The sequence below is a fragment of the Streptomyces sp. NPDC048370 genome (genome assembly GCF_043200825.1).
Lineage (GTDB): Bacteria > Actinomycetota > Actinomycetes > Streptomycetales > Streptomycetaceae > Streptomyces.
Window position 1 is genome coordinate 1 of the sequence record NZ_JBICYI010000006.1, and the last position, 222,145, is coordinate 222,145.

Consider the following 222,145-nt stretch of genomic DNA (forward strand, 5'->3'; position numbering starts at 1 on the left):
AGGCTCCCAGTAGACGACTGGGTTGATAGGCCGGATGTGGAAGCCCAGTAATGGGTGGAGCTGACCGGTACTAATAGGCCGAGGGCTTGTCCTCAGTTGCTCGCGTCCACTGTGTTAGTTCTGAAGTAACGAACTGTGCCGATATCCGGTTGGTTAACTTCATAGTGTTTCGGTGGTCATAGCGTTAGGGAAACGCCCGGTTACATTCCGAACCCGGAAGCTAAGCCTTTCAGCGCCGATGGTACTGCAGGGGGGACCCTGTGGGAGAGTAGGACGCCGCCGAACAATCATTGTGGGAAAGCCCCGCACCTTCTGGTGCGGGGCTTTTCTGCGTTCCAGGGCCGTTTGTCTGTCGACCCCTCTGCCTCGTCACCGCTCCGGGGTCACCAGGCGGGTGTCGTACGCGAGGATCACCGCCTGGACGCGGTCGCGGGCGCCGGTCTTGGCGAGGATGCGGCTGATGTGGGTCTTCACCGTCGACTCGGCGAGGTGGAGGCGCTCGGCGATCTCCGTGTTCGTCCAGCCTTGGCCTATGACCGTGAGGATCTCGCGTTCCCGGTCCGTCAGCGGTGCCAGGCGGGCGTCCTCGTGAGTGGTGGGGCCGGCCGGGCCCGGTGTGGGCGGGAGGTGGTGGATGTACGCGTCCAGGAGGCGGCGGGTGAGGCTCGGGGCCACCACCGCGTCGCCGCTCGCCACCGCGCGGATGCCGGAGAGCAGCTCCTCCGGCTGGGCGTCCTTGACCAGGAAGCCGCTGGCGCCGGCGCGCAGCCCGTCGTAGGCGTACTCGTCGAGGTCGAAGGTGGTGACGATGAGGACGCGGGTGCGGGCGCCGGTGGCGACGATACGGCGCGTGGCCTCGATGCCGTCGAGGCCGGGCATCCTGATGTCCATCAGGACGACGTCCGGGCGGTGCCGGTCCACCAGGCGGATCGCCTCGGTGCCGTTCGGTGCCTCGCCGACGACCGTCATGTCGTCCTGGCTCTCCAACAGCATGCGGAATCCGAAGCGTTGCATGGCCTGGTCGTCCGCGATCAGCACCGTCGTCACGAGGGGGAGTCCTCCAGGGGGAGTCGGAGTCGTACGCGCCAGCCGCCTTCGGCGAGCGGGCCGGCTTCGAGTGTGCCGTCGTAGAGCTTGGCGCGCTCGCGCATTCCTGTGATGCCTTGGCCCCTTCCGGAGGGTTCCGGTGTGCGGCCGGTGTTCCGCACCTCCGCCGTCACCTCCTCCCGGGTGTACGCGAGGAGGACCGTCGACTCGGCGCCATCGCCCGCGTGCTTGAGGGTGTTCGTCAGGGCTTCCTGGACGACCCGGTAGACCGTCAGTTGGACGCCGGCGGGGAGTTCTTGGGTGTCGCCCGTCGATTCCAGGCGTACCGCGAGGCCCGCCTTCCGTACGCCGGTGATCAGGGCGCCGAGGTCGGCCAGGGTGGGTTGGGGGTCGCGTACCGCCTCGCCGCGCAGGAGGCGGCGGAGTTCGGCGAGGGCCTGGCGGCTCGTCGTGCCGATGGCGTCGAGGGCTTCGGCGGCGCGTTCGGGGTTCTTGGCCGCCGCGTACCGGCCGCCGTCGGCGAGGCCGGTGATGACGGAGAGGTTGTGGCCGATGATGTCGTGCATCTCGCGGGCGATCCGGTTGCGTTCGGCGGCGGCGGCGAGCTGCGCCTGCTGGTCGCGCTCCACTTCGAGGCGGCGGGCGCGGTCGACGAGGGCGGCGGTGTAGTCCTGGCGGGAGCGGACGGCGATGCCGAGGAGGGCGACCACCGCGTACGCCCAGAGGGTGGGGACGATGTGCTGGTCCCAACTGCCCTGGGGGAAGCGGACCGACCCTACGACCAGGGGTGGGGCGAGCAGGGCGAACGTCCACAGGAGCGCGCGCGGGGGGCGGCGGAGCGCGATGTGGAAGACCACGATCATCTGCAGGAGCCCGGCCTGGAGGAAGGCTCCGGTCCAGTTGCTGAGGAGCGCCGCGCACCCCATCACCGCGAGGGCGACCATGGGGTGGCGGCGGCGCCGGAGGAGGGGGAGGCTGAAGGCCAGGCTCATCGCTACGACCAGCCCGACCGGGACGGTCGGGTCCCGGGCGATGTTCCGCCAGCCGCCCGACGCGTCGACCAGGGCCGCCCCCGTCCAGACGGCGGTGAGCAGCCCGTCCCAGATCCTGGGGCGGCGCGTGTCGAAGGCCCGTACGCGCTGGGTCTGCCGCTGGATGTACCGGCTGAGCGGTTCCGTCGGGGAGTCGGGGTCGGGCAGGCGGGGGAGCCGGTCTTCGGTGTCCGTGGTGCTCACCCGCCCATCCTCATACGTCTCGTCGCTTCAGCGACAGGGCCGGGACGATCAGGGCCGCGGCCGCCCACAGGCACAGGGCGAGCAGCGCCGCGCCGGGGGAGGCGGCGTTCGGCAGCGGGTCGGCGGAGCCGAGGGCGCCGGCCGCCTGGGTGGGGAAGTACCGGATCGCCGTCTCCACGGCGTCGTACGGGAGCATCCCGAGGACCTCCGGCAGGATCATCACGCCGCCGATGAAGGCGCCGATGCCGCCGGGGACGGAGCGGAGCGCGGCGCCGAGGCCGAGGGCGAGGAGGCTGAGGAGCGTGATGCCGGCGGCGTTGCCCGCGATGGCGGCGAGGACGCCGTCGTCGGCGAGCGAGGCGGCCTGGTCGGTGTCGGAGAGGAAGAGCTGCGCCGTGAGGAAGGTGATCAGGGCGGTCACGAAGGAGACGGTGAGGACGACGGCGGTGAAGACGGTGGCCTTCGCCCACAGGACGGGGGTCCTGCGCGGTACGGCGGTGAGGGAGGCTCTGATGAGGCCGGTGGAGTACTCGCCCGCGGTGACCAGGATGCCGAGGACGGCGAGGCAGATGCCGCTGAGCTGGGAGCCGTAGAGGGTGAGGATGACGGTGTCGACGTCGGAGTCGCCGCCGTCGGAGGTGTAGGTGGCGCCCATGAGGATGCCGACGCCGAGGAGGAAGGCGACCGCGGCGAGGACGGTGATCCACGTGGAGCGGACCGTCCACAGCTTGTGCCATTCGGAGCGCAGGACGCGGGCCGGGGTGATAGCGGGAGTGCTCACTTGGTTGCTGCTCCTTGGTACTCGACCGAGTCGTGGGTGAGGTCCATGAACGCCTGCTCCAGGGAGGCGGACTGCGGGGTGAGTTCGTACAGCGGTACGCCGTGGCTGGCCGCCACGCGGCCGATGTCCGCCGCGTCGATGCCGGTGATGTGGAGGGTGTCGGGGGTCGCGGTGGGCTCGGGTTCGGTGGCGACGGCCGCTGCGGGGAGCAGGTCGCGGAGCCGGGACGGTTCCGGGGTGACGACCTTGACCGAGGCGCCGCCCGACTCCCGTACGAGCGCGTCGACGGTCGTGTCGGCGAGGAGGCGGCCCTTGCCGATGACGATCAGGTGGTCGGCGGTCAGGGCCATCTCGCTCATCAGGTGGGAGGAGACGAGGACCGTACGGCCTTCGGCGGCCAGGGACCTGAGGAGCGTACGGATCCACAGCACGCCCTCCGGGTCGAGGCCGTTCACGGGCTCGTCGAGGACGATCGTGCGTGGGTCGCCCAGGAGCGCGGCGGCGATGCCGAGGCGTTGGCCCATGCCGAGGGAGAAGCCCTTGACCCGGCGGCGGGCGACCTCGGTCAGGCCGGTCTGGTCGAGGACGTGCTCGACGCGGGAGCGGGGGATGCCGTGGGTGTGGGCGAGCGCCATGAGGTGGTGGTACGCCGAGCGGCCCGGGTGGAGCGAGCGGGCCTCCAGGAGCGCGCCGACCTGGGTGAGGGGCGCGGGGTGGGCGGCGTAGGCGCGGCCGTTGATCGTCGAGCGGCCGCCGGTGGGGGCGTCGAGGCCGAGGAGCATGCGGAGGGTGGTGGACTTTCCGGCGCCGTTGGGGCCGAGGAAGCCGGTGACGGTGCCGGGGTGGACGGTGAAGCTGAGGTCCTGGACGACTGTCCTGTCCCCGTACCGCTTGGTGAGTTCGTCAGCTCGGATCATGTCCACGACGCTACGGAGCGGGGGGCGGGGGATCGTCCGACCGTGGGCGGGGGTGTGGGGAGGGGCGTAGTACCGGGGTACGACGGGGTGTGGCGGGGTGCGACGGGGGTTCGGCGGGGTGCGATTCGACGACGTGCAACGGGAAAGCGGTTGTCGGGGGTGGTGGGCTGCGCCGAGGATCGGGGGCATGAGCTACTTGATTCGTACGATCCGCTCCGACGAGTGGGAGCGGGGCCGCGAGATCCGACTCGCCTCGCTCCAGGACCCGGTGGCGAAGATCGCCTTCCTCGACACGTACGAGGATGCCGTGAAGCGGCCGGATTCCTTCTGGCGGGAGCGGACCGAGGGCGCGTCCGAGAGCGGGACGAGCGTGCGGCAGTTCGTGGCGGAGGCCCCGGACGGGAGCTGGGCGGGCTCGATCACGCTGCTGGTGGAGCGGCCGTCCGACGAGGTGCGGTTCGGGGAGCCGGCGAAGGTCGACCAGACGCACATCGTGGGTGTGTACGTGCGGCCGGAGGCGCGGGGCACGGGGGTGATCGACGCGCTGTTCCGGGCGGGTGTGGAGTGGTCCTGGTCGCTGCCGGAACCGGTGATCCGGCGGGTGCGGCTGTACGTCCATGAGGACAACGCGCGGGCCGCCGCCTTCTACCGGCGGTTCGGGTTCGTGGCGACGGGGGAGCGGGTGCCGGTGCCGGGGGTCGACGGGGCGCGCGAGGTGGAGTACGAGGTGCTGCGTCCGGCGGGGTAGGTCCGGGGCTGGTTGCGGACGGCTGGTTGCGGACGGCCGGTTGCGGTCGGCCGGTTTCGGGCGGGCTGGTTCCGAGGGGCTGGTTCCGGTGGGCGGCACCTGGGATCCTGGAGGCTTCTGCGAACTCGGGGGAATCGTGCAGGAGTTGATGCCGGGCGATCCGGCTGCGATCGGTCCGTACCGGCTGACTGCGCGGCTCGGCGCGGGCGGGATGGGGCAGGTCTTCCTGGGCCATTCGGTCAGTGGGCGCCGGGTCGCCGTGAAGGTGGTGCGGCCCGAGCTGGCCGCGGATCCGGGGTTCCGGCTGCGGTTCCGGCGCGAGATCGACGCGGCCCGCACCGTGGGCGGCTTCTGGACGGCGCCGGTCGTGGACGCGGATCCGGAGGCCCCGGCGCCGTGGGTGGCCAGCGCGTACGTCGAGGCCCCTGACCTCGGGCAGCTCGTCCAGGACCAGGGGCCCTTGGGCGAGGCGGTGTTGCGCGGCCTGGCCGCGGGGCTCGCGGAGGCCCTGGAGGCGATCCACCGGGCCGGTCTCGTGCACCGGGACCTGAAGCCTTCGAACGTCCTCGTCACCGGGGACGGGCCCCGGGTCATCGACTTCGGCATCTCCAAGGCCCTGGAGGGCGGGATGACGCTGACCGGGACCGGACTCGTGGTCGGCACCCCGGGGTTCATGTCGCCGGAACAGGCGACGGGGGCGCGCGTGGGGGCGCCGAGTGACATCTTCTCGCTGGGTGCGGTCCTCGCCTTCGCGGCGACGGGCGACGGGCCGTTCGGGGTCGGCAGCGTACCGGCGTTGCTGTACCGCGTGGTGCACGACGTTCCCCGGCTCGATGGTGTTCCGGACGGGATACGGGGCGTGGTGGCGCGGTGCCTGGAGAAGCGGGCGGAGGCGCGGCCGACGGCGGGTCAGCTCCTCGCCCTGCTGGGCGAGGTGGCGGTGGACGGTGTCGCGCCTACGGCTGTCATGACCGAGGTGGATGGGGTGCGGCCGGCCCTGCCGCCGGCCCTGCCGCCGACCCCGCCTCCGGCCCTGCCTCCGACCGTGCCGCCGACCCTGCCTCCGGCCGCGTCGGCGCCCGCCGCGCGCGGGCGCGCCGGACAGGTCGACGACGGTGATCCGCAGGCGGTGGTGAAGGCCGCCACGTACACACGGACCGTGAAGAACCGGCTGCTTCTCGCCGCGTCGCCGCTGATCCTCGGCTTCGCGGTCCTCGCCGCCACGGCTGGGGGCACCTTGGCCGGGGGCCTCGCCGGTGCGGTGTCGGCGCTGGGCGCCGTGGCGCTCGGGTCGCGGCGGGAGCTTCGGGAGGCCCAGGTACGGGTGGACGGGCGGAGGCTGGTGCTGGTCCGTGACGGGGTGCGCTGGAGCGAGGCTTGGGACCGGATCGACTTCGTCACCCTTGTTCCCCGGGGCGGTTCGGCGCACGAGTGGTCCGTGCTCGTCGTCGCGCGCGGTGGCGGTGGCCGGCCGGTGCCGCCGGCCCTGAAGGGCGGGGCGGAGGCGGGCTCGGTCCGGCTCGACCTGCGGTTCTCCGACGCGAGCCAGGCACGGACGCGGATCCTGCGGCTCCATCTCGCGCTGGAGCAGTTCGCCGAGGCGGTCTACGAGGCGGACCGGGCGGTCCTGACCCGCTGAACGCGCCCGTCGGACCGGCCGACCTGCTCCGCAACTCCCGTACCGGCGGCTACGGCGTGAGGAGCTGCTTCTCCCAGCGGGCTCGGGCCTGTTCCTGGGAGCGGAGGAGGACCAGGGTCGGCAGGCCGATGTCCTGGCCGCAGGCGAGCAGGTCCGGCAGTTGGGGGAGCGGGGCCACGGCGGCGGCGTCGTCGAGGACGAGCGTCAGTGGTGGGTCGAGCCGACCGTCGGATGACCGTGCGGCCATGCGGCGGCCGTGCTCGACCACGCTTGCGGTGAGGGCGGTGAGCAGAGGCATCGCGCCGGGGCGGGTGCGCGGGTCCTCGATCGGTTCACCGACCACATAGAGCGTGCCCCCTTCGGCGACGAAAGATTCCAGCGTGAGCGAATCAGTTCGATTCGGGGTGCAGGCGTCCCTGATGTGGATCGAGGAGAGCGCGGAGAGCGCCCGCGCGGTCAACTCCTGGGCGATCTCGCGCCGTTCCGGGTGAGCGGTGAGTGCGGACTCCAGGAGGCCGGCGTGCCCGGAGGCGGCCTTGGGATGCGTACGGAGGATGCGTACGGGTTCGTGGGCGCCGGTGCCCTGGGCCCAGCGGTGGACCTGCTTGAAGGGGCGGTCGTCCAGGGCGGCGGCGTGCAGCCAGCAGCGCAGGAGCGTTTCGGCGGTGTCGGCGACGGCCGCGTCCAGGCGGGACGGCGGGCGTACGGGGGCGAGGAGGGCGCTCGCCCGTTCCTGGGCCCTGGCCGGGTCCTCGCAGCCGGCGGACGGGGACCAGTGGAGGCGGGCGGGGGTGTCGCAGAGGTGACCGGGGTCGTAGACGAGGACGGGCCCGAGCTTGCCGCGCGCGTCCTTGGTCTCGGCCCAGACGGTGGGGTCGGAGGTGACGACGAGGACGGGGCCCTCGGCGTCCTGGAGGGCCTGCAGGGCGGCGGGTCGGCGTGTGGCGGGGGTGCCGTAGACGACGGAGCCGGGCGCCGCCGGAGCCTGAGCGGGCGTGGCCACGGCTGCGGCCACGGCCTGCTCCAGGGGCTTCCGGGAGGCGGGCGGTTGGTCGGAGGGCGGCACGGTCACGGCCACAGGTGACGGCTCCGGCGCGGGGACGGAGGCCTGCTCCGTGACCTCCGTACGTGCCGGGCGCTTCGTGGACTCGACCTCGGCCGCGGACTCCCTCGCCCCCGCCCCGTACACGCCCTCGCGCCTGCCCGCCCGTACCGCTCTCCAGCGCGCCAGCGTCCCCACCGCGAACACCGTGAGCACCACGAGCACCATCAGCTCACCGATGAGCAGGCCCCAGAACAGCCCGTACCCCGACAGTGCGTCCGCCGGGGTGTCCGGCCAGGCGGCCGCCAGGTCCTGGGGGTTGCCGATCAGGGCGCGGACGGCCATGGGGGTGCGCTTGAAGGTGACCCCGTCCGGCCAGGCGCCCTTCGCCAGCAGGGCGGCCAGGCCGGTCGCGGTCCATACGAGCACCGTCAGGCCGAGGACGAAGCCGACGAGGGCGACCACGAGGCCGTCGGGGATGCCGCCCTGCTGTCGTTCCCGTGCGTCTTTCCGCATCTCACGCCACCCCGGAACGGGAGGGGTCGTTCAGTTGCTGCTCGATCAGGGAGGCCCGCTGCTCCGCCTCCCACTCCGCGGCCTGGAGGTCGTCCGGCAGGGCGTGTTCCGGAAGCGAGGACTCCGTCATGGCGCGGTCGGTGTAGACGAGCGGCCGCTCCCTCTCGGTGATGAGGTGTTTGACCACCTGCACATTGCCGTTGACGTCCCAGACGGCGATGCCGGGGGTGAGGGTCGGGATGATCTCGACCGCCCAGCGTGGCAGGCCGAGCACCCGTCCCGTCGCCCTCGCCTCGTCGGCTTTCTGGGCATAAATGGTGCGGGTGGAGGCCATCTTGAGGATCGCCGCGGCCTCCCGGGCCGCCGCGCCGTCGACGACGTCCGAGAGGTGGTGGACGACGGCGACGAAGGACAGGCCGAGTCGGCGGCCGAACTTGAGCAGCCGCTGGAACAGCTGCGCCACGAACGGGCTGTTGATGATGTGCCAGGCCTCCTCGACGAGGAAGATGCGCTTCTTCCGGTCGGGGCGGATCCAGGTGTGCTCCAGCCACACGCCGACGATCGCCATGAGGATGGGCATGGCGATGGAGTTGCGGTCGATGTGGGACAGGTCGAAGACGATGAGCGGCGCGTCGAGGTCGATGCCGACGGTGGTCGGCCCGTCGAACATGCCGCGCAGGTCGCCGTCGACCAGCCGGTCCAGGACGAGCGCGACGTCCAGACCCCAGGCGCGTACGTCGTCTATGTCGACGTTCATCGCCTCCGCCGACTCCGCCTCCGGGTGCCGGAGCTGCTCGACGATGTCGGTCAGGATGGGCTGGCGGTCGGTGATGTGCTCGTTGACGTACGCGTGGGCGACCTTGAGCGCGAAGCCGGAGCGCTCGTCGAGGCCGTGCCCCATCGCGACCTCGATGATCGTACGGAGCAGGGCGAGCTGGCCTGTCGTGGTGATCGACGGGTCGAGCGGGTTGAGCCGGATGCCGGCGTCGACGGCGACCATCGGGTCGAGGCGGATGGGGGTTATCCCCAGCTCCTGCGCGATGAGGTTCCATTCGCCGACGCCGTCCTCGCCCTGGGCGTCGAGGACGACGACCTGGCGGTCGCGGAAGCGCAACTGCCGTAGGACGTACGTCTTCTCCAGCGCGGACTTGCCGTTGCCGGACTCGCCGAGGACCAGCCAGTGGGGGGCCGGGAGCTGCTGGCCGTACAGCTGGAAGGGGTCGTAGATGTAGCCCTTGCCGCTGTAGACCTCGCGGCCGATGATCACGCCGGAGTCGCCGAGGCCGGGGGCGGCCGTCGGGAGGTAGACGGCCTGGGCCTGGCCGGTCGACGTGCGGACGGGCAGGCGGGTCGTCTCCACCTTCCCGAAGAGGAAGGAGGTGAACGCTTCTGTGAGGGCGGAGAGTGGATCTCGCATGTGCACGGGCCCCTTAGCGGCTGGCGTGGCGTGGCTGGCGGCTAGTGGCGGGTGGCTAGCGGCGGATGCCGGTCGCGAACGGCAGGGTGTTCACAAAGGCCCGGTGGTGCTCGCGGTCGCACCATTCGAGCTTGAGGTACGACTTGCCGGCGGAGGCCCTGATCGTGCGCTTGTCCCTGGCCAGGGCTTCGGGGGAGCGCGATGACACTGTGATGTACCCGACGAGGTTGACCCCCGCCGCGCCGCTGGCGAGATCTTCACCCCGCTGGTCGAGCCGGCCGTGCGCGGCGATGTCGCGCGGGTCGACCGTGCGGTTCATCTTGGCCTGGCGGGAGGCCTCGGCCTCGTCGTTGGTCTTCTCGGTGAGCATGCGCTCGATGGCGACCTCGGTGGGTTCGAGGTCCATCGTCACCGCGACCGTACGGATCACGTCGGGGGTGTGGACGAGGAGCGGGGCGAGGAAGTTGACGCCGACGGGGGTCATCGGCCACTCCTTCACCCAGGCGGTGGCGTGGCACCAGGGGGCGCGGGTGGAGGACTCGCGGGTCTTGGCCTGGAGGTAGGTGGGCTCCATGGCGTCCAGTTCGGCGGGCCAAGCGTTTCGTTTCGTCATGGCCTGGATGTGGTCGATGGGGTGGTCCGGGTCGTACATGGAGTGCACGAGGGAGGCGGCCCTGGACTGGCCGAGGGGCTGCCGTACGCGGATGTCGGCCTCGGCGAGGCGGGCGCAGATGTCGGTGAGCTCGCGGGCCATGACGACGGCGAGGCCGGCGTCGCGGTCGAGCTTGCGGGCGCCGGAGGTGTGGCGGGCGGCGCGGGCCATGGCGTTGGCCTCGGCGGCGAGTTCGCGGGTGTAGTGCATGCACGCGACGAGGTAGGCGCGGTGCTGCTCGCTGGAGGTGGAGACCATCGACTGGAGCTGCTCGTACGAGTCCTGGAGCCAGCCGGGGGACTGCGGGTCGCCGCGCTGGGCGACGTCCTTGGCGTGGGCGTCGGGGTCGGCGGGGAGGGTACGGGCGAGCATCTGGAGGCGGGTGACGAAGCCGTCTCCGTTGGCGACGTGCTTGAGGAGCGTGCCGAAACGGTCCACCAGCGCTTCCTGGTCCTCGCTGTCGCGCAGGCCGACGCCGGGGCCCTCGATCTCGATGGCGGCGGTGACGGTGCGGCGGTCGGCGTGGAGGAGGACGGCGATCTCGTCGGGGCCGAAGGGCGCGGAGAGCCAGTTGATGCGGCCGATGCCCGGGGGCGGGCCGATCTCGACCTCGCGGCCGTCGAAGCGGGTGCCGGCCTCGGCGGCGGCGGAGCGGTAGGCGGTGCCGCGCTTGAGGGACCGCTTGTAGCTGCGGTTGATTTCGAACCATTTGTAGAAGGTGCGGTGCTTGTACGGCACGTACACGGCGGCGAGCGCGAGGACGGGGAAGCCGACGAGCAGCGCGATCCGCAGGGTGAGGGCGGGGACGAGGAGTCCGCTCATCATGCCGAGGAACGCGCCGGCGATGATGAGGGCGATCTCGCCGGTCTCGCGGTTCTTGCCGACGATCGCGTTCGGCCGGGCACGGCCGATGAGATACGTACGGCGGGGCGTGACCGGCTGGGACTGGGTCGTCAACGCCCTCCACCTCCTGTGCTTCCTGTGTTCCTGCGGTTGCTGTGCGGGGTGCCTGCGGTGGGGCTGCTGCTACGCGGCGGGGGTGCGGCGGAGGGGACAGGTCCGCCGCCGCCCCCGGCGTTCCCGGCGCTGCCGCGGCTGCTGTGCGCGGCGACTCCGCCGGAGAGCGGGTTGGCGGGGCGCGGGGCGCTGCCGCTGTTCTGGTTTCCGCCGCCTCCGCCGTCGCGGGTGCTGTGGGTCTTGATGCCCTGGGAGACGAGGGAGGCGGGGGAGGAGAGGACGGCCGCGGCGGCGTTCTCGCCGGCGCGGTGGACGCGGTTGTTGCGGGAGGCGACGATCTCGTCGCCGAAGCCGGGGACGAAGCGGTAGATCATCGCGGAGGCGAAGATGGCGAGCAGGATGATCGCGAGGCCGGAGACGACGGCGGAGAAGGAGTCGGGGCCGGTCCCGGAGGAGAGCGCGCCGGCGAGGCCGAGGACGATGACGATGACCGGCTTGACCAGGATGATCGCGATCATGATCCCGGCCCAGCGGCGGACGTGGCCCCACATGTTCTTGTCGACGAGGCCGGAGTAGACGACGACGCCGAGGAGGGCGCCGACGTAGAGCATGACGGCGCGCAGGAAGAGTTCGAGGTAGAGGACGCCGGCGGCGAGGATGCTGACGAGGGAGACGATGATCAGCATGATCGGCCCGCCGCCGATCTGGTCGCCCTTCTGCAGGGCCTCCTTGAAGCTGCCGAAGAAGACGTCGGTCTGCTGACCGGTGCCGGCGGCGATGACCTCGGTGACGGCGTCGGTGGCGTTGACGACGGTGTAGAGGATCAGCGGGGTGAAGGCGGAGGCGAGGACGGTCAGCCAGAGGAAGCCGATGGCCTCGGAGATTGCGGTGGTGAGGGGGACGCCTCGGATGGCTCGCTTGGCGACGGCGAGGAGCCAGAGGAGGAGGGTGAGGAAGGTGGCGGCGGCGAAGACGATGGCGTAGCGGCCGAGGAACTCGAGGTTGGTGAAGTCGACGTCGGCGGTCTCTTTGACGGCGCCGGAGAGCTTGTCGATGATCGTGACGGCGGCGTCGGCGCAGCCGCGAGCGAGCGAGGCGAGGGGGTCGAGGGCGGCGGTGGGGTCGGGGGCGGTGCGGCCGCCGGTGCCGGCGCTTTGACCGTTTTCGCAGTAGTCGCGGGCGGGGCCGACGATGAGGTCGCACTGCTCCTTGGTGGGCGGCGTCGGCGTGGGCGTCGGGGCCGCGTAGGCGCGGGAGGCCAGCAGCACGGCTGCACTCTGGAGGGTGGCCAGCAGGGCGGCCACGCGCAGCGAGGGACGGGACCTAGCGGGCATACGTGAAGCCTCCGTACTCCTCGACGGCCTTGGCGATCGCGTCGGCGTCGGAGGCGGTCCGGTCGGTGTTGACCGGGGCCGGCCCTTCCTTCTGCGAGAAGCTCTCCACCTTCCAGTCGTTGTCGGCCCAGCGGAGAGCAAGGGTCATGGTGAACCAGTCGTTCGTCACAGGGTTGGTGGAGCTGACTCCGGCCGTGCCGAAGACACCGGTGCACCAGACCTCGACCGTCGCGGCGCTGTCGGAGAACTGCGTGACCTTGGTGCCGACCGGCGCCGTGCGCGACACGTAGGTCATCCCGGCTGCGGCGTTGCCGTTCTCGTCGAGGCCCAGCTTGTCGAGGAACTCCCGGCTGTACGCTTTGTCGAAGCTGGTTTCGAGTTCGGCGACCTTGTCCTGGACGAACAGCTGCCTGACGATCTCGCTGCGGCGATCCGGCTTCAGGATGTCGGCCGAGACGAGCGCCACCGAGAAGTTGGCCGCCGCACTCTGCGCCCCCTGCTCGTCCCGTGCGAACCCCGTCGGGATCGTGCCGTTCTTGCCTGGGACCGGGCGGACGCCCGTGGCGGCTGTGGGGGCCTTCTGGCCCGAGGGGTTGGTGGAGCCCGAGGTGTTGTCCGTGTCCTGGGTGCCGTCGCCTCTGTTCGCGAAGGCGATCGCGGCGATCAGGAGGACCACCACGCCGACCGCCGTGATCAGCGAGCGTGAGCCGCGTGGGCGGCGCGGGGACGTGTACGGGTCGCCCGTGCCGCCCTCGGGGAGGCGCGTGCGGGTCTGGCCCGAGCCGCCGAAGCCGTCGTTGTCGTCGCCGAGGCTCATGGCAAGCACGCCCTCTCAACCGTGTGGTGACTGGACATCAGGAAAGGAACCGACCTCGGTGGTTAGACGGCCATCCCGTACACGATCGTGAACAGCGTCCCCAGCGAGCCGATGATGAAGACGCCCGTCAGGCCGGCCACGATCAGGCCCTTGCCCTGCTCGGCGCTGAACGTGTCCCGGAGGGCGGTCGCGCCGATGCGCTGCTTGGCCGCTCCCCAGATGGCGATGCCGAGGCAGAGCAGGATGGCCACGGCCATCACGACCTCGATCATCACCTTGGCTTCATTGCCCAGGCTCCCGAAAGGCCCCCAGTTCGGGGCGATTCCACCGATGATGGTGGTGATGTCGCCCTCTTCGGCCGCCAGGTACATGTAACTCACCGCCCCTGTATGGGTAGTTCGTCGCCCCTGCCCGATGGCATGGGTCATCGCCCTATCTTCGCTGATGAAACCGCTCGCGTGTGACGGCTTGGCGGCTCTCTTTACCCGATCCCCGCACATGTGACCGGTCCGACCGTCTTGACCTGCGGCGGCGTGGCCGGTTTCGATGCGAGGAAGCGTATGGTCACTCTGTGTATCACGGAGGGTGACTCCGGGCAATGACTGTCGTTGTTGCACTCTTGGGGTGGTGGAGGGTGGTGGACGGTCCCGCCTCGGCGTACCGCCTCGGGCGTCGGGACTTTGTCCGAAACGGTTGACCGGCGGCCCGTCCGTCGGGCGGGCCCCGCGCCTAGACTTGTCGCTCGATGGACTGCCAAGACCCCAGGGGTGGTTGACGGTGCGTAAGGCGCGCAAGGCCTGGCTGGTGGCCGGTGGGGTCTTCGGCGTGTGCCTCAGCTTCGTCGCGCTGCTCGTCGTCGGTACGTACTCCGCCGCCGCCGGACTCCTCGGGGGCGCGGGGGACGCCAAGAACGGCACCGTGGCGTTGGCCAAGGGGGCCGTGCCCGCCGCGTACCAGGGTCTCGTGCAGCAGTGGGGGAACCTCTGCCCGGCCATCAACCCGGCCCTGCTCGCCGCCCAGCTCTACCAGGAGAGCGGCTGGAACCCGAGGGTCGTCTCGCCCGCCAACGCCATGGGCATCGCCCAGTTCATCCCAGGCACCTGGGCCGGGCACGGCATCGACGGGGACGGGGACGGGGACCGGGACGTGTGGGATCCCAAGGACGCGATCCCCTCCGCCGCCACCTACGACTGCGAGCTCGCCGGCTACGTCAAGGACGTGCCGGGCGACCCGACGAACAACATGCTCGCCGCGTACAACGCCGGTGCCTACCGGGTCATCAAGTCCGGTGGCGTGCCCCGGATCACCGAGACCCAGAACTACGTGCGCATCATCCGGTCGCTGGAGAAGAGCTTCGCCCGGCCCGTCGGCCGCGTCGAGCCCTCGCGGCAGGCCGCGGGCGCGATCTACTACGCGCAGCAGAAGCTCGGCACCCTCTATCTCTGGGGCGGTACGGGGACCGCGGCGCAAAATGGCCGATTCGACTGCTCCGGGCTGACCCAGGCCGCGTACCTCTCCGTTGGGATCGAGCTGCCGCGGGTCGCCAACGACCAGTACAACGCGGGCCCCCATCCCTCCCGGGACGAGCTGCTCCCCGGCGACCTGGTCTTCTTCTCCGACGATCTGACCAACTCCCGCGCCATCAGGCACGTCGGCATCTACGTCGGTGGCGGCTACATGATCGACGCTCCGCGCACCGGGGCCGTCATTCGCTTCGACAAGATCGACACGCCTGACTATTTTGGTGCCACCAGGGTGACGAAGGACGGCGCCGCGGCGCTTCCGACTCATCTGCCGGAGGCCTGACGGGCCGTTGGTCCTGGCCGGAACTCTCCGTTAAGCACAGGCCCTGAGCTGCGACGACATGTCACTCTTCGGTAACGTCAGGGCGATCATCGACGACGAGCGGAACGCCCGCGTCAGGCGGTTCGTTCGAACTCACGTGACAAGGCAAGGGGCGGCAGTGGCTGGACTCGCATCGGACGGTTCGAACCCCGATGTCAGCCTGCTCTACGACATCAACGGGCTGGCGCGGGACGCCCCGCCCTGGTTCGACCGTGTCATGGGCTTCGTCGGCGAGTACGGGATCATGCTCGCCCTCGTCCTTGTCGCGCTCTGGTGCTGGTGGAGCGTCCGCCGTCGGGACGGCCTCGCGGACTCCGTCTCCGGCGTCGCCTCGCTCGTCTGGGCTCCGCTCGCCGCCGGCGTCGCGGTCCTCGTCAACATCCCCATCCGCGGCTTCGTCGAGCGCCCCCGGCCGTTCAACGACCACCAGGGCCTCGACGTCCTCGTCGACGGCAAGACCGACTACTCCTTCGTCAGCGACCACGCCACGCTGGCGATGGCCATCGGCGTCGGGATCTTCATCGCCCACCGCAAGCTCGGTCTCGTCGCCATCGCCCTCGCCTTCGCCGAGGGCTTCTGCCGCGTCTACATGGGCGTTCACTACCCGACCGACGTCATCGGCGGCTTCGCCCTCGGTACGGCGGTGGCGCTGCTCCTCGCCCCCCTCGCCCACGCCCTGCTGACCCCGCTCGTCTCCGCGATCGCCCGCTCCCGGCACGGGGGCCGCCTGGTCCGCTCCCGGCGCGTCGCCGAGCGGTCCGCCGTCCCCGAGACCCTCGACATCCCCGAGCCCCGGATCGGCTCCGGGCCCGGGGAGAACGACCTGGCCGCCTAGGGCGGATCACCTCGCCGACCGGATGAAGATGGCGGCGATGTGGAAGTCGGCGAAGGTAGATGGTGGCGGTCTTGTCGTAGCGGGTGGCCAGACCGCGCCACTGCTTGAGCTTGTTCATGCACCTCTCAACGGTGTTGCGCTGCTTGTATGCCTCGCGGTCGAAGGCCGGCGGCCGACCGCCGGATCGGCCGACCCGAAGTGCTCAGGCGGTTCCGTCCACGGCGTACCGGTGCGGTACTTGAACGCGATCGCGTCCATCACCTGCCGGTGATCCCGCCACCGCCCTCCCCGCTTCGGAGTCCGGTCCGGCAGCAACGGCTCGATCCTCGCCCACTGGGCGTCAGCCAACATCACACATCAACCGACGATCAGACGATCCGAAGAAAACTCCCTGGTGGCCGCTCGGGGCTCCGTGCGTCGGCCCGCGGAACTTTTTTCCAAGACGGGGCGGCCCGGGTCCGTCAGGGTGGGGGCATGCACAGCGACGAAGCGGATGCCGAGGCCGGAGCCGTGGCCGTGGACCATGGTTCCGACGGCGACCATGCAGCCGACAGCGGGTGGGAAGTAGTGCGGCCCGGCTGCGCGCCTGCCCTTCCCGGTGTCCGGATGGCCGGCTTCCGGGATCGCGTCGGCCAGGCACTGGACCTGCGGGTGCTGCCCCAGCCTGCCGTGGTCGTCGTCATCGGCCTGGGGAACGACCCGTTCACGGTCGAAGGCGGCACCGCGCAACGACCCTCGACGAGCCCGAACCCTCATCCCAGCCTGGTCGCGTCGTTGTCGCCCGGTCCCACGCGGATCCACGGCCGGGACGTCGAGTGCATCGAGATGTGTCTGTCGCCCGGCGCCGCTTACGCGCTGCTGGGTGTGTCGCCGCACGAATTGGAAGGGGCGGTCGTCGGCCTGGAAGACCTGTGGGGGCGGCAGGAACGGCAGCTCCGTGAACGGGTGGCCGCCGCCACCGCGTGGCAGGAACGTTTCACGCTGGTCAGCGAGTTCCTCACCCGCCGGGCCGCCCAGGGCCGGTCAATGACACCCGAGGTCGCCGGTGTGTGGGACACCATCGTGGCGCACGGGGGCCGGGTACGGGTCGACGACCTCGCCGCGTCCTGCGGGTGGAGCCGCAAGCGGCTGTGGTCCCGGTTCAATGCCCAGATCGGCCTCACACCCAAGCGCGCCGCCATGCTCGTCCGCTTCGACCAGGCCGCCCAGGCCCTCCGCGCGGGTGGCAACGCCGCGGACGTCGCCCTGGCGCACGGCTACGCCGACCAGTCCCACCTCCACCGCGACGTCCTCGCCTTCGCCGGGTGCACGCCCGCTGCCCTGGCCGGCCTCTGACCCGCACCCCCGAACACCACAGCCACCCATCCCGACGAGGAAGGAAGTCATCCGTGAGCACCGTAGACACAGCTGCTATCCAAGAGGCCATGGCCGACCGAGGTCTGATCGTCCAGCTCGCCTTCGGCAGCATGGCCTCGCAGACCTTGCGCGCCGCATTGCGGCTCGGAGTCTTCGACCTGATCGGCGACGGCCGGCGGCCGGCCGGCGAGGTGGCCGCCGACGCAGGAGCCGAGCACCAACCCATGACGAGGCTGTTGCGCGCCCTCGCCGGTCTGGGCCTGATGGAGGAGCACGAACCCGACACGTTCTCAGTGACTGCCGCCGGCGCCCTTCTCGATTCCAGCCGCCCCGACTCGCTCGTCTCGTTCGTCCGGATGTTCACCGACCCGGCGATCGTGCGGGCCTGGGACGGCCTGGACAGCAGCGTCCGCACCGGCGGCATCGCGTTCGACGCCGTCTTCGGCACCGACTTTTTCAGCTTTCTCGGCCGACACCCCGAGCTGTCCGCCGACTTCAACGCGGCGATGAGCCAGGCCTCCGAGGAGACGGCCGCCGTGCTGCCGCACGCCTACGACTTCAGCCGCTTCACTTCGGTCACCGACATCGGCGGCGGCGACGGAAGGGTCCTGGCCGGCATACTCGCCGCGCACCCGGAGCTCACCGGCGTCCTCCACGACACCGAGGACGGCCTGGCCCAGGCACCGAAGACGCTTGACCGGCACGGGGTGGCGGACCGCTGCTCCCTGGCCGCAGGCGACTTCTTCCGCTCCGTGCCCGGCGGCTCGGACCTGTACCTGATCAAGAGCGTCCTGCACGACTGGTCGGACGATCAAGCCGTCACGATCCTCGGCCACTGCCGCGAGGTACTACCGCCCGGCGGCCACGTCCTGATCGTGGAGCCGGTGCTTCCCGAAGTCGTAGGTACCGGCGCCGCTGCGCACGCCGCAGACGGCGGGATCACTTACCTCAGCGACCTCAACATGCTGGTGAACCTGGGCGGGAGGGAACGTACCCGCAAGGACTTCGAAGAGGTGTGCCACCGTGCGGGACTGTCCGTCGTGTCGGCGACCCCACTGCTGGAGGCGGCTCCCTTCTACCTGATCGAGGCCACGGCCTGCTGACCACGATCCGGCGGCGGTGGTGCCGCAAACGGCCGTGGCTGTACGCAGGGCGGCGGGCCACCGTTCCGGGTGCCTGCGGTGGCCCGTTCGTCGGCACTGCGGCACACCGCCGGCCTAGCCCGAAGGAGCTGGAGCGAGCGGCTACACCGTCTGGCGCGTCGTGTCGGTGTGGGTGGCCGCGTCCGTCCGGGCCTTGTCCCGTGATCTTCGCGCCGGGCCCGTCCAGCCACAGCTGCAGCGGGCGACCGCAAAGGAGCCGCGTTCCGTCGTGGTCGTGTGATGCGGGGCCTGGTGGTGCACGCCTCAACGGTACTGCGCGTGACGGGTCGCCCGAGCCGTCGTTATGCGGATCGGGTGGGTCCCGGACAGGCAGCGGTACGGCGTTGGGGGTTGGCAGGCGATGGTGGTGCAGCGGTACGGGCGCAGGGGCGGGGCCTTGGCCGTCGCCGCAGCTCTGATGGCCGGCGGATGTGCCGGACCCGAGGACCCCCGGCCCGGCGGCGACCCGACCAGGACCGTGCGGGACGCGTCCGAGGTGCTGACCCGGGCCGGTACGGCCAAGGCGACCACCAGTATGGAGATGGCCACCGGCGGGACGCGCGTGACCATCCGGGGCGAGGGCGGCTACGACTTCCGCCGCCGGACCGGCCGGCTCCAGGTCGTCCTGCCCAAGGACGCCGCCGGAGCCGACGAGCACCGGCCCATCACCGAGCTCCTCGCCCCCGGAGCGCTCTACATGAAGAACCGCGGCGCGGGTGTCCCGGCCGACAAGTGGGTCCGCGTGGACACCACCACCCTGGACGACGGCAACCTGATCACCAACGGGGCCACCGACCCGGCCGCGGCGGCCGAGCTGCTGCGCGGCGCGCAGCGCGTGACGTACGTCGGCGAGGTCGATCTGGCAGGGGTGAAAGTCAGCCACTACCGCGGCGTCGCGGACATCGGCGTGGCCGCCCGGGCCGCCTCGCCGCAGGTGCGTGGTGCGCTCGCGGCCGCGGCGAAAGGGTTCGCCAAGGACTCCGTGCCCTTCGACGCGTACCTCGACGCGGAGGGCAGGCTGCGCAAGGTCCGGCACCAGTTCAGCTTCGCCAACCAGGGGCGTACGGTCGCGGTCGCGTCGACGACCCTGCTGTACGGGTTCGGCACCCCCGTCGACGTACGGCTGCCGCACCGCAAGGACATCTACGCGGGAAAGATCAAGGTGTAGCGGCGGAGAAAAGCCACCCCCAGGCCATTGCCAAATGGTCCGGACGAGTCATGCGCGGTGCGTGGCGCGCTCCCTACGCTGGGAGACCGACGCCGGCAGGAAGAGGTGAACGCGCGTGGCTCCGCCCAGTACCGCGACAGTGCCCACTGACCAGGACTGCGTCGCTCTCGCCGAGATCGAGCTGTGCGGTGAGCTGATCATCGCCGCGTCGGCGGCCGACGGGGAGCGGCTCAGCGCGGACCGTATCGACGAGGTGTTGCGGGTCGCCACGGAGCGGGCCGACCGTTGCTGATCGACCGGGGCGCCGTCGCCGGCGGCCCCGGGCTCTCAGGTACGCAGCATCCGGGCGATGGCCTTCGTGGCCTCCTCGACCTTGGCGTCGATCTCGTCGCCGCCCTTGGTCGCGGCGTCGGCGACGCAGTGCCGCAGGTGCTCCTCCAGGAGCTGGAGCGCGAAGGACTGGAGGGCCTTCGTGGAGGCCGAGACCTGGGTGAGTATGTCGATGCAGTAGGTGTCCTCGTCGACCATCCGCTGCAGACCGCGGATCTGGCCCTCGATCCGGCGGAGCCGCTTGAGGTGCTCGTCCTTCTGCTTGTGGTAGCCGTGCACGCCGTGATCGTGGTCGGTCGTGGGTGCGGAGGCTTCGGGGGTGACCTCGGCCGCCTCGGTGGTCGTCATCGCGTCCTCCCGTTGTCCAGAAAGGGTGTGTATACCCCTCGTGGGTATATGGTACCGATCCCCGCCGATCCGGGCGGGGGTCCGTGCAGATCACTGTGCCTGATGGGCGACACTGAAGGGACGCCGGTTAGCCGTGGCCGGATGATGCGCCTAGCATCAGCCTGACCGAAACCCAGCACCCCGAGGACCCCACGTGCGCTTTCGTCTGACCCCCAGGGAGACGAGCTTCTACGACATGTTCGCCGCGTCCGCGGACAACATCGTCACGGGCTCGAAGCTCCTGATGGAACTGCTCGGGGCGGAGCCTTCCGCCCGGGCCGAGATCGCGGAGCGGATGCGGGCAGCGGAACACGCGGGTGACGATGCTACCCACGCGATCTTCCACCAGCTGAACTCCTCGTTCATCACGCCCTTCGACCGCGAGGACATCTACACCCTCGCCTCCTCCCTCGACGACATCATGGACTTCATGGAGGAGGCCGTCGACCTGGTCGTCCTCTACAACGTCGAAGAGCTTCCCAAGGGTGTCGAGCAGCAGATCGAGGTGCTGTCCCGCGCGGCCGTGCTGACCGCCGAGGCGATGCCGAACCTGCGGACGATGTCGAACCTCACCGAGTACTGGATCGAGGTCAACCGCCTGGAGAACCAGGCCGACCAGATCCACCGCAAGCTGCTCGCCCAGCTCTTCAACGGCAAGTACGACGCCATCGAGGTGCTCAAGCTCAAGCAGATCGTGGACGTCCTCGAAGAGGCGGCCGACGCATTCGAGCACGTGGCGAACACGGTGGAGACCATCGCGGTCAAGGAGTCCTGAGGCTTCGTGGACACCTTTGCGCTGATCGTGACCATCGGTGTCGCGCTCGGCTTCACCTATACCAACGGGTTCCACGACTCGGCCAACGCCATCGCCACCTCGGTCTCGACCCGGGCGCTGACCCCGCGGGCCGCCCTTGCGATGGCCGCGGTGATGAACCTCGCCGGAGCGTTCCTCGGCAGCGGGGTCGCCAAGACCGTCAGCGAGGGCCTGATCGAGACGCCGCACGGCGACAAGGGGATGGGGATCCTCTTCGCCGCGCTCGTCGGCGCGATCATCTGGAACCTGGTCACCTGGTACTTCGGTCTGCCGTCCTCCTCCTCGCACGCGCTGTTCGGCGGCATGGTGGGCGCGGCGCTCGCGGGCGGTACGGAGGTGATCTGGGAGGGCGTCCTCGACAAGGTCGTCATCCCGATGTTCATCTCGCCGGTCGTCGGCCTTGTCGCCGGTTACCTGGTCATGTGCCTGATCATGTGGATGTTCCGCAAGTCCAACCCGCACAAGGCGAAGCGCGGTTTCCGCATCGCCCAGACGGTGTCGGCGGCGGGCATGGCGCTCGGTCACGGTCTGCAGGACGCCCAGAAGACGATGGGCATCGTGGTGATGGCCCTGGTCATCGCCGATGTGCAGCAGGCGGGCGACGACATCCCGGTCTGGGTGAAGATCGCGTGCGCCGTGATGCTCTCGCTGGGTACGTACGCGGGTGGCTGGCGGATCATGCGGACGCTCGGCCGGAAGATCATCGAGCTGGACCCGCCGCAGGGGTTCGCGGCGGAGACCACGGGCGCGACGATCATGTTCGGCTCGGCGTTCCTGTTCCACGCGCCGATCTCCACGACGCACGTCATCACGTCCGCGATCATGGGCGTGGGGGCGACGAAGCGGGTGAACGCGGTGCGGTGGGGGGTCGCGAAGAACATCATCCTGGGGTGGTTCATCACGATGCCGGCGGCCGCGTTGGTCGCGGCGGCGAGCTTCTACGTGGTGCAGCTGTTCTTCGGCTGACGCCCCCGGAACGTGGTTGGGCCCGGCTCTCCTGTAGGAGAGCCGGGCCCTTTCGTCTTGCGGTGGCACCGCCATGCAGCACCGCAGGACGCGCTGCCCGGCCCGTGCGCGGGACGCACACGGGCCGGATGTCTGTTTATCCGAAGCGGCCGGAGATGTAGTCCTCGGTCGCCTGGACGGTCGGGTTGGAGAAGATGCGCTCGGTGTCGTCCAGCTCGATGAGCTTGCCCGGCTGGCCCACGGCCGCCAGGTTGAAGAACGCCGTACGGTCCGAGACGCGGGCGGCCTGCTGCATGTTGTGCGTCACGATGACGATCGTGAAGCGCTCCTTCAGCTCGCCGATCAGGTCCTCGATCGCGAGCGTAGAGATCGGGTCGAGGGCCGAGCAGGGCTCGTCCATCAGCAGGACGTCGGGCTCGACCGCGATCGCGCGGGCGATGCACAGACGCTGCTGCTGACCGCCGGAGAGGCCGGAGCCCGGCTTGTTCAGGCGGTCCTTGACCTCGTTCCAGAGGTTCGCGCCCTTGAGGGAGCGCTCGACGATGTCGTTCAGCTCGGACTTCCTGTACGAGCCGTTGAGCCGCAGGCCCGCCGCCACGTTGTCGAAGATCGACATGGTGGGGAAGGGGTTGGGGCGCTGGAACACCATGCCGACCGTGCGGCGCACGGCGACCGGGTCGACCCCGGCGCCGTAGAGGTCCTGGTCGTCCAGGAGGACCTTGCCCTCGACGCGGCCACCGGGGGTGACCTCGTGCATGCGGTTGAGGGTGCGCAGGAACGTGGACTTGCCGCAGCCGGAGGGGCCGATGAAGGCCGTCACCGAGCGGGGCTCGACCGTCATGGAGATGTCGTCGATCGCCTTGTGGGCGCCGTAGTACGCGGAGAGGCCGCTGACGTCGATTCGCTTGGCCATATCAATTCACTTCCAGGGGTAGCCCCGCTCGGCGGAGCCGAATGTCGAATACCTAGCGGCTGGTCTTGGGGGCCTTCCAGCGGGCGATGCCGCGGGCCACCAGGTTGAGGATCATGACGAAGGCGATCAGGACGAGCGCGGCGGCCCAGGCGCGGGCCACGGCGGCGTCGGTGCCGACCGCGTACTGCTCGTACACGTACAGCGGCAGCGAGGACTGGGCGCCTTCGAAGGGGTTCGGGTTGATCAGCTTCGTACCGAACACGAGGAGCAGGATCGGGGCCGTCTCACCGGTGATGCGGGCCACCGCGAGCATGACGCCCGTGGTGATGCCGCCGATCGCGGTGGGCAGGACCACCTTCAGGATCGTGCGCCACTTCGGGATGCCGAGTGCGAGGGAGGCCTCGCGCAGCTCGTTCGGGACGAGCTTGAGCATCTCCTCGGTGGAGCGGACCACGACCGGCATCATCAGGATCGCGAGGGCCATCGCGCCGGCGAATCCGGAGGGCCCGAAGCCCAGCATCAGATTCCAGGTGGCGAGGATGAAGAGGCCCGCGACGATCGACGGGATGCCCGTCATGACGTCGACGAAGAAGGTGACGGCCTGGGCGAGCTTCCCGCCGCCGTACTCGACGAGGTAGACCGCGGTCAGCAGGCCGATCGGCGCGGCGATCAGGGTCGCGATCGCGACCTGCTCGATCGTGCCGAGCAGCGCGTGGTAGACACCGCCGCCGGCCTCGGCGTCGAGGACGCCGTTCATCGAGTGGGTGAGGAAGTACGGGTCGAGGACTTCCATGCCCTTGCTGATCGTGACCCAGGCGAGGGAGAGCAGCGGGATGACGGCCAGGACGAAGCAGACCCAGACGAGGCTGGTGGCGACGCGGTCCTTGGCCTGACGGCGACCCTCGACCTTGGAGGTGATCGCGTACGTCCCGAGGACGAAGAACAGCGCGGCGATCAGGCCCCACTGGATGCGGCTGTGCCAGCCGGCCGCGAGGCCGAGGCCGACGGCCGCGGCGATCGACCCTACGGCGGTGGCGAACGGGGTCCACTTGGGGAGCCGGGAGTGGCTGAGCGGATCGTGCTTCACGGCGACGGTCACGGCCGGACGATCCTGTATGGCGTTGTGGCTCATGCGTTGGCCCCCGAGTACTCCTTGCGGCGACCGATGATCCAGCGGGCCGCGCCGTTGACCAGCAGCGTGATGACGAAGAGGACCAGACCGGAGGCGATCAGGGCGTCACGGCCGAAGGCGTCGGCCTCGTTGAACTTCGCCGCGATGTTCTGGGCGAAGGTGCCGCCGCCCGGGTCGAGGATGTGGCCCGAGAGGATGAAGCTGGGCGAGAGGACGACGGCGACGGCCATCGTCTCGCCGAGCGCGCGGCCGAGGCCCAGCATCGAGGCGGAGATGATGCCCGAGCGGCCGAAGGGCAGGACCGACATCCGGATGACCTCCCAGCGCGTGGCGCCGAGGGCGAGGGCGGCCTCTTCCTGCATCTGCGGGACCTGGAGGAAGACCTCACGGGTCACGTTGGTGATGATCGGCAGGATCATGATCGCCAGCAGGATGCCCACGGTGAAGAGGTTGCGGGCGACGCCGTCGCTGGCCTTGTCGAAGATGTAGGTCCAGGCGAAGTACTCGTTCAGCCACTTGTTGAGGCCGTCGAGGTACGGGACCAGGAAGATCGCGCCCCACAGGCCGTAGATGATGCTGGGGACGGCGGCGAGCAGGTCGACCACGTACGCGAGCGGCTTGGCCAGCTTGCGCGGGGCGTAGTGCGAGATGAACAGCGCGATGCCGATCGCGACCGGCACGGCGATGGCCATCGCGATGATCGACGAGACGATCGTGCCGAAGGCGAGGACCGCGATGCCGAACACCGGCGGGACGCCGGCCGGGTTCCACTCGAAGGTGGTGAAGAAGTTCGTGGAGTCCTTGGAGATCGCGAGGACGGCGCGGTAGGTGAGGAAGCCGGCGATCGCGGCCATGATCACCAGGAGGGTGATGCCGGACCCCTTGGACAGTCCGAGGAAGACCCGGTCTCCCGGGCGCGACGCGTTCTTGGCGCGGCGACTGTTTCGTATGGGTGGTGTGGTTGTCGTAACCATCTGGTCTCTCCGGTCTGCGGAGTCGTACGTGCGTACGGCTCCTGGCGGCGGTGCACCGGATGCCGGGGCCGGTCCGTCACGCGAGGGTGGCGGACCGGCCCCGGCCGGGGATCAGGACAGGGTGGGGACGATCTCGCGGACCTTGGCCGCGACGTCGGCCGGGAGCGGGGCGTAACCGGCCTCGGCGAGGATCTTCTGACCCTCTTCGCTGACGGTGTAGTTGAGGAACGCCTTCAGGGTCGGCAGGGTCTCCGCCTTGTTGCCCTTGTCGCAGGCGATCTCGTAGGTGACGAGGATCAGCGGGTAGGCGCCCTCGGCCTTGGTGGCGTAGTCGAGGGAGAGCGCCATGTCGGAGCCGGTGCCCTTGACCTTCGCGGCGGCGATCGCCTTGGAGGCGTTCTCCGAGGTGGCCTCGACCGGGGCGGAGGCGCCGGTGTTCAGCTTGACCGTGGAGATCTTGTTGGCGGCGGCGTAGGAGAGCTCGAAGTAGCCGATGGAGCCCTCGGCGTCCTTGACCGCGGTGGCGACACCGGAGGAGCCGTTGGCGGCCTGGCCACCCTGGGCCGGCCACGACTTCGACTTCGGGTCGTGCTTCCAGTCCGCCGGGGCGGCCGTCGAGAGGTACTTGCCCAGGTTCTGGGTGGTGCCCGACTCGTCGGAGCGGTGGAACGCCTGGATGTTGCTGTCGGGCAGCTCGGCGCCCGGGTTCAGCTTGGCGATCGCCGGGTCGTTCCACTTGGTGATCTTGTTGTCGAAGATCTTGGCGAGGGTGGGGGCGTCCAGGACCAGGTTGTCCACGCCGTCCAGCTTGTAACCGATGGCGACGGGGCCACCGACCATGGGGAGGTTGACGCCCTTGCCGGTCTTGCAGATCTTCGCGGACTCGGCGACCTCCTCCTCCTTCAGCGCGGAGTCGGAGCCGGCGAACGCGACCTGGCCCTGGTTGAACTTGGTGATGCCGCCGCCGGAGCCGATGGCCTGGTAGTTGACCTCGACGCCCTCACAGGCGGCCTGGAAGTTCTTGACCCAGAGGTCCATCGCGCCCTTCTGCGCGGAGGAGCCCGCGGCGAGGAGCTGGCCCTTGGCGCCGTCGCACTTGATGTTCGACGCGGCGGCCGAGGTCTTCTCGCCGTTCGGCGTGGTGCCGCTGTTGTTGTCCGAGCCACACGCCGAGAGGACGAGGGCGCCGGAAACGACGAGGGCACCGATCGCGGAGGCGCGAAGCCCGTTCATGCGCGAAAGCTTCACTTTCGGGTGTTCCTTCCAGAAGCCGCCAGCCGCGGACCGGGTGGCCTGAACGTTTTACGGCGGCGTGTGTCGGGGTTGGGGGTGCAGCGCTCTTCCTGTGCACCCTGTACAGCCGAAATTAGGCAGAACAGGTGAAGCGGCCGACGGGGGAGGGTGAACGGAAAGTGAACCGTGCCGGAAGGACGGGTGCGGTGGCCTGCGGCGGATGGCGGTGGGGGTATGTGGGTGGCGAGCGCCCGGGCGGGGCCCGACCGGACGACTGCCCACTACTGGCTCGACCGACTCGCCCGGAACGTGTCCAGGAGGTCCCTGTCCCTCGCCTGGGTCAATCGCGCGCGGGCCTGCCCGGGGGCCAGCCAGGTCAGGCGGTCGACCTCCCTCGACGGGGTGAAGGTGCCGCCCAGGGCCCGCGCCGACCAGTACGTGACTTCCTTCGGGCGGCCGTTCGCCAGGTAGTGGGCCGTGGGGAGGCGGGGGCCGAGGACGCAGGACTGGCCCGTCTCCTCCCGTACCTCCCGCAGTGCGCACTCCTCCGGTGTCTCGCCGCGCTTCAGCTTCCCCTTCGGGTGCGACCAGTCGTCGTACTTCGGCCGGTGGACCAGGGCTATCTCGATGCCCCGGCCCGAGGGGGCGGGGCGCCACAGGACGCAGCCCGCCGCCTGGATCACCTGGTCCACGCGCGCGTTGTTCACAGCACCGGGGCCGTGGCGTGCTGCCAGGCTCGTTGGAAGGCGAAGCGGGCGGCTTCGACGTCGTGGCGCTGGTCGGCGTGGAGGACGCCGAGCGCGTACGCGGTCGCCGGGGCGATCCGGGGGGTGCGGGCCGCTCCGGCCGCGGCGGCGGCCGCTTCGGAGGCGTCGCGGTGCCGGTTCAGGGCCCGGCCGGCCTCGTCGAGGACCGGGTCCGGCGGGGTGTCGCCCCGGAGCACCTCGCAGGCGTACCGGTGCAGCCGCAGCAGCAGCCGGGTCTGGTGCCAGGGCGCGTCCTGCGTCTCGCCGGCCGCGAGGGCGAGGGCGTCGGCGTTGTACGGGTGGGCCGCGCGGGCCAGCGGCAGGCCGCCGACCGCGTCGAGCAGGCGACGCTCGACGACCGCGGCCGGCGCGTCCAGGACCTCGACCGCCTGGGCCGCCCCCGCGGGGCCCAGCGGAACCTCGGAGGCGAGGAGCGCGACCGCGTCCGCGACCGCGTGGAAGCGGGAGGAACCCAGCGCCTGCAGCGCCGCCGAGTGGGCGCGCGTACGGGCCAGGGTGAGCTGGCGTTCCAGAAGGGCGCCGGCCCGGGCGGCGCCGACCGTCAGGCCGGAGCTCTCGGCACCGCGCGCGGCGGGCACCGCACCGCCGGGGCCGTGCCCGCCGCTCGACAGCCGGGACAGCGCGTCCACCAGTCGGACGAGCCGTGCGGTGCAGGCGTGCTCCAGGGCGAGCGTCCCGGAGAGCCAGGCCAGCTCCGTACGCAGCTGGTCGGCCCAGGGGGAGTCCAGGAGCGGCCGGAACGTGTGGAGCGTTCCGCCGATGCGCCGGGCGGCCGCCCGCAGCGCGCGGGCGGCCTCCGCCGAACCGGTCGTGTCCGCCCCGGCCTCCGTGTGCAGGCGCAGGGCGCGCAGGAAGTCCCCGGCCCGCGCCTGGAGGTAGGGGGAGAGGACCTCTCCCGCCGTGACGCCCGCGGTGACGCCCGCGGTGGCCGAAAGGGGGTCAGGTTTGTGCACGCCGGCGCCTCCGCGCGTCGATGAGCATCTCCTGGACGTGCCGCAGCGGCTGGCCTTCGGGGTCGGTCGCGTGCCGCGTCCAGTTCCCGTCCGGGCCGAGGTGCCAGGAGGAGGTGGTGTCGGACATTCCGGTCTCCAGGAGCCGGGTCAGGGCCGCCCGGTGGGCCGGGTCGGCGACCCGGACCAGGGCCTCGATGCGCCGGTCGAGGTTCCGGTGCATCATGTCGGCGCTGCCGAGCCAGACCTCGGGCTCGCCCCCGTTGCCGAAGGCGAAGATCCGGGAGTGCTCCAGGAAGCGGCCGAGGATCGAGCGGACCCGGATGTTCTCGGAGAGGCCGGCGACGCCCGGGCGGATCGCGCAGATGCCGCGGACCCAGATGTCGACGGGGACGCCGGCCTGCGAGGCCCGGTAGCAGGCGTCGATGATCGCCTCGTCGACCATCGAGTTGACCTTGATCCGTACGTACGCCGGGCGGCCCGCGCGGTGGTGGGCGATCTCCTTGTGGATCCGGGAGACGAGCCCGTCGCGCAGCGACTTGGGCGCGGTGAGCAGCCGGCGGTAGGTCTCGCGGCGGGAGTAGCCGGAGAGCCGGTTGAACAGGTCGGAGAGGTCGGCGCCCACCTGCGGGTCGGCGGTGAGCAGGCCGAGGTCCTCGTAGAGCCGGGCCGTCTTGGGGTGGTAGTTGCCGGTGCCGACGTGCGAATACCGGCGCAGGACGTCGCCCTCCTGTCGGACGACGAGGGAGAGCTTGCAGTGCGTCTTGAGCCCGACGAGGCCGTAGACGACGTGGCAGCCGGCCTCCTCCAGCTTCCGCGCCCACTTGATGTTGGCCTGCTCGTCGAAGCGGGCCTTGATCTCGACGAGGACGAGGACCTGCTTGCCGCTCTCGGCGGCGTCGATCAGCGCGTCGACTATCGGCGACTTGCCGGAGGTCCGGTACAGCGTCTGCTTGATCGCGAGGACGTCCGGGTCGGCGGCCGCCTGCTCCAGGAAGGCCTGGACGGAGGTGGAGAAGGAGTCGTACGGGTGGTGCAGCAGCACGTCCCGCTCGCGCAGCGCCATGAAGATGTCGGGCGCGGAGGCCGACTCGACCTCGGCGAGGTCCCGGTGGGTGCCGGCGACGAACTTGGGGTACTTCAGCTCGGGCCGGTCGAGCGAGGCGATCCCGAAGAGACCGGTGAGGTCGAGCGGTCCCGGCAGCGGGTAGACCTCGGCGTCGGAGACCTTCAGCTCGCGGACGAGCAGGTCGAGGACGTACGGGTCGATGGACTCCTCGACCTCCAGGCGGACCGGCGGGCCGAAGCGGCGGCGCAGGAGCTCCTTCTCCAGGGCCTGGAGCAGGTTCTCGGCGTCGTCCTCCTCGACCTCCAGGTCCTCGTTCCTGGTCACCCGGAACATGTGGTGGGCCAGCACCTCCATGCCGGGGAAGAGCTCCTCCAGGTGCGCCGCGATGACGTCCTCCAGCGGGACGTACCGCTCCGGGGAGGCCTCCAGGAAGCGGGAGAGCAGCGGGGGCACCTTGACGCGGGCGAAGTGGCGGTGGCCGCTGACCGGGTTGCGTACGACGACGGCCAGGTTGAGGGAGAGGCCGGAGATGTACGGGAAGGGGTGCGCGGGGTCCACGGCCAGCGGGGTGAGGACCGGGAAGATCTGCTGGCGGAAGAGGGTGAAGAGGCGCGCCTGCTCCTTCTCGGTCAGCTCGGGCCAGCGGATGAGGTGGATGCCCTCGTCGGCCAGGGCGGGGGCGACGTCCTGCTGGTAGCAGGCGGCGTGCCGGGCCATGAGCTCGCGCGAGCGGGTCCAGATCAGTTCGAGGACCTCGCGGGGCTGCAGGCCGGAGGCGGAGCGGGTGGCGACGCCGGTCGCGATGCGGCGCTTGAGACCGGCCACGCGGACCATGAAGAACTCGTCGAGGTTCGACGCGAAGATGGCGAGGAAGTTAGCCCGTTCGAGGAGGGGCGTGGTGGGATCCTCGGCGAGTTCGAGGACGCGCTCGTTGAACGCGAGCCAACTGCGCTCGCGGTCGAGGAAGCGGCCCTGGGGGAGCTCGCCGGAGGTGCCGTCGTCCTCGTAGCCGTCGAGGTCGGCGTCCAGGTCGGGGTCGAGGTCCGAGCCGCGGGCGCCCGTGACGGTGGTGGGGCGGTGTGCGGCTATGGAACCGACGGTCGGCTGGGTGGCCGGTTCGCCCTTCCCCGCGCTGTTCGCGGGCTTCTTCCCGGGCGCCTTCGCGTTCTTCGCGGGCGGCGTCGTGGACGGCGTGGCGGACGGCTGGACCGGGACCTCGGCGGGCTGCTTGCTCATGGCCCCATTCTTCCGCGCGAACGGCCGGTCGGGCGCGGCGGAGCGGGCCGTGGACGCGGGCAGCCTCCCCTTCGGGAGCGCCTGGGCGGGAGGAGGCACGGCGGGCTTCATTGCGTGAGCGTCGCAAGCGCGTCTGAATGGCTGGTAACAACGACATGACGTGCGGGCGTCCGTGGGCAACCTGGGCCGGGGGCGTCGTGGGCCGGGCTGAGTGGTGGGTTCACTCGTGGGCGTCCTGGGCGGGAATCGGGGGTGGGGCCCTGGAGGGCCCCACCGGCCGAATTTCCCTGGCCTGATTCGTACGGTACGGGTTCGGGGCGCGCCCCGGCTACAGGTCAGCTGTGCCGGGCGCGGAGGATGCGGAACGCGGCGAAGAGGGCGAGGGCGGCGAGGACGAGACAGATGCCGGTCTCGATGAGCTGCAGGGGCCAGTAGTACGAGGCCGGGTAGTAGTCCGCGAATTGGCTGGCCACGGTCACGTCGTTCCGGCAGTGGGTGGGGTCGAAGGGCTCGGCGCAGTACCAGCCTTCCAGGCGTTCGCCGGTGTTGGTGAGGAGCCCGGCGTCGGCCTGCCGCGCGTCGTCCGGCACGACGGCCACGACCTCGCCGCCCGGGGCGAAGGGCGCGGTGGCGGTCCTGACGGGCAGCCAGTCCCAGCGGAGCGTGCTCACGACCAGCAGGACGGTGCCGGTGACGGCACCGGTGGCGGCCATGGCGACGACGGTACGGCGGACCAGCTGGCCGAGCACGGCGCCGACGCCCACGGCGAGCAGACCGTGGGCGACGAGGACGGGCCCCGAGGCCGCGAAGACGCCCTGGTCGTACCACTGGAACGTCGAGGTGCCCTCGACGTTGGCCCAGCCGAGCCGGAAGGTGCCGATGAGCACGAGCGTGCACGCGATCGTCGCCGCGCCCGCGACCAGCAGCTTCGACGCCAGCCAGCGGGTCGGCGTCACGGACTGGGTCAGGGCCAGCTTGTACGTCCCCGATTCCAGTTCGCGGGCGAGCAGCGGGCCCGCCACGAACGCGCCGACGAGGAGCGGGACGAAGAGGAGCCCGTTGGCGGCCCAGTCCACGGCGATGCGCAGCAGTGCGTAGCCGTGGTCCTGGTCGGTGCCGACCGTACGGGAGTCCCAGTAGCGGAGCCAGGCCATCGAGACGAGGCTCAGCGCCACGGCGGCGGCCGAGAGGACCAGCACTCTCCGGTGCTGGCGGGCCGTCACCCAGTGGACGCCCTTCAGGGGGATCGTGGTCACGCGGAGGCTCCTTCGGGGGTCTTCGAGGCGCGGAGGTGGGCCAGGAGGAGGTCCTCCAGGGTGGGCTGCGTGGTCTCCCACGGACCCTCGACGCGGCCCTCCCTGCGGACCAGGGCGGTGAGCTGGCGGCCCGTCGTGCGGGAGTCGACGACCGTGTGCGGGGCGAGGTCGGCGACCGGGCCGCGAAGGAGCACGTGGGCGGCGAGGAGGTCGTCGATCGGGCCGTCGAGGCGGACGCGGCCGTCGTCGACGAGGAGCAGGTGGTCGCAGGCGCCCTCCAGCTCCGTGAGGATGTGCGAGGACATGACGACGGTCGTGCCGCGCTCGGCCGCGTCGGCCATCAGGACGCCCATGAGCTCGTGGCGGGCCAGGGGGTCGAGGTCGGCCATCGGCTCGTCCAGGAGCAGGAGTTCGGGTCGCTTGCCGAGGGCGAGGGCGAGGGCCACGCGGGTGCGCTGGCCGCCCGAGAGGGAGCGGATCCGGGCCGCCGGGTCCAGGGGGCCCGCGGCGACGACGCGGTCCGCGATCGTCCCGTCCCAGCGGTCCGGGTTCAGTTCGCGGCCCATCCTGAGCGTCTCGGCGACCGTGAGCTGCGGGTAGAGCGGCTTGTCCTGGGCGACGTACGCGAGATCCTCGCGGGCGGGGGCGCGGACCGTGCCCTCGGTGGGGCGCAGCAGCCCGGCCGCGAGGGCCAGGAGCGTGGACTTGCCGGCGCCGTTGGGGCCGACGAGCGCGCAGACCCGGCCGGCGGGGAGCGCGAACGAGCACTCCCGTAGGGCCCACCTGGCGCCGCCCCGCCCCCCGTACCGCTTGCCGAGGCCCTCTGTGCTCAGGGCCGTACCACTGGTCATGCGTCCCCCTCGAAGAATTCCTTCAGTACGGAAGTGAAGAGCGCGGCCACGTCCTCGCGCTCCAGGCCGTCCGCGCGGGCCCGGCGGGCCCAGTCGGCGAGTTCGCCGCGCAGGGGCGACTCGGCGGGGGCGGCTCCGAGCGTCGCGCGGACGAAGGTGCCCATGCCCCGGCGGGCCTCGACGAGGCCGGCGCGCTCCAGTTCGCGGTAGGCCTTGAGGACCGTGTTCGGGTTGATGGCCGTCGTCTCGACGACCTCGCGCGCGGTGGGCAGTTGGTCACCGGGCTCCAACAGGCCCATCCGGAGGGCCTGTTCGGTCTGCTGGACGATCTGGAGGTAGGTGGCGACCCCGCTGCGCCGGTCGATCCGGTACTCGAGCACGTTCCCCTTCACCACCCTTTCACTAATCAAGTAGTGAAAGGGTGGTGCAAGAGAGGGGGCGGTGTCAACCGCCCCCTCCGGCAACCCGGTTCAGGACTCCATGCCGTGCGCCACTACTCCGCTCGGCGGTACGTCACGACTCCGTGCGGTACATGAGGTCCACCTCGTGCGTGGCGAACCCGAGGCGCTCGTAGACGGTCACCGCGGCCGTGTTGTCCGCGTCCACGTACAGCATCGCCGTCGGCAGCCCCTGCGCCGCCAGGTGCCGCAGCCCGATCGCCGTGAGCGCCTTGCCGAGGCCGCCGCCTTGCGCGTCCGGCAGGATCCCGATCACGTACACCTCGCCGAGCTGCTCCTCCGCGTGGGTCTTGGTCCAGTGGAAGCCGATCAGCCGGCCCTCCTTCTCCGCGAGGAAGAAGCCCTTCGGGTCGAACCACGGCTCCGCCGTCCGGTCGTCGAGGTCCCGCTGGGTGAGCGAGCCCTGCTCCGGATGGTGGGCGAAGGCCGCCGCGTTGACGGCCAGCCAGGCCGCGTCGTCCTGTCCCGGCACGAAGGTGCGGACCGTGACGCCCTCGGGCAGTACGGGCTCGGGGATGTCGAGCGGGACCAAGGGGCGGCGCAGCTGGCGCAGTTCGCGGAAGAGGGTCAGGCCGAGGACCTGGGCCAGGTGCCGGGCCGCCGACTTCCCGCCGTGCGCCCACACCCGAAGCCGCTTGCCCGAGGCCGCGAGCAGCGCCGTGCCGAGCGCCCGCCCGTGCCCCCGGCCGCGGTGCGTGGGGTGGACGACGAGCTCGGCGGCCGGGGCCTCCACGGGGTCGGTGTCCTCCATCTGGGCGTAGCCGTAGAGGTTCGAGCCGACGGTGAGTAGGAAGTGCCGCACGCCCTCGCGCCGGCCGTGCCGGAGGTAGAGCCGCCCCTGCTCGGACACGGCGTGGACGCCGTCCGCGCGGTCGGCCGCCTCCAGCAGGTCGAGGACGTCGCTCACCTGCTCGGGCGAGAGTTCGTCGAGAGTGTGGATCTGTCGCCCTGGTTCGAGGGCCGGTGCCGCGTCAGGAGTCATGGCCCGAGCCTACGGATTGACTTCCTCCCCGCCCTGAAGGACGGGGATTCCCCAAGAGGTTTTCGGCCGGTCGCCCGGCCTACAGGTTCCTGCTTCGCGGACCGGCCGATGCCGAGGTCTCCACAGGCTGACACGGCATGCCCTGCCGCGCGGCGGAGGTTCTTGGCCGCGTTCACGTCGGCGTGCTCCGCGTGTCCGCAAACTGGATTCTTGCACCGGAAGACCGCTTGGCTCTCGCGGTTGCCTTCCGACACGAACCCGCAGGCGGAACAGCGCTGCGACGTGTACGCGGGGTTCACCTTCACCACGGTCGTGCCCGTGTACCGGGCGGCGCTGGTGAGGGCGAGTTCGAGGCGGTGCCATCCCTTGTCGAGGATTGCCCGGTTGAGGCCGCGTTTCTGCGCGACCCGGCGACCGGGCTCGGCCAGGGTTCCGGCACTGGAGGCGGACATGCTGAGGATCTTGAGGTCTTCCAGAACCACGAGTGCGTTCTTCCTGACGATCCGCGCGGCCGTCTGCGTACAGAAATCCCCGCGCCGGTCGACGACCCGAGCCATGATCTTGTTCATCGCCGCGACGATCTTGGCTCTGTTGGCGCTCCCCGGGGCTGACCGGGAATGGCGCTGCTGCAACCGCCGGTACCGCCTCGCCTCGCCGACGGTGATGAACGGCCGGTCGTAGAACTCTCCGTCCGAGGTGACAGCGGCCGTCTTCACGCCCCGGTCGATCCCGACCGTTGTGCCCGGGATTGCATGCTGCTCCGGTGTGACGGCGCCGTCCTCCACGAGGAGCGACACGATCCAGTGCCCGGACTTCCAGCTGATGGTCGCGGACCGAATCTCGCCGCCAAGGGGGCGGGACCAGCGGAAACGGACCCATCCCAGCTTCGGCAGCTTCACGCGCCCCCACTTGCGGCCCAAGCGCTCCACCGTCATGAGATTCCCGGCCGGGAACCGGAACGAAGGTGCCCAGCGTGCCTTGGACCTCCACCGCACCTTGAACGTGCCGTGCTCCCGGCACGCCCGGTCGAGGTCCCGGAGAGTCTGCTGGAGCACGTGCGACGGCGCCGCCCCGAGCCAGGGATGGTCGCGCTTGGCGTCGGCCAGTTCTGCGGCCTGCGGCACATAGTTCATCCAGGCCCCGCGTCGCCGATACTCGCGCCGTTGCTCCAAGCCGGTGTTCCACACCGCGCGGCAGATATCGGCGAACTCCTGGCACTGATTGGCCTGTTCAGCCGTCAACTCAAGCCGGTACCTGCGGCCCGAAAGCACGGAAACACCCCCTCCAAGCGATGTGCTGACGCTAGCGGGGGCCACTGACAACGCCGCGAAGACAGCCGATGGGCCAAGGATGCGGCAACCCCTGCTGAAGGAAGGGGGCTGTGTTCAGGCATTTGTTTCAACCTAGTTGTAACCCGGTACCCCCTGTTGCGCTACGCGCGTTGACTCTAGGCTGCGCTGGCACGTCAGCAGTCGAATGAGCAGTCGAGTGGCGCCGCAGGACAGGGCGCGGGGACAAGGGGAGCGATGGCAGCGACACCGAAGAAGAAGAGGACAGCGGGGCGGATACTCGCCGTCGGCGCGGGGCTCGCCACCGTCGGCGCGCTCGTGGCCGCGCTGCCCGCGGGCGCCTCGGGGACGAAGGACGACCGGGGCGACAAGGGTCACGGCTACGGCTACGGGCGCTACGTCGACGTCCAGCTGCTCTCCTTCAACGACCTGCACGGGAACCTGGAGCCGCCGACGGGCTCGGCCGGCCGGGTCACCCACACCAACCCGGACGGTACGACCAAGACCATCGACGCCGGTGGCGTCGAGTACCTGGCCACGCACCTGCGTGAGGCCCGTAAGGGCAACCCGTACTCCGTCACCGCCGCCGCGGGCGACATGATCGGCGCCTCGCCGCTGGTCTCCGGGCTCTTCCACGACGAGCCGACCGTCGAGGCGCTGAACCGCCTGAAGCTCGACGTCAGCTCGGTGGGCAACCACGAGTTCGACGAGGGCGCGCGCGAGCTCGCCCGCATGCAGAACGGTGGCTGTCACCCGACCGCCGGCTGCTTCGAGGAGGGCAAGCGGTTCAAGGGGGCGCAGTTCCCCTACCTCGCGGCCAACGTGACGAACGAGAAGACGGGCCGGCCGATCCTCGACCCGTACTTCATCTGGGAGCGCAACGGCGTCAAGGTCGGCTTCATCGGCGTCACCCTGGAGGGCACCGCCGACATCGTCTCCGCCGAGGGCATCAAGGGCCTGAAGTTCGGCGACGAGATCGAGACGATCAACAAGTACACGAAGGTCCTGGAGCGCAAGGGCGTCAAGTCGATCGTCGCGCTGCTCCACGAGGGCGGCGTGCCCGTCTCGGGCTCGTACAACTACAACTGCGACAGCCCCGGCCCCGGTGACGGCATCTCGGGCCCGATCGTCGACATCGCGAAGAAGGTCAGCCCGCAGGTCGACGCGCTGGTGACCGGCCACACGCACCAGGCGTACGCGTGCACCATCCCGGACCCGTCCGGCAAGCCGCGCACGGTGACCTCGGCGGCCTCCTTCGGCAAGCTGTACACGGACACGACGCTCACCTACGACCGTCGCTCGAAGGACATCGTCCGCACCGCCGTCTCCTCCGCGAACCACGTCGTCACCCGTGACGTGCCGAAGGCCGAGGACATGACCCGGCTGATCGACCGCTGGAAGACGCTGGCCGCGCCGATCGCGAGCCGTCCCGTGGGCTACATCTCCGGTGACGTCGACAACCCCTTCGACGCGCCCGAGAAGTCGCTGGGCAACCTGATCGCGGACGCGCAGCTGGAGGGCATGGCCCCGGCCGACAAGGGCGGCGCCCAGCTGGCCCTGATGAACCCGGGCGGCGTGCGCGCGCCGCTGGTCCACAAGGCGTCGGCCGGTGAGGGCGACGGGGTGGTGACCTACGGCGAGGCGTACACGGTCCAGCCGTTCACCAACATGATGACGGCGGTCGACCTGACCGGCGCCCAGCTCATCACCGCGCTCCAGCAGCAGGTCAGCGGCTCGAACCAGGCGGCCCCGAAGATCCTCCAGGTCTCGAAGGGCTTCACGTACACCCTGGATCTGACGAAGACCGGCGCCGACCGGATCGTGACGTCCTCGGTGAAGCTGAACGGCGAGGCGATCGACCCGTCGAAGACCTACCGGGTCGCGATGAACGAGTTCCTGGCCGGTGGCGGTGACGGCTTCGCCGTCCTGAAGGAGCACAAGAACAAGCTGGTCGGCGCGTCCGACCTGGACCTCTTCACCGCCTACCTGGGGGCGCACTCCTCCGCGAGCACCCCGCTGGCCCCGCCGGCGACGGGCCGGATCACGGTCGTGAAGTAACTCCGCGAGGCCCGAAGGGGCGGTGGACCGTTTCGACGGTCCGCCGCCCCTTTCTCGTCATCCGGAACCCTGGCGTTGTTTGACGCGTACCCGTCATACTCCGGCCATGGACCGACGACGCTTTCTCGCGGGAGCCGCGGCAGCCGGCGCCACCGTCCTCATCGGAGCCGCGCCCGCCGGGGCGCGCACCCGGGGAGCCCTCGGGCTCCAGGACTGGATGGCCGGCCACGGCGACCCCACCCCGCTCCAGAAGCTCACCATCCCCGGCACCCACGACTCGGGCGCCCGCTTCGGCGGCCCCTGGGCCGAGTGCCAGAACACCACGATCGCGCAGCAGCTCGCCTCCGGAATCCGCTTCCTCGACGTCCGCTGCCGGGTCACCGGCGGCTCCTTCGCCATCCACCACGGCGCCGCGTACCAGAACATGATGTTCGGCGACGTCCTCGTCGCCTGCCGCGACTTCCTGGCCGCCCACCCCTCCGAGACCGTCCTCATGAGGGTCAAGCAGGAGTACTCCTCGGACTCCGACGCCACCTTCCGCGCGATCTTCGACGACTACCTCGGCAACCGGGGCTGGCGCTCCCTCATCCGCATCGGCGACACCGTCCCCACGCTCGGCGAGGCCCGCGGCAAGGTCGTCCTCATCGCCGACAACGGCGGCCTTCCCGGACTCAAGTGGTGGGACGGCGGGGCCATCGCGATCCAGGACGACTGGAACGCTCTGCCCAACGCCAAGTACCCCCAGATCGAGGCCCACTTCCGCAGGGCCGTCGAGCAGCCCGGCAAGCTGTACATCAACTTCGTCAGCACGTCCGCCTCGCTGCCGCCGCGCTGGAACTCCGACAACCTCAACCCGCGCGTCCACGGCTTCCTCGACGGTACGGCGAGCGGCTGGAAGGGGCTCGGGATCGTGGTGATGGACTACCCCAACACCCGCTCAGGCCTGGTCGAGTCCCTCCTGCGCCACAACTGACGGCGGGGGCGTCGGCGCGCCCGGCAGTCGCAGGACCGCCGTCGTGCCGCCGCCCTCCGCCGCCGTCAGCTCCACCGTGCCGCCCGTCTGCTGGACCGTACGGGCCACGATCGACAGGCCGAGCCCCGAGCCGGGCAGGCTGCGCGCCGAGGGGGAGCGCCAGAAGCGGTCGAAGACGTGCGGGAGTTCCTCGGGTGCGACGCCGGGGCCGTGGTCGCGGACGGTCAGCTCGCCGCGCATCAGGGACACCTCGACCGTGCCGCGCGCGGGCGAGAACTTCACCGCGTTGTCCAGGACGTTCACCAGGGCCCGCTCCAGGGCCGCCGGCTCCGCCCGGACGTACCAGGGCGCCAGGTCCGTCACGAAGGTCAGTTCGGGACCGCGCAGCCGCGCCCGGTCCAGGGCCGAACGCAGGATCGTGTGCAGCGGTACGACCTCCAGCGGTCCCGGCTGCGCCGCGTCCGGGCGGGCCAGCTCCTGGAGGTCGCCGATGAGCGCCGCCAGCTCGGTCATCTGCGCCTTCACCGACGCCATCAGCGCCCGCCGGTCCTCCGGCGGCAGCGCGCGTCCCGTCTCCTCGCTGCGGGCGAGGAGCTCGACGTTGGTACGGAGCGAGGTCAGCGGAGTCCGCAGCTCGTGGCCCGCGTCCGCGATCAGCTGCGCCTGCCGGTCCCGGGAGACCGCGAGCGCGGCCGTCATCGCGTTGAAGGAGCGCGAGAGCCGGGCGATCTCGTCCTCGCCCTCGGCCGGGATGCGCACCGTCAGGTCCTCCGTCGCGGCCACGTGCTCCACGGCGCCCGTCAGCCGGTTCACCGGTTCGAGCCCGGTCCGCGCCACCCAGAGCCCGGTCGCCCCGGCGCCGAGGACACCGATCCCGGAGACGAGCAGCAGCACCCAGCCCAGCGTGGCCATCGAGTTGTCGATCTCGGACAGCGGCCGGGCCACGGAGACGCCGACCACCTCCTGGAAGGCGGGCTGCCGGTAGGTGTAGACCCGCATCTCGGTGCCGTCGTCGTCGGTCGTCGTGTGCAGCGCGTCCGTCAACTGCCCGCGCGCCACCGCCAGGTCGCTCGGCAGGACGGGGATCGGCGAGGGGCCGTACGTACAGGCCTTGCCGTTGCCCAGCACGATCTGGACCGTGACGGTGTAGGACCCGGTGAGCTGTGCGGGCGAGTCGTCGCCGCGCGCGCAGGCGAGGGCCAGGGTGGTCACCGTACGGTCGTCCAGCTTGAGGCTGCGCAGCGAGGAGTCGAGCTCCGCCGCGAGCTGCGCCCGCGTCACGAACCAGCAGGCCAGTGAGGCCGCCGCGACCGCCACGGCGACCGCCGTCGCCGTCAGGAGCGCGAGCCGTGACCGCAGGGGACGCGACCGGAACCACGTCACGGGACCTCTCACTCCGGGCCTCCACCGCGCAGCACGTATCCCACGCCCCGCACCGTGTGCACGAGGCGCGGTTCGCCGCCCGCCTCCGTCTTGCGCCGCAGGTACATCACGTACACGTCGAGCGAGTTCGAGCTCGGCTCGAAGTCGAAGCCCCAGACCGCCTTCAGGATCTGCTCGCGGGTCAGCACCTGACGCGGATGCGCCAGGAACATCTCCAGGAGCGTGAACTCCGTCCGCGTCAGCTCCACGGCCCGCCCGGCACGCGTCACCTCGCGGGTCGCCAGGTCCATCCGCAGGTCCCCGAAGCTCAGGACGTCGCCGCCCTCGGCCGAGGTTTCGGCGGCGCTCGCGTACGAGCTGCGCCGCAGCAGCGCCCGGATCCGGGCGAACAGCTCGTCCAGCTCGAAGGGCTTCACCAGATAGTCGTCGGCGCCCGCGTCGAGCCCCGTCACCCGGTCGCCGACCGTGTCCCGCGCGGTCAGCATCAGGATCGGCACGGTCGAGCCGGACGCCCGGATCCGCCGTGCCGCCGTCAGCCCGTCCATCCGGGGCATCTGCACGTCGAGCACGACGAGATCGGGGGTGTACGACTCCATGCGGGCGAGCGCGTCGACGCCGTCGACGGCCTCCTCCGTCCCGTACCCCTCGAAGGCGAGGCTGCGGCGCAGCGCCTCCCGTACGGCGGGCTCGTCGTCGACGATGAGGATGCGGTCGCCTTCGTTCACCGGGCCAGTCATGGGATCAGCCTCGCACGCGTTCAGTTCGAACCGCCGTCGCGGAGGCTTTCGAGGTCGGCCTTGAGGGTGTTCACGGGGATCGCGAATCCGAGGCCGACACTGCCGGCCGAAGAACCGTTCGAAGAACTCGGCGAATACATGGCCGAATTGATCCCGATGATCTCGCCGTTCATATTGATCAGCGCGCCGCCGGAATTCCCCGGGTTGAGCGAGGCGTCCGTCTGGAGCGCCTTGTACGTCGTCTTCGAGGAGCCCGTGTCGCCGTTGAACTCCTGCCCGCCGAACTCGAAGGGCCAGCCCTGGCGCGGGTCGTACTGAGGCTGCTGCTGGTCCTGGCCGTCGTCCTTGGCGACCGTCACGTCGCGGTCGAGCGCGGAGACGATGCCGCTGGTGACCGTGCCGGTCAGGCCCTCGGGGGAGCCGATCGCGACGACCTCGTCGCCGACCTTCACGTTGTCGGAGTTCCCGAGCGTGGCCGCCTTCAGACCGGACGCGCCCTCCAGCTTGATCAGCGCGAGGTCCTTGTCGGGGTCCGTGCCGACGACCTTCGCCTGGTACGTCTTCCCGTTCGACAGCTGCACGCTGATCGAGGAGGCGCCGGAGATCACGTGGTTGTTGGTGACGATCTCGCCGTCGCCCGTGATGATCACGCCGGAGCCGGTGGACTTGCCGGAGCCCGAGTTCGCGGAGATCTCCACGATCGAGGGCGAGACGGCCTCGGCCACGCCGGCCACCGTGCCCTTGCTGCTCGCGGAGACGTTCGTGCCGCTGACGCCCGTCGCGCTCGGGGTGCCGTCCGCCGTCAGCTGCTGGACGAGGGTGGCGGTGCCGCCGCCGACCGCGGCCGCGGCGATCGCGACGGCGGCGAGGAGCCCGACGCCCCGCTTGGCCCGCCGGTGCGGCTGGGGGGCGGCCGGGGACGGAGGAGCCGCGGGGGGCGCGGGAGGAAGGTGACCTCCGGACGGCCAGACGGTCGTACCCGGCTCCGTGGTGACCGGCTGCGTCGGGTCGTACGGCGGCCTCGGGGGCTGCGGCGGGTAGTACGGCTGCTGCTGCGGCTGCTGAGGGAAGTCCGTCATGGCTACGACTCTCGGAGCCGTAGATGAGAGCACTCTGAGGACGACCTGAGAAGCCCGACAGAAGCCCGTATGCCCTATATAAAGGCCGCTGAGGTCTCGGAGGTCCCAGGGGCCTCGGAGGCCGCTGAGGTCTCGGAGGCGGAGCCCCCTAGGGGGGCCTTCCGGCGAGGGTCAGCCGCCGTTGCAGCCGCAGGAGCGGCGGACCACCAGGGCCGACGGGAACTGCTTCACGCGCTCGCGCTTCGAGCCCGCGACCCGCAGCGAGTCGTCCAGGACGAGATCCACCGCCGCCCGGGCCATCGCCGGGCGGTCCGAGGAGATCGTCGTCAGCGGCGGGTCGGTCAGCGCCGCCTCCTTCACGTCGTCGAAGCCGGCCACCGCCAGCTCCGTCGGCACGTCGATCCGCAGCTCGCGCGCGGCCCGCAGCACACCGAAGGCCTGGTCGTCGGTCGAGCAGAAGATGGCCGGCGGCCTGTCCGGGCCCGAGAGCAGCTTCAGCGCGACCTGGTACGCGTCGTAGCGGTTGTACGGGGCCTGGAAGAGCCGGCCCTCGATCGACCGGCCGGACTCCAGCATCGCGCGCCGCCAGCCCTCCTCGTGGTCCGCGACCGGGTCGCCGACCGCCGGGGTGTTCGGGACGCCGCCCAGACACGCCACGTACGCGTGCCCGTGCTCCAGGAGGTGCCGGGTGGCGAGCTGCGCGCCGCCGATGTCGTCCGTGACGACGGCCACGTCGTCCAGGGCCTCGGGCCGCTCGTGCAGCAGCACCACGCGCGCGTCCCAGGCCTCGATCTCGCTCGCGGCCCGCTCGCTCATGCCCTGGCTGACCAGGATCAGCCCGGAGACCCGCATCCCGAGGAAGGCGCGGAGGTAGTGGACCTCGCGCTCGTCGCGGTAGTCCGAATTGCCGACGAGGACCATCTTGCCGCGCTCGGCGGCGGCCTGTTCGACCGCGTGCGCCATCTCGCCGAAGAACGGCTGGCGCGCGTCAGGGACGATCATGCCTATGAGGTCCGTACGGCGCGACGCCATCGCCTGGGCCACCCGGTCGGGGCGGTACCCCAGCTCCTTGATGGCGGCGAGGACACGCTCGCGCGTGGCCGGGGCAACCGGCCGGGGTCCGTTGTTGATGACGTAACTCACGACCGCGGTCGAAGTACCCGCCAGTCGCGCTACGTCATCCCGCGTCACCTTGGCCACGCGCGGCAGTCTACGCGGGGTGACCTACCTACCGGCAGGTCGCACTGTGGCCTCCGCCACGTTCCTGTCCCCCGAGGGGGTGACATCCCGCGCGGTGGCCTTGACCCGGGCCTCTTCCTTGGCCCGCGCCTCCTCCGCCGCCCGCTCCACCTTCTCCGGCGTGACGAAGCGGTAGCCGACGTTACGGACGGTGCCGATCAGCGACTCGTGCTCGGGTCCGAGCTTGGCGCGAAGTCGCCGTACGTGGACGTCGACCGTACGGGTGCCGCCGAAGTAGTCGTACCCCCAGACCTCCTGGAGGAGCTGGGCACGGGTGAAGACCCGGCCCGGGTGCTGCGCGAGGTACTTCAGGAGCTCGAACTCCTTGAAGGTCAGGTCCAGGACCCGGCCCTTGAGCTTGGCGCTGTACGTCGCCTCGTCCACCGAGAGATCGCCGTTGCGGATCTCCATGGGGGAGTCGTCGGAGACGATCTGCTGCCGCCCCATCGCCAGCCGCAGCCGCGCCTCGACCTCGGCCGGTCCCGCGGTGTCGAGCAGCACGTCGTCGATGCCCCAGTCGGCGGTGACGGCCGCGAGGCCGCCCTCCGTGACGACGAGGATCAGCGGGCAGCCGGGCCCCGTGGAGCGCAGCAGCTGACAGAGGCTGCGGACCTGCGGCAGGTCGCGCCGGCCGTCGACCAGGATGACGTCGGCCCCGGGGGTGTCCACAAGGGCCGGGCCCTCGGCCGGGGCCACCCGCACGTTGTGCAGCAGCAGGCCGAGTGCGGGAAGCACCTCGGTCGACGGCTGGAGGGCATTGGTGAGGAGCAGCAACGAACTCATCGCGTTCCCCCTGCCCGGGTCGTCGACAGTGTCGTCGGTCGGTCGTGCTCGGATCGCTCGTCCATGACGTCGGTTCCTCCTCGGTCCCTGCGAGGACTGCTGCGGCACTTGCTCACTGCTGCATCACTGCTGGCTCTCGCGCCCTGAGAGCTTTTGTTCATCCATCCGTAACAACGGACGGAAAACGCAAAAGGACCCGGGGGCTGCGTCGCCCGGATCCTCTGCCAAGCAGAATAGCCCACATGAGTTCCGAGGCAGAGGGCCGATTTCACATCGTGGATGTTTCCTCGACCACATCCGGCTTCCAGCGTGCCACTTTGCTCACGGAGGACGGTGTCCGTATCGAGGCTGTTTACGAACCCTGTACGCGCGGGGTCACCGATACGGCCGTCGTCCTGGCCCATGGGTTCACCGGGTCGGCCGACCGCCCGGCCGTGCGCCGCGCCTCCCGGGCGCTCTCCGCGCACGCCGCCGTCGTCAGCTTCTCCTTCCGGGGACACGGCCGATCGGGTGGCCGCTCCACCGTCGGCGACCGGGAGGTCCTCGACCTCGCGGCGGCGGTGCGCTGGGCCCGTGAACTCGGCCACGCGCGCGTGGCGACGCTCGGCTTCTCCATGGGCGGCTCGATCGTCCTGCGCCACGCCGCCCTGGAACGGGACACCGGCGGTCACACGGACGCCGTCGCGGCCGTCAGCGCGCCCGCGCGCTGGTACTACCGGGGTACGCCCCCGATGCGCCGCGTCCATTGGGTGATCACCCGTCCCATGGGCCGGCTCGTCGGCCGGTACGGACTGCGGACGCGCATCCACAACCAGGACTGGGACCCCGTACCGCTGTCGCCCGTCGAGGCGGCCCCGATGATCGCGCCGACCCCGCTGCTGATCGTGCACGGCGACCGCGACCCGTACTTCCCCGTCGACCACCCCCGGACGCTCGCCGAGGCCGCCGGGTGCGAGCTGTGGCTGGAGCGCGGCATGGGACACGCGGAGAACGCGGCGGACGAGGAGCTGCTGCGCCGTCTGGGGGGCTGGCTCACGCGCCGATAGCCCATCATGGACAGCGGCGCGCACACGAACGAAGGGAGCGCCGCTATGGCAGCGGGAACCATCCGCTACTGGGCCGCGGCCAAGGCCGCCGCCGGTGTCGCCGAGGAGCCGTACACCGCGGAGAACCTGGCCGAGGCGCTGGAGGCCGCCCGCGCGAAGCACCCGGGCGAGCTGGTCCGCGTACTCCAGCGGTGTTCGTTCCTCATCGACGGTGACCCCGTCGGGACCCGCGCGCATGAGACCGTACGCCTTGCCGAGGGCGGCACGGTCGAGGTGCTCCCGCCGTTCGCAGGAGGGTGAACCGCACAGCATGAGCAGCGATCAGCAGCAGCCGTACGACCCGGGGTACGACCCGTACTACGGGGAGCAGCAGGGGCAGTACGGCCGGCAGCCGGAGCAGGGGCAGGCCCAGCCGCAGGGGCAGGGGCAGGGGCAGTACGGGCAGCAGCCGTACGGGTACCAGGATCCGCACGTCACGCAGACGTGGGAGGGCCAGACCTGGGACACGCAGTACCAGCCGGTGGTGGACCCGGCGCAGCTGGCCGCGGCGCAGCAGGGTCAGGCGCCTCAGCCGGGTCACGCGGCGCACCAGGCCCCGGCGGCGCACCAGGCTCACGAGCCTCAGCAGGCCCCGGCGGCGCACCAGGCTCACGAGCCTCAGGGGCTCGCCGCCGACACCGCGTACCTGCCGCCGCAGTCCGCCGCGTACCCGCTGCCGGAGGAGGCGCCGGTGGCCGCTGAGGCGGCCCCCGCGCCCGAGTCCGCCCCCGGGTGGTCCTCGCCCACCACCTCCGGCCACACCCGCCTCACCGACGCGCAGCGCGCGCGGGCCGAGGGCCGGTCGCCGATCATCGCGCCCGGGTTCCAGCCGGCCCTGCTCACCGCCGGTCTCGGCGTCCTGCTGGCCGTGGGCGCCGCCCTCGGCACGTACGGGTTGCTCGTCCCGCTCGTCCTGCTCCAGGCCGTCACCGCCGCCGGCTGGTTCCGGCTCAACGGCATGTGGCCGGCCCGGCAGGGCATCGCCCTCGCCTTCGCAGGCGGCCTGACCGCCGACGTCGTGCTGCTCGCCGCGGGCCGGGAGAACGCGCCCGCCGCGATCATGGGCACCCTCGGCGTCTGGGTGCTGCTCACCCTCGTCCTGCAGCTGCGCAGCCACGCGGACCCGGACGAGCGGATGTACGGACTGATGGCGACGGTCGCCTCGGCCGCGCTGACGATCGTCGCGACAGGCCACCTCGGCGCCGCGCCCGACGCCGTGGTCGTGGGTGGCCTCGCGGTCGCCGCCGCCGTCGTCGCCCGCGCCCTCCCACTGCCCGGCGCGGCCTCCGTGGTCGTGGCGCTCCTCGCCGCCGCGGGCGCAGGGATCGCGGCCGGAGCCCTGACCGACCTGGGCTCCTCCGGCGCCCTGCTCGGCCTCGGGGCAGGGGTGTGCGCGCTTGTCGGCCTGCGGGCCGCGAGCTACGACTACCCGTCGCGCTTCGTGCACATGACCGCCGGTGTCGCCCTCCCGCTGACCCTGGCCGCCCCCGCCGTCTACCTCCTGGGACGCGCGCTCGCCTGAGCCGTTGCGGCACATGTTCGGGAACCATCCGGCCTCACGACACGTCGATCTTCGTGTCGGGGGCCGGAGTCATTTGAGGGTGGGGGGCGAGCAGACCGTGCGAGCACTGCGCATATTGCTGATCGTGGCCGTCGTGCTCGGCGGGATCTTCGTGGGCGTCGACCGTCTCGCGGTCTCGTACGCCGAGTCGGAGGCGGCCGACCGGGTCCGCCTGGGCCCCGCGCGGGCCGGCTCGACGGAGGTCGACATCAAGGGCTTCCCCTTCCTGACCCAGGTCATGGACAAGCGGCTCGACGAGGTCGACGTGGTGCTGACCGGCGTCGAGGCCACGGCGGGCGACCGGAAGATCCGGATCACCGAGATGAACGCCGCCCTGCGCGACGTGACGGTGAACGACGCCTTCACGAGCGCCCGCGCGCACAGCGTGACCGGCACGGCACTGATCTCGTACGCCGACCTGACGGCGGCCGCCGACCGCGACGTGAAGGTCGCCTACGGCGACAACGGCAAGCTGAAGGTCACCGGCGGCGTCAAGGTCCTGGGCCGCACGGTCACGCGCAGCGTCGTCTCCTCGGTGACGCTGGTCAACGGCGACACGATCCGGGTGCGCGCGGACGCGGTGCCGGGCGAGGGCATCCCGGGCCTGGAGTCCCTGATCCGCCAGCGGACCGACTTCGACCGCGAGATCGGCGGCCTCCCGGCGGGCCTGAAGCTGACCAAGATCGAGGCACGCCCGGACGGCGTGGCGATCGGAGTGACGGGCACGGACGTCTCCCTGGCGGGCTGAGCGGGGAGGGGCTGAGCGGGGGCGGGGCAGGCCCCTAGGCCGCCCAGGACGGGCGCCTGCGGGCGCCCGCCGCTCACGCCGCCGGGCGCCACCCGCGCCGCCCGGCCCCACGCCTGCCACCGCCACCCGGGTCACCCACCCGCGCCCACCCATTCCCCCCTCCGGCCACATGCTGAGACGGCCCTGTCCGACCCGTAGAAAATTCACCCCGTCCTCCCCGCTCACGACCAGGCGGGGCACGCCTTCCCGGTGATCGCGTCTCGCATCTCGGACGATCGCGTCTCAAAATACGACACGCCGGTGACACGGCCGCCTGTCCGTCCCTACGATCGTGGGCATGAAGCGACAGGCGGATCTCACGAAGCGGCGGGCAGTAGACCTGTGCCGCATCGCCGCCATGCTCTGTCGCTCTGTCTGAGCGGGACCGCCGAGTCCCGTATTCCTCGGGCCCTTCGACCTCCGGTCGGGGCCGCACCTCGCGTAGCCGTACGCCCGCAATGCCGCGTACCCGCACCCGCACCACACCGCCGAACACTGCCCCGGAGGAGAAACAACATGAGCCGCAGCGACGTCCTGGTAGACGCCGACTGGGTCGAGGCGAACCTCGACAACCCGCAGGTTGCCGTCGTCGAGGTCGACGAGGACACCTCGGCGTACGAGAAGAACCACATCCGCAACGCGATCCGGATCGACTGGACCAAGGACCTGCAGGACCCGGTCCGCCGCGACTTCATCGACCAGGAGGGCTTCGAGAAGCTCCTCTCGGCCAAGGGCATCGCGAACGACACCACGGTCGTCCTCTACGGCGGCAACAACAACTGGTTCGCCTCCTACGCCTACTGGTACTTCAAGCTCTACGGCCACCAGGACGTGAAGCTCCTCGACGGCGGCCGCAAGAAGTGGGAGCTCGACTCCCGCGACCTCGTCGCCGAGGTCCCGGCCCGCCCGGCCACCGAGTACAAGGCCAAGGCCCAGGACACCTCCATCCGCGCCTTCCGTGACGACGTCGTCTCCGCGATCGGCGCGCAGAACCTGGTCGACGTCCGGTCCCCCGACGAGTTCAGCGGCAAGCTGCTCGCCCCGGCGCACCTCCCGCAGGAGCAGTCGCAGCGCCCCGGCCACGTGCCGAGCGCCCGCAACATCCCGTGGTCGAAGAACGCCAACGACGACGGCACCTTCAAGTCGGACGACGAGCTCAAGGCCCTCTACGAGGACGAGCAGGTCGATCTGGCGAAGGACACCATCGCCTACTGCCGCATCGGTGAGCGCTCCGCGCTGACCTGGTTCGTGCTGCACGAGCTGCTCGGCGTCGAGAACGTCAAGAACTACGACGGCTCGTGGACCGAGTACGGCTCCCTCGTGGGCGTGCCGATCGAGCTCGGCGCCAACAAGTAAGACCCTCCGGACCCCTCGACCGTAAGGACAGAAACATGTGTGGAGCGCAGCCCGGTGGGCCCGACGCCTCGACGATCAAGCCCGGTGAGACCACCATCCAGGGCTTCGTGACCAAGGACGGCGAGCCCGTCACCGGTTACGTACGCCTCCTGGACTCGACCGGCGAGTTCACGGCCGAGGTCCCGACCTCCGCCACCGGCCAGTTCCGCTTCTACGCGGCCGAGGGCACCTGGACCGTCCGCGCCCTGGTCCCCGGCGGCACCGCCGACCGCCAGGTCGTGGCCCAGCACGGTGGCCTCGCCGAGGTCGCCATCGCGGTCTGACGACACCGCACCGCTGAACCGGCCGAAGGGCCGCACCTCTCTGGGGGTTGGACGCTTCCTGGAACCTGAGGTGCGGCCCTTCGGTCTGCCCGGAGACCTACCGCCCGCGCACCCCTCGCACCAGCAGGGTGCCCGACACGAACCGGGCGGCTGTCCTGGGGCGGGGTAGGCGGTTGCTGCGCCACTGGGGGGCCACGGTCGTACGCTGAAGGCATGTACGCGCGGCGGCGTCGTGTCTACTTCTGGATGATGGGTACCTGCGTGGTGCTCTTCGTGGGGGCCTGGGCTGTCGTGCGGCTGTTCTCGATGCCCGTCGCCATCGCGATGTGCGTGGTCGCCATGGTCATGCCGCCGGTCGCCGCGATGATCGCGAACCGGCGGGGACCGGAGGACCGGTGGTGGGACGATCCGTCCGGGGACGCTCAGTCGGACGAGTGGTGGGACGAGCTCGACGGGAAGAAGCGGCCCCGCGAGGACCAGTAGGCAATCGGTCAGTAGACGAGCGCCTGGGTGTCGTCCGTCATGGCTTCCTGGACGAAGACCTGCGCGCCCGCGATGCGTACGCCCTCCAGGACGTCCTTCTCCGTGATCTCGCGGCGGGCCGCGCACTGCGTGCAGAGGGTGATGCGGCCTGCCGCCAGGATCGAGTCGATGAGGTCCGGGAGCGGCGCGGCGTGCGGGAGGTCGAACTCGGCCGCGCGGCCCGGGAGGGCGAACCACGACGACTCGCCGGTCAGCCAGAGCGAGACCTCGACCCCGCTGGCGACGGCGACGGCCGCCACCGTGAAGGCCTGGGAGCAGCGTTCGGGGGCGTCGGCCCCGGCGGTCACCTTGATCACGAGCTTCTTCGCCATATGCCGAACTGTAATGCGGACCTCTGCAACCTCATGCACCCCTCACGTGTCAGCTGTGTGCACGGATAACGGAATCCGTCGTTCAGGTCTCGTGGGGGGACCCTTTGGAAGCCATGGAAGTAAGCGCCGTCGCGGCCCCGCCGCGTCGGCGTCGCACCGGGCGGACGGTCGGCCTGATCGCCGTCGCCGCCGTTCTCGGCCTCGTCGGTGGTACCGCCGTGGGCTACGGCATCCAGGCCGAGCGTGAGCCGACGCCACTGCCCGCCCTGAACCAGCCCGACCTCGCCTACCCGAAGCCGCTCCCCAAGGGGCAGGCGCCCGTGGCGCTGCCGGCTTCCGAGGACCGCAGGGCCAAGACGGACGGCGACCTGCGCAAGCTGCTGGTGCCACGTCCGGCGGGCGCGAAGGACACGCTGTTCGGTGACCGCGACGGGTGGAAGACGGTGCCCTCGTACGCCAGGGAGTTCCAGGACCCCGGTGGCGCGCTGAACTATCAGCTGGGCAACGACGTGCGGCGCATCGCGACCGCGTCCTGGCAGACCGGCAAGTACCGCACGACCGAGATCACCCTGGTCCAGTACCGCCCCAGTGATTTCGACGGCGCGCGGGACCACGCCGAGAGCCAGATGGACTACATGCCCGACAAGGACTACGCCCGGTCCGAGGGCGAGCCGATCAAGGGCTCGGCCAACGGCCGCTCTTACGTGTTCCCGGTGGAGCGGGAGGCCGGCTACCTGGACAGGTACCAGGCCCGGGCCTACTTCCACCGCGGCGACATCATGGCCGTGATCTTCATGTTCGACACCAAGAAGATCTCCGCCAACGACATCCGTTCGGTGGCAGAGAAGCAGCTGGGGCGCCTGTGAGCGAGGAACTGGACACCGTGAACGAGTCCGTGAACGAGCCTGAGCCCGAGCCGCAGAAGGTGCGGCGTGGGCGCAAGCTGCTGACCGTCGTCCTGCCCGCCGTCCTCGTCCTCGGGGCGATCGGCGGTGGCGTGACGTACACCGCCGTCACCGTGAACTCCGCCGACCGCAGCGCGGAGACGGTCGTCTGGGAGGGTCTCGAGACGTCGGCGGAGGACGAGGACCCTGCCGCTCTGAGCATGTCGCGCGGCAAGGCGTCCACGCCGCTCAGCAAACTGCTGCTGCCCGTGCCCGAAGGCTACGTCCTCGGCCCCGACGTCGAGTCGTACGGCAACGACGACGAGCTGACCGAGACGGAGGCCCGCGCGCTGATGAAGCAGGAGGGCAAGGGGCTCTCCGGCAAGAAGCGTCGTGAGTACGAGAAGCAGGTCGACAAGCTCGGGCTCAAGGGCATCGCGGTCCGCTCCTTCGCGGCGCAGGACGGCAAGACGGTCGTGTACGTCCGCGTCACGCAGATGAAGGACAAGAAGCGGCTCCACGACGCGTTCCAGGTCAGCAAGCGTCTCTTCGAGCTCTTCGAGTTTCCCAAGGGGCCGAAGATCAGCGGTCACAAGAACTCCGCCTGCTTCATGCTTCCGCCCGACGAGGACCTCGACAAGGACGAGAAGGACAAGCAGCTGGAGGAGATGACCTGCATGGCCTACGACTCCGAGGTCACGGTCACCGTCACCGTCGCCGGCGCCCGGCCGTTCGACAAGTCCGAGGTCGCCGACCTGGTCAAGAAGCAGCTGGACCACATCAAGTCCCCGGGGGAGTACGTATGACGACCGAGCAGCAGACCGAGCCGGAGACGAAGACGGAGGTCGCTGCGTCGGAGACGGAGATCGCTGAGCCGGAGCCGGAGACGAAGACGGAGGTCGCTGAGACGGAGACGGAGACCACCGCGCCCGAGGCGACCGTCGTGCCCGAGCAGGCTCCCGCCCCGGCCGCCGAATCCCTGCCCGCGCCGTCCCAGCCCGCCCCCAAGTCCTCCCGTAAGCCGCTCCTGTGGGCCGTCGCCCGCTGGACCGCCGCCGTGCTCGTCTTCGGTGGCATCGGGACCGGGACCGCGCTCGGGATCACCTCCATGGAGCGCACCGACGTGCCCGGTCTCGCGACCGAGAACGACGGGCGCTGGGCGTACCCGAAGATCAGTCTCCCCGCCCTCCCGGCCGGTGTGCCGCGCCCCTACACCAAGGGCAACGCCGGCGAGGTCCACCACGCCGACCTGCGCAAACTTCTCCTGCCCGCCCCGGCCGGAGCCACGCTCGACCCGAAGCTGAACGGCGGCTGGGTCAGTGTCGACCAGTTCCTGTCGCAGTACCGGAAGGACGACCGGGCCAAGCTGTCGGAGCCGCTCGCCGAGTCCACGCTGCGGCACGTCGCCGCCCGGGGCTGGACCATGCCGGACGGCACGACGACCCGGATCCACCTGCTCCGGTTCAACTCGGTGGCCTTCGCCGAGGCCTTCAAGGACGACGCGCTGGAGGCCGGTGCCGTCGACGGTCCGCTGCTCGACGGGGTCGAGGGCGTCGAGATCGACGGCGCGTTCCCGACCGAGATCCGGGTGCCGTACACCGTCGCGTACACCTTCGTCGAGCTGCCGCACAACGCCGACCAGACCCGCTGGGCCTACATCCAGGCCGGCGACACCCTGGCGATGATCACCCAGACCCGTAAGGGCGAGGCGCTCACGGTCCCGTTCCAGCAGACCGTCGCCCTGCAGAACCAGCTGCTGGGCTGACCCGACGGCACTAGCAGAACCTCACACAGAGGGCCGGGCCCCCGCAGACTAAGCTGGGGTCCGGCCCGTTCTGCCTTCACGCTCATCCGAGGAGCACCCGTGATCATCTTCTTCGAAGTCCTCCTGGCCCTGGTCTGTGTCGCCGTGCTCGCGTTCACCGGTCTGGCCGTGAAGAAGCTGTACCAGGGCCAGCGCTAACCACCGCCCACCACCTCCCCGCCTACGGAACGACAGAGCTGCTCATGATCGAGATCCCGTCCGACCTCAACCCGGACCTCGTCCCCCTCGTGTTCCTCCTCGGAACGTGGGAAGGCGCGGGCGTGGCCGACTTCCCCGGCGAGGAGAAGTGCAACTTCGGTCAGTCCGTGACCTTCAGCCACGACGGCCGTGACTTCATCGAGTACCACTCGCACTCCTGGGTCCTCGACAACGAGGGCAAGCAGGTCCGTCCGCTGGAGAGCGAGAGCGGCTACTGGCGGATCGACAAGGACCGCAAGGTCGAGATCGTCATGGTCCGCGACCAGGGCGTCGCGGAGATCTGGTACGGCGAGCTGGCCGACAAGAAGCCGCAGATCGACGTGGTGACGGACGCCGTCGCGCGGACCGCCACCTCGCGGCCGCACAGCGGCGGCAAGCGGCTCTACGGCTACGTCAAGGGCGACCTGATGTGGGTGGGCGAGAAGGCGACCCCCGAGGTCCCGCTGCGCCCGTACATGTCGGCGCACCTGAAGAAGGTCGTCACGCCCGAGGAGGTCGCGGAGATGGCGCGCGGCCTGGGCGATCTGCCCGACGACGGCATCGCCTTCTTCAAGTAGGACCTCCGCGCCACAGCCGAGTGCGGCCACGCCCTCCTACACTGGGGGGCGTGGTGAGCACCGACTGGAAGAGCGACCTGCGGCAGCGCGGCTACCGGCTGACGCCTCAGCGCCAGCTTGTCCTGGAGGCAGTGGACACGCTGGAGCACGCGACGCCCGACGACATCCTGGGCGAGGTCCGCAAGACGGCGTCCGGTGTGAACATCTCCACCGTGTACCGGACCCTGGAGCTCCTGGAGGAGCTCGGGCTCGTCTCCCACGCCCACCTCGGGCACGGGGCGCCGACGTACCACCTCGCCGACCGGCACCACCACCTGCACCTGGTCTGCCGTGACTGTACGAACGTCATCGAGGCGGACGTGGAGGTGGCCGCCGGCTTCACCTCGAAGCTGAAGGAGACCTTCGGCTTCGAGACGGACATGAAGCACTTCGCGATCTTCGGCCGCTGCCGGGACTGCTCGAACAAGGGCACGGGCTCGAACAAGGACACCGGCACGCAGTCGTAGGCTTGCCCCATGAAGAGCCCTCTGGTGAAGAGCCCGCTGCTGGCCCTGCCCGGTGCCGTACCCGCGGAAGGCCATGACGAAGGCGTCGCCGCGCACTACGGCGATCTGTTCCGCGAGCAGCGCTCCCTCGCCGCCGGTGACGGTTTCGTCGACCTCTCGCACCGCGGTGTCGTCACCGTCTCCGGCGACGACCGGCTGAGCTGGCTGCACCTGCTGCTCACCCAGCACGTCAGCGACCTGCCGGCGGGCCGCGCCACCGAGGCGCTGATCCTCTCCGCCAACGGTCACATCGAGCACGCGCTCTACCTCGTCGACGACGGCGAGACGGTCTGGGCGCACGTGGAGCCCGGCACGCGGGACGAGCTCATCGCCTATCTGGAGTCGATGAAGTTCTTCTACCGCGTCGAGGTCGCCGACCGTACGGACGACGTCGCCGTCGTCCACCTCCCGGCCGGCTCCATCGCCGAGGTCCCGGAGGGCGTGGTCGTACGGGAGACCCCGCACGGGCGCGATCTGTTCCTGCCCCGGGACGAGCTCGAGGCCTTCGCCGGTACGCACGGGCCCGCCGCCGGGATCCTCGCGTACGAGGCGCTGCGGATCGAGTCGCACCGGCCGCGGCTCGGCTTCGAGACCGACCACCGGACCATCCCGCACGAGCTGGGCTGGATCGGCAGCGCGGTGCACCTGCAGAAGGGCTGCTACCGGGGCCAGGAGACCGTCGCGCGCGTCCACAACCTGGGGAAGCCGCCGCGCCGGCTCGTCTTCCTGCACCTGGACGGCAGCGAGGTCCACCTGCCGGGCCACGGCACCCCGATCCGGCTCGCGGCGGACGGCGCCGAGGGCCGTCAGCTGGGCTTCATCACCACCTCCGGCCGCCACCACGAGCTGGGGCCGATCGCCCTGGCGATGGTGAAGCGGAACGTGCCGGTGGACGCGGAGCTGATGGCCGGGGACACGGCCGCGGCCCAGGAGACCGTCGTCGAGCCGTAGCCCCGAGACGCCTGGCACGCACGCTCGCCGCGTTGTCGGGATCACCCCGATACATCCAGTATCGGGGCGACCCTCCGCCTTGCGATCGCACGCACCAGACGCCGCCAGGCCTGCCCTTCGGGCCGACGGCGCTACTTTCGAAACACGCCCTAGACCTCCACGATCACCGTGAACGGGCCGTGATTCGTGAGCGAGACGCGCATGTCCGCTCCGAACCGGCCCGTCTCCACGTGCGCGCCCAGCTCCCGCAGCCGCGCGACCACCTCGTCGACGAGCGGCTCGGCCACCGGGCCGGGCGCGGCGGCGTTCCAGGTGGGCCTGCGGCCCTTGCGGGCGTCCCCGTAGAGGGTGAACTGAGAAATCACCAACAAGGGCGCATTAACGTCCGAACAGGATTTCTCTCCCTCCAGAATCCGGACGGACCAGAGCTTTCGGGCAAGCTGCGCCGCCTTCTCGGGCGTGTCCTCGTGAGTCACTCCCACCAGCACACACAGCCCTTCGCCGACGATCTCGCCGACGGTCTCGCCTGCGACGACGACGCTCGCGCCGTCCACCCTCTGCACCACTGCACGCATACAGACCAACCTACAGAACGACGCATAGGGGCTGAACGGGTGCAGAGCGCCTGCACACGCACGTGCAGGAGTGGCACCATGCGTGTCAGGCGGTGCGGCTCCGCACCGGTCGAGGGGACGATTCACATGAGTGCACCTGGCGCCGGGCAGACGCCGGCCCGATTCGGTTCCGGAGTGGGCGTACGTCCGCCCGTGCAGCGGACGGCCGAGCCCGCGCTGCCGGCGCGGCCGCGGCCCGACATGGCCGAGCTACGGCTGCCGGAGCTGCGCGCGCTGCGCCGTGACGCGCAGGGCGACGAGGCGGACCTCAGCTACGTACGGCGGATGCTGCAGGGCCGTATCGACATCCTGCGGGCGGAGCTGGCGCGGCGGACGGATCCGGAGTCGCCGGTCCTCGACCGGCTGTCGGAGATCCTCGCGGACGTGCCGTCGCGGCGGGGTTCGTCGGCGCGGCACGTGACGCTGTCGACGCCCCGGAGCGAGGAGTACCGGCGGCTCGCGGCGGAGATGCTCTCGGAGGTCGAGCTGTCCGACCTCGGGGCGCGTACGGACGACGAGCTGCACGCGGCGATGGGCCGTCTCGCGGGGTACGAGCAGCAGGTCTCGCGCCGCCGGCAGGATCTCCAGCGGACGGCCGACGACTGCAGCGCGGAGATCGCCCGCCGTTACCGCGAGGGCGAGGCCCAGGTCGACGACCTGCTGGCGTGAGCGGCCCCGGCCGCTCCCGGCCGCTCCCGGCCGCTCCCGGCCGCTCCCGGCCGAACTCGTCCCGCCCGGTTCTGTTCCGTCGTTCGCGGCCGATCCCGTCCTGGCCCGTCCCGTTCCGTCGATCCCGGCCGATCCCGTCCCCGACCCCTCCCGTTCCGTCGTTTCCGTCCGGCCCCGGTGAAAACTGGGGTGCGGGCGGTCGGGTGGGCGCCCTAGCCTCGAACGTATGAGTCTTGAGGTGCGCCCCGTGGGCGAGTCCGAGTTGGGTGACTGGCTGCGTGCGCTCAAGGCGGGGTTCCTGCGGCCGCCCGTCGTCACGGACGAGGAGGTCGAGCAGCGGCTCCCGCAGTTCGACCTGTCCCGGACGTTCGGGGTCTTCGACCGGGGCCGGGTCGTCGCCACCTTCCGTAGCTTCACGCAGGACCTGTCCACCGTCGGCGGCGGTTCGCTCGTCGCCGACGCCGTCAGCCAGGTGACCGTCTCGCCGCCCCACCGCAGGCGCGGTGTGCTCAGCCGGGTGATGGCGGGGGACCTCGCCGCAGCGAAGGAGCGCGGCGACGCCGTCGCCTCGCTCATCGCCGCCGAGTACCCGATCTACGGGCGGTACGGCTTCGGCCCCGCCGCCTGGACCACCGAGTGGTCCGTCGACGTCACCCGCGCAGGGCTCGACCCGCGCCGCACCGGGCAGCCCGACGACGGCGGCTCGATCGAGCTCTCCGACGGCGCCGAGATCCGCAAGATCGGCCCCGAGGTGCACCGCCGCATGGCCCGCGTCCGGGCCGGCGTCCCGAACCGCGACACCCAGGGCTGGGAGCGCTCCACCGGCCTCGGCTTCCAGGGCGAGCCCTGGATCGAGCCCTTCTACGCGGTCTACCGCTCCGCCGACGGCGACGTCCAGGGCTACGTCGCCTACCGCTCCGACGACAAGTGGGACGACGGCAAGCAGCCGATCAACACCGCCACCGTCCGGGACCTGATCGCCTGCACCCCGGCCGCCGAGCGGGCGCTCTGGCGGTACCTGTGCTCCCTCGACTGGGTGACCACGGTCCGCTCCGGCCTCCGCGGCCCCGACGACGTCCTCCCGCTGCTCCTGCCCGACCCGCGCGCCGCCCGCGTGGTCAGCCACGCCGACATGCTGTGGGTCAGGGTCCTGGACGTCGCCAAGGTCCTTCAGGGGCGTACGTACGCGAGTTCCGGCAGCCTCGTCCTGGAGTTGCGGGACGCCGCCGGGCTGGCCGGCGGGCGCTACCGGCTCGACGCCTCCCCGGAGGGCGCGGAGTGCTCCCGTACCACCGAGTCCGCCGATCTCGCCCTCGACATCGCCGAGTTGGGCACGCTCTCGCTCGGTGACGAGTCGGTCGTGCGGCTGGCGGAGCTTGGCCGGGTCGAGGAGCTCACGGCGGGCGCGGCCGTCCGCGCGGACGTGCTGCTGCGGGCCCCGCGCCGGCCGTGGTGCCCCGACATATTCTGACGGGCCCTCACCTCACTTCGTATCACCTCGTATCACGTCGTATCACCTCGTACGGAGCCGGAACAGGGCCCCGGACGCGGTGATCGCCACCGCCAGGATCCCGGCGCACCACGCGAGCGCGATCCAGGGCGTGTCGCCCACCGGCCGGTCGAGCAGCAGCCCCCGCATCGACTCGATGAGCGGTGTGACGGGCTGGTGCTCGGCGAAGCCGTGGAGCCAGCTGGGCATGGTCTCGATGGGGACGAACGCGCTGCTCGGGTAGGGCAGGAACATCATGAAGAAGGTGATCCCGCCTGCCGCTTCGGGGGTGCGGGTGAGCAGCCCGAGCGCCGCCGCGAACCAGGAGATCGCGGTGATGAACGCGACGAGCAGTCCGAGCGCGGCGAGCCAGCCGAGCGGGGTGGCCGTCGGCCGGAAGCCGATGACGAAGGCCACCCCGAGGACGAGCGCGGTGGCGATCAGGTTGCGGGCGACGCTGGCGCCGACGTGGCCGGCGAGGATCGGCGCACCGCCGATGTCGAGCGAGCGGAACCGGTCGATGATCCCGCCCTTCATGTCCTCGCTGACGCCGACGGCGGTACCGGCGGAGCCGAAGCCGGAGCAGAGGATGAGGACGCCGGGGACGACGTACGTCACGTAGCGCGTGCCGGTGTCGATGGCTCCGCCGAAGAAGTAGACGAAGACCAGCATCAGGATGATCGGCAGCATCAGCGAGGTGATGACGGCGTCGATGTTGCGGCGGCCGAGGCGGAGCCCGCGGCCGGTCATCGTCAGGGCGTCAGACATGGAGGGGCTCCTTCTCCGTGAGGGCCAGGAAGACGTCGTCGAGGGTGGCGCTGCGCAGCGCGAAGGCGGCGATGTCGGTGCGGGCGGGGTCGAGTTCGTCGAGGAGCGCCCGGACCTGGGCGGCGCTGCCGTCGGTGGCGATGCCGAGAGTGAGGGTCTCGGGCTCGTGGTGGACGGCCCGGTCCGCGAGCCGGAGGTAGGCGTCCCGGTCGTGCAGGACGAGGTCGAGGCGGTGGTCGGCGAAGCGTGCCTTGAGGGCCTGCGCGGTGCCCTCGGCGACGACGCGCCCGGAGTTCATGACGGCGATGCGGTCGGCGAGCCGGTCGGCCTCCTCCAGGTACTGGGTGGTGAGGAAGACCGTCGTACCGCTGTCGGAGAGGGCGCGGACCACCTCCCAGAGCTCCTTGCGGCTGCGCGGGTCGAGACCGGTGGTCGGCTCGTCGAGGAAGATCACTTCGGTCTCGCCGGGGTCGCGGACCAGGCCGGCGGCGAGGTCGAGGCGGCGGCGCATGCCGCCGGAGTACGTCCTGGCGAGGCGTCGGCCGGCGTCGGAGAGGCCGAAGCGTTCCAGGAGTTCGGTGGCGCGCCGGTCGGCGGCGGCGCGGGAGAGCCCGGAGAGCCGGGCCATCATGCGCAGGTTCTCGGCGCCGGTCTGCATCTCGTCGACGGCGGCGAACTGGCCGGTGAGGCTGATGGCGCGGCGCACCCGGGACCGCTCGGTGGCGATGTCGTACCCGGCCACGCGCGCGTGGCCTGCGTCCGGCTCGGTGAGGGTGGCGAGGATGCGGACGGTGGTGGTCTTGCCGGCGCCGTTGGGGCCGAGCAGGGCGAAGACGGTGCCCTCGTCGACCTGGAGGTCGAGGGAGTCGAGGACGGGGACGGTGCCGTAGGCCTTGTGTAGGCCGGTGGCTTCGACGGCGGATGGCATGGGGGTCCCCCTGGAGTCGGTACTGCGTATGCCTTACGCGTTACTGTGTAAGGGTTACGCATTACTAGGATGGCCGTCAAGCGAGGAAGGGCGGTTGCGGTGGCGGACGACAGGAGCGGGGGCGGCGGAACCTTCCTGCCCGCGAGCATCGAGGCCGCCTGGGGCCTGCGCGAGCGGCCCTCCAAGGGCCCGAGGCCCGGCCTCACCCTCGACCGGATCGTGGCGACGGCCGTCTCGGTCGCCTCGGCGGAGGGGCTCGACGCGGTCTCCATGGGGCGCGTCGCCAAGGAGCTCGGCGTCTCGACCATGTCCCTCTACCGCTACGTCGGCGCCAAGAGCGAGCTGTACGTCCTGATGCAGGACGTCGCCACGGGCGCCCCGCCCGCGCCGCTCCCGCCCGGCACCGACTGGCGCGAGGGGATCGAGCACTGGGCCCGGACGATCCGCGAGGTCTACCACCGCAATCTCTGGATGCTCCGGATGCCGCTCTCCGGCCCGCCCGCGACACCGAACACCGTCGCCTGGTGGGAACGGGCCATGGTCGCCCTGGAGGACACCGGCCTCGACGAGGGCACCAAGGTCTCGGTGGTCATGCTGATCGGCGGCTTCGTCCGCAACGAGGCCCTGATGATGGCCGACCTGGGCGCGGTCATCGGGGCGAGCGGGCAGAGCCCCGAGGAGGTCCTCTCCCGCTACGGTCACACCCTCCGCCGTCTCGCCGACCCGGACCGCTTCCCGGCGGTGGCGCGCATGCTGGACTCGGGCGTGATGGAAGAGGCCGACGAGCCGGACTACGAGTTCCGCTTCGGTCTCGCGCGGATCCTCGACGGGGTCGCGCTCCTGGTGGAGGGGAAGGGTTCCCGGTGAGCGGGCTGCGCGAGCGGAAGAAGGAGCAGACCCGGCAGGCGCTGTCGGACGCTGCCATCGCCCTGTTCCTGGAGCGGGGCTTCGACGCCGTCTCGGTCGCGGAGATCGCGGACGCGGCGGACGTCTCCAAGCCGACGCTCTTCCGGTACTTCCCCGCCAAGGAGGACCTGGCCCTCCACCGGTTCGCCGACCACGAGGACGAGGCCGCGCGCGTGGTCGCCGGGCGTCCGGCGGGCGTGACGCCGCTCGACGCGCTGCGGGCCCACGTCCTCGACGGCCTGGCGCGGCGCGACCCGGTCACCGGACTCTGCGACCACCCGGCGGTCCTCGCCTTCCAGCGGCTGCTGTACGGCACCCCCGCGCTGGTCGCCCGCATGTACGCGTACCAGGGCCGCTCGGCGGCGGCCCTCGCGGATGCGCTCGGGGGTGGCCCCGGCGATGCGGGCGCGGGCGACCTGGGCGCGCGGGTCGCGGCCGGGCAGATCGTCGCCGTCCTGCGGATCCTGGCGGAGGAGAACGTGCGCCGGATCGCGGCGGGGGAGAGCGCGGACGCGCTGTACGGCGAGGCGGTGGAGGCGGTGGAGCGGGCGTTCGGGGGGCTGCGGGAGGGGCTGCCGTACTAGCCGGCGCTCGCGCGGGCCCGTCGGTCACTACTCAGTAAAAAATGTTACTCAGTAACGTCATTCGTCTATCCTGGGCGCATGACGACGTCACCCGACCCCGCCCTCGACCGTGCCCCCGTCCTCGATCTCGACCTCGAACTCCGCCGCGAGCGCGCCCACCACGACGAGTGCCGCGCCGCCCTGGCCCGGATGGCGGAGGACGTCGCCGACCAGGTCGTCATCGGCGAGGACGTCGCCGCCTCAGGGGCCGACGCCGAAGCGCTCGGCCACCACCTGCGCAGCCGCGCCAAGGAGTTCGGCGAGCAGCCGCCCGGCCCGCTGTTCTTCGGCCGCCTCGACCGCGAGGACGGCCAGACCCATCACATCGGCCGCCGCCGGATCGCCGAGCACCCGGCCGCCCCGCCCCTCGTCGTCGACTGGCGCGCCCCCGTGTCCCGCGCCTACTACCAGGCCGGCGCCCACGACCCGCAGGGCGTGGTCCGGCGGCGACGCTTCGGCTGGGCTCCGTACAGCGCGGGCGACACGGCCGACCTGACCGGCCTGGAGGACGAGCGGCTCGCCGCCGGCGAGGAGGCGGCGAGCGCGATCGTCGCCGGGGAGATCGAGCGCCCGCGCGTCGGCCCGATGCGGGACATCGCCGCCACCATCCAGCCCGAGCAGGACGACCTCGTACGGTCGGGGCCCGCCACCTCCCTGTGCGTGCAGGGCGCCCCCGGCACCGGCAAGACCGCCGTGGGCCTGCACCGGGCCGCGTACCTCCTCTACACCCACCCGCAGCGCGTCCGCCGCTCCGGCCTGCTCGTCCTCGGCCCCAACCGCACCTTCCTGTCGTACATCTCCGAGGTCCTGCCCGCGCTCGGCGAGAGCGGGATCCGGCAGTCGACCCTCGACGAGGAGATCGCCCGGCACGAGGTGCGGTCCTTCGACGGCGAGGCCGCGGCGCGGGTCAAGCACGACGTACGGATGGCGGAGGTGCTGCGGCGGGCGCTCCACGCGCGCGTGGCCCTGCCGGAGGGGGAGTTGGCCCTCGCCGACGGCCCGCTGCGGCTGCGCCTGCCGGCGTCGCTGCTCGCGGAGATCGTCGCGGCCGTACGGGCGGAGGCGCCGCCCTACGCCACCGGCCGTGACCGCGTCCGCGCCCGGGTCGTCCGCGAGCTCCAGCTGCGGGCGGAGCGGCGGGCCGGGCCCCTGGGCAACGCGTGGGTGCGCCGGGTCGAACGGGCCCGGCCGGTCTCGGCGTTCGTGGACGCGTGCTGGCCGCGCACGACCCCCGAGGAGGTGCTCGCCGCCGTCCTCACGGAGCCTGGCGACCCGCGGTTCGCGGAGGTGGGTGACCCGCTGCTGACGGAGCCGGGTGGCCACTTGCTCACGGCCGAGGAGCGCGAGGCGATCCGGTGGGCGAAGCCGCCCCGCTCCTTCCGCTCGGCGAAGTGGAGCGCGGCCGACCTCGTACTCCTCGACGAGCTGGCCGGGCTGATCGAACGCCCGCGGGGCTACGGCCATGTCGTCGTCGACGAGGCCCAGGACCTGTCGCCGATGCAGTGCCGGGCCATCGCCCGCCGCGCCGACTTCGGCGCCCTGACCGTCCTCGGCGACCTGGCCCAGGGGACCACCCCGTGGGCGGCGCGCGACTGGCGCGAGCAACTGGCCCACCTGGGGAAGCCGGACGCGGAGCTGGTGCCGCTGACGACGGGATACCGGGTCCCGGCGGCCATCGTGGACCTCGCCAACCGGCTCCTGCCCGAGCTGGGCACGGACGTGCCTGCGGGGGTCTCGCTGCGCCGGGACGGGGAGGTGACGGTCCGCCGCTGCGAGGACGTGGTGGACGGGGTCGTCCGGGCGGTCCGGGCGGCCCTGGCCCGGGAGGGTTCGGTGGGGGTGATCGCGGCGGAGGAGCACGTCGGTCCGCTGACGGCGGCGCTGGACGCGATGGGCGGGTTGGGAGCGTCCGGCGCGCCCGGTGCGTTCGGCGCGTTCGGCGCGTTCGGTCAGGGGGACGGGGAGCGGGAGCGGTTGACCGTGCTGCCCGCGACGGCGGCCAAGGGTCTGGAGTACGACCATGTCGTCGTCGCCGAGCCCGCCGCGATCGTCGCGGCCGAGCCGCGCGGCCTGCACCGGCTGTACGTCGTCCTCACCCGGGCCGTCTCGCGTCTCGACGTCGTCCACGCCGCGCCGCTGCCCGCCTGCCTGGCGACCGCTCAGATCGCCTGACGGCTGCTCAAGGCGCGTGAGGAGGCGGGGGCTTCGGGTTGGTAGGACCCCGCCCGAACAGCAAGATCATCAAGGTGCAGAATGACCCGTATGTCGATAACGAACACCCCGCAGACGGCAACGATCGACGACGCACCCCTGGTCGGTCGCACCCTGACCCGCGCCTTCGACGGCGATCCCATGATGCGCTGGTTCTTCCCCGACGACGCCTCGCGCGAGGAGGCCCTCGGCCGCTACTTCACGACCCTCTTCACCCGGCAGTACGTCCACCACGCGCTCTGCGAGCGCACCGCGTCGGCGGTCTCCTTCTGGGTGCCGCCGGAGGCGGCGGCCAAGGCCGTTCCGGACGAGGAGACCATCCAGGAGCTCATGAGCATCCTGGGCGACCGGGCGCCGGTCTTCGGCGCGGCCGTCGAGGCGTCCGCCCAGCACGCGCCCCAGGAGCCGCACTGGTACCTCGCGCTGATCGGCGCCGACCCGGCCGCCCAGGGCCAGGGGCACGGGGCCGCCCTGCTCCGCTCGGGCCTGGCCCAGGCCGACGCGGCGGGGATGCCCGCGTACCTGGAGTCCTCCAAGCCCGACAACCTGCCCTTCTACCAGCACTTCGGCTTCACCGTGCGCGAGGAGCTGGAGCTTCCCGGCGGCGGGCCTACGCTGTGGGCGATGTGGCGCGAGCCGCGCCCGGCCGCCGCGTAGCGACGGGCCGCGACGGCGACGACGACGGCGACGACGGGGACCTCGGCGGCGAAGGCGACTTCGGGGGCTTCGGCGGCGACCAAGCCTCCTGAAGCGCCGTCAGAAGCCCCCGTACGGCGGGCAGGGCGAGCGAGGACTCCCGTACCGCCGCATGGATCGAACGGACCGGCTCCGGCCCCCGGAGCCGGCGGACGACCACGTTCGGGTGGCGACTGCCCAGGCCCATCAGCGGGATCAGGCTGATGCCGAGCCCCGCCGCGACGAAGCCCTGGGCGGTCGCGTACTCCTCGCACTCCACCGCGATGTCCGGCGTGAACCCGGCCGCCGCGCACGCCTCGAGGACGGCGTCGAGGCAGGGGCCCGCGCGCTCGCTGCCGACCCACGGCTCGTCGGCGAGTTCGGCCAGCTCGACGAGCCGGCGGTCGGCGAACCGGTGGCCCTTGGGCAGTACGGCGCGGTACGGATCGTCGGCGAGGTGGACCAGGCGGAGGCCGTCCTCGGAATGCACGTCACGGGGCCGTACGACCAGCGTGAGGTCGGCCTCCGGGTCGGGCCGCGCGCCTTCGGCGATCCTCAGGTCCACCCGTACGCCCGGGTGTTCGGAGCGGAAGCGGGCCAGGGCGGGGGCGACGAGATCGGCGCCCGCCGTGGCGAAGTACCGCACGGCGACCTGGCCGGTGCGCCCGGCCCGCAGGTCGGCGAGGGCGGTCTCGGCCTCGGCGACCTGCCGGCCGATCACGGCCGCGTGCTCGGTGAGCAGCAGACCGGCGGCGGTGGGCCGGACGCCCCGGCCGAAGCGTTCGAGCAGCGCGATGCCGGCCTCCTTCTCCAGGACGGCGATCTGCTGGCTCACGGCGGAGGGGGTGTAGCCGAGGTTCGCGGCGGCGGCGGTGACGGAGCCACTGGTGACGACGGCCCGGAGCACCTGCATGCGTCTCACATCGAGCATGTAGCACAGCTTAACGCTGGGTCCATGATTCTTCGCTTGTCCTGTCGAGTCGGGGCGAGGACCGTGGACGCCATGACATCGGCGACGCGTATGGGCGTCCTCGCCCTGCTCTGGGGCTCGGGCTTCCTCTGGATCAAGCTGGCTCTCGATCACGGCCTCACCCCTGGGTGGATCACCTTCGTACGGTGTCTGCTCGGGGCGGGCGTGCTGCTGGCGCTCGCGTACGCGGCCGGGCAGCGGCTGCCCCGGGACCGGCGCACCTGGGGGCGGTTGGCCGTCGCGGCCTTCTTCTGCAACGCGCTGCCGTTCCTGGTCTTCGGCATCGGCGAGCAGACCGTCGACAGCGGTGTCGCGGGCGTCCTGAACGCCACCACCCCGCTCTGGTCCCTGCTCATCGGCCTGGCCCTCGGCACGGAGCGGCCGATGTCCGCCGCCCGTCTCGCCGGTCTGGTCCTCGGCTTCGCCGGGGTGCTGCTGATCTTCGCGCCCTGGAGCGGGGACTCGGGGCTGCTGAGCGCGGGCGCCCTCGCCCTGCTCGGTGCCTCGGCCAGTTACGCGGTGGCCTTCGCGTACATGGCCCGCAAGCTGACGGGCCGGGGCACCGCTCCCATGGCGCTCTCCGCGGCGCAGCTCCTCGCGGCGACGGCCCTGAGCGCGCCGGCGCCCCTGGCCATGGCCGGGGGCACGGGGGCGGTCACATGGGTGGGGGTCGGGGCGGTCGTCGTCCTCGGGGTCTTCGCGACCGGGCTCACCTTCCACCTCAACTACCGGATGATCGCCGACGAGGGCCCGACGAGCGCGGCGACGGTCGGCTATCTGCTGCCGGTGGTGTCGGTGGCGCTCGGGGCCCTCGTGCTCGACGAGCCGCTGACGGTACGGGTGGTGGCGGGGATGGCGGTCGTACTCGCCGGGGTGGCGCTTACGCGACGGGTGCCGCGACCCGCGCCTGCTCGGCTTGTCGATCGCTCTTCGGCTGCCGCAGGACCGTGAGGGCGACCACGAAGGCGGCGACGAGGAGACCGGCGCCGACGCCGAAGGCGAGGTGGTAGCCGCTGGTCAGGGCCTCGGCGGCGGGGCGCCCCGCCTCGGTCAGGGACTCGGTGCGGGCGGCGGCCAGGGTGGAGAGGACCGCGATGCCGAGGGCCATGCCGATCTGCTGGGTGGTGTTGAAGAGCCCCGAGGCGAGGCCCGCGTCCTCCTCCTTCGCACCGGACATGCCCAGCGAGGTGAGGGCGGGCAGCGCGAGGCCGAAACCGGCGGCGAGCAGCATCACCGGCAGCAGGTCGGTGACGTACGAGGCGTGCACGGGGACCCGGGTGAGCAGGCCGAGCATGGCCACGAGCAGCGCGAGCCCGGTGAGCAGCACGGCGCGCTCGCCGAAGCGGGCGTTGAGGCGGGCCGAGACGCCCAGGGACACCGCGCCGATGACGACGGCGGCGGGCAGCATCGCGAGACCGGTCGCGGCGGCGCCGTACCCGAGGACCTTCTGCAGGTGGAGCGCGACGAGGATCTGGAAGGAGAAGAGGGCGGCGACCATCAGCATCTGGACGAGGTTGGCGCCCGAGACGCTGCGCGAGCGGAAGATCCGCAGCGGCATGAGCGGGTTGGCCGCCCGGGCCTGGCGGAGGACGAAGCCGGCGAGGAGGGCGAGGGAGAGCGCGCCGAGGCCGAGGGTGTGGGCCGAACCCGCGCCGTACTCCTCGATCTTGACGACCGCGTAGATGCCGGTCATCAGTCCCGCGGTGACGAGCGGTGCGCCGAGCAGGTCCACACCGCCGCCGGCCCGGAGGCCGGGCCCGCGGTCGCCGGGCAGGGCGCGGAGGGCGACGAGGAGCGTCGCGGCGCCGATGGGGAGGTTGATGAAGAAGATCCAGTTCCAGGTGAGCGCGTCGGTCAGGATCCCGCCGAGCACCTGGCCGATGGAGGCGCCGGCCGCTCCGGTGAAGCTGAACACGGCGATGGCCTTGGCGCGTTCGCGGGGTTCGGTGAAGAGCGTGACGAGGATGCCGAGGCTCACGGCGGAGGCCATCGCGCTGCCGACGCCCTGGAGGAAGCGGGCGGCGATCAGGACCCCGGGGGAGGTGGCGACGCCGGCGAGCAGGGAGGCGGCGGTGAAGACTCCCGTACCCGCGAGGAACATCCGTCTGCGGCCTATCAGGTCCCCGAGGCGGCCGGCCAGCAGGAGCAGCGAGCCGAAGGCGATCAGGTAGGCGTTGACGACCCAGCTGAGGCCGACCGGGGTGAAGCCGAGGTCGCTCTGGATGGCGGGCATGGCGACGGTGACGATGCTCCCGTCGAGGATCGTCATCAGCATGCCGGTGGCGAGGACGCCGAGGGCGAGGGAGCGGGAGGTGGTGGCGGTCATGGCGGTCTCTCCTGTGCTTGGGAGGCAACAAGAAAGACCGTAGCAGATAGTTCCGTTGCAGACTATCTTTTACGGATCGAGGGGTGCGGGATCCTGCGGTTCTTCGGGTTCCTGTGGTCGTGGTCAGCCCTTCTGGCGGGCCCGCCGGGCCGGTCGCGCGCTCTCCAGCGGGGTCTCCAGGTGGCCCGTGACCAGGCGGTTCAGCGCACGCAGCAGCACCTCGCGCTCCTCGTCGGGCAGTGAGGCGAGGGCGCTCTCGTGCACCCCGTCGACGATCTTCTGGCTCTTCGCCGCGACCTTCGCCCCTTCCTCGGTCACGGCGATGATCCGGGCCCGCCGGTCGGTGCTGGACGGCCGGCGCTCGGCGAGCCCGGCCTTCTCCAGGGCGTCGACGGTGACCACCATCGTGGTCTTGTCCATGTCCCCGATCTCGGCGAGCTGCGCCTGGGTGCGCTCCTCCTCCAGGGCGTGCACGAGGACGCAGTGCATGCGGGGCGTGAGCCCGATCTCCCCGAGCTCGGCGCTCATCTGCGTCCGCAGGACGTGACTGGTGTGGTCCAGGAGGAAGGAGAGGTCGGGTTCGGTGCGGGTGGGTGCCATGGCTGTCATGCAGCCAGGATACGGCCGGTCGATCCGTAGTGGATTATCAGGAAGCGGACGACAGGGCGGCGGTGTCGGCGGTGGCGGCGGCCGTGTCGGCGTGTACCGCAGCGGCGTCGATGACCTCGTCCAGGACCTCGCGGGAGCGGACCAGGTCGGCGATGAGCCGGTCGATGCGGTCCCGCTCCTCCGAGAGCTCGGCGACGAGCTTGGACGTGGCGATCCGCGAGGGCCCGCCGTCGGCGTCGCGCATGCAGGGGAGCAGGCGGGCGATCTTCTTGCTGTGCAGACCGGCCGCGTACAGCGCCTGGATGCGGATGACGCGGTCGACCGCCCAGTCGCCGTAGCTGCGGTGACCGCCGGGGGTGCGCTCTGCGGCGAGCAGGCCCTGCATCTCGTAGTAGCGCAGCGAACGCTCGCTGACGCCGGTGCGCTCCGCCAGCTCGCCGATCCGCATTCCCCGCCCCGCCTCCCCCGCCGTGCGCGCTTCGCCTGCCGCGCGCGGGACTTGAACCTGACACCGATGGCAACTTCTACGGTACGGGCATGACAACCACGGACGCAGTAGGTGAATCCCGCCTCTTCGAGCCCATTCGCCTCGGCGAACTGGCCCTCCCCAACCGCCTGGTGATGGCGCCCATGACCCGCAACCGCGCCGGTGCCGACGGCGTGCCCCAGGAGATCATGGCCACCTACTACGCGCAGCGCGCCTCCGCGGGGCTGATCGTCGCCGAGGCCGCCACGCCCAACGCGGTGGGCCTCACGTACCCGAACATCCCGGCCATCCACCGGCCCGAGCACGTGGCCGGCTGGCGGCGCGTCACCGAGGCGGTCCGGGACGCGGGCGGGCGGATGTTCCTCCAGCTCCAGCACGGCGGCCGGATCGGGCACCCGGACAACAGCGGGCTGACGCCGATCGCCCCCTCGCCGGTCGCGCTCCCGGACCCCGTCCACACCCCGAGCGGCTTCCAGGACCCCGTCGTACCCCGGGAGATGACCCTCGACGAGATCCGCTCCACCGTCGCCGATTTCGCCGCCGCCGCGCGCAAGGCCGTCGAGGCCGGCTTCGAGGGCGTCGAGGTCCACTCGGCCAACGGCTACCTCCTCCACCAGTTCCTGGCGAAGGGCACCAACCACCGCACGGACGCCTACGGCGGCACCGTCGCCGGACGGATCCGCTTCACCCTGGAGGTGGTCAGGGCGGTCGCCGAGGCGATCGGACCGGAGCGGGTCGGGGTACGGATCTCGCCGGGACTGACGGTCAACGGCATCGAGGAGGGCGACACCGAGGCGATCTACCCGCCGCTCGTCGCCGCGTTGGCGGAGCTCGACCTCGCGTACCTGCACGTCGTGTACGCCGACCCCGACAACCCGCTCTTCCGGGAGATCCGCGCGGCCTGGCCCGGGACGCTCGTCGCCAACCCGATCCTGTCGCGGGAGGCGGTCGCCGGGGGCGGCGGGCGGCGGGAGGGGGAGGCCCTGCTCGCGGCCGGCGCCGACCTGATCGCCCTGGGCCGCCCCTTCCTGGCCAACCCCGACCTGGTGACCCGCCTCCGTACGGGCGCGGCACTGAATCCCGTACGGGACCGGTACCTCATGTACGCGGGCGGCGAGACCGGCTACACGGACTACCCCGCGCTCGCCGATCTCCTGAGAGGCGTCCAGGGCCTCTGAACGCCCCCGGAAATGACGAAAGGCAAGGAGGACGAGCCCCTTGCCACTCTTAAGATATAGCGCACCGGGGGCCTTGCGGCAAGGCCCTGGGGGTGGTGCAGAATCAGCGGCCTAGGCCAGAACCTTCCGATATTGGGCATAAAGCGACATTGGTGCGCTTTGTCGCCGCGCGGGAGCGGTCCGGCCGTTGTTCACCATCGCACCTGGGGGATCTCATGCAGGACGTCCTGGACGTCATCATCGTCGGCAGTGGCCCGACCGGCCTGATGCTGGCCGCCGAACTGCGGCTGCAGGGCGTGCAGGCGGTTGTGCTGGAGAGGGAGACGGAGCCGACCGAGGTGGTCCGCGCGCTCGGACTGCACGCGCGCAGTGTCGAGGTCATGGACCAGCGCGGTCTGCTGGAACGGTTCCTTCCGCTGGGCCGTCAGCACCCGGTCGGCGGCGGGTTCTTCGCCGGTATCGACAAGCCCGCGCCGCACCTCGACACCACGCACCCGTACGTCCTCGGCATTCCGCAGCCCGTCGTCGACCGGCTGCTGGCCGAGCGCGCCGTCGAGCTGGGCGCGGACATCCGGCGCGGTGCCCAACTGGTCGGGCTCAGCCAGGACGAGGACGGTGTGACCGCCGAACTCGCCGACGGCACACGGCTGCGCTCGCGCTACCTCGTCGCCTGCGACGGCGGCCGCAGCACCGTACGCAAGCTGCTCGGCGTCGCCTTCCCCGGCGAGCCCAGCAAGGTCGAGACGCTGCTCGGCCAGATGGAGCTGACCGCCTCGCCCGAGGAACTGGCCGCCGTGATGGGCGAAGTCCGCAAGACGCAGAAGCGGTTCGGCGTCATCCCCTTCGGGGAGGGGGTGTACCGCATCGTCGTGCCCGCCGAGGGGGTGTCCGAGGACCGCACGGTGATGCCGACCTTCGAGGAGTTCAAGGAGCGGCTGCGGGCGGTCGCCGGCACCGACTTCGGCGTGCACTCGCCGCGCTGGCTCTCCCGCTTCGGCGACGCCACGCGCCAGGCCGAGCGCTACCGCGTCGGCCGGGTGTTCCTGGCGGGCGACGCCGCGCACATCCACCCGCCGGCCGGCGGGCAGGGTCTCAACCTCGGCATCCAGGACGCGTTCAACCTGGGCTGGAAGCTGGCGGCCGAGGTCAACGGCTGGGCGCCGGAGGGTCTCCTCGACACCTACGAGGCCGAACGGCACCCGGTCGCCGCCGACGTGCTGGACAACACCCGCGCGCAGATGGAGCTGATGTCCCTGGAGGCGGGCTCCCAGTCGGTGCGCCGACTGATCGCGGAGCTGATGGACTTCGAGGAGGTGAACCGGTACCTGATCGAGAAGGTCACCGCGCTCGGCGTCCGCTACGACTTCGGCGACGGCCACCCGCTGCTCGGCCGGCGCCTGCGGGACGTGCAGCTGAAGCAGGGCCGCCTGTACGAACTCACGCGCACCGGCCGGGGCCTGCTCGTCGACCGGACCGGCACCCTCTCGGCGACGGGCTGGGCGGACCGCGTCGACCACGTCGTCGACGCAGGCGAGGAGCTGGAAGCCCCCGCTGTCCTCCTCCGCCCGGACGGCCATGTGGTCTGGGCCGGCGAGTCCCAGGAGGAACTGCTCGCAGCCCTGCACCGCTGGTTCGGAGCCGCTGCCGCCTGACCGTGTCCGTTCCCAAAAGATCTGCATCGAGGAGGTGTCTCTGACCTGGGCCTTGTCAGTTCTGCTGGGACGGGTTCGAAACCGGGCCGCCCAGTGGATCTGGACGGTGCTGTGCCTGCTCGAGCGCGAGCTGAGACGGTCCCATTTGTTCTGTCGGACGGCACGGCCGTGGCCTGGTGTTTCTCAGTTCTGGTGGGACTCATCCCGCAGGGCGTCGTAGTCGTTCGGCGTCGTCACCAGCATGAGTGATCGTCCCAGGGAGTCGGTCCAGCGAAAGAGAGCGTCGTTGGAGAAGGCGTGGGAACGGAGCTTTTCGCGGAGGGTGGGGACGTTCAGCCGGTCCTCGGCCTCTGTGTAGACGGCGTCGATGGTGTGCCGGTGCTGGCTGAGGTTCGCCCATCGGTGAGGCGCCCGTAGCCCGCCAAGCAGGATCGGCCACCATGCCCAACAGCGTGACGAATTCTGGATAGGTGGCGATGTACTCCCGCTCGTCGACGCGTCGCCTGATGATGTTCCCGTAGATGGCTTCCTTGGGAGGGAGCTGGGCGAGACGGTCGTTCCAGGGTGAGAGCAGATGAGGTTGGTTCTTGTTCAGTGAGCCAGGAGCGGACCATGTGCTGCGCTTCCTTCGTCGCTGCTTCCAGGGTGTCGGGGAAGCGCCGGGCGATCCGTCGGTGTCGGTGCTCAGCGGTAACGAGCTCTGGGAGGTGACCGACGCGGTAGTGGCGGTTGCCTTCTACCCAGATGCCGTGTCGGCGGCAGAGCTGGAGATCTGCGGGGCGATGAGCGAGGACTGGCTTGGTGATCCCGCGGCGGTGCATGCAGTGTGAGCAGGCGATGTAGGGACGCCGACGGTAGCGGACTACCTCACCTGTGGTGCGCGCCTCAACCCGGGCGATCGCTGGTAGCAGCATCCGGAGGGTCTCGGGTGTAAGGCCCGTCAGGACGGCCAGCCGTGGCAGAACCATCGGAGTCCAGCGCCAAAGCATGTCCGTCCGCTTACCAACTTGCGCGTTTTTGAATGGTGTCAGAGCTTTCGCCAGCTGGCCCGCCGTCACTTGGTTGGCGGTGGCGAGGCGGCAGTCCACCAGCAATCCCCGGCCGTCCTCGAACCGTGCGAAGTAGTCCGGCGCGTGCGAGACCACCTGGCCCTTGTCGTTCTGCCAGAACAGCCATAGCGGTTGCGACAGCAGCCCAGTCACCTCGGGTGTGAAGTCCAGCAGCATCGCGTGATCTCGCTCCAGCCACGACTCGAACCCCACGTGCCCGCCCGTCGTGGCCGACCAGTACAGGCCCGGGAAGTTCCGCTGACCGCGGTATGAAGGGAAGCCACGTACTGGTAGTCCCGTCTCGAACTCGACCTCCTCCGCCTCACTCAGCGGTCGTCGGTGTTCACCTCTGGCATCCCGCCAACCGATCTCGAATTCGTCCACGTGTAGCGGTGCCGTATCGCTCGTCCCGCCCAGCCCCATGGACTTCACTGTCCAGAATCAATGGGAATCCACCAGAAGTTTTGGGATGAAACCCCTCAAATGAGTGATGCTGCGAGGTAGCTCAATCATAGGTTGCGCAATCATTGGCGACATCGCCTGAGGCGGGTCGAAGCCTGCGACGTGCCGCGTCCAAGCGTTCGCTGTAGTCCGCTGCGAAGATCCCTGGCAGGGACTTGTCGAGCGTGCCGGCCAGCCTATGAATGGGTGCCCAGACCGCCTCTTCGTCGATGAGACGGCTGAGTTCCGTCATCTGCACCCTCTCCAGCCAATCGGACAGGACCAGTGCCTCATCAGGGGTGAGCTTGATGATGATCTCCGCGTTCTCCACTGCTCGAACATAACTGGCCGACCACGCGGTGTCAGAGGCGCCTGGCACAGTGCCGCCGTGGACATCGATTCCTTCTGGAAGCTCATCGAAGATTGCCGACGGCAGACGCGGGGCCGGGACGAACGGCTGGCGTGGTTGCGTGACGAGTTGTCGCGGAGGCCGCTGACAGAGATCGTGCAGTTCCAGGTTCGCCTGGACGAAGTGGCGCACGAAGCCTTCACCTGGGATCTATGGGCTGCGGCGGAGCGGATCTTCGGCGGCTGGTGTTCGGACGACGGGTTCTGCTACTTCGGTCTGTGGATGGTGGGGCTCGGCCGGAACGCCTTTTCTCGGGCAGTAGCCGATCCCGACGCTCTGGCCGACACCCCTGAGATTCAGTGCCTGGTGGCTCGCCCTCGCGAGCTCTGGAACGACGACTGGCCCGAGTGGGAGTCTCTCGACTATGTCGCCATGGAGGCGTATGGACTGCTCACTCGCGATACTGATGACTGCGGCGATGCTTTCTACGAAGCAGTCGAAGCCGAGCAGGGTGCTGTAGGAGGCAGTCCAGGGCCGCTCGGCGAGCAGTGGGACGTGCGATGCGAAGACGAGGCGATGCGCAAACTGCCGAAGCTGAGCGCAATGTTTCCCCTACGGCCGCTGGCCCGGTAGGCGCGAAAGCGCTGTAGGGCCTCAGAATTCCTGGCCAAATCTCAGGCAGGATGCCCGCTGTCTGGCCACTGAGACACACACGGCAGCGGCGCTTCCCTGCACCCTCACCGTGGAGAGCTCAGAGGCTTGCCGCCCGCGGTGGCCGTGAGAGCTCATTTGGCCAAGTCGCTGAGGGATTGTTCGGCCTGCCAGCGCGCACGCACGACTCCGTCTCTGTCGGGCATGACAGCGGAGAGTAGAGGGACACGCTCATCGGCGTACACGGGCAGAAGCGCTGCAGCGTCGGCATCGGATATTCGGGCAGCCAGCTCCGGAAATTCGTCGTCGTCAGCGACGACGCTGTGGATCTGACCTTCCTTGTCCTGCCAGACGCCCTCGACGATGCCCTCGGTGGGAAGGGCGCCGAGGATGGCGCTGACGTCGGAGGAGAGGGCTGGCCACACGGCCAGGCGGGCGCGGGGAGCGAGCCCGGCGCGAACCGAGTCGATGGTGTCGCACGTGAGGCGATGCCATCGTGAGGCGTTTTGGACGTATATCTCTTCCAAGAGTCCGGCGTGGCCGCAGCCAACTGCGCTGTGCAGGCCGGCCCAGAAGTCGTCATCGCCTGGCCGTAGGACGCCTTCCTCCTCGGGCTCGAAGTCGTAGGGGGAAACGTCCAGGTGTTCTGGGAACAGCCCGAGTTCGCGGGCGCGAGCGAGTGCTCCGTGGCAGGGTCGGCTGCTACCGACGTAGACGTACTGGTCCCACCCGACGTGCACTGCGAAAACGTCTTCCACCTCCAGCCGGCACCAGGCGCCGCTGTCGCGCAGCATGAGGCGAATCAGCTCCAGCCCGATGTCCAGTGGCATCTCTGCTCCGTCGTGGAAGTCGGCAAGACCGCCGGGAAGGAGCCTGTCGAGACCGAAGCCGTCCAGAGATCTCTCAACGCCGAAATGAGCAAGAGACGAGACCTCCGGCTCGCGGACAGACAGATGGTCGATGCTGGTGTCCGCGGCGAACGCCTTGACCGCCTGAAGATAGGCCGCCTCGATCTCGCCGTGATCGCCGATGGTGTCCTCGGTGCCGGTGTAGTGCCCGTGATCGTCACGGTCGGCGGGGTCGTACTTGCTGACGCGATAGACGTAGGGGAGCTGCACATCGCCATCTTCCAGCGCTTGCTGAGGAAGTGCCACGGCATTTGAGACAAGGGCATCGGTTCGCCCTCTGAGACCCATCCGAATCTTGCTGGTCAGCACGCTGCGTCATGACACGAGCCGCGAGATCCTACAAGTGCGAGGGATCAGGCCGAGGCCTCGGGGGTGTCGACGGACAGGCGATGCCATTCGTGGCTGCAACCGTCGGAGCAGAAGCGCTCTCGTCGACGTCCGTCGGCGACGGCCAGCACCGCGATCAGTAGCCGGAATGACTTGAGGCGCTCGTCGTGGGGAGTGAGGCTGGCGATCTTCCCGAGTTGCTGGTCGATCTGCCCTTGTGAGATCAGAACTGCCGGTGTGTGCGTGGCGCGAAGTCCGGAACGGCGGATACTTTCCGGGCCGTCCTCGGTGATGGCGCGGGCCTGAATGCAGAAGTGTGACAGGAGGCGCAGGGTGTTGGACTGCTCTTCAGCGGAGAGGCTCTCGAACCACTCGATTCCCTGTGGCATCGGCCGAAGCTCCTGGGCGAGCTCATTGAGAATGATGTACGGATCAGCCATGCTCACACCCCCGCTGCGCTCGATTCACAGGGTTCCCAGCCATCCAAGCAGACCAGCCGGTGACTAGAAAGGCAGTTCGTCGGCTTCCAACGGCTCTGAGTACCCACGTACCCAGTGTCCGGGGATGGTGGCGCAGAGCGACTCCAGGTCAGCCGGCGTCCTTCCCCGGACGTGCAGCCAGCTGTGGTCGCTCAGTCCGTCGAGCCGCAAGAGTCTTCCGGGTGCGGAGAACCAGCGCACGGGTGAGTCTTCCGTGCCCGTCCACATCGGGTACTCGGGAAACTCCACCCGTGTGAACCGGCTCGGTAGCTCTCGAATCAGTTCGGCTGGAAGTTCGCAGGCGTTGTAGAGCCGTTCTTCGGGGCCGAGCAGCGTCTCGCTGAGGACAAGCTCGACCCACGCCAGGGAGACTCGCTCTAGGAAGAGGACCCAGCCGTCCCGTGACTGGACGAACACCGGCGGATCGTCCTGGTCGAGATCCCGCAGTCGCACTCCCCAGAATGCGCACCCCTGGTTCTCGCTGCGGAAGACGAGCACTCCGCCGAACTCGTCATGCACGAACAATTCGGAGGGCCGCAGCAGAGGGTCCTGGTTGCCGGTGAGATCGTGGCGCGTGCCGAGAAGCGAGTAGGCCTCACGCAACGCGGTCGGCAGCGCGAGCCCCAGCGTCTCCTCGGCTCGCTCCAGCGCCTCCACTCGCGCACCGGCGTCGTCGGCGAGCGGCTCCGCCCACGTTGCGGCAAAGTCCCGAACGAAGGCCCAGGCTCGCGCCCTGTCGGGTATCCCGCCGCGCAGAGCTTGAGCTACATCGAACTCGTCAACCATGCGGTGGACCGTACAGGCCGGCCAGCTTCGCCGGGACTCCGCCAGGTCGTTTGCCAGAACCACTGGGACTCGCCACATCTACTGAGAACGGACAACCGGTTTCCGGACGGGTGCGGCCGTCGAGGTGAAGCGCGACACTGTTGCAAGCGCCTGCTTGCAATAGTTAGCGCCGGATGGCATCGTCGCAGCATGGCATCACTCAACGTCGGCAATCTTGGCGAGTACCTCCGTGAGCAGCGGCGCACCGCGCAGCTGTCGTTGCGGCAGCTCGCGGAGGCCGCCGGGGTGTCCAATCCCTATCTGAGCCAGATCGAGCGCGGCCTGCGCAAGCCGAGCGCCGAGGTGTTGCAGCAGGTCGCCAAGGCGCTGCGGATCTCCGCCGAGACGCTGTACGTGCGGGCCGGGATCCTCGACGAGAAGGAGCGGGAGGAGCTGGAGACGCGCGCCGTCATCCTGGCCGATCCCTCGATCAACGAGCGGCAGAAGCAGGTGCTGCTCCAGATCTACGACTCCTTCCGCAAGGAGAACGCCGCAGAGGCGGCCGCCGCCGCAGAGGCTGCCGCCGGTCAGACGGCCGCCGGTCGGACGGCCGCAGGGGACGACGCCGCTTCCGATGCCGAACCCACCGCGAGCTAGTACGTACACATCCGGGAGGACCACCACCATGGCCATCATCGAAGAACTGCGTACCCCCCTCTACTTCGCCGCCGGTACCGCCGACCTCGCCGTCCAGCAGGCCAAGAAGGTCCCCGGCCTGATCGAGCAGATCGCCGCCGAGGCGCCCGCGCGGATCGACGCCGTGCGCAACACCGACCCCAAGGTCGTGCAGGAGAAGGTGACCGACCGGGCCAAGGAGGCCCAGGCCACCGTCCAGTCGAAGTTCGCCGAGGTCGTCGGCAGCCTCGACACCGACCTGAAGAAGCTCGGCGAGACCGCCCAGGACCTGGCCCTGCGGAGCGTCGGCGTCGCCGCCGAGTACGCGGTCAAGGCGCGCGAGAAGTACGAGGAGATCGCCGAGCACGGCGAGGAGGCCGTCAGGGCGTGGCGCGGTGAGGTGGCCGAGGAGATCACCGAGATCGCCGTGGTCGTCGAGCCGGAGTCGGAGACGAAGGGCGAGGTGAAGACCGAGGTGAAGGCCGAGGTCCCGGCGCAGGACGCCGCCGCCGAGGAGCCCGCGAAGAAGGCCCCCGCGCGGAAGCCCGCCGTCCGCAAGCCGGCCGCCAAGAAGACCGCCGGCGCCACCGAGAAGTAACCCCGGGGCACCAATCAGGGTGACCCGAGCGTTGTACCGGGTACCTTGGCCGTGCGGGGGCCCATCCACTGACGAGGCGGTTCAGACATGTTGCGCGACGGATTCGACCTGGGTGTCACGCTGGTGGCCGGCCTGTTCTTCCTCGTCTTCGCCGTCGTCGCGCTCCTCTTCGCCGCCCTGGCACGCGAGGACGCCTACCGCGCGGCCGACAAGAAGACCAAGAAGTTCTGGCTGATCATCCTCGGCATCAACCTCGTCCTGAACCTGCTGGTTCTGAACATGGGCCTGAGCATGCTCTTCCTGCAGATCGCCGGAGTCATCGCCGCGATCGTCTTCATGGTCGACGTCCGGCCGGCCATCAAGCAGGTCTCCGGCGGGGGCGGCGGCCGACGCGGCGGATCCAGCAGCGACGGCCCGTACGGGCCGTACAACGGCGGTCGGTAGGCCGGATCGCCGACCGCGAGTGGAGCCAAGGGGCCCGGGGTTATCCCCGGGCCCTTTCCAGTGCCAGGACCGCCACGTCGTCCGTCAGCTCGCCGCCGTTCAGCGAGCGGACCTCGGCCACCGCCGCCTCCAGCAGGTCCTCGCCCCGCAGGCCCTCCGCCAGCTGCCGGTTGATCATCTCGACCATCCCGTCCTGACCGAGCCGCGGCGAGCCCGGGCCCGCCGAGCGGCCCTCGATCAGGCCGTCCGTGTACATCAGCAGGCTCCACGCCCCGCCCAGCTCCACCTGGCGGCGCGGCCAGCGGGCGCGCGGCAGCAGGCCGAGGGCCGGGCCGCCGTCCTCGTACGGCAGCAGTCGCGCCGGCTTGTCCTTGCGGGCGATCAGCGGTGCGGGGTGCCCGGCCAGGCAGAGGCCCGCGCGGCGGCCGTCGGGGGCGATGTCGACCGTGCAGAGCGTCGCGAAGATCTCCTCGCTCTCCCGCTCGTGCTCCAGGACCTGCTGGAGCGTGGAGAGCAGCTCGTCCCCGCAGAGGCCCGCGAAGGTCAGCGCCCGCCACGCGATGCGCAGCTCCACGCCGAGCGCGGCCTCGTCGGGGCCGTGCCCGCAGACGTCGCCGATCATCGCGTGGACGGTGCCGTCGGGCGTACGGACGGTGTCGTAGAAGTCCCCGCCGAGCAGGGCGCGCGAGCGGCCGGGCCGGTACCGTGCGGCGAACCGCAGGTCGGAGCCCTCCAGGAGCGGCGTGGGCAGCAGCCCGCGCTCCAGGCGGGCGTTCTCCTGGGCCCGCAGCCGCGACTCGGTCAGCTTCACCTGGACGGCGTCGGCGCGCTTGCGCTCGACCGCGTACCGGATCGCCCGGCTCAGCAGCCGGCCGTCGAGCTCCTCGCGGAAGAGGTGGTCCTGCGCCCCGACCCGTACCGCCTCCGCCGCCAGCTCCGCGTCGGCCGAGGCCGCGAGCGCCAGGACGGCGTGGCGCGGCGCGAGCCGCAGGATGTGGTGCAGGGGCGCCAGCGGGTCGTCACCGGCCGCGCGGGGGCCGGGCAGGGCCAGGTCGACCAGGACGCAGTGCACGTCGTCGGTGAGGAGCCGCTCGGCCTCTGTCAGGTTGCGGGCGGTACGGATCCGGACGCGGGTCCCGTCGCCCGCGTCGAGCATCTCGGGCACGGCGAGGGCACCCGCCGGGTCGTCCTCGACGACGAGCAGGGTGAGATCGGTGCCTGTCGCAGCGGTGGCAGCGGTGACACCGCCGGGCGCCGCAGCAGAGACGATTCTCTGGCGCGGTACGGGTACGGGCATCGGTCGCGGTTTCCTTCCCTCCCCCCGAGGGCGCGGCGGGGCGACGAACGACGTCCCGCCAGACGGGGACCATAGCGGTACCTCACCGGGCAGCGGAATGGTGATCACGGTACGAGCACCGTGGAGCCGTTGGCATATGCCGCGCATGGGGAGGTTGTTGCCCCCGGGGTCATGACGAACATCACGCCACCGGGGTGAGCGGCGTCACTCCGGGCGGACGACGCCCAGGATCTCCATCGAGCCCGCGCCCGCGAGCGTGACGTCGCGGCCCGGGCGCGGCGCGTGCACGATCGCGCCGTTCCCGACGTACATGCCGATGTGGCTGGCGTCCTTGTAGTAGACGATCAGGTCGCCAGGCCGCATGTCCTTGATGTCCACCTTGGGCAGCAGCCGCCACTGTTCCTGCGAGGTGCGCGGAATGTTCCGGCCGGCCACGCCCCAGGCCCGCTGGGTCAGCCCCGAGCAGTCGTACGAGTCCGGGCCCTCCGCTCCCCAGATGTACGGCTTGCCGATCTGCGCCGTCGCGAACTCCACCGCCCGCTTGCCCTGCGGGGTCGCCGTGGTGTTCAGGCCCTTGAGGACGCCGGTGTTCACCCAGGCGGTCTGCAGGCGGTACTGGTCCTGCTCCTCCAGGCGCCGCAGCCGCTCCAGCTCCTCGGCCGCCAGCGTGGACTCCAGCTTCTTCGCCGCGGCTATTTTGTCGTTGATGTCCTTCTTCGCCGCCGCCTGCTTGACGCGGTTGGCCTCCAGCTTGGTCCAGTTGGTGCCCGCGTCCTTGGCGTAGACGGTCAACTGGGCCTGCGTCCGGGTCATTTCGGCGAGCAGGTCCCTGGTGGCCTTCTGGCCCTCCTTGAACCGGCCCGCGTTGTCGAGGAAGAGCTGCGGGTCGTCGGTGAGGACGAACTGCGCGCCGTCGGGAAGGCCGCCGTTGCGGTACTGGGCGCGGGCCGCGGCGCCCGCCCGGGCCTTGAGCGCGTCGATCTTCTCGTTGCCGGCCACGATCATCTGCGCGAGGCGCACGATCTCGGCGGACTGCTCCTTGGTCTGCTCCTCGGCGAGGTTGTACGCGTCGGTCGCGGCGGCGGCCTGCCGGTACAGGCCGTCGATCTCCTTGCGCACCTCTTCGAGGGTCTTCTTCGGCGCGGCGGGCGGCCCGGGCGGCAGCGGCGTGGCGGGCGCGGTGGGCGCCTGCGGGGCGGAGGGAGCCAACGGGGCCAAGGGGGCTGTCGGGGTCGACGGGGCTGCCGAGGCCTGGAGGGTCAGCGCGGGTGAGGCCAGCACCGTCAAGGCGCAGACCACGGTGATCGCGGCGTTGACGCAGCGGCGTCGGTTCACAAGCTCCCCCTCGTACGGCCCGCACCGGTATATCTGATTTACCGTCAGTAACTTGGTGGCGACCTTGGCGATAGTGCCATGCGTGACGTCAAAGCAACAGGGGATACCGGGCCCTGTCGGGTCACTCTCCCCCAGACGGGACGGGTGGGAAGGGAGTTGCGTTCCCGATCGACCGGGAATTCACCGCCAATTGGTCCTTCAGCGGGGCGCCAGTGCCTCCCAGCGCACCGTCACCTCGCCCTGGCGCCACCGCCGGTACCCGTCCGTCAGCGGCCAGTCCGCCGCCAGATCGCGCACGGCCCGGATCCAGCGCTGCCGTGCGCCGAGCGAGGCGTACGGGGCCGCCGCCGCCCACGCCCGGTCGAAGTCCCGCAGGAACGCGTGGACCGGCTCGCCCGGCACGTTGCGGTGGATCAGCGCCTTCGGCAGCCGTTCCGCGAGGTCCGAGGGTCGGTCGAGCGAGCCGAGCCGGGTCGCGAAGGTCACCGTCCTCGGCCCGGACCCGTCGAGCGCCACCCACACATGGCGCCGCCCGATCTCGTCGCAGGTCCCCTCGACGAGCAGCCCGCCAGGCCCGAGCCGCGCGCACAGCCGCGCCCACACCGCGGCGACCTCGTCCTCGTCGTACTGCCGCAGCACGTTCGCGGCCCGGATCAGCGCGACCTCGCCCGGCACCGGGACCTCGAAGCCGCCGTGCAGGAAGGTGAGGCCCGCGCGCTCGTACGGCTTGGCGGCGGCGACCCGGGCCGGCTCGATCTCGATGCCGACGACTTCGGTCCGCGGATCGGCGGTCCGCAGCCGGGCCAGGAGCTCCACGGCGGTCCAGGGGGCGGCCCCGTACCCCAGGTCGACGGCGACGGGCGGCTCGGGGGAGCGGCGCAGGGTCGGGCCGTGCGTGGCGGCGATCCAGCGGTCCATGCGCCGCAGCCGATTGGGGTTGGTGGTCCCGCGGGTGGCCGTACCGACGGGTCGGGTCGAGGCGGGTCGGGTGGTGCGGGGGGCCATGGGACGAGGGTACGGGCCGGGGGTGGGCGGCCGTGTCACGCCGGGCCCTGGATGGGGCCCGGGGCCGGGTGCGCGGCCGGGCCCCCACGGGCTGTGCCACGCCGTCCGGCACGGCAATGAATTGGCAAAGAGGAAATGGATGGCGCGATTCCGGTGTTGTGCGGCGTGGAAGGTGCCGTGCGCACCCGCCTCGCTGTGCCCGCTTCACCCCGCTCCACCCCTGCCGTGCCCGCTACGCCCCCACTCAGTGGAAGGACCGTCGACGTGAGCCAGTACGTGTCCCGGCTCGCCGGCTCCCTGGCGACGCCGCCCCGACTCCGGCTCCCCGGACGTCACCGGAGTCCGCGCCGGGTGGCCATGCTCAGCGTCCACACCTCGCCCCTGCACCAGCCGGGCACAGGTGACGCCGGCGGCATGAACGTGTACATCGTGGAGCTGGCCCGACGCCTCGCCGCGATCAACATCGAGGTCGAGATCTTCACCCGGGCCACCACCGGCGGCCTCGCCCCCGTGGTCGAGCTCGCGCCGGGCGTTCTCGTACGGCATGTGGACGCGGGGCCGTACGAGGGCCTCGCCAAGGAGGAGCTGCCGGCCCAGCTCTGCGCCTTCACGCACGGCGTGATGCAGGCCTGGGCGGGTCACCGGCCCGGCCACTACGACCTGGTCCACTCCCACTACTGGCTCTCAGGACACGTCGGCTGGCTCGCCGCCGAGCGCTGGGGCGTCCCGCTCGTCCACGCCATGCACACCATGGCCAAGGTCAAGAACGCGGCGCTCGCGGAGGGCGACACGCCCGAGCCCACGGCCCGGGTGATCGGCGAGACGCAGATCGTCGACGCCGCCGACCGGCTGATCGCCAACACCGCGGAGGAGGCCGACGAGCTCGTCCGCTTCTACGACGCGGACCCGGCGAAGGTCGCCGTCGTGCACCCCGGCGTGAACCTGGACCACTTCCGCCCGGCGGACGGCCGGGCCGCCGCCCGCGCCCGGCTCGGGCTGCCGGCCGACGCCTTCATCCCGGTCTTCGCGGGCCGGATCCAGCCGCTCAAGGCCCCCGACATCCTGCTGCGGGCCGCGGCCCAGCTCCTCGACCGCGATCCGTCGCTGCGCTCGCGCATGGTCGTGCCGATCGTCGGCGGGCCCAGCGGCAGCGGCCTCGCCAAGCCCGAGGGGCTGCAGAAGCTCGCCGCCAGGCTGGGCATCTCGGACGTGGTCCGCTTCCACCCGCCGGTCGGCCAGGACCGCCTCGCGGACTGGTTCCGGGCGGCGTCGGTGCTGGTCATGCCCTCGTACAGCGAGTCCTTCGGCCTGGTCGCCATCGAGGCGCAGGCGGCCGGGACCCCGGTCGTCGCGGCGGCGGTGGGCGGCCTTCCTGTCGCCGTACGGGACGACGTGACCGGCTTCCTGGTCCAGGGGCACGACCCGGCCGACTACGCCCGCGCGCTCGGACGGTTCGTCGCCGACCCGGCGCTGACCGACCGGATGGGCGCGGCCGCGGCCCGGCACGCGGAATCGTTCGGCTGGGACACGGCGGCCTCGGGCACGGCGGACGTGTATACGGCGGCGATGCACGATCACCGCCGTCGCGTACGCTCGCACCATGGCTGACGAGGTACGACGGGTCATCGAGGACACGTTCAGGGACGCAGAGCTGGAGTGGGAGTCGCCCGAGCCGGGCTCGTACGTCGTCAAACTCCCCGGCACGCGCAAGCTCTTCACGACGCTCTCCCTGCGGGTGGGCCGGCACTCCCTCTCGCTGAACGCGTTCGTCATCCGGCACCCCGACGAGAACGAGTCGGGCGTCCACCGCTGGCTCCTGGAGCGCAATCTCAAGCTGTACGGCGTGAGTTACGCGGTCGACGGCCTCGGCGACATCTATCTGGCCGGCAAGCTGCCGCTGGCCGCCGTCACCCCGGAGGAGCTGGACCGGCTGCTCGGCTCGGTCCTCGAGGCGGCGGACGGTTCCTTCAACACGCTTCTGGAGCTGGGTTTCGCGAGCGCGATCCGGCGCGAGTACGAGTGGCGGGTCTCGCGCGGTGAGTCGACCCGGAACCTCGACGCGTTCACCCACCTGACCAAGAAGCCGTAAGCGACCCACGCTCGCACGACCTCTTCCGTACCCAGCCCGGGCCGTGCCATGCTCATCGCCAACGCAGATCTGAACATGGTTCAGATATATGAATCCATATGAATCCATGGATGCAGGGCTATGGGAGGGCGGGCTCATGGGAATCAGCAGGAGACGGATCGTGGGCGGCGCGGTGGTCGTAGGCGTGGCGACGACGACGGGCTTCACTCCGTCGCTCCCCACCCCGTCGGGCCCCGCCCCGTCGCTCCCCACCCCGTCGGGCCCCGCCCCCGCGCACACCGCGCGCCTCTGGCGCGAGTTCGCCGACGCCCCTTACACCCACCCCCAGATCCCCTACGTGGGCCGCGCGGGCGCCCGCAGGGGCGCCGCGCGCCTCGACCGCCCGCCGGTCGTCGCCAACGTCGTCACCTACGGGGCCGTCCCCGACGGCTCCGCCGACTCGGCCGCGGCCATCAACCGGGCGCTCGCCGAGGCGGGGGAGCGCGGCGGCGGCACGGTGCTCGTCCCGCCGGGGACGTACCGCATCGACGACTTCCTGCACATCGGCCACAGCGACGTCGTCCTGCGCGGCGCGGGCTCGGGCCGGACGAAGCTCGTCGCGACGAAGAACCTCACCGAGCTGATCGGTACGTACGGTTCGCGCTACGGCGGCGACAAGTCCGCCTGGTCCTGGGCCGGCGGCCTGATCTGGCTCGCCCCGAAGGCCCGGCTCGACTCCCTCGTCGCGGCGATCCGCGCCAAGGCCTGGCCCTTCGAGGGCTGGACGGGCAACAGGCGGGACGAGTGGGAGACCCTGACCACCGTCCGCCCGGCCCGGCGCGGCGACTGGTCGATCACGGTCGACGACCCGTCAGCCGTGCGCCGCGGCCAGGTGGTTCTGCTCCGCCTCACCGACGACGCGGGCCACACGCTCCTGGAGCACATGGCGGGCGGCGGCGCCGGTCCCGAGTCGTACCACTGGGACGACAAGACCAAGCTGACCTCGTACGTGCCGCACGAGTGGCCGGTCCGGGTCGTCTCCGTGCGCGGCCGCACAGTGACCCTGGAGCGCCCGCTTCCGCTCGACGTACGCCCGGAGTGGGACCCGCGCCTGACGACGCTCGCGGAACCCCTGACCGGCTCGGGCGTCGAGGGCCTCACCCTGGAGGCGGTCGAGACCTCCCAGTCGGCGCACCTCCTCGACAAGGGCTACAACGGCGTCACCTTCCAGTGCGCGTACGACTGCTGGGCCGACGACATCGTCGTACGGCACGTGGACAACGGCTTCGGTCTCGTCGCCGCCTCCGCCTGCACACTGCGCCGCACCCGGGTCGAGGGCCGGGGCTCCCACCACCCGTACTTCTGCCGCGAGGGAGCGCACGACAACCTGGTCGAGGACTTCTCGATCGCGGCCCGTACGGTCCCGGCGCCGGCCGGGACGCAGCTCCACGGCATCAACGTGGAGGGGCTCTCCAGCTACAACGTCTGGTCGCGTGGGGTGATGGAGATGGGCACCTTCGACACCCACCGGGGCATGCCGTTCGCCAACGTACGGACGGAGATCACGGTCGAGAACAACGGCCGGCACGGCGGCGACGCCTCGGCGGGACCGCTGTACGGCGCCCGCTTCACGCACTGGAACGTGACGGTGACGAACGGCAGGGCGGGCCTGGTCAAGATCGACACGATCGCGCCGTGCAGCGCGACGGTCGGCATCAGCGAGGTCACGGAGTTCGACCAGATCGACGTACCGGACTTCGCGGGCGAACTCCACGCGCGCGTGGAGGCGTACGGGAATCCGGGGACGGTCCGCCCCCGGAACCTGTACGAGGCCCAGCGGCAACTCAGGCACTGACGGAGCCGGCACCGGCCTTCTCGTCGGCCGAGGCGCCCGGGGTGTCCGCCTCCTTCTCGACGACGGACGTGGGCTCGTCCTCGTCGAGGGCCTTGCGGAGGCGGGTGGTGTAGCCGATCGCGGCGAGGCCTCCGATGACGGCCGTACCCATCCAGAGGAAGTCGGGACCCGGCCCGTCGACGACCCAGCCGGCGAGGATCGGGGCGAGGAAGCCGGACAGCGCCCAGGACATGCCCATGACGCCCTGGTAGCGGCCGCGGGCGTGTTCGGGGGCGAGCTTGGCGGTGGCGGCGGCGTTCGTCGGGACGTGGACCATCTCGCCGATGGTCCACACGACGACGGTGGCGGCGAAGACCAGCGGGGTGCCGGCGAGGGCCGTGGCGCCGGTGCCGACGGCGAAGAGCAGCGAGGAGACGGTGAGCAGCATCGCCGGGGAGCGCTTCTCGGTCATCCTGTTGACCAGCAGCTGGAAGGCGACGATCACGACGCCGTTGACGGCGATGACGGCGCCGTAGGCGGAGGGTTCGAGCCCCGCGGCCGCCATCGAGAGCGGCAGGCCGACCCAGGGGGCGGTGAAGACGAGGCAGACGAGGAGGTTGAGGAGGACGAGCGTACGGAAGGGGGCGTCGCGCAGGACGTCGAGGACGCTGACGCGGTCCTTCTCGACGAGCTCCCCGGCCGGGTTCCGCCTGGCCTCGGGGCGGGTCTCGGGCAGCCGCAGGAAGACGATGAGGGCGCAGGTGGCGACCGCGATGGCCTCGACGAGGAAGAGGGTGCGGTAGCCGAGGAAGATCGCGGCGCCACCGCCGAAGGCGGCGACGGCGAAGCCGAGGTTGAGGGCCCAGTAGTTGAGCGCGAAGGCCCGGCGGCGGTCGTGCTCGGGGACCATGTCGGTGATGGTCGCCTGGATGGACGGCCGGACGGCCTGCATGGAGACGCCCATGAGCAGGACGACGGCGGCGACGCCCCAGGCGGTGGTGACCAGGGCCAGGGCGGTGGCGCAGGAGGCCGTCACCAGGTGCATGGTGACCATCGTGGGCCGGCGGCCCCACTTGTCGGTGAGGGTGCCGCCGAGCGGGGAACCGGCGACGCCGCCGAGACCGTGCAGGGCGACGACGAGCCCGGCGAACCAGGCGGAGTGGCCGAGCTCCTGGGTCAGGTACAGCGACAGGAACGTGAGGACGAAGGCGCCGGTCCGGTTGACGAGGGTGGAGAGCCAGAGCCACCAGAAGCCGCGGGGGAGACCGGAGACGGTGGCCCGGGCTGATCGTCTGAGCGAATCGATGGACATGTGTGGCCGGCTCCCCCGTGCATGTAAGCGTCGCTTTCCGGATCCGTAACTTACGGGGGCAGGGTTCCCGGACGCCACTGAATTGACGGTCGGCGTCAACCGTCCACCGTGCGCATGGCGCCTCGGGCGTCGATTAGGCTCGGACGCATGGCCGACGCACCGTACAAGCTGATCCTCCTCCGCCACGGCGAGAGCGAGTGGAACGCGAAGAACCTGTTCACCGGCTGGGTGGACGTCAACCTCACCGAGAAGGGCGAGAAGGAGGCGGTCCGCGGCGGTGAGCTGCTCAAGGACGCCGGCCTGCTGCCCGACGTACTGCACACCTCCCTCCAGAAGCGCGCGATCCGCACGGCGCAGCTGGCGCTGGAGTCCGCCGACCGCCACTGGATCCCGGTCCACCGCTCCTGGCGCCTGAACGAGCGGCACTACGGTGCGCTGCAGGGCAAGGACAAGGCGCAGACGCTCGCGGAGTTCGGCGAGGAGCAGTTCATGCTCTGGCGCCGCTCGTACGACACCCCGCCGCCGGCGCTCGAGGACGGCACGGAGTTCTCCCAGTCGGCCGACCCGCGCTACGCGACGATCCCGCCGGAGCTCCGCCCCCGCACGGAGTGCCTGAAGGACGTCGTCGACCGCATGCTGCCGTACTGGTACGACGGCATCGTCCCGGACCTCCTGGACGGCCACACGGTCCTGGTCGCGGCCCACGGCAACAGCCTCCGCGCCCTGGTCAAGCACCTGGACGGCGTCTCGGACGAGGCCATCGCGGGCCTGAACATCCCGACGGGCATCCCGCTGGTCTACGAACTGGACGAGAACTTCAAGCCCCTGAACCCGGGTGGCACGTACCTCGACCCGGAGGCGGCGGCCGCGGCGATCGAGGCCGTGAAGAACCAGGGAAAGAAGTAGTTTCCCAGCGCTGATCCAGCGCTGATCAAGGCCTCCACCTGTGGTTTCTCCGCACGTGGGGGCCTTGCTCGATTCGTCCTACGAGATTCGTACTACTGGAGGAGTGACGGACGTGGCGTTGACCAAGCCCGAGGTGAGCCCGATCGAGGGCAATGCCCCCACCAGCCTGGTGATCACCGATCTCACGGTCGGCGACGGCGAGGAGGCCAAGGCGGGGCGGGCGGTGACCGTGCACTACGTGGGCGTGGCCCACTCCACCGGCGCCCAGTTCGACGCCTCCTGGGACCGCGGGGAGCCGTTCCGGTTCTACCTCGGCGAAGGCGAGGTCATCCAGGGATGGGACAGGGGCGTCGCCGGGATGAAGGTGGGCGGCCGCCGTCGACTGGAGATCCCTCCGCACCTGGGCTACGGCTCACGGGGAGCCGGCGGGGTCATCAAGCGCAACGAGACGCTGATCTTCGTCGTGGATCTGCTCGCCGTGAACTAGGTCCGCGTGAACCAGGTCGGCGTGAACCAGGGCTGATCGGCCGTCCGGCAGGACGGTCCTCGTTCCCGTACAACCATGCGAACCGATCATGAGTCTGATCGGGCACGGCACGTCCGTGTCCGATCTTCTCGTGGAGGTTCCACTTGCAGTTCCGCTCCACCGGCACTCGCACCCGCACCCGTACCCGTCTCGCCACGGCCATCACCGCCGTTCTCGCCGTCACGGCCCTCGGCGCCGGGGCGCTGGCCACCGCGCCGACCGCGTTCGCAGCCACCCCGGCCGCGTTCTCGGCCGCGGACGACCAGCCCGCCACCCTCCCCGTCTTCCCGGAGGGCTCCCAGCTCGCGGGGTCGGGCGCCACCGGCTTCCTCAGCTACTCGTTCACCCAGAACGGAACGCGGGAGGTGCGCTGGACGCCGTACGACGGCGGGGCCACCACCCTGCTCCAGGAGCCGGAGGACGGCGGGTTCACCATGTCGGGCGGCGACGTGGTCGTCCTCGGCGACGCCAACTGGACGTACGAGATGCGTTCTCTCACCCTGCGGAACATGGCCGACCCGGCCGCCCCCGGTGTGGACATCGACCTCCGCGCGCTCGACGCGCACTACGTGGCCGTGCTGAGCCCGACGAGCGTGCTCGCGCGGGTGACGAAGGGCGACGGCGCGGTGGAACTCCACGTCGTGAGCAAGGACGGCGCCACGACGACCAGCCGCAAGGTCTCCGGGCTGCCGGCGGACGCCACCCACATCTTCAGCTGGGCTCCGGTCCAGAACGGCATCGCCTTCGTCGGGTACGAGACGGGCCCGGCGAACGCGCGGGTCGGCGGCCGGGCCCTGGTCGACGTGGCGGCAGGGACGGCGACCGAGACGTACTCCTCCGCCGAGTCCGGATACGACTTCAGCACCCTGATGGTCTCCGGTTCCCATGTGGCCTGGGTCGACTACGCGTCCGGCACCGGACTGTTCGTCACGTCCGTCGACCGCGCGACGCGCGAGGAGAAGCGGACCGTCCTGGGCGCCCGTGACGGCGAGTGGTACCACGCGCTCGTCGGCGGCTGGCTGGTGTACGGCAATTCCTCGACGCCCGTCCGCGCCGTCTCCCTGACCACCGGCGAGACCCGCGACCTCGTCGACAGCGGATCCGGCGCGGTGTCCGCGGGCGACGGCAGCATGGTGGTGAGCGGCAAGCGCGCCGCCGACGGCGCGGGCCTGTTCCGGATCACGGCCGGGCAGGACGGCACCCCGACGGTCACCAAGGTCGCCGCGACGGGCCAGGTGGCCGTGCCGCCCGCTCTGAAGATCGAGCAGGTCCACGTCCCCGACGTCGCGGACCTCGACCAGACCGGCGGCAACGTGACCCTCGGCTGGACGCTGTCCCGCCCCGAAGCCCGTCTGGACGTCACGCTCACGCACATCGCCACGGGCAAGGAGTTCCGCACGAGCGTGAACGCCCCGGCCAGCGGCTCGCGCTTCGACTACACCTGGGACGGCACCATCGCCGGGGTGGACGCGCCGAACGGCAGGTACGCGGTGGAGGCCGAGGCGACGCCGCTCGACGGCGTCGGCGAACCCGCCCACCAGGGCTGGGAGATGACGGTCAAGCGGGCGTACGACCCGCACGACTACACCAACAACGGCTCCACGGACGTCCTGGCCCGGGACGCGGCCGGCGGCCTGTGGCGCGACGACCTGCGGGACCGGCCGGTGAACGGCCAGGTCAAGCCCGCCCAGCGCGTCGGGCTCGGCGGTGGCTGGCAGACGTACAAGCACATCGAGGCCGTCGGCGACATCTCGGGCGACCAGGTCGGCGACATCGTCGGCCTCGACGGCTCCGGGGTGCTCTGGCACTACCTCGGCAAGGGCGACGGCGGCTTCACGCCGCGCGCCCGCGTCGGCGGCGGCTGGGGTGTGTACAACCAGCTCACCGGCGGCTCGGACCTCGACGGCGACGGCCGCGCCGACCTCCTCGCCGCGGACACCGCGGGCGTGCTGTGGTTCTACAAGGGCACCGGCTCCGCCACCGCCCCCTTCGCCGCCCGCGCGCGCGTCGGCGGTGGCTGGGGCGTCTACAACCAGCTCACCGCCGTCGGGAACATCGCCGGTTCGGCCGCGGGAGACCTGATCGCCCGCGACAAGGACGGCGTCCTCTGGATGTACCAGGGCGACGGCCGCGGCAACTTCGCGCCCCGCGTGCGGGTCGGCGGCGGCTGGGGTGCCTTCAGCCAGCTCGTCGGCGCCGGCGACCTCGACAACGACGGCCGCCCGGACCTGGTCGCGTACGGCGCGGGCGGCACGTACGTCTACCGTTCGACGGGCTCCACCACCGCCCCCTTCAGCCGTCAGTCGACGTCGCTGTACGCGGGCGAGGGCACGAAGTTCAACAACATCGCGTAGCGAGCCGTCGCGTAAGGAACAGCAGAACGAAAGGGGCCCCCTCCTCGCCAGGTTTCCGGCGGGGAGGGGGCCTTCTCGACGGCCTCCCGGGGCCGGCGATCAAGGTCGCGCAAATCCGTTGTGACGGGGCAGGGCATCGCGTAGGGTCCCCGATGTGATCACCGGATCGGCGACTCTTCGCCACGCACAGACGGGTCAGCCGGTGGAAGGCTGATCCCGCAGCGGGGGTGCGTACGTCACCCCCGTCGTTCGGCACGTGGACCTCCCTGGGCATCGCGCCCACCCCGAGTCCACCCCTTCACTCCGTGCCGAACACACAGCGAGGTCACACCACATGGCAGTCAGCTTCAACCACACCATCATCGCCGCCAAGGACCGCAACGAGTCCGCGCTCTTCTTCCGGGAGCTCCTGGAACTCCCCGAAGCGCCGTCCTGGGGCCCGTTCGTCAACATCCAGCTCGCCGACGGCGTCCTGCTCCAGTTCGCCGAGCCGCCGGTCGAGATGCAGATCCAGATGCAGCACTACGCCTTCCTGGTCGACGACGAGCTCTTCGACCGCGCGTACCAGCGGCTCTGCGACGGCTCCGTCGAGCACTGGGCCGATCCGCAGATGCGGCTCCCGGGCGAGATCAACCACGGCCACGGCGGCCGAGGGGTCTACTTCAAGGACCCCGCCGGGCACGCGATCGAGCTGCTCACCCGCCCGTACCTGTAGGCGGCCGGCAGGGTGTGGATAGCCTCCGTGTCATGGCTACCTCACTCCGCCTCGAGAAGATCACCCCCGACAACGTCGAGGCCGCGCTCGCCCTGCGCGTCCATCCCCACCAGGAGAAGAACGTCGCTCCTGTCGCGCACTCACTGGCGGAGGCGTACGCCTTCGGGGAGACCGCCTGGCCCCGGCTCATCCTCGACGGCGACGAGCCCGTCGGCTTCGTGATGGCCTTCCTGGACATCCAGTGGGCTCCGGAGAGGGACCCCGACGACCGCCGCAGCGGACTCTGGCGGCTCAACATCGCCGCCGGCCACCAGGGCAAGGGGTACGGGCGGTTCGCCGTCGAGGCCGTGCGCGAGGAGATACGGCGGCGCGGCGACGGCGGGCAGATGTACGTGACGTGGGAGCCGGGCGAGAACGGGCCCGGGGGTTTCTACCTCGGGCTCGGCTTCCGCGCGACGGGGGAGACGTCCGGGGACCAGACCGTCGGCGTCCTCGACATCCTCGACGGCCCCGGTGGCCCCGACGTCCGCTCGGCGTGACAGATGCGTGGGCCCCGCCCGGGGAAACCGGGCGGGGCCCACGCGTCTCTCAGGAGCAGCCCCCGCACTGGCACGGCCCGCCGGACTGGCAGCCGCAGCCGCAGCCCGGGCCGCACGCGCAACCGCTGAGACGGAGAACGGGCAGGAGCACCGCGTCGCGCGGGACGACCTGCTGGGGGTCGGTGGTGGCGGAATCAGCCATGGGGTCCCTCCTCGGAGGCGTACGTCGCCTCTCCCCATTGCATGCCCAGCCCACCGGGCGCATCAACGGCGCACAGGAGTGCGAACGCCACCCCCGAAAGGCCGGAGCCCTCGGCCGGCGCGCCCGCGAGCCGCGCCGCGCGCCACCGCCCGCGAGCCGGGCCGCGCGCCACCGCCCGCGAGCCGGGCCCGCGCGCCACCGCCCGCGAGTTACGCGCCCTCGACCGGCGAGTCCTGCGGCTGCAGCTCGTCCGCGTGCTCGCCCGTCACCAGGTACACGACGCGCTTCGCCACGGATACCGCGTGGTCGGCGAACCGCTCGTAGTAGCGGCCGAGCAGCGTCACGTCGACGGCCGTCTCGATGCCGTGCTTCCAGCGGTCGTCCATCAGGTGCTGGAAGAGCGCCCGGTGCAGCAGGTCCATCTCGTCGTCGTCCTGCTCCAGCTGGAGCGCCAGGTCGACGTCCTTCGTGATGATGACCTCCGCCGCCTTCGCCATCAGGCGCTGCGCCAGCTGACCCATCTCCAGGATCGTCGCGTGCAGGTCGCGCGGCACCGCCGTGTTCGGGAAGCGCAGCCGCGCCAGCTTCGCCACGTGCTGCGCCAGGTCGCCGGAGCGCTCCAGGTCGGCGCTCATGCGCAGCGAGGTCACCACGATGCGCAGGTCCGTCGCCACCGGCTGCTGGCGGGCCAGCAGCGCTATCGCACGGGCCTCCAGGTCGTGCTGCAGGTCGTCGACCTTCTGGTCCGCGGCGATCACGCTCTCCGCGAGCTTCAGGTCGGCGTCGAGCATGGCCGTCGTGGCGCGCCCGATCGCGGACCCGACCAGGCGGGCCATCTCGACCAGGCCCTCGCCGATCGAGTCAAGTTCCTCGTGGTACGCGTCCCGCATCGATGTCCCTCTCTCGCAGATGTCCCGGGTCCGGGGTCCTGTGGGGCTCTCGGACCCCCACGCTCCCACGTTCGGCCCCCGACAAGTCAGGCGCGTCCACCCCAAGTGAATGAGCTCTTTCCCCTCGGTGAACTCTGGGCGACGTACGCCGCTGTTCCGGACAGTCCAAATGAACCACCACGGTCCCCACGGTGAACTCTGGGCGACGACTGTTCGAGCAGCCACTCGGACGGCTGGGAGAGTGTCTGTCGACCCGCATAACCTTGAGGGCATGGACGTGAACGCGGCAGTCGCCGCATTGGCCGCGATCGCCGGGGTGTGCACCGGCGTGATCGCCATGCTGGCGTTCCGCTGGAGCGAGCGCGACCAGGCGCGGCCCACCCGGACCTCCCTGCACACCGACGCCGTGCTCCCGCCCGGTGTCGACACCGTGCTCTCCGTGCTGCGCTCCTCCGCGGTCGTGCTCGACGAGAGCGACTCCGTGGTCAAGGCCAGCTCGGCGGCGTACGCCCTCGGTCTGGTCCGCGGCGGGAAGCTGGCCGTCGAGCCCATGCTCAACATGGCCCGCGACACCCGCCGCGACGGGGAGATACGTCAGGTCGAGCTCGACCTGCCCCGGCGCGGCACCGGACGCGGCGAGGCGCTCGCGGTCTCCGCCCGGGTGGCGCCGCTCGGCTCCCGCCTGGTGCTGCTCCTGGTCGAGGACCTGACGGAGGCACGCCGTATCGAAGCGGTACGGCGCGACTTCGTCGCCAATGTGAGTCATGAGCTCAAGACTCCGACAGGTGCGCTCTCCCTGCTCTCCGAGGCCGTCATGGACGCCTCGGACGACCCCGAGGCGGTCACCCGCTTCGCCGGCCGCATGCAGATCGAGGCGACCCGCCTGACCAACCTCGTACAGGAGCTCATCGACCTCTCCCGCGTGCAGAACGACGATCCCCTGGAGGACTCCGAGCCCGTACGGGTGGACGAACTGGTCGCCGAGGCCATCGACCGCTCCCGGCACGCCGCCTCCACCAAGCAGATCACCATGGCCTCCGGAGGCACCGCGGACCTGCACGTCTGGGGCAGCCGCGGCCAGCTCGCCGCGGCGCTCGGCAACCTCGTCGAGAACGCCGTCAACTACTCTCCGGCCCGTACGCGGGTGGGCATCGCCGCCCGCCGCGTCACGGCCCCCGGCGGCGACCTGATCGAGATAGCGGTGACCGACCAGGGCATCGGCATCTCCGAGAAGGACCGCGAGCGCGTCTTCGAGCGCTTCTACCGCGTCGACCCGGCCCGCTCCCGCGCCACCGGAGGTACGGGGCTCGGCCTGGCCATCGTCAAGCACGTGGCCGCCTCGCACGGCGGGGAGGTCACGGTCTGGAGCACCGAAGGCCAGGGCTCCACCTTCACCCTGCGGCTGCCCGAGGCGGGCGCCGTACGGGAACGCCGCCCGCCCGCCTCCCCCACCCCCGATCTCATGACCGAACCGCTCCCTGCCCCGGAGGTCCTTCCGTGACCCGAGTGCTTGTCGTCGAGGATGAGGAATCCTTCAGCGACGCCCTGTCGTACATGCTTCGCAAGGAAGGCTTCGAGGTGGCGGTCGCCGCGACCGGGCCCGACGGCCTCGACGAGTTCGAGCGCAACGGGGCGGACCTCGTCCTCCTCGACCTGATGCTGCCGGGCCTGCCCGGCACCGAGGTCTGCCGCCAGCTGCGCGGCCGGTCGAACGTCCCGGTCATCATGGTGACCGCCAAGGACAGCGAGATCGACAAGGTCGTCGGGCTGGAAATAGGAGCCGACGACTACGTGACCAAGCCCTTCTCCTCGCGGGAGCTCGTGGCCCGCATCCGCGCGGTCCTGCGCCGCCGCGGCGAGCCGGAGGAGGTCACCCCCGCGGCCCTGGAGGCCGGCCCGGTCCGCATGGACGTGGACCGCCACGTCGTCACGGTCTCCGGGGGCAAGGTCGACCTCCCGCTGAAGGAGTTCGACCTCCTGGAGATGCTGCTGCGCAACGCGGGCCGCGTGCTGACCCGTATGCAGCTGATCGACCGCGTCTGGGGCGCGGACTACGTGGGTGACACCAAGACCCTCGACGTCCACGTCAAGCGCCTCCGCGCGAAGATCGAGCCGGACCCGGGCGCGCCGCGGTACCTGGTGACGGTCCGAGGCCTGGGCTACAAGTTCGAGCCGTAAACCCCGAGCCGTAGGCCGTGAGCCGTGAGCCGTCAGCCGTGAGCGGTAGGCCGTAGCCGTACGTACGCGAAGGGGCGCCCCGTCGGAGTGATCCGGTGGGGCGCCCCTTTGACGTACGCGTCTGTACGGGTGGGTACGGGTGCGTACGGCTGTGTCAGTGGCCGGCCGCGTGGCTGGCGCCGCCCGAGGGGGTGCCGGTGCCGGTCGGGGTGGCGGTGCCCGTCGGGGTGGCCGTGGAACCGGCCTCGCTGCCGTGGCCCGCCTCGCCGGTCGGGGTCGCGGTGGCCGAACCGCTCGGCTTGGCGCCCGCGGGCTTCGGGATCTCGGTCGGGCCGTACTCCTTGAAGTAGCTGGTCGCCGGGACGACGAAGGCCTGCAGGGCCACGTCACCCGTCTTGCTCAGCTTGAAGACGAGCTCCTGCGCACCGCCGTCCTTCACGGCCTCGTGGCCGTTCTCGATCGTGGCGGAGGCGTTGCCCTTGCCGCCGATGACGACCGAGCCGCCGGCGGCGATGGTGATCGGGCCCGAGCCGGAGGCGGCCTTGAGCTTCACCGGCGCGGCGGAGCCGCCCAGCGTGATCGAGTCGAGCGTCTGCGGCGTGCTGCCGTTGTTGAACACCGTCGCGGAGACGACGGCGGGACCTGCCGCGCCGGCGGTCGGCTGGGTGATCACGAGCGCGTTCTGGATCTTGACGTCTTCCACCGTGACGGCGGCGTTGTCCGGTCGGACGCCGAGGGTCTGCGCGTTGTTACCGGCGCCACAGGCGGACAGCGAGGCGATCGAGATCACGATGGCGGTGGCGGCGAGGGCGCCGCGTCGAAGGCTGCGGCTCACGGCGGCGGCATCTCCTAGGACGTACGGACGGGCATGGGCGGCCGGCTGGAGTCTTACTCGGGACCAACCGGCTGAGAACGGAACTGACGGAGCTGGACGGACGGAGCTAAAGGTGCGTCAGCGCGCTTAGGTTACCGAGCCACCCTCTCCCGCCCGCACCCGACCCGCCCCTTCACGCACCCGCCACGCACGGGGAGCGTCGGCCGATGTCCCGGAAGACCTCTCGCCAGACGTCCGGACGGACCCGCGGCCGATCTCCCGCCCGCCTCCCGAACCGCCCCCGACCCGCTTCACCATGGCCGGATCACGGCGCATTGAGGCTCCGTTCACATAACCGACTTGATCAATTCGACGGCCGTCCGCGCATTCCACCGCTCGTCCCATGGAAAAACTCGTCTCACACCGATGGGTGATCAATTCGGGATTCGGTCCGGGATGCGTCCGCACGGGTGACCGATCCTCGAACGGAGTATGCCAAGATGTGTACCCGGAACCCGGCAAAACGGGGCATCCCGGCCCCTCCCGGGCCCTCCGGGCCGGCGTGACGCCCGCGTTTCTCTCCGTCCACGCAGCCGCTCCGACCTGCGAATACCGCCTTCCGGAAGCCCTCCGCAGCACGTTCGCGTCGCTGTTGTCAAGCCCCGAGATATGCCCTGACCTGCGAAAACGCCATTCAGAAGAAGCCGTATCCGTGTTACCCTGGATAGCCACGGAAGGGGTACCTGTCACATGACGTTCAAGGTTGGCGACACCGTGGTCTATCCCCATCACGGGGCCGCGCTGATCGAGGCCATCGAAACTCGCCAGATCAAAGGCGTGGACAAGACCTACTTGGTGCTCAAGGTCGCCCAGGGCGACCTGACGGTTCGTGTGCCGGCGGACAATGCGGAGTTCGTCGGTGTTCGCGATGTAGTTGGTCAGGACGGGCTTGACCGGGTCTTCGAGGTGCTGCGCGCGCCGTACGCCGAGGAGCCCACGAACTGGTCCCGTCGCTACAAGGCGAACCTTGAGAAGCTCGCCTCCGGCGATGTCATCAAGGTCGCCGAAGTGGTCCGCGACCTCTGGCGCCGGGAGCGCGAGCGCGGACTCTCCGCAGGTGAGAAGCGCATGCTCGCCAAGGCTCGGCAGATCCTGGTGAGCGAGCTGGCCCTCGCGGAGAACACGAACGAGGACAAGGCCGAGGCTCTCCTCGACGAGGTCCTCGCGTCCTGAATGAAGCGATGCCGCGGTGCCCGTTGGCGTGCTGTGCTCCACACAGCGCTGCCGCCGGGCGCTGCGGCATGTTTCGTCTCAGGTGCCGCGTGTCGCGCCGCAAGGCCGTCTCATCCGTCGCATGAGCCCCGGCTGACGTCCGAGCCTCGGGTGATGCCCGACCGGCCGTCCGGGCTCCGGGTGGCGTCCGTCTCGTGACGCGTCCGTCCACGAAACTCCCGTATCCCCAGCCCCCTCGCGTCCCACGGACCTCGTGCCACGCGCCCCGCCCCGACCGTCGTCACGGAAAGGGCCCGGTCAAGGCGTTGCGCCGGCACTCCCCCCAGCCTTCGGCCGGGGGCACCCCCAGGGCCATACCCATGTCCGCCGAGGAAACAAACCTGCCGGAGTGCAACCGATGACAGACGAAACGCGTCCCTCACGGACCGCCGTGGTGATCCCCGCGGCGGGCCGGGGCGTACGGCTCGGCCCGGGCGCCCCCAAGGCGCTCCGCGCGCTGAACGGCACCCCCATGCTCATCCACGCCGTCCGGGCGATGGCGGCCTCCCGTGCCGTCTCCCTCGTCGTCGTGGTCGCTCCCTCCGACGGCGCCGCCGAGGTCAAGAACCTCCTCGACGACCACGCGCTGCCCGAGCGCACCGACTACCTCGTCGTGCCCGGCGGCGACACCCGCCAGGAATCCGTACGCCTCGGTCTCGCGGCGCTCCCCGAGGGCGTCACCACCGTCCTCGTCCACGACGCGGCCCGCCCGCTGGTCCCCGTCGACACGGTCGACTCGGTCATCGAGGCCGTCCGCGACGGGGCCGTCGCCGTCGTCCCCGCCCTGCCGGTGGCCGACACCGTCAAGGAGGTCGAGCCCGCGGCGACGAAGGGCGACCCCGAGAGCGTCGTCGCGACCCCCGAGCGCTCCCGGCTGCGCGCCGTCCAGACCCCGCAGGGCTTCGACTACGAGACCCTCGTCAACGCGCACGCGACCATCGCCCTCACGGGTGACGGCGCCACGGACGACGCGGGCATGGTCGAGCGGCTCGGCGCGCCCGTCGTGGTCGTGCCCGGCCACGAAGAGGCGTTCAAGGTGACCCGCCCCCTGGACCTCGTACTGGCCGAGGCCGTACTCGCCCGCCGGAGGGCCAACGATGGCTTCTGACCGCAGCCTGCCGCTCATCCCGAGGACAGGCATCGGCACCGACGTCCACGCCTTCGAGCAGGGCCGCGAACTGTGGTGCGCCGGCCTCCTCTGGGAGGACGAGGAATTCGGCCTCGCCGGGCACTCCGACGGTGACGTCGCCGCCCACGCCGCCTGCGACGCGCTCTTCTCCGCCGCCGGCATCGGCGACCTCGGCGCCCACTTCGGCACCTCCCGCCCCGAGTGGTCCGGCGCCTCCGGCGTCACCCTCCTCGCGGAGGCCGCCCGGATCGTCCGCGCCGAGGGGTACGAGATCGGCAACGTCGCCGTCCAGGTCATCGGCGTCCGCCCCAAGGTCGGCAAGCGCCGCGACGAGGCGCAGAAGGCGCTGAGCGCGGCGGTCGGCGCCCCCGTCTCCGTCTCCGGCACCACGACGGACGGCCTCGGCCTCACCGGCCGCGCCGAGGGCCTGGCCGCCCTGGCGACCGCGCTGGTGTACCGCCCCGCCTGAGGCACAGCTGAGCCACGGCTGAGGCGCACCTGACGCACCACCGGAAAAATCCCGCCCCCGCGACCCGCATTCGGTCGCGGGGCACTACCACACGCCCACTACCCTGGAGTGGTGACTATTCGCCTGTACGACACCAGCGCCCGGCAGATCCGTGACTTCTCCCCGCTCACACCGGGCCACGTCTCGATCTACCTCTGTGGCGCCACTGTCCAGGCCGCCCCGCACATCGGGCACATCCGGTCGGGGCTGAACTTCGACATCATGCGCCGCTGGTTCGAGTACCGCGGCTACGACGTCACGTTCGTCCGCAACGTCACCGACATCGACGACAAGATCATCGCCAAGGCCGCCGACCAGGGCCGCCCCTGGTGGTCCATCGGCTACGAGAACGAGCGAGCCTTCAACTCCGGCTACGACGCGCTCGGTTGCCTGCCGCCCACCTACGAGCCCCGCGCCACCGGCCATGTCACCGAGATGGTCGAGATGATGCGCGGACTCATCGAGCGCGGGCACGCCTACGAGGCGGACGGCAGCGTCTACTTCGACGTCCGCTCGTTCCCCGGCTACCTCTCGCTCTCCAACCAGGACATCGACGACCTGCGCCAACCCGACGAGGGCGTCTCCGGCAAGCGCGACCCGCGGGACTTCGCGATGTGGAAGTCGACCAAGCCCGGCGAGCCCGACTGGGAGACGCCGTGGGGCCGCGGCCGGCCCGGCTGGCACCTGGAATGCTCGGCGATGGCCCACAAGTACCTGGGCTCCGCCTTCGACATCCACGGCGGCGGCCTCGACCTGATCTTCCCGCACCACGAGAACGAGATCGCCCAGGCCAAGGCGTACGGCGACGACTTCGCCTCGTACTGGGTGCACAACGCCTGGGTCACCATGAGCGGCGAGAAGATGTCGAAGTCGCTCGGCAACTCGGTGCTCGTCTCCGAGATGGTGAAGAACTGGCGCCCCATCGTCCTGCGCTACTACCTGGGCACCCCGCACTACCGCTCGATGATCGAGTACAGCGAGGAGTCCCTGCGCGAGGCCGAGTCCGCGTTCGCGCGCATCGAGGGCTTCGTCCAGCGCGTCACCGAGAAGGCGGGCAAGACCGTGCCGCCCGCCCCCGAGGTGCCGCCCGCGTTCGCCGAGGCGATGGACGACGACCTGGGTGTCCCGCAGGCGCTCGCGATCATCCACACCACCGTCCGCCAGGGCAACAGCGCGCTCGCCGCCGACGACAAGGACGAGGCGATCGCCCGCCTGGCCGAGGTCCGGGCCATGCTCGGCGTCCTCGGCCTCGACCCCCTCGACCCGCACTGGGCCGAGGAGACCGACCGGGGCGAGGAGCTGCACGGCGTCGTCGACACGCTCGTACGCATGGTGCTCCACCAGCGCGAGTCGGCCCGTGAACGCAAGGACTGGGCCACCGCGGACGCGATCCGCGACCAGCTCGCCCAGTCCGGCCTCGCCATCGAGGACAGCCCCGACGGCCCCCGCTGGACGCTGGGCAACCGCTGATGACGTGCCGCTCGGGGAGCCGGGCGGCACACTTCACTTACAGACCTATGTACGCAACACCGAGGATTAGGTAGTCATGGCCGGGAACAGCCAGCGCAGGAACCGCCGCACGTCCAACAAGAAGGGCGCGACGGTCGGCAGCGGTGGCCAGCGGCGCAAGGGCCTCGAAGGCAAGGGCCCCACGCCGAAGGCCGAGGACCGCAAGGGTCACAAGGCGTTCCGCGTCTCCAACGCCATCGCCCGACAGGCCGCCAAGCGCCGCCCCGCGCCCCGTCGCGGCGGCCCCAAGGGCACCTCGGAGATGGTCGTCGGCCGTAACCCGGTCTTCGAGGCGCTGCGCGACGGCGTGCCCGCGACCACGCTCTACGTCCAGCAGTTCATCGACAACGACGAGCGCGTCCGCGACGTGCTGAAGCTCGCCGGCGAACGGGGCAACATCCACCTGATGGAGGCCCCGCGCCAGGAGCTCGACCGGATGACGAACGGCCTGAACCACCAGGGCCTCGTCCTCCAGGTCCCGCCGTACGAGTACGCGCACCCCGAGGACCTCACGGCGGCCGCCTACGACGCCCACGAGGACCCGCTGATCGTCGCCCTCGACGGCGTGACCGACCCCCGCAACCTCGGCGCGATCGTCCGCTCCGTCTCCGCCTTCGGCGGTCACGGCGTGGTCGTCCCCGAGCGCCGCGCGGCCGGGATGACCGCGGGCGCCTGGAAGTCCTCGGCCGGCACCGCCGCCCGTACGCCGGTCTCCCGCGTCACCAACCTGACCCGGGCGCTGGAGGGCTTCCAGAAGGAGGGCCTCACGGTCGTCGGCCTCGCCGCCGACGGCGAGCACACGGTCGAGGACCTGGAGGCGCTCGACGGCCCGGTCGTCATCGTCATCGGCAGCGAGGGCAAGGGCCTGGGCCGCCTCGTCGGCGAGACCTGCGACTACCGCGTCCGCATCTCGATGCCCGGTGGCGCCGAGTCGCTGAACGCCGGTGTCGCCGCGGGCATCGTCCTCTACGAGGTCGCCCGCCGCCGCTCGAACTGACCTCGACACACGTCGTACCGGACGGGCCCACCTCCCTGAGCTGGGCCCTTTCGCGTACCCCGGCACCGCCTCCCGTACCCCCTCCGGCACCGGCGGCGCGATCTTGACGGGTCTCGGACATTCGGTGCCTGTCAAGGCAGTGTCCTAAGCCCGCGTCACTCGGTTAGATGAGTGTGGACACCAGAACGCCCCGGCCGGGGTTCGACGATCAGCCCGCGCTGAGCATGCTCAAAGTGGATTCCGATCCCGCGCAGGTCATCGTGAACCACGCCAGCTTCCGTGTGCGGCTCGCGCCGGCCCAGCAGCCGAAGTTCGCCGCCGCCTCTCGCGGTCCGGCCCTCGCCGGAGCCGCAGCAGCAGCGGCGGGCGGGGCCGCCGGGCGCCGCCGCCCCGTCGTGTGGACCGGCAAGTCCGCCCCCGGAGCGACCGGGCTGCTCCAGGCCGTGCGGGAGTCCTCCGTCTCCACCCTGGAGCCCCCCGGGCACCACGACGGGGGCGCCACGCAGGCCATCCCGCGCATCGACGACACCATGCCGACCCCGGTCGTCACCGACGGCCCGGCGCCGCTGCTGCCCCCGATGCGGCGCGCCGAAGGCGCCTTCGACCAGCCGTACGACGGTCCGTACGGCTCCTCGTACGAGCTGTCGCGCGACGGGGCGGACGCGGCCTACGGGGACGGGGCGGACAGCGACGAGTACGGCGACCGCTCGGCGCACCGCCACGGCGCCGACCCCGTCCGGCACGCCTACTACCCCGGGCGCCGGATGAACCTCGGCGTCGTGCTCCTCCCGCTCCGCGTCTTCCTCGGCTTCATCTCCATCTACGCGGGCATGGGCAAGCTCTGCGACCCCGTCTACTTCGACGGCGGCGAGCGCGGCTCCATGGTCAAGTGGCTCAACTCCCTGAACCCCTGGGCCCTCGCCGAACCGCTGCGCGACTTCGCCCTCCAGCACCCGGTCGGCGCCGGACTGACCGTCGCCTTCCTCCAGGTCGTCGTCGGCGTCCTCACGGTCCTCGGCCTCTGGCAGCGGGTCGGCGCCGTCATCGGCGCGATGCTGTCGGCGGCCCTGCTCCTGACCGTCAGCTGGAAGACCGTCCCGGTCTACGACTCCGCCGACATCATCTTCCTCGCCGCCTGGTCCCCGCTGATCATCGCGGGCGCGCCCGTCTACTCCATCGACGGCCGCCTCGCGGGCGAGGCCTGGCGCACGCTCGGCCCGCGCTCGGAGCTGTGGGAGCTGCGCCGCCGGGTCCTGCGCCGGGGCGCGCTCGTCGCCTCGATCGTCGTCGGTCTCACGCTGCTCATCGGCTCGGTGCTCGGCGGGGCCGTGCGGTCGGCGGAGATGGTCACCGTGCCCGGTCCGAACGACGACCCGATCAACCACCTGCCCGGGCGGACCCTCCCGCAGGAGCCCGGCGAGCGCTCGCCGTCCCAGTCCGCCTCCACGCGCCCCAAGCCGTCGGCGACGCAGGGCGCGAGCGGGGAGAGCCCGAAGGACGAGACGGCCGAGCCGAGCGAGAGCGCCCGGGAGACCGGCAGGACGCAGGAGAGCCGTCCGACCGCGACGCAGGGCGCCGGCACCCGTACGCCGACCCAGTCGAGGCCGGCGGCCCCGCCGTCGACCAGCTCCGGCCCGACGAGCTCGGGCGGTTCGAGCGGCGGCAGCGGTGGCGGCACCGGCACGAGCGAGCCGACGAGCGGCTCGTCGTCGGGCGGCGGGAACAGGAACCCGATCGGCGGCCTGCTGGGCTGAGCGGGGAGTACGTACATCTGAGGGCGGCACCGCGGAAGAGGCGGTGCCGCCCTTCGGCGTGCGTTCGCGGCGTTCGCTCGATCGGCCCTGGGGCGGTCAGACGGCGCGCTGGGCGGCCAGCTCCTTGGCGGCCTCCGTGAGGTCCTTGGCGGTGTCGATGGCCCGCCAGTAGGCCCCCTGGGGCAGCGGGAAGCCCGCGAGGCTGCGCTCCCTGGCCAGCCGGGGGAAGGTGGTGCGCTCGTGGTCGCCCCGGTCGGGGAGGAGCTCGGTGAACGCGGCGGAGAAGACGTACACGCCCGCGTTGATGAGGTACGGCGACGGCGGCGACTCGATGAAGTCGGTGATGTGCCCGAAGGCGTCGGTCTCGACGGCGCCCCACGGGATGCGGGGGCGGGCGAGGGCGAGGGTGGCGGTGGCGTCGCGTTCGGCGTGGAAGGCGGCCATCTCACGCAGGGAGAAGCGGGTCCAGATGTCGCCGTTGGTGGCGTACCAGGGCTGTGCGGGCTCGGGCAGGTGCGCGGCGGCGTACTTGAGGCCGCCGCCGCGGCCGAGCGGCTCGGGTTCGACGACGGTCTTCACGCGCAGCGGAAGATCGGCGGAGGCGAGCCAGTCCTGGAGCACCTCGGCGAGATGGCCGCAGGAGACGACGGCGTCGGTCACGCCCTCGGCGGCGAGCCAGGACAGCTGATGGCCGATGATCGGGGTCCCGGTGCCGGGGATCTCGACCATCGGCTTGGGGCGGTCGTCGGTGTACGGGCGCAGGCGCGAGCCCTGGCCGCCCGCCAGGACCACGGCCTGCGTCGGGAAGGTATCCATACCGCGAACGATATGCGCACCTCGTGAGGCAGCCGTTCAGGGCGTTCAGGGCGTTCAGCGTCGCGGTCGCGATCGCCGGGTGGGCTCGCGGCTCAGCTCGCGTACATGACGCCGGTCGCGAACGAGGTGTCGCAGACCGGGCGCGAGTAGGACTGGGCGCGGGTGGGGCCGTAGTGGCGTACGGCAGCCTTGCCGAGGGCGCGGGCGATGGACATGCAGTGCTTGGCGAGCGAGGGGCTGTTCTCGATCTCGCGCTGGAGGTGCGTCAACGCGGTGCCGGGGTCCTTCTCCTGAAGCTCAGCGAGGAGGCGGTCGCGCAGAATATCCTGCGGGGCACGGGACTTGGCGGGGACGGAGACGTCCTCGGAGGATGCGGTGAGCATCTGGGTGTCGGAGCCCTTGCCGGCCCACGGGACGGCGGAGACCGCGAGCGTCCCGGAGAGCACCAGGACGACGGGCAGGACGAGGGCGAGAGAGCGGCCGATACGGCGGGCAGTGTGCGTCACGCAGGCGAGCGTAGCGGCCAGTGATGATATGGCGACATTTAGTCACTCTCGCGGGGGATGGTTCGAAGCGGCTTTTCGATTCCCGTGTTGACGAAGGTGTCTGAATTGGCTGTTGTGCCGGGGTATTTGTCGACATAGGCGAAGGGCCCCGCATCTGCAACAGATGCGGGGCCGTTCAGCGGTGGTGCTGGGGTTGCGGGCTCAGCCGGAGAGCCGCTCGCCGGTGGAGGTGGAGAAGACATGCAGCTCGTCGGGCCGAGGCACGACGTGCAGGGTGGAGCCCTTCTCCGGGACGGCGCGGCCGCCGACCCGGACCACCAGGTCCTTGTCCTCGCTGCCGACGCGGGCGGAGCCGTAGACGTAACCGTCGGCGCCGAGCTCCTCGACGACGTTCACGGAGACGGCCAGGCCCTCCTTGCTGGTGGCGCCCGAGACGTCGAAGTGCTCGGGGCGGATGCCGACCGTGACGGTCGTGTCGCCCTTGGCGGAGGCGGCGGAGAGCGCGTCACGGGAGACCGGGACGACGCTGTTGCCGAACTTCACGCCGCCGTCGGTGATCGGGACCTCGATCAGGTTCATGGCGGGGGAGCCGATGAAGCCGGCGACGAAGAGATTCGCGGGACGGTCGTACATGTTGCGCGGCGAGTCGACCTGCTGGAGCAGCCCGTCCTTGAGGACGGCGACGCGGTCGCCCATGGTGAGGGCCTCGACCTGGTCGTGGGTGACGTACACGGTGGTGATGCCGAGCCGACGCTGCAGGCTGGCGATCTGCGTACGGGTGGACACGCGGAGCTTGGCGTCGAGGTTCGACAGCGGCTCGTCCATGAGGAAGACCTGCGGCTCACGCACGATCGCGCGCCCCATGGCGACACGCTGGCGCTGACCGCCGGAGAGCGCCTTCGGCTTGCGGTCCAGGTACGGGGTGAGGTCGAGGATCTTCGCGGCCTCTTCGACCTTGGCGCGGATCTCGCTCTTGTTGACGCCGGCGATCTTGAGGGCGAAGCCCATGTTGTCGGCGACGGTCATGTGCGGGTACAGCGCGTAGTTCTGGAACACCATGGCGATGTCCCGGTCCTTCGGCGGCAGGTGCGTGACGTCGCGGTCACCGATGCGGATGGAGCCGCCGTTGACGTCCTCCAGACCGGCGAGCATGCGCAGGGAGGTCGACTTGCCACAGCCGGAGGGCCCGACGAGGACGAGGAACTCGCCGTCCTCGATCTCGATCTCGAGCTGGTCGACGGCGGGCTTGTCGGAACCCGGGTAGAGCCGGGTCGCCTTGTCGAACGTGACAGAAGCCATGATGGCGTGTCCCTTCACCGGCAGGAACGTGCCGGACGATCCGAGTAAAGGAAGGATTGAGGTCTAGTCCACCTAAGTGAACCGAAGGCGACGCTACCGGGCGGGACGGCATCTGTCAGCCCTCCAGGACCGCCGATATTCCCGACCGGCGCGGGCCGCTCGTTGGTTACACTGCACTCGCTGCCTCCTTAGCTCAGCTGGCCAGAGCACCGCTCTTGTAAAGCGGGGGTCGTCGGTTCGAACCCGACAGGGGGCTCCAGGTAGGAACGTCGAAGACCCCCAACCGATCATGGTTGGGGGTCTTTGACATCTACGGGTGACATCAACGGTGGCGGTCAGGGGTGGTCGGGCCTGGGCTGCTTTCGCTTGAGCAGCCGGTCCATGTGACTGATCGCCTCGCGCTGGGTGTCCTGGACGACGTGGGTGTAGACGTCCATGGTCAGGCTGATTTGGCTGTGGCCGAGGATCTCCATGACGACGCGGGGCGCGACGCCGGCGGCGGTGAGGAGCGTCGCGCAGCCGTGCCGGGCGTCGTGGAGGCGGATGAGCCGGAGGCCGGCCGCCTCGCTGACGCGGACGAACGAGCGGTGGATGTTGCGGGGCTCGACGGGACGACCGGTTCGGGTGGCGAAGACGTAGCCCATGGGCGACCACTCCGTACCGGCCGCTTCGTACGTCGCCTTCTGCCGCATCCGATGCCAGCGCAGGGGGGCCAGGCACATGGCGGGGAGCGGGATCGCGCGGGAGCGACGGCCCTTGGTCTCGTCGTTGTAGAGCACTCCGCGGCGGCGCTGAACCTGCTGGCGGACCAGGAGGACACGGTTCTCCAGGTCGATGTCGTTCCAGCGCAGTCCGACGATCTCGCCCCGGCGGAGCCCCATCGCGATGGCGAGTACGAAGGCGGCGTACAGCGGGTCCCGGCGGGCGGCGGCGAGGAAGTCGAGCGTCTCTTCCAGGGACCAGGGGCTCAGTTCTCGCGCTTTCGGGCGTGGCGGCTCAACAAGGGTGGCCACGTTGCGAGTGATCAGCTCCTCCCGGCAGGCGGCGGAGAGCGCCGTACGCAGCACGCGGTGGGACTCCTTGGCGGTGGCCGCAGTGGTCTTCTTCTCTAGCTGGAGCAGGAAGCGCCGGACGTCGGGGACGCTCAGCGACTCCAACCGCTTCGTGCCGAGCATGGGGGAGAGGTAGAGGCGGACGTGGGCCTCGTACTTGTCGTACGTGCTGAGCTTGCGGCGCGGCTCGACGACGCTCTCCAGCCAGTACGCCAGCCACTCGGCGAGCTTCGCCGAACGGGTGGGCACGGGGGTGCCGCTCGCGACCTTGTCGAGGAGCGCGCGGCGCTTGGCGTCGCACTCGGCCCAGGTCTTGCCGTACGCGAACTTCCGGGCGCGGGTGCCGTCGGGCTGGAGGACGTAGACGGCGGCCTGGAAACGGCCGTCCTTGCGCTGCGTGATGGTGCCGGCGCCGTTGGGGTTGCGCTTGCGCTGGGTTGGCATCAGGCGGCCTCCTCAAGCTGGTTGTCGATGAAGTCCCGGATGGCGTCGGCTGGGACGCGGCGCGACCGGCCGATCGTGATGGAGACCAGGCGGCGCGACCGGATCAGGTCGTAGACCGTGGAACGTCCGAGCTTGAGCCGCTCCATGACCTCGGGCACGGTCAGCAGTTCAGCGGTGACGGTGGTCATGCCAGTTCCCCTTCCAGTTCGGACAGTTCGGCGCGGAGTTCGCGGGCCTGTTCGCGGTTGTGCTGGATGTCGCGGCGGATGTTGGCGGCGAGCCAGGACTCGCCTGGGGTGGAGCCGTGTCCGGCGTAGCTCCAGTGGGCGACCACGAGGACGGTGGACTCCGGGTGTTCGTCGGGGTCCGGCAGGCCGAGGGCTGTGCGCTGTTGGGCGGCGCGGTAGTCGGCGCGGACCTGGCGTAAGGCGCCGAGGGTGGTGGAGTAGCGGCGGGACTTGGTGGAGAAGTGGCCGCGGAAGCCGAGCATGTGGGCCCAGGCCCGCAGGCGCCGGTCTGGGTAGGCCGGATCGAGGTCCATGCAGGCTTCCATGAGGCGCCGGGGGTGGTCCGGGACGTCGAGGAGGATCAGGGTTTCCTTGTTGCCCACCCGGTGGTCGACGGACCCAGTGGATTCGGCGGCTTTGGTGGCGTACTTGGCGACGTAGGCGGCTACGGCCTGTTCGGTGAGGTCTTCGCCCTGGCCGAAGGCGCCGATGGGCTGAACGTCGAGCTGACTCCCCCACGTGAGCTTCACGTCCTGGTCGACGCCGTACTCAGGCGCGGCGGGCACGGTGACCTGGGCACGGGCGGCGGCGGCCCGGATTGCGTCGGTCAGGAGGTCGAGGGTGGCCCAGGCCGGGGGCGGGGTGTTCGGGCCATCCGATCCGTCGAAGCGGATGACGGCGTGGAAGTGGACGGCTCCGCGCTTCTGGTACTCGGCGACCTTGCCGAAGGAGACTCGGGATTGCTCACGGGCGGCCTTCTGCGTGAGGCCGGCGCGGGCGGCGATCTCGCGGCGGAGGTAGATCGTGAAGTACCGCCACAGCTCGGAGGCGTGGTTGTTCCACAGCACCGCACCGGCGTAGTCGTACGTCTCGGGGTCGAGCGGGGTGCCGAGTTCGGGCGCGTCCTCCTGGTGCCGGGTGCCGCAGCGGCAGGGCCGGGTGTCGGGGCGGTTGTGGACCGGTCCGAAGGACGGGGCGGTGAGGGTGGCGAAGACGCGGGGGTGGTCGCGGATCGTTTCGGGGGTGCCCTTGTCGGGGTTGCCGACGAGGCCGGCGCGGATGAGGTGGTAGGTGTCCCCGGCGTAGGTCCAGGCGCAGGCGGGGCAGCGGGAGGCCCGGCGGTTGCCGCACGCGACCCGCAGGACGCCGCCGGGTTCGGCGTCGGTGTTGTAGGCGTGGAGGACCGTCTTAGTGCTCGGGTCGAGGAGTTTGCTGCCGCCGGTCAGGCGGATGGGTGCGGTGCAGCCTCCGGTGCGGCGGAGTTGGTCGGTGAGGCGGTCGAAGCCGGGGGACCCGGCCAGCCGGAGCAGGTCGCTCAGGGTGGCCGGGTCCAGGCCCGCCTGGGTGGCGGTGTCGGTCAAGGCGGTCACTTCCCGGCGCGGACGAGGACGGCCGGGGCGGTGCGGGTGCCGGCGCCCTTGCACACGGGGCAGGTAGCCGGGAGTGTGCGGCGGCTTCCGTCCTGGGTGGTGCCGGTGGTGATGTGGACGACGGGGAAGCCGTCGCAGTGGGAGCAGACGCGCGGGGTCGGGGCCTGGGGCATCATGGGCTGTCCCTTTCGGGTCCGTTGGATCTGAAGTGGGATTGAGGCGCCCGGGGCGGCGGAAGTTTGGCGACCGAGGCCGCTCCGGGGACCGCTCAGTGTGTGTTGCGCCTGCCGTGGCCCTTGGCCGCGTACATCGCCGCGTCGGCGGCGGACAGGGCGTCGGTGAGGGTCGGGACCGGCAGCTGGTCGGTAGAGCAGTGGCCGACCGAGGCCGAGACCCGCAGGACGTGGCCGTTGTGTGTGACCGGCTGATCCAGTGCGGACCAGAGTTCGAAGAGGTTGGCGGCGCCGAGATCGGTGGTGATGGCCGCGAACTCGTCTCCGCCGAGGCGGGCGGCGATGCCGTGGTGTCCGCACCAGTTGCCCAGCCGTTGGGCCGTGGCGGTGAGGACCGCGTCTCCGGCGGCGTGGCCGTGGGTGTCGTTGATGGCCTTGAAGTCGTCCAGGTCAACCAGGAGCACGAGCGCACCCGGGTGCTTGGCGATGAGACGTTCTGCGCGGGCGGTCCATCCGACGCGGGTGTGCAGGCCGGTCAGAGGGTCGCGGCGGGCGGTGGCCAGGCGGCGCCAGAGCAGTCCGCCGTGCAGGGCCCAACCGAAGGCCGGTAAGCCCGCGGCGGCGATCGTGTAGGTGTCCATGAGGTCACCGGCCCTTCTGCATGTCGCGGACCAGCAGCCGCAGCACGACCGCGATCAGGGCGACGGAGACGCCGGTGATGGCGACCGCCAGGAGCATCGAGACCAGGACGGCGCCGACGACCAGGACCACCGCGCCACCGCCGGCGGCGAGGGCGATCGCGCTGCCCGGGGTGATCTGGACCGTGGAGCGGGGTGTGGCGACCGGCACCGGGGCGGGGGCGTGGTCATGGTGGCAGGCCGTCGACTCGACGGCGGTCGCGGGGGCGGTGGGCTGGAGGAGTGGAGTGGTGATGCCGGTCGGGAGCGGGTTGACCGGGACTCGCGGTCGGAGCATGACGCTTCTCCCTACTGGTTGATGGTGCTGTCGATGGCCGGGGCGAGGAGGCTGTCGGCGAGGAGGTAGCCGCCGAGGAGGATCACGGCGACGAGCCACCAGGGCGGGCGGATGAGCTTGATGCCGAGGGCGCCGACGACCATCAGGGCGAGCCAGAGCGGAACGTCCATGCCACAGGTCTCCTTTGGTCAGCGCGGGTTGCAGCGGTGCGTGCGGGCAGCGAGTTCGGCGGCGGCGCGGGTGTTGTAGTCGGCCGAGAAGTCACAGCCGGGGGCGGTGCACACGGCGGTGTGCTTGGTGCGGCCGCGGCCGTCGTTGTGGGTGCCGACCTGCACCGGTCCGAAGCGGGCGACGTTGTAGAAGCGGTTCGGGCGCACGGGTCTCTCCTTTCGGGTCAGGCGAGTTGGAGGGCGATCGAGTCCGCCAGTGCGGAAGGGACTCCGAGACGGCTGCGCAGGGTCTCGGCATCGATCGGGGCGCCGGTCTGGGCATGGTGGGCGTCCGCGATCTTCCGGGCGTGGTCGAGCAGCGCAGGCGGAACCGGCACGGCTGGGGCCGTGGGAGCGGGCTCCGCCGGAGCCTCTTCCTGTGCGGGAACCGACCTTGATTCGGCCGGGTCCGGAATAGCCGGCGGGAGTTCGGGCGCCGGTTCCGGGGGCCGCTCCACGGTGAGATCCGCCGCCGGGGCCTTCACCGGCTCGTGCTCGTGGGCCGGTTCAGGGGCGTGGGTGTGTGCGTGGGCGAGGAGTGTGCCGCCGAGGAACGCGAGGGCAGGCCATCCGGCGACGAGGATTCGCAGCCAGGGTGGGACGTCGTTCATGTCGAGCATTCCGGCGGTGGCGACGTTGGCGCCGAGCGATGCGACGAGGGCGATGGCGAACCAGAGCCAGGCGTCACGGCTGCCCCCGTCGGCTCGCATCCGGCGCCAGGCGGCGACCAGCAGTAGGTCGACACTGACCGGGTATGCCCAGGCCTTCCAGCCGTCTTGTCCGGCCGCCTGAGCGAGGTCGTGCAGATGGGAGAAGGACAGGGCCCCGGCGATGACGGCCTGGATGAGCACGGCGTCGAAGCGGAGGGTGCGGGACACGGTTCACCTCCTTTCGGGCATGGGCGGGGTAGGGACCTGGCGTGAGACGGTCACGCCAACCAACGGGGAGAAAGGTCAGTCCGTCGCCGGGATCGGCTTGAACAGAGGCATCGGCGGAACGGGCTTGCCCGCGATGAGCTGCACCGGCCGAAAGGCGGCCAGGCGGGGAAAGGCCGGAGTCAGGTGCGCGAACTGGGCGCACGTGGCGGCCGCGTCGGCCGCGCTGAGCTCGGGCGTGCGGATGCGGGACCAGCCACCGGAGGAGTCACCAGCCACCGCAACACCCGGGCGGTCGGGCGGGATCGTCGTCACCGCGACCACGGCGTCCGGGGCGATGTCGCCCAGGCCCATGTCTGCGGTCTGCTTGTCGTTGACCCGATGAACCACGCGGCCGGTGAGCTGAGCGCGCAGCGTGGTGGCGCCCTTGCCGAGGTCGGATCCGAACCGCTGGCCACACACTTCCAGGAAGATGCCGGCCGCGCGGGCGAGCTGGGCCAGGCGGATCGTCTGCGTGACCATCCGGTCCCGGCGCTCTTCGTCCTTCTTCCCCGTGATGAGGAACAGCTCCGCGACCTCGTCCACCAGGACCACGACCGGCACCGGCCGAACATCCTCCGGCAAGGCCCAGACATCGGCGACACCGTGCTCGCTGAGCAGGTCGAAGCGGGCTTCCATCTCCTCCACCAGGGCATCGAGGAGCCCGGACGCTTCTTCGGGGGTGATGGCGAGGGCCGACAAGCGGGGCGCGTATCCGCGCTGCTCGACGCCGCGCTTGCAGTCGATCCCGACCAAAGCGACCGGGAGCCGGGCGAGCCCGGCGATCAGGTTGCGCTGGTACATCGACTTGCCCGACTGGTTGGCGCCCAGCGTCAGTGCGTGCGGGACCTTCAGGTAGTCCCGTACGAACGCCGTCCCGTCCTCGCGCAGAGCCACGGGAACGGTCATGGGGCCCGACGGGACGCGGCGCGGCATCTTCACCTGGCGCAGAACGTCGTAACCGGTCATCCTCAGCTCGACGAACCCCGGCTTCGTCTCCACTACGTTGACGGAGTGGACGCCCCAGGCGTGCCGCAGCCGTTCAGCAGCCGCCATCACATCAGCGGGTTCCAGGCCGGCCGGAAGGCGGAGCGTGACCCGCATCCCGGTCGCAGAACCCCGCACCCGGCGGATCTTCGGCGGCACGGGCTGGACATCCCCGCGGCGAGCGACGGTGCGAACCATGAACGCCCGCAGGCGGGACGGCTGAACCGTCAGCCCACACACGTCCATCGTGGACCGGTACGTCATCGCGAACCGCACCCGCGTGACCGGCAGACCCACCAGCGACCAGAACACCCGAGGCGCCCGGACCTTCGCGTAGCCGAGTCCACCGGCGCCCGCGAGCGGGAGGCCGACCTCCCATAACGTCGACAGGTCGGTCATGATCAGACCCCGGCCGTGAGGGCGACGGCGCGGAACGAGATGCCGTGCCGGGTCTGGCCGTTGAACGTGTTCTCCCAGTCTCGGGCCTTGAGGCCGACCACCGACACCGGCATGCCCGGCGTCAGCCCGTCGGGGAGACCGGTCTCCGGAACGGTGACCTGGTAGAGGTTGCCCTCCCCCTCGTCCGAAATCAGCAGGCCCACCGTGGAGAGACCTGCACCGGTCTCCCGGTCGACGGCACGCTCACCGGTCTGCTTGCTCACGAGCTTCGGGACGGGGGCCGTGGCCACGAACACCACGGCGGTCGAGGTGTCCACCTTGAACGAAGGCATGGCTTCTCCTTGGGGATGGCAGGAAGGGGCTAGATGACCAACTTGGCTAGCCTGGTTGGTCACATCTCGAAGGTAAGAGACATGGCTAGCCATGTCAACAACATGACTGGCATGACTGTCCTGCCTCAGGGGTGTCGCCTACCATCGACCCATGACCTTCGTCCCCGAGCCTCTAGACCCAGACGACGACCGAGCCCCCTACGAGCAGGTGGCCAGCAGCCTCAGCGCTGCCATCCGAACGAGGCGGCTCAGCCCTGGTGAGAAGCTCCCGTCCCACGCGAAACTGACGGAGCTTTACGGGTTCGCCCGGGCGACGATTCAGCGCGCACTGCGCGACCTCGAAGACGAGGGGCTCGTGGTCTCCCGCAAGGGCAGCGGCGTCTATGTCCGCAACCGGACCGAGAGGCCGGCGGGGCTGCGGCCGTATGTCGAGCAGGCTTTCTCAAAGGATCAGGTGACCATCGACTTCGCCGGATTCTCCAGCGAGACCCTGCACGGCGCGCTTCAGGAACCGCTCGACAAGATCCGGGTCGGCAGGCTCACCCCGTCGAGCATCACCATGCGGATACTCGTCCCGGACATGTCCGTGCCGCAGGCCGCGCCCGTACGTATGGAGGACGGGGCCGACGACAAGCGGCTCCGCGACCGCATGCACGACATCATGGTCAGCTACACCCGCAGCATCCGGGACGCCATCGCCGAGTTGGAACACCTCGGGCTGGTGGCCGAGACCAGGATCGACGTCCGCGTTCACAGCGGCACGCAGTTCTTCAAGCTGTACGTGATCAACAACGAGGACGCCTTCTTCGGGTACTACCCGATCCGCCCCAACAAGGTCGTTGCCCAGGGCGAGACCATCGAGATCTACGACCTGGTCGGCAAGGACACCACGCTCTTCCACCACTCGATCAACGACGGCGAGTCCTCCAGCGGAGCCCAGCAGGTGCAGCAGGCCCGCATGTGGTTCGACAGCGTCTGGGAGACCATCGGAAGGGATTTCGACCTTGACGCACGATGACCAGCTCTCGGCGGTCCTGGCGAACGCGCGAGTCATCTTCTTCGACTTCGACGGACCTGTGTGCGACGTGTTCGCCGGACTGCCCGCCCACGAGGTCGCCAAGCAACTCACCGCGCTGCTCTCGTCCCAGGATGCAGCCGCGGGCGCGAAGGCTGCCGAGACCGACGACCCGATCGAGGTCCTGCGCATCGCTCACGAGGCGAACGCGGATCTCGGTCAGGAGGTCGAGCAGGCGCTGACGGCCGCCGAGGTGGAAGCTGTCGCAGTGGCCGGCCCCCCGACGCCTGGGGCAGTGGAAGCCCTTCGGGCCGCGCACGCCTCAGGAAGGGCGGTCGCGGTGGTGAGCAACAACTCTGCCGAGTGCGTTCAACGGTTCGTGGAGTTGCACGGCTTGGGGGATTACGTCGCAAAGATCGTCGGTCGCCCCACAGGGCAGCCCCACCTGATGAAGCCCAACCCGTTCCCGCTCATCACAGCAGCGGAGCGGATGCACATGGACGTCACGAACTGCACCCTGATCGGTGACTCGCTCACGGATATCCAGGCCGCTCACGCCGCCGGGACAACGGTGATCGGCTACGCCAACAAGCCCCACAAGGCCGATCTGTTCGCCGAAGCGCAAGCCGATGCGATCACCGACGACATGCAGTCCATCGCCGACGCACTCACCACGGCGTAGCCGAGGATCAACGGGGGAGCTGTTACAGGTTTCTCTACCTCATCAAGGCACCCGGCTGCGCTCCGCTCCGCCGGGCGGGCTTCCCGGCTCCGCTCGGGGCGCCGCTCCTGCCTTCGGCCCGCTCCGCCCCCGCTGCGCCGACGCCCGCCCCTGCAAGGCGGGATAGGCCCAAGGGCATGAGTCGAGTCCCAACGGCGCCGGTTCCATCTGTCACCGACATGCCTCCGGCGGGGGCCTCAGGCTCCGGGATGGCGGGGCCCCGTACGTGGGTGCCGGCCGGTGGGGTGTGGCGGTGGGGAACTCCCATCCCGTCTGCCATCGACCCAGGACAAGCCGAGCAGACACGGCACCGGGCGTCCAGGTCGTTCGTACAGTGGCGCGCTCCACCTGGACGCCCGGCACCGCGTCCGCTCCACATACGTGTGGGTCGACGGCAGACGGGATGGGAGTTCGGGGTGGATCGGGCGAAGCTCCGCGCCCCCTGTTGCGGCAGGCTCGAAATAGCGCAAATAGGGATGTATGCTCCCGGAGCCTTCCAATGGTTGCAAAGAAATTGCAAAGAATCGAGATATTCCAGTTCTCCACCGGCGCCCAGCGATACGCTCCGTCACCGGAGGTGCATCGTAGCGACGGAGCGTATCGCTGGGCGCCGGTGGAGAAGCGCTACTGAAGAGGTGGGTGTTGCCCTCTGTGATCAACGCAGGTAGCGGGACTGTTCACCGTCCAGCTGCGGATCCGGGGCAAGAAAAAACCTGACCCACAAGGGGTCAGGTGAGTTATAAAAAGACGGTACCGCCGGGGGGTGGAGTCGTCAAGTTCAAGCAGAGTCCCAGAAGCCTCTACCAACCGACTGGCCTGCTGTAGCGCCCAACCGGATCAGGCATCTGGTGTTGCTGAAAGTCGGCTGTGGTTAGCTGCCGCCACCAGTGCAGACCCACTCCCTCCTGCGGATTACCCTTCAAGTCGCCGGCGAGGACCCCTTTGGACGGGTTGACCAGCCCGACGGGCACGCGCTGTCGCGCTTCGGCGAGTGGAAAACGTAGGTCGCTGTCGTTGGAGATCACGATGGCGGCATCTATCGTTCCGCCGAGCACGTCAAGCAGAAGGTGAGAGGCAACGTTCACATCACTGCCCTTCTCCTCGCTGTTCGCGACGGAAGCCATGAAGATCCCTGCCTGCAGGGGGGCGCCGCTGTCCTGGACCATGATGGGCCACTGCGGAGCGACAAGTTGGGGGCGCCCCTTACGGTCCTTCGTCGCTAGAGGAGCATTCTTGACCCGGTAGACGTACTTGCCGTACTCGATGTGGTCGACACTCTGGTGAGCCACCAGAGCCTTCAGGTAGATGTCCTGGTCTCGCTGCGCCGAGGCATTCCTGGCAGCGTTGATACGGGCCGTGCAGTAGACGATCCGTTCCAGAGTCGCGCCAGGCCAGTTGGGGTTCAGGCTTAGCAACGAGCTAGCCAGCCCCCGGATGTCCAGCCAACGCCAACCGGCTGTTCCTTGCCCGCACAAGCTACGACCACCGTAGTAGACGTTGTAGGCATCTACGTAAACCCCAACACGCATTCTCGGAACCTAGCACCGGCTGATAGCTGTGATCCCCGGAATTGCGAATCGCCCGTACGGCAGATCCGACCGCTGAGACCACTCTTCAACCACCTGCTGGCTCGATGGTTCCTGTGCCACACCCGTGCCAGATGGCGTGGGGAGCCACGGGGAACACCGGTGGCTGGCAGGACATAGGCGCAGGTCTGCCATCTGTGACACTTCCCAGGTCAGGCGCGGCACCGCCCTCCCGCTCTTGTAAAGAGGTCGTTGGCGCGCCCAGTTGGCTAGATACGCCGTCCCCGCGGTCTGCTACCAGGGTCTGCAGCTCTCGGCTGGTGGCCAGCAACTGTCGCGGACCATAGCCATGTGCCCCTCTGTGCTCCCGTGTGCGCCTTCCTAGCTCTTGCTGGTGGAGAGACGCTGCCAGGGTCCGTGCGGACTCTCGGGAGGGAGAAGGCGTGACCCAGCCGAAGTGTGGGGCTCCGAAGAAGAGCGGGGGCCGGTGTACGAGGCGGGCTGTCGTGGGCAGCGGTCAGTGCTACCAACATCAGGGAGAGTGGACAGCCCGAGCACAGGCGGACCGAAAGAAGAAGGAAGCCGAAGCGAAGAAGAAGGAGCTTCGGAAGAAGAAGCGATCCTGGTGGTGACCGGCGGCTGACATCCACGGCTGACATCAACGGCGGCGGATGCGGAAGGTCGGAGACGGTCGGTAGTGGCAGCACAGCCTTCGACTGCTGGATGCGGACGGCCAGGCCGATCGAACTTGTAAAGCGGGGGTCGTCGGTTCGAACCCGACAGGGGGCTCAACACGAAGGGCCGGCACACGGGGGCATCTCCCCGGGGCTGGCCCTTCGTCATGATCACGGCCGTGCCGCCTACGTGCCAGAAGGCCCGTCCTTACGGGCTTGGCGGATCATCTCTCCGAGCTTCCCCGCCGAACTCGTCCCGGAAGTCGCTCCGGCGGAGGAGGCCCGCCACGGGGCCCCAGGAACAGGTGGCCGTCCTGCCCGGTTCCGGCGAAGTGCTCAAGGTGATGAGCGAGCTCGGGGACGAGTTCGGCGGCCGCAATGGGGGCCCTAGGTGGCGAACGGGTTGATGTGGCCGGGCAGCTGCTGCCCCGGGCGCAGGAACCGCTGGCCGCCCTGTTCGTCGCGCACCGCGAGGAACCCGGCGGCCAGCAGGCGCTGTGCGATCGTCCCGCGGCGAATCGCGCCCACCTTGAACGCCACGGTGAAGAGAAGCGCGACCGCCCCGCCGGAGGCGACCGCTTCGACCAGCGGCCTGTCGATGAGCAGGAGGACGGTAAGGACCACGCAGACGAGGTAGCACTTCACCTTCTGTCTCCGGTCGGCGACGTACTGGGCCATGACGTCGAAGGTGATGAGGTCCTTCAGCACGGCCACGGCACCGACCGCTTCGGGGAGCGGCTTCAGCCAGCCCTGCTCCAGCCCTGGCACTGTCCCGCCGCTGCCCGCCTGCGGATGGGCCGTGATGGTGGCCGCCTCGCGGACGCGCGCCTCGGGCTGCGGGTCCCGGTACATCCGGACCTGGACGAGCGAGTTCTTGAACCCGGTCCTGTACGCCATGCCGTACGTGTAGCCGTAGTGCTCCGCCACGTGCGCCAGGGCGGCCGCCTTCGGAGTGGAGCCCTGGGGGGCGATTTCGACGATGTCCTGCTGACGGGCGATCTGCTGGAGCATCCCCGCTATGTGACGTTCTACGGACACCCTGTTCCCCGCCCCCTGGGACCCCGCGCCTGGGGCCGACCGGCGCACAGCCTAGTAGCCCGGCCGTCGGCTCCCACAGTCTGCGGGCAAGCCCGGTGCCGTCGCAGTGGAAGGCGTGCCAGGACAAGCCACGTGTCCCCAGGATCGTTCTGCCCGAGCGAGGCCGGGCTGTCCTGCTTGTGTTGTCTCATGGCTCCGGTCTACGGCCGGTGACGTGGTGTCGGCCGGGTCGGGGCCTTGCCTCCCAGACGCAGGCGCCACGATCTCGGGAAGCGGGCCGGACGCAGGGGGTCGCCCTCCCCGGTGTCCGGCTACGACCGGAACACGAAGCGCCATTGCTGGTTGAGGCCAAGGTCGCCATTGCTGTTGGCTGGATGCGCCTGGACCACCGGGGCCCCGTGCTGCTGGCTGGCGTGGGCCACGTCCAGGACCATCCCGGTGTGGTCCACGACGATTCCGACGCTGTTCCCCACCTGGGGTACCAGGCCGAGGGAGCCGTTCACGAGCGGGGCTCTCCCGGGCGGTTGCACGAACCACCACACCTGGTTGCTCCCGCCGTTGCAGTTGGCCTGCACCACCGGCGCAGCGTGTTGCCTGCTGCCGTGTGCGACATCCAGGCACATGCCGGAGTGCCGGGCCTGGATCCTGAACTTCTGGCCATCGCTGTAGGGCAGCAGGCGCCACTGCTGGTTGTGACCGCCCCCGCACGTGGCCTGCACAATGGGAGCGCCATGCCCGTAGCTGAAGTTCGCAACGTCCAGGCACATGCCGGAGTGTTTGGCTTTGATCTGGTAGTAACCGCTCCCCACCGGGGCCGCGGGTGCGGCGGCGGCTGGGCCTTGGAAGACCGACACGACGCCGACGGCCGCAAAACCGAAACACAATGCAGCTCGCGACGCCCTTCGCAGGGTGTGCATCATGGCTTCACCTTCAAGTGGGCAGGCCTCAGAACCAACCGGTCAGGGCAGGAAGTTTGAAGGGGAGGTCCGGGTCGGGAATTCACGACCACTGGTACTGACCAGGCTAGGCCTCCACAAGTCCCGTCGCGACTCGGAGGCGCACCCCCGAGCTTCCTGTGCGTGGGGCTACGGTGCGTTCACGCCTCACGACATCACGCGCTTACGTCACGTCTGAAGCCCGGGAACACGGACGGTCTGCCGGCCGACGCGCGGATCGTTCCCCATCAGGCACCGCCGGAGCAGCTTCCCCTGGTCATGTCGCGGATCGAGGAGGCCAGTGCCCAACTCGGCGGATGGCGCGATCGCTTCGAAGGGCTCCACATTCTGATGTTCTCCTCGCCGGACGTCGACGGTACGGCGAAGCGGCTCACCGCCGCCGGCGTCGGACACGGCGGGGTGAACACCGTCGGTCGACCGGTCGAGACCCCCAACGGCGTGCGCACGGAACCCGTCCGCTACCTGGAGATCGACGGTGCGCCGGAAGGCCGGGTCGGCGTCGTTGCCGACGTGGACCCGGAATTCCAGCGCACCCGTCACCTCGACCACCCCAACGGTGCCCAGCCTCGTCGAGGCGGTGCTGTGCGTACCTGACGGACAACTCCCCCTCGGTTCAGCTCTGATCTTCCGGGAGACCTGAGACGGTCGGGGGACGTCAGAGCTGCGGGGGTCCGCCTCGCATCGGCACCTCCCGTAGGAGAGGATGCACTCCGTAAATGGTGGGACTACGAGTAGGCAATCGATGTCAACGGAACAGCCCGAAGCCGTCTGGGTCTTGGAGGGGTACAGCAAGGCCGACGAATTCTTGCGTACCGAGTTCCCCATCAGCCGCGAGCAGGTTCTGCGGATTCGGGAAGTGGTCACGCCGGATCCGGACGATCCTTGGATGCTCCACTGCTACCCCGTGCCCGTCGAGGTGTGGCCGGCGGTCGACGCCGTCCTGCACTGCGGGCCGCCCGATCCCGAGCTCGACTACATGACGGGCGCCTACTCGGCCGAGTAGTTCGGCCGAGTAGTTCGGAGAAGGCCGAGCGTGGCGGGCTAGCGGCCCGAGAGTTTGTCCGCCAAGGTCGCGATGCGGGACGTCGTCGCCGTGTGGGTGGTGGATTCGGTGCGGTCCGCCGTGCGGTAGGCCGCGTACATGGCTTGGACGCCCAGCCAGCGGAGGGGTTCCGGTTCCCACTTGCGGACCTTGTGGTTGACCCAGGGGAGGGCCGTCAGGTCTGTCGGGCCCGACTGGCCCGAGTCCTGTTGGATCAGGTCGCGCAGGGTGCGGGCCGCCAGGTTCGTCGTGGCGACGCCCGAGCCGACGTAACCGCCCGCCCAGCCCAGGCCCGTCGAGCGGTCGAGGGTGACCGTCGCGCACCAGTCGCGGGGGACGCCCAGGACGCCCGACCAGGCGTGGTCGATGCCGATGCCGGCGAGCGACGGGAAGAAGCGGACCAGGATGTCGCGCAGGGCCTCGATCGTCTGGGGCTGGGTGCGGCCGTCGTTGTCCGTCTTGGAGCCGTAGCGGTACGGGACGCCTCGGCCGCCCAGCGCGATGCGGCCGTCGGCGGTGCGCTGGGCGTACATGTATGCGTGGGCCATGTCGCCCAGCGTCTCGCCGCCCTGCCAGCCGATCGCGTCCCACTGGGCCTCGGTCAGCGGCTCCGTCGCGATCATCGAGGAGTTCATCGGGAGCCAGGTGCGGCGCTGGCCCGTGAGGGAGGCCGTGAAGCCCTCGGTGCAGCGCAGGACGTACGGGGCGCGGACCGTGCCGTACGGCGTGACGGCGTGCTTCGGCTTGATCTCCGTGACCGGGGTCGACTCGTGGATCGTGACGCCCAGGGCCTCGACCGCCGCGGCCAGACCCGTGACCAGCTTCACCGGGTTGAGGCGGGCGCCGTGCGGGGTCCAGGACGAGCCGACCGCGCCGGCGACCCGGATGCGGTCCGCGGTCTCGCGGGCGCCGTACAGCTCGCGCTCCTTCTCGCCGAACGCGATCTCCACGGCGTGGAAGGCCTTGAGGCGGGCCAGCTGGGCGGGCGAGTTCGCGATCTCCAGGACGCCGCCGCGGTGGATGTCGGCTTCGATGTTCTCGGCCGCGCAGACCTCGATGACCTCGGTGACCGTGTCGTTCATGGCCTGCTGGAGGTGGACCGCCGCCTCGTGGCCGTGCGACCTGGCGTAGCGGCCGCGGCCTGCGATGCCGTTGTACAGCCAGCCGCCGTTGCGGCCGGAGGCTCCGTAACCGCAGAACTTGGCCTCCAGGACCGTGATGTTGAGGAAGGGCACGGCCTTCTTCAGGTAGTACGCGGTCCACAGCCCGGTGTATCCGCCGCCGACGATGCAGACGTCGGCCGTTGCGTCCCCGGGCAGCGGCTCGCGCGGGGCGGGGCTGCCCTCCTGCGCGTACCAGAACGAGATGCCGCCGTTGACCGTGCTGCTCCTGCTGACCATGGGCGGGAGGGTACTGGATGGGTGGGGGCCTTGGACCCTCGGATCAGGGTCTTTCGGCGGCGGGGGCGAGGCGGGGGCGGCGCCTAGGTTCGAGAGTGCGGATTTCGTTGCCGTCACCCCGCCCCGAAAGGACCCTTTCATGCCCGTACGCAGGACTGTTCGCGCGGTGCTCGCGCTGGCCGCCGCCGGGGTCGTCGGGCTTGCGGCGGCGGGGTGTTCGTCGTCCTCGGCGGCTTCCGTCTCCACGGCCGCGACCGCGCCCGCCGCCCTTGCCGGGGCTGGGCTCACGACCGTCGTCGACGGGCCGAAGATCGTCGTCGGCGACCCCAAGGCGCCGCACACGGCGACGGTGTATCTCGATCCGCGGTGCAGCTACTGCCACAAGTTCGAGGAGAGCGGAGCCGTCGCGCTCGCGGAGGCCGCGGCCGAGGGGAAGGTACGGATCGAGTACGTCGTCGCGTCCTTCCTGGACGCGCGCTCGGGCGGTACGGCCTCGGCGCGGGCGGCGAACGCGATGCGGGCGGCGGCGGAGGCCGGGAAGTTCGCGGAGTTCCAGGCCGTGCTGTTCGCGGGCGGCGGCGCGGAGGAGCCGCTGAAGGTCGCGGACCGGGTGGAGGGGCTGCGGGGCGCGGAGTTCGACCGGGCGGTACGGGAGGAGACGTACAGCAACTGGGTCGTGTCCGCGGAGAAGGCCTTTCAGGACTCCGGTGTCGGCGGCACCCCGACGGTGCTCCTCGACGGTCAGCAGGTGGGCGTGGGCGACGCGCTGTACGACCACGACGCGTTCGCGCGGGTGTTGCGGGACGCGGGGGTGTGAGCCCCCCCCCGATTAGTCGCGTGTGCCCTGGCACGCGCGTGTGTAGCTTCGTCGTGTGATCGAGATTCCGGCGGAACTGGTGGCTTCGCAGGCGAAGTACAACGGGGAGGCAGGGCGGGCGTTCGTCGCGGCGCTGCCCGGGCGGGCGCGGGAGTTCCTGGACCGGTGGGGGCTGCGGGTGACCGGGCCCTCGATGTACGGGGTGGCGTCGCTCGTGCTGCCGGTGACCCGGAGCGCCGACGGTACGCACGCGGCGCTGAAGATGCAGCTCCTCGACGAGGAGAGCGCGGGCGAGGCGGCGGCGCTGCGGATCTGGGGCGGCGCCGGGGCCGTACGGCTCCTCGCGGAGGACCCGGCGACCGGCACGATGCTGCTGGAGCGGCTGGACGAGGGCCGGCACCTGTCGACGCTGGGCGACGCGCGGGAGGCCGTACGGATCCTCGCCGACCTGCTGGCCCGCCTCGTCGCCGTCCCCGCGCCGGAGGGGCTGCGGGGGCTCGGGGAGATCGCGGCGCGGATGCTGGCGGACACCCCGGACGCGGCGGCCCGGCTCGGCGCGGAGGACGCGGCGCTGCTGCGGGACTGCGCGGCTGCGGTACGGGAGGTCATGGGCGAGCCCGGCGACCGGCTCCTCCACTGGGACCTGCACTACGACAACATCCTGGCGGCGGAGCGCGAGCCGTGGCTCGCGATCGACCCGAAGCCGCTGGCGGGGGACCCGGGGTTCGACCTCCTTCCGGCGCTGACGGACCTGTGGGACGCGGACCCGGCGGCGGCCGGGACGCGCTGGCGGTTCGACCTGCTGACGGAGCGGCTCGGGCTCGACCGGGAGCGGGCGAGGGCGTGGACCCTGGGCCGGGTGCTGCAGAACGGGCTGTGGGACGTGGAGGACGGCGAGCCCGCCCTGGACCCGGATCAGGTCCGCATCGCCCGGGACCTGTTGGGCGGGGGCGGGGGAGGGAGCGGGAGCTGAGGGGGCGCGGGGGCGTTCTTGGGGCCGGTCGCCCGCGGGCGTCCATGGGCCGGTGGTCCGTGGGCCTTCACGGGCCGGTGGTTCGCGGGCGTTCATGGGCCGGTGGTCCGTGGGCGTTCTTGAGGAGGGTGGTCCTGGGGCATCGGTGCGGTGCAGGCTGGGGCCATGATTCGTACCGCCACACCTGCCGACGTGCCTGTGATCCACGCGATGGTCCGCGAACTCGCCGACTACGAGAAGGCCCTGGACGAGGCCCGCGCGACCCCCGAGCAGCTCCACGAGGCCCTCTTCGGGCCCCACCCCGCGGCCTACGCCCACATCGCGGAGTCCCCCGAGGGCGAACCGGTGGGCTTCGCCCTGTGGTTCCTGAACTTCTCGACCTGGCGCGGCGTCCACGGCATCTACTTGGAGGACCTGTACGTCCGCCCGACGAGCCGCGGTGGCGGCCACGGCAAGGCACTGCTGGCCGAGCTGGCGCGGATCTGCGTGGAGCGCGGGTACGAGCGCCTGGAGTGGTCCGTCCTGAACTGGAACACGCCGTCGATCGACTTCTACGAGTCCCTGGGCGCGCGGCCCCAGGACGAGTGGACGGTGTACCGGCTGACGGACGGCGCCCTGGCGGAGCTGGGTTCCCGGGGGTAGTCCGCCGTACCGCGCGTGGGCGAGGCGGCGGGAGCCGTGAGGCGCCCGCCGGCGCGGGCGCCTCACTTCGCCCGCCGGGGCTGCTCCTCCCTACGGGATCAGGACCACCTTGCCGATCGTCCCCCGGGTCTCCAGCGCCCGGTGGGCCGCGGCGGCGTCGGTGAGGGGGAAGGGGTGGGTCGCCGGGCGGAGGGTGCCGGTCGTGGCGGCGGACAGGGCGGCGAGTTCGAGGTTGCGGACGTCGCCGCCCGCCTTCTGGAGCATCACCGGGCCGAGGACGGACTCCGAGGTGATGCCCCGGGCCGCGAGCTCCTCCTCCGTGAAGGTGAGGGGTTCGCCCTCGTCGATGCCCGTGCTGGACCAGCCGAAGACCAGGTGCAGGCCGCCCTTGCCCAGGAGGTCGACCGCCGCGCGGCCCGTGTCGCCGCCGACCGAGTCGAAGACGACCGTCGCCGTCCTGGCGCCCAGGAACGCGCGGACCCGGTCCGGCCAGTCCGGGAGCTTGTAGTCGACGGCCAGGTCGGCGCCGTTCTCGTGCACGCGGGCCACCTTCTCCGGGCCGCCCGCGAGGCCGATGACGGTCGCGCCCGCGTTCTTCGCGTACTGGACGAGGAGGGTGCCGATGCCGCCCGCCGCGGCCGGGACGATCGCGATCGAGTCCGGGCCCAGGTCGGCGAACTGGAGGATGCCGAGCGTGGTGCGGCCCGTGCCGATCATCGCGACGGCCCCCGGTGCACCGAGGTGGTCCGGCAGGGCGTGGAGCTTCGCGGCGTCCACCACGGCGAGTTCCGCGTAGCCGCCGGGCGCCATGCCCAGGTGGGCGACCACGCGCCGCCCCAGCCACGACGGGTCCGTGCCCTCGCCGAGCGCGTCCACCGTGCCGGCGACCTCGCGGCCGGGGATCGTGGGCAGCTCGGCGGGGGCGGGGAAGGGGCCGGTCCGCCCCCTGCGCAGCGCCGCGTCCAGGAGGTGGACCCCGGCCGCGGCGACCGCGATCCGTACCTGACCGGGGCCGGGGACCGGGTCCTCGACCTCCTCGTACATGAGGTTCTCGGCCGGGCCGAAGGCGTGGAGGCGGATCGCGTGCATGGTGAACTCCCCGATAGGCGGTCGATGATTCGATGACGGCTGGTGCGTGCTTTTGCCTTACGGGCACAGCCTCCGACCTCAAGCGGACTTGAGGTCAAGCCTTCTCGCTCGGAGCGCCAGCGACACCGCCTCGACCGCGCTCGTGAACGACACCTCCGACAGCACTCCGGGCGCCGCCACCTCGTCCCCCACCAGGTACACCCCGTCGCCCCGGTCGATCGCCGGCCGGTCGCGCCAGGTCGTACCCGGGCGGTCCAGCGCCCCCGTACGGCCGCTGGAGACCGCCTCCCGGCGCCAGACCTCGCGCTCGCGCCAGCCCGGGAAACCGAGGTCGAGGAGGCGCTCGGCGCCGGCCACTCCGTCCGCCTTCGACGAGGACGGGGCGATCGGGAGCTGTGCCTGGATCAACTGTTCGCCGGCCGGAGCGAGGGAGGGGTCCTGCGCGGTGAAGCGCTCGATCCAGCCGGGTGCGTCCAGGTCGGAGACCACGAACGGGTCACCCTTGCGCGTGCGCAGCGCCAGGTCGAGGAGGACCGTACGGCCGCTCGCCCCGCGCTCCCCGTTCAGGCCAGGATCCCCCAGCAGGCGGGCCGCCGCGGCGAGCGAGGTCGCGACGACGACCGGTCCGTCGGCGGACGGCAGTTCGTCGAGGCGGGACTTCGTCTCGATCCGTACGCCCAACTCCCGGGCGCGCGCCGCCATCCGTTCGACGAGCCGTCCCCAGCCGCCCCGGACGTACCGCGCCTCGGGCGGCAGCGCGGCGGCCCGGTGCAGCCGTTCCTGTACGAAACGGGCCGAGAGCGCGCCGGGGTCGTGGTGGAAGAGGGCGACCCCGCTGTACGCGGCGGCCTGCGCGGCCGCCTCGGGGCCGGCGACCCGCGTGGCCCAGGTGCGGAAGTCGCTGTCCACAGGGGCCTGTTCGGCCGTACGGAGCGTGTGGCGCAGGAAGCGGAGGGGCGGGGTGCGGCGGAGCGCGCCCGTGCGGTGGAAGCGGAAGCGGGCCGCCTCGCGCGTCGGCAGGGGAGCGAGCGGGCCGAGGAGGCCGCGTTGGGCGAGCCAGGTCCAGTGGGGGCCGCGACGGTAGAGGGCGTGCGGTCCCTCGTTGGTGCGGTACGGGCCTTCGGCGGTCCTGGCCCGTCCGCCGAGGGTGTGGTGGGCCTCGTGGAGGGTGACCTCGGCGCCGGCCTCCGCGGCGGTGATCGCCGCCGTGAGCCCGGCGAATCCGCCGCCGATGACGGTGATCCTGTGTCGCTGCATCTCGTGCTCCCTCGTGTGCGTGGCTGCTGCGTTCGTACGGAGCTGCTTGTACGGAGCTGCTTGTACGGAGGGGACGGGGGAGACCGTGCCGGATGTGACATCGGGGCGTTGTCAGTGGCGCACGTCACCATGGGTGCATGACGACGGGCAGGAAGAAGATCGCGGCCGCACGGCGGGCGGAGGTGCGGCTGCCGCCGCTGGTGGCGTACGAGGGGGGAGGGCTTGAGCCGGACGGGGACTACGACGGGCTGGAGTTCCAGGGGCTCGATCTGGCGGGGCAGAGCGGGGCGGGGGCCCGGTTCCTGGAGTGCGCGGTGCGGGACTGCGCGGTGGACGGGACGCGGCTGACCAGAGCGCGCGTCCTGGACTCCGTCCTGAGCGGGGTCCGGGGCGTGGGTACGGATCTGGCGGAGGCGTCGCTGCGGGACGTGGAGGTCGTGGACGCGCGGCTCGGTGGGACGCAGCTGCACGGGGCGGTCCTTGAGCGGGTTCTCGTGAGGGGAGGGAAGATCGACTTTCTGAATCTGCGCATGGCGAAGCTGAAGGACGTCGTCTTCGAGGAGTGCGTGCTCGACGAGCCCGATTTCGCGGGCGCGGTGCTCGAACGGGTCGAGTTCCGGGGGTGCGTGCTGAAGGGCGTGGACTTCTCCGGGGCCCGGATGAAGGACGTCGACCTGAGGGCGGTGTCCCGGCTGGAGATCGCCCGGGGTGTGGACGCCTTGTCGGGTGCGGTGATCAGCGCGGCGCAGCTGCTGGACCTCGCGCCGGTGTTCGCCGCCCATGTGGGGGTGCGGGTGGAGGACTGACGGAGGGGCGTGCCGGCGCGGAGGGTACGGAAGGGGGTGCCCGGGGGCCCGGGGGTACGGAAGGGCCTACGGCAGGCGGGGGAAGCGGGCCTGGAGGTCCCAGATCACCGGGTTGTCGCCGAGGCCCTCGTGCATGTCGGTGAGGTCGGCGACCAGGTCGTGCAGGAAGTCGCGGGCCTCGCGGCGCAGTTCGCGGTGGCTGAAGGTGAGTGGGGGCTCGTCGCCCGGCATCCAGTCGGCCTCCACGTCCACCCAGCCGAAGCGGCGCTCGAAGAGCATGAGGTCCGAGGACTCGGTGAAGTCGAGCTCGGCGTACTGGCGCTTCGCGGACCGGCTGCCGCGGGGGTCGCGGTCCAGCTGCTCGACGATGTCGCACAGCGCCCACGCGAAGTCGAGCACCGGAACCCATCCCCAGGCTGTGGACACCTCGCGGTCCGACTTGGGGTCGGCGAGGTACACGTCACCGCAGAAGAGGTCGTGGCGGAGCGCGTGGACGTCCGCGCGCCGGTAGTCGGTCTGCGGGGGGTCGGGGAAGCGACGGGAGAGGGAGTAGCCGATGTCGAGCACGGAGACGATGGTCCCACGCCCCGAGCGAGCACCCGCCCGCGTCCTGGCCCACGCCGGTGCCCGGGGGCCGGGCCACTGCCCTGGCGGGTCCGTGCCCGAGTCCGGGCCCTACCCCGGCGGGGCCTGTGCGCGCGTCCGGCCCGAACCTCGTCCCGGCCCCGCCCGCGCCCGAGCCTGAGCCCCCGCCCGCGTCCGGGGCCTCGCCGGTGTCCGGGGGCCCGCCCCCGGACGTCTCAGCTTCGGGTGCGGGCGTGGAGGGTGCGGGCCAGGCGGGGGCCCAGCCAGCGCTTGAGGCGGCGGAGGGGTTCCAGGCCGTCCGCGGCGCGGTCGATCCGGTAGTAGAGCTGCGGCGGGATGTGGGGGAGCAGGGGCGAGTGGCGCTGGCCGAGCAGCGCGAACATCTGGCCAGGGGGCAGCCGCATGTAGCGGGGCAGGTTCTCGTACCACCGCGCGCTGTAGCGGGCCGCGCTCTGCGCCGAGAGCAGCTCCGCGCGCCGCCGCCTGCCGTAGCGCGTGAGCGCGGCGTCGAGGCCCGCGCCCGTCCCGCTCGCCCCGGCCGTCCTGCCCGTCACGTCCGCACCGCGGAGCGCCGCCGCCAGGGCGAGGGCGTCTTCCAGGGCCAGGGTCGTACCGGCGCCGATCGAGTAGTGGGTGGTGTGCGCGGCGTCGCCGAGGAGGACCAGGTTGCCGCGGTGCCAGGCGCGGGTGGTCAGGGTGCGGAAGTTCAGCCACTGCGCCGCGTCGTCGTCCTGCGCGCGGCCGATCAGCTGCTGGCCGTCCAGGAGGTCGTGGAACAGCTTCTCCAGCAGGTTCAGGCTGTCGGCCTCGCCCATCCGGTCGAGCCCGAGCCCCGTCCACGTCTCCGGGGCGCACTCCACCACGCACGTCGACTGCTCGCCGCTGAACCCGTAGGCGTAACACCAGATCCAGCCGTGCTCCGTCTCCTTGAAGGCGAAGCTGAAGGAGTCGAAGACCTTCGTCGTGCCGAGCCAGATGTAGTGGTTCCGGCCCGTGGCGATCTCGGCGCCGAAGTGCCCGGCGTACGCCTCGCGCAGCGCGCTGTTGACCCCGTCCGCCGCGACGACCAGGTCCGCGTCCGCCAGCTCCGGGGCGTCGGGGCCCGGGATCCCGTGCTCGAACTCGACCCGTACGCCCAGGGCCTCCGCCCGCTCAGCGAGGAGCGCGAGCATCCGGCGCCTGCCGATGCCGAAGCCCTCGTCGCCCCGGTGGACGGTCCGCTCGTCGCGGACGATGGCGACGCCGTCCGTCCAGGTGATCGAGGCCGCGCCGATCGCGTCGGCCGACTCCGGGTCGCCCGCCCGGAGCTTGTCGAGGAGCCCGGCCCAGTAGGTGACGCCCCAGCCGTAGGTGGAGCCTGCCGGGTTCCGTTCGTAGACGGTGATCTCGTGGGACGGGTCCTGCCGCTTCATCAGGATCGAGAAGTACAGGCCGGCGGGCCCACCGCCGACGCAGGCGATCTTCACGCGCGCTCCCACTCAACGAGCCGACTCGACGAGCCGGCTCAACCAGACGGACTGACATCCTGCTAGCGAATGGCTACGCAGGGTAGCAGCCTCAGGGGAGCAGACGCCGCTCCTTCGCCACGGCGACGGCGCCCGCACGTGTGTCCACGCCGAGCTTCGCGTAGATCCGCCCCAGGTGGGTCTTCACGGTCGCCTCGCTGATGAAGAGCGCGCGGGCGATCTCGCGGTTGCCGAGGCCGCGCGCGAGCTGGCCGAGGATGTCCCGCTCGCGGTCGGTGAGCGACGGCCCCGCCGCGCCGCGCATCCGGTCCATGACCCGGCTGGCGACCGGCGGCGACAGGGTCGTACGGCCCTGGGCCGCCGAGTGGATCGCCGCGAACAGCTCCTCCGGGCGCTCCGCCTTCAGCAGGTACCCGGTCGCGCCCGCCTCGATGGCGCGGGTGACGTCGGCGTCCGTGTCGTACGTCGTGAGGACGAGGACGTGCACGCCGGAGCCCGCGCCCGCGATCCGGCGCGTCGCCTCCACGCCGTCGATGCCCGGGCCGAGCTGAAGGTCCATCAGGACGACGTCCGGGCGCAGCTTGGCGGCCATCGCGACCGCTTCCTCGCCGCTGCCCGCCTCGCCGACGACCTCGATGTCGTCGGCGCTGCCGAGCAGCGCGAGCAGGCCGGCGCGGACGACGGCGTGGTCGTCGCAGAGCAGGATCCGAACCGTCGTCGGTACCGTCACGGGCGAACCTCCAGGGGGATGGAGACGGAGAGCACCGTGCCCTCGCCGGGGGTGGACTCCACGGTCAGCGTGCCGCCGAGTTGCCGGGCGCGCACCCGCATCGCGGGCAGGCCGTGGCCGCGCACGCTGCCGTGGCTGCCTTCCCCGCGCGCACCGCCGTGCCCGCGTGCGCTGCCTCTGTCACGCCCCGCCGACGGCTCGAAGCCGCGGCCGTCGTCGGCGATGTCGAGGACGACCTGGTCGTCGAGGTAGGTCAGGGTGACGGCGGCGGAGGTGGCGGAGGCGTGCTCGCGGACGTTGGCGAGGGCGCCCTGCGCGATGCGCAGCAGCGCCGACTGCACGCGCTCGGGCAGCGGGACCGGTACGCCGTCGACCCGGAAGGCGGCCGACTCGCGCCCCGCGACCGTGCGCAGCGCCTCCTGGAGGCCGCCGCCCTCGGCGAGGTCGGCGGGGGCGAGGTCGTGGACGAAGCGGCGGGCCTCTGCGAGGTTGCGTTCGGCGATGGACTCGGCGGTACGGACGTGGCGGCGGGCGGTCGAGGGATCGCTGTCCCAGGTGCGTTCGGCCGCCTGGAGCAGCATCTGCTGGCTGGACAGGCCCTGCGCGAGGGTGTCGTGGATCTCCATCGACAGCCGCTGCCGCTCCGCGAGGGTGCCTTCGCGGCGCTCGGTCGCGGCGAGTTCGCGCCGGGTGCGGATCAGGTCGTCGATCAGGGCGCGCTGGCGGTCCGCCTGGCGCTTCGCGTGGACGAAGACGGCGGTGGCGATCGCGGCGACGGCCGGCGGGGCGACGACGAGATCGGGGTCGAACCCGTTCTTCGAGAGCTGGACCTGCGCGAAGACGACGAAGGCGGTGAGGAGGGTGACGAGGAAGAGGGCGGCCCGGGTCGGGAGGGTGCGCAGGCCGGTGTAGAAGAGCGGCACCGCGCACCAGCCGAAGCTCGGCGCGAGGAGCACGAGGACCATCCAGACGGCGACGACCGTGACCAGCCAGGCGATCCGGCGCGGGGTGGCGCGGGTGCCGAGGACGGGGCCGAGGAGGTACAGGGCGGCGAGGGCGCCGGAGAGGGCGATGATCCACGGGCTCCGGCCCTCCCACGGGTGCCGGAGGAGGAAGCGGGTCAGGGAGGCGCCGAGGAGGAGGAAGAACGCGACGTGCATGACCCGCGCCAGCCAGTACGAGTCCGGGTCGGTTTCCGGGGCCGGCCCCTCGTGCGGCTTCGGGTGCGGGGCGATGTGCGGAGGCGCGTCCGGGGCGGAGGGCTCGTACCCGTCGGCCTCCGGGGCGGGGGGCTCGTACCCGTCGGCCTCCGGCGGCTGCGCTGTCACTGGAACTCCTCTGACCTGGGGATACGTATCCATCCTGGCCCAGGAGGACCAGAGCGCCATCAACCGATCGGCTGACACCCCCGTCGTCCATCATGCGCGACGGCGGCAGCCGGTCCGTGGACGTACGGGCCCGGAATCGGCCGGAAGATCGATGTCAGAGCGAACGAACCGCCCGCCCCGGACGGCGCCGAACGCATCGACCACTGCCCGGCCCACCACGCCACAGCTTCAAGGAGCCCGCCATGAACAAGAAGATCGTCTTCGGTGCCGCCACCGCCGCCGTCGTCGCCGCCGGAACCTTCGGCGCCGTCTCCGCGAACGCCTCCGCCCCGGCCGCCGCGCCCGCCGTCGCCGCCAAGGCCGACGCGTCGAACAAGAACCTCCAGCAGACCACGCACCTGACGATCGAGGCCGCCACCAAGGCCGCGCAGGCCACCCTCGAGGCCGCGGAGGACGAGAACCAGCGCGTCTCGGTCGCCGTCGTCGACCGCAACGGCAACACCATCGTGACCCTGCGCGGCGACGGCGCCGGCCCGCAGTCCTACGAGTCGGCCGAGCGCAAGGCGTTCACCGCCGTCTCCTGGAACGCCCCGACCTCCGTGCTCGCCGGCCGCCTCGCCCAGGCCCCGAACCTGAAGGACATCCCCGGCACGCTGTTCCTGGCCGGTGGCGCCCCGGTGACCGTCAAGGGCGCGCCGATCGCCGGTATCGGTGTCGCCGGTGCCCCGAGCGGTGACCTGGACGAGAAGTTCGCGCAGGCGGGCGTCGCGGCGCTCGGCAAGTAAGCCCCAGGCCGCAGCTCCCCCAGGCCCTCGGGCCCCCAGCCCCCAGGCTCCGTGAGAGGTGCCGCCCGGACCCCGTCGGGCGGCACCTTTCGCATACCCCCGCCTAAGATCGAATCGTGGACGTACGCAGCCGAACCGCCCTGGCGACAGCCCTCGCCGGGCTGCTCGTGCTCGCCGGCTGCACCAGCGGCGGCGCGGACGGCGGGAGCGGCGGCGGCCTGGACATCGGCGGGGTGCACGGCACGCCCGGCGCGGCCGGGCTGCGCGACCCGTTCTTCCCCAAGCTCGGCAACGGCGGCTACGACGTCAGCCACTACGCGCTCGACCTCCGCTACGACCCGAAGGCCGGCCGGCTCGACGCCACCGCCATGATCACGGCCCGCGCGACCCAGGACCTCAGCGCCTTCAACCTCGACCTCGCCGGACTCACCGTCGACTCGGCCTCCGTCGACGACTCCCCGGCCGCCGTCAACCGCGCCGGGAACGAGCTGACGCTCCGGCCCCGCGACGACATCGACAAGGGCGAGGTATTCCGTACGAAGGTCACGTACTCCGGCGTGCCCGAGACGATCACCGACGCGGACGGTTCGCGGGAGGGCTGGCTGCGGACGGCGGACGGCGCGCTCGCGCTGGGCCAGCCGGCCGGCTCGATGGCCTGGTTCCCCGGCAACCACCATCCCTCCGACAAGGCGGCGTACGACATCACGCTCACCGTCCCGGCCGGTACGCAGGGGGTCGCCAACGGCGTCCGGACCTCCGAGCGGACCGCGAACGGCAGGACCACGACCGTCTGGCACGTCGCCGAGCCGATGGCGAGCTACCTCGCGACCGTGGGGATCGGCCGGTACGAGACGAAGCTGTCGGCGACGCCGGCCGGGCTGCCCGTCCTGACGGCCGCCGATCCGACGGTCGCCGCGAAGAGCGGGCCGCTGCTGAAACGTATCCCCGAGCTGATCGCCTGGCAGGAGGAGAACTTCGGGCCGTACCCGTTCTCCGCCGCCGGCGCGGTCGTCGAGCGGACCGGCGACGCGGGCTACGCGCTGGAGACCCAGACCCGGCCGGTCCTCCCGCTGGACGCGTTCACGCCGGAGATCCTCGCGCACGAGCTGGCGCACCAGTGGTTCGGCAACTCGGTCACGCCCGAGACCTGGCAGGACATCTGGCTGAGCGAGGGCTTCGCGGTGTACGCGGAGTGGTTGTACGCGGAGGACTTCGAGGACGTCCCCGCGCGCGAGAGCTTCGAGGCGGCGTTCGCCGTCGACTCCAACTGGGCGTTCCCGCCCGCCGAGCCGCCCGCGGCCGAGAACCTCTTCGACCCGCCCGTCTACCAGCGGGGCGCGATGGTGGTCCACAAGATCCGGGAGCGGGTCGGCGACGAGACGTTCCACGAGATCCTGGCCGGCTGGCCGGCGACCCACCGTCACGGCAACGCCTCCACCGCCGACTTCACCGCCTACGTGGAGGACGTGGCGGGTGAGGACCTGGACGACGTGTGGGACGTGTGGCTGTACGGGGACGGGAAGCCGGCGCAGCCGGATTGAGCGCTGGAGCCAGGGCGAGAGCTGGGCCAGCGCCAGGGCCAGCGCCAGGGCCAGCGCCAGGGCCAGCGCCAGGGCCAGCGCCAGGGCCAGGGCCAGGGCCAGGGCCAGGGCCAGGGCTCGGATCGGATCGGCCTAGGATCCGCTGGCGCCCGACCTGAACAGGATGTCCTCGACCGCGCGCAGGTCGCGGTTCCAGTACGTGGTCTTGGCGTTGGGGCCGACGTTGAGGGCGCCGAGCTCCTTGGGGAACGAGACATCGAGCATCGCGACGTCGTCGTTGCTGCCCAGGGCGCGGTCCTGGTAGCCGATGGACACCGCCTCCACGGCGACCGTCTGCTCGCCGCCCCGGAAGAGGAACAGGCCCGCGTACGCCTTCTGCTTCGGCCCGATCGTGGCGATCGCCTTCGGCTTGGGTCCCATCGCCGGGATCGGGCCGTCGATCTTGGCGCCGAAGCCGATGCGCGGGTAGTGGTAGAGGGTGCACGCCTTGTCGGTGAAGTTGGTGGCCGTGATGAGGAGGTGCTGCCCCGAGTCCTGCCGCCAGGCCGACGTGGCGATCGAGAGGTCGTTGTCGTTGCAGGCCGCGACGGTCGTCGTCCCACCGTCTCCGTCTCCGCCACCACCGTTGCCGGGCTTGCCGGGCTTGCCGGGCTTGCTCGGCTTGGGAGCGGGAGTGGTGGGAGGTGTCGTGCTCGGAGGGGCGGACGACGGGGTGGCCGACGACGGGGTGGCGGACGCGCCGGGCTTCTGGGCGTCGGCCTTCCCGTCGTCGGACTGGCAGGCCGTGGTCGAGAGGAGCGCGGCGACGGCCACGAACCCCAGGGTGCAGGTCTTCCATCTGGTCGATCGGACAGTGCGCAAGGTAGCCCCCGTGTACTTCGCTTGGCTGGAATCGTGTGCTCGGTTGTTCGGTTCTGCCCTGATGGAATCGCGGGCATCCGTGTCCTGAAGGGTCCGTTACGGACCCAGGACAAGGAGGTCACCGTTCCGTTCGCGTCGGGGGCGGGAGCGGGGGCACGGGGCGCGGAAACAGGGAAGAGCCCCGGCGCGCTGAGCGCTGGCCGGGGCTCTTCTGGTGCTGCGAGTCGATCCGAACGTCAGAGGTTGACGCCGAAGTCGCGGGCGATGCCCTCGAGGCCGGAGGCGTAGCCCTGGCCGACCGCGCGGAACTTCCACTCCGCGCCGTTGCGGTACAGCTCGCCGAAGACCATCGCGGTCTCGACGGCGGCGTCCTCGGAGAGGTCGTAGCGGGCGATCTCGGCGCCGCCGGCCTGGTTGAGGATGCGGATGTATGCGTTCCGCACCTGGCCGAAGTTCTGCGTGCGGTTGACCGCGTCGTAGATGGAGACCGGGAAGACGATCTTGTCGACGTTCGGCGGAAGGGCCGCGAGGTTGACGTTGATCTGCTCGTCGTCGCCGCCGCCCTCGCCCGTGCGGTTGTCGCCGGTGTGGACGATGGTCTGGTCCGGCGTCGCCTTGTTGTTGAAGAAGACGAAGTGCGCGTCGGAGGCGACCTTGCCGGCGCCGTCGACGCCGATCGCGGACGCGTCCAGGTCGAAGTCGGTGCCGGTGGTGGTACGGACGTCCCAGCCGAGGCCCACGGTGACGGCGGTCAGGCCCGGAGCCTCCTTGGTCAGGGAGACGTTGCCGCCCTTGGACAGGCTTACAGCCATGGGAAGTCCCTTTCTTCGTGCCTTCGTGATGTCGTGCGTCGTCACACGGGATAACGCGGACGGTGCCCCGCCGGTTCCATGGTGCGAAACGCGTGCGAAAACAGGATGACGTGCGGGAGCCCGTCCAGGGAACATGGACACATGTCCGGTCCCTATCTGATCCGCGGCTCCGTCTCGCTTCCCGAGGCCGAGCTCATGTGGCGTTTCTCGCGGTCGTCGGGGCCGGGCGGGCAGCACGTCAACACCAGCGACTCGCAGGTGGAGCTCCGCTTCGACCTCGCGGCGACGGAGGCGCTGCCCGAGGTCTGGAAGGCGCGCGCGCTCGAACGGCTCGCTTCGCGGATGGTCGGCGGGGTGGTGACGGTCCGCGCGTCGGAGCACCGCTCGCAGTGGCGCAACCGGGAGACGGCGGCGGTACGACTGGCCGCGCTGCTCGCGGAGGCGACGGCTCCGCCGCCGAAGCCCCGGCGGGCGACGAAGATTCCGCGGGGGATCAACGAGCGTCGGCTACGGGTGAAGAAGCAGCGCTCGGAGACGAAGAAGGGCCGACAGGGCCGCGGCTGGGGCTGACCCGGCGCACCAGGCCCGTCCGCCCGGGGGCCATGCGCCCCGCGGCCATTAGTTCCGCGTACCCGCGCCCCACTGCCATGGCTCCCGCGCACCCGCGTCCCGCGCACCTAGCCGCCATGCCCCCGCGCACCCCGCGCCCCGCGCACCCCGCGCACGTGCCGCCCCCCTGCCATGGCTCCCGCGCCTCCGCGCCCTGCGTACGCTCGCGCCAGGCGCCCACCCCTTCACCCCAAGTGGCGGTACTTGCCCCGGAAGTACGTCAGAGGGGCGTCCTCCGTCGCCGTCGGGACCGTCGCCGTCAGGACGCGGGCCACCACCAGGGTGTGGTCGCCCGCCACCACGCGGTTCTCCGTACGGCATTCGAGCGTCGCGAGCGCGCCCGTCAGGAGCGGCGCGCCGCTCTCCTCGCCCCGGGTGAACGGGACGTCCGCGAAGAGCAGGCGGTCGCTCACCCGGCCCTTCATCGCGAAGCGGCCCGCGATCTGGCGCTGGTGCTCGGAGAGGACCGAGACCGCCCACACCGGGACCTCGGCCAGCAGGTCGTCCATGCGGGAGCCGTTGCGCAGGCTCACCAGGACCAGCGGCGGGTCCAGGGAGACCGACATGAACGCGGTCGCCGTCATTCCGACGTCCTCGCCGCGCGGGCCGTCGTCCGGGTCATGGGCCGTCACCAGGACCACGCCCGCCGCGAGGCGGGACATCGCCGCCCGGAACTCGTCGTTGCTCACCCCCTCAGCATGAGGGATCGCCAGATCCGAGGTGGGGGGCGGGGAAGGCGTCGTCGTCAGCACACTCGCACGCTAGCCCCGGCGCACGCCCCCTTACATCGGACCCCGGGACCAGGCCAAGCACCCCCGCCGGTCCTAGGACCTACGGCCCCGGGGCCGTACGGACGTGTTCGCTTTGCGTTCAGGAAAGTGCGGAAGGAGTGGAGAATCACGGTCCGCCGTGCGCCCCCGACCCCCGCGCGCCCCTTGTGACTTGAGTCACAGAGCACAGTATTTGTTGACCCTGTGTACCGGGTGCACAGCTCGCTGTGATTCAGTGGCGGAGACAATGCAGCACAAGAGCCGATGAGAACCCCTGGAGTTGCTGTCGAGGTCTCGGGGAGAGCGAGCGATGGAGACCGAGTCGGAGCCGTACGTCCGTCTTGCGACCCTGCGGCAGCTGCATCAGGTCGTGGCCGACCTCAATACAGCCCGCAGTCTGGCGGACACCTTGCAGACCGTGGCCGACGGCATCGTCGCCGGTCTCAACTACGAGCTGGCCTGCGTCAACCTCGTCCGCCCCGACGGTGACCTCGTCGTCGCCGCCTTCGCCGGCAGCCCCGCCGCCGAAGCGCTGATCACCGGCCGCGTCGGCTCCCGCGCCTCCTGGGAGCGGCGCCTCGCCATGGGCGTCGCCTGGGGCGACCTGCGGTTCATCCCGCACACCGAGGGCTGGGTCCTCATCGAGGACGACGTCCCGCAGTGGCACACCGAGGGCCCCGCGCCCCGCTTCGAGGACGAGTGGCACCCCCACGACCGCCTCTACGCCCCCATGTACGCGTCCGGCTCCGGCCGCGAACTGCTCGGCGTGATCTCCGTCGACCGGCCGCGCAACGGCAGGCACCCCGGGCCCTGGGGTCAGGAAGCCCTGCAGATGTACGCCTCCCAGTCGGCGATTGCGATCAGCAACGCCCGGCTGCGAGCAAACATGCAGCGCGCACTCGTCCGCCTGGAGCGCGAGCAGCAGGCCCTGCGCGCCAGTGAAGAGTCGTTTCGGCAGGCCTTCGAGTACGCCCCCTCCGGCATGGCCATCGCCGAGATGGGCGGCGACCAGCACGGCCGGCTGCTGCGCACCAACGACGCCCTCTGCCGCCTCCTGGGCCGGCCCGCCTCCGTGATGCGCCGCTACTCCTTCGCCGACCTCGTCCACCCCGAGGACATAGGGCTTCTGCTGCGCACCTCCGCCGAGGGCGGCCGCGCCGAGCTGCGCCTCGGGCGCCGCGACGGGACGTACGTCTGGGTCTCGCTCCGTAACTCCGTCGTCGCCGACACCGCCGACGGGCCGCGCTTCCTCCTCACCCACGTCGAGGACATCGAGGAGCGCAAGCGCCACGAGCTCCAGCTCGCCCACCGTGCCTCGCACGACGCCCTGACCGGCCTGCCCAACAGCGCCGAGCTGCGCTCGCGGCTCAGCGCCCGGCTCTGCGAGCGTCCGAACGCGACGCCGGAGGCCGACTACGACACCCCGTACGGCCACGAGCACGGCTTCGGTTTCGACGCCGGGCCCGGCGCGGGCGGCCCGTACGACCATCACGTCCACACCACGGCCCCGGCCGGCGGTGACATCGACGACGGTACGAAGGGGCTCGCGGTCCTCTTCTGCGACCTCGACGGCTTCAAGTCGATCAACGACCGCTTCGGGCACCACACCGGCGACGCCGTCCTCATCGAGGTCGCCCGGCGGCTCACCACCGGCGTACGTGACGGGGACACCGTCGCCCGGCTCGGCGGGGACGAGTTCGTCGTCCTCGCCGACGGCCTCGGCGCGGCCGACGCGGCCGACCTGGCGGTGCGGCTCCGCAACGCGATCATTCCGCCGATCCGGGTCGACGGGCGGGCGGTCCGGGTCGGGGCGAGTTTCGGCATCGGCTGGGCCGAGTGCGGGATGACCGTCGAAGAGGTCCTGAACTCCGCCGACCAGCGGATGTACGTCGAGAAGCGGTCCCGAGCCAAGGTTCACCGCCGCGCGGGATAGAGGTGCGGGGAACCCTCGCCTGTCAAGGTCCGGATCGTCGGGTTCCCCGTTCGGGGTAGGCTCGGCCGGTCGGCGACGGCTGGCGAGCATGGATAGGAGTGACCAGGGATGGCTGCCGGTAACGACGGCGCGAACACGCCCGAGGACGACGATCCGTTCGGCTACCTGTACGCGGACGGCCAGGCGGCGGGCGCCCAGCCGCCGGGTCAGGCCGGTGGCTACGGCTACCCCGGCCCGGCCGCGCAGCCGGGTGTGCCCCGAACCTCGTACAACCAGGTCAGAACGGTCGGCGAGCGCCAGTACGGCGGTCAGCAGCAGTACGGCCAGGGTGCGCAGGGCGCGCCCGGCGGGTACGGGCAGCAGCCCGGGCAGCAGGTCCCGCACCAGCCCGGATACGGCCAGCCGCACCCGCAGTACGCCGCGCCCGAGACGTACCCCGGTGGCTCGCAGACCCGTCAGTCGCCGATCCCGCACCAGCGCGGTGGCGGTGGCGGCGGTCGCGGACCGAACACCAAGGGTCTGCTCATCGGCGCGATCGCGGTCGTCCTGGTCGTCGTGATCGGCATCACGGCCGCCGTGATCACCAACACCGGTGGCGACGAGACCAACGGTGGCACCGCGGGCGGCAAGCCGACCGGTGGCTCCACCCAGGTCCAGGAGGACCCGTCCGACGAGCCCAGCACGGAGCCGTCGCAGGCCCCGCTGCCGCAGCAGGACGCGGCCACGCTCAAGCTCGGCGGCTCGGCGCTGCTCGCCAAGGACATCAAGGGCGCGGAGGGCGTCGGCGGCGCCTACGTGACCGGCTTCAACGCGGTCGGCTCGTCCGTCACCTGGGAGACCGAGGTGCCCGCGGCCGGTGACTACAAGATGTCGGTCCGGTACGCGATCCCGGCCAAGGACGCCAACGCCACGGTGACCGTCAACGGCAAGGCGAACACGAACCCGATGAACCTGAAGAACTTCATCGGCTCGTCGGACCCGAACCTGGAGAAGAACTGGCAGACGACCTGGTCGCAGGTGTCGCTCCAGAAGGGCAAGAACACGATCATGCTCTCCTGCGGGCAGGGGAACCAGTGTGACGTGATCTTCGACTGGGTGAAGATCAGCACGCTGTGAGGTCGTAGCGCACGCGGATCGGGCGCCGGGGTGGACGAGTCGTACGTCCACCCCGGCGCCCTTTCACATGCCCATCCCGTCCTTGCCGCGGGGAGTCGGCGGCTGCGGTGGCTGCGGCGGCTGCTGCTCGGGCCCGGACCGTCCCGGACCGCTCTGTCCGGCACCGGGCGCGGGGGCGGCCGGACCACGCCGACCGGCGGCGCCGGGCTGGTTGAGTGTGAAGCCCTTCTGCCAGGAGGGCGCCGGGTTCTCGGGCGCGGGCTGCTCGGGCGCGGGGGTACGGGGGGCGCTCTCGGTGGCGGGCCGGTTGTGCGCGAAACCTGCCTGCCAACCGGGGCGGGGGGCTTCTGGCGCGGGTTGTTGAGGCGCCTGCTGCTGTGGCGTCGGCTGCTGCGGTGCGGGTTGTTGTGGCGCTTGTTGTTGAGGCGTCTGCTGCTGCGGCGCCGGTTGTTGAGGCGCGGGCTGTTGCGGCACGGGTTGCTGGGCCGTGGGTTGTTGAGGCGTCGGTGCTTCCTGCCCCGGAGCCTCCTGCCTCGGTCCCTCCCGCTGCGCCCCGATCACCGCCTGCGCCGGCGCCTGTTGCTCCTGTTCCGGCGCCTCGGGCCTGAGGACCTGACCGTCCGGTCCCTGGACCGTGCGGGCCGCGTCACGCTCCTGCGCGGTGACCATCATCTCGGGGCCGCGCTCCGGCAGCGGCGTCTGCTCCATGGTCGCCTGGACCAAGGCCTGCATGGCGTGGTCCCAGGAGTACTGCTGCAGTACTTCCCGCAGGTAGAGGGCATCGGCCTGGCGCTGGGGGAGCTCCTGATGCAGCTGGGTGATCGCCGTGAACCATGCCTTTGAACGGGGGGTGTTGTCGGTCGGCTCGGGAACCACGCACCGCTGCCCGATCTCCGGCGAAACGCGATCGGGGTCCTGGAAGAACAGCGCGGCGCCGCTCTCCTCGTTGACCAGTACGGGGACTCCGTGGGCCAGCCCCTCGGCCGCCACCATGCCGTAACCCTCGTGTTTCGAGGGCATGATCACCGCGTGTGAGTTCCTGATCTCCTCGTTGAGCTCTTCGACGTTGCTCGTGCGGCCCTTGACCGTCGCGTTCCCGCCACTGAGCTCTGCGAGTCTGTCCCTCGCATCGGCCAATTCCTCATCCTTGACACCGAGGATGGTGAGGTTGACGGAAACGCCGGCTTCGTTCAGCAAGGCCACCGCGATGGCGGCGTCGTCCACGCCCTTGAGGGGGTCGGCAACCCGACCCATGAGCAAGAGGTTCAGTCGTTCCGGTGCGGGGTCGTGCTGCACCGGATCGTAAATTCGGGTGCCCGGGATTACTTCATGGGAATGTGGAAGATGCGTACCTTCAGCGGAAAGCTGTCTGCTCGCTTCCGACAGGAGAGGTCCGACTCCGGCCACGACGTCCGCGCGCGCCATGGTTTCACGTTCGATCGCAGAGTCATGGGCCGCCTTTTCCCTCGCCTCTTCGAGGGTCTTTCCTTTGAAGAACGGAAGCCTTTCGGGGCTTGTGTGCAGGAAGTGCACCATGCGCGCGTCCGGGTACCAGTTCTCCCGCAGCTCGGCAGCGGCCGGTCCCGAGAAGCGCGAGTGCCCGATGATGATGTCGTAGGGTCGGCCCGCCGGGTCTTCCAGCCCATGCGCCGTGGGTTCCTGGCCGGCGAGCTGCTCGATCCAGTCCCGTCCCTCCACGCCCGGCGGGGGTTGCGTCTTCACCTCCCTCTGTATGCCCTCGTGCTGGGGCATTTCAGGGTTGGCCGTGAACAACGTGACGTTGTGGTGGCGGGCGAGAGCCTCGGCCATCTCCTGGTTGAAGACCTCGACACCCCCCGCACCTCTGCCGCTGTTGTCCGACACGACGAGAATGTTGTACCGCTCTTCAGCCATTGGTTCCCCCGTATTCCTCTATCACCGCTCGTCCCGCTTCAGAAGCCGTAGGTTTCCCGGAGTTCGCGGCCGATTCCCTCGGAAATGAAGTCCGTCAGGTCGAAAGCGGAGAGGTGCATGATGCCGGATTCCGCACCCGGGTGGATCCTCGCCGCGTACTCGTCGAGGATCTCCGCCAGAATTCCCGCGCGTACGGCCGAGATGGCGACGTGATCCGGGTCCCCCTTCTCGCGGAAGATGCGGACCTCTCCGGGGTGCGGCGGCCTCGGCTTCCGTCCGAGCTCCGCACTGCGGGCGAAGAACTCAGCCCTGGCTCCGACCGGTCTGGGAGTCGGCTGGCCGTCGGGCCATTGCACTCCTGCGGTCGTGTGCACGCTCGGGTCGATCAGCTCGTGCCGCTCCCGCCAGAACACCCTCGACCGCCCGGCCAGCAGATCCTGAACGTCCTGCGCCGCCTTCGTCGTGAATGGGCTCACCGAGGCATCCCCCGTTTCCCGCATGTACTGCAGGGTGGGCATGTTCTCCGATGCGCGCTGGGCCGCCCGGAACAGTGCGTCGTACCGCGTCCGCAGGTCGTCCACGTCGGACGGCCGGTGGGACACCCGCGCCACGCTGACCGTCCCGACCGGGTGCGGAGTCGGGGCGTTCGCGCCCATCGCCGCCCGCAGTTCGTCGGCCGCGACGTGCACCAGTCGGCTCAGCTCCGCCGTGTCCCCGGCGACCTTCACCGCGGGCCGGCCGGGTGCCAGCCGGTTGACCATGTCACCGAACGGCCCGGTCAGCGTCATCATGTGACCCTCAGGCATGACCACCGCCCGCCCCGGTACCAGGTATTCGTCCAGAACCGGCTCCCTCCGGGTCTCGTACGGGCCCGGGTCTGCGGCCATCCGGGCCGTCCACTCCGCCACCGCCTCCGCGAAGGTGATCGGACGGTCGACAGGTCCCGCGGCACGCCGGGAGATCAGATGCCGCGTCGGATCCGACGGCTCCCCGGCCTGCGGCGCGGGACCCTCGGAGACAGCCAGTGCCGCCTCCAACTCCCGCCACGCCGCACGGCGCTCCTCCGACCATCCCCCGCCCAGACTGTCCAGGCGCCATACGCGGTTCTGCTCCTGCCACATCATCCGCGACGCCGCCGAATAGATCATTTCGTATGCGTCGGCAAGTTCCAGTTGGCCGCTCATCCCGACTCTCCTTCGCGATCGATCAACTCACCCACATCCTCACATCGCGCATGCGGTCCGATCATCTTCGCGCGTGGAGCTGTTTTTGTGGCGCCCCGTCAGGAAGACGGCAGCCGTGAGCCCCGTCGGACCTTTCGGCTCCGCCGGGGGCTTCTCGCTTCGCTACGCCGCCGCCGGCTGCTCCGTCACCGTCACGCGCGTGAGCAGCTCCTCGTACGCCAGCCGCTCGAACTCGCCCGCCACCGGGGCGAGGACGGTGGCCGCCGACAGGGCCACCGCGCGGGTCAGCCGTTCCGGCCACGGGAGCTTCTCGACGAGCCCCGAAAGCAGGCCCGCGACGGCCGAGTCGCCGGCGCCCGTCGGGTTGCCCTTGACCGGGGCCGGTGGGGTCGCGCGCCACAGGCCGTCCGGGGTGGCGGCCAGCATGCCGTCCGGGCCCAGGGAGGAGACCACGGCGTGGGCGCCGCGGCGGCGGGCGTCGCGGGTGGCGCGGTGCGGCTCGCGGGAGCCGGTGAGCTGGGCGAGTTCGTCGGCGTTGGGCTTGACCACGTCGGGGCGGGCCGCGATGCCGCGCCGCAGGGGCTCGCCGCTGGTGTCGAGGAGGACGGGGACGCCGGCGGCGCGGGCGAGCCGGACCAGTTCCGCGTAGGCGCCGACGTGGATGCCGGGCGGGAGGCTGCCGCACAGGGCCACCGCGTCGGCGTCGGCGAGGAGGTCGGTGTAGTGGGCGGTGAACGTCGACCACTCGGCGGGGGTGACGGTCGGGCCCGGTTCGTTGAGCTGGGTGGTGTCGCCGGTGGCGGTGTCGACGATCGCGACCGTACGGCGGGTGGTTCCGGCGGTCGGGATCAGGGCGTCGACGACGGGGCCGCCCGCCAGGTGGGTGCGGAGGATCTCGCCCGTCGAGCCGCCCGCGAAGCCGGTGGCGACCGTCTCGTGGCCGAGGGCGGCGAGGACGCGGGCCACGTTGAGGCCCTTGCCGCCGGGGCGTTCGATGACCTGGGTGACGCGGTGGGAGGCGTGCGGGACGAGGGCGGGGACGCGGTAGGTGAGGTCGAGCGCCGTGTTGAGGGTGACCGTGAGAATCACCTGCCGTACCCCCGTACCTCGTCGAAAGTTCGTAGAACAGCCGCGCAACGCGCCTGGAACGCGCCCCGATCATGCCAAACAGAAGGCGGTTGGCCCAGTCCCTCGGCCAACCGCCTTGCGTCTGTCGGGGCGATATCACGCCAGCTTGGGTTCAACCACCCAGCTGCCCCGGCGCATCACGCCCTTGACGTCGAAGTCGGCGTCGAGCACGACGAGGTCGGCGTCCTTGCCGGGCTCCAGGGAGCCGACGCGGTCGTCGATGCCGAGCAGCCGGGCCGGGTTGGCCGAGATGGCCTGGACGATCGACTCGACGGGCAGGCCGTCGACGGTCGCCGCGCGCTTGAACGCGCGGTCAAGGGTGAGGGTCGAGCCCGCGATGGAGCCGCCCTCGACGAGCCGCGCCACGCTGTCCTTCACCTCGACTGCCAGCGTCCCGAGCATGTACTGGCCGTCGCCGAAGCCGGCCGCGTCCATCGCGTCCGTGATGAACGCGACCCGTCTGGGCCCCGCGTGATGGAACGCCAGCTCCAGGGCGGCCGGGTGGAGGTGGGTGCCGTCGTTGATGAGCTCGACGGTGATCCGCTCGTCCTCCAGGAGCGCGGCGATCGGGCCGGGGGTGCGGTGGCCGAGTGCGGGCATCGCGTTGTAGAGGTGGGTCGCGACGGTGGCGCCCGCGTCGATGGCCTCGACGGTCTGCTCGTACGTCGCGTCGGTGTGGCCGATCGCGGCGATCACGCCGTGCTCGGCGAGCAGCCGTACGGAGTCGATGCCGCCGGGCAGTTCGGTGGCGAGGGTGACCATCTTGGCCTGGCCGCGCGCGGCGTCGATCAGCTTGCGGACGTCGGCCGGGTCGGGGTCGCGCAGCAGCGTCTCGTCGTGCGCGCCCTTGCGGCAGGGGGCGATGAACGGGCCCTCGAAGTGGATGCCCGCGATGTCGCCCTGCTCGGCGAGTTCGGAGAGCAGTCCGGCGCGGCGGCCGAGGAAGTCCATCTCGCCGGTGACGAAGGAGGCGACGACGGTGGTGGTGCCGTGCAGCCGGTGGGTGTGGACGCCGGTGAGGATCTCCTCGACGGTGCCGGAGGTGAAGGAGGCGCCGCCGCCGCCGTGGTTGTGCATGTCGACGAAGCCGGGGACGACCCAGTGGCCCGTGAGGTCGAGCGACGGCGCGTCGGCGGGCGCGGAGCCCACGATGCGACCGTCGTCGACGATCACCCGTCCGTTCTCGACGACCCCGGTCGGCAGCACCACACGGGCTCCGGCGAGAACTGTGGATACGGCCATCAGGCGGATACCTCCGAGTCGAGGGAGAGAAGGTCCCAGGCGAGGAGGCCCGCGCCCAGGCATCCGGCGGTGTCCCCGAGGGCTGCCGGTACGACGGCGGGCATCTTCTGGAACGTGACGCGTTCCTCCACCGCGGCCCTCAGTGGTGTGAACAAGGTTTCCCCGGCCTCGGCGAGACCGCCACCGATGATGAGCGTGCGGGGGTCCAGCAGGGTGAGCGCGGTGACCAGGCCGTCGGCGAGCGCGTCGATGGCCTCCTGCCAGACCTGTACGGCCCGGGCGTCGCCGGACTCGACGGCCTTGGCGCAGTCGGCGGCGTCCGCCTTCGGGTCGCCGGAGGCGGCGGCCCAGGCCTGGGAGACGGCGGAGGCGGAGGCGTACCGCTCCAGGCAGCCGCGCTGGCCGCAGCCGCACTCGGCGCCGCCGGGGCGGACCACGATGTGGCCGATCTCGCCGGCGTAGCCGTGGGCGCCGGCCTCGATGACGCCGGCGATGCCGATGGCGCCGGCGATCCCGGTGCCCAGGGGCACGAAGAAGAAGCGGTCGGCGCCGTTGCCCGCGCCGATCCGGCCCTCGGCGAGGCCGCCGGTGCGGACGTCGTGGCCGAGGGCGACGGGGATGCCGTCGAGGCGCTCGCTGAGCAGGGCGCGCATCGGGACGTCGCGCCAGCCGAGGTTGGCGGCGTAGACGGCGATGCCGCGGGCGGCGTCGACGATGCCGGGGACGGCGACCCCGGCGGCCGCGGCGGGCTCGCCGTACCGTTCGAGGCCGTAGGCGCGCAGCTCGGCGGCGAAGTCGAGGATCGTCTCGACCACGGCGTCCGGGCCCCGCTCGCGCCCGGTGGCGCGTCGTGCCTCGTGGAGCAGGGTGCCGTCCGCCCCGACGAGGGCGGCCTTCATGCCGGTGCCGCCCACATCGAGGGCGATGACGTGTCTCACGGGGGACAGTCTCGCCCGTGCACGCCCGAAAGGTCTAGTCCACTGGCCGATATTGTTGCGCTGGGATACAAATTCGAATGATGACGCGCGCGACCTGCGGCGACGGACTTCACAAGATCTTCACCTGTAGACCGAGGATCTACCCAAGTGGTGTAGACCTTATGCTTCCTCTCCTGTGAAAATCACAGCTCGACGACGAGCAGAGGGTGGGGCAACGCTGTGCAGCGGCGATTCATTGGACTGACCGCGACGATCGCCGCGCTCGGACTGACGGCAGGTCTTTCCGGCTGCGGGCTCACCGAGGGAGCCGCGGGCGACGTGACGCTCAAGCTCGTCGCGGCCGACTACGACCTCAACGGCGGCGACACCACCAAGAAGTACTGGGACGAGCTCACCGCCGCCTACGAGGCCAAGCACCCCGGCGTGCAGGTCGAGGTCCAGGTCGAGTCCTGGAACGACGTCGACCGCAAGGTCGCCGAGATGGTCAAGGCCGGCCAGGCCCCCGACATCGCCCAGATCGGCGCCTACGCCGACTACGCCGCCGCCGGCCAGCTCTACTCCGCCGACGAGCTGCTCTCCATCCCCGTCCAGGCCAACTTCCTCGCCCCCCTCGTCGAGGCGGGCGAGCACAAGCGCGCCCAGTACGGCATGCCCTTCGCCGCCTCCACCCGGCTGCTCTTCTTCAACCAGGACCTCTTCGACAAGGCCGGCATCAGCAGGCCGCCGGCCACCTGGGACGAGCTCGCCGCCGCCGCGGAGAAGCTGAAGGACAAGGACGTGAAGTACCCCTTCGCGCTGCCCCTCGGCCCGGAGGAGGCGCAGGCCGAGACCATGATGTGGCTGCTCAGCGGCGGCGACGGCTACACCGACGGCTCCGACCGCTACCGGATCGACTCCGACCTGAACATCAGGACCTTCGACTGGCTCAAGACGAACCTGGTCCAGAAGGAGCTCACCGGCCCGGTCGCCCCCGGGAAGCTCAACCGCAAGGACGCCTTCGCCGCCTTCTCGCGCGGCGAGGTCGGCATGCTCAACGGCCACCCCTCGCTGATGCAGGAGGCCGAGAAGAAGGGCGTCAAGGTCGGCAAGGTCGCGCTGCCCGGCGCGGACGGCAAGTCCAAGGCGTCCATGGGCGTCGCCGACTGGATCATGGGCTTCAAGCAGAACGGCCACCGCGAGGGGATCGGCGAGTTCCTCGACTTCGTCTTCAGCGACGAGAACGTGCTGAAGTTCGCGGGCGGCAACGACCTGCTGCCGCCGACCGTCAGCGCGTACTCCCGGATGGAGAACGACGAGGAGCACAAGGACCTCCGCGAGTTCCTCACGGAGCTGCCGAACTCCCAGCTCCCGCCGGTCGGCAAGACCTCCTGGGCCCAGGTCAGCGACAGCATCAAGCAGAACATCGGCAAGGCCGTCACCCCGGGCGCGAAGCCGGAGGACGTCCTCGGCGAGATCGCCCGCAAGGCGACGGCGGCCGAGAGCGCGGAGTAGGAGCGCCCGGAGTAATAGGTTGGTCGTATGACCGACGTGAGCGACCCCGGACCCGACGACGCCCCGAGCGGGGACACCGGGCTCGGGGAGCGGGAGCGGGCCGTGCTCGCGCTCGAACGCCGGTCCTGGCCGGGACCCGGCGCCAAGGAGCGGGCCGTACGCGAGCGGCTCGGCCTCTCGGCGACCCGCTACTACCAGCTCCTCAACGCCCTCCTCGACGACCCGCGCGCCCTCGCGCACGACCCGGTGACGGTCAACCGACTGCGCCGGGTCCGTGCGGAGAAGGAGCAGCGCCGCTGAGGCCGCGTCGGTAGGGTCGTCGTATGGTCAGCAGCCTTCCGCACCCGACCACATCCGCAGGCCGCGACGGCCTGGCCGCGCTTCTCGCCCGGCCGGAGAACGCCGTCGTCGCCCTCGACTTCGACGGGACGCTCGCCGAGATCGTCCCCGACCCCGAACAGGCCCGCGCGCACCCCGGCGCCGTTCCCGCGCTCTCCGCCCTCGCACCGAGGATCGCCTCGGTCGCGGTGGTGACCGGCCGCCCGGCGGGCGTGGCCGTGCGGTACGGCGGCTTCGCCGGCGTCCCGGGCCTCGAACACCTCGTCGTCCTCGGCCACTACGGCGCCGAGCGCTGGGACGCGGTCACCGGCACCGTCCAGGCCGCCGCCGTCCACCCGGGCGTGGCCACCGTCCGGGCCGAGCTGCCCGGCTTCCTCGACGGCGTCGGCGCCTGGCCGGGCACCTGGATCGAGGAGAAGGGCCGCGCGGTCGCGGTCCACACCCGCCGCGCCGGCGACCCCCAGGCGGCCTTCGAGGCGCTCAGGGCCCCGCTCGCCGACCTCGCCGCCCGGCACGGCCTGGTCCTCGAACCCGGCCGCATGGTCCTCGAACTGCGCCCGCCGGGCATGGACAAGGGCGTGGCGCTCGCCGAGTACGTACGGGAGGTGGGCGCCGGGTCCGTCCTGTACGCGGGCGACGACCTGGGCGACCTGCCGGCCTTCGCGGCCGTGGAGAAGCTCCGCTCGGACGGCACCCCGGGGCTGCTGGTGTGCAGCGGCTCGTCGGAGGTCCAGGAGCTGTCCGACCGCGCCGACCTGTCGGTCCCGGGCCCGCCGGGGGTGGTCGACTTCCTGGCGGCCCTCGCGGCGGCGGTACGGGAGGGGCCTGCGGGGTCTGAGGGGTCTCAGGAGGCCTGAGGGGTACGGGAGGGGGCCTGAACGCCCGCCTGGGCGGACCCGGGCCCCCGCCCGCCCGGGCGGGCCCGGGCCCCCACCGGGCGGACCCGGGCCCCAGCCCGCCGCGCTGCTACTGCTCCCCGCGTACGGCCCGCAGGGCCTCCAGCTGTTCCAGGAACCAGCGCTGCGGCGGCAGGGCCGTCGCGGCGGCCGCCAGGCGCTTCGAACGGTCCGCGCGCTCGGCGGCGGGCATCGTCAGGGCCCGGTGCAGGGCGCGCGCGGTCTCCGAGACGTCGTACGGGTTGACCGTCACGGCGTCCTCGCGCAGCTCCTCGTACGCCCCGGCGCCCGTCGAGAGCACCAGCGCGCAGCCGGCCTCCGAGACCACCGGGATCTCCTTCGCGACCAGGTTCATCCCGTCGCGGACCGGGTTGATCAGCGCCACGTCCGCGAGGCGGTACGCGGCGAGCGAGCGCGGGAAGTCGTCCCGTACCGAAAGCAGCACCGGCTGCCAGTCGTCCGTGCCGAACTCCGTGTTGATCTCCTCGGCCAGCTCCGCGACCGACGCCGTGTAGGCGCGGTAGACCTCCAGGTCCTGGCGGGAGGGGTACGCCGAGGCCAGGTGGACGACTCCGCCCCGCCACTCCGGGCGCTCCTGGAGCAGCTCCCGGTACGCCAGCAGGCCGCGCACGATGTTCTTCGACAGCTCCGTGCGGTCCACCCGCACGATCGTCTTCCGGTCGCCGACCTCGGCCCGCAGCGCGGCGAGCCGGTCGTCGACCTCGGGGGTGTGGGCGAGCGCACGGAGGTCGTCGCCGTCCACGCCCAGCGGGAAGACGTGCACCCGGGTGCGCCTGGGCTCGCCGCCGGCCCTGCGGTGCTCCACCCCGCGCCAGGGGTCGTCGCTCCGCCAGAACCCGTCGGCCTCGCCGTCCGGGCCGTGGATGTGGGCGCCCGTGATGAACGCCTGCGCCCATCCCCAGGTGTGGAAACCCAGCTCGTCCGCGCCGAGCATCCCCCAGAGCAGCTCCTCGCGGACGTCCTCCGGCAGCATCCGCATGTACTCCGGAAGCGCCCACGGGGTGTGCGTGAAGTGGCCGATCCGCAGGTCGGGCCGGAGCTCGCGCAGCTGCCCCGGGACCAGGGCCAGGTGGTAGTCCTGCACCAGGACCGCCGCGCCCTCGTCCGCCTGGGCGGCCAGCTCCTCGGCGAAGGCCCGGTTGTAGGCGCGGTACGACTCCCAGCGGCGGCGGAACGCCGCGTCGAAGACGGGCTCGCGCGGGATCTCGTACAGATGGTGGTGGAGGAACCACAGCACCGAGTTCGCGATGCCGTTGTACGCGTCGGCGTACACCTTCGGATCGATGTCCAGCATGCGCACGCCCGGCTCGGACACTCCGCGCCTGACCGCCTCGCGGTCGCCGTCCCCGAGGGCGGCGCACACCCACACGCTGTCCTCGGAGGAGACCGCGCTCAGTCCGGAGACGAGACCGCCCCCGCCGCGCCGGGCACCGAGAGTGCCGTCGGCGGCGAGGGCGTACGAGACAGGACCCCGGTTGGACGCCACGAGCACAGAAGCCATGTGGCGAACCTAGCCCGTGACGTAAACGCTCAAACGTACGTATACGACTCTGGCGAATCCTCGCCTCAGTGGTCGCGGTGGCCGCGCAGGGCGGCCTTCGCCACCAGACCGGTCGCGGCCAGGGCCAGGGCCAGGCCGCCGAGCAGCCAGAGCCGCTCGCCGCTGGAGCCGGTCTCGGCCATGGAGCCGCCGGGGCCGTGCGGGTTCGGGCGCGGCTGCTGGGTGGTGGGCGCGGGCGCCGGCACGGCCTCCGACTCCGTCGGGGTCGGGGACGGCGAGGGGTCCACCGGGTCGCTCGGGGTCGGCTTCGGGGTCGGCTTCGGGGTGGGCTTCGGGGTCGGGCTCGGCTTCGGCGGGTCGACGACCGGAGCCACCGCGCAGGCCGGGTCCTCGCTGCCCTCCCCGCAGTTCGAGCGGGGGGACTCGACCTCGACGCTGTTGCGGAGCCTGCCGTCGCCGCGCACCGGGTCGTGGACCTTCACCGAGTACGTGATCGTCGCCGTCTTCCCGGCCGGGATGTCACCTACGTAGCCGATCTTCGGCGCGTCGTACGTGACCTTGCCGATGGTCGCCTTGGCGTCGCCCCGGTAGTCGGCGTCGTCCAGGTTGCCGGTCAGGTCGTCGCTGAACTTGGCGTTCGGATGGTCCAGCCGGCTGATGTTCTTCGCCGTGACCGTGTACGTGACGGTGTCGCCCGGCTTCACCTTCTTCGGGCTCGCCGTCTTGGTGACCTCCAGGTCCGGGACCGGCACGGAGAAGGCGAGTGCGGAGGGTACGTACGTGTCGCCGGTCGTCGTGAAGGTCAGCTCCGCCGAGCGCGCGCCCACCGGGATCGCGCCGTCCGGGATGTCGAAGGCCTTCGCGTCGACGGACAGGTTGTTCGTCAGCCTGGGCGAGACGGCGCCGTCGTCCTCGCTGATGAAGAAGTTGTCGGTGTTGCCCGTGTGGGTCTCGGTGACGTTCTTGCCGTCGACGAGGAACGTGTCGCCCGGTGTGTTCCGGTCGCCCTCGTACGCCGTCACGCTCGCCCGCGCCTTGCCCGTCGTGCGGTGGAAGCCGTCGACGGTGATCGTCGTCGCGGGGGAGGTGGACCGCTGGAGGACGTGCCCGCCGTAGACGTAGACGTTGCGGCGGTCCGGCGCGAAGGTCGGCTCGGGCCCCGGGAACGCGTAGACCACCGTCAGGGACCAGCCCGCCACGCAGCCCTTTCCGTCCGGCGCCCAGATGTCGCCGACCGCGACCTGCGCGTCCGTGCCGGTCACGCCCGCGAAGGCGGCCGTGACGTCAGACTCGCCCGTGTAGTAGTGCGGGCCGCTGGTGTCCGGCGGGTCGGTCACCATGCTGTCGATCGAGACCGCCGTCTCGGCCCCCGCCCCCACCCTGATGCGCGGCGCGGTCGTGGCGTGGTCCCCCGGCGAGGTCACGACGTCGGCGCCGGAGATGTCGCAGCGCTTCAGCTGCGCCCCGCTCGGCCCCTTGTACGTGCCGTCGTTGCCGCCCCAGAAGAGCCGGGCGTACGCGACCCGCGCGCCGGCCGGGATCGCGACGTGGCCGGTGCTGGAGCCGTAACCGGCGGTCATGGAGGCGGAGTTGATCCGCCGCATGACGAAGGTGTTGTTGTTGTCGTTGCCCTGTCCTGCGGCCGCGGTGGCACAGCGGGCGGCCAGGTCGGCGGGGGCGGTGGGGCAGCCCATGACCGTGTTGCCGATGGTCGTGAAGTCGCCGTAGAGCGACTCGTCGTAGCGCTTGCCGAAGGGCTCCACCACGTCCGCCGCGGCCGGGCCGGCCGCGGCGAGCAGGAGCGAGAGCGAGAGCGAGCCGAGCGAGCCGGCGGCGAGAGCGAGCGCCGCCAGCGACATGGTCATCCGATTTTTGAACCGCATGAAACGGAAATTTAGGCAAAAACACAATCATTCGGCGTTACGCCACGCGGCGGTGTGCGTACTCCGCGATCTCGACCATCGGCGGCCGTTCCTCCGTGTCCACCGCGTACGTCCGAGGCGTGAAGCCCGCCTCGCCACGCTCGAACTGCGTGAGCCGGGGCCGCACCAGATGGCCCCGGGAGAGCCGCAGCTGCGCCGTCCGGTAGATCGCCGCCGCCATCCGGCCCAGCGCCCGCCCGTCCTGGTGGCGGTGCTTGCGGACCCCGACGTCCACCTGCGCGAGGGCGTCGAGGCCGACCGTGTGCAGCGCGTCCACGAGCAGGCCCAGCTCCACTCCGTAACCGACGGGGAACGGCAGCCGTTCGAGCAGCGAGCGGCGCGCCGCGTACTCGCCGCCCAGCGGCTGGACGAATCCGGCCAGCTGCGGCCAGTGCAGATTGAGCAGCGGCCGCGCCACCAGCTCCGTAACCCGACCGCCCTGACCAGGGGTGTCGCCGAGCGGGCGGTCGTACATCGCCTTCACGAAGTCCACGTCGGGGTCGGTGAGCAGCGGGCCGACGATCCCCGTGACGAAGTCCGCGGAGAAGTCCCGCAGGTCCGCGTCGACGAAGCACACGATGTCACCCTCGGTCACCATCAGCGACCGCCACAGCACCTCGCCCTTGCCGGGCACGGCCGGTATCCGGGGCAGGATCGCGTCCCGCGCCACCACCCGCGCCCCGGCCGCCGCCGCCACCTCCGCCGTACGGTCGGTGGAGCCGGAGTCGATCACCACCAGCTCGTCGACGAGCGGGACCTCGGCCGTCATCAGCTCCCGGCGGATCACGGTGACGATGTCCCCGACCGTCGCCTCCTCGTCGAGCGCGGGCAGCACGACGCTGACCGTCGTCCCGTGCTTCGCCGCCAGGACGCGGTCGAGCGAACGGTCCGCCACGGACCAGGACCGCCGGCCCAGCCAGCGCTCCACTTCCTCCAGCACGTGATCTCCATCTCGCGGTTCGGACGACCATCTCAACCGTCCAGGCCTTCGGTTACAGTCTTGAACAACGCGGATGCCCGATGCATGTCGGGGTGCCACCCGCGTCCTACAACCGAATACCGCTCATCCAGAGGGGCAGAGGGAAACGGCCCGTTGAAGCCCCGGCAACCCTCCAGTCGGTCTCGTCCGCGACATGTCGCGCCAGCGAGGCTCCCGGCTAGGGAAGGTGCCAAATCCGTCTCATGGCGACGTTCGTCATGGGAAAGATGAGGAGAAAGGGCCTCGCCTCCATGGCTGTACAGACTGTTTCCACCACCGCATCGACCGTTGACCTCGGTCCGGCTTCCGGACTTTCCTGTCGTGAATGCGGAGAGAAGTTCCCTCTCGGTCCCATCTTCGCGTGCGAGCTGTGTTTCGGCCCTCTCGAAGTCGCGTACGACCTTCCCGTCGGTGACCCCGAGGCGCTGCGCAAGCAGATCGAGGCCGGCCCCGCCAACATCTGGCGCTACGCCCCGCTGCTGCCCGTCCCGGCCGACGTCGCCGAGAAGCCGAACCTGAACCCGGGCTGGACCAAGCTCGTCCAGGCCGACAACCTCGCCCGCGAGCTCGGCGTCGAGCCCGGCAAGCTCTTCGTCAAGGACGACTCCGGCAACCCGACGCACTCCTTCAAGGACCGCGTCGTCGCCCAGGCCCTCGAGGCCGCCCGCGCCTTCGGCTTCACCACCCTCTCCTGCTCCTCCACCGGCAACCTGGCCGGCGCCGTCGGCGCCGCGGCCGCCCGCGCCGGCTTCCGCTCCTGCGTGTTCATCCCGCACGACCTGGAGCAGGGCAAGGTCGTCATGGCCGCCGTCTACGGCGGCGAGCTGGTCGGCATCGAGGGCAACTACGACGACGTCAACCGCTTCTGCTCCGAGCTCATCGGCGACCCGCTGGGCGAGGGCTGGGGCTTCGTCAACGTCAACCTGCGCCCGTACTACGGCGAGGGTTCCAAGACGCTCGCGTACGAGATCTGCGAGCAGCTGGGCTGGGTCCTGCCCGACCAGCTGGTGATCCCGATCGCCTCCGGCTCGCAGCTCACCAAGATCGACAAGGGTCTGCAGGAGCTCATCAAGCTGGGCCTGGTCGAGGACAAGCCGTACAAGATCTTCGGCGCCCAGGCCGAGGGCTGCTCGCCGGTGTCGGTGGCCTTCAAGGCCGGTCACGACGTCGTACGGCCCCAGAAGCCGAACACCATCGCCAAGTCGCTCGCCATCGGCAACCCGGCCGACGGCCCGTACGTCCTCGACATCGCGCGCCGCACGGGCGGCGCGGTGGAGGACGTGAACGACGAGCAGGTCGTCGAGGCGATCAAGGTCCTGGCCAGGACCGAGGGCATCTTCGCCGAGACGGCGGGCGGGGTGACGGTCGGCGTCACGAAGAAGCTGATCGAGGCCGGCCTCATCGACCCGAGCCTGACCACCGTCGTGCTCAACACGGGCGACGGGCTCAAGACCCTGGACGCCGTCGCCGACACCTCTCAGGCGACCGCCACCATCAAGCCGAGCCTGGACGCGTTCCGCGACGCCGGCCTGGCCCACTGACCACCCTCGTCACGGAAGGCAGCACCACATGAGCGTCAAGGTCCGTATCCCCACCATCCTCCGTACCTACACGGGCGGCCAGGCCGAGGTTCCGGCGGAGGGCGCGACCCTGTCCGAGGTCATCTCCGACCTGGAGAAGAACCACGCGGGCATCGCCGCCCGCGTCCTGGACGACCAGGGCAAGCTGCGCCGCTTCGTGAACGTCTACGTGAACGACGACGACGTCCGCTTCGAGCAGGGCCTGGAGACGGCGACGCCGGACGGCGCGGGCGTCTCGATCATCCCGGCGGTCGCGGGCGGCTGCTGAGCCCGTCTCCGTCCGCTCGCTTTACCCGGAGTAACCGAATTGCCCCCTCCCGCCGAAGAAGCGGAGGGGGCAATTCTGCATGGTTGAACGCGGTAGAGTTGGGGAAGTCCCCCCGGCTCCACTCCGCCGCTCCGTGCCAGGCGCATATGAGAATGCGTCCGCACGCGACAAGAAGCAGCCAAAGTGCGCGAACGATGTGTACCTTCTGCGCGTTTTGCCGGGCCCGACTTGCCCCGGAAATCAATCAATTCTCCGGAATTCTCCTTTACGCCGTGCCCAGAATTCTCGTCCGATTGACCTGTTGCAGAGGGCAGTTGGGCAGATACATTCAGCCGCGGTCGACGCGTTCCGGCGCAGGGTCTGACCCGGGTCCGCGAAGTGCGGTCCCGCGCAAGGGCCAGTAATAGGGGAGTTAGGCATGGCTCAGGGCACCGTCAAGTGGTTCAACGCGGAGAAGGGCTACGGCTTCATCGCGGTCGACGGTGGTGCGGATGTATTCGTCCACTACAGCGCGATCCAGATGGACGGATACCGCACCCTCGAAGAGGGTCAGCGGGTCGAGTTCGAGATCTCGCAGGGCCAGAAGGGTCCGCAGGCGGACATGGTCAAGCTCGCCGTCTGAGCACGGCGCGATCGGCCACCACGTACGCACTCACGCGTTCTCACGCCGAGGGGTCCGCATCCTGACCGGGATGCGGACCCCTCGTGCGTGTGCGGGCGGGTGCGCGGGTGCGCCGGGGTCGTCTCTCGATCTGTGGGAGTCGCTTGCACTCGCATGGGCCGAGTGCTAATCATTGGCGTTAGCACTCTGAAGGTGAGAGTGCTTACGAGGATCGGGCAGACGAGGTCCGCGGCCAGGTGGGGCAAGGAACCACAGGGCACGCAGGCCGTCCGTCGCGGGCGTCGGCGCGGTCCTGGAGCGTTATCCACCCCATGTCCGGGAGGACCACTTCACATGGCCAAGATCATCGCGTTCGACGAGGAGGCACGGCGCGGTCTCGAGCGCGGGATGAACCAGCTCGCCGACGCCGTCAAGGTCACCCTTGGCCCCAAGGGCCGTAACGTCGTCCTCGAGAAGAAGTGGGGCGCCCCCACGATCACCAACGATGGTGTGTCCATCGCCAAGGAGATCGAGCTCGAGGACCCGTACGAGAAGATCGGCGCCGAGCTGGTCAAGGAAGTCGCCAAGAAGACGGACGACGTCGCCGGTGACGGTACGACCACCGCGACCGTCCTCGCCCAGGCGCTCGTCCGCGAGGGCCTGCGCAACGTGGCGGCCGGCGCCAACCCGATGGCCCTCAAGCGCGGCATCGAGAAGGCCGTCGAGGCCGTCTCCGGCGCCCTGCTGGAGCAGGCGAAGGATGTCGAGACCAAGGAGCAGATCGCTTCCACGGCCTCCATCTCCGCCGCCGACACCCAGATCGGCGAGCTCATCGCCGAGGCGATGGACAAGGTCGGCAAGGAAGGCGTCATCACCGTCGAGGAGTCCCAGACCTTCGGTCTGGAGCTGGAGCTCACCGAGGGTATGCGCTTCGACAAGGGCTACATCTCGGCGTACTTCGCCACCGACATGGAGCGTATGGAGGCGTCCCTGGACGACCCGTACCTCCTGATCGTCAACTCCAAGATCTCTTCGGTGAAGGACCTGCTCCCGCTCCTGGAGAAGGTCATGCAGTCGGGCAAGCCGCTGCTGATCATCGCTGAGGACGTCGAGGGCGAGGCCCTGTCGACCCTGGTCGTCAACAAGATCCGCGGCACCTTCAAGTCCGTCGCGGTCAAGGCCCCGGGCTTCGGCGACCGTCGCAAGGCCATGCTGAACGACATCGCCATCCTCACGGGCGGCACGGTCATCTCCGAGGAGGTCGGCCTCAAGCTCGAGAACGCGGGCCTGGACCTGCTGGGCCGCGCCCGCAAGGTCGTCATCACCAAGGACGAGACCACGATCGTCGACGGTGCCGGTGACAGCGACCAGGTCGCCGGTCGCGTCAACCAGATCCGCGCCGAGATCGAGAACTCGGACAGCGACTACGACCGCGAGAAGCTGCAGGAGCGCCTGGCGAAGCTCGCCGGCGGTGTTGCGGTCATCAAGGCCGGTGCCGCGACCGAGGTCGAGCTCAAGGAGCGCAAGCACCGCATCGAGGACGCCGTTCGCAACGCGAAGGCGGCCGTCGAGGAGGGCATCGTCGCCGGTGGTGGCGTGGCCCTGCTCCAGGCCTCCAACGTCTTCGAGAAGCTCGAGGCGGACCTGTCGGGCGACGAGGCCACCGGTGCCGCGATCGTGAAGCTGGCCCTCGAGGCCCCGCTGAAGCAGATCGCCGTCAACGCCGGCCTCGAGGGTGGCGTCGTGGCGGAGAAGGTCCGCAACCTGCCCGTCGGCCACGGCCTGAACGCCGCGACCAACGAGTACGTGGACCTCATCGCCGAGGGCATCATCGACCCGGCGAAGGTGACGCGTTCCGCGCTGCAGAACGCGGCCTCCATCGCCGCGCTGTTCCTGACCACCGAGGCCGTCATCGCCGACAAGCCCGAGAAGGCCGGCGCGGCCGCTCCGGGCGGCATGCCGGGCGGTGACATGGACTTCTGATCCTTCTGGATCGGTAGTTCCTCGCTGTACACCTGTACGCGACCGAGGGCGGCACTCCCTGTTGGGGGTGCCGCCCTCGGGCGTTCGGGGTGATGCTGGTGGGGTGGGGGCGGCACGGGCCACGGAAGGCCGCCGCCACCGGCCCACGGAAGGCGGGAGCGATCCATGATCACGCTGCTGACGACACCGACCGACCGCGAACTGGTGATCACCCGCACCTTCGACGCCCCGCCCGCCCGCGTCTGGGAGGCCTGGACCAGGCCCGAGCACGTCCGGCAGTGGTACGGCGTGGCCGCGATGCCCACGACCGTCTGCGACATCGACCTCCGGGTCGGCGGCGCGTGGCGCTGGGGCCAGAAGGCGCCCGACGGCCGGGAGATCGTCTTCTCCGGCACGTACGAGGAGATCCTCCCGAACGAGCGCCTCGTCTACACCGAGGTCTTCGAGCTCATGCCGGGCCCGCCGGTCCACGTCACCCTCACCTTCGACGACACCCCTGACGGTGGCACGGCGCTCACGAGCACGTCGATCTGGCCGTCGACGGAGATCCGCGACCAGGCCCTCGCGACCGGCATGGAGGCCGGCATCAAGGAGGAGTACGACCGTCTCGCGGTGTACCTGGAGATGATGTGAGCCTGGTCGTGCCGCGGCTCGCCGCGGGACCGTACGAGCTGCGCGCGTGGGAGCGGGCGGACCTGCCGCTCGTGGAGGAGGCGTCGACCGACCCGTACATCCCGCTGACCACCACGGTCCCGCCGGTGTACTCGGACGGCGAGGGCGAGGCGTTCGTACGGCGGCAACGGAGCCGTGCGGAGACGGGCGCCGGCTACTCCTTCGTGGTCGTCCGCCGCCGCGACGAGCGACCGGCGGGCACGATCGGCCTCTGGCTCCGCGACCTCCCGGAGGGCCGCGCGACCCTCGGCTACTGGATCGCCCCCTCCTGCCGCGGCGAGGGCGCCGCCGCGGCCGCGCTGACGGCGGTGAGCACCTGGGCCCAGGGCGAACTGGGCATCCCGCGCCTGCAGTTGCTCGTCGAACCCTGGAACGCGGCCTCGGCGAGGACGGCCGAGCGGGCCGGGTTCGCACGGGAGGGGCTGCTGCGGTCCTGGCAGGAAGTGGCGGGCGAGCGACGGGACATGGTGATGTACGGGCGGGTGCGGGCGGGCGGCTCTGGGTAGGGGACATGGGGGAACCGACCCGCGGGGGTGGAGCCGATGCGTCGCTCGGAATTACCGCACCTCTCCCACTACTGGGAGCTGTCAGGCCGTCAGGGCGGCGAGGAGCAGGTCGTACGGGTCGAGGGGAAGGTGCGCGTCTTCGAGCACTTCCCCGACTACCTCCTGACCAGGAGATACGACGGCCCGTTCTTCTCCGTACGGACCCCGGGGCCCCGCGACGCCTCGGGGGCGCTCGTCCCGTGCACCGAGGAGGAGTGCCGCCGCTGGGTGAAGGCCGCCGTCGTCCACACCAGGACCGTGGACGCCGTCAGCGCCGAACTCCGCGCCGCCCACGCCCGGATCGTCGCCCTCCCGCGGCGGAGGCCGTTGGCCCTGCGGCGCGCCCTCGACGCCTGGGAGGAGTCCCGGGAGCGATACGAGCGGGCGCTCCGGGAGGCCTTCGCGGCGTACGCGCCGGTCGGCGAGGAGATCCGTGGGGCGGTCCTGGCCGAGCAGGAGAGGGCGGCGGCGGAGGTCCGTGAGCGGGAGCGTCTTGAGGCGGAGGAGCGCGAGCGGCGGGCGCGGCTCGCCGAGCGGGCGGTCTGGGGCTGGTGCGTGGTGGACGCCGAGGGCGGCCGGCGCACGGTGCACGTCTTCCGGCACGACGTCCGCGGCGCCGGGCTGCCGGCCGAGGCCCGTGCGGAGGACCTCCCGCGCGTCGACCTGGCGGGTCTGCGGCGGGCGCTCCTGGACCTGAACCTGCCTGATGTGGTGTGGGACCGCGCCGCGTTGCGGGAGGCGCGGCGGGAGGTGGGCGTCGCGTTCCGGAACTGGTGGCAGGAGCTGTTCCACGAGAACTACCGCACGCTCACGGAGCCCCCGCCGCCACCCCCGCCGCCCTCCTCCTCACGCTGGAGCGTGGGCGGGAGTGGGACGAGCGGCTCGGGCGGGTACAGCGGTGGCCACAGCGGTGGCTTCAGCTGCGCGGGCGGTTTCTGAGCGAAGCGCCCGGGTGTGGTTCCCACGTGGCGTCTGAAGTGGCGGGTCAGGTGGGACTGGTCGTAGAAGCCCGTCGCCGTGGCCACCTCCGCGAGGGGGTGGCCGGCGAGGAGGAGGCGGCGCGCCTCGGCGATGCGACGGGACGTCACGTACTGGTGCGGGGCGATACCGAAGGCCGTGGTGAACGCGCGTACCAGGTGGGTGGGGTGGGCGTGGACGAGCGTCGCGGCCTCGGCGAGGGCGATGCCGTCGCGCAGCCGTGCGTCGAGGAGCTCCCGCAGGGTGTGCGCGACGCCCCGTGCGGCGTTCGTACCGACGGGGGCGGTGGTGGGGGCGGTGGTGGGGGTGATGCGGGGGCGGAGGTGGGTGCGGAGGCGTTCGGCGATCAGGGCGAGGCGGCTCTCGGCCTCCAGCTCCTCGCCCGGGTGCGCAAGGGCCGCGTGCAGCTGGGCCACCCGCGCGCGCAGCAGGGGGTCGGCGAGGTCGGGGCCGTCCACCGCAGGGCCGATGAAGCTCTCGTCCAGCTGGGTCAGGTCCAGATAGAGCACCCGTTTGCGGAAGCCGTGCGCGGTGGCGGGCGAGCCGTTGTGCGGGACCTCGGGTGGGAGCAGTGACACCGTGTCGTGCGGGGTGCCGTGCTCGCGGCGGTCCAGGTCGTAGCGGACCGCGCCGTCGTCGACGATGAGCAGCGTCCACGCGTCGTGGACGTGCATCGGGTAGGCATGCTCGGTGAAGTGGGCGTGGAAGACCTCCACGACCCCCGGGACGCCGGGGCGCCACGCGGACACCGACTGACGCGCCACCATGCCAAGAACGTACAAGAACGGGCCCGGGGGCGGCGGGCAGTCTCAGGGCATGAACACCCACACGAACCCGCCCGTCCGGTTCGACACCAAGATCGCCGTGCTGCTGCGCGAGGACCTGGAGAGCTGGCAGCGGCTGAACGTCACCGCGTTCCTGGTCAGCGGCCTCGGCACCGAACTCCCCGAGGTCATCGGGGAGCCGTACGCCGACGGCGACGACATCCCCTACCTGCCGATGTTCCGGCAGCCCGTCCTCGTCTTCGAGGGGTCGAAGGAGACGCTGACCGCCGCGCACACGCGGGTGCTGTCGCGCTCGCTGCCCCGCGCGGTCTTCACCGCCGATCTGTTCGCCACCGGCAACGACCGGGACAACCGCGCGGCGGTGCGGGCGGTGCCGACGGACGGCCTCGATGTGGTGGGGCTCGCCGTGTACGGGCCGCGCAACGCGGTCGACAAGGTGCTCAAGGGCGCGCGGATGCACCCCTAGGGGCCCTAGGGTCCCTAGGGGCCCTGGGGACTCCTCCGGGGTCCGTACGGAAGCGGCGGCGGTATTCGGTCGGGGTCGTGTCGAGTCGGCGGCAGAACGCCCGGATCAGGGTGTCCGTCGTACCGAAACCGCAGGTGGACGCGATCCGTTCGAGGGTGTCGTCCGTCGTTTCGAGGGTGGCGCGGGCGCGCTCGACGCGGGCGGCCTCGATGTAGACGCCGGGGGTGACGCCGAGTTCCTCCTTGAAGATCCGGGTGAGCTGACGGCTGCTGACGTGGGCGTACGCGGCGAGGTCGTCGACCGTGAGGGGTTCGGCGAGGTGCCGGGTGATGTGGTGGCGGAGGTCCTCGACGCGCCGGGTCGTGGAGACCGGTTCGAGCGGGACGCTGAACTGGCTCTGCCCGCTGGGGCGTTTGAGGTACATGACCAGCTGGCGGGCGACGCGCAGCGCGACGGTCTCGCCGAAGTCCTCCGCGACGAGGGCGAGCGACAGGTCGAGGCAGGCGCTGATCCCCGCGCCGGTCCACACGTCGCCCTCGCGGATGAAGATCGGGTCGGCGTCGACCTCGACCAGCGGATGCTCGGCGGCGAGCTGCCGCGCGGTCGACCAGTGCGTGGTGGCGCGCTTGCCGTCGAGCAGCCCGGCGGCGGCGAGGATGTGCGCGCCGACGCAGACGGAGGTGACGCGCCGTGTCCGTCCGGCGAGGGTCCGTACCCGGTCGACGATCGCGGGGTCGGCGAGGGCGTGGACGCGGCGTCGGCCGTCGGCCTCGGCCTCCACCTCGACGGAGCCCGGGACGAGGAGGGTGTCGATGCTCAGCGCGGCGGCCTCGTCGAAGGTGAGGTCGGGGAGGATCCGTACCCCGGCCGAGGTGGTGACGGGGTCCATGGTCTCGGCTGCCAGGAGGACGCGGTAGCCGGACGCGTCGTCGGTCTCGCGGCGCAGGAGCGAGAAGACCTCGGGGGGTCCGGTGACGTCGAGGAGGTCGACGCCTTCGAAGAGGACGATGACGACGAGGCGTTCTTCCATCGGGCTCGGGCTCCTTCTCGATGCCATCGCGGCGATGTCTGTATCTGCAAGTCGGCTGACATTGCCGACGTGTCGTGGTCGGCCATAGCGTTTCAGACGTAGCGAAAACCGCCGAACGAGGGGTTACTTCCATGGGTACGACCGCGTCCACCAGCGCCTCCACGACACTGCGTGAGCTGAACGGTTTCGACGAGACGCCCGCGTCGCTCGCCGACGCGACGCTGATCCTCGTCGATTACCAGAACACCTACACGCGCGGCGTGATGGAGCTGGCCGGCTGGCAGCCCGCGCTCGACGCGGCCGCCGCGCTCCTCGGGCGGGCCAGGGAGGCGGGCGCGACCGTGATCCACGTCGTCAACGACGGCGGCGAGGGCACCCCGTACGACATCCGGGCCGAGATCGGCGAGATCCACCCGAGCGTCGCGCCGATCGAGGGCGAGGCCGTCGTCGTGAAGCAGGTCCCGAACGCGTTCGTGAACACCGACCTGGGCAAGCACGTGGACGCTGCCGGTCACAAGGACGTCGTCGTCGCCGGGTTCATGACCCACATGTGCGTGACGTTCACCGCCGAGGGCGCGTTCCTGCGCGGGAACCGCCCCACCGTCGTCGCCGACGCCTGCGCGACGCGCCCCCTGCGGACGGTGGTCGCCGGGGTCTCCGCCGAGCAGCTCCACCACAGCGCCCTCGCGACGATCGGGGACCTGTACGGGGTCGTGGTCGCGTCGGGGGCTGAGCTGGGCTGAGCTGCGCTGAGTTGGGCTCAGCTGGACGGAACTGACAGCTCAGTGGGCGTAGTCCTTGAGCTTCTCGGTGTCGAGGGTGATGTCCACGGGGCCGGGGAGGGGGACGGTGGCGCCGAAGGGGTAGGACGCCTGCTGGTGGTAGGTGCCGTCTTCCGGGCCGGTGAAGACGGTGAGGGTGTCGCGGTCGCGGTCGACGAGAAGGTGCACGGGGATGCCGGCGGCGGCGTAGCCGTCGCGCTTCTCGACGCGGTCGTGGCGGTGCGTGTCGGAATCGCGGGAGGTGACCTCGACGGTCATCAGAACGCCGGAGGGGTCGCCCCACTCACCGTGACCGGCGAAGTACCCGACCGGAGCGAGGCATCCGTCCGGGCGGGCGCGGTCCCCTCGGTAGGTCTTGGTCGTCAGGCCCTGCTCCGGGTACAGCGCGAGTTCGGGGCTGAACCGTCATGTGTGGGTCCCTTCTCGGGTGACATCGCGGGCGCGGATGGCCGCCGCGTGGGCGCGGACGCGGGCGGCGGGGAGGATCGGGGTGGGGGAGGGCGCGGGTGCTGGTTCGCCTTGGCAGGGGCCGCATTCGCCCTCCCGGAGGAGGTCGGCGTAGGCAGGAGCGCCGCACTTGGCGCACTCCAGGAGGCGGAGGGGTGGTCGCTCGCGGCGGATCGGTTCCGGTGGGAGTTTCGTCGTCAGGCGCCTGCGGGCGAGGGCCGCCGGGTGGTGGACGGGGGTCGGGAGGCCGATGGTGAGGGCGCGCGTGACGTCGCCCTCGGTGGCGTCCCGGGTGAACCACTCGTCGACCAGGGGCGCGAGGGCCCGGCACTCGGCGTGGGACAGGGACATCGCGGAGTCCGTACGGCCGAGGGCGGCGAGGAGGATGTACGCGCGGGAGCGGGTGGGCTTCTCCTTCGGGACGTCGCCGCGCTGGAAGGCCGACCACCAGGCGTCGTCACGTGCTGTACGAGTCCACCACGTTCGGGTGATCCAGAGGCCGTCGAGGCACTCGCGGCCACGGCGCAGGTGCCCGGCCCGTGTGATGCGGGTGAGGGCGGTGCGCATCGCGCACTGGCCGTAGGGGAGGTGCTTGGCCAGCGTCTTCACCGAGATGTCGCTGCCGTCGGGCAGTCGCTCGATGTAGGCGGCGATGGCGGCTTCGCGGGGGCGGAGGTGTGCGAAGTCCGCTTCCGTACACGGGCGTTCGTACGGGGCGGAGCGCTTGCCGTAACCGGGGTTGGCGAGGGGGTGGGGCTCAGGACTAAACTCGGCGTCAGCCATGGATCGAACCTCAGGTGTATCGATCTGGTTGGTGAGGCCCTCGCAGGTGTTGGTAGCACCTTGCGGGGGCCGTTCTTATTCACGTGTTCACTCACCGTAGAGGCATATGACGCTGGGTGGCAAATTGCTCGCGGAGAGTCAACTCCGGGGGTGGGCGGGCGGGTTGTAACCAGACCCGTACCCATTCCGTAGAACAGCGCTCGAAGCTCGGAACTTGAGCTTCGGGGCGGCGGGGGGCACCTTCGGGTTTCTGGGGCGGTTGGGGTTGGGGCTGTCGCGGGCTTCTGGTTCGGCCGCCCTCGTTTTGAGTGTGGCGACCTCCGGCGGTGCGTCAAGGGCGCTCCCTGCGGTCGCGTCGGCTTCGCCGATTCCGCTGTGCTCCACCCTTGACCCACCGCCTCCGGTCGCCGGTTTCGTACGAGGGAGGGCGGCCGGGGGGCGTGGCCACGCGGGGAGGCCGTGGGGGGCGTCGGGTTCGTGGGCGGCTGACGGGTCAGTGATGCGCGGCAGTTGAATGGGGCGGCCCGGCACCGGCTCGGCGTGTGACGGTGGGTGGGCGGCTGGGACTCATGCCCCGCTGGTCACTGTCCGGTGGGTGGTGGGGATGACCTGGCGCCTGGCGTGCCTCGGTGTTCTTAAGTGCGACGTACCCTCGGTAACGCGACGGGCATTGCGGGCAAAGGGGATGATTCGGCGCCAAGGGCGGGAGTTGGGTGGGGTTGAGGTCGCGCGTCTGCTGCTAGCCCATCGACAGCGTGCGCAGCGGTCTGCCGGTCTCGGGGTCGAGGTCGATGAGATGGACCTGCGTCTCGTCTTCGGGGTCGCCGGTGACCAGGCGTATCCGGTCGGGGCCCGCCCAGGACGCTTCGTACAGGCCGTTGGTGTAGTCGTCGCCGTTGAAGTAACCCACCTTCCAGCGGCGCTGGGTCGGGCCCCAGCCCTCGTCGACGTAGACCCACCAGAGCGGGTCGATCATCGCCGATCCCTCTTCGATCACGAGGTGCCGGTCGGGGCGGCCGGGGGCCGTTCTGTCCGAGGTCTCCTCGGGGAGGGAAGCCAAGAGGAAGAAGGGGAACGCCGCGAGAAGCGCGAGCCCGGCCGCGACGCCGGCGAGGATGCGGACGAGCAGGTTGCGTACCCCCACAAACACGGCCGCCGTCAGCAATCCCACGACCAACACGCCGAAGAGCAACGGGTGATGGAACACCTTCGCCACCAGAACCAGGCCGCCGTCCCGGCTGCACCACCAGCCCGCCACCTCGGCCAGGCAGAGGAGTACCGCCGCCAGTACAAGGCCGCGTGCGCGCTTCCGGGGGTGCCGCGCCGTCGTTTCCACCGTGATCCTTGCTGTTGGGAGGTCGGGACACGTGAGTGTGGTGCACTCCCGCCGGGCGGATACCAGCGGGGCATGAGCCTCGGCCCGACGACGGCCGTCCGTCGCCGAGCCGGTGCCGTCACCGCCCCATCCCGCTGCCGCGCACCCCGAGCCGACCGGCACCAACTTCCGCACCCCCGCCTCGAACCGAGCCCCCACTCACCGGGAGTGAGGAATCCGTCCGGCCGGAGCGATGCCCGGGCCCCCACCCCACCGGGCCGCAGGCCGCCCCGCCACCGGAGCGATGCCCGGCCTGCCCGCGTGGCCACGCCCCCGGGCCGCCCTCCGAGTGTGAAAGGGCGGGTGGAGGCGGCGGGTCAAGGGTGGCCGTAGGCCATCGCGGAGCGACGCGACCGTAGGGAGCGCCCTTGAGGCGCCGGTGGAACCCGCCACACTCGGAGAGAGGGCGGCCCCGCCAGAGACTCACGGGGGTGGTCAGCACCGGGGGCGTCAGAGACCAGCCGGGGGTACGCGTCGGCGGCGTGCCCCGGCTGGCCCCCGACTTGCTTCACTCAGCGGGGTTCGGTGACGCCCTCGATGAACGTGGCCCAGGCGGCGGTCCGAAACGCGAGCTTCGGGCCGTCCGGGTTCTTGGAGTCACGGACGGGGACGATGCCGGGGTGGTCGTCGGAGACCTCCAGGCAGTCACCGCCGTCGCCACCGCTGTACGAGGACTTGCGCCAGGTGGCGACCTCGACGCAGTCGCCGCCGCTGGCATCACTGAAACTGGATTTGAACCAGACGGCCGAGCTCAGGTCGTACTCAGAGCTGTTGATCTTCATGGGCGTAATCCTCCGCCACGGATTCGATCAGGGCCAGGGATTCGCGAGGTGGTAGCGCTGCGGCCCCGAGCAGATCGTAGGTGAGTGTATGACGCATGACGGTGGCCGGGTCGTCCTCAAGGCGGCCGGTGCCCAGCCCCTGGAGGTAGACGAGGGGCGGGGCGTCTTCGAAGGACCTCAGCTTCAGCGAGCCCGTCATCGGGCCGTATGCGCCAGCCTTGAACGGCAGCACCTGCACGATCACCCTGTGCCGCCTCACTAGGCGCGCCACATGCCGTAACGCCTCCGCCATCACCGCCGGACCGCCCACTTCCTGTCTCAGCACCGCCTCGCCCAGCACCACCCACAACAACGGCTTTGTTGGGTCGTCCAGCAGGTGGCCACGGTCCAGCCTCGCCGCCACCAACTCGTCGATCTTCTCGTCCAGTGCCGTGGGCTGGTAGGCGCGGAAGACCTCCCTCGCGTATGCCGGTGTCTGCATCAGGCCCGGGATCAGCAGGGGCGCGAACTCCTTGATGGCTTTCGCCATCGCTTCCGCCTCCGCCGCCTCCGCGAAGTGGTCCGGGTACCTGGACCTGTTCGCCGCCTTGCAGTTCCGCGCGAAGAAGCCGCCCGTCCCCAACACCTCGTCCAGTTGGGACGCGATCTCCGGCCGGATCCGTCTCGTGCCCGCCTCCATCTGGCCGATGTACGAGCCGCTCACGAAGAGCAGCTCGCCCAGTGCCTCCTGGCTCAGGCCCTTCCGTTCCCGCGCGTGGCGCAGTTCCGCGCCGATTATCGCCCTGGGCGAGGTGGTGGGGTCCGGCTTCCGCTGGTCGGTCATGGGCTTCAACTCCCGCTCGCACATCTGGGGTTGTTGGGGCGGCACCACTGTTCCCCAGTCTTCTCCATCCGGACACTCGGTGGAGTCGAAACCGATACGCGCAGTGGAAAGGCCCCTAAAATGCCCACCTCGCTTGAGCGTCTGCAAGCCGTTCAGGAAGCCGTCACTCAGCTCAAGGGTGAGTTCGGTGCTCTCGGTGTCACCTTGCCCTCCCTCGGTGTCGATCCGCTCACGATGGCCGGGACCGGAGAGGGGTATCCGCTGGTCGAGCTCGGGCGGTGCAACCTCGACACCGCGTTGCGGCTCGCGGCCGTCCTGAATGGGGTCCGTCGGTGAACATCGGGGCGTACGTCGTGGACACCCGTGACGGGCGGATCGGGCGGGTCATGGGGTGCGTAGGGCCCTGGGTGCAGCTGCGGCCGCCTGGTGGTGGGCGGGAGTGGGAGTGTCCGGACGAGCTGCTCAGTCCCGCACCGCCCGGGGACGTGCTCCGGGCCCGGGTGCGGGCGATCAACCGTGACGGGCGACTGCCCTGAAGTCCCCCGCTGGCAGGTGGGGTTGACCCCACCTCCGGTCCGCCTGCCGGCCGGATGGGGCATGCGCGCCTGATCGAAGAGGCTGCACCCATGACGACTTACGGACGCACCAGCCTGGTTCTCGCCCTCTCGGCCGCCGCCGTCGCGGCCACCCTCACCGTGGCCCCCGGCGCCACCGCGTCGGCGGCCGCCCTGCCCGGCCTCTCCTGGGAGCCCTGCGGACCGGCCGGCCTCGGCCAGGAGTGCGCCACCCTCTCCGTACCGCAGGACTACGCCAAGCCGGCCGGGCCCCAGCTCTCCCTGGCCGTCTCCCGGATACGGAGCGAGCGGCCCGAGGCGCGGCGCGGGACGCTCGTCGTGATTCCGGGCGGGCCCGGCGGCTCCGGGGTGCAGCGGCTCTCGCAGAAGGGCCCGGCGCTGGTCGACGTGCTGGACGGGACGTACGACCTGGTGGCGTTCGACCCGCGCGGGGTCGGCGGGAGTTCGACGGCGAACTGCGGGCTCGACCCGGAGGACCGGCGGATGGTGACCCTGCGGTCCTGGCCGGCCGCCGACGGGTCGATCGACGAGAACGTCGCACGGTCCCGGCGGACCGCCGAGGCCTGCCTGCGCAACGGCGGCGAGCGGCTGCGCAGCTTCACCACGGCGAACCAGGCCCGTGACTTGGACCGGTTCCGGCAGGCGCTCGGGGAGGAGAAGCTCTCCGCGTGGGGGGTGTCGTACGGGACGTACGTAGGGGCGGTGTACGCGACGAAGTACCCGCACCGCACGGACCGTTGGGTCCTGGACAGCAGCGCCGACCCGAACCCGGAGCGGGTCGCGCGGGGCTGGCTCGCGGACATGGCGAAGGGCGCGGAGGACCGCTTCCCGGACTTCGCGACGTGGGCGGCCGACCCGGCGCGGGGGGAGCTGCGCCTGGCCGAGCACTCCTCGGACGTACGCCCGTTGATACTCGACCTCGCGGCCCGCCTGGACCACGAGCCGAAGGACTCGACGACACCGGGCACCCCGCTGACGGGGAACATTCTCCGGCAGTCGCTGCAGAACGCCCTCTACTCCGACACCGCGTTCGCGCCCTTCGCGGAGCTGGTCAGGTCGGCCCAGGACCCGAAGAGCATCCCCGTCCTTCCCGCACAGTCCTCCGCCGCGATGCCGGACTCGGACGCGGCGCTCAGCGTCGCCGTGATCTGCAACGACGTGAAGTGGCCCCGATCGGTCCGCGCGCACGAACGCGCCGTGGCCGTCGACCGCGCCCGTCACCCGCTGACGGCGGGTATGCCGGTCAACATGACCCCCTGCTCCTTCTGGCAGCCCCCTGCCGAGAAGCCGACCCGCATCACCGACCGGGGCCCCTCCAACATCCTCATGATCCAGAGCCTCCGCGACCCGTCCACGCCGTACGCGAGCGGCCTCAGGATGCGCGAGGCCCTCGGCGCCCGCGCCCGGCTGGTCACCGTCGACAAGGGCGGCCACGGCATGTACCTGGGCAACGGCAACGCCTGCGGGAACGCGGCCGTGACGACGTTCCTGAAGACGGGGGAGCGGCCGGCGGGGGACGCGTACTGCGGCTAGGGATCCGGAAAGGACGGCGAGGCGCCGCCCACCATCCCGGTGGGCGGCGCCTCGCCGTCTGCCTGCGTCTCCAGCCGAACGCTCCTCTAGCCGAACGCCTTGACGTTCTTCCAGTCGACGCTGAGGACCGGCTTGACCGCGGCGTTGGTGTTCGTCGTGGACGGGTGGTAGATGTTCACGAATCCGGTCGCGCCGACCCGGGTCCAGATGTCGGGAACCTGGTCGTTGTTGACGTCGGGGATACCGAGGGCGATCGAGACGTTCGCCGCCGTCCAGCCGGTGCCGTACTGGACGTCACCCTGGCGGGACTTCGCCGAGGTCATCAGCGAGTTGAGGTCCACGCTGCCGGCGACGGCGCCGGGCTTGCCGTGGCGGATGTACATGACGCCGGTGCTGACGTCGCGCCACAGCAGGTCGGGGGTCGAGTCCTTGTCGATGTCGGCGAGGTTGACGATGTCCCGGCTGGTCCAGTTGTCGCCGCTCATCCGGGCGACCGACTGGAAGGTGCCGCCGGTGTAGCCGGACAGGGTCCAGAAGTCGGCACCCGCCCGCACGACCACGTCGGTGTACTTGTCCCCGGTGATGTCGCCGACCGCCTTGATCTGGGTCCACGTCGACGGTGCCGGGGTGCCGGCCGGCAGCCGGATGTCGACCCTGTCGTCGACGTTGAAGGTGCCGTAGCCGTCGCCCGGGTAGAGCCAGAAGGTGCCGTCCGGGGCCACGGAGAACAGGTCGGTGCTGCCGTCGCCGGGGAAGACGTCCTGGTACTTGGAGATCAGCGCGGCCTTGCCGGTGGTGGGGTTGAACCAGTAGCCGAGCGGCGGGTCCACCGCCTTGAGCTTCTCCGGGTCGTCGTCCTCCGGCTTGAGGACGTAGGAGCCGGGCATGCCCTGGTAGAGCTCGCCCTCCGGGCCGCCGGAGAGGGACTCCAGCTGGCCGGCCGCGTTGATGATGAGAAGGTCGACGATGCCGTCGCCGCCCACGTCACCGGGACCGTCGCCCGTGTCGCGCGGGCGGACGTAGAAGGCGTAGTCCGTGCGCGCGCTGATGTTGCCGGCGGCGTCGAGGGCCCAGACCTGGAGGCCGTTGGGGCCGGCGTGCGGCGGCTTCAGTGCGGCGATCGTCGCCTTTCCGCCGGTCGCGGTCACCTCGGTGGAGCCCACTCCCTCGAAGCTGTAGCGGAACTTAGCGGCTTCCGCGGAATCGAAGGTGATGGCGCCCGTGCCGCCGAATTTGACCTTGGCCCAGGTCTGGCCGTCGGAGGTGGCCTCCGCGAAGTCGGTGCTCGTCACGTCCGGAGCCGTGGGCGCGGTGGTGTCGATCTTGATCTGGCAGACCTCGTTGCCGAGCGGGAACCAGCTGGAGGCGCCCTGCGGGTTCATGTGGTCCTCGGCCCGGACGACCCAGGTGTACGTGGCTCCGTGCACCAGGTTGGGGACGATCGCCGAGGCGGTGCCGCTGGCGTTGGTGGTCCCGACGTAGTCCTTGTAGGGCTCTCCCACCTTCGTGACGCGGAAGCGGAGCTGCTTCAGGTTGCCGTCGGCGTCCTTCGCGTTCGCCGACAGGGTCACGCTCGACTTCGCGATGGTCCGGACGCCCGGAGACTGCACGCATGCGCCGCCGGGTGTGCTGGTGCCGCCCGTCGGTTCCGACGGATTGCGGTTGTACTCCGCCTCGAACGTGGCCGAGGTCGCGCGGAACTTGCGCCAGGATTGGGTGCTGCCCTCATTGGTGGCGCGCAGACCGAAGGTGAGGTTCGTCCATCCCGCGGTGGCGGCCTTCTGCGCGGCGGCCTTGACGTTGGCGTTGTTGAAGGCCTCGTACTCGTCCTTGCAGCCGTAGGTGAGATTGCCGTGGGCGAAGGACTTCGGTTGCAGGTAGTCGGCCCAGGCCGGTTGGGCGTTCCATGTCGTGCCGGTGGAGATGGAACCCGTGAGATAGAACTTGTACTCCATGGGATCGCACGACCAGGCGTGGTTGTTCAGGACCTTGAACGAAGCGGAGTAGACCGTGGCGCCCGTGATCTTGGTGAAGTCCATGCGCCAGAAGGAGCGGCCCAGGCCGCCGGTCTGGCTCTCGTACCCCACGCGGGCGTCCGAGGTGCCGGAGCTGAAGTTGGTGCCGTTGTGGAAGCTGGTGTTGGGGTAGGGACGATAGGCGGTCGTCCATGCCAGCCAGGCGGTGTTCATCGGCGGGTCGACGAACACGGGGAAGCGGGTGTCCTTGTCCGTGAAGAGGCCCGTGGCGGCGGCCTGCAGTCGCAGGCGCGCGTTGCCGGTGCCCTCGCCGTCCAGCCTGACGGGTACCGGAGCCTGCTTGGCGCCGGGTTCGATGCCGCTCAGACCCGACAGCTTCAGCACGTCCGCGGAGGTGGCGACCGAGGTGCGGAGCGCGGAATCGGGGTTCCCGGGTTCGCGTCCGTTGGAGTCCCACGCGAACGGGGTGGGCAGATTCCCGATCTCCTTGCCCGACTTGTCCAGGATCTGTACGCGCGTGCCGGCCTCGACGTACTTGAACACGGCCGTGTCCGAACGCAGTCCGTACGTCACGTCCTTCAGCGCCGACTGCTGTGCGGCCTCACGTGTCTTGACGACGAGCAGCTGGGCGAAGCCGCCCTCCTCGCGCGCGACCAGGAGCAGGTCGACGCCCGGGAGGACCTCGGGGTAGAGCGCGCGCGCTCCGTCGAGGACGGGCTCGGGCAGGGCGCCTGGCCAGGTGTACGCGACGGTGTGGCCGTCGACGTCCATCTCGGCGAGCACGGTGTCACCGGGCTGCGGCGCCCGGGCGTACGAGCGGTCGGCGCGGGAGGCCTCGGCGTCGCCGCTGGAGAACCGCACCGGAAGGGGCACGTTCACGGGCCGGACGCCGAGCCCGCGCGGAGCCTTCTCGGTCCGCTTGAGCGTGTTGTCGATGGGTGCCCAGTTGCCCTGGGCGTTCTTCGCCCGCTGCGGGAGGGCGTGGATCTGGGAGCGCAGCCGGCCGTTGGGCAGGGCCCAGGTCAGCTCGGTCGCAGTCGTCGCCGTCTCGACGAGCACCTGCTTGCCCGTGCGTCGCGCCTGGGCCATGGCGGCCTGCTCGTCGCGCAGGGGAGTCGAGGCGGGCTTCGCCTCGGTCCCTTGGTTCCGCTGGGCCGTTGGGGGCGCTTCGGGCTGCCACCAGGGCAACAGGGCAGCGGTGAGTGCGGCCAGAACGAGGCCGAGAGTGCAGGCCAGCCTGGTGCGCGTGCGCACGAAGGGGCTGAGCAGGCGGGGCGCGGTCACGGCGGTCTACTCCCGTAGGGACCAAGCGGAATGGGGACAGCACAGACAGCCCCGGACGGCGGACCGCGGGGCACAGGCGCGCAAACGATCACATGGCTTTCACGATCTGTCCACAGATAAGGAAGTTGTGAAGTTGTGATGTGGGGAAAGGGCTTGCGCTCTGAGTGACCACTTCCGCTTCTTGTGCGGCTTTTTGACGACCCATTAGGAACGATGTGCGGCAAATGGGGCGATCCATCCAAAAGATCGTCAGTGGCTTCGTTCGTGAAGGTATGGGCGGTGGCGCAGCTCATACGGCCGGGTTCCGGGGGCCCTCCGCGGATCTTGAATCGCGCGGCGTTCATGACAGAGGGTGCACACGCGTGCGCCTGGAGCAGGCGTGCGTCCTTTGGTGTTTCCGCACCTCATCGGTTGTCTGGGTTTGCCTCAGTGGGAGTCGGCGCGTATGCGTGCTTCAGGTCCGCTGTCATGGCTGGGGCGGGGACGCCCAGCCATGACGGAGTCACAACGACGGCGTCGGCGGCTCGGCCGCACGGCGATCGTCCTTCTGTTGTCCTCGACGTTGTCGGTGACGAGCCTGAGCGCGCAGGCGTGGGCGGCACCGGGCCCCGGCATGAGCAGGGAGGAGGACGCGGCGCAGGTCAAGCTGCCCGAACTGCCCCCGGACGCGCCGCTCGACGGGGATGTCACGGCGCCGAAGGAACTGTCCACGGCCAAGGTCGATCCGGTCGAACCCTATGCGCCGACCGCCCTCACTCCCTGGCAGTCGGGCCTCGGTACCGCCGACCCGGCAGCCGTACCCGTCGGAGAGACGGCCCCGGTCAGCAACGGGCTGCCCGTCGGGATCGGAGTCGCCGAAGGCACGCTGCCGACGGACGTGGACGGTCAGTGGAAGGTCGATCTGGCGCCCCAGTCGACGTCCCAGGAGGCCGGGCTGGCAGGTCTGGTCATGCAGATCACGCCGCCGGCGGACGCCGATCCGAACGGCGAGATCACGCTCAGCGTGGACACCGCCGGCTTCGAGGACCTCTACGGGCCCCGGGCATCCGAACGCTTCGGCATCATGGTCGTGCCCGACTGCGTCTTCTCGGCGCCCACGACCGGCGACTGCGCGGACGGTGGCGGCGGTACGGAGCCGATGTCGGGCGGCGACGCCTCGGACTCGTTCGAGCAGCTGTCCAGTTCGGTGGAGACGGTGCCCGCGTCGGAGGCTCCGACCGGCAGCAGGGTCGCGAAGAACGCTCCGCAGCGTCAGATCGTCACCGGCACCGTGTCCGTGGGCAAGCTGATGGGCGGCGAGGCCGCCCCCGCCCCCACCGGTGCCTCCGCCCCCACCGGTGCCTCCGTCCGTACCGCCGCGCTCCCCGTGGTCAGTGCCTCGGGCAGCTCCACCGTCGCCGTCGGTGACACCGGCGCCTCCCGGTCCGGCGACTTCACGGCCTCGCCGCTGCTGTCCTCCGGCTCCTGGTCGGCGGGCGCCTCGTCGGGCGCCTTCACGTACGCGTACCAGGTGCAGACCCCGGAGACGGCCGGCGGCCTGATGCCGAAGGTCGCCCTCTCGTACTCCTCGCAGTCCGTCGACGGCCGCACCTCGGGCACGAACAACCAGGCCTCGTGGATCGGTGACGGCTGGGACTACAACCCCGGCTCCATCACCCGTACGTACGCCGGCTGCCGCCAGGACTCGAAGAAGGCGGGCTCCAACAACCCCACGCACCGCACTGCGGACCTCTGCTACGGCTCGGAGAACGCCACCCTCTCGCTCGGCGGCACGACCACCGAGCTGGTGTGGGACGCCGGGAAGAGGAAGTGGTTCACCGCCAACGGTGACGGCTCCACGATCGAGCTGAAGAAGGACACCACCCGGGACCCGCGCACCGGCGACGGGAACATCAAGGACGAGGACGGTGAGTACTGGGTCGTCACCACCAAGGACGGCACCAAGTACCACTTCGGCCTGAACAAGCTGCCGGGCTGGACCGACGGCGACCCCTACACGGACTCCGTCCTCGCGGTCCCGGTGTACGGCAACCACGAGAACGAGCCCTGCTACAAGGCCGGCGACTGGAATCACTCCGGCTGCGACCAGGCCTGGCGCTGGAACCTCGACTACGTCGAGGACGTCCACGGCAACGCCATGTCCCTGTGGTGGAAGCGCGACACGAACTACTACGCGCGCAACTTCCAGTGGAACACCCCGGTCCAGTACCACCGTGACGGCTACCTGTCGCACATCGACTACGGCCAGCGCAAGGACAGCATCTTCACGGCCGAGGCCCCGGCCCGGGTCACGTTCGCCGTCGACGAGCGGTGCAAGACCGAGGGATCCCTCACCTGCTCCGAGGCCAACTTCACCTCGAAGGACCCGGGTGCCTACCGGATCTGGTACGACACTCCGGCCGACCTGAACTGCCGTAAGGCCAAGCCCTGCTGGAACGCGGGCCCGACCTTCTGGTCCCGGAAGCGCCTGGCATCGATCACGACGGAGTCCCAGCGCCAGCAGGGCACGACCGTCCGCCAGGAAGTCGACGCCTACACGCTTCACCAGAACTTCCCCGTCCACAGGACGGGTACCAACACCGCCCTGTGGCTGGAGTCGATCCAGCGCACCGGCTTCGGGCCGCAGGGAGACACCGGCGAGAAGACGCCGCTCAACGCGGTGCGTTTCGAGCACAACCCGGAGGACATGCCCAACCGCGTCAAGGACGACGCGGCCCCCGGCTTCTCCCGACTGCGGATCGCGCGTGTCATCAACGAGTACGGCGGCGAGACCGTCGTCACCTACAAGAAGCCGGCCGGCGACTGCGCCGCCGGCACCGGACTGCCCGGCAAGAACGACACGGCCGCGCTCAAGGCCAACAACCGGCTCTGCTATCCGGCGTTCTGGCACCCGGACCCCGAGGTCGAGGACATCGACTGGTTCCACAAGTACGTCGTCGACACCATCGAGGAACTCCCCAACGTCACCGACTCGTACCCGACCACGACGCAGTACGAGTACAAGAACGCCGGCTGGAGGCTCGCCGAGGCGGAGTTCACCAAGAAGTCGACGCGGACGTACTCCCAGTTCGCGGGTGTCGAGCAGACCACGACGATCACCGGTGCGGACAAGAACGTCACCGACAACGGCGAGGGTTCGGGGGACTCCCCGGCCACCAACAACCCCAAGACCAAGTCCGTGGTCCGATACTTCCGCGGTATGGGCAGCACCGTCCCGGTCAAGGACATCCACGGCCAGGAGATAGCCAAGGACGAGGAGCCCTTCGCCGGCCGCATCGCCGAGGAGCTCACCTACGCCGACGCGGCCGACGCGGACACGGACTGGCTGACCCGCTCGATCACCGTCCCCGACGCCGTCGAACTCGCCAAGCGTGACCGCGACGACGGCCTGAGCGACCTCAAGTCCTGGCGCGTCACCGAGCCGCGGACCCTGTCGTACACCAAGTCCTCGGGCACGGGCGACGACAAGCGCCCCGAGCGGATCGTCGAGACGAAGACGATGTACGAGCCGACCTACGGCTTGCCCACTCTGGTCGAGTTCCTCGGAGACACCGGCAGGACCGGCGACGAGAGCTGCTCGAAGCTCGAGTACGTGCACGAGATCGACAAGAACATCATCGGTCTCACCAAGCAGGCTCTGACGTCGCCCTCTCTGTGCGGGAACGCCGACTTCGGCGATCTGAAGTCCCTGAGCGGCGGCACGCGCACGGCGTACGACGGTGCCGCCTACGGTGCGGCGCTCGCCAGCACCACGCGCGGCCTGGCCACCGAGTCCTGGTCGCTGAACGGCGAGGGCACCGGCTTCCAGACCAACGGCACGACCGGTTTCGACGCCGTCGGCCGAGTCATCCGCAAGACCGACCCGGACCAGAAGTCCTCCACGATCACCTACGAGCCGTCCAACGGCCAGGTCTTCAAGGTCACCGAGCGCAACTCCCTGGGACACGAGCAGATCCAGGAGCTGGAGCCGGGCCGGTCCGTGGGCGTCAAGACCACGGACCTCAACGGCCGGGTCAGCCAGGCGGAGTACGACCCGCTGGGCCGGCTCTCCAAGGCGTGGGGCCCGGGCCGTACGCCGACGGCGGTGCCGGACTTCAGGGCCGTGTACACCATTCCTGAGGAGGAGCCCCACCCGGACGACCCGACCCACACGATCCGTAAGCCTCCGTACGTCACCACGTACGCACGCGGCCAGAAGGACCGGATCGAGACGTCCGTCACCATCTACGACGGCCTCGGCCGGGAGCGGCAGACGCAGGAGGAGGCGACCGGCGGTCGCGGCCACCTCATCACGGACACGCTGTACAACAGCGCGGGTGAGGTCTACCAGACCAACAACGCCTATCTCACGCACAAGGCCAAGCCGGGCGAGCTGTTCACCCCGGACGCCGACACGGCCGTCCCCAACACCACGAAGTACACGTACGACGGCCTGGGCCGCGTGGTGCAGGAGACCCCGTGGCTCAAGTACGAGGCTCCGGGGTCCGAGGGAGCCACGTCGAAGGCGTTCCCGGAGCGGGCGACCCGCTACGAGTACGGTCAGGACTGGTCGAAGGTCGTCAACCCGCAGGGCGCGGCGTCCTACCGGATCTACACCGACGCGCTGGGCCGCACGTCCCGCGTGGACACCTTCAACCCGGCTGCTCCCGGCGGGTTCACGTCGATGAAGTACGAGTACGACAGCCGCGGCCAGCTGGTGAAGGCGGTCAACTCCGCCGACCAGAACCACCCGTACTCCTGGACCTATGACCACCGCGGCCGGATGGACTCGTCCACCGACCCGAACTCGGGCACCAGCAGCACGAAGTACGACCACCGCGACCGGCCGGTGACCGTCACCAACGCACGCGGCAAGACCGTGTGGAACGGCTATGACGAGCTGTCCCGGCCGATCCAGCAGAAGCTGGGCGGTTCCGACGGCACGCTCCTGTCGGAGTACACGTACGACACCGTCGCGGGCGCCAAGGGTCTGCCGGCCAGTGTCACCCGCTACACCGACGGCCTGCCGTACAAGCAGCAGGTCAACGGCTACGACAAGGACTACCAGCCGACCTCGACGACGCTGAGCCTGCCTCAGTCGATCGCCGACACCTGGGGTCTGCAGAGCTCGTACACGTACGGCTACCAGTACTCCGACACCGGGCAGCTGGAAGAGGCCTCGCTCCCCGCGGTCGGCTCTCTCGCCGCCGAGAAGCTCGTCGTCCGCTACAACAAGGACGGCCTGCCGCTCTCGATCTCCGGCAAGGACTGGTACGGCTCGGAGACGGTCTACTCGCCGTACGGCCAGGTCATGCGCTCGACCCTGGGCGCGCAGCCGTACCGGGTGTGGACGCAGAACACCTTCGACGAGGCCAGCGGTGAGCTGAAGGACCAGTACGCCTACCGCGAGAACACCGGGGACACGTCCCTGGTCGGCGGCAACCTGGTCTCGCACCGCTCGTACACCTACGACCCGGCGGGCAACGTCACCGGGATCAAGGAGCACTCCACCGGGATCGACGAGCGCCAGTGCTTCTCGTACGACCCGCTGGGCCAGCTGAAGCAGGCGTGGACCGACAAGGGTGCGACTTCGTGTTCCGCCGGTCCGAAGAACACCGACGGCACGATCAACGCCGTCGCGGGCACGGACGGCTCCGGGTACTGGCAGGAGTACGAGTACGACCTGCTCGGCAACCGCACCAAGCTGACCGAGAAGGACCTCGGCGGCGTCACGGCGAAGGACGCCGAGACGACGTACACCTACGGCAAGGCGGACGGCAGCCAGCCGAGCACGCTGACCAAGGTGTCGAAGAAGTACACGACGCCGGCCGGTGCCGCCGTGAAGGCGGAGGCGACTCGGCTGTACGAGCTGACCGGCGAGACCAAGACGGTCACCTCGATCGAGAACGGCGACAAGCAGGAGCTGTTCTGGACCCACGACGGCCAGATCGACCGGATCACGGGCCAGGGCAGCGGCGGCAAGACGCCGTACGTCGGGCTCGCGGACAAGTGCCTGGACCTCAGGTCCGGACGCGCCGCGGCCGGGCAGGCCATCCAGCTGTACGTCTGCAACGCCTCGGGGGCGCAGAACTTCCGGTTCACCCCCAAGCCCGCTCCGAGAGAGGGGGCTCAGCCCGACCCGAACGTGGGCACCCTGTCGGTGCAGGACACCTGGTGTGTCCGGCCGGTGGCGAACACGGCCGGCTCGGAGGTGCAGGTCCAGAAGTGTGACGGTCTGCCCGCGCAGGAGCTGCGCCGTAACGCGTCCGGACAGCTGACGCACGTCGCGTCCGGTCTGTGCCTGGCGGTCAAGGACGGGCTCAGCGCCAACAGCACGCCGGTCGTGCTCGCGACCTGCAACGGGACCTCCGCGGCCCAGCTGTGGGCGGCGCAGAACGACACCCGTCACATCTACGGCCCCGATGGCGGTCGACTGCTGACCATCACGGGCAAGCAGGCCACGCTCCACCTGGGCGAGGCCGAGGTGATCGCCCAGCGCGGCGGCGTCCTCGTCAGCACTCAGCGCACCTACGCCGCCCCGGGTGGTGCGGTGGTGCGCGTCGCGTACGGCACCGGCGGGTCAAGGCTCCGCGCGGTGACGATGGACCACCAGGGAACTCCGTACGCGGAGGTCGGGCTCTTCGACAAGCAGCCGGTACTGATCCGCAAGCAGGACCCGTTCGGCAACAACCGGGGCATCGACAAGGCGTCGGCCAGCATCGAGACGCACAAGGGTTTCCTGGGCAAGACCGAGGAATCGGCGTCCGGCTACACGCCGCTCGGCGCCCGTCTGTACGACCCGGTGGTCGGCCGCTTCCTGTCCGTCGACCCGGTGCTCGACCTGAACGACCCGCTGCAGTCGAACGGGTACGCGTACGCGCACAACAATCCGGTGACGCACTCTGATCCGACGGGCCTTGCCATCTCCCTGACCGCTTCCGAGCGGGCGGCGGCGTTGGCGGGTGCGGGGTTGAGCGCGGCGGAGGTCGCGCAGGCGCAGGCGACTATGGGCAAGTCGCTGAGCTCGGTGATCCTCGCCGCTTCTTGGAGCGTGCTGAAGGAAGTCATCGGCCTCAACGACGCCCTGGCCTGCTTCGGCGGCGACCTGTGGGGCTGCGGTTCCCTCATCATCGGGAACCTCGGGCTCGGCAAGCTCATGAAGTTGCCGTCCATCGTGAAGGCGATCGACCGCACGGTCGGCGCGATCATGGCCTTCCGTGCGGCGAAGAAGGCGGCCGAGATCGTCCTCAAGGCCGCGAGGGCGGCCGAGACGGCGGCGCTCAACGCCAAGAAGGCGGCGATCGAGAAGGCCAAGAAGGCCGCGCAAGCGGCCAAGAAGAAGCCGCCGGAGAAGGTCAACACCACAAGCAACAAGGCGGTCAACAACTCCAAGAAGACCGGCAACCCGGTCCAGAAGCAGGCCCAGGCCAAGGCGGCCCCGAAGTCCTCGTCGGCGGCCGGCTCGGGCAAGGGCGGCGGCAAGGTCAGCACGTCCAAGGCCGGCGGCAACTCGGGCGGCTCGTCCCGCAGCAACGGCGGCTCTTCCGGCGGCTCCTGCAAGAGGGCGGACAACAGCTTCGTGCCTGGCACGAAGGTCCTCATGGCGGACGGCTCGACCAAGCCGATCGAGCAGGTCAAGACCGGCGACAAGGTCGTGGCGACCGACCCGAAGACGGGCGAGACCCGCGTCGAGACGGTCACGGCCGAGATCACGGGCCAGGGGCTCAAGCACCTGGTCAAGGTCACGATCGACGTCGATGGCGCGGCCGGCACCAAGACGGCCGACATCACGGCGACGGACGGCCACCCCTTCTGGGTCCCGGACCTGGGCAAGTGGCTCGAAGCGACGGACCTGAAGCCGGGCCAGTGGCTCCGGACGAGCGCGGGCACGCACGTCCAGATCTCGGCGGTCGAACGCTGGACGGCGCAGAACGCGACGGTCCACAACCTGACCGTGTCCGATGTCCACACGTACTATGTGCTGGCTGGTCACTCGCCCCTGCTCGTCCACAACTGTGGTGGGGAAGTTCCCTACAACAGTGATGAGCTGAGCAGCGCCGCGTATCAAGCACGGGTCGACGGTGGGTTCCCCGCTGGGCCTTATCTTGAGCGCCCCGGGCCGAACGTCGCAGTGGCGAGGGTCGAGGGCCATGACGGGCTGATCGTTGGCTTCAGCCAGGGTGACGGCTACCACTCCGAAGACCACATCATCGACCAGATAAAGGCCTTGCAGGCGAACGGGAACAACATCGGGAGCATTACGCACCTCTATAGTGAGCGGCAACCCTGTCCCGTGTGTGCAGGTAAGCTCCCTGCCTTTATGAGCCCGAATGCACGAATTACCTGGTCCGTTCCATGGGGAAGTAATAAGTTGATCAACTCGGTGGCGAACGACATGCTTGCAGGCATGATCCGCCGGGCAAGCGGAGGCAGGTGAGGGTGGGGCTCGGGGCCGGATGATCGGCCCCGAGCCCCAGTCGTATTCGGAATCGCTAGGGCCGTGCCCTAGGATTTGTGTGTGAACGAAAATGCGCTCGAAACCAAAGTGGCGCGCGAGTTGCGTATCGCCGGTCTCTTCCCCTCGTCGTTCTCCGAGCCACGTCCTGGCGGCTTCGGGCTTCAGTCGGAAGGTGCCAAAGTCGCAGTTGTGTGGGTTCCTTCAGGCGAGCTGACGGAGGTGGCGTTCAAACGCCTTGGCGCCGGTGACGCTGAGCATCCCTCGGTTCTCCATATGGGCGAGGTGAAGCTGGCGATGGGGCATGCCATTGTTCAGATCCTCCGCTCTGCAGGTCTGAATGCCGATATGAGCGCCGACGAGTTTTCGCCTGGGATCGTGGAGGTCACTGACCTGGCACCTCCCGGACCCGTTAAGTGACGCCGATCGATCTCGACTTCATGCGGGTCTTCGCCGCGCACAGGCGGGGGCCTCGTCTGCCCGTACGGAACTGAGGACTGCCGGCGGGCTTCAGCGGGCGGGGCGGCGGGCCGCCAGCCAGGTGCGGGCCTCGCGGAGTTCGCGGGGGCGGTAGCCCGGGCCGCCGCAGCAGGACTTGTGGAAGCCGACGCCGGCGTTGAGGAGCAGCGTGAGGGTCCGCCAGGCGGCCTTGTCACGGCGGGGCGGGGTGGCGAAGGCGGAACCGGCGTGGATCATCACGCGCGCACACCGCGGACACCGTCGCTCACGATCGCTGCCGTACGGCTGCTTGTACGAGGCGCGGCACGGCAGGCAGACGTAGGAGGTCTTGGCGTGGCCCATGGGGGGCAGCGTAGGGCTACGGGGGACGGGGTCGCCACGGAGTTCGGCCGCCCCCGGCTTCGTGCCGGGGGCGGCCCTTCGTTTTGTACCGGCTCCCGCGTCAGACCTTCAGCGGCTGCGGTTCCGGAGTCGTCGTGGTCGGGGGCGTGGTGCCGCCTGCCGCCACCGGGGTCTCCACCGGGGCCTCCGCCGGGTCCGTGTTCACGTTGTGTTCCTCCAGGAGGCGGGGGCTGAAGCCCCAGAAGTAGGTGGCTACGAAGCCGACCGCGTAGCCGGTCAGGAGGCCCGTCGCGTAGATCGCGATCGTTTCGGCCAGGCCCTTGTTGCCGTCGAGGAGGGGGAAGAGGGCCCAGCCCGAGGGGCCGATCGCGGTGGAGCCGACCTTGTCGCCCAGCATGTTGAAGAGGCCGACGAAGCCGCCGCCGAACGCGCCGCCGACGCAGGCCGTGACGAAGGGGCGGCCCAGGGGGAGGGAGACGCCGTAGATCAGGGGCTCGCCCACGCCCAGGAAGCCGGCCGGGAGGGCGGACTTGATGGTGCGGCGGATGGAGCCGTTGCGGGGGAGCTTCATGTACACCGCCATCGCCGCGCCCACCTGGCCCGCGCCCGCCATCGCCAGGATCGGGAGCAGGACCGTGAAGCCCTGCTGCTCGATCAATGTCGTGTGGATCGGGATCAGCGCCTGGTGCAGGCCCAGCATGACAAGCGGCAGGAACAGGCCGCCCAGGACGAAGCCCGCGCCCGTGCCGGCGTTCGCCAGGAGCCAGTTGGCGAAGTCGCCGATCGCGGTCGAGATCTCACCCGCCACGAACATCAGGCCGAAGATCGTGACCAGGCCCGAGACCAGGACCGTGAGCGTCGGGGTCACCAGGACGTCCAGCGACTCCGGTACCCAGCGGCGGCACCACTTCTCCACGTACACCGCCAGTACCGCCGCGCCCAGTGCGCCCAGGACGCCCCCTTGGCCGGGAGACAGCGTCTGGCCGAACGCGTCGATCTTCGCCACCCCCGGGAAGACGATGATCGCCGCCACCGCGCCGCCCAGGATCGGCGTACCGCCGAACTCCTTCGCCGTGTTGAAGCCCACGAACACCGCGATCAGGGCCATGAAGCCGCTTGCCATCGCTGCGAGGGCCGGAGTCACGGCGGGCAGCCAGCCCAGGTTGATCAGGAGGCCGTTCAGGCCCGCGATGATGCCGCAGCCGATCAGCGCCGGGATCAGGGGGACGAAGATGTTCGCGATCTTGCGGAGGAACAGCTTGAAGGGGGTGGAGTTGCGCGCCTTCTGTGCCGCCTTGATCGCCGCGCCCCGTTCGGCCAGATCAGGTACCTCCGCCACCAGCGCCTCGAACTCCGGCGTCACCCGCGCGACCGTGCCCGGGCCGAGGACGATCTGGTACGTGTCGTCCTCCACCACACCCATCACGGACGGCAGCGCCCGCAGGGCGTCGTCCTGGACGAGGGAGCGGTCCCGAAGGCCCAGCCGGAGCCGGGTCATGCAGTGGGCCACGGAGCTGATGTTCTCGGCCCCGCCGACGAGGGGGAGGATCGCGGCGGCGATGGCGCGGTTCTTGTCGACTGTGCTCATGTGCGGTCGTGCCTTGCTGTGGGGGGAGGGGGAGGAAGCGGTGTCAGTCAGGGAGTCAGTGCGGCTCGGAGGTGGCCCCGCGCGTCGTGGAGTCGCTGGTCGGCCGTCTTGGCATCGATGTCGGCCAGGATCATCAGGATCGCGGTCTTCACTTCGCCGTCGGCCTCCGCGAGCGCCGTCTCGATCTGCGCGTCCGGCGCTCCCGTGGCGAGGGCGACGATCCGGCGCGAGCGCGCCTGCAGCTTGTCGTTGGAGGCGCGGACGTCGACCATCAGGTTTCCGTACGTCTTGCCCAGCCGGATCATCGTGATCGTCGAGATCATGTTGAGGACCAGTTTTTGGGCCGTGCCCGCCTTCAACCGCGTGGAGCCGGTGAGGAGTTCGGGGCCCGTGACCACCTCGATGCCGTGCTCGGCCGCCGTCGCGAGGCCGCTGTCCGCGTTGCAGGACAGGCCGATCGTCAACGCGCCCTTCGCCCGGGCGTGTTCGACCGCCCCGATGGCGTACGGGGTACGGCCCGAGGCGGAGATCCCCACCACCGTGTCGTCCGGGGTGAGGGCGAGTCCGTCGAGGTCGGCGGCCGCGAGTTCGCGCGAGTCCTCCGCGCCCTCCACCGCCTTCACCATCGCCGAAGGGCCGCCCGCGATCAGGCCGACGACCTCCGAGGGGTCGGTGTTGAACGTGGGCGGGCACTCGCTCGCGTCGAGGACGCCGAGCCGGCCGGCGGTGCCCGCGCCCGCGTAGATCAGTCGGCCGCCGCGCGCCATGCGGTCGGCGGTGGCGTCGATGGCGGCGGCGATGAGCGGCAGTTGCGCGGCGACGGCGGCGGGGACGGTCTGGTCCTCGGCGTTCATCGTCCGGGCGATGTCGAGGGTCGGGAGCTGGTCGATCTCCGCGAGCTCGGGTCGGAACGCCTCGGTGGTGAGGGTGGCCAGCTGGGCGCGCAGTTCGGAGTACGTAGCAGACACGTGCGGCTCTTTCGGGGCTCTGGTCAGCGGGTGCGGGGGGAGTGGCGGTGGGCGAGGGCTTCGTACGAGGCCGCGAGGGCAGGGGCCGCCGTCTCGTACGTACGTTGCGTGACGCAGGTGAACAGGCAGTCCACGACCAGGAGTTGGCTGGTGCGGGACGACATGGCCGCGGGGCGCAGTTCGCTCTCGCGGGCGGTGGAGGTGGTCAGGATGTGGTCGGCGTACTGCGTCACCGGCCCGTCCGGGCGGCCGGTGATCGCGACCGTGGTGGCGCCGTGGTCGAAGGCGACGCGGAGGGGTTCTATGACGTCGCCGGTCGAGCCCGAGTGCGTGATCGCGATGGCGACGTCGCCGGAGCGGAGCTGCACGGCGTTGGTGACGGCGAGGTGCGGGTCGCTGTGCGCGTGGGCGAGGAGGCCGATGCGCAGGAGCTTCTGGACGAGGTCCTGGGCGACGAGGCCGGAGGCGCCGACACCGTAGATGTCGATGCGGCGGGCGGCGGCGAGGGCGGCGACGGCGGCGCCGAGCTGGACGGTGTCCAGTCCTGCGGCGGTGTCGGCGAGGGTCTGCTGCTCGTCGTAGGCGAGCTTGGCGACGACGTCGGCGATCGGGTCGTCCACGGCGATGTCGGCGGTGACCGCGGGCGCGCGGCCGGACTGCTGCTGGGCGGCGAGGCCGGCGAGGGCGAGGCGCAGGTCGCGGTAGCCGGGGTAGCCGAGGAGGCGGGCGGTGCGGACGACGGTCGCCTCGCTGGTGCCGGTGAGCTCGGCGAGACCGGTGACGGTGAGGGCGGCGCAGCCGGCCGGGTCGCCCGCGACGGCCTCGGCGACGCGCTGCATGGACCGGGTCATGGACGGCGCGAGGGTCCGCACCTTGGCCGCGAGCGCGGCGGGGGCGGGCGGGGCGGCGTCGGCGGGGCCGTGGCCCTGACCCGAGGCGGGTGCCGAGGCGGGTGCCGAGGCGGCGGACGCGGCGGAGGGCGGCGCGGAGGACCGGGCCCCGGGCGCGGGCACCTGGCCGCTGAAACTTTCCTTCACGTCATTGGTCACATCTGAAAGATATTTTCGGACGCGGGGACCGTCAAGACCCCCTGAGACCCCTTCCGTCCCGGGACGGTCCCGGATGCGGGAGGGACCTTCGCCCCTGAGGCTTGTCGGGTGACAATGTGTGCATGGACGACATCGACCCGCTGGAGCAGGCGCTGCACGCCGCCCGAGCCCTGGTCCTCGCCGATCTCGCGGCGCGCGACGTGGCCGCCGCCGAGGTCGTGTCAATGGTCGAGGACGCCGTCACCCACCGGCGCTGGTGGGTCGAGCAGTGGCCCGAGGGCATCACGTACGTCGCCGGCCTCGTCGCCCAGGACGTCCAGGACGCCCTTCTGGAGCGGTACGGCCGCTGGCCCCTCTGCCCGGTCTGCTCCGCGGGCGACCCGCACGCCCTGGACGTCGAACCCGAACTCGGCCCTGACCCGCACTGGGTCTGCGGCAAGGCCGGCGTGGTCGTCGCCCCGGTGGGCGGCCTGAAGTGACCCTCTACATCGACCCGCCGACCTGGCCCGGCCACGGCCGCATGTGGTCCCACCTGGTCAGCGACGTCTCCCACGACGAGCTCCACGCCTTCGCCGCCACGATCGGCGCCCCGCCCCGCGCCTTCGAGCGCGACCACTACGACATCCCTTCGGACCGCTACGCGGACGCGGTGGCGGCGGGCGCGGTCGAGGTCGGCTCGAAGGAACTCGTCCGCCTGATCACGGAGGCGGGGCTACGGCGGCCCAAGGGACGTCCGGTGCCGTGACCAGCCCCTAGGGGCTGGTCACGGCAGATCAGGGTCGCGCCCGTGATCCGCCGGACAGGCCCTAGCGGGAGGTCAGCGTCTGCTCGGCCTGGGGCCCGGAGGCTACGGATGTCGCGGACCGCGCGGACGAAGCCACCACGCGTGAGCGCGACTTGTGCAGGCTGAGCGAGACCGTGACCGCCCCCAGGGCCACCACCGTCATCGCCGCGCCCGCCCAGGCCGTCGAGGCGAAGCCGAGGCCGGCGTCGATCGTCGTGCCGCCGAGCCAGGGGCCCGACGTGTTGCCCAGGTTGAAGGCGGCCGTCGTCGTTGCGCCCGCCAGGGTCGGGGCGGCGCCGGCCACGTTGAACATCCGGGCGTTGAGGGCGGGGGCCGTGTAGAAGGCCGAGACGCCGAGGAGGAAGGAGAGGGTGATCACGGCGACCGGGCTCGAGGCGAAGAGGGCCAGGGCGACCAGGAAGACCGTCGAGGCCGTGATGCCGCTGAGCAGGACCCCGAAGAGGTGGGCGTCCGCGACCCGGCCGCCGATCGTCGTACCGATCAGCGCGCCGATGCCGAAGAGGCCGAGGATCCCGGAGACCCAGCGCGCGTCGATCCCCGCCACGTCCGTGATGACCGGTGCGAGGTACGAGAACGCGCAGAAGACGCCGCCCGCCGCGAGCGCCGTGATCACGATCGACAGCAGCACCTGGCGGTCCCGGTAGATCCCCAGCTCCCGCTTGAGGCGCGGCTTCGTCTCGGGGAGCGGAATGTGGGGGATCCGGGTGACCACGCCCACCAGCGCGATCGCGGACGCGACGCCGACCGCCCAGAACGCCGCCCGCCAGCCGAGGTGCTCGCCGAGGAAGGCGCCCGCAGGGACGCCGAGGACGTTGGCGATCGAGAGGCCGCCGATCATGACCGCCATCGCCCGCGCCCGTGACGAAACCGGCACCATCGCGATGGCCACGGCCGCCCCGACCGCCCAGAAGCCGGCGCACGCGAGCGCGCTCAGGACGCGTGAGGCGAAGAGGACCGCGTAGTTCGGCGCCAGGGCTCCCGCGACCTGGCCGAGGCCGAAGACGGTGATCAGGGTGACGAGCGTCGTCTTGCGGGGGAGCCGGAGGGTCGCGACGGCAAGCAGCGGGGCGCCGACGACCATGCCGATCGCGAAGGCCGAGATGAGCAGACCCGCCCGGGGTATGGAGACGTTCATGTCCTCCGCGATGGGCGGGAGCAGGCCCGACAGCATGAACTCGCTCGTCCCGAGCGCGAAGACGGAGAGGCCGAGGATGTAGACGGCCAGCGGCATGCGGGTGCGGACGGGAGCGGTGGAGGGTGCGGCCTCGGGTGCGGTGGGCTCGGCGGAGGTTGACGGCATGACATGCGTCAACCCGCAGGTCACCCCTGTCATTCCCGCGGGGCGGTGTGTCTCGCGATACGGACGACGACGCCGGCCCCGCCCCCGTAGGGGTGGGACCGGCGCCAGGTGGTCCCGGAATCAGTCAGGTGGTTCCGGGATCAGTCAGGTGGTCCCGGAATCAGAAGACGAGGTTGCCCGCGTCGCTCGCCCAGGGCAGGGAGGCCGAAAGACCGCCGCGCAGCGGAGCGCGCCAGTCGCCCGTACCCCGGTAGAACTTCTGCGACGACGAGTTCGTCGCCACGAGGTCCGGGCGGCCGTCCCGGTCGCCGTCGCCGATGCCGACGAGCTGGCTGAACGCGCCCCAGCCCGCGCCGACCTTCGTACGCGCCGCGAACGTGCCGTCGCCCTTGCCCAGGTACTGCCAGAGGACACCGGCCTTGTCCCGGGCGAACAGGTCGCCCGCCGGCCCGCCCGCGATGTCGCCGACGGCCACGAGGTCGTTGTAGATCCCCCAGCCGCTGCCGATCTTCGTCCGTCCGGAGAACGGGGCGGTGGCGGAGCCGGTGCTCTTGTAGAGCCAGAGGGCGCCGGCCTTGTCGGTGGCGACCAGGTCGGGGCGCCCGTCCCCGTTCAGGTCGCCGCCGGCCGCGATCTTGTCGTAGATCTGCCAGCCGGTGCCGACCTTCACCCGGGTGGCGAAGCCGCCCCGGCCGTTGCCCTGGTAGAGCCAGAGCACGCCGGCCTTGTCCCGGGCGACGAGGTCGCCGACGGCGGAGCCGCCGAGGTTGCCCGTCGCCTCGATCTTGTCGTAGATGTTCCAGCCCGCGCCGAGCAGCTCACGCGACTGGGACGTGAGCTGGCTGACCTGCTTGTCGTAGAAGGTGTCGCTCCGCCACAGCCGGCCGGAGGCGTCGCGGAAGAGGACGTCCGGGCTGCCGTTGTCGTCGAAGTCGTGCGGGGCGGTCTTGCGGACGACCTTGAACGTGCCGGAGGTGCTCGTGGACGGGCCGATGCCGTTGAGCGGCTTCAGGGTCATCTGCCAGGTGTAGTCACCGTTGTACGCGCTGGTGAAGCCCGGTCCGATCCGGCCGTCCCAGTCGACCGTCACGCTCGGGGTGTACGGGTGGCTCCGGACGAACTCGCGGGTCTGTCCGGTCCGGACGTGGCGCAGGGTGATCGCCGCTTCGACGCTGGTCCGGGAGACCTGCCAGGTGAAGCCGGCCCTTCCGTCGTTCTTGTCGAGGTCGACGGTGGCGGGGATGTCGTTGGTGCCGATGACGACGTGGGTGGGCTCGCCGGTGGTCGCCACCAGGGTGACCGCCGGAGCGGCGCCGGCCTCGCCGGGCACGATCTTGTAGAGGCCCTCGCCCTGGGCGACGGTGCCGCCTCGGACGTACAGGCCGTCGGGGGCGGCGGCGGACGACGTCAGGTGGTCGAGCAGCTTCACCTTCGTCTTCGTGGCCGGGTCGTAGGCCGTGACGGCGTACAGCGGGTTCGTGTCGGCGTTGGAGATGCCGCCCGCCTCGCCGTACACCACCCATCCGCCGACCAGGTCGATCCGGAGGTCGCTCGCGTACGCGTCCTCGACCGGGACCTCCTGGACCGTGCCCGTGGCGCGGTCCAGGACGAAGATCGCCGGCCGGTCGGAGTCGTCGCCCTCCGTCCACGCGACGTGGGTCTCCGAGACGGCGACGTCGCCGTTGACGGAGCCCGGCGTGCGCTCGCGGATCTCGGCGACGGCGCCGGTGGCGAGGTCGATCAGACCCCACTGCTTCACAGAGCCGACGGTGAAGGTGACGAGGGCGTCCTCGGGGGTGCCCGGGCCGACGTAGACGGAGGTCGCGCCGGCCGGGAGGCCGGTCACGGTCACCGCGCCACCGTCCGTGGCGTGCCGGTGCATCCGCAGCGTCGTGCCGTCCGTGGCCCTCGTGAACACCGCGTTCGCCGCGGAGCCGGCGTACTCGGCTCCCGTGACGCCCCCGACCGGGACTTCGAGCACCGACATGGTGCTCAGGTTCCGGAGCGTGAGCTTGTAGTGCTGGTCGAAGACCAGGTAGTCCGTGGTCCGCGAGGACCGCAGGTAGGTGCTCCAGTTGTAGACCTGCGAGGAGTCGCCCGTGTAGCGCGTCCAGCGCTTGTCGAAGGTCCCCTCGCCTTGCGAGAAGAAACCGGTCAGGCCGGCCTCCGCAAGCCTGGCGCCCTTCGGGAACGGGATCGGGGCCGAAGCGTCCGCCCTCGAAGCCGCCCCGGCGTTCGCCGCGTCGGCGGCGGTCGCCGGGAGGGCGGTCAGCGTGCCCGCGCCGAGCGTGACGGCGAGAACGGTGGTGGCGGCGGCCAGGAGCCGACGCCGGGTCGAGCGAGCGTGGGGCACGTGCGGGTTCTCCCTCAGATGCGCAGAAGTGTGCGGGCGCACCAGGCGCCACCTGATGGGACTCACGAAACAGCGAAAAGTTGTACGAGGACCGGAAGTTCTCTCGTCACGCCTCGGTCTTTTCGTCAGGCCTCGGTTGTTCCGTCAGGCCTCGGTTCTTCGTCAGGCCTCGGTCCTTCCGTCAGGCCTCGAGCCCCGCCAGCTCCCCCTCCAGGTTCCGCCGCGCCCGCGTCTCCCAGGCCGCCGCCCCGTACGGCGTGCGGAACAGCCGTGGCAGGGCGAGGAGTTGGCGGAGGACCGCCGCCCGGCCCTGGCGGAAGGCCTCGTCCGGGACGAAGGCGTACTCCTCGCGGACCGCCCGCACATACCCCCCGTACGTATCCTGGTCCGTCGCCAGGATCGCCAGGTCCGCGTCGCACAGGAGCTCGCCGTTGATGTCGCCCTCCGCCGGGTCGTGCGTGACCGTCAGGCGGACCAGGCGGGCCACCTCCGCGACCTCGTGCGCGGTCAGGCCGGCCTCCGTCAGGGCCTTCTCGGCCAGGGTCGCCGAGCGTTCCTCGTTCTCGGAGCGGTCCGGGCGGTAGACCGCGTCGTGGAACCAGGCGGCCAGGCGTACGAGCTCCAACTCCCCGCCCTCGCCGCCCTGGTCGGTCAGCTCGTCGATGCGGTCGAGGACCGCCCGCAGGTGGTCGACCGTGTGGTACCTGCGGTGCGGCTCGGCCCAGCGGGCCAGCAGGTTCCGGCCGTACGGCTCCGGGTCCGGGTGGCCCGGGTCCCCGTGGCCCGAGCGGGCGGTCAGCAGGGTCGCGTTCCAGCGCGCGAGGAGTGCGGGGAGTCCGGCGGGTGCGGCGTCCACATCTGCGGTCATGGGGGAATCATCCCCCGAATCCTCGGTCTTACATACCCCCCATGGGTATGCTACGGTGCTCCGCGAAGGTACCCCCTAGGGGTATGCGTCGAGCGAAGGAGCAGGGCAATGTCAACCGTCAATCCCCGGCGCTGGTGGGCACTTGTCGTGCTCGCCGCCGCCCAGTTCATGGTCATCATGGACACCTCGATCATCGGCGTGGCGCTCCCCGAGATGCAGAAGGACCTGGGCTTCTCGCAGAGCGAGCTCCAGTGGATCTTCAACGCGTACGTCATCGTCTTCGGCGGCCTGCTGCTCCTCGGCGGCCGCCTCTCCGACCTCGTCGGAGCGCGCCGGATCTTCGTCACCGGCTGGGTGGTGATGATCGCCGGTTCGGTCCTCGCCGCCGCGGCGCAGACCGCCTGGGTCGAGATCGCGGGCCGCGCCGTCCAGGGCGTCGGCGGCGCGCTGATCGCGCCCTCCGCCATGACCCTGTTGATGATGCTCTTCATGCACGACCCGAAGGAGCTCGGCAAGGCGATGGCGCTCTACGGCGCCGCCGCCCCCGCCGGTGGCACCGCGGGCGTCTTCCTCGGTGGTGTCTTCACCGAGTGGATGAGCTGGCAGTGGGTCTTCATCATCTACATCCCGATCGGTCTCGCCACCCTCGCCGCCACCAAGCTCCTCCCGGCCGTCGAGTCCCGCCGCGGCTCCGTCGACGTCCTCGGCGCCGTCGCCGTCACCGCCGGTCTCGCGCTCGCCGTCTTCGCCGTCGTCCGCGCCCCCGAGGTCGGCTGGGGCTCCACCGGTACCGTCCTCCAGCTCGTCGGCGCCGCAGCCCTTCTCGTCCTCTTCTTCGTGATCCAGAAGTCCGTCCGTGAGCCGCTCATGCCGCTCAGCGTGTGGCGGATCCCGCGCCTCGGCTCGGCCAACCTGGCGATGACGCTGCTCGGCGCCGCCTGGATCCCGATGTGGTACTTCCTCAACCTCTACCTGCAGCAGGTCCTCGGCTACGGCGCCTTCGCCTCCGGCGCGGCCCTGCTCCCGATGACCGTCCTTCTGATGATCTTCATGACGGCCATCACCGCCCGCCTCATGGGCCGTTACGGCGCCAAGCCGCTGATCGCAGGCGGTCTGCTCGTCCTGGCGGCCGGGCTCGTCTGGCTGGCGGCCGTCCCGCCGACCGGCACCTTCCTGGTCGACGTCCTGCCCGCCTCGCTGGTCGCCGCGCTCGGCATGTCCCTCGCCTACATCCCGGCGATGATCGCCGCGATGTCCGGCGCCCCGCAGGAGCAGGCAGGTCTCGCCTCCGGCATCGTCAACACCACCTACAACGTCGGCTCCGCCCTCGGCCTCGCCGCGCTGACCGCGCTCGCCATGTCGCGGGGCGCCGACCAGCTCGGCAACCTCCCGGCGCTCACCGACGGCTTCTCCGCCGCCTTCATCGGCGCCGCGGTCGTCGCCGCCGTCGGCGGTGTCGTCACCCTGCTCGTCATGAAGAGCGACAAGGCGCTCGCCGCCGGCGCGGCCGAGTCCGCCCCGCAGGGGGACAAGGTCTCCGCCTGACCCGACGCCGTCTCGCCACCCCCAGGGGCCGTCCGATCTCATCGGGCGGCCCCTTCCCCGTACCGAACGAACGGAAGGACTCGCCATGCGCCACTTCGGCCGTCACCTCAGCACCCGAGCCGTCCACGTCGTCAACGACCCACCCCTGAGCGGCAGTCGGCCCCTGTCCGTGCCGCTCGTCCAGTCCTCGGCCTTCGCCTTCGACTCCGCCGACGCGCTCGCCGACGCCATGGCGGGACCCGACGGGCCGTACGCGTACAGCAGGCGCGGCAACCCCACCGTACGGGCCCTGGAGCAGACCCTCGCCGGCCTTGAGGGCGGGGCCGGGGCGCTCGCCTTCGCGTCGGGCATGGGCGCCGTCAGCGGGGTCCTCCTCGCCCTCCTGCGGCCCGGCGACCGGGTGCTCGCGCAGCGCTGCCTGTACGGCGGGACGTACGCCGTGCTGTCCGACCTCTCCGCGCGGTACGGCATCGAGGTCACGTACATCGACGGCGGCGACGCGGCCGAGGTCGACGCCGCGGCCGCCGAGGGCCGCGTCCCGGGGCTCCTCGTCCTGGAGACCATCGCCAATCCGACCGGTCAGGTCCCCGAGCTGCCCGCGCTCCTCACCGCCGCCCGGCGGCTCGGGATCACTTCCGTCGTCGACAACTCCCTCGCCTCGCCCGTCCTGTGCCGGCCCCTGGAGCTCGGCGCGGACATCGTCGTCCACTCCACCACCAAGTACCTGTCCGGGCACTCCGACGTCCTCGGCGGCGCCGCCGTCTTCGCCGACGAGGGACTGCGCCGCGCGATCTGGCCACGCGTGGTCGAACTGGGCGCCTGCGCCGACCCGTTCGCCGCCTGGCTGACCCTGCGCGGGATCCAGACGCTCCCGCTGCGGATGCGCGAGACCTGCGCCAACGCCGCCGTGCTCGCCGAGCGGTTCGCCGCGCATCCGCTCGTCACGGCCGTCCACTACCCGTGGCTCCCCGGCCATCCCTCGTACGACACCGCCCGGAAGGTGCTCTCCGGGGGCGGTGGGCTGCTCTCGTTCGAGCTGGCCGGCGGCCGGGAGGCGGGCCGTGCCTTCATCGAGGGCGTACGGATCGCCCGGCTCGCGCTCTCCCTCGGCGGGGTCGAGAGCCTCGTCGCCCATCCCGCCTCCACCTCCCATCGCGAGCTGGACGCACGGGCGTTGGCGGCGGCCGGGATAGCACCGGGGCTCGTACGGCTCTCCGTGGGGATCGAGGACGTCGACGACCTGTGGGCCGACTTCGTACGCGTTCTCTCGGACGAACGAGTGCGGAAGTGAGTGTGGTCGAAGCTTCTTTTGGGTTGACAAAATAAACGAGCCATTCGTAAATTGGGTGTTGCCAGGGAACGATCACTCCTAGGTCAAGGGGGGCGCGCGATGCGCTACTTCGAGGACTTCCGGCCCGGCGACGTCCACGAACTGGGCACCGTCACCGTCACGACGGACGAGGTGCTGGAGTTCGGCCGCCGCTTCGACCCGCAGCCCTTCCACACGGACGAGGAGCTCGCGAAGCGCTCCTCGTTCGGCGGCCTGATCGCCAGCGGCTTCCACACCCAGGCGCTCTTCATGCGCCGGTACGTGGACGGACTGCTCGCCTACAGCGCCTGCCTGGGCTCGCCCGGCATCGACGAGGTCCGCTATCTGCGGCCCGTCCGCCCGGGCGACGTGCTCACCGCCCGCGTGGAGATCCTCGGCTCCACCCCGTCGCCGTTCAACCCCGCCACCGGCACCGTCAAGCCGCGGTGCACGCTCGTGGCCGCCGACGGGACGGCCGTGTTCAGCATGATCCTGCACAGCATCTTCCGGCGCCGTCCCGCCGGTACCGAGGCCGCGCGCTCGTCGTCGATGCCCGCGGCCGAGGATCCCGTCGCCTGTGCGCGTGTGAGTGCCTGAGCACGGCCGTCCGCCACCTCTCCCATCCGCGAAGCCATCACACGAAGCCATCACACGAAGGGGGACCTCCTGTGGAGGCCGTATCCCGCACCGCCCAGTGGACCGCCGCCGCGCGTGCCCTGGAGACCGAGCGCGAGGACCGGCTCTTCGCCGATCCCTACGCGCGCACCGTCGCCGACCGGATCGGCTTCGAGCTCCTGGAGCGCTACGCCGGGGCCGGCACCGTGCCGTTCCTCGCCATCCGCACCACCTACCTGGACCGGGCCGTCGTCAAGGCGGTCGAGGAGCGCGGCATCCGCCAGGTCGTGTTCCTCGCCGCCGGCATGGACACCCGCTTCTTCCGGCTGCCCTGGCCCGACGGCGTCACCGTCTACGAACTCGACCGCCCGGCCCTCCTCGACGCCAAGGCGGCCATGCTCGCCGACGAGCCGCTGCCGACCGGACGTACCCGCGTCACCGTCCCCGTCGACCTCACCCAGGACTGGACAGGACCCCTGAAGGAGGCCGGCTGGAAGAGCGACGAGCCCGTCCTGTGGGTGGTCGAGGGCCTGCTGTTCTTCCTGCCCGAGCAGGCCGTACGGACCCTCATCTCGACGCTCTCCGCGCACGCCGCGCCCGGCTCCGTACTGCTCGGCGACGTCATCTCCCGGGCCGCCCTGGACAACCCGCTCTCCCGTCCCTTCCTCAACGCCCTGAAGGAGGACGGCAATCCGTGGCTCTTCGGCACCGAGGAGCCCGAGGCGCTGCTCGCCGACTGCGGCTGGGACGTACGGGAGGTCAGGCAGCCCGGTGAGGAGGGCGCCGACTTCGGCCGCTGGCCGTACCAGGTCCCGGCGCGGACCGTACCGCGCGTGCCGAGGTCCTTCCTCTTCACCTGCGACCTGCCGAACGCGCCCGGCACGACACGAGAGGAGCAGGCCGCATGAGCGCCCACGACTTCCACCAGCAGGTCATCACCGACGCCGGTGCCGCCGTCCGCGGCCTGACCGTCGCCCTCGGCGAACGCCTCGGCCTCTACAAGGCCCTCGCCGCGCACGGCCCGACGACCGCGGCCCGGCTCGCCGCGAGGACCGGCACCAGCGAGCGGTACATCGAGGAGTGGCTGCACGCCCAGCTCTCCGCCGGGTACGTCGAGCGCCACCCGAGCGCCGGCACGTACACGCTCCCCGCCGACCACGTCGCCGTGCTCGCCGACCCGGACGCCGTCACATTTGCCGCCGGGTTCTTCACCGCCCTCAAGGCGCTGTACGCCACCGAGGACCTGCTCGTCGACGCGTACCGCAGCGGCGACGGCGTCGGCTGGGCCGAGCACGACGCGGCCCTCGACACCGGGATGGGCTCCTTCTTCCAGCCCACGTACGAGCACAAGCTCGTCCCCGACTGGCTGCCCGCGCTGCACGGCGTCACCGGGAAGCTCGCGGCCGGCGGGACCGTCGCCGACGTCGGCTGCGGCGTCGGCCACACCACCCTCCTCATCGCCAAGGCGTTCCCCGAGGCCACCGTCCACGGCTTCGACTACTCCGAGGAGGCCGTGTCGATCGCCCGGCAGCTCGCCGAGGAGGCCGGTCTCTCCGACCGGGTCGTCTTCGAGGTCGCCTCCGCCGACGACTACCCGGGCTCCGGCTACGACCTGGTGACCTTCTTCAACGCCCTGCACGACATGGGCGACCCGGTCGCCGCCGCCCAGCACGTCCACAAGTCCCTGGACGGGGACGGCACCTGGATGCTCGTCGAGTCGAACGTCTCGCCCGCCGACATCGACACCCGCACCCCCGCCGCGCGGATGTTCATGGCCCTGTCCGCCGTGATGTGCCTGCCGGTGGCCGTCGCCCAGCGCGGCCCGCACGCGCTCGGCAACCACTCCGGCGAGTCGGCCTTCCGCGCCATCGCCGAGGAGGCGGGCTTCACCCGCTGGCGGCGCGCCACGGAGACCCCCGTCAACGCGGTCTACGAGGTCCGGCCGTAGCACCACCGCCGTACCCGTTCACGCATCCCGACGACAGACATCCGAGGAGTTCCCATGGGCGTGAGCGCCCCCCTGCCCGTCACCGACCGGTTCATGGACGTCCTCGAGCGGCTCAGCTCCCGCTCCATCGAGGAGTACTACAACCCCTACCAGCAGTTCGACTGGCCGGACCGGCTGGAGGAGCGGCAGCTGTGGATGACGCCCGAGCTGCTCACCGTCCACGGCACCCCGTACTACGACGAGCTCGGTGAGGAGACGATCCAGAAGCTGTCGAAGTGGGAGTCGATCAACTTCTACAGCCTCAACGTGCACGGCATCCGCGAGCTGCTCATCGAGGTCGTCGGCCGGATCCACATGCCCGGCTTCGAGGTCCCCTCGGACTTCTTCCACCACTTCATCGGTGAGGAGAACGAACACATGTGGTTCTTCGCCGAGTTCTGCCGACGCTACGGCCACAAGATCTACGGCTCCACCGCCATGCGCGCCGACTCCGCCTGGGAGCCCGAGGTCGAGAACTTCCTCGTCTTCGCCCGCATCCTGTTCTTCGAGGAGCTGGTCGACCACTACAACATGCGGATGGCGCAGGACGACTCCCTCTGCCACACGATCCGCGAGGTCAACCGCATCCACCACCAGGACGAGTCGCGCCACATCGCCTTCGGCCGCGAACTCGTCTCGCTGCTCTTCACCCGGATGCGCGAGTCGGTCCCCGCGGCGCGGGTCGCGGAGGTCGAGGCGTACCTCAAGCGGTACGTCGTCTACAGCGTCAACTCCCTCTACAACCCGCACGTCTACCGCGACGCCGGCATCGCCGACCCGCTGGCCCTGCGCAACGCGCTGGTCGCCGACGAGCGCCGCCGTCCGTACGAGCGCAAGGCCATCCGCAAGCCGCTCGCCTTCTTCCTGAAGACCGGGATCTTCTCCGACGACACCCTGCCCGTCGTCTGAGCGAGGCCCGCGCATCGAGCGACACCCTCACCCGAGAGGTGCACCGACCATGAGCGTGACGACCCCCACGAGCGTCGGGGAGACCAGGGGGCTCCCCTCCCTCGGTCCCGAGGCGACCGCCCTGCTGCGGCTCCTCGACGACACCTTCGAGAGCTGGGGGGTGGCCGCGGGCGCCCGCCCGATGACCATGCCCCCGCTCCTGCCGGCCGCCGACCTGGCCCGGCTCGACTACTACGACAACTTCCCCCACCAGGCCGTCGTCGCCGCCCCGCTCGCCCTGGAGCGCCGCGAGACCTCAGCCTTCTGCGACGACACCGGCTGCTTTCCGTGCGACGCGCTCGAACCCGCCGCGTTCGGACTGCCCTCGGCGTCCTGTTACGCCGTCTACCTCGACCACCAGGGCCGGCAGGTCGCCGACGACACCCTGGTGACCGTCTGTTCCTGGTGTTTCCGCAAGGAGACCCACTACGAGGGCATGCGCCGCCAACTCGGCTTCCGCATGCGGGAGATCGTCGCCATCGGCAGCCGCGAGCACGCCGAGAGCCACCTCTGCGACTTCACCGAGCGGATCCACTCCTTCGCGGGCGCGCTCGACCTGCCGCTGCGCAAGGAGGCCGCCTGCGACCCGTTCTTCGACAAGGGCGGCTCCAAGGCGGTGCTCCAGCGCCTCACCCCGGTGAAGCACGAGTTCCTGTACGAGGACCTCGCGATCGCCTCCGTCAACACGCACCGCAACTTCTTCGGCGACCGCTGCGCGATCACCCTGGAGTCGACCGGCGGCCCGGCCTTCACCAGCTGCGTCGCCTTCGGTCTCGAACGCTGGCTGTCCGCGCTGACCCGCCGCCACGGCGACTGGGCGGCGGCGACCCGGGCCGTCCTCGACGCCCGTACGGCAGCCACAGCACCCGGCGCCGCGGTCGGGCCGGTGAGCTGACGTGCCGGCCCGTCCCGTCGCCCCGCCGGCGGGCGGTCTGGGCTGGGCGAGCCTCGGCATGGACATCGTGTCCGTCACCCGTGTCCGCCGACTGCTCGCCGAGTACGGCGAGACGTTCTTCGAGCGGATGCTCACCCCCGGCGAACTCGCCGACTGCCGTACCTCCACCGGACTCGACGTCCTGAGCCTGTGCGGTCGGATCGCGGCCAAGGAGGCCGCCTTCAAGACCCTGCGGGTCCGGGGCAGGTTCCTGCCCTGGACGGACATCGTCGTACGGCGCTCCGAAGGCGGCTGGCCGCTGGTGGAGCTGCACCGGAGCGCGGCGGAGATGGCCGCCGACTCCGGCATCACCGAGATCACCGTCTCCATCAGCCACGACGTGGACTACGCGGTGGCGGTCGCCGCCCCGATCGTCGCCGCCCCCCTACAGACATGAGGAGAAGCACCATGGCCGACGGCCTGCAGCAGGTGAAGAACTGGATCCTGGACCGGCACCCCGAGCGGTCCGACATCGCCGACGACCTCGACCTGATCGAGAACCGGCTCATCGACTCGCTCTCCTTCGTCGAGTTCGTCTTCCTGCTTGAGCAGCAGTGCGGGAGGGCGATCCAGATGGAGACCCTGGAGGTCGACTCCATCCGCACCCTCGCCGCGATCGAGGAGCACTTCTTCAAGTCCCAGCTGGAGGTGGAGGCATGAGCGGCAGCGGCAGCGGCGGCAGCCGGCGTCTCTTCACCTCGGAGTCGGTGACCGAAGGGCACCCCGACAAGATCGCCGACCGGATCAGCGACACCATCCTCGACGCGCTCCTCGCCGACGACCCGGACGCCCGGGTCGCGGTGGAGACCCTGCTCACCACCGGTCTCGTCCACATCGCGGGCGAGGTGACCACCACCGCGTACGCGCCGATCGCGAAGCTGGTGCGCGAGGCGATCCTCGACATCGGCTACGACTCCTCCATGAAGGGCTTCGACGGCGCCTCCTGCGGGGTCTCGGTCTCCATCGGCGCGCAGTCCCCCGACATCGCGCAGGGCGTGGACACCGGCGGCGCCGGCGACCAGGGCCTGATGTTCGGGTACGCCTGCGACGACACGGCCGAGCTGATGCCGCTGCCGATCGCCCTCGCGCACCGCCTCGCGCGCCGCCTGACGGCGGTCCGCAAGGACGGGACCGTCCCGTACCTGCGCCCCGACGGCAAGACGCAGGTCACCATCGAGTACGACGGCGACCGTCCGGTCCGGCTCGACACGGTCGTCGTCTCCTCCCAGCACGCGGCCGACATCAGCGTCGAGGGCCTGCTGACCCCGGATGTACGGGAGTTCGTGGTCGAGGCCGAGCTGAAGGCGCTCGCGGAGGAGGGCGTCAACCTGGAGTCCGACGGCTACCGGCTCCTGGTGAACCCGACCGGGCGGTTCGAGGTCGGCGGGCCGATGGGCGACGCGGGCCTCACCGGACGCAAGATCATCATCGACACGTACGGCGGCATGGCCCGCCACGGCGGCGGCGCGTTCTCCGGCAAGGACCCGTCGAAGGTGGACCGCAGCGCCGCGTACGCGATGCGCTGGGTCGCCAAGAACGTCGTCGCGGCCGGTCTCGCGCGGCGCTGCGAGGTGCAGGTCGCGTACGCGATCGGCAAGGCGGAGCCCGTCGGCCTGTTCGTGGAGACCTTCGGCACGGGCACGCTCCCGGACCGGGCGATCCAGGACGCGGTCAGCGAGGTCTTCGACCTGCGGCCCGCCGCGATCATCCGCGACCTGGACCTGAAGCGGCCGATCTACGCGTCGACGTCCGCGTACGGCCACTTCGGCCGCGAGCTCCCCGAGTTCACCTGGGAGCGCACGGACCGCGTGGACGCCCTGAGGAAAGCTGCGGCCGCGCCGCAGGAGCGCGGCGGCGTCGAAAGGGAGAGCGGGCGCAGGGCGCGAGGAACGAGCGACCGAGCACGGTCGACCGTCGACGCCGACTCGAGCGCTCCGGAGGCGCACAAGGGCGAAGGGGTGTAGGGCGTGCGGATCGCTGTCACGGGGTCCATCGCGACCGACCATCTGATGACCTTCCCCGGCTGGTTCAGCGAGCAGCTGCTCGCCGACCGGCTGGACCGGGTCTCCCTGTCGTTCCTCGCCGACAACCTGGAGGTCAGACGCGGCGGAGTGGCAGCGAACATCGCCTTCGGGCTCGGTGTCCTCGGCCTTCGCCCGGTCCTGGTGGGCGCGGTCGGCGCCGACTTCGATCCGTACCGGGTCTGGTTGAAGGACCACGGTGTGGACACCGACTCGGTGCGGGTCAGCTCCTCGCTCCACACCGCCCGCTTCGTCTGTACCACCGACCGGGCGCAGAACCAGATCGCCACCTTCTACGCCGGAGCGATGGCCGAGGCCCGCGAGATCGATCTGCGGGAGGTCGTCGCCCGGACCGGGCGTCTGGATCTGGTCCTGGTCTCCCCGGACGACCCCGAGGCGATGCTCCGGCACACCCGCACCTGCCGCGAGCTCGGGATCCCGTTCGCCGCCGACCCGTCGCAGCAGCTGGCGCGGCTCGGCCGGGAGGAGGTGCGGGAACTGGTGGACGGCGCGAGCCGGCTGTTCACCAACGAGTACGAGACGGCGCTGCTCGGCGAGAGGTCGGGCTGGTCGGAGGCGGAGATCCTGCGCCGGGTCGGCGCCTGGGTCACCACGCACGGCGCCGCCGGTGTCCGCATCCACCGCGAGGGCGGGGAGACCCTGTCCGTGCCGGCGGTGGAGGTGCCGGGGGTGGTCGACCCGACCGGGGTCGGCGACGCCTTCCGCGCCGGGTTCCTCGCCGGCACGGCCTGGGGCGTGCCCGAGCGGTGCGCGGCGCAGCTGGGCTGCGCGGTGGCGGCGACCGTCCTCGACTACGTGGGGACGCAGGAGTACCGGCTGCACCGGGAGCCGCTCCTCGACCGGATCAGGACGACGTACGGTCTCGGCTGCACGGCCGAACTCCTGGTCCACCTCAGGGGGTTGTCGTGAGCCGGTCCTTGAGGGACGCGTTCGCGAGCCGGGTCGTGGTGGCCGACGGCGCGATGGGCACCATGCTGCAGGCCGCCGATCCGACGCTGGACGACTTCACGGGTCTGGAGGGCTGCAACGAGATCCTGAACGTGACCCGTCCCGACATCGTCGCGTCCGTCCACGACGCGTACTTCGCCGTCGGCGTGGACTGTGTGGAGACCAACACCTTCGGCGCGAACCTGGCGGCGCTCGCGGAGTACGGCGTCGAGGAGCGGGTCTACGAGCTGTCGGAGGCCGGTGCCAGGATCGCCCGTACCGCCGCCGACGCGCACACGGCCGCCGACGGCCGGCCCCGCTGGGTCCTCGGCTCCATGGGCCCGGGGACGAAGCTGCCGACCCTCGGCCACGTCACGTACGAGCCGCTGCGGGAGGCGTACCGGCAGAACGCCGAGGGGCTCATCAGAGGCGGCGCCGACGCGCTGCTCGTCGAGACCTCGCAGGACCTCCTCCAGACGAAGGCGGCCGTCATCGGCGCTCGCCGGGCCTTGGAGTGGTGCGGGCTCGACCTGCCGCTGATCGTGCAGGTGACGGTGGAGACCACGGGCACGATGCTGCTCGGCTCGGAGATCGGGGCGGCGCTGACCGCCCTGGAGCCGCTCGGCATCGACATGATCGGCCTGAACTGCGCCACGGGCCCGGCCGAGATGACCGAGCACCTGCGGTACCTGTCCCGGCACGCGGGGATCCCCGTCTCCGTGATGCCGAACGCGGGGCTTCCCGTGCTCACCTCCGACGGCGCCCACTATCCGCTCTCGCCGGCCGAACTGGCCGACGCCCAGGAGCGGTTCGTGCGGGAGTACGGCGCGGTGCTCGTCGGCGGGTGCTGCGGTACGACCCCGGAGCATCTGCGCGCGCTCGTCGAGCGGGTCAGGGGCGTGACCGTCCCCGACCGTTCCCCGGTCGCCGACCCCGGCGCCTCCTCGCTCTACGGCCACGTCCCGTTCCGGCAGGACACGGCGTACCTGGCGATCGGGGAGCGGACCAACGCCAACGGTTCGAAGAAGTTCCGCGAGGCGATGCTCGACGGGCGCTGGGACGACTGCGTGGAGATGGCGCGCGACCAGATCCGCGAGGGCGCGCACCTGCTCGACCTGTGTGTGGACTACGTGGGCCGTGACGGTGTCGCCGACATGGCGGAGCTGGCCGGTCGCTTCGCCACCGCCTCCACCCTGCCCATCGTCCTCGACTCCACCGAGGTGGGAGTGCTCCGCGCGGGCCTGGAGAAGCTCGGCGGGCGGGCCGTCGTCAACTCGGTCAACTACGAGGACGGCGACGGGCCCGAGTCGCGGTTCGCGCAGGTCACGGCGCTCGCCAAGGAGCACGGCGCCGCCCTGATGGCCCTGACGATCGACGAAGAGGGCCAGGCGAGGACGGTCGAGGCGAAGCTCGCGGTCGCCGAGCGGATCATCACGGAGCTGACGGAGAAGTGGGGGTTCAGGGAGTCGGATCTGCTCATCGACTGTCTGACGTTCACGATCTGCACCGGCCAGGAGGAGTCCCGGCGCGACGGCATCCACACGATCGAGGCCATCCGCGAGCTCAAGCGCCGGCACCCGGACGTCCAGACGACCCTGGGGCTCTCCAACATCTCCTTCGGCCTGAACCCGGCGGCGCGGATCGTCCTCAACTCGGTCTTCCTCGACGAGTGCGTGAAGGCGGGCCTCGACTCGGCGATCGTGCACGCGTCGAAGATCCTGCCGATCGCCCGCCTGGAGCCCGAGCAGGTCGAGGTCGCGCTCGACCTGATCCACGACCGGCGGCGTGAGGGGTACGACCCGCTGCAACGGCTCCTCGAACTCTTCGAGGGCGCGACGGCGAAGTCCCTGAGGGCGGGGAAGGCCGACGAACTGCTCGCGCTGCCGCTGGAGGAGCGGCTGAAGCGCCGGATCGTGGACGGCGAGAAGAACGGCCTGGAAGCGGACCTGGATGCCGCCCTGGCGGAACGGCCGGCCCTGGAGATCGTCAACGAGGTGCTGCTCGACGGCATGAAGACCGTCGGCGAGCTCTTCGGCTCGGGACAGATGCAGCTGCCGTTCGTGCTGCAGTCGGCCGAGGTCATGAAGACGGCGGTGGCGTATCTCGAACCGCACATGGAGCGGTCCGGCGCCGACGGCAAGGGCACGATCGTGCTCGCGACCGTCCGCGGCGACGTCCACGACATCGGCAAGAACCTCGTCGACATCATCCTCTCCAACAACGGCTACGACGTGGTGAACCTCGGCATCAAGCAGCCCGTCTCCGCGATCCTGGAGGCCGCCGAGCAGTACCGGGCGGACGTCATCGGCATGTCCGGTCTGCTGGTGAAGTCCACGGTGATCATGAAGGAGAACCTGGAGGAGCTGAACGGCCGGGGGCTCGCCCCGAAGTTCCCCGTGATCCTGGGCGGCGCCGCGCTGACCAGGGCGTACGTCGAGCAGGACCTGCACGAGCTGTACGAGGGCGAGGTGCGCTACGCCCGCGACGCCTTCGAGGGCCTGCGGCTGATGGACGCGCTGATGGCGGTCAAGCGGGGCGTGCCCGGGGCCGTACTGCCGGAGCTGAAGCAGCGGCGGGTGCCGAAGCGGGACACGCCGGTCCTGGAGGTGCGCGAGCCCGAGCCGGCCGGCCGCTCGGACGTGGCCGTGGACAACCCAGTACCGGAACCGCCGTTCCTCGGCACGCGCGTCGTCACGGACATCCCGCTCGCCGAGTACGCCCCCTGGCTGGACGAGGCCGCCCTGTTCAAGGGGCAGTGGGGGCTGAAGGACGCCGGGACGATCGAGTCGGAGGGCAGGCCGCGGCTGCGCGGCTGGCTCGACCGGATCGAGCGCGAGGGCCTGACCGAAGCGGCCGTGGTGTACGGCTGGTTCCCCTGTGTGTCCAAAGGCGACGACCTGATCGTCCTGGACGAGGACGGAGGCGAGCGGACCCGCTTCTCCTTCCCCCGCCAACAGCGGGGCCGCCGCCTCTGTCTGGCCGACTGGTTCCGTGCCGAGGACTCGGGCGAGGTGGACGCCGTGGCGCTCCAGATCGTCACGGTCGGCTCGCGGATCGGTGCGGAGACGGCGAAGCTCTTCGCCGCCGACGCCTACCGCGACTACCTCGAACTGCACGGCCTGTCCGTCCAGTTGGCCGAGGCCCTCGCCGAGCACTGGCACGCCCGGGTGCGCGCCGAGTGGGGCATCGGCGGCGCGGACCCGGCGGCCATGGCCGGCATGTTCCGTACGGAGTACCAGGGGTGCCGCTACTCCCTGGGCTATCCCGCCTGCCCCGACCTGGAGGACCGGGCGAAGATCGCCGAGCTGCTGCGTCCGGAGCGGATCGGGGTCGAGCTGTCGGAGGAGTACCAGCTGCACCCGGAGCAGTCGACGGACGCGTTCGTGGTGCACCACCCGGAGGCGAGCTACTTCAACGCGGGCGGCAGGCGCTGACCGCGGTGGCCACAGACCACACCATTGCGCATCGCGATCCCAAGGAGTGTTGTACATGCCTGATTTCAAGGTCGCCGACCTGTCCCTCGCGGAGTTCGGCCGCAAGGAGATCACCCTCGCCGAGCACGAGATGCCCGGTCTGATGGCGATCCGCCGGGAGTACGCGGCCTCCCGGCCGCTGGCCGGGGCGCGGATCACGGGCTCGCTGCACATGACCGTGCAGACGGCGGTGCTGATCGAGACGCTGGTGGCGCTCGGCGCCCGGGTCCGGTGGGTGTCCTGCAACATCTACTCGACCCAGGACCACGCGGCGGCGGCGATCGCGGCGGCGGGGATCCCGGTCTTCGCCTGGAAGGGCGAGACCCTCCAGGAGTACTGGTGGTGCACGGAACAGGCCCTGACCTGGCCGGACGCCGCCGGCCCCAACATGATCCTGGACGACGGCGGTGACGCCACGCTGCTCGTCCACAAGGGCGTGGAGTACCAGAAGGCGGGCGAGGTACCGGACCCGTCGACGGCCGAGAACGACGAACTGCGCGTGGTGCTTGGGCTGTTGAAGAACACGAAGCTCGACTGGACGGCCCTGGCGGCCGGTATTCGCGGCGTGACGGAGGAGACCACGACGGGCGTGCACCGTCTGTACGAGATGCACCGGGCGGGCGCCCTCCTCTTCCCGGCGATCAATGTGAACGACGCCGTGACGAAGTCGAAGTTCGACAACAAGTACGGCTGCCGCCACTCCCTCATCGACGGCATCAACCGCGCCACGGACGTCCTCATCGGCGGCAAGACCGCCGTGGTCTGCGGGTACGGGGACGTCGGCAAGGGGTGCGCGGAGTCGCTGCGCGGCCAGGGCGCCCGCGTCATCGTCACGGAGATCGACCCGATCTGCGCGCTCCAGGCGGCGATGGACGGCTACCAGGTCGCGACGCTCGACGACGTCGTCGAGACGGCCGACATCTTCGTCACCACCACCGGCAACAAGGACGTCGTCATGGCGTCCGACATCGCCCGCATGAAGCACCAGGCGATCGTCGGGAACATCGGTCACTTCGACAACGAGATCGACATGGCGGGTCTCGCCCGCGTCCCTGGGATCGTGAAGGACGAGGTGAAGCCGCAGGTCCACACGTGGACCTTCCCGGACGGCAAGGTCGTGATCGTGCTGTCGGAGGGCCGGCTGCTCAACCTCGGCAACGCGACCGGTCATCCGTCCTTCGTGATGTCGAACTCGTTCGCGGACCAGACCCTGGCCCAGATCGAGCTGTTCACGAAGCCGGAGCAGTACCCGACGGACGTGTACGTGCTGCCGAAGCACCTGGACGAGAAGGTCGCTCGGCTCCACCTGGACGCGCTCGGCGTGAGGCTGACCGAGCTGCGCCCGGAGCAGGCGGCGTACATCGGGGTGCCGAAGGAAGGCCCGTACAAGCCCGACCACTACCGCTACTGATGGCCGGCCCTTCGGATGTGCGCGACCCGTGGCTCCCGGACCGGCTGCTGCGGACGGAACGGGACGCGCTGATGCCGCTGCTGCGGCGGACGCCCGAGCAGCGGTTCGGGCTGCGCACCGCCTGCCCGGGCTGGACCGCCCGGCAGGTGCTCGCGCACTGCGCGGCGGCCCTCGTCCGGATCGTCGAGGGCCGCCTTGAGGAGGGCGTCTTCCTGCCGGAGGCCAACGCTGCCGATGTCGCCGAGCGGGAGCCGTGGCCGCTCGGCAGGGTCCTGGACGAGCTGGAGCGCGGCTTCTCGGAGGCCGGTCCTGTGATCGCGGCGACCGAGGACGGCACGCTGGACGCCGTCGCGCTGGGGGAGTGGGTCCACGCCGGCGACGTACGGGAGGCCTTCGGCGAGCCCGGCGCGTACGGCGGGGCCGCGACCCTGGACCTGGCCCTTCCACTCCTTGCCGCCGCGAGCCGCCGCCGGGAGACCCCCGCGCTCGTCGCCGCCTTCCCGGACCGCCCCGAGCCGCTCGCCCTCGGCGACCCGGCCGCGGGCCGCGGGCCGGCCCGCTACCGGGGGGATGCGGCGACGCTCGTACGGATCTACTCGGGCCGCCCCCTGGTCGGCACGCGGTACGAGCTGACGGGCGCGACCGAACAGGAGCTGCTGATCTACCGGTGACGGCGGCCCTGGCCGGTAGCTCTTTCGGTCCCGTCGCCGTGCGGGGCGCGGGGCGTACTGCTCGACTGAGGAGTACCCCCACCCCCAGGCAGAACGGAGCACCAGCATGGCGGTCATCGTCACCGTCGAGATTCCGGGCGGCACACAGGAGCAGTACGAGCAGGTCAACGCCCAGATCAACGCCGCGCCGTGGTGGCCGCCCGAGGGCTTCATCGCCCACGCGGCGGGGCCGGACGGCAGCGGAGGCTGGCGGGTCGTGGACTTCTGGGAGTCGCGGGAGTCGTTCGTGGCGTTCACGGAGAAGGCCATGCCGATCTTCCAGTCCGTCGGCCTGCCGACGGCCATCCCGAAGGTCCAGGACGCGGTGAACGTCATCACGAGGTAGGGCGCGGGGCTGCGGGCGCCGGGCCGGCGCCGGGGTACGGGTCCGCGGGCGCGGGGCTGCGAGCGGGGTTGCGGGCGGGCCTCCGGGACGGCCGCGAAAATGCGTTGCCGGGCCGGGAGGCCGGACGCCACCCTTCAGCGCATGACTTCCCATCCCGTACCGAGCCCCGTGGCGAGCCCCGTGGCGGACCTGTTCTCCGCCGAAGGACGCCTGAAGGCGATCCCGCGCAAGGCCCCGCGCAGGGCGCAGCTCCTCGCGCACCTGGCCGAGAGCCTCTTCGAGCCGTCGCGCTCGTACACCGAGCGCGAGGTGAACGAAGCGCTGCTCGGCGTCCACGAGGACTTCCCGGCGCTGCGCCGCTACCTCGTGACCGGCGGCGAGCTCTCCCGTACGAGGGACGGCGCCGCCTACAGCAGGACGCCCAAGCGCGACGAGCTGCACCAGCAGCAGCCCGGCTCCCCCGGAGGCGCGATCCCGTCCGTCGCGTGAGCGGCGCGGTGGTGGCCGGCCTGCTGGCCGGCTACGGCATCGCGATCCCGGTCGGCGCAGTGGGCGCCTATCTGGTGGCGGTCACGGCACGCACCGGCTGGCGTACGGGAGCGGCCGCCGCGCTCGGTGTCGCGACGGCGGACGGGGTGTACGCCCTCGTGGCCGTCCTCGGCGGCTCGGCACTCGTACCGCTCCTCGCCCCGGTGACGACCCCGCTGCGGTGGGTCTCGGCCGTGGTCCTCGTGGCCCTCGCAGCGCGTTCGGCGTGGACGGCGGTACGGGCGTACAGGGCGCGGGCGCGGGCGACCCGCGACGGGACTCCGGAGGAGCGGAGACTGACCCCCCTCCGCGCCTACGCCACGTTCCTCGGCATCACGATCCTGAACCCGATGACCGTGATCTACTTCGCCGCCCTGATCCTGGCGACCGGCCCTGAGGGCCCGTCGACGCCCCTGGACCGTACGGTCTTCGTCCTGGCGGCCCTGGTCGCCTCCGCGAGCTGGCAACTGTTCCTGGCCTCCGGCGGCGTCCTCCTCGGCCGAGGCCTGACGGGCCCGAGGGGCCGCCTCACGACGGCGCTCGCGTCGAGCACCCTGATCACGGGCCTGGCGGTCCACCTCGTGAGCTGATCGGATCTCGTCGCCTCGGTGAGCGAGACCGCGGTCCACCTGAGCGAACTCGCCTGACGGCCAACGTGGATTGCCCGCGGGTCTGCCCTTGCGGGCGGCGACAGGCGCCGCCGTGGGCGGTGACGATGCGAGGGCACCCCGTCGAAGGGCGGAGGAGGGAGCGGTGGATGCGCGGGTCGGCTCGGCACGACAAGCACAGGCGGGGGACGGCGCCCGAGGCTGCGCGTGCCGCCCCGGACCGCGCCGAGGCCGTGAGCGGCGGGCCGGGGCTCCTCCAGCCCGGTCGCAGCTCGGACCTGTCGGCGCTGCAGAGCAATTGGGGAAACGCGGCGGTCGCCGCGGCGATCCAGCGCATGGAGGCGCCGCAGGGGCGCAAGCGCAGGGTGTCCCCGTCGGCGGAGCAGCAGGACGGGTCCAAGCACGTGCGGGAGGCCGAGTCCTCTTCCGAGGAACCCGAGTCGTCCTCCATGGAGTCCGAGTCCGAGGAGGAATCCGAGGAGGAGCGGGAGGAGCCGTTCTCGGCGGAGTACGTCGAGCAGCTCGGCACGCAGCAGAGCAGGACCATGGGACTCCTGGAACAGATGGACGAGAAGGGCGCCCCTGAAAGCGCCAAGAGGGTCGCCGAGGACAAGCTGGAGATGATCAGCCTGCTGCGGAACCTCGCCCCCATGCGGTCGGTGGAGACCGTGAACGAGGCCAGGCGGCTCATCGGTGCGAAGCAGGACAGCAACCCGAAGAGGACGTATCTGGCGAGACTCGACGCGCAGCTCGCCTACCTCACCGAGGAGTTCCCGTCCGACGGGCTTCCGACCGTGGAGACCGTCCAAGCCCTGTGGTCCGAGCTGCAGCCCGCGTTCGGCGGCGCCGGCGCCCAGGTGGGTGAGGACGGGTGTGAGGACCGGGCCCACGCGATCTGCCTGGCGCTCGCCGAGGCCTCGCCGGCGCTCGCCGCCCACCACCTCTCGAAGCAGTGGGCCACCTCGTCCGGGGGCCGGCTGCACACCGAGCACCAGTGGAACCACCACGTCGCGGCCTCGGTGACGACCGCGAACGGCGTGCTGGTCATCGACCCCGTCTTCTCCCGCACGGGTCCGCTCGAACTGAGCGACTGGGCCAGGCGCGTCCAGGTCGACGTGGACCAGGACGTCCATCAGACCGCCTGGGGGTTCCTGGGCAAGCCGGGCCCTGACAACCGTCCGGACGCCAACAGCGCCGTGGGGTACGTGGGCGGGGCCTGATCCCCGTCGCTCACCGCCTCGGCGCGCGCGACGCCAGCAGGAGCGCGCCGCCGAGGGCGAGCGCCCCGGCCGCTCCCGCCGCCATGACGCCGCCCCGGGAGCGCCAGGACATGACCGACCAGCACGACTGGGCGGACAGTAGGGACCCGAGGCTCAGCCAGGAGCCGACGGAGGCCGCGGAGCCGGCCGACCCGATGGAGCCGACGGAGAGCACCGACCCGACGGAACCGACGGACAGGACGGATCCCACCGAGCCGATGGAGAGCACGGAGTCCCGGGACCAGAGGGAGAGAGCGGCGGTCATGGTCCGATCGTAGGCGCGGAGGGGCCTCGGGGCCCTGTCGGCGGGGCGCACGGACGTGGCCCCGCCCTCGGGTCGACCCCGAGGGGCCGCGCCCGCGTTGTGTCCTGCATGCTCACCTCGGTGGGTCCTCGCCCGTGAGCCCGTCGACGGATTCACGGATGAGGTCGGCGTGACCGGCGTGGCGGGCGTACTCCTCGATGAGGTCCAGGAGGATGCGGCGGAGGTTGGGGCGTTCGCCGCTACGGGTGGTGTAGGCGCCGAGTTGGTCCAGCCCGCCCGTACTGAGCGCCTCGTCGACGACGGCACGGGAGCGGGCGACCGATTCCTGCCAGAGAGCGCGCAGCTGCTCGGGGGTGTCGTCGGCGGCGGAGCGGTAGTCCCAGTCGGGATTGCTGTCCCAGTCGACGGCATCCCAGGGAGCACCGACGGGGGAGTCGAGCCACAACCGGGCGAAGTGACTGTCTTCCACGTGCGCCAGGTGCTTGAGGAGGCCGCCCAGAGTGATGGTGGACGTGCCGAGTGTGGCGCGAAGGCCGGGGGCGTCCAGGCCGGAGCACTTCCAGGCAAGGGTGGCCCGCTGACGTTCGAGGGCGCCGAGGATCGCTGCGGCCTCGGTGCCGGCGAGCGGAGGTTCCGGCCACGTTGCGGTCTGGCTCTCAGTCATGGCCGCAGACCCTAGCGAACGGAGCTGACAGCGCAGCCGACGGGTGAACCGCAACGAACCGCTCACTCTCCCGCCCGCCGTTCGTCCGAACGGGTCGGGTCGGCGGGGTCACGGCGTGTCGGGGGTGAGGGGGGAGCGCCGGAAATGAATATGTGTTTGTCATATTTAGCGCTCTATGTCGGCTCTGCCCCTCAGGAGGTCGCCGCATGCCGCCCAGAATCCGTCGGTGCGTCGGCTCGCTCGTCGCTCTCCTGCTGATGCTGGCCGGGGTGACCGCCCTCGGCGTGACGCCGGCCCAGGCCGCGACCGAACAGATCACCGTCAGTCTGTACCGGGTCGTCGAGCTGTCGTGCGACGAAGGCCCCGGAGAGGCGTGCGGGAACGACTACTACCCGAAGTTCGAGATCGACCATCAGGGGCTGTACGACGGCAAGGACGACTACTGCTGCGCCCACGGGGACGACATCCGGACCAACTGGGTGCACAGGAAGACCGTGGACACGACGCGCAGCCCCGTCGACATCCACATCGAGCTGTGGGACCAGGACGACATCGGTGAGGACGACATCATCAACTGGGTCAGGGGTCAGGACGATCTCGACCTGAAGTTCGACCTCGACACCTGCGTCTTCACCGGCGGAGGGCTGACCACGCAACAGGGGGCCGGCGTCCCCTCCCTCGCCGGCGAGAGCGAGACGAACGGCGAGGACTCGGCCCGGGGGTACTTCACCATCACCACCCCGTCCTGCCTCGAACGGACGGGCCGGAACGACAGCGACGGCGACAGCATCACGGACGCCTGGGAAACCCCCGGCAGGGGTCTCGACCACAACGGCGACGGCAGGGTCGACCTCCCGCTGGGCGACGCCCCTTACGGCGCGCTCCCCTACCGCAAGGACCTGTTCGTCGAGGTCGACCACATGGGCGGCAACAGGCCTCAGCGCGGAGCCGTCGACGACGTGGTCCAGGCGTTCGCGAACGCGCCGGTCGATCCGTATCCCGATCCGTCCGCTCCCGCGCGGACGCTGTACCGGGGGATCAACCTCCACGCGATGGAGGACGAAGCCGTGCCGACGGTGGCCGAGATCCTGTTCGAGGGCAACGGACCCGGCACCCAGGACGACTTCAACGACCTCAAGAACGGGAACCCGGTCGTGCAGCTGCCCGGCGCCTGCTCCGGGCACTTGGGGACGGCTGCCGACCGGTCCGCCGCGAACTGCGTGGACATCCTCAACGCCAAGCGGCTGCTGTTCCGCTACATGATCTTCGGTGAGAGCTACGCCGAGAACCCCGGCTCGTCGGGCGTCGCCGAGTGGACCGACGACGGTCCCCAGGGCGGCAACGACTTCATGGTGACGCTCGGCACGTGGAGCGCCAACGGCATCAGGAACGCGGGTGGACGACGGAACGCCGAAGCGGGCACGTTCATGCACGAACTCGGGCACGTGCTGAGCCTGGGCCACGGTGGCGACGACACCACCAACTGCAAGCCCAACTACCTCAGCGTGATGAACTACAACCTCCAGTTCGCCAACAAGGACACCTCGCGGCCCCTGGACTACACCAGCGCGGCCCGGGGCACCGCCCTCGGCATCGCCCCCGGAACCCGACTCGACGAATCAGGCCTCGACGAGAACCACGGGGTCCACGGGACCCCCGCGCCCGCCCGCAACACCGTCTACGGCGTCAACGGCAAGTTCCGGGTCGCCCCCGCCACGAACGGCCCCCTCGACTGGAACGGAACCGGTGGCGACAGGGAGACCGGTGTGGTCGCCGACATCAACCACATCTCGCCCTCCTGCCCCGGCACCAGCCCCGGCGAGCTCCTGGACGGCTTCGACGACTGGGCGCACATCCAGTACAACCCCCGCCTGAACGTGCAGTTCTTCGGCGACGGCGACCGCGGGGAGCTGCCGGAGGAGCTGACCCTGACGCAGGTCCTGGCCATGTCCCAGAAGGCCGACCTGAAGATCGCCAAGTCGGCCGACCGTACCGAGGCGGCCGGCGGCGACACCGTGACGTACACGACCACCGTCACCGACCTCGGGCCCGGCACCGCCACCGCCGTGAACGTCACCGACACGCTGCCGGACGGCACCACGCAGCAGCGGGCGCTGCCCGACCTGGCCAACGGTGCGAGCACCACCGTCACGCCCGCCTTCACCTACGAGGTGCCGTGCGACATCGCGGACGGTACGGTCCTCACCAACCGCGTCACGGTCACCGGCACCGACACCGAGGGCGTGCCCGACCCGTACACGGACGACAACACCGCGCGGGCCACGACCACGGTGCGCGCCCCTGTGCTGACGGTGGACAAGGCGGGGCCCGCGACGGCCGCGGCCGGTGAGGCGCTCACGTACACGCTCACGTACGAGAACACCGGCAGCGGCGCCGCGTCCGGTGTCACCGTCACCGACACGCTGCCGGCCGGCCTCCACTACAGCCCGGAGCTCGACAGCGGCAGCGGACCGAAGCCGAGCACGGTCACGACCAACGCCGACGGCTCCCGCACGCTCGTCTGGAACGTCGGCGACCTGCCCGGCCGTTCCGGCGCCCAGAAGATCGTCTTCAGCGCCCGGTCGTCGCTCCTGGCCCCCTCGGGTACGGCGTACACGGACACGGTGTCCGTGAGCTACGGAAACGCGGGCGGGGCCTGCGTCTTCACCCCGGTCACGGCCTCGGCCCGGACGACGGTCACGGCCGAGCCGCCGACGCGGAACCCGTTGCCGTACGAGTTCTGGCAGGCCCACCCGAGGATGTGGACCGCCGAGCTGCTGGCGCGGGTCCAGGCCACCGACCAGCGTTACGACACCGACCGGGACGGGGTCCTGTCGGTCGCGGAGATCCGGGCGGCGTTCGCGGAGGACATGCCGCGGGGGAGCGAGCTGAGGAAGCAACTCCTGGCCACCTACCTCAACCTGGCCGAGCGGCGGATCAACGCCGACACGGTCATCAGCCCGAAGCCGGCCCACGACCCCGTGTTCGGCACCGTGCGGGCCGCGGCCCTCTACGCGCAGGAGACCCTGGCGCTGCCGGCGGACGCGACGGACCCGCCGCGCTACCGGGACATCGTGCACGTCCTGCTCGGCATCAACACCAATGTGATCGAGGTGTACTGAGGGAGTGGCAGGGAGCGGCAGGGGGCGGTCGCGCTCAGTCGATGTGGACGATCTGGAAGGCCTCCGCCATCCGGCCCGGCGGCAGGCCCCCGGCCGTGGCGTGTTCGGCCAGCCAGGTGCGCAACAGGCCCGCCAGGTCGTCGAAGTGGGCCGTCTGGGAGGTGTGGATGCGCAGCGCCTCCACCTTGCGGTCGAAGACCGTGGTGACGTCGACGTACTGATTGGGCGTCGGGCCCGTCATCAGCCACAGCTCGTGGACGGTCCACGGCTCCAGGCCCTCCTCCTTGAGGAGGGAGGGGTGCGCGAAGGGGTTGCGGGCCTCCGGGTAGATCGCGCGGAGGCCCGCGTCGCCGACCGCGCGGTGGTCGGGGTGGAGGTCCGCCGCGCGGGCCCAGTTGATCTCGGGGGAGGGGATGATCGCCCGCTGCGGGCGCACCTCGCGGATGACCCGGCACAGGTCACGGCGGAGCTCCACGCTCGGCTCCACGAAGCTGTCGGGGTAGCCGAGGAAGCGGACGTCCGCGACGCCGCTGAGCTTCGCGGAGTGGACCTGTTCGGCGCGGCGCAGGTCCGCCATCGCCTGGCGCGGGAGCCGTGCGTCGTAACCGCCCGCGTCGCCGTCCGTGACGATGCAGTACGTGACGCGGGTGCCGCGCTCGATCCACCGCATGACCGTGCCGCTGACGCAGAACTCGATGTCGTCCGGGTGCGCGGCGACCACCAGCAGGGACTCGGGGGGTGTGCGGTTGAAGTCCTCCATGGGGTCAGCGTGTTGGTGGTGACAGGGGCGTCGCAAGGCCATGCCGTGGCGTGAACCGGACATGGCACTTACGCGCCATTCAAAAACTTGGTAGATTCAAATCACTGGTTGTGGCAAGTGAGTGTGTGGCAGGGAAGTGTCAGGCAGGCAAGGGACGCGGACCACCCGGAGGCGACCGTCATGTGCAGGATCTTCGGCAACCTCACCGCCGGTGCGGCGGCGGCCCGAGCGGCCAGGCCCGACGCGGCCGAACTCGCGGCGGTCTCCGCCCGCCAGCGGCACGGCGGCCCCGACGAACACCAGGTGCTCAGCGGGGCCGGCTGGTCGCTCGGCTGCGACCGGCTCGCCGTCACGGACCCCTGCGGCGGACAGCAGCCCTACCGGCTGCCGCACCTGCCCGGCATCCTCGCCGTCCTCAACGGCGAGATCTACAACCACACCGCGCTGCGCCTCCACCTCGCCGCCCGGGGCCACCGCTTCCCCGACCGGTGCGACGGCACGGTGCTGCCCGCGCTCTACGCCGAGTACGGACCCGCGTTCGCCGAGCACCTGGAGGGCATGTTCGCCGTCGCCGTCCTCGACCTCAGGCCCGGCCGCACCCAACTCGTCCTCGCCGTCGACGACATGGGCATGAAGCCCGTCCACTGGCACCACGACCCGGAGGACGGCTCCACGCGGTTCGCCTCCGAGATCCCCGCGCTGCTCGCCTTCGAGGGCGTACGGATCACCCCGCGCGAGGACTCCCTCGACACGGTCCTCGCGACCCGCACCTCCTTCTCCTCCCGCACGGCGCTCGACGGCATCGAGGTCCTCGCCCCCGGCGCCACCGCCGTCGTACGGCCCGGCCACCGACCGCTGGTCCGGCGCCGCGCACCGCACCGCGCGTCCACGGCCGGCGGGTCCGGTGCCGGCGGGTCCGGCACCCAGGACGTGCTGCGGCGCGAGGTGTGCCGGCTCGCCGAGTCCGAGCTGCCGGTGTGCGCGATCACCAGCGGCGGACTCGATTCCGGGCTCGTCACGGCCCTCGCCGCCGAGCACGCCCGTGAGACGGGCGCGCCGCCGCTGCACACCTTCCACCTCACCTACCGCGGCCGCTGGCCCGACTCCGAGGTCGCGTACGCCCGCTCCGTCGCCCGCAGGGCGCGCACCGTCCACCACGAAGTCGCCCTCGACCCCGCCGAGTTCGGCTCGCTGCTGACCCGTACGGTCCGTCACCTCGGGCAGCCCAACGCCGACCCGATCGCCCTCTCGACGTACGCCCTGTTCCGCGCCGTACGGGAGGCCGGCTTCACGGTCGCGCTCGCCGGGGACGGGGCGGACGAACTGTTCGGCGGGTACGAGCGGATGCGGGCAGCCCTGGAGGCGCCCGAGGGCGAGTGGGTCGGGAGCTACGTGGACGCGCTGTCGGCGGCGCCCCGGCTGCTGCGGGAGCACCTCTACACCCCCGCGTACCGCGCCTACATCGCCGAACACGGCTCCGCCGCCGACCGGATCGAGCAGGAGCTGCGCGCCTGCGGCCCCGACCGGGCGACGGCCCTGACGGCCTTCGAGACGCGCTGGCGGCTGCCCGCGTACCACCTGCGGCGCGTGGACCACCTGTCGATGGCCTGGGCGGTCGAGACCCGGCTGCCGTTCTGCCAGCCGGGGGTCGTCGCGCACGCCCGCGCGCTGCCGCCGGGCGCGCTGCGCGGCAAGCGGGCGCTGTACGCGGCGGGGCGCGAGCTCCTGCCGCCGACGGTGCTCGCCCGGCCCAAGCAGCCGTTCACGCTCCCGATCGCGGCGATGCTCACCCCGGGCAGCCCGCTCCTCGACACGGTCCGCGAACTGCTCTCGCCCGCCCGCCTGGTCCTCGGCGGCAAGCTCCGCGCCGACCGTGTGCGGGGGCTGCTCGCCCGCCAGCTGGAACGCCCCAACCAGCACGACGCCCAGGCCCTTTGGGCCCTCGCCGTCCACGAGCTGTGGACGGACGTGGTTCAGGGCATGCGGATCCCGGTGGGCTGCGTGGCGTGAGCGTTCCCGGTCCCGGGCTCGTCGAGGTCGCCGTCGTACGCGTCGAGGACGCGCCCGGGCCGACGCTCGTCGTCGAGGTGGAGCACCTGCCGCCGGGAGCCCTCGCGGTGGCCGGGGAACTGACCGCCCTGCGCGCGCACCTCGCCCGCACGCCGTACGCACGGGTGAACAAGATCGCGCTGTACGGCCCCTCGGCGCGCCTCGACTCGCACCCCGCCCCGCGCCTCGATTCGCACCCCGCCCCGCGCCTCGATTCGCACCCCGCCCCGCGCCTCGATTCGCGTTCCGGCCCGCGCCTGGACTCGCACCCCGACTCGCGTCCCGACGCGCACCCGGAATCAGACCCCGCCCTCGACTACCGCTTCGTCCAGGCCCTCCCGGGCGGCGCCTTCGACTTCCGTGCCGGATGCGGCCACTCGCTCCTCGCCTGCGTGGTGGCCGCCGCCCGCCCAGGGCCTGTCACCGTCCACGCGCTGACGACGGGCGACCTCGTGCGCTGCACCCCCGAGGCGTCGGGCGGGACCACCCTCCGCTTCCTCCGCGCCCCCACCGCCCCCGGCACCCTCCCCACCGGCCGGCCCGTCGACGTCCTCGACGTCCTCGGCGGGGTGCCCGTGACCCTCGTCCGGTACGGGAACCCGTACGTCTTCGTGGACGCCCGGCACCTCGGCGTCCGGACCGCCCGCGCGCTCTTCGGGGCCGGGGACGACGTCCGGCGCCCCCTGCTCGCGCTGCGCGCGCACGCCGCCCGCCTCCTCGGGCACGACGAGCGCTCCGCCCTGCCCAAGATCGCCGCGTTCGCGGCCGAGGACGGCGCGCTCGCCGTCCGCGCCCTCACCGTCGGCGGCTGGCACCCCCGCCTCGCGCTGACCGGCGCCGTCGCCCTCGCCGCCGCCGGGGCGCTGCCGGGGACCGTCGTGCCGGACCTCGCAGGGCGGCCGGTGCGGACCCCCGGCGGACGGACCGTCAGCGTCTCCGCCGACGCCCACCACGTCGCCGTCCGGCACAAGCGTGCCACCGTGCTCGAACGGCTCGAACTGCCTTGGCGTATCCACGCAACGGCGTAAATGCGCACCCCTCTCGCCGGGCCTTCACCGCCTTTCCTCTGCCACGCTGAATTACGACCGGAAACCGGTATCCATGGGGAGAGCGGACCAGAATGAAATTCGAGAACCTGCGTGTCGTCGTGACCGGAGCCTCCCGCTATTTCGGCCGCGCCCTCGCCGTCGGATTCGCCCATCTCGGCGCCGAGGTCTACGTGTCGGCCCGCACCGTCGAGGCCGCCGAGCGCACCCGTACGGAAGTCATGGGCTCCGCCCGCGACCGGATCCACGCCTTCGGCTGCGACTTGAGCCGGCCCGCCGAGATCCGCGCGTTCGCCGCCCAGGTCGGCGAACGCACCGACCGGGTCGACCTGCTCGTCAACAACGGCGCGCGCTGGCTCGACGCCATGGACCTGGAGGCGGCGAGCGACGAGAAGATCGTCGAGACGATCGAGTCGACGGCGGGCGGCACCGTCCTGATGGTCAAGCACTTCCTGCCGCTGCTCCGGGGCTCGCACCGCCCCGACATCGTCAACATGGTGGCCGTCCGCGACGCCGAGGGCGCCGCCGCCGCCACCGGTGCGGCCCACGAGGCGTTCTGGGCGGCGAAGAGCGCCCAGGCGGGCTTCGCCGACATCCTCGCGCGCCGCCTGCGCCCGTCGGGCGTCCGGGTCTTCTCCCTCTACCCGCCCGACTTCTCCACCTCCGACCCGAGTTTCGCGGAATGGGACGGAGCGCAGTCGGCCGACGGAACAGGACCCGACGAAAAGCTCACCACGCAGGCCCTTTTCGAATGCGTCGTCTACGCCGTCGAACAGCCCCGTGACTGCTTCATCCGTTCCTTCCATTTCGAACCCCGCTGAGCCCCGCCGAGCCCCGCCGAGCCCCCTGAACAACGCCGAGCCCCGCCGAACCCCGCCGAGCCCCCTGAACAACGCCGAGCCCCGCCGAACCTCGGAGCAGCTCGGAGCAGCTCATCAAGGAGGTCCCATGACCACCCCCGTCTGGATCACCGCGACCCCTCCGGCCACCCACGGCGAACTGCACATCGGTCATCTCGCGGGGCCGTACGTCGCCGCCGACGTCCTCACCCGGTTCCTGCGCGCCGAGGGCGAGTCCGTACGGTTCACCACCGGCACCGCCGACCACGCCAGCTCCGTCGAGGTCCGGGCGTTGCGCCACCATCGCAAGCCCGAGGAGGTCGCCGAGGGCTACCGCTCCGCGATCACCGCCGACTGGCTGCGCTCCGGCGTGGAGTTCGACCACATCGTGCGCCCGCGCCGCGACCGGGGCTACGGCCGCTGGGTGCAGGACCTCTTCAGCCGGCTGTACGCGCAGGGGGTCATCGCGCCCCGCACCCGCCTCCTGCCCTACTGCGAGCCCTGCGAACGCTGGCTGTACGGAGCCCACGTCACCGGCGCCTGCCCGCACTGCGGCGAGGCCGGCGGCGGCGGGATGTGCCACGAGTGCGCCCGCCCCAACGACGGCGGCGACCTGATCGCGCCCCGCTGCTCGCTCTGCGGGACGCCCGCGCTGCCGCGCCGCTGCCGCCGGCTCTACGTCCCCCTCGAACCGTTCCGCGAGTCGCTCGCCGACCACTGGGCCACCGCGGGGCTCCCGCCCCGGCTCGCCGCGCTGTGCGAGTCGCTCGTGGAGGACGGGCTGCCGGACATCGCCGTCGGCCACCCGGCCGAGTGGGGGCTCCAGGTGCCCGTCGAGGGCTTCCCCGACCATCGGATCGACGGCTGCTTCGAGGCCGCGGCGATGCACCTCTTCGGCTACGACGCCAAGGGCCCGCTGCCGCGCCGCGCCATCCACTTCTCCGGCTTCGGGCACGCCTTCTGCCACGCCGTGCTGCTGCCGGTCCTCCTCCTCGCCCAGGACATCAAGCTGCCGCAGGACTTCTGCGTGAACGAGTCGTACGTCGTCGAGGAGGGCGTCCAGGAGGGCAACGTCTGGGCGCTCGACCTGCTCACCGAGTACGGCTCCGACACCCTGCGCCGGCACGTCCTCCAGGCCCGCCCGCTGGGCCGCCGTACGGTCTTCCACCGGGACCGCCTCGCGGCGGCCCGCCGTGAGCTCGACGAGAGCTGGAACAGCTGGCTGGCACGGCTCTTCACCGCCGTACGGGAGGAGTGCGCCGGTCTCACCCCGCAGGCGCTGCCCGGCGGCACCGGCTGGGAGGTCCTGGAACGGCGGCTGCACCGGGCGGTCGAGGACCTGCGCGAGGCGTACGGCCCCGATGCCTTCGACCCGCGCCGCGCGGTCGCCGTCCTCGACGAGATGGTCCGCTCGGTCGCCGACTTCGGCCACGTCAACGCCCACGAGCGCTGCAGGCCCACGACCGCCTGCCCCCATCTGCCGGCGCTCGCCGCCCAGTTGGCCGTCGCCTCCGCGCTCTCGGCCTGGGCGCGGCCGGTGATGCCGGAGGGCGCCGACCGGCTGGCCGCCGCGCTCAAGACCGAGCCGGGGCGCGCGATCGACGCGACGGCGCTCACCCCGCCGCCCCCGGGCACCCGCCTCGCCCCACCGTCGGGCCCGGTCTTCGGCTTCTGACGGGCTGCGACCGCAGCCGCACAGCCCTACCCCGTACGAACCCACCCCCCGTACGAACCCACCCCCCCCCGTACGAACCCACCCCCCGTACGAGCCCCCCGCACCGGCCCCCGCACAACCCCGAGCGCCCCCCACTCCAGCGCCGTCCCACCCATCCCTGCCGCGTGGACCGTGCGCGCGCGACGCGCGGGGGCACGTGGCCCGCCTCCACAGGAGCCCCACGTGTCCCTGCGCGTCGCCATGCTCAGCGTCCACACCTCCCCGCTGCACCAGCCCGGCACCGGGGACGCCGGTGGCATGAACGTCTACATGGTCGAACTCTCCCGGGCCCTCGCCGAACAGGGCGCCGAGGTCGATCTGTTCACCCGTTGCCGGGGCGAGGGCCGTCCGCCGCTGGTCGAGCTCGCCCCCGGTGTCCGGGTCCGGCATCTGCACGCGGGGCCGCGCCGGGCGCTCCCCAAGGAGGCCATGCCGGGCCTCGTCGTGCCGTTCTCGCTCGCCCTGCTCAAGGAGAGCGCCCGCTACGACCTGGTCCACTCCCACTACTGGCTCTCCGGGCAGGCCGGCCGCATCGCCTCGGTCGGCTGGCGGATACCCCTGGTCCACACCGCGCACACCCTGGCCCGGGTGAAGAACGCGGCGCTCGCGGCCGGTGACACCCCCGAGCCCGAGCTCAGGATCCGCGGCGAGCGCCAAGTGGTCGAGTCCGCCGACCGGTTGATCGCCAACACGGCGGACGAGGCGGCGGCCCTCGCGGCGCTGTACGGAGCGGCGGGGCCGCGGACGGAGGTCGTACGGCCCGGGGTGGACCTCCGGACGTTCGGGCCCGCCCCGGGCGGCCGAGCCGCCGCCCGGGCCCGGCTCGGTCTGCCCGCCGACGCCTTCGTCCCCCTCTACGCCGGCCGCATCCAGCCCCTGAAGGGGCCCGACGTGCTCGTACGGGCCGTGGCGGAGCTGCTGTCCCTCGCCCCCGATCTACGGCGGAGGCTGCTGGTCCCGGTGGTCGGGGGCCACTCGGGGGCGACCCGGGAGGGTTCGGCCTGGTGGCTCGCCCGGGAGCTCGGGGTCGACGATGTGCTGCGGCCAAGTCCTCCCGTACCGCAGGAGCGGCTCGCGGACTGGTACCGGGCGGCCGACGTGCTGGTGGTGCCCTCGCGCAGCGAGTCCTTCGGTCTTGTGGCCCTGGAGGCGCAGGCGTGCGGGACGCCGGTGCTCGCGGCGGCGGTCGGCGGGCTGCCGACGGCGGTGTGGGACGGGGTGACGGGGCTGCTCGTACGGGGCCACGATCCGGTGGAGTACGCCCGCAGGCTGCGGTGGCTCGCGGATCGTCCGCGGGTGCGGGCGACGATGGGGGAGGCGGCGGTCGCGCACGCCCGGGGCATGAGCTGGCGGGCGTCGGCCGCGCGGACGGTCGAGGTGTACGAGGCGGCGGTGGGGCAGGGGCGGCGGCACGCCCCTGCCCCGGCGGCCCCTCTCTCCTGGAGGAACGAGATGGCCGTCGCACGAGTCTAGCATTTCTTTTGGTTGAACCAAAAGTGCGGGACGGTCCGGATCGCTCCGGATTCTTCAATTCCGATACGGCGAAAGGGATTGGCGCTTTGACGCATCTACGCCATGGCAGATCCACGCATGGTGAAACTATGGATCCCTTTCCCGGGTAGGGCCACCATGGAGATGTCTTCAGGGAGTGCCCGGCGGCACGGGCCCCCGAAGTCGGAATTCGCTTTCCAACTCCTGGAGGAAACATGTCTGCTGTGCGTATCGCAGGTATTCGGAAGACGCTCCGCCAGTTCGCCGTCGCGATCGCCGCGTGTACGGCCGTCGCCGGTGGCGCGGCGCTGGTCGCGGCCCCCGACGACACCGCGACCGTCCGACCGAGCACGGTGGCCGACGGTCAGGACAACGGCTGGCCCGTCCCGCCGCCGTCCCCGGCCCCGATCGTCGACTGAACTGATCCACTGCCGAACTGAATTCGTACCGGGGAGTCCAATCGGGCCCCGCGATCGCTACCGGCGATTGCGGGGCCCGAGGCATATTCTCTTCGGCCGCTCGGCCGCTCGGCCGGTCGGCCGGTCTCTCGGCGAGTCGGCGAGTCAGCGAGTCGGTCAGTCCAGCCAGCCGAGTTGAACCGCGCGCGCCCCCGCCTCGAATCTGCTCGACGCGCCCAGTTCCTGCATGAGTTCGGAGATCATCCGGCTCACCGTCCGCAGTGACACCCCGAGCGTGCGGGCGATCTTCTCGTCCTTCATTCCCGAGGCGAGCATGTGCAACGCGGCCCGCTGCTGCTCCGAGAGCCCGTCGCCGCCCCGCTCGGGCGCCACGTCGTTCCCGTAGGGCGTGGCCGTGTGCCAACAGTGCTCGTACAGGCTCAGATACGGCCGTACGAGCGCGCTGCCCCGGGCCAGGATCGCGCCCTCGCCGGGGTCCTCAGGACGGATGGGCACGAGCGCGAACTGCCGGTCGGCGATGATGAGGTTCAGCGGCACGGACGGGGCGAGCCGGATCTCCACGCCCACCTCGGCGCGCCGGCCGAGGAACTCCGCCATCTCCGGCAGCGCGGCCTCCTGCCGCCCGTAGATGGCGCGGACCCGCACGCCGTTGCCGATCTGCCGGCGGTCGCGGTCGAGCATCCGCTCCGGGTCCTGGCGCCCGGGCGTCCCGGGGTGCAGCGAGGCCGAACTCTCCTGCATCACATCGGTGATGTCCTCGATGGCCTGCTGGATGCGGCGGTAGTCGGTGAGCGCCTCGACCTCCGCCTCGGCCCGGGTCAGCGCGTCGGCCCGCAGGAAGGTGCCGGCCAGCGTCTCCAGCGTGCTGTACGCCCGGTCGGCCTCGGCCAGGTGCTCGCGCAGCCGCTCCCGCTCCCGTTCCAGGAGGCGCAGCAGCGCGATCTCGGGATCGATCGCGGCGACGGCGTCCGTGTCCGAGCGCCAACTTCCGTCCTGGACGGCGGTGATGGTGGCGTGCGCGGCGCCGGTGGGCACGATCAGGCCCAGCGAGACGAGGGCGTCACGACATCGCTCGTACTCCTCGGGCGTGAGCCGTAACTGCGCGTACACCTCGCCGAAGCTGGACACCCCGCGCCTGCGCAGCTCCTGATAGAGAGTCAGGACGGGATCGGCACCGTGCGCGCCGATTGTGCCGTCCGCAGCGCCGGTGTCCGTGCCGGTGTCCGTGCCCGCGTCCGTGCCAGCGTCCATGACCATGGCGAAGTGGCCCCCTCTTCGTCCGAGTCGCCGCCCCGCCTCACCTTGTCACAGGGCTCGGCGGCGATCCGAGATGCCGATCTTGGATGTGTCGTGCGTCACGGTCGTGCGCCACGCCGGTCGTGCGTCACGCATCGCCCTCGCCGTCGAGGAGCCCGATCCTGGCCGCCTTCACCCCGGCCTCGAACCGGCTGGCCGCGCCCAGTTCGTGCATGACCTCGGAGAGCAGCCGGCTGACCGTCCGCAGCGACACCCCCAGGTTCTTCGCGATCTGCTCGTCCTTGATGCCGGCGGCGAGCATCCGCAGGGCCGCCCGCTGCTGCTCGGAGAGCCCGTCGCCGCCGCGCTCGGGCTTGTCGACGTCGCCGTACCGGCCGGCCGCCTGCCAGCAGTACGTGTAGAGGGCGAGGTACGAGCGGACGAGACCGGGCCCGCGCGCCAGGATGGTGGCGGAGTCCGGGTCGTGGGGATCGGTGGGCAGCAGGGCGAAGTTCTCGTCGGCGAGCACCATGTTCATCGGCACGACGGGCGAGAGCCGGATCTCCA

At 71.0% G+C, this 222,145-nt stretch carries 210 protein-coding genes, 1 tRNA gene, 2 rRNA genes, 5 pseudogenes and 1 riboswitch (1 of these 219 cut by a window edge); of the genes and pseudogenes, 113 read left to right on the forward strand and 105 right to left on the reverse strand.

What is annotated here, in order from left to right:
- Together ACGFYP_RS14955 and rrf are read left to right on the forward strand one after the other, a co-directional pair.
- Nucleotides 1-94 (forward strand): 23S ribosomal RNA (locus ACGFYP_RS14955); the annotation flags it as partial.
- Between the two features lie 74 nt (nt 95-168).
- A 5S ribosomal RNA gene (gene rrf, locus ACGFYP_RS14960) occupies nt 169-285 on the forward strand.
- Between the two features lie 84 nt (nt 286-369).
- Here rrf and ACGFYP_RS14965 read toward each other — a convergent pair.
- Genes ACGFYP_RS14965 through ACGFYP_RS14980 form a run of 4 tightly spaced genes read right to left on the reverse strand, consistent with a single transcriptional unit; the run spans nt 370 to nt 3,980 of the window.
- On the reverse strand, nt 370-1,047 hold the full coding sequence (locus ACGFYP_RS14965; RefSeq protein WP_393492366.1) for a response regulator: 678 nt from the start codon (nt 1,045-1,047) through the stop codon (nt 370-372).
- Nucleotides 1,044-2,282 carry a sensor histidine kinase gene (locus ACGFYP_RS14970; RefSeq protein WP_393492369.1) on the reverse strand — a complete coding sequence of 413 codons (1,239 nt, stop codon included), beginning with the start codon at nt 2,280-2,282 and terminating at the stop codon, nt 1,044-1,046. The genes ACGFYP_RS14965 and ACGFYP_RS14970 overlap by 4 nt, the downstream gene beginning before the upstream one ends.
- A gap of 10 nt (nt 2,283-2,292) precedes the next feature.
- Entirely contained in the window at nt 2,293-3,063 is a 771-nt protein-coding gene (locus ACGFYP_RS14975; protein WP_393492373.1) for an ABC transporter permease, read from the reverse strand.
- Nucleotides 3,060-3,980 carry an ABC transporter ATP-binding protein gene (locus ACGFYP_RS14980; RefSeq protein ID WP_393492376.1) on the reverse strand — a complete coding sequence of 307 codons (921 nt, stop codon included), beginning with the start codon at nt 3,978-3,980 and terminating at the stop codon, nt 3,060-3,062. The genes ACGFYP_RS14975 and ACGFYP_RS14980 overlap by 4 nt, the downstream gene beginning before the upstream one ends.
- A gap of 187 nt (nt 3,981-4,167) precedes the next feature.
- Here ACGFYP_RS14980 and ACGFYP_RS14985 point away from each other — a divergent pair, with 187 nt between their 5' ends.
- Nucleotides 4,168-4,728, forward strand: coding sequence for a GNAT family N-acetyltransferase (locus tag ACGFYP_RS14985; protein WP_393492381.1), 561 nt, complete (start codon nt 4,168-4,170; stop codon nt 4,726-4,728).
- An 88-nt stretch (nt 4,729-4,816) separates the two neighbouring features.
- Nucleotides 4,817-6,367 (forward strand): serine/threonine-protein kinase, encoded by a 1,551-nt coding sequence (locus ACGFYP_RS14990; RefSeq protein ID WP_393492384.1) that lies wholly within the window; start codon nt 4,817-4,819, stop codon nt 6,365-6,367.
- Between the two features lie 49 nt (nt 6,368-6,416).
- On the opposite strand, the gene ACGFYP_RS14995 is transcribed toward ACGFYP_RS14990, so the two are convergent.
- The 6 genes from ACGFYP_RS14995 to ACGFYP_RS15020 all read right to left on the reverse strand — a co-directional run bounded on the left by ACGFYP_RS14995 (nt 6,417) and on the right by ACGFYP_RS15020 (nt 13,473).
- Nucleotides 6,417-7,925, reverse strand: a complete 1,509-nt coding sequence (locus ACGFYP_RS14995; RefSeq protein WP_393492389.1) for a type VI secretion protein — start codon at nt 7,923-7,925, stop codon at nt 6,417-6,419.
- Nucleotide 7,926: 1 nt separating this feature from the next.
- On the reverse strand, nt 7,927-9,342 hold the full coding sequence (locus tag ACGFYP_RS15000) for an ATP-binding protein (RefSeq protein WP_361960294.1): 1,416 nt from the start codon (nt 9,340-9,342) through the stop codon (nt 7,927-7,929).
- 55 nt (nt 9,343-9,397) lie between these two features.
- The gene (locus ACGFYP_RS15005; protein ID WP_393492396.1) at nt 9,398-10,951 is read right to left on the reverse strand and encodes an SCO6880 family protein; all 1,554 of its coding nucleotides are present in this window, start codon (nt 10,949-10,951) and stop codon (nt 9,398-9,400) included.
- A complete protein-coding gene (locus ACGFYP_RS15010; RefSeq protein WP_393492399.1) occupies nt 10,948-12,285 on the reverse strand; it encodes a hypothetical protein in 1,338 nt (445 codons plus the stop codon). The genes ACGFYP_RS15005 and ACGFYP_RS15010 overlap by 4 nt, the downstream gene beginning before the upstream one ends.
- On the reverse strand, nt 12,275-13,102 hold the full coding sequence (locus ACGFYP_RS15015; RefSeq protein WP_393493449.1) for a hypothetical protein: 828 nt from the start codon (nt 13,100-13,102) through the stop codon (nt 12,275-12,277). The genes ACGFYP_RS15010 and ACGFYP_RS15015 overlap by 11 nt, the downstream gene beginning before the upstream one ends.
- 62 nt (nt 13,103-13,164) lie before the next feature.
- Nucleotides 13,165-13,473 carry a hypothetical protein gene (locus ACGFYP_RS15020; RefSeq protein ID WP_260230621.1) on the reverse strand — a complete coding sequence of 103 codons (309 nt, stop codon included), beginning with the start codon at nt 13,471-13,473 and terminating at the stop codon, nt 13,165-13,167.
- Between the two features lie 406 nt (nt 13,474-13,879).
- Here ACGFYP_RS15020 and ACGFYP_RS15025 point away from each other — a divergent pair, with 406 nt between their 5' ends.
- Both ACGFYP_RS15025 and ACGFYP_RS15030 read left to right on the forward strand, forming a co-directional pair.
- On the forward strand, nt 13,880-14,908 hold the full coding sequence (locus tag ACGFYP_RS15025) for a bifunctional lytic transglycosylase/C40 family peptidase (protein ID WP_361960299.1): 1,029 nt from the start codon (nt 13,880-13,882) through the stop codon (nt 14,906-14,908).
- A 157-nt stretch (nt 14,909-15,065) separates the two neighbouring features.
- Nucleotides 15,066-15,782: a phosphatase PAP2 family protein gene (locus tag ACGFYP_RS15030; RefSeq protein ID WP_393492405.1), complete on the forward strand. Its 717-nt coding sequence runs from the start codon at nt 15,066-15,068 to the stop codon at nt 15,780-15,782.
- A 52-nt stretch (nt 15,783-15,834) separates the two neighbouring features.
- Here the strand turns inward: ACGFYP_RS15030 and ACGFYP_RS15035 are convergent.
- A pseudogene (locus ACGFYP_RS15035) lies at nt 15,835-15,972 on the reverse strand (IS5/IS1182 family transposase); the annotation flags it as partial.
- A 53-nt stretch (nt 15,973-16,025) separates the two neighbouring features.
- Nucleotides 16,026-16,133 (reverse strand): annotated as a pseudogene (locus ACGFYP_RS15040) (transposase); the annotation flags it as partial.
- Between the two features lie 123 nt (nt 16,134-16,256).
- On the opposite strand from ACGFYP_RS15040, the gene ACGFYP_RS15045 reads away from it, so the two are divergent.
- From ACGFYP_RS15045 to ACGFYP_RS15060, 4 genes are all read left to right on the forward strand, one after another.
- Nucleotides 16,257-17,117 carry a helix-turn-helix domain-containing protein gene (locus tag ACGFYP_RS15045; RefSeq protein ID WP_393492409.1) on the forward strand — a complete coding sequence of 287 codons (861 nt, stop codon included), beginning with the start codon at nt 16,257-16,259 and terminating at the stop codon, nt 17,115-17,117.
- Between the two features lie 89 nt (nt 17,118-17,206).
- Nucleotides 17,207-18,241: a methyltransferase gene (locus tag ACGFYP_RS15050; protein WP_393492413.1), complete on the forward strand. Its 1,035-nt coding sequence runs from the start codon at nt 17,207-17,209 to the stop codon at nt 18,239-18,241.
- 400 nt (nt 18,242-18,641) lie between these two features.
- Nucleotides 18,642-19,448 carry a hypothetical protein gene (locus ACGFYP_RS15055; RefSeq protein WP_393492418.1) on the forward strand — a complete coding sequence of 269 codons (807 nt, stop codon included), beginning with the start codon at nt 18,642-18,644 and terminating at the stop codon, nt 19,446-19,448.
- Between the two features lie 115 nt (nt 19,449-19,563).
- Nucleotides 19,564-19,740: a hypothetical protein gene (locus tag ACGFYP_RS15060; RefSeq protein ID WP_315896168.1), complete on the forward strand. Its 177-nt coding sequence runs from the start codon at nt 19,564-19,566 to the stop codon at nt 19,738-19,740.
- A 35-nt stretch (nt 19,741-19,775) separates the two neighbouring features.
- On the opposite strand, the gene ACGFYP_RS15065 is transcribed toward ACGFYP_RS15060, so the two are convergent.
- Nucleotides 19,776-20,126 (reverse strand): metal-sensitive transcriptional regulator, encoded by a 351-nt coding sequence (locus tag ACGFYP_RS15065; RefSeq protein ID WP_361960305.1) that lies wholly within the window; start codon nt 20,124-20,126, stop codon nt 19,776-19,778.
- Between the two features lie 193 nt (nt 20,127-20,319).
- Here ACGFYP_RS15065 and ACGFYP_RS15070 point away from each other — a divergent pair, with 193 nt between their 5' ends.
- Together ACGFYP_RS15070 and ACGFYP_RS15075 are read left to right on the forward strand one after the other, a co-directional pair.
- A complete protein-coding gene (locus ACGFYP_RS15070) occupies nt 20,320-20,940 on the forward strand; it encodes a DUF47 family protein (RefSeq protein WP_361960307.1) in 621 nt (206 codons plus the stop codon).
- A gap of 6 nt (nt 20,941-20,946) precedes the next feature.
- Complete coding sequence (locus ACGFYP_RS15075) at nt 20,947-21,945, forward strand: inorganic phosphate transporter (protein WP_361960309.1); 999 nt, start codon at nt 20,947-20,949, stop codon at nt 21,943-21,945.
- A 136-nt stretch (nt 21,946-22,081) separates the two neighbouring features.
- Here the strand turns inward: ACGFYP_RS15075 and pstB are convergent, their stop codons facing one another.
- The 12 genes from pstB to ACGFYP_RS15135 form a co-directional block, all read right to left on the reverse strand.
- Nucleotides 22,082-22,858, reverse strand: a complete 777-nt coding sequence (gene pstB / locus ACGFYP_RS15080; protein WP_393492438.1) for a phosphate ABC transporter ATP-binding protein PstB — start codon at nt 22,856-22,858, stop codon at nt 22,082-22,084.
- Nucleotides 22,859-22,910: 52 nt separating this feature from the next.
- Nucleotides 22,911-23,990, reverse strand: a complete 1,080-nt coding sequence (gene pstA, locus ACGFYP_RS15085; RefSeq protein WP_393492443.1) for a phosphate ABC transporter permease PstA — start codon at nt 23,988-23,990, stop codon at nt 22,911-22,913.
- The gene (pstC, locus tag ACGFYP_RS15090; protein ID WP_393492448.1) at nt 23,987-24,964 is read right to left on the reverse strand and encodes a phosphate ABC transporter permease subunit PstC; all 978 of its coding nucleotides are present in this window, start codon (nt 24,962-24,964) and stop codon (nt 23,987-23,989) included. The genes pstA and pstC overlap by 4 nt, the downstream gene beginning before the upstream one ends.
- A 111-nt stretch (nt 24,965-25,075) precedes the next feature.
- Nucleotides 25,076-26,212 (reverse strand): phosphate ABC transporter substrate-binding protein PstS, encoded by a 1,137-nt coding sequence (gene pstS, locus ACGFYP_RS15095; RefSeq protein ID WP_393492454.1) that lies wholly within the window; start codon nt 26,210-26,212, stop codon nt 25,076-25,078.
- A 266-nt stretch (nt 26,213-26,478) separates the two neighbouring features.
- A complete protein-coding gene (locus tag ACGFYP_RS15100) occupies nt 26,479-26,889 on the reverse strand; it encodes an NUDIX hydrolase (RefSeq protein WP_393492459.1) in 411 nt (136 codons plus the stop codon).
- An 11-nt stretch (nt 26,890-26,900) separates the two neighbouring features.
- Nucleotides 26,901-27,917, reverse strand: a complete 1,017-nt coding sequence (locus ACGFYP_RS15105; RefSeq protein ID WP_393492462.1) for a CHAD domain-containing protein — start codon at nt 27,915-27,917, stop codon at nt 26,901-26,903.
- Complete coding sequence (locus tag ACGFYP_RS15110) at nt 27,904-30,219, reverse strand: RNA degradosome polyphosphate kinase (RefSeq protein WP_393492465.1); 2,316 nt, start codon at nt 30,217-30,219, stop codon at nt 27,904-27,906. Before ACGFYP_RS15110 ends, ACGFYP_RS15105 begins: the two co-directional genes overlap by 14 nt.
- A 335-nt stretch (nt 30,220-30,554) precedes the next feature.
- Nucleotides 30,555-31,475: an ABC transporter permease gene (locus tag ACGFYP_RS15115; protein WP_393492468.1), complete on the reverse strand. Its 921-nt coding sequence runs from the start codon at nt 31,473-31,475 to the stop codon at nt 30,555-30,557.
- The gene (locus tag ACGFYP_RS15120; protein WP_393492471.1) at nt 31,472-32,326 is read right to left on the reverse strand and encodes an ABC transporter ATP-binding protein; all 855 of its coding nucleotides are present in this window, start codon (nt 32,324-32,326) and stop codon (nt 31,472-31,474) included. The genes ACGFYP_RS15115 and ACGFYP_RS15120 overlap by 4 nt, the downstream gene beginning before the upstream one ends.
- Nucleotides 32,323-32,706, reverse strand: a complete 384-nt coding sequence (locus ACGFYP_RS15125; protein ID WP_361960631.1) for a GntR family transcriptional regulator — start codon at nt 32,704-32,706, stop codon at nt 32,323-32,325. The genes ACGFYP_RS15120 and ACGFYP_RS15125 overlap by 4 nt, the downstream gene beginning before the upstream one ends.
- Before the next feature lie 133 nt (nt 32,707-32,839).
- Entirely contained in the window at nt 32,840-33,766 is a 927-nt protein-coding gene (mshD, locus tag ACGFYP_RS15130; protein WP_361960329.1) for a mycothiol synthase, read from the reverse strand.
- The gene (locus ACGFYP_RS15135) at nt 33,763-35,082 is read right to left on the reverse strand and encodes an RNA-guided endonuclease InsQ/TnpB family protein (protein WP_393492479.1); all 1,320 of its coding nucleotides are present in this window, start codon (nt 35,080-35,082) and stop codon (nt 33,763-33,765) included. Before ACGFYP_RS15135 ends, mshD begins: the two co-directional genes overlap by 4 nt.
- Nucleotides 35,083-35,292: 210 nt before the next feature.
- On the opposite strand from ACGFYP_RS15135, the gene ACGFYP_RS15140 reads away from it, so the two are divergent.
- Both ACGFYP_RS15140 and ACGFYP_RS15145 read left to right on the forward strand, forming a co-directional pair.
- Nucleotides 35,293-37,113, forward strand: a complete 1,821-nt coding sequence (locus tag ACGFYP_RS15140; RefSeq protein WP_393492484.1) for a bifunctional metallophosphatase/5'-nucleotidase — start codon at nt 35,293-35,295, stop codon at nt 37,111-37,113.
- A 106-nt stretch (nt 37,114-37,219) separates the two neighbouring features.
- Nucleotides 37,220-38,086 (forward strand): phosphatidylinositol-specific phospholipase C, encoded by an 867-nt coding sequence (locus tag ACGFYP_RS15145; protein ID WP_393492487.1) that lies wholly within the window; start codon nt 37,220-37,222, stop codon nt 38,084-38,086.
- Here ACGFYP_RS15145 and ACGFYP_RS15150 read toward each other — a convergent pair.
- From ACGFYP_RS15150 to ACGFYP_RS15170, 5 genes are all read right to left on the reverse strand, one after another.
- Complete coding sequence (locus tag ACGFYP_RS15150; RefSeq protein ID WP_393492490.1) at nt 38,051-39,469, reverse strand: sensor histidine kinase; 1,419 nt, start codon at nt 39,467-39,469, stop codon at nt 38,051-38,053. The two genes, ACGFYP_RS15145 and ACGFYP_RS15150, sit on opposite strands and share 36 nt — an antisense overlap.
- Nucleotides 39,470-39,477: 8 nt before the next feature.
- Nucleotides 39,478-40,206 (reverse strand): response regulator transcription factor, encoded by a 729-nt coding sequence (locus ACGFYP_RS15155; RefSeq protein ID WP_393492493.1) that lies wholly within the window; start codon nt 40,204-40,206, stop codon nt 39,478-39,480.
- 20 nt (nt 40,207-40,226) lie between these two features.
- Nucleotides 40,227-41,285: a S1C family serine protease gene (locus ACGFYP_RS15160; protein ID WP_393492498.1), complete on the reverse strand. Its 1,059-nt coding sequence runs from the start codon at nt 41,283-41,285 to the stop codon at nt 40,227-40,229.
- 171 nt (nt 41,286-41,456) lie between these two features.
- Nucleotides 41,457-42,485 (reverse strand): LacI family DNA-binding transcriptional regulator, encoded by a 1,029-nt coding sequence (locus ACGFYP_RS15165; protein ID WP_361960340.1) that lies wholly within the window; start codon nt 42,483-42,485, stop codon nt 41,457-41,459.
- A gap of 24 nt (nt 42,486-42,509) precedes the next feature.
- On the reverse strand, nt 42,510-43,307 hold the full coding sequence (locus ACGFYP_RS15170; RefSeq protein WP_393492503.1) for a response regulator transcription factor: 798 nt from the start codon (nt 43,305-43,307) through the stop codon (nt 42,510-42,512).
- A gap of 242 nt (nt 43,308-43,549) precedes the next feature.
- Here ACGFYP_RS15170 and ACGFYP_RS15175 point away from each other — a divergent pair, with 242 nt between their 5' ends.
- From ACGFYP_RS15175 to ACGFYP_RS15205, 7 genes are all read left to right on the forward strand, one after another.
- Nucleotides 43,550-44,353 (forward strand): alpha/beta hydrolase, encoded by an 804-nt coding sequence (locus ACGFYP_RS15175; protein ID WP_393492506.1) that lies wholly within the window; start codon nt 43,550-43,552, stop codon nt 44,351-44,353.
- Nucleotides 44,354-44,398: 45 nt separating this feature from the next.
- A complete protein-coding gene (locus tag ACGFYP_RS15180; protein WP_361960346.1) occupies nt 44,399-44,653 on the forward strand; it encodes a MoaD/ThiS family protein in 255 nt (84 codons plus the stop codon).
- Nucleotides 44,654-44,663: 10 nt separating this feature from the next.
- Entirely contained in the window at nt 44,664-45,914 is a 1,251-nt protein-coding gene (locus ACGFYP_RS15185) for a hypothetical protein (RefSeq protein ID WP_393492511.1), read from the forward strand.
- 97 nt (nt 45,915-46,011) lie between these two features.
- Nucleotides 46,012-46,701, forward strand: a complete 690-nt coding sequence (locus ACGFYP_RS15190) for a DUF2993 domain-containing protein (protein WP_393492515.1) — start codon at nt 46,012-46,014, stop codon at nt 46,699-46,701.
- Nucleotides 46,702-47,256: 555 nt separating this feature from the next.
- The gene (locus ACGFYP_RS15195) at nt 47,257-48,096 is read left to right on the forward strand and encodes a sulfurtransferase (RefSeq protein ID WP_361960351.1); all 840 of its coding nucleotides are present in this window, start codon (nt 47,257-47,259) and stop codon (nt 48,094-48,096) included.
- A 35-nt stretch (nt 48,097-48,131) separates the two neighbouring features.
- Nucleotides 48,132-48,419: a DUF1416 domain-containing protein gene (locus ACGFYP_RS15200; RefSeq protein WP_319311238.1), complete on the forward strand. Its 288-nt coding sequence runs from the start codon at nt 48,132-48,134 to the stop codon at nt 48,417-48,419.
- A 150-nt stretch (nt 48,420-48,569) separates the two neighbouring features.
- Nucleotides 48,570-48,902, forward strand: a complete 333-nt coding sequence (locus ACGFYP_RS15205) for a DUF3099 domain-containing protein (protein ID WP_393493454.1) — start codon at nt 48,570-48,572, stop codon at nt 48,900-48,902.
- Between the two features lie 8 nt (nt 48,903-48,910).
- On the opposite strand, the gene ACGFYP_RS15210 is transcribed toward ACGFYP_RS15205, so the two are convergent.
- Nucleotides 48,911-49,273 (reverse strand): DsrE family protein, encoded by a 363-nt coding sequence (locus tag ACGFYP_RS15210; protein ID WP_361960357.1) that lies wholly within the window; start codon nt 49,271-49,273, stop codon nt 48,911-48,913.
- Nucleotides 49,274-49,386: 113 nt separating this feature from the next.
- Between ACGFYP_RS15210 and ACGFYP_RS15215 the strand changes: the two genes are divergently transcribed.
- The 6 genes from ACGFYP_RS15215 to ACGFYP_RS15240 all read left to right on the forward strand — a co-directional run bounded on the left by ACGFYP_RS15215 (nt 49,387) and on the right by ACGFYP_RS15240 (nt 54,233).
- Nucleotides 49,387-50,139: a hypothetical protein gene (locus tag ACGFYP_RS15215; RefSeq protein ID WP_393492521.1), complete on the forward strand. Its 753-nt coding sequence runs from the start codon at nt 49,387-49,389 to the stop codon at nt 50,137-50,139.
- Nucleotides 50,136-50,963: a hypothetical protein gene (locus ACGFYP_RS15220; protein WP_393492524.1), complete on the forward strand. Its 828-nt coding sequence runs from the start codon at nt 50,136-50,138 to the stop codon at nt 50,961-50,963. The genes ACGFYP_RS15215 and ACGFYP_RS15220 overlap by 4 nt, the downstream gene beginning before the upstream one ends.
- On the forward strand, nt 50,960-51,922 hold the full coding sequence (locus ACGFYP_RS15225; protein ID WP_393492526.1) for a hypothetical protein: 963 nt from the start codon (nt 50,960-50,962) through the stop codon (nt 51,920-51,922). Before ACGFYP_RS15220 ends, ACGFYP_RS15225 begins: the two co-directional genes overlap by 4 nt.
- Nucleotides 51,923-52,164: 242 nt before the next feature.
- Nucleotides 52,165-52,737 carry an FABP family protein gene (locus ACGFYP_RS15230; RefSeq protein WP_393492528.1) on the forward strand — a complete coding sequence of 191 codons (573 nt, stop codon included), beginning with the start codon at nt 52,165-52,167 and terminating at the stop codon, nt 52,735-52,737.
- Nucleotides 52,738-52,787: 50 nt separating this feature from the next.
- Entirely contained in the window at nt 52,788-53,243 is a 456-nt protein-coding gene (locus ACGFYP_RS15235) for a Fur family transcriptional regulator (protein ID WP_393492531.1), read from the forward strand.
- Between the two features lie 24 nt (nt 53,244-53,267).
- Nucleotides 53,268-54,233: a YgfZ/GcvT domain-containing protein gene (locus tag ACGFYP_RS15240; protein ID WP_393493457.1), complete on the forward strand. Its 966-nt coding sequence runs from the start codon at nt 53,268-53,270 to the stop codon at nt 54,231-54,233.
- 149 nt (nt 54,234-54,382) lie between these two features.
- Here ACGFYP_RS15240 and dtd read toward each other — a convergent pair whose 3' ends face one another.
- Nucleotides 54,383-54,808 (reverse strand): D-aminoacyl-tRNA deacylase, encoded by a 426-nt coding sequence (gene dtd / locus ACGFYP_RS15245; protein ID WP_361676426.1) that lies wholly within the window; start codon nt 54,806-54,808, stop codon nt 54,383-54,385.
- A 126-nt stretch (nt 54,809-54,934) separates the two neighbouring features.
- On the opposite strand from dtd, the gene ACGFYP_RS15250 reads away from it, so the two are divergent.
- Together ACGFYP_RS15250 and ACGFYP_RS15255 are read left to right on the forward strand one after the other, a co-directional pair.
- On the forward strand, nt 54,935-55,516 hold the full coding sequence (locus ACGFYP_RS15250; protein ID WP_361960369.1) for an ABC transporter substrate-binding protein: 582 nt from the start codon (nt 54,935-54,937) through the stop codon (nt 55,514-55,516).
- Between the two features lie 226 nt (nt 55,517-55,742).
- Nucleotides 55,743-56,987, forward strand: coding sequence for a GNAT family N-acetyltransferase (locus ACGFYP_RS15255; protein WP_393492536.1), 1,245 nt, complete (start codon nt 55,743-55,745; stop codon nt 56,985-56,987).
- A 42-nt stretch (nt 56,988-57,029) separates the two neighbouring features.
- Here ACGFYP_RS15255 and ACGFYP_RS15260 read toward each other — a convergent pair whose 3' ends face one another.
- Nucleotides 57,030-57,773: an ABC transporter permease gene (locus tag ACGFYP_RS15260; protein ID WP_393492539.1), complete on the reverse strand. Its 744-nt coding sequence runs from the start codon at nt 57,771-57,773 to the stop codon at nt 57,030-57,032.
- Nucleotides 57,766-58,701 (reverse strand): ATP-binding cassette domain-containing protein, encoded by a 936-nt coding sequence (locus ACGFYP_RS15265; protein WP_393492542.1) that lies wholly within the window; start codon nt 58,699-58,701, stop codon nt 57,766-57,768. Before ACGFYP_RS15265 ends, ACGFYP_RS15260 begins: the two co-directional genes overlap by 8 nt.
- Before the next feature lie 99 nt (nt 58,702-58,800).
- On the opposite strand from ACGFYP_RS15265, the gene ACGFYP_RS15270 reads away from it, so the two are divergent.
- From ACGFYP_RS15270 to ACGFYP_RS15285, 4 genes are all read left to right on the forward strand, one after another.
- Nucleotides 58,801-59,568 carry a TetR/AcrR family transcriptional regulator gene (locus ACGFYP_RS15270; RefSeq protein ID WP_393492546.1) on the forward strand — a complete coding sequence of 256 codons (768 nt, stop codon included), beginning with the start codon at nt 58,801-58,803 and terminating at the stop codon, nt 59,566-59,568.
- Nucleotides 59,565-60,191: a TetR family transcriptional regulator gene (locus tag ACGFYP_RS15275; RefSeq protein WP_393492549.1), complete on the forward strand. Its 627-nt coding sequence runs from the start codon at nt 59,565-59,567 to the stop codon at nt 60,189-60,191. The genes ACGFYP_RS15270 and ACGFYP_RS15275 overlap by 4 nt, the downstream gene beginning before the upstream one ends.
- Before the next feature lie 78 nt (nt 60,192-60,269).
- Entirely contained in the window at nt 60,270-62,402 is a 2,133-nt protein-coding gene (locus ACGFYP_RS15280) for a HelD family protein (RefSeq protein ID WP_393492552.1), read from the forward strand.
- Between the two features lie 81 nt (nt 62,403-62,483).
- Nucleotides 62,484-63,098, forward strand: a complete 615-nt coding sequence (locus ACGFYP_RS15285) for a GNAT family N-acetyltransferase (RefSeq protein ID WP_393492555.1) — start codon at nt 62,484-62,486, stop codon at nt 63,096-63,098.
- On the opposite strand, the gene ACGFYP_RS15290 is transcribed toward ACGFYP_RS15285, so the two are convergent.
- Complete coding sequence (locus tag ACGFYP_RS15290) at nt 63,052-64,047, reverse strand: LysR family transcriptional regulator (RefSeq protein ID WP_393492558.1); 996 nt, start codon at nt 64,045-64,047, stop codon at nt 63,052-63,054. The two genes, ACGFYP_RS15285 and ACGFYP_RS15290, sit on opposite strands and share 47 nt — an antisense overlap.
- A 72-nt stretch (nt 64,048-64,119) precedes the next feature.
- Between ACGFYP_RS15290 and ACGFYP_RS15295 the strand changes: the two genes are divergently transcribed.
- Nucleotides 64,120-65,037: a DMT family transporter gene (locus ACGFYP_RS15295; protein ID WP_393492561.1), complete on the forward strand. Its 918-nt coding sequence runs from the start codon at nt 64,120-64,122 to the stop codon at nt 65,035-65,037.
- Here ACGFYP_RS15295 and ACGFYP_RS15300 read toward each other — a convergent pair.
- From ACGFYP_RS15300 to ACGFYP_RS15310, 3 genes are all read right to left on the reverse strand, one after another.
- Entirely contained in the window at nt 64,967-66,412 is a 1,446-nt protein-coding gene (locus ACGFYP_RS15300) for an MFS transporter (protein WP_393492563.1), read from the reverse strand. The two genes, ACGFYP_RS15295 and ACGFYP_RS15300, sit on opposite strands and share 71 nt — an antisense overlap.
- A gap of 123 nt (nt 66,413-66,535) precedes the next feature.
- Nucleotides 66,536-67,021 (reverse strand): MarR family winged helix-turn-helix transcriptional regulator, encoded by a 486-nt coding sequence (locus ACGFYP_RS15305; protein ID WP_393492566.1) that lies wholly within the window; start codon nt 67,019-67,021, stop codon nt 66,536-66,538.
- A gap of 37 nt (nt 67,022-67,058) precedes the next feature.
- On the reverse strand, nt 67,059-67,469 hold the full coding sequence (locus tag ACGFYP_RS15310; RefSeq protein WP_393492569.1) for a MerR family transcriptional regulator: 411 nt from the start codon (nt 67,467-67,469) through the stop codon (nt 67,059-67,061).
- Nucleotides 67,470-67,558: 89 nt separating this feature from the next.
- Between ACGFYP_RS15310 and ACGFYP_RS15315 the strand changes: the two genes are divergently transcribed.
- The 3 genes from ACGFYP_RS15315 (at nt 67,559) to ACGFYP_RS15325 (ending at nt 71,168) form a co-directional block, all read left to right on the forward strand.
- Complete coding sequence (locus ACGFYP_RS15315) at nt 67,559-68,686, forward strand: alkene reductase (RefSeq protein WP_393492572.1); 1,128 nt, start codon at nt 67,559-67,561, stop codon at nt 68,684-68,686.
- 215 nt (nt 68,687-68,901) lie between these two features.
- Nucleotides 68,902-70,338, forward strand: a complete 1,437-nt coding sequence (gene rox / locus ACGFYP_RS15320; RefSeq protein WP_393492575.1) for a rifampin monooxygenase — start codon at nt 68,902-68,904, stop codon at nt 70,336-70,338.
- A gap of 614 nt (nt 70,339-70,952) precedes the next feature.
- The gene (locus ACGFYP_RS15325) at nt 70,953-71,168 is read left to right on the forward strand and encodes a hypothetical protein (RefSeq protein ID WP_393493496.1); all 216 of its coding nucleotides are present in this window, start codon (nt 70,953-70,955) and stop codon (nt 71,166-71,168) included.
- 180 nt (nt 71,169-71,348) lie between these two features.
- Here the strand turns inward: ACGFYP_RS15325 and ACGFYP_RS15330 are convergent.
- Together ACGFYP_RS15330 and ACGFYP_RS15335 are read right to left on the reverse strand one after the other, a co-directional pair.
- Nucleotides 71,349-71,810 (reverse strand): annotated as a pseudogene (locus ACGFYP_RS15330) (TnsA-like heteromeric transposase endonuclease subunit); the annotation flags it as partial.
- A gap of 82 nt (nt 71,811-71,892) precedes the next feature.
- Nucleotides 71,893-72,159, reverse strand: a complete 267-nt coding sequence (locus ACGFYP_RS15335; RefSeq protein WP_393492578.1) for a hypothetical protein — start codon at nt 72,157-72,159, stop codon at nt 71,893-71,895.
- 57 nt (nt 72,160-72,216) lie between these two features.
- On the opposite strand from ACGFYP_RS15335, the gene ACGFYP_RS15340 reads away from it, so the two are divergent.
- Nucleotides 72,217-72,810, forward strand: coding sequence for a DUF4240 domain-containing protein (locus tag ACGFYP_RS15340; RefSeq protein ID WP_393492580.1), 594 nt, complete (start codon nt 72,217-72,219; stop codon nt 72,808-72,810).
- Nucleotides 72,811-72,962: 152 nt separating this feature from the next.
- On the opposite strand, the gene ACGFYP_RS15345 is transcribed toward ACGFYP_RS15340, so the two are convergent.
- From ACGFYP_RS15345 to ACGFYP_RS15355, 3 genes are all read right to left on the reverse strand, one after another.
- Entirely contained in the window at nt 72,963-74,045 is a 1,083-nt protein-coding gene (locus tag ACGFYP_RS15345; protein WP_393492583.1) for an RNA-binding protein, read from the reverse strand.
- A 44-nt stretch (nt 74,046-74,089) separates the two neighbouring features.
- Nucleotides 74,090-74,503, reverse strand: coding sequence for a DUF5958 family protein (locus tag ACGFYP_RS15350; protein WP_393492586.1), 414 nt, complete (start codon nt 74,501-74,503; stop codon nt 74,090-74,092).
- A gap of 63 nt (nt 74,504-74,566) precedes the next feature.
- Nucleotides 74,567-75,328, reverse strand: coding sequence for an SMI1/KNR4 family protein (locus tag ACGFYP_RS15355; protein WP_393492589.1), 762 nt, complete (start codon nt 75,326-75,328; stop codon nt 74,567-74,569).
- A 189-nt stretch (nt 75,329-75,517) separates the two neighbouring features.
- On the opposite strand from ACGFYP_RS15355, the gene ACGFYP_RS15360 reads away from it, so the two are divergent.
- The 3 genes from ACGFYP_RS15360 to ACGFYP_RS15370 all read left to right on the forward strand — a co-directional run bounded on the left by ACGFYP_RS15360 (nt 75,518) and on the right by ACGFYP_RS15370 (nt 77,024).
- Nucleotides 75,518-75,964, forward strand: a complete 447-nt coding sequence (locus ACGFYP_RS15360; protein ID WP_393492592.1) for a helix-turn-helix domain-containing protein — start codon at nt 75,518-75,520, stop codon at nt 75,962-75,964.
- A gap of 28 nt (nt 75,965-75,992) precedes the next feature.
- The gene (locus tag ACGFYP_RS15365; RefSeq protein WP_393492596.1) at nt 75,993-76,580 is read left to right on the forward strand and encodes a hypothetical protein; all 588 of its coding nucleotides are present in this window, start codon (nt 75,993-75,995) and stop codon (nt 76,578-76,580) included.
- Nucleotides 76,581-76,667: 87 nt separating this feature from the next.
- Nucleotides 76,668-77,024, forward strand: a complete 357-nt coding sequence (locus ACGFYP_RS15370) for a DUF2516 family protein (protein WP_361960403.1) — start codon at nt 76,668-76,670, stop codon at nt 77,022-77,024.
- A 40-nt stretch (nt 77,025-77,064) separates the two neighbouring features.
- Here the strand turns inward: ACGFYP_RS15370 and ACGFYP_RS15375 are convergent, their stop codons facing one another.
- The 3 genes from ACGFYP_RS15375 to ACGFYP_RS15385 form a co-directional block, all read right to left on the reverse strand.
- A complete protein-coding gene (locus tag ACGFYP_RS15375; RefSeq protein ID WP_361960405.1) occupies nt 77,065-78,321 on the reverse strand; it encodes a fused response regulator/phosphatase in 1,257 nt (418 codons plus the stop codon).
- A gap of 204 nt (nt 78,322-78,525) precedes the next feature.
- Nucleotides 78,526-79,656 carry a C40 family peptidase gene (locus ACGFYP_RS15380; RefSeq protein WP_393492601.1) on the reverse strand — a complete coding sequence of 377 codons (1,131 nt, stop codon included), beginning with the start codon at nt 79,654-79,656 and terminating at the stop codon, nt 78,526-78,528.
- A 198-nt stretch (nt 79,657-79,854) separates the two neighbouring features.
- On the reverse strand, nt 79,855-80,661 hold the full coding sequence (locus ACGFYP_RS15385) for a class I SAM-dependent methyltransferase (RefSeq protein ID WP_393492605.1): 807 nt from the start codon (nt 80,659-80,661) through the stop codon (nt 79,855-79,857).
- A 264-nt stretch (nt 80,662-80,925) separates the two neighbouring features.
- Between ACGFYP_RS15385 and mshA (ACGFYP_RS15390) the strand changes: the two genes are divergently transcribed.
- From mshA (ACGFYP_RS15390) to ACGFYP_RS15400, 3 genes are all read left to right on the forward strand, one after another.
- The gene (mshA, locus tag ACGFYP_RS15390; RefSeq protein WP_361960411.1) at nt 80,926-82,269 is read left to right on the forward strand and encodes a D-inositol-3-phosphate glycosyltransferase; all 1,344 of its coding nucleotides are present in this window, start codon (nt 80,926-80,928) and stop codon (nt 82,267-82,269) included.
- Nucleotides 82,262-82,750 carry a YbjN domain-containing protein gene (locus tag ACGFYP_RS15395; protein WP_361960413.1) on the forward strand — a complete coding sequence of 163 codons (489 nt, stop codon included), beginning with the start codon at nt 82,262-82,264 and terminating at the stop codon, nt 82,748-82,750. The genes mshA (ACGFYP_RS15390) and ACGFYP_RS15395 overlap by 8 nt, the downstream gene beginning before the upstream one ends.
- A 136-nt stretch (nt 82,751-82,886) precedes the next feature.
- Nucleotides 82,887-84,584 carry a glycosyl hydrolase family 28-related protein gene (locus ACGFYP_RS15400; RefSeq protein ID WP_393492610.1) on the forward strand — a complete coding sequence of 566 codons (1,698 nt, stop codon included), beginning with the start codon at nt 82,887-82,889 and terminating at the stop codon, nt 84,582-84,584.
- On the opposite strand, the gene ACGFYP_RS15405 is transcribed toward ACGFYP_RS15400, so the two are convergent.
- Nucleotides 84,574-85,875, reverse strand: a complete 1,302-nt coding sequence (locus ACGFYP_RS15405; RefSeq protein WP_393492613.1) for an MDR family MFS transporter — start codon at nt 85,873-85,875, stop codon at nt 84,574-84,576. The two genes, ACGFYP_RS15400 and ACGFYP_RS15405, sit on opposite strands and share 11 nt — an antisense overlap.
- Nucleotides 85,876-86,022: 147 nt before the next feature.
- On the opposite strand from ACGFYP_RS15405, the gene ACGFYP_RS15410 reads away from it, so the two are divergent.
- The 5 genes from ACGFYP_RS15410 to ACGFYP_RS15430 all read left to right on the forward strand — a co-directional run bounded on the left by ACGFYP_RS15410 (nt 86,023) and on the right by ACGFYP_RS15430 (nt 90,915).
- Nucleotides 86,023-86,781, forward strand: a complete 759-nt coding sequence (locus tag ACGFYP_RS15410; RefSeq protein WP_361960419.1) for a phosphoglyceromutase — start codon at nt 86,023-86,025, stop codon at nt 86,779-86,781.
- Between the two features lie 112 nt (nt 86,782-86,893).
- The gene (locus tag ACGFYP_RS15415; protein WP_393492617.1) at nt 86,894-87,268 is read left to right on the forward strand and encodes an FKBP-type peptidyl-prolyl cis-trans isomerase; all 375 of its coding nucleotides are present in this window, start codon (nt 86,894-86,896) and stop codon (nt 87,266-87,268) included.
- A gap of 143 nt (nt 87,269-87,411) precedes the next feature.
- Entirely contained in the window at nt 87,412-89,661 is a 2,250-nt protein-coding gene (locus ACGFYP_RS15420) for an FG-GAP repeat domain-containing protein (RefSeq protein ID WP_393492620.1), read from the forward strand.
- A 334-nt stretch (nt 89,662-89,995) separates the two neighbouring features.
- Complete coding sequence (locus ACGFYP_RS15425; RefSeq protein WP_361960425.1) at nt 89,996-90,376, forward strand: VOC family protein; 381 nt, start codon at nt 89,996-89,998, stop codon at nt 90,374-90,376.
- A gap of 32 nt (nt 90,377-90,408) precedes the next feature.
- On the forward strand, nt 90,409-90,915 hold the full coding sequence (locus tag ACGFYP_RS15430) for a GNAT family N-acetyltransferase (RefSeq protein WP_393492624.1): 507 nt from the start codon (nt 90,409-90,411) through the stop codon (nt 90,913-90,915).
- A 49-nt stretch (nt 90,916-90,964) separates the two neighbouring features.
- Here the strand turns inward: ACGFYP_RS15430 and ACGFYP_RS15435 are convergent, their stop codons facing one another.
- Nucleotides 90,965-91,117 carry a hypothetical protein gene (locus tag ACGFYP_RS15435; protein WP_361960429.1) on the reverse strand — a complete coding sequence of 51 codons (153 nt, stop codon included), beginning with the start codon at nt 91,115-91,117 and terminating at the stop codon, nt 90,965-90,967.
- Between the two features lie 209 nt (nt 91,118-91,326).
- Nucleotides 91,327-92,007 (reverse strand): phosphate signaling complex protein PhoU, encoded by a 681-nt coding sequence (gene phoU, locus ACGFYP_RS15440; protein WP_393492628.1) that lies wholly within the window; start codon nt 92,005-92,007, stop codon nt 91,327-91,329.
- Between the two features lie 271 nt (nt 92,008-92,278).
- On the opposite strand from phoU, the gene ACGFYP_RS15445 reads away from it, so the two are divergent.
- Both ACGFYP_RS15445 and ACGFYP_RS15450 read left to right on the forward strand, forming a co-directional pair.
- On the forward strand, nt 92,279-93,508 hold the full coding sequence (locus ACGFYP_RS15445; RefSeq protein WP_393492631.1) for a sensor histidine kinase: 1,230 nt from the start codon (nt 92,279-92,281) through the stop codon (nt 93,506-93,508).
- Entirely contained in the window at nt 93,505-94,185 is a 681-nt protein-coding gene (locus ACGFYP_RS15450) for a response regulator transcription factor (protein WP_017242433.1), read from the forward strand. The genes ACGFYP_RS15445 and ACGFYP_RS15450 overlap by 4 nt, the downstream gene beginning before the upstream one ends.
- A gap of 154 nt (nt 94,186-94,339) precedes the next feature.
- Here the strand turns inward: ACGFYP_RS15450 and ACGFYP_RS15455 are convergent, their stop codons facing one another.
- Complete coding sequence (locus ACGFYP_RS15455) at nt 94,340-95,020, reverse strand: DUF461 domain-containing protein (RefSeq protein WP_361960435.1); 681 nt, start codon at nt 95,018-95,020, stop codon at nt 94,340-94,342.
- Between the two features lie 729 nt (nt 95,021-95,749).
- On the opposite strand from ACGFYP_RS15455, the gene ACGFYP_RS15460 reads away from it, so the two are divergent.
- From ACGFYP_RS15460 to ACGFYP_RS15485, 6 genes are all read left to right on the forward strand, one after another.
- Nucleotides 95,750-96,232 carry a CarD family transcriptional regulator gene (locus ACGFYP_RS15460; protein ID WP_003953493.1) on the forward strand — a complete coding sequence of 161 codons (483 nt, stop codon included), beginning with the start codon at nt 95,750-95,752 and terminating at the stop codon, nt 96,230-96,232.
- A gap of 397 nt (nt 96,233-96,629) precedes the next feature.
- Nucleotides 96,630-97,379, forward strand: coding sequence for a 2-C-methyl-D-erythritol 4-phosphate cytidylyltransferase (ispD, locus tag ACGFYP_RS15465; protein ID WP_361960437.1), 750 nt, complete (start codon nt 96,630-96,632; stop codon nt 97,377-97,379).
- Entirely contained in the window at nt 97,369-97,869 is a 501-nt protein-coding gene (ispF, locus tag ACGFYP_RS15470; protein WP_393492636.1) for a 2-C-methyl-D-erythritol 2,4-cyclodiphosphate synthase, read from the forward strand. The genes ispD and ispF overlap by 11 nt, the downstream gene beginning before the upstream one ends.
- A gap of 111 nt (nt 97,870-97,980) precedes the next feature.
- Nucleotides 97,981-99,378, forward strand: coding sequence for a cysteine--tRNA ligase (gene cysS, locus ACGFYP_RS15475; RefSeq protein WP_393492639.1), 1,398 nt, complete (start codon nt 97,981-97,983; stop codon nt 99,376-99,378).
- Nucleotides 99,379-99,454: 76 nt separating this feature from the next.
- A complete protein-coding gene (gene rlmB / locus ACGFYP_RS15480) occupies nt 99,455-100,414 on the forward strand; it encodes a 23S rRNA (guanosine(2251)-2'-O)-methyltransferase RlmB (RefSeq protein WP_393492642.1) in 960 nt (319 codons plus the stop codon).
- Between the two features lie 167 nt (nt 100,415-100,581).
- On the forward strand, nt 100,582-102,168 hold the full coding sequence (locus tag ACGFYP_RS15485; RefSeq protein ID WP_393492646.1) for a DoxX family membrane protein: 1,587 nt from the start codon (nt 100,582-100,584) through the stop codon (nt 102,166-102,168).
- 96 nt (nt 102,169-102,264) lie between these two features.
- Here ACGFYP_RS15485 and ACGFYP_RS15490 read toward each other — a convergent pair whose 3' ends face one another.
- The 3 genes from ACGFYP_RS15490 to ACGFYP_RS15500 form a co-directional block, all read right to left on the reverse strand.
- Nucleotides 102,265-102,984: an NDP-sugar synthase gene (locus tag ACGFYP_RS15490; RefSeq protein WP_393492649.1), complete on the reverse strand. Its 720-nt coding sequence runs from the start codon at nt 102,982-102,984 to the stop codon at nt 102,265-102,267.
- A gap of 92 nt (nt 102,985-103,076) precedes the next feature.
- Nucleotides 103,077-103,490 carry a hypothetical protein gene (locus ACGFYP_RS15495; protein WP_361960449.1) on the reverse strand — a complete coding sequence of 138 codons (414 nt, stop codon included), beginning with the start codon at nt 103,488-103,490 and terminating at the stop codon, nt 103,077-103,079.
- Nucleotides 103,491-103,691: 201 nt separating this feature from the next.
- A complete protein-coding gene (locus ACGFYP_RS15500) occupies nt 103,692-104,789 on the reverse strand; it encodes a sn-glycerol-3-phosphate ABC transporter ATP-binding protein UgpC (protein WP_361960451.1) in 1,098 nt (365 codons plus the stop codon).
- A 182-nt stretch (nt 104,790-104,971) separates the two neighbouring features.
- Between ACGFYP_RS15500 and ACGFYP_RS15505 the strand changes: the two genes are divergently transcribed.
- A tRNA-Thr gene (locus ACGFYP_RS15505) sits at nt 104,972-105,048 on the forward strand.
- 76 nt (nt 105,049-105,124) lie between these two features.
- Here the strand turns inward: ACGFYP_RS15505 and ACGFYP_RS15510 are convergent.
- The 11 genes from ACGFYP_RS15510 to ACGFYP_RS15560 form a co-directional block, all read right to left on the reverse strand.
- A complete protein-coding gene (locus tag ACGFYP_RS15510; protein WP_393492656.1) occupies nt 105,125-106,285 on the reverse strand; it encodes a tyrosine-type recombinase/integrase in 1,161 nt (386 codons plus the stop codon).
- Entirely contained in the window at nt 106,285-106,473 is a 189-nt protein-coding gene (locus ACGFYP_RS15515; RefSeq protein ID WP_393492659.1) for a helix-turn-helix domain-containing protein, read from the reverse strand. Before ACGFYP_RS15515 ends, ACGFYP_RS15510 begins: the two co-directional genes overlap by 1 nt.
- Nucleotides 106,470-107,873, reverse strand: a complete 1,404-nt coding sequence (gene repSA / locus ACGFYP_RS15520; RefSeq protein WP_393492662.1) for a replication initiator protein RepSA — start codon at nt 107,871-107,873, stop codon at nt 106,470-106,472. Before repSA ends, ACGFYP_RS15515 begins: the two co-directional genes overlap by 4 nt.
- A 5-nt stretch (nt 107,874-107,878) precedes the next feature.
- On the reverse strand, nt 107,879-108,058 hold the full coding sequence (locus ACGFYP_RS15525; RefSeq protein WP_393492665.1) for a hypothetical protein: 180 nt from the start codon (nt 108,056-108,058) through the stop codon (nt 107,879-107,881).
- 92 nt (nt 108,059-108,150) lie between these two features.
- Nucleotides 108,151-108,696 carry a GGDEF domain-containing protein gene (locus tag ACGFYP_RS15530; protein ID WP_393492668.1) on the reverse strand — a complete coding sequence of 182 codons (546 nt, stop codon included), beginning with the start codon at nt 108,694-108,696 and terminating at the stop codon, nt 108,151-108,153.
- 4 nt (nt 108,697-108,700) lie between these two features.
- The gene (locus ACGFYP_RS15535) at nt 108,701-109,030 is read right to left on the reverse strand and encodes a SpdD-like protein (RefSeq protein WP_393492671.1); all 330 of its coding nucleotides are present in this window, start codon (nt 109,028-109,030) and stop codon (nt 108,701-108,703) included.
- Nucleotides 109,031-109,041: 11 nt separating this feature from the next.
- Nucleotides 109,042-109,200 (reverse strand): hypothetical protein, encoded by a 159-nt coding sequence (locus ACGFYP_RS15540; protein ID WP_393492674.1) that lies wholly within the window; start codon nt 109,198-109,200, stop codon nt 109,042-109,044.
- A gap of 18 nt (nt 109,201-109,218) precedes the next feature.
- Nucleotides 109,219-109,407 (reverse strand): mobile element transfer protein, encoded by a 189-nt coding sequence (locus ACGFYP_RS15545; RefSeq protein ID WP_393492677.1) that lies wholly within the window; start codon nt 109,405-109,407, stop codon nt 109,219-109,221.
- A 17-nt stretch (nt 109,408-109,424) separates the two neighbouring features.
- Complete coding sequence (locus ACGFYP_RS15550) at nt 109,425-110,117, reverse strand: DUF2637 domain-containing protein (RefSeq protein ID WP_393492680.1); 693 nt, start codon at nt 110,115-110,117, stop codon at nt 109,425-109,427.
- Nucleotides 110,118-110,192: 75 nt separating this feature from the next.
- On the reverse strand, nt 110,193-111,539 hold the full coding sequence (locus ACGFYP_RS15555; protein ID WP_393492683.1) for an FtsK/SpoIIIE domain-containing protein: 1,347 nt from the start codon (nt 111,537-111,539) through the stop codon (nt 110,193-110,195).
- Nucleotides 111,540-111,541: 2 nt separating this feature from the next.
- Nucleotides 111,542-111,871 carry a hypothetical protein gene (locus ACGFYP_RS15560; RefSeq protein ID WP_393492686.1) on the reverse strand — a complete coding sequence of 110 codons (330 nt, stop codon included), beginning with the start codon at nt 111,869-111,871 and terminating at the stop codon, nt 111,542-111,544.
- Nucleotides 111,872-112,022: 151 nt separating this feature from the next.
- Between ACGFYP_RS15560 and ACGFYP_RS15565 the strand changes: the two genes are divergently transcribed.
- The gene (locus ACGFYP_RS15565; RefSeq protein WP_393492689.1) at nt 112,023-112,889 is read left to right on the forward strand and encodes a GntR family transcriptional regulator; all 867 of its coding nucleotides are present in this window, start codon (nt 112,023-112,025) and stop codon (nt 112,887-112,889) included.
- Nucleotides 112,876-113,568 carry an HAD family hydrolase gene (locus ACGFYP_RS15570; RefSeq protein WP_393492692.1) on the forward strand — a complete coding sequence of 231 codons (693 nt, stop codon included), beginning with the start codon at nt 112,876-112,878 and terminating at the stop codon, nt 113,566-113,568. Before ACGFYP_RS15565 ends, ACGFYP_RS15570 begins: the two co-directional genes overlap by 14 nt.
- An 839-nt stretch (nt 113,569-114,407) precedes the next feature.
- Here the strand turns inward: ACGFYP_RS15570 and ACGFYP_RS15575 are convergent.
- From ACGFYP_RS15575 to ACGFYP_RS15585, 3 genes are all read right to left on the reverse strand, one after another.
- Complete coding sequence (locus tag ACGFYP_RS15575) at nt 114,408-115,136, reverse strand: hypothetical protein (protein WP_393492695.1); 729 nt, start codon at nt 115,134-115,136, stop codon at nt 114,408-114,410.
- Nucleotides 115,137-116,194: 1,058 nt separating this feature from the next.
- Nucleotides 116,195-116,818, reverse strand: a complete 624-nt coding sequence (locus ACGFYP_RS15580; RefSeq protein WP_393492698.1) for a hypothetical protein — start codon at nt 116,816-116,818, stop codon at nt 116,195-116,197.
- Between the two features lie 338 nt (nt 116,819-117,156).
- Nucleotides 117,157-117,765, reverse strand: coding sequence for an RICIN domain-containing protein (locus tag ACGFYP_RS15585; RefSeq protein ID WP_393492701.1), 609 nt, complete (start codon nt 117,763-117,765; stop codon nt 117,157-117,159).
- Nucleotides 117,766-118,059: 294 nt separating this feature from the next.
- Between ACGFYP_RS15585 and ACGFYP_RS15590 the strand changes: the two genes are divergently transcribed.
- Nucleotides 118,060-118,395, forward strand: a complete 336-nt coding sequence (locus ACGFYP_RS15590) for a hypothetical protein (protein ID WP_393492704.1) — start codon at nt 118,060-118,062, stop codon at nt 118,393-118,395.
- Between the two features lie 447 nt (nt 118,396-118,842).
- Here ACGFYP_RS15590 and ACGFYP_RS15595 read toward each other — a convergent pair whose 3' ends face one another.
- Nucleotides 118,843-120,243, reverse strand: coding sequence for an NAD(P)/FAD-dependent oxidoreductase (locus ACGFYP_RS15595; protein WP_393492707.1), 1,401 nt, complete (start codon nt 120,241-120,243; stop codon nt 118,843-118,845).
- A gap of 139 nt (nt 120,244-120,382) precedes the next feature.
- On the opposite strand from ACGFYP_RS15595, the gene ACGFYP_RS15600 reads away from it, so the two are divergent.
- The 3 genes from ACGFYP_RS15600 (at nt 120,383) to ACGFYP_RS15610 (ending at nt 122,675) form a co-directional block, all read left to right on the forward strand.
- Complete coding sequence (locus tag ACGFYP_RS15600; RefSeq protein ID WP_393492710.1) at nt 120,383-121,060, forward strand: DsbA family protein; 678 nt, start codon at nt 120,383-120,385, stop codon at nt 121,058-121,060.
- Between the two features lie 55 nt (nt 121,061-121,115).
- Complete coding sequence (locus tag ACGFYP_RS15605; RefSeq protein WP_393492713.1) at nt 121,116-122,033, forward strand: aminoglycoside phosphotransferase family protein; 918 nt, start codon at nt 121,116-121,118, stop codon at nt 122,031-122,033.
- A 165-nt stretch (nt 122,034-122,198) separates the two neighbouring features.
- Nucleotides 122,199-122,675, forward strand: coding sequence for a GNAT family N-acetyltransferase (locus ACGFYP_RS15610; protein WP_361960473.1), 477 nt, complete (start codon nt 122,199-122,201; stop codon nt 122,673-122,675).
- Between the two features lie 90 nt (nt 122,676-122,765).
- Here the strand turns inward: ACGFYP_RS15610 and ACGFYP_RS15615 are convergent, their stop codons facing one another.
- Complete coding sequence (locus ACGFYP_RS15615; protein ID WP_393492717.1) at nt 122,766-123,764, reverse strand: zinc-binding dehydrogenase; 999 nt, start codon at nt 123,762-123,764, stop codon at nt 122,766-122,768.
- A gap of 78 nt (nt 123,765-123,842) precedes the next feature.
- Nucleotides 123,843-125,084, reverse strand: a pseudogene (locus ACGFYP_RS15620) (FAD-dependent oxidoreductase); the annotation flags it as partial.
- 74 nt (nt 125,085-125,158) lie between these two features.
- Here ACGFYP_RS15620 and ACGFYP_RS15625 point away from each other — a divergent pair.
- Entirely contained in the window at nt 125,159-125,827 is a 669-nt protein-coding gene (locus tag ACGFYP_RS15625) for a pentapeptide repeat-containing protein (RefSeq protein ID WP_393492720.1), read from the forward strand.
- Nucleotides 125,828-125,893: 66 nt separating this feature from the next.
- Here the strand turns inward: ACGFYP_RS15625 and ACGFYP_RS15630 are convergent, their stop codons facing one another.
- The 4 genes from ACGFYP_RS15630 to ACGFYP_RS15645 form a co-directional block, all read right to left on the reverse strand.
- Nucleotides 125,894-126,394, reverse strand: coding sequence for a hypothetical protein (locus ACGFYP_RS15630; RefSeq protein ID WP_361960481.1), 501 nt, complete (start codon nt 126,392-126,394; stop codon nt 125,894-125,896).
- A gap of 233 nt (nt 126,395-126,627) precedes the next feature.
- Nucleotides 126,628-127,878, reverse strand: a complete 1,251-nt coding sequence (locus ACGFYP_RS15635) for an FAD-dependent monooxygenase (protein WP_393492724.1) — start codon at nt 127,876-127,878, stop codon at nt 126,628-126,630.
- Nucleotides 127,879-127,969: 91 nt separating this feature from the next.
- Entirely contained in the window at nt 127,970-128,608 is a 639-nt protein-coding gene (locus tag ACGFYP_RS15640) for a response regulator transcription factor (RefSeq protein ID WP_361960485.1), read from the reverse strand.
- On the reverse strand, nt 128,605-129,768 hold the full coding sequence (locus ACGFYP_RS15645; RefSeq protein WP_393493460.1) for a sensor histidine kinase: 1,164 nt from the start codon (nt 129,766-129,768) through the stop codon (nt 128,605-128,607). Before ACGFYP_RS15645 ends, ACGFYP_RS15640 begins: the two co-directional genes overlap by 4 nt.
- Before the next feature lie 410 nt (nt 129,769-130,178).
- Here ACGFYP_RS15645 and ACGFYP_RS15650 point away from each other — a divergent pair, with 410 nt between their 5' ends.
- Together ACGFYP_RS15650 and ACGFYP_RS15655 are read left to right on the forward strand one after the other, a co-directional pair.
- On the forward strand, nt 130,179-130,721 hold the full coding sequence (locus tag ACGFYP_RS15650) for a heme-binding protein (protein ID WP_361960487.1): 543 nt from the start codon (nt 130,179-130,181) through the stop codon (nt 130,719-130,721).
- Between the two features lie 116 nt (nt 130,722-130,837).
- Nucleotides 130,838-132,262 carry a M1 family metallopeptidase gene (locus ACGFYP_RS15655; protein WP_393492729.1) on the forward strand — a complete coding sequence of 475 codons (1,425 nt, stop codon included), beginning with the start codon at nt 130,838-130,840 and terminating at the stop codon, nt 132,260-132,262.
- Nucleotides 132,263-132,394: 132 nt separating this feature from the next.
- On the opposite strand, the gene ACGFYP_RS15660 is transcribed toward ACGFYP_RS15655, so the two are convergent.
- Both ACGFYP_RS15660 and ACGFYP_RS15665 read right to left on the reverse strand, forming a co-directional pair.
- On the reverse strand, nt 132,395-133,075 hold the full coding sequence (locus ACGFYP_RS15660; protein WP_393492732.1) for a DUF4232 domain-containing protein: 681 nt from the start codon (nt 133,073-133,075) through the stop codon (nt 132,395-132,397).
- Between the two features lie 284 nt (nt 133,076-133,359).
- Nucleotides 133,360-133,935 (reverse strand): TerD family protein, encoded by a 576-nt coding sequence (locus ACGFYP_RS15665; protein WP_393492735.1) that lies wholly within the window; start codon nt 133,933-133,935, stop codon nt 133,360-133,362.
- Nucleotides 133,936-134,076: 141 nt separating this feature from the next.
- On the opposite strand from ACGFYP_RS15665, the gene arfB reads away from it, so the two are divergent.
- Complete coding sequence (gene arfB, locus ACGFYP_RS15670) at nt 134,077-134,505, forward strand: alternative ribosome rescue aminoacyl-tRNA hydrolase ArfB (protein WP_393492738.1); 429 nt, start codon at nt 134,077-134,079, stop codon at nt 134,503-134,505.
- Between the two features lie 224 nt (nt 134,506-134,729).
- Here arfB and ACGFYP_RS15675 read toward each other — a convergent pair whose 3' ends face one another.
- Complete coding sequence (locus tag ACGFYP_RS15675) at nt 134,730-135,296, reverse strand: flavin reductase family protein (protein WP_361960495.1); 567 nt, start codon at nt 135,294-135,296, stop codon at nt 134,730-134,732.
- 328 nt (nt 135,297-135,624) lie between these two features.
- Between ACGFYP_RS15675 and cdgB the strand changes: the two genes are divergently transcribed.
- Nucleotides 135,625-137,247, forward strand: coding sequence for a diguanylate cyclase CdgB (cdgB, locus tag ACGFYP_RS15680; protein ID WP_393492742.1), 1,623 nt, complete (start codon nt 135,625-135,627; stop codon nt 137,245-137,247).
- A 108-nt stretch (nt 137,248-137,355) separates the two neighbouring features.
- Complete coding sequence (locus ACGFYP_RS15685; protein ID WP_393492746.1) at nt 137,356-138,363, forward strand: CBM35 domain-containing protein; 1,008 nt, start codon at nt 137,356-137,358, stop codon at nt 138,361-138,363.
- A 63-nt stretch (nt 138,364-138,426) separates the two neighbouring features.
- On the opposite strand, the gene ACGFYP_RS15690 is transcribed toward ACGFYP_RS15685, so the two are convergent.
- From ACGFYP_RS15690 to ACGFYP_RS15710, 5 genes are all read right to left on the reverse strand, one after another.
- The gene (locus ACGFYP_RS15690; protein ID WP_393492749.1) at nt 138,427-140,256 is read right to left on the reverse strand and encodes a glycosyltransferase family 4 protein; all 1,830 of its coding nucleotides are present in this window, start codon (nt 140,254-140,256) and stop codon (nt 138,427-138,429) included.
- A 38-nt stretch (nt 140,257-140,294) separates the two neighbouring features.
- Entirely contained in the window at nt 140,295-141,440 is a 1,146-nt protein-coding gene (locus ACGFYP_RS15695) for a hypothetical protein (RefSeq protein WP_393492753.1), read from the reverse strand.
- A 162-nt stretch (nt 141,441-141,602) separates the two neighbouring features.
- Entirely contained in the window at nt 141,603-142,529 is a 927-nt protein-coding gene (locus ACGFYP_RS15700; RefSeq protein ID WP_393492756.1) for a 1-phosphofructokinase family hexose kinase, read from the reverse strand.
- 135 nt (nt 142,530-142,664) lie between these two features.
- On the reverse strand, nt 142,665-143,810 hold the full coding sequence (gene nagA / locus ACGFYP_RS15705) for an N-acetylglucosamine-6-phosphate deacetylase (RefSeq protein ID WP_393492759.1): 1,146 nt from the start codon (nt 143,808-143,810) through the stop codon (nt 142,665-142,667).
- Nucleotides 143,810-144,748 (reverse strand): ROK family protein, encoded by a 939-nt coding sequence (locus ACGFYP_RS15710; RefSeq protein ID WP_393492762.1) that lies wholly within the window; start codon nt 144,746-144,748, stop codon nt 143,810-143,812. Before ACGFYP_RS15710 ends, nagA begins: the two co-directional genes overlap by 1 nt.
- A 219-nt stretch (nt 144,749-144,967) precedes the next feature.
- Here ACGFYP_RS15710 and ACGFYP_RS15715 point away from each other — a divergent pair, with 219 nt between their 5' ends.
- The 3 genes from ACGFYP_RS15715 to otsB are packed head-to-tail and all read left to right on the forward strand — an operon-like array spanning nt 144,968 to nt 147,435.
- Complete coding sequence (locus ACGFYP_RS15715; protein WP_393492764.1) at nt 144,968-146,239, forward strand: ABC transporter substrate-binding protein; 1,272 nt, start codon at nt 144,968-144,970, stop codon at nt 146,237-146,239.
- Nucleotides 146,240-146,266: 27 nt separating this feature from the next.
- Entirely contained in the window at nt 146,267-146,539 is a 273-nt protein-coding gene (locus ACGFYP_RS15720) for a DUF3263 domain-containing protein (RefSeq protein WP_361960513.1), read from the forward strand.
- 23 nt (nt 146,540-146,562) lie between these two features.
- Complete coding sequence (otsB, locus tag ACGFYP_RS15725) at nt 146,563-147,435, forward strand: trehalose-phosphatase (protein WP_393492769.1); 873 nt, start codon at nt 146,563-146,565, stop codon at nt 147,433-147,435.
- A 109-nt stretch (nt 147,436-147,544) separates the two neighbouring features.
- Here otsB and ACGFYP_RS15730 read toward each other — a convergent pair whose 3' ends face one another.
- The 3 genes from ACGFYP_RS15730 to ACGFYP_RS15740 all read right to left on the reverse strand — a co-directional run bounded on the left by ACGFYP_RS15730 (nt 147,545) and on the right by ACGFYP_RS15740 (nt 151,858).
- On the reverse strand, nt 147,545-148,996 hold the full coding sequence (locus ACGFYP_RS15730; RefSeq protein WP_393492772.1) for a trehalose-6-phosphate synthase: 1,452 nt from the start codon (nt 148,994-148,996) through the stop codon (nt 147,545-147,547).
- Nucleotides 148,997-149,061: 65 nt separating this feature from the next.
- Nucleotides 149,062-150,861 carry a hypothetical protein gene (locus ACGFYP_RS15735; RefSeq protein WP_393492775.1) on the reverse strand — a complete coding sequence of 600 codons (1,800 nt, stop codon included), beginning with the start codon at nt 150,859-150,861 and terminating at the stop codon, nt 149,062-149,064.
- A gap of 55 nt (nt 150,862-150,916) precedes the next feature.
- Nucleotides 150,917-151,858 (reverse strand): glucosyl-3-phosphoglycerate synthase, encoded by a 942-nt coding sequence (locus ACGFYP_RS15740; protein WP_393492777.1) that lies wholly within the window; start codon nt 151,856-151,858, stop codon nt 150,917-150,919.
- Between the two features lie 120 nt (nt 151,859-151,978).
- Nucleotides 151,979-152,131, forward strand: a riboswitch (SAM riboswitch).
- Between ACGFYP_RS15740 and thrC the strand changes: the two genes are divergently transcribed.
- The 6 genes from thrC (at nt 152,125) to ACGFYP_RS15770 (ending at nt 157,507) form a co-directional block, all read left to right on the forward strand.
- Complete coding sequence (gene thrC / locus ACGFYP_RS15745; RefSeq protein WP_393493464.1) at nt 152,125-153,438, forward strand: threonine synthase; 1,314 nt, start codon at nt 152,125-152,127, stop codon at nt 153,436-153,438. Its footprint overlaps the riboswitch before it by 7 nt.
- A gap of 28 nt (nt 153,439-153,466) precedes the next feature.
- Entirely contained in the window at nt 153,467-153,745 is a 279-nt protein-coding gene (locus ACGFYP_RS15750) for a MoaD/ThiS family protein (RefSeq protein WP_361960523.1), read from the forward strand.
- Nucleotides 153,746-154,163: 418 nt separating this feature from the next.
- Nucleotides 154,164-154,367, forward strand: a complete 204-nt coding sequence (locus ACGFYP_RS15755) for a cold-shock protein (protein WP_005315736.1) — start codon at nt 154,164-154,166, stop codon at nt 154,365-154,367.
- A 333-nt stretch (nt 154,368-154,700) separates the two neighbouring features.
- Nucleotides 154,701-156,329, forward strand: coding sequence for a chaperonin GroEL (gene groL / locus ACGFYP_RS15760; RefSeq protein WP_393492781.1), 1,629 nt, complete (start codon nt 154,701-154,703; stop codon nt 156,327-156,329).
- Nucleotides 156,330-156,494: 165 nt separating this feature from the next.
- Entirely contained in the window at nt 156,495-156,962 is a 468-nt protein-coding gene (locus ACGFYP_RS15765; protein ID WP_361960527.1) for an SRPBCC family protein, read from the forward strand.
- On the forward strand, nt 156,959-157,507 hold the full coding sequence (locus tag ACGFYP_RS15770; RefSeq protein WP_393492785.1) for a GNAT family N-acetyltransferase: 549 nt from the start codon (nt 156,959-156,961) through the stop codon (nt 157,505-157,507). The genes ACGFYP_RS15765 and ACGFYP_RS15770 overlap by 4 nt, the downstream gene beginning before the upstream one ends.
- An 836-nt stretch (nt 157,508-158,343) precedes the next feature.
- Here ACGFYP_RS15770 and ACGFYP_RS15775 read toward each other — a convergent pair.
- Entirely contained in the window at nt 158,344-159,291 is a 948-nt protein-coding gene (locus tag ACGFYP_RS15775) for an AraC family transcriptional regulator (RefSeq protein ID WP_393492788.1), read from the reverse strand.
- Between the two features lie 49 nt (nt 159,292-159,340).
- Here ACGFYP_RS15775 and ACGFYP_RS15780 point away from each other — a divergent pair, with 49 nt between their 5' ends.
- Nucleotides 159,341-159,775, forward strand: a complete 435-nt coding sequence (locus ACGFYP_RS15780) for a DUF2000 family protein (RefSeq protein WP_393492791.1) — start codon at nt 159,341-159,343, stop codon at nt 159,773-159,775.
- Here ACGFYP_RS15780 and ACGFYP_RS15785 read toward each other — a convergent pair.
- Nucleotides 159,750-160,805, reverse strand: coding sequence for a GlxA family transcriptional regulator (locus ACGFYP_RS15785; protein ID WP_393492794.1), 1,056 nt, complete (start codon nt 160,803-160,805; stop codon nt 159,750-159,752). The two genes, ACGFYP_RS15780 and ACGFYP_RS15785, sit on opposite strands and share 26 nt — an antisense overlap.
- A gap of 131 nt (nt 160,806-160,936) precedes the next feature.
- Between ACGFYP_RS15785 and ACGFYP_RS15790 the strand changes: the two genes are divergently transcribed.
- Nucleotides 160,937-161,548 carry a cysteine hydrolase family protein gene (locus ACGFYP_RS15790; protein ID WP_393492797.1) on the forward strand — a complete coding sequence of 204 codons (612 nt, stop codon included), beginning with the start codon at nt 160,937-160,939 and terminating at the stop codon, nt 161,546-161,548.
- A gap of 39 nt (nt 161,549-161,587) precedes the next feature.
- On the opposite strand, the gene ACGFYP_RS15795 is transcribed toward ACGFYP_RS15790, so the two are convergent.
- The 5 genes from ACGFYP_RS15795 to ACGFYP_RS15815 all read right to left on the reverse strand — a co-directional run bounded on the left by ACGFYP_RS15795 (nt 161,588) and on the right by ACGFYP_RS15815 (nt 165,797).
- Complete coding sequence (locus ACGFYP_RS15795) at nt 161,588-161,971, reverse strand: Uma2 family endonuclease (RefSeq protein WP_393493467.1); 384 nt, start codon at nt 161,969-161,971, stop codon at nt 161,588-161,590.
- A 21-nt stretch (nt 161,972-161,992) separates the two neighbouring features.
- Entirely contained in the window at nt 161,993-162,817 is an 825-nt protein-coding gene (locus tag ACGFYP_RS15800; RefSeq protein ID WP_393492800.1) for a hypothetical protein, read from the reverse strand.
- A gap of 739 nt (nt 162,818-163,556) precedes the next feature.
- Nucleotides 163,557-164,153 (reverse strand): hypothetical protein, encoded by a 597-nt coding sequence (locus ACGFYP_RS15805; RefSeq protein ID WP_393492803.1) that lies wholly within the window; start codon nt 164,151-164,153, stop codon nt 163,557-163,559.
- Nucleotides 164,154-164,704: 551 nt separating this feature from the next.
- Nucleotides 164,705-164,974: a DUF397 domain-containing protein gene (locus ACGFYP_RS15810; RefSeq protein WP_393492806.1), complete on the reverse strand. Its 270-nt coding sequence runs from the start codon at nt 164,972-164,974 to the stop codon at nt 164,705-164,707.
- Nucleotides 164,955-165,797 carry a helix-turn-helix domain-containing protein gene (locus tag ACGFYP_RS15815; RefSeq protein ID WP_393492809.1) on the reverse strand — a complete coding sequence of 281 codons (843 nt, stop codon included), beginning with the start codon at nt 165,795-165,797 and terminating at the stop codon, nt 164,955-164,957. The genes ACGFYP_RS15810 and ACGFYP_RS15815 overlap by 20 nt, the downstream gene beginning before the upstream one ends.
- 120 nt (nt 165,798-165,917) lie before the next feature.
- On the opposite strand from ACGFYP_RS15815, the gene ACGFYP_RS15820 reads away from it, so the two are divergent.
- The 3 genes from ACGFYP_RS15820 (at nt 165,918) to ACGFYP_RS15830 (ending at nt 167,905) form a co-directional block, all read left to right on the forward strand.
- Nucleotides 165,918-166,133, forward strand: coding sequence for a hypothetical protein (locus ACGFYP_RS15820; RefSeq protein ID WP_393492812.1), 216 nt, complete (start codon nt 165,918-165,920; stop codon nt 166,131-166,133).
- A complete protein-coding gene (locus tag ACGFYP_RS15825) occupies nt 166,130-166,333 on the forward strand; it encodes a hypothetical protein (RefSeq protein ID WP_393493499.1) in 204 nt (67 codons plus the stop codon). The genes ACGFYP_RS15820 and ACGFYP_RS15825 overlap by 4 nt, the downstream gene beginning before the upstream one ends.
- Before the next feature lie 90 nt (nt 166,334-166,423).
- The gene (locus tag ACGFYP_RS15830) at nt 166,424-167,905 is read left to right on the forward strand and encodes an alpha/beta hydrolase (protein WP_393492816.1); all 1,482 of its coding nucleotides are present in this window, start codon (nt 166,424-166,426) and stop codon (nt 167,903-167,905) included.
- 86 nt (nt 167,906-167,991) lie between these two features.
- Here ACGFYP_RS15830 and ACGFYP_RS15835 read toward each other — a convergent pair whose 3' ends face one another.
- Nucleotides 167,992-171,165, reverse strand: a complete 3,174-nt coding sequence (locus ACGFYP_RS15835) for a hypothetical protein (protein WP_393492820.1) — start codon at nt 171,163-171,165, stop codon at nt 167,992-167,994.
- Between the two features lie 493 nt (nt 171,166-171,658).
- Here ACGFYP_RS15835 and ACGFYP_RS15840 point away from each other — a divergent pair, with 493 nt between their 5' ends.
- Both ACGFYP_RS15840 and ACGFYP_RS15845 read left to right on the forward strand, forming a co-directional pair.
- The gene (locus ACGFYP_RS15840) at nt 171,659-179,581 is read left to right on the forward strand and encodes a ricin-type beta-trefoil lectin domain protein (RefSeq protein ID WP_393492824.1); all 7,923 of its coding nucleotides are present in this window, start codon (nt 171,659-171,661) and stop codon (nt 179,579-179,581) included.
- Nucleotides 179,582-179,662: 81 nt separating this feature from the next.
- Entirely contained in the window at nt 179,663-180,019 is a 357-nt protein-coding gene (locus ACGFYP_RS15845) for a hypothetical protein (protein ID WP_393492827.1), read from the forward strand.
- Nucleotides 180,020-180,109: 90 nt separating this feature from the next.
- On the opposite strand, the gene ACGFYP_RS15850 is transcribed toward ACGFYP_RS15845, so the two are convergent.
- From ACGFYP_RS15850 to ACGFYP_RS15865, 4 genes are all read right to left on the reverse strand, one after another.
- The gene (locus ACGFYP_RS15850; protein ID WP_393492830.1) at nt 180,110-180,400 is read right to left on the reverse strand and encodes a deoxyxylulose-5-phosphate synthase; all 291 of its coding nucleotides are present in this window, start codon (nt 180,398-180,400) and stop codon (nt 180,110-180,112) included.
- Nucleotides 180,401-180,500: 100 nt separating this feature from the next.
- Nucleotides 180,501-181,988, reverse strand: coding sequence for a PTS transporter subunit EIIC (locus ACGFYP_RS15855; protein ID WP_393492833.1), 1,488 nt, complete (start codon nt 181,986-181,988; stop codon nt 180,501-180,503).
- A 47-nt stretch (nt 181,989-182,035) separates the two neighbouring features.
- Entirely contained in the window at nt 182,036-182,956 is a 921-nt protein-coding gene (gene murQ / locus ACGFYP_RS15860; protein WP_393492836.1) for an N-acetylmuramic acid 6-phosphate etherase, read from the reverse strand.
- A 23-nt stretch (nt 182,957-182,979) separates the two neighbouring features.
- On the reverse strand, nt 182,980-183,828 hold the full coding sequence (locus ACGFYP_RS15865; RefSeq protein WP_361960643.1) for a MurR/RpiR family transcriptional regulator: 849 nt from the start codon (nt 183,826-183,828) through the stop codon (nt 182,980-182,982).
- Between the two features lie 299 nt (nt 183,829-184,127).
- Here ACGFYP_RS15865 and ACGFYP_RS15870 point away from each other — a divergent pair, with 299 nt between their 5' ends.
- Together ACGFYP_RS15870 and ACGFYP_RS15875 are read left to right on the forward strand one after the other, a co-directional pair.
- On the forward strand, nt 184,128-184,484 hold the full coding sequence (locus tag ACGFYP_RS15870; protein ID WP_393492839.1) for a hypothetical protein: 357 nt from the start codon (nt 184,128-184,130) through the stop codon (nt 184,482-184,484).
- Nucleotides 184,481-184,750, forward strand: a complete 270-nt coding sequence (locus ACGFYP_RS15875) for a DUF4031 domain-containing protein (RefSeq protein WP_361960547.1) — start codon at nt 184,481-184,483, stop codon at nt 184,748-184,750. The genes ACGFYP_RS15870 and ACGFYP_RS15875 overlap by 4 nt, the downstream gene beginning before the upstream one ends.
- A 61-nt stretch (nt 184,751-184,811) precedes the next feature.
- Here the strand turns inward: ACGFYP_RS15875 and ACGFYP_RS15880 are convergent, their stop codons facing one another.
- The 3 genes from ACGFYP_RS15880 to ACGFYP_RS15890 form a co-directional block, all read right to left on the reverse strand.
- The gene (locus ACGFYP_RS15880; RefSeq protein WP_393493472.1) at nt 184,812-186,041 is read right to left on the reverse strand and encodes a Cmx/CmrA family chloramphenicol efflux MFS transporter; all 1,230 of its coding nucleotides are present in this window, start codon (nt 186,039-186,041) and stop codon (nt 184,812-184,814) included.
- Nucleotides 186,042-186,270: 229 nt separating this feature from the next.
- Nucleotides 186,271-188,463: an FG-GAP repeat domain-containing protein gene (locus ACGFYP_RS15885; RefSeq protein ID WP_393492843.1), complete on the reverse strand. Its 2,193-nt coding sequence runs from the start codon at nt 188,461-188,463 to the stop codon at nt 186,271-186,273.
- A gap of 181 nt (nt 188,464-188,644) precedes the next feature.
- Nucleotides 188,645-189,331: a hypothetical protein gene (locus ACGFYP_RS15890; protein ID WP_393492846.1), complete on the reverse strand. Its 687-nt coding sequence runs from the start codon at nt 189,329-189,331 to the stop codon at nt 188,645-188,647.
- Nucleotides 189,332-189,439: 108 nt separating this feature from the next.
- Here ACGFYP_RS15890 and ACGFYP_RS15895 point away from each other — a divergent pair, with 108 nt between their 5' ends.
- The 18 genes and pseudogenes from ACGFYP_RS15895 (at nt 189,440) to ACGFYP_RS15980 (ending at nt 207,934) form a co-directional block, all read left to right on the forward strand.
- On the forward strand, nt 189,440-190,876 hold the full coding sequence (locus ACGFYP_RS15895; RefSeq protein ID WP_393492849.1) for an MFS transporter: 1,437 nt from the start codon (nt 189,440-189,442) through the stop codon (nt 190,874-190,876).
- A gap of 85 nt (nt 190,877-190,961) precedes the next feature.
- Complete coding sequence (locus ACGFYP_RS15900) at nt 190,962-192,167, forward strand: trans-sulfuration enzyme family protein (RefSeq protein WP_393492852.1); 1,206 nt, start codon at nt 190,962-190,964, stop codon at nt 192,165-192,167.
- A gap of 99 nt (nt 192,168-192,266) precedes the next feature.
- Nucleotides 192,267-192,782, forward strand: a complete 516-nt coding sequence (locus ACGFYP_RS15905; protein ID WP_393492855.1) for a MaoC family dehydratase — start codon at nt 192,267-192,269, stop codon at nt 192,780-192,782.
- Nucleotides 192,783-192,853: 71 nt separating this feature from the next.
- Complete coding sequence (locus ACGFYP_RS15910; protein ID WP_393492858.1) at nt 192,854-193,708, forward strand: class I SAM-dependent methyltransferase; 855 nt, start codon at nt 192,854-192,856, stop codon at nt 193,706-193,708.
- Entirely contained in the window at nt 193,705-194,748 is a 1,044-nt protein-coding gene (locus tag ACGFYP_RS15915) for a class I SAM-dependent methyltransferase (protein ID WP_393492861.1), read from the forward strand. The genes ACGFYP_RS15910 and ACGFYP_RS15915 overlap by 4 nt, the downstream gene beginning before the upstream one ends.
- 54 nt (nt 194,749-194,802) lie before the next feature.
- A complete protein-coding gene (locus tag ACGFYP_RS15920; RefSeq protein ID WP_393492864.1) occupies nt 194,803-195,696 on the forward strand; it encodes a diiron oxygenase in 894 nt (297 codons plus the stop codon).
- A gap of 49 nt (nt 195,697-195,745) precedes the next feature.
- Nucleotides 195,746-196,630 (forward strand): hypothetical protein, encoded by an 885-nt coding sequence (locus tag ACGFYP_RS15925; RefSeq protein WP_393492867.1) that lies wholly within the window; start codon nt 195,746-195,748, stop codon nt 196,628-196,630.
- Between the two features lies 1 nt (nt 196,631).
- Nucleotides 196,632-197,066 carry a holo-ACP synthase gene (gene acpS / locus ACGFYP_RS15930; RefSeq protein WP_393492870.1) on the forward strand — a complete coding sequence of 145 codons (435 nt, stop codon included), beginning with the start codon at nt 196,632-196,634 and terminating at the stop codon, nt 197,064-197,066.
- Nucleotides 197,067-197,077: 11 nt separating this feature from the next.
- The gene (locus ACGFYP_RS15935) at nt 197,078-197,329 is read left to right on the forward strand and encodes a phosphopantetheine-binding protein (protein WP_361960569.1); all 252 of its coding nucleotides are present in this window, start codon (nt 197,078-197,080) and stop codon (nt 197,327-197,329) included.
- Nucleotides 197,326-198,501: pseudogene (gene metK, locus ACGFYP_RS15940) on the forward strand (methionine adenosyltransferase); the annotation flags it as partial. The gene ACGFYP_RS15935 and the pseudogene metK, both read left to right, overlap by 4 nt.
- Nucleotides 198,502-198,636: 135 nt before the next feature.
- On the forward strand, nt 198,637-199,620 hold the full coding sequence (locus tag ACGFYP_RS15945; protein WP_393492874.1) for a carbohydrate kinase family protein: 984 nt from the start codon (nt 198,637-198,639) through the stop codon (nt 199,618-199,620).
- The gene (metH, locus tag ACGFYP_RS15950) at nt 199,617-203,072 is read left to right on the forward strand and encodes a methionine synthase (RefSeq protein ID WP_393492877.1); all 3,456 of its coding nucleotides are present in this window, start codon (nt 199,617-199,619) and stop codon (nt 203,070-203,072) included. Before ACGFYP_RS15945 ends, metH begins: the two co-directional genes overlap by 4 nt.
- 55 nt (nt 203,073-203,127) lie before the next feature.
- The gene (gene ahcY / locus ACGFYP_RS15955; protein WP_393492880.1) at nt 203,128-204,522 is read left to right on the forward strand and encodes an adenosylhomocysteinase; all 1,395 of its coding nucleotides are present in this window, start codon (nt 203,128-203,130) and stop codon (nt 204,520-204,522) included.
- Nucleotides 204,522-205,193: a maleylpyruvate isomerase family mycothiol-dependent enzyme gene (locus ACGFYP_RS15960; RefSeq protein WP_393492883.1), complete on the forward strand. Its 672-nt coding sequence runs from the start codon at nt 204,522-204,524 to the stop codon at nt 205,191-205,193. Before ahcY ends, ACGFYP_RS15960 begins: the two co-directional genes overlap by 1 nt.
- A 106-nt stretch (nt 205,194-205,299) precedes the next feature.
- Complete coding sequence (locus ACGFYP_RS15965; RefSeq protein ID WP_361960579.1) at nt 205,300-205,578, forward strand: hypothetical protein; 279 nt, start codon at nt 205,300-205,302, stop codon at nt 205,576-205,578.
- A gap of 141 nt (nt 205,579-205,719) precedes the next feature.
- Nucleotides 205,720-206,067, forward strand: coding sequence for a DUF2087 domain-containing protein (locus tag ACGFYP_RS15970; protein WP_393492887.1), 348 nt, complete (start codon nt 205,720-205,722; stop codon nt 206,065-206,067).
- Nucleotides 206,064-206,696 carry a LysE/ArgO family amino acid transporter gene (locus ACGFYP_RS15975; RefSeq protein ID WP_393492890.1) on the forward strand — a complete coding sequence of 211 codons (633 nt, stop codon included), beginning with the start codon at nt 206,064-206,066 and terminating at the stop codon, nt 206,694-206,696. Before ACGFYP_RS15970 ends, ACGFYP_RS15975 begins: the two co-directional genes overlap by 4 nt.
- A 167-nt stretch (nt 206,697-206,863) precedes the next feature.
- Entirely contained in the window at nt 206,864-207,934 is a 1,071-nt protein-coding gene (locus tag ACGFYP_RS15980; RefSeq protein WP_393492893.1) for a protein-glutamine glutaminase family protein, read from the forward strand.
- 10 nt (nt 207,935-207,944) lie between these two features.
- On the opposite strand, the gene ACGFYP_RS15985 is transcribed toward ACGFYP_RS15980, so the two are convergent.
- A complete protein-coding gene (locus ACGFYP_RS15985; RefSeq protein ID WP_393492895.1) occupies nt 207,945-208,238 on the reverse strand; it encodes a hypothetical protein in 294 nt (97 codons plus the stop codon).
- Between the two features lie 112 nt (nt 208,239-208,350).
- Nucleotides 208,351-208,902 (reverse strand): DinB family protein, encoded by a 552-nt coding sequence (locus ACGFYP_RS15990; protein ID WP_393492898.1) that lies wholly within the window; start codon nt 208,900-208,902, stop codon nt 208,351-208,353.
- Nucleotides 208,903-209,108: 206 nt separating this feature from the next.
- On the opposite strand from ACGFYP_RS15990, the gene ACGFYP_RS15995 reads away from it, so the two are divergent.
- Nucleotides 209,109-212,024 (forward strand): CARDB domain-containing protein, encoded by a 2,916-nt coding sequence (locus tag ACGFYP_RS15995; RefSeq protein ID WP_393492901.1) that lies wholly within the window; start codon nt 209,109-209,111, stop codon nt 212,022-212,024.
- A gap of 34 nt (nt 212,025-212,058) precedes the next feature.
- Here the strand turns inward: ACGFYP_RS15995 and ACGFYP_RS16000 are convergent, their stop codons facing one another.
- The gene (locus ACGFYP_RS16000; RefSeq protein WP_393492906.1) at nt 212,059-212,784 is read right to left on the reverse strand and encodes a PIG-L deacetylase family protein; all 726 of its coding nucleotides are present in this window, start codon (nt 212,782-212,784) and stop codon (nt 212,059-212,061) included.
- A 180-nt stretch (nt 212,785-212,964) separates the two neighbouring features.
- On the opposite strand from ACGFYP_RS16000, the gene asnB reads away from it, so the two are divergent.
- From asnB to ACGFYP_RS16030, 6 genes are all read left to right on the forward strand, one after another.
- Entirely contained in the window at nt 212,965-214,794 is a 1,830-nt protein-coding gene (asnB, locus tag ACGFYP_RS16005; protein WP_393492909.1) for an asparagine synthase (glutamine-hydrolyzing), read from the forward strand.
- Nucleotides 214,791-215,861: a PrpF domain-containing protein gene (locus ACGFYP_RS16010; RefSeq protein ID WP_393492912.1), complete on the forward strand. Its 1,071-nt coding sequence runs from the start codon at nt 214,791-214,793 to the stop codon at nt 215,859-215,861. Before asnB ends, ACGFYP_RS16010 begins: the two co-directional genes overlap by 4 nt.
- A 92-nt stretch (nt 215,862-215,953) precedes the next feature.
- Nucleotides 215,954-216,700, forward strand: a complete 747-nt coding sequence (locus ACGFYP_RS16015; RefSeq protein ID WP_393492915.1) for an SDR family oxidoreductase — start codon at nt 215,954-215,956, stop codon at nt 216,698-216,700.
- 127 nt (nt 216,701-216,827) lie between these two features.
- A complete protein-coding gene (locus ACGFYP_RS16020) occupies nt 216,828-218,393 on the forward strand; it encodes a class I tRNA ligase family protein (RefSeq protein WP_393492918.1) in 1,566 nt (521 codons plus the stop codon).
- Between the two features lie 222 nt (nt 218,394-218,615).
- Nucleotides 218,616-219,905: a D-inositol-3-phosphate glycosyltransferase gene (mshA, locus tag ACGFYP_RS16025; protein ID WP_393492921.1), complete on the forward strand. Its 1,290-nt coding sequence runs from the start codon at nt 218,616-218,618 to the stop codon at nt 219,903-219,905.
- A gap of 233 nt (nt 219,906-220,138) precedes the next feature.
- Nucleotides 220,139-220,342: a hypothetical protein gene (locus ACGFYP_RS16030; protein ID WP_393492924.1), complete on the forward strand. Its 204-nt coding sequence runs from the start codon at nt 220,139-220,141 to the stop codon at nt 220,340-220,342.
- A gap of 156 nt (nt 220,343-220,498) precedes the next feature.
- On the opposite strand, the gene ACGFYP_RS16035 is transcribed toward ACGFYP_RS16030, so the two are convergent.
- Both ACGFYP_RS16035 and ACGFYP_RS16040 read right to left on the reverse strand, forming a co-directional pair.
- On the reverse strand, nt 220,499-221,593 hold the full coding sequence (locus ACGFYP_RS16035; RefSeq protein ID WP_393492927.1) for a LuxR C-terminal-related transcriptional regulator: 1,095 nt from the start codon (nt 221,591-221,593) through the stop codon (nt 220,499-220,501).
- Between the two features lie 133 nt (nt 221,594-221,726).
- Nucleotides 221,727-222,145, reverse strand: the 3' portion of a protein-coding gene (locus tag ACGFYP_RS16040) for a LuxR C-terminal-related transcriptional regulator (RefSeq protein WP_393492930.1). 676 nt of this gene lie beyond the right edge of the window; 419 of the gene's 1,095 nt are visible here — the last part of the coding sequence; its start codon lies beyond the right edge, outside the window; its stop codon occupies nt 221,727-221,729.

What these genes read in the sequence shown, in the direction of transcription:
- ACGFYP_RS14980 (WP_393492376.1), bottom strand. Translation starts at nt 3,980, where the DNA reads ATGATCCGAGCTGACGAACTCACCAAGCGGTACGGGGACAGGACAGTC.
- ACGFYP_RS14985 (WP_393492381.1), top strand. Translation starts at nt 4,168, where the DNA reads ATGAGCTACTTGATTCGTACGATCCGCTCCGACGAGTGGGAGCGGGGC.
- ACGFYP_RS14995 (WP_393492389.1), bottom strand. Translation starts at nt 7,925, where the DNA reads ATGCGGAAAGACGCACGGGAACGACAGCAGGGCGGCATCCCCGACGGC.
- ACGFYP_RS15000 (WP_361960294.1), bottom strand. Translation starts at nt 9,342, where the DNA reads ATGCGAGATCCACTCTCCGCCCTCACAGAAGCGTTCACCTCCTTCCTC.
- ACGFYP_RS15010 (WP_393492399.1), bottom strand. Translation starts at nt 12,285, where the DNA reads ATGCCCGCTAGGTCCCGTCCCTCGCTGCGCGTGGCCGCCCTGCTGGCC.
- ACGFYP_RS15015 (WP_393493449.1), bottom strand. Translation starts at nt 13,102, where the DNA reads ATGAGCCTCGGCGACGACAACGACGGCTTCGGCGGCTCGGGCCAGACC.
- ACGFYP_RS15020 (WP_260230621.1), bottom strand. Translation starts at nt 13,473, where the DNA reads ATGTACCTGGCGGCCGAAGAGGGCGACATCACCACCATCATCGGTGGA.
- ACGFYP_RS15045 (WP_393492409.1), top strand. Translation starts at nt 16,257, where the DNA reads ATGCACAGCGACGAAGCGGATGCCGAGGCCGGAGCCGTGGCCGTGGAC.
- ACGFYP_RS15050 (WP_393492413.1), top strand. Translation starts at nt 17,207, where the DNA reads ATGGCCGACCGAGGTCTGATCGTCCAGCTCGCCTTCGGCAGCATGGCC.
- ACGFYP_RS15055 (WP_393492418.1), top strand. Translation starts at nt 18,642, where the DNA reads ATGGTGGTGCAGCGGTACGGGCGCAGGGGCGGGGCCTTGGCCGTCGCC.
- ACGFYP_RS15065 (WP_361960305.1), bottom strand. Translation starts at nt 20,126, where the DNA reads ATGACGACCACCGAGGCGGCCGAGGTCACCCCCGAAGCCTCCGCACCC.
- pstB (WP_393492438.1), bottom strand. Translation starts at nt 22,858, where the DNA reads ATGGCCAAGCGAATCGACGTCAGCGGCCTCTCCGCGTACTACGGCGCC.
- pstA (WP_393492443.1), bottom strand. Translation starts at nt 23,990, where the DNA reads ATGAGCCACAACGCCATACAGGATCGTCCGGCCGTGACCGTCGCCGTG.
- pstC (WP_393492448.1), bottom strand. Translation starts at nt 24,964, where the DNA reads ATGGTTACGACAACCACACCACCCATACGAAACAGTCGCCGCGCCAAG.
- ACGFYP_RS15110 (WP_393492465.1), bottom strand. Translation starts at nt 30,219, where the DNA reads ATGAGCAAGCAGCCCGCCGAGGTCCCGGTCCAGCCGTCCGCCACGCCG.
- ACGFYP_RS15120 (WP_393492471.1), bottom strand. Translation starts at nt 32,326, where the DNA reads ATGACCAGTGGTACGGCCCTGAGCACAGAGGGCCTCGGCAAGCGGTAC.
- mshD (WP_361960329.1), bottom strand. Translation starts at nt 33,766, where the DNA reads ATGACTCCTGACGCGGCACCGGCCCTCGAACCAGGGCGACAGATCCAC.
- ACGFYP_RS15140 (WP_393492484.1), top strand. Translation starts at nt 35,293, where the DNA reads ATGGCAGCGACACCGAAGAAGAAGAGGACAGCGGGGCGGATACTCGCC.
- ACGFYP_RS15145 (WP_393492487.1), top strand. Translation starts at nt 37,220, where the DNA reads ATGGACCGACGACGCTTTCTCGCGGGAGCCGCGGCAGCCGGCGCCACC.
- ACGFYP_RS15155 (WP_393492493.1), bottom strand. Translation starts at nt 40,206, where the DNA reads ATGACTGGCCCGGTGAACGAAGGCGACCGCATCCTCATCGTCGACGAC.
- ACGFYP_RS15160 (WP_393492498.1), bottom strand. Translation starts at nt 41,285, where the DNA reads ATGACGGACTTCCCTCAGCAGCCGCAGCAGCAGCCGTACTACCCGCCG.
- ACGFYP_RS15170 (WP_393492503.1), bottom strand. Translation starts at nt 43,307, where the DNA reads ATGAGTTCGTTGCTGCTCCTCACCAATGCCCTCCAGCCGTCGACCGAG.
- ACGFYP_RS15175 (WP_393492506.1), top strand. Translation starts at nt 43,550, where the DNA reads ATGAGTTCCGAGGCAGAGGGCCGATTTCACATCGTGGATGTTTCCTCG.
- ACGFYP_RS15180 (WP_361960346.1), top strand. Translation starts at nt 44,399, where the DNA reads ATGGCAGCGGGAACCATCCGCTACTGGGCCGCGGCCAAGGCCGCCGCC.
- ACGFYP_RS15185 (WP_393492511.1), top strand. Translation starts at nt 44,664, where the DNA reads ATGAGCAGCGATCAGCAGCAGCCGTACGACCCGGGGTACGACCCGTAC.
- ACGFYP_RS15195 (WP_361960351.1), top strand. Translation starts at nt 47,257, where the DNA reads ATGAGCCGCAGCGACGTCCTGGTAGACGCCGACTGGGTCGAGGCGAAC.
- ACGFYP_RS15200 (WP_319311238.1), top strand. Translation starts at nt 48,132, where the DNA reads ATGTGTGGAGCGCAGCCCGGTGGGCCCGACGCCTCGACGATCAAGCCC.
- ACGFYP_RS15210 (WP_361960357.1), bottom strand. Translation starts at nt 49,273, where the DNA reads ATGGCGAAGAAGCTCGTGATCAAGGTGACCGCCGGGGCCGACGCCCCC.
- ACGFYP_RS15215 (WP_393492521.1), top strand. Translation starts at nt 49,387, where the DNA reads ATGGAAGTAAGCGCCGTCGCGGCCCCGCCGCGTCGGCGTCGCACCGGG.
- ACGFYP_RS15225 (WP_393492526.1), top strand. Translation starts at nt 50,960, where the DNA reads ATGACGACCGAGCAGCAGACCGAGCCGGAGACGAAGACGGAGGTCGCT.
- ACGFYP_RS15230 (WP_393492528.1), top strand. Translation starts at nt 52,165, where the DNA reads ATGATCGAGATCCCGTCCGACCTCAACCCGGACCTCGTCCCCCTCGTG.
- dtd (WP_361676426.1), bottom strand. Translation starts at nt 54,808, where the DNA reads ATGCGTGCAGTGGTGCAGAGGGTGGACGGCGCGAGCGTCGTCGTCGCA.
- ACGFYP_RS15250 (WP_361960369.1), top strand. Translation starts at nt 54,935, where the DNA reads ATGAGTGCACCTGGCGCCGGGCAGACGCCGGCCCGATTCGGTTCCGGA.
- ACGFYP_RS15255 (WP_393492536.1), top strand. Translation starts at nt 55,743, where the DNA reads ATGAGTCTTGAGGTGCGCCCCGTGGGCGAGTCCGAGTTGGGTGACTGG.
- ACGFYP_RS15260 (WP_393492539.1), bottom strand. Translation starts at nt 57,773, where the DNA reads ATGTCTGACGCCCTGACGATGACCGGCCGCGGGCTCCGCCTCGGCCGC.
- ACGFYP_RS15265 (WP_393492542.1), bottom strand. Translation starts at nt 58,701, where the DNA reads ATGCCATCCGCCGTCGAAGCCACCGGCCTACACAAGGCCTACGGCACC.
- ACGFYP_RS15280 (WP_393492552.1), top strand. Translation starts at nt 60,270, where the DNA reads ATGACGACGTCACCCGACCCCGCCCTCGACCGTGCCCCCGTCCTCGAT.
- ACGFYP_RS15285 (WP_393492555.1), top strand. Translation starts at nt 62,484, where the DNA reads ATGACCCGTATGTCGATAACGAACACCCCGCAGACGGCAACGATCGAC.
- ACGFYP_RS15290 (WP_393492558.1), bottom strand. Translation starts at nt 64,047, where the DNA reads ATGCTCGATGTGAGACGCATGCAGGTGCTCCGGGCCGTCGTCACCAGT.
- ACGFYP_RS15295 (WP_393492561.1), top strand. Translation starts at nt 64,120, where the DNA reads ATGACATCGGCGACGCGTATGGGCGTCCTCGCCCTGCTCTGGGGCTCG.
- ACGFYP_RS15300 (WP_393492563.1), bottom strand. Translation starts at nt 66,412, where the DNA reads ATGACCGCCACCACCTCCCGCTCCCTCGCCCTCGGCGTCCTCGCCACC.
- ACGFYP_RS15305 (WP_393492566.1), bottom strand. Translation starts at nt 67,021, where the DNA reads ATGACAGCCATGGCACCCACCCGCACCGAACCCGACCTCTCCTTCCTC.
- ACGFYP_RS15310 (WP_393492569.1), bottom strand. Translation starts at nt 67,469, where the DNA reads ATGCGGATCGGCGAGCTGGCGGAGCGCACCGGCGTCAGCGAGCGTTCG.
- ACGFYP_RS15315 (WP_393492572.1), top strand. Translation starts at nt 67,559, where the DNA reads ATGACAACCACGGACGCAGTAGGTGAATCCCGCCTCTTCGAGCCCATT.
- rox (WP_393492575.1), top strand. Translation starts at nt 68,902, where the DNA reads ATGCAGGACGTCCTGGACGTCATCATCGTCGGCAGTGGCCCGACCGGC.
- ACGFYP_RS15350 (WP_393492586.1), bottom strand. Translation starts at nt 74,503, where the DNA reads ATGGCTGATCCGTACATCATTCTCAATGAGCTCGCCCAGGAGCTTCGG.
- ACGFYP_RS15355 (WP_393492589.1), bottom strand. Translation starts at nt 75,328, where the DNA reads ATGGTTGACGAGTTCGATGTAGCTCAAGCTCTGCGCGGCGGGATACCC.
- ACGFYP_RS15360 (WP_393492592.1), top strand. Translation starts at nt 75,518, where the DNA reads ATGGCATCACTCAACGTCGGCAATCTTGGCGAGTACCTCCGTGAGCAG.
- ACGFYP_RS15365 (WP_393492596.1), top strand. Translation starts at nt 75,993, where the DNA reads ATGGCCATCATCGAAGAACTGCGTACCCCCCTCTACTTCGCCGCCGGT.
- ACGFYP_RS15370 (WP_361960403.1), top strand. Translation starts at nt 76,668, where the DNA reads ATGTTGCGCGACGGATTCGACCTGGGTGTCACGCTGGTGGCCGGCCTG.
- ACGFYP_RS15375 (WP_361960405.1), bottom strand. Translation starts at nt 78,321, where the DNA reads ATGCCCGTACCCGTACCGCGCCAGAGAATCGTCTCTGCTGCGGCGCCC.
- ACGFYP_RS15385 (WP_393492605.1), bottom strand. Translation starts at nt 80,661, where the DNA reads ATGGCCCCCCGCACCACCCGACCCGCCTCGACCCGACCCGTCGGTACG.
- ACGFYP_RS15395 (WP_361960413.1), top strand. Translation starts at nt 82,262, where the DNA reads ATGGCTGACGAGGTACGACGGGTCATCGAGGACACGTTCAGGGACGCA.
- ACGFYP_RS15400 (WP_393492610.1), top strand. Translation starts at nt 82,887, where the DNA reads ATGGGAATCAGCAGGAGACGGATCGTGGGCGGCGCGGTGGTCGTAGGC.
- ACGFYP_RS15405 (WP_393492613.1), bottom strand. Translation starts at nt 85,875, where the DNA reads ATGTCCATCGATTCGCTCAGACGATCAGCCCGGGCCACCGTCTCCGGT.
- ACGFYP_RS15410 (WP_361960419.1), top strand. Translation starts at nt 86,023, where the DNA reads ATGGCCGACGCACCGTACAAGCTGATCCTCCTCCGCCACGGCGAGAGC.
- ACGFYP_RS15425 (WP_361960425.1), top strand. Translation starts at nt 89,996, where the DNA reads ATGGCAGTCAGCTTCAACCACACCATCATCGCCGCCAAGGACCGCAAC.
- ACGFYP_RS15430 (WP_393492624.1), top strand. Translation starts at nt 90,409, where the DNA reads ATGGCTACCTCACTCCGCCTCGAGAAGATCACCCCCGACAACGTCGAG.
- ACGFYP_RS15435 (WP_361960429.1), bottom strand. Translation starts at nt 91,117, where the DNA reads ATGGCTGATTCCGCCACCACCGACCCCCAGCAGGTCGTCCCGCGCGAC.
- phoU (WP_393492628.1), bottom strand. Translation starts at nt 92,007, where the DNA reads ATGCGGGACGCGTACCACGAGGAACTTGACTCGATCGGCGAGGGCCTG.
- ACGFYP_RS15445 (WP_393492631.1), top strand. Translation starts at nt 92,279, where the DNA reads ATGGACGTGAACGCGGCAGTCGCCGCATTGGCCGCGATCGCCGGGGTG.
- ACGFYP_RS15460 (WP_003953493.1), top strand. Translation starts at nt 95,750, where the DNA reads ATGACGTTCAAGGTTGGCGACACCGTGGTCTATCCCCATCACGGGGCC.
- ispD (WP_361960437.1), top strand. Translation starts at nt 96,630, where the DNA reads ATGACAGACGAAACGCGTCCCTCACGGACCGCCGTGGTGATCCCCGCG.
- ispF (WP_393492636.1), top strand. Translation starts at nt 97,369, where the DNA reads ATGGCTTCTGACCGCAGCCTGCCGCTCATCCCGAGGACAGGCATCGGC.
- rlmB (WP_393492642.1), top strand. Translation starts at nt 99,455, where the DNA reads ATGGCCGGGAACAGCCAGCGCAGGAACCGCCGCACGTCCAACAAGAAG.
- ACGFYP_RS15485 (WP_393492646.1), top strand. Translation starts at nt 100,582, where the DNA reads ATGAGTGTGGACACCAGAACGCCCCGGCCGGGGTTCGACGATCAGCCC.
- ACGFYP_RS15490 (WP_393492649.1), bottom strand. Translation starts at nt 102,984, where the DNA reads ATGGATACCTTCCCGACGCAGGCCGTGGTCCTGGCGGGCGGCCAGGGC.
- ACGFYP_RS15500 (WP_361960451.1), bottom strand. Translation starts at nt 104,789, where the DNA reads ATGGCTTCTGTCACGTTCGACAAGGCGACCCGGCTCTACCCGGGTTCC.
- ACGFYP_RS15510 (WP_393492656.1), bottom strand. Translation starts at nt 106,285, where the DNA reads ATGCCAACCCAGCGCAAGCGCAACCCCAACGGCGCCGGCACCATCACG.
- ACGFYP_RS15515 (WP_393492659.1), bottom strand. Translation starts at nt 106,473, where the DNA reads ATGACCACCGTCACCGCTGAACTGCTGACCGTGCCCGAGGTCATGGAG.
- ACGFYP_RS15525 (WP_393492665.1), bottom strand. Translation starts at nt 108,058, where the DNA reads ATGATGCCCCAGGCCCCGACCCCGCGCGTCTGCTCCCACTGCGACGGC.
- ACGFYP_RS15530 (WP_393492668.1), bottom strand. Translation starts at nt 108,696, where the DNA reads ATGGACACCTACACGATCGCCGCCGCGGGCTTACCGGCCTTCGGTTGG.
- ACGFYP_RS15535 (WP_393492671.1), bottom strand. Translation starts at nt 109,030, where the DNA reads ATGCTCCGACCGCGAGTCCCGGTCAACCCGCTCCCGACCGGCATCACC.
- ACGFYP_RS15540 (WP_393492674.1), bottom strand. Translation starts at nt 109,200, where the DNA reads ATGGACGTTCCGCTCTGGCTCGCCCTGATGGTCGTCGGCGCCCTCGGC.
- ACGFYP_RS15555 (WP_393492683.1), bottom strand. Translation starts at nt 111,539, where the DNA reads ATGACCGACCTGTCGACGTTATGGGAGGTCGGCCTCCCGCTCGCGGGC.
- ACGFYP_RS15560 (WP_393492686.1), bottom strand. Translation starts at nt 111,871, where the DNA reads ATGCCTTCGTTCAAGGTGGACACCTCGACCGCCGTGGTGTTCGTGGCC.
- ACGFYP_RS15565 (WP_393492689.1), top strand. Translation starts at nt 112,023, where the DNA reads ATGACCTTCGTCCCCGAGCCTCTAGACCCAGACGACGACCGAGCCCCC.
- ACGFYP_RS15575 (WP_393492695.1), bottom strand. Translation starts at nt 115,136, where the DNA reads ATGCGTGTTGGGGTTTACGTAGATGCCTACAACGTCTACTACGGTGGT.
- ACGFYP_RS15580 (WP_393492698.1), bottom strand. Translation starts at nt 116,818, where the DNA reads ATGCTCCAGCAGATCGCCCGTCAGCAGGACATCGTCGAAATCGCCCCC.
- ACGFYP_RS15585 (WP_393492701.1), bottom strand. Translation starts at nt 117,765, where the DNA reads ATGATGCACACCCTGCGAAGGGCGTCGCGAGCTGCATTGTGTTTCGGT.
- ACGFYP_RS15590 (WP_393492704.1), top strand. Translation starts at nt 118,060, where the DNA reads ATGTCGCGGATCGAGGAGGCCAGTGCCCAACTCGGCGGATGGCGCGAT.
- ACGFYP_RS15595 (WP_393492707.1), bottom strand. Translation starts at nt 120,243, where the DNA reads ATGGTCAGCAGGAGCAGCACGGTCAACGGCGGCATCTCGTTCTGGTAC.
- ACGFYP_RS15600 (WP_393492710.1), top strand. Translation starts at nt 120,383, where the DNA reads ATGCCCGTACGCAGGACTGTTCGCGCGGTGCTCGCGCTGGCCGCCGCC.
- ACGFYP_RS15610 (WP_361960473.1), top strand. Translation starts at nt 122,199, where the DNA reads ATGATTCGTACCGCCACACCTGCCGACGTGCCTGTGATCCACGCGATG.
- ACGFYP_RS15615 (WP_393492717.1), bottom strand. Translation starts at nt 123,764, where the DNA reads ATGCACGCGATCCGCCTCCACGCCTTCGGCCCGGCCGAGAACCTCATG.
- ACGFYP_RS15625 (WP_393492720.1), top strand. Translation starts at nt 125,159, where the DNA reads ATGACGACGGGCAGGAAGAAGATCGCGGCCGCACGGCGGGCGGAGGTG.
- ACGFYP_RS15645 (WP_393493460.1), bottom strand. Translation starts at nt 129,768, where the DNA reads ATGCACGTCGCGTTCTTCCTCCTCCTCGGCGCCTCCCTGACCCGCTTC.
- ACGFYP_RS15650 (WP_361960487.1), top strand. Translation starts at nt 130,179, where the DNA reads ATGAACAAGAAGATCGTCTTCGGTGCCGCCACCGCCGCCGTCGTCGCC.
- ACGFYP_RS15665 (WP_393492735.1), bottom strand. Translation starts at nt 133,935, where the DNA reads ATGGCTGTAAGCCTGTCCAAGGGCGGCAACGTCTCCCTGACCAAGGAG.
- arfB (WP_393492738.1), top strand. Translation starts at nt 134,077, where the DNA reads ATGTCCGGTCCCTATCTGATCCGCGGCTCCGTCTCGCTTCCCGAGGCC.
- cdgB (WP_393492742.1), top strand. Translation starts at nt 135,625, where the DNA reads ATGGAGACCGAGTCGGAGCCGTACGTCCGTCTTGCGACCCTGCGGCAG.
- ACGFYP_RS15685 (WP_393492746.1), top strand. Translation starts at nt 137,356, where the DNA reads ATGGCTGCCGGTAACGACGGCGCGAACACGCCCGAGGACGACGATCCG.
- ACGFYP_RS15690 (WP_393492749.1), bottom strand. Translation starts at nt 140,256, where the DNA reads ATGGCTGAAGAGCGGTACAACATTCTCGTCGTGTCGGACAACAGCGGC.
- ACGFYP_RS15695 (WP_393492753.1), bottom strand. Translation starts at nt 141,440, where the DNA reads ATGAGCGGCCAACTGGAACTTGCCGACGCATACGAAATGATCTATTCG.
- nagA (WP_393492759.1), bottom strand. Translation starts at nt 143,810, where the DNA reads ATGGCCGTATCCACAGTTCTCGCCGGAGCCCGTGTGGTGCTGCCGACC.
- ACGFYP_RS15720 (WP_361960513.1), top strand. Translation starts at nt 146,267, where the DNA reads ATGACCGACGTGAGCGACCCCGGACCCGACGACGCCCCGAGCGGGGAC.
- otsB (WP_393492769.1), top strand. Translation starts at nt 146,563, where the DNA reads ATGGTCAGCAGCCTTCCGCACCCGACCACATCCGCAGGCCGCGACGGC.
- ACGFYP_RS15730 (WP_393492772.1), bottom strand. Translation starts at nt 148,996, where the DNA reads ATGGCTTCTGTGCTCGTGGCGTCCAACCGGGGTCCTGTCTCGTACGCC.
- ACGFYP_RS15735 (WP_393492775.1), bottom strand. Translation starts at nt 150,861, where the DNA reads ATGACCATGTCGCTGGCGGCGCTCGCTCTCGCCGCCGGCTCGCTCGGC.
- thrC (WP_393493464.1), top strand. Translation starts at nt 152,125, where the DNA reads ATGAGGAGAAAGGGCCTCGCCTCCATGGCTGTACAGACTGTTTCCACC.
- ACGFYP_RS15750 (WP_361960523.1), top strand. Translation starts at nt 153,467, where the DNA reads ATGAGCGTCAAGGTCCGTATCCCCACCATCCTCCGTACCTACACGGGC.
- ACGFYP_RS15755 (WP_005315736.1), top strand. Translation starts at nt 154,164, where the DNA reads ATGGCTCAGGGCACCGTCAAGTGGTTCAACGCGGAGAAGGGCTACGGC.
- groL (WP_393492781.1), top strand. Translation starts at nt 154,701, where the DNA reads ATGGCCAAGATCATCGCGTTCGACGAGGAGGCACGGCGCGGTCTCGAG.
- ACGFYP_RS15765 (WP_361960527.1), top strand. Translation starts at nt 156,495, where the DNA reads ATGATCACGCTGCTGACGACACCGACCGACCGCGAACTGGTGATCACC.
- ACGFYP_RS15775 (WP_393492788.1), bottom strand. Translation starts at nt 159,291, where the DNA reads ATGGTGGCGCGTCAGTCGGTGTCCGCGTGGCGCCCCGGCGTCCCGGGG.
- ACGFYP_RS15780 (WP_393492791.1), top strand. Translation starts at nt 159,341, where the DNA reads ATGAACACCCACACGAACCCGCCCGTCCGGTTCGACACCAAGATCGCC.
- ACGFYP_RS15785 (WP_393492794.1), bottom strand. Translation starts at nt 160,805, where the DNA reads ATGGAAGAACGCCTCGTCGTCATCGTCCTCTTCGAAGGCGTCGACCTC.
- ACGFYP_RS15790 (WP_393492797.1), top strand. Translation starts at nt 160,937, where the DNA reads ATGGGTACGACCGCGTCCACCAGCGCCTCCACGACACTGCGTGAGCTG.
- ACGFYP_RS15800 (WP_393492800.1), bottom strand. Translation starts at nt 162,817, where the DNA reads ATGGCTGACGCCGAGTTTAGTCCTGAGCCCCACCCCCTCGCCAACCCC.
- ACGFYP_RS15810 (WP_393492806.1), bottom strand. Translation starts at nt 164,974, where the DNA reads ATGAAGATCAACAGCTCTGAGTACGACCTGAGCTCGGCCGTCTGGTTC.
- ACGFYP_RS15815 (WP_393492809.1), bottom strand. Translation starts at nt 165,797, where the DNA reads ATGACCGACCAGCGGAAGCCGGACCCCACCACCTCGCCCAGGGCGATA.
- ACGFYP_RS15820 (WP_393492812.1), top strand. Translation starts at nt 165,918, where the DNA reads ATGCCCACCTCGCTTGAGCGTCTGCAAGCCGTTCAGGAAGCCGTCACT.
- ACGFYP_RS15830 (WP_393492816.1), top strand. Translation starts at nt 166,424, where the DNA reads ATGACGACTTACGGACGCACCAGCCTGGTTCTCGCCCTCTCGGCCGCC.
- ACGFYP_RS15840 (WP_393492824.1), top strand. Translation starts at nt 171,659, where the DNA reads ATGACGGAGTCACAACGACGGCGTCGGCGGCTCGGCCGCACGGCGATC.
- ACGFYP_RS15850 (WP_393492830.1), bottom strand. Translation starts at nt 180,400, where the DNA reads ATGGGCCACGCCAAGACCTCCTACGTCTGCCTGCCGTGCCGCGCCTCG.
- ACGFYP_RS15855 (WP_393492833.1), bottom strand. Translation starts at nt 181,988, where the DNA reads ATGAGCACAGTCGACAAGAACCGCGCCATCGCCGCCGCGATCCTCCCC.
- ACGFYP_RS15870 (WP_393492839.1), top strand. Translation starts at nt 184,128, where the DNA reads ATGGACGACATCGACCCGCTGGAGCAGGCGCTGCACGCCGCCCGAGCC.
- ACGFYP_RS15880 (WP_393493472.1), bottom strand. Translation starts at nt 186,041, where the DNA reads ATGCCGCTGGCCGTCTACATCCTCGGCCTCTCCGTCTTCGCGCTCGGG.
- ACGFYP_RS15890 (WP_393492846.1), bottom strand. Translation starts at nt 189,331, where the DNA reads ATGACCGCAGATGTGGACGCCGCACCCGCCGGACTCCCCGCACTCCTC.
- ACGFYP_RS15895 (WP_393492849.1), top strand. Translation starts at nt 189,440, where the DNA reads ATGTCAACCGTCAATCCCCGGCGCTGGTGGGCACTTGTCGTGCTCGCC.
- ACGFYP_RS15900 (WP_393492852.1), top strand. Translation starts at nt 190,962, where the DNA reads ATGCGCCACTTCGGCCGTCACCTCAGCACCCGAGCCGTCCACGTCGTC.
- ACGFYP_RS15905 (WP_393492855.1), top strand. Translation starts at nt 192,267, where the DNA reads ATGCGCTACTTCGAGGACTTCCGGCCCGGCGACGTCCACGAACTGGGC.
- ACGFYP_RS15915 (WP_393492861.1), top strand. Translation starts at nt 193,705, where the DNA reads ATGAGCGCCCACGACTTCCACCAGCAGGTCATCACCGACGCCGGTGCC.
- ACGFYP_RS15920 (WP_393492864.1), top strand. Translation starts at nt 194,803, where the DNA reads ATGGGCGTGAGCGCCCCCCTGCCCGTCACCGACCGGTTCATGGACGTC.
- ACGFYP_RS15925 (WP_393492867.1), top strand. Translation starts at nt 195,746, where the DNA reads ATGAGCGTGACGACCCCCACGAGCGTCGGGGAGACCAGGGGGCTCCCC.
- ACGFYP_RS15935 (WP_361960569.1), top strand. Translation starts at nt 197,078, where the DNA reads ATGGCCGACGGCCTGCAGCAGGTGAAGAACTGGATCCTGGACCGGCAC.
- ahcY (WP_393492880.1), top strand. Translation starts at nt 203,128, where the DNA reads ATGCCTGATTTCAAGGTCGCCGACCTGTCCCTCGCGGAGTTCGGCCGC.
- ACGFYP_RS15960 (WP_393492883.1), top strand. Translation starts at nt 204,522, where the DNA reads ATGGCCGGCCCTTCGGATGTGCGCGACCCGTGGCTCCCGGACCGGCTG.
- ACGFYP_RS15965 (WP_361960579.1), top strand. Translation starts at nt 205,300, where the DNA reads ATGGCGGTCATCGTCACCGTCGAGATTCCGGGCGGCACACAGGAGCAG.
- ACGFYP_RS15970 (WP_393492887.1), top strand. Translation starts at nt 205,720, where the DNA reads ATGACTTCCCATCCCGTACCGAGCCCCGTGGCGAGCCCCGTGGCGGAC.
- ACGFYP_RS15980 (WP_393492893.1), top strand. Translation starts at nt 206,864, where the DNA reads ATGCGCGGGTCGGCTCGGCACGACAAGCACAGGCGGGGGACGGCGCCC.
- ACGFYP_RS15985 (WP_393492895.1), bottom strand. Translation starts at nt 208,238, where the DNA reads ATGACCGCCGCTCTCTCCCTCTGGTCCCGGGACTCCGTGCTCTCCATC.
- ACGFYP_RS15990 (WP_393492898.1), bottom strand. Translation starts at nt 208,902, where the DNA reads ATGACTGAGAGCCAGACCGCAACGTGGCCGGAACCTCCGCTCGCCGGC.
- ACGFYP_RS15995 (WP_393492901.1), top strand. Translation starts at nt 209,109, where the DNA reads ATGCCGCCCAGAATCCGTCGGTGCGTCGGCTCGCTCGTCGCTCTCCTG.
- ACGFYP_RS16000 (WP_393492906.1), bottom strand. Translation starts at nt 212,784, where the DNA reads ATGGAGGACTTCAACCGCACACCCCCCGAGTCCCTGCTGGTGGTCGCC.
- asnB (WP_393492909.1), top strand. Translation starts at nt 212,965, where the DNA reads ATGTGCAGGATCTTCGGCAACCTCACCGCCGGTGCGGCGGCGGCCCGA.
- ACGFYP_RS16015 (WP_393492915.1), top strand. Translation starts at nt 215,954, where the DNA reads ATGAAATTCGAGAACCTGCGTGTCGTCGTGACCGGAGCCTCCCGCTAT.
- ACGFYP_RS16020 (WP_393492918.1), top strand. Translation starts at nt 216,828, where the DNA reads ATGACCACCCCCGTCTGGATCACCGCGACCCCTCCGGCCACCCACGGC.
- ACGFYP_RS16030 (WP_393492924.1), top strand. Translation starts at nt 220,139, where the DNA reads ATGTCTGCTGTGCGTATCGCAGGTATTCGGAAGACGCTCCGCCAGTTC.
- ACGFYP_RS16035 (WP_393492927.1), bottom strand. Translation starts at nt 221,593, where the DNA reads ATGGACGCTGGCACGGACGCGGGCACGGACACCGGCACGGACACCGGC.